Below are 227815 nucleotides of genomic sequence, written 5' to 3'. Positions count from 1 at the left end.
GGCTTCCGGGTCGGCCTTCAGGCCCAGCCCCTCGCCGTCGATAAAGCCGATGGAGATCAGGTGCCGCTCGATCACCCCGCCGATGGCGGCAAGGATCGACGGGACGTACTTGCCCTGCATCCAGGCGCCACCGCGCGGGTCGAACACCGCCTTCAACTCCTCCACCACGAAAGAGACGTCGCCGCCGCGCCGGAACACCGCCGAGATCATCCGCGTCAACGCCACGGTCCAGGCGAAATGCTCCATGTTCTTGGAATTGATGAACACCTCGAAGGGCCGCCGGGTGCCATTCAGCACGATATCGTTGATCGTGATGTAGATCGCATGCTCGCTGTCCGGCCACTTGACCTTGTAGGTCGCCCCGTCGAGCGCCTGCGGCCGGTCCAGCGGATCGGAGAGATAGATGACGTCAGCGCCCTGATCTGCCTCTGGGGCGGCTTCGGTCGTTTCGTTGACCGAGAGCACCGACCCCGTCACATCGTTCGGCCGGTAGGTCGTGCAGCCCTTGCAGCCCGTGTCCCAGGCCTGCATGTAGACTTCCTTGAAGGCGTCGAAGTCGATGTCCTCCGGCACGTTGATGGTCTTGGAGATCGACGAATCCACCCATGTCTGCGCCGCCGCCTGCATGCGCACGTGATCGGCGGGCGAAAGGGTCTGGGCGTTGACGAAATACTCCGGCAACTCGCCATCGCCGAACTTCTCCCGCCAGAGCTGCACGGCATAATCCACCACCTCTTCCTCGGTGCGCGAGCCGTCCTTCTGCAGCACCTTGCGGGTGTAGCTCATGGCAAAGACCGGCTCGATCCCGGAGGAGACATTGCCCGCATAAAGGCTGATCGTGCCGGTGGGCGCGATGGAGGTCAGCAACGCGTTGCGGATGCCATGGTCCCGGATCGCGTCGCGCACGTCGTCGTCCATATGGGCGAGCGACCCGCTGGCAAGGTACTTCTCGGCGTCGAACAGCGGGAAGGCGCCTTTTTCCTTCGCCAATTGCACCGACGCCAGGTAGGCGGCGCGGGCAATCCGGTGCAACCAGCGCGCGGTCTGGCGCGCCGCCTCCTCCGAGCCGTAGCGCAGCCCCACCATCAGCAGCGCATCGGCAAGCCCGGTGACGCCGAGCCCGATCCGCCGCTTGGTGCGGGCTTCCTCGGCCTGCTGCGGCAGCGGAAAGCGGGAGGCGTCCACCACGTTGTCCATCATCCGCACCGCCGTCGCCACCAGCTTTTCCAGCGCCGCCTCGTCGATCTCCGCGGCGTCCTCGAACGGAGCCTCCACGAGCCGCGCGAGGTTGATCGAGCCCAGCAGGCAGGCCCCGTATGGCGGCAGCGGTTGCTCGCCGCATGGGTTGGTAGCCGAGATATCCTCGCAATAGGCAAGGTTGTTCATCGCGTTGATCCGGTCGATGAAGATCACCCCCGGCTCGGCGTAGTCGTAGGTCGACTTCATGATCCGGTTCCACAGGTCGCGCGCCTCGACCGTGTGATAGACCTTGCCGCCGAACTGCAACTCCCAGGGCCCGTCGGCCTTCACCGCTTCCATGAAGGCATCCGTCACCAGCACCGACATGTTGAACATCCGCAGCCGCGCGGGGTCGGCCTTGGCAGTGATGAAGGCCTCGATGTCGGGGTGGTCGCAGCGCATCGTCGCCATCATGGCGCCGCGGCGCGAGCCCGCCGACATGATGGTGCGGCACATGGCATCCCAGACATCCATGAAGGAAAGCGGGCCGGAGGCATCCGCCGCCACGCCCTTCACGCTGGCGCCCTTGGGCCGGATGGTGGAGAAATCGTATCCGATGCCGCCGCCCTGCTGCATGGTCAGCGCGGCCTCCTTCAGCATGTCGAAGATGCCGCCCATGTTGTCCGGGATGGTGCCCATGACGAAGCAGTTGAACAGCGTGACCTCGCGCCCCGTGCCGGCCCCGGCAGCGATCCGGCCCGCCGGCAGGAACTTGAAATCCTCCAGCGCGGCGTAGAACGGCGCTTCCCAGGCGGCCGGGTCGGCCTCGGTTTCCGCCAGCGCGCGCGCGATCCGGCGCCAGCTGTCTTCCACCGTCTGGTCGACCGGTGTCCCGTCGGCGTCCTTGAGCCGGTACTTCATGTCCCAGATCGACTCGGCGATGGGGGCGGCAAAGCGTGTCATGGCTGGTTCCCTGGGCTGATTCCCTGGCGGGTGGAAGTCAATCACCCTACCAATAGGGCGTGAATTCCACAACAACTTGAAGCCTTCAACGACGACACTACACTATGTTGGCGAAGTGAGGGATTCCCGTGGCGTCTTACATCAATCTGGTCAAACTCTGCGTCGGCGCGGAGCGGGTCGAGGACCTGGAGATCTGGCAGGCCCAGCGGCGGGCCTCCCTGCCGGACGGGTTGCCGCGGCACGTCACCCGGATGTGGCCGCGCCGCGAGGCGGAATTGCTGAATGGCGGTTCGCTCTACTGGGTTTTCAAGGGGATGATCCTCGCCCGCCAACGCGTGCTGCGGCTGGACGAGGCGATGGAGGACGATGGTATTTCCCGCTGCGCCATCGTGCTGGACCCGGCCGTTTGCCGTACCTCTCCGGCCCCGCGCCGCCCCTTCCAGGGGTGGCGGTATCTGTCCGCCGAGGACGCGCCGCGCGATCTGCCCGATGCCCGGCCGAAAGACGATTCCCTCCCGCCGGGCCTCGAACTGGCGCTTGCGGAGATCGGCGTGCGCTGAGCTCTCTCCGCGAGGCGGGGTGTGCGGGATGAAACGGGGGGGCACGACGAACGCGGCCGAAGACCGCCGCGCATCGTGGCTCCGTCCCGTCCGCATCGGCGACCCGCGCCCTCAGGACGATTCCATGGAAAAGGCCCCTGCCACCGGCAAGGGCCTTTCCGTTGATCAGCGTCTCAGTGAGTGGTGGGCTTGCTGATCGCCCCCCGCCGAATGGGCAGGGGGCCTTGGGTTTTTACCGGACCTGTCGGCTCACGCCAGGTCGAACCGGTCGGCGTTCATGACCTTCGTCCAGGCGGCGACGAAATCCGTCACGAATTTCTCGCCGGCGTCGTCCTGGGCGTAGACCTCCGCGTAGGAACGCAGGATGGAGTTGGAGCCGAAGACGAGGTCGAGCCGCGTCGCCGTCCATTTCGTCGCGCCGGTCTTGCGGTCGCGGATCTCGTAGAGATTGTCGCCAACGGCATTCCAGGTGTTCGCCATATCGGTGAGGTTGACGAAGAAGTCTGTCGTCAGCGCGCCTTCCCGATCGGTGAAGACACCGTGCTTGGTGCCGCCGTGGTTGGTGCCAAGCACGCGCATGCCACCCACGAGCACCGTCATTTCGGGCGCCGTCAGACCCATCAGCTGGGTGCGATCCAGCATGAGTTCCTCGGGCCCGACCGCATAGGCCTCCTTCAGCCAGTTGCGGTAGCCGTCGTGGATCGGCTCCAGAGCATCGAAGGACTCCGCGTCGGTCATCGCGTCGGTCGCATCCCCGCGGCCAGGTGCGAAGGGAACCTCCACATCGTAGCCCGCGGCCTTCGCGGCCTGCTCGATCCCGACATTGCCGGCGAGCACGATCACATCCGCAACACTCGCGCCGGTCTCCGCCGCGATGCCTTCCAGCACGCCCAGAACGCGCGCCAGCCGCTCCGGCTCATTGCCGGCCCAGTCCTTTTGCGGTGCCAGGCGGATACGGGCGCCGTTGGCACCGCCCCGCTTGTCCGAGCCGCGGAAGGTGCGGGCGCTGTCCCAGGCGGTGTTGACCATGTCGGTGAGGCTGAGGCCGCTCGCGGCGATCTTCGCCTTGACCGCGGCCACGTCGTAGCCCGTGGGGCCGGCGGGGATCGGATCCTGCCAGATCAGGTCCTCGGCCGGAACCTCTGGCCCGAAGTAGCAGGCCTTGGGCCCCATGTCGCGGTGGGTCAGCTTGAACCAGGCGCGGGCGAAGGTGTCCTTGAAATACTCCGGATCGGCCATGAACTTCTGGCAGATCGCGTTGTAGGTCGGATCCATCTTCATTGCCATGTCGGCGTCGGTCATCATCGGGTTGTGACGCACCGAGGGGTCGGAGGCGTCCACCGGCATATCCTCGTCCTTGATGTCCACCGGCTCCCATTGCTGGGCGCCCGCCGGGCTCTTGCGCAATTCCCATTCATGGCCGAAGAGCATGTCGAAGAAGCCCATGTCGAACTTCGTTGGCTCGCTGGTCCAGGCGCCTTCCAGGCCGGACGTCACCGCATTGGCCGCCTTGCCCTTCTGGTTGGGGTTGTCCCAGCCCATGCCCTGCATTTCCAGGTTCGCGGCCTCGGGATCGGGGCCGAGCGCTTCCGCATCTCCGTTGCCGTGGGTCTTGCCGACCGTGTGCCCGCCGGCGGTGAGCGCTGCGGTCTCCTCGTCGTTCATCGCCATCCGGGCAAAGGTCTCGCGCACCTGCGCGGCGGTCTTGAGCGGGTCCGGATTACCGTTGACGCCTTCCGGGTTCACATAGATCAGCCCCATGTGGACGGCGGCCAGCGGGTTCTCGAGCGTCGAAGGATCGTCGAGATCCTCATAGCGGTTCTCGCTCGCGGCGAGCCACTCCTTCTCCGCGCCCCAGTAGGTGTCTTTTTCCGGGTGCCAGATGTCATCGCGACCGAATGCGAAGCCGAAGGTCTTCAGCCCCATCGATTCATAGGCGACATTGCCGGCCAGGATGATGAGGTCGGCCCAGCTCACCGCGTTGCCGTACTTCTTCTTGATCGGCCAGAGCAGCCGGCGTGCCTTGTCGAGGCTCACGTTATCCGGCCAGGAGTTCAGCGGCGCGAAGCGCTGGTTGCCGGTGCCGCCGCCACCGCGACCATCGGCCAGCCGGTAGGACCCCGCCGCGTGCCACGCCATGCGGATCATCAGCCCGCCGTAGTGACCCCAATCGGCCGGCCACCAGTCCTGGCTGTCGGTCATCAGCGCGGTAAGATCCGCCTTCAGCGCCTCCACATCCAGCGATTCCAGCGCCTTGCGGTAGTCGAAGTCCTTCCCCATCGGGTCGGTCTTCGTGTCGTGCTGATGCAGGATGTCGAGGTTCAGCGCATTCGGCCACCAATCCATGACGGTGGTGCCAAGCGCCGTGTTCGATCCGTGGATCACCGGGCATTTGCCTGTCGTTTTGATGTCGTTGCCATCCATGAATGGGTCCTCCTTCGTGGGTATCCGTCCGGCCCGGTGTCGGGGCCGGCCTGCGTCGGGGTGTGTCGTTCCCGGTCCCAGTGATCAAGAACGATTCTAATTGCAGCCACAGGGGTAGCAGAGGAAAATGATAAAACAAAATTGTGTTTTCTAACTGAACTGATAAGAAATCCCTATGAGCCGACTCTCCATGAAACACCTCAGATATTTCGACGCGCTCGCGCGCCACGGCCACTTCGGACGGGCCGCCGAAGATTGTGCCGTCACCCAGCCGGCGCTCTCCGTGCAGGTCAAGGAACTGGAGCAGCTGATCGGGGCCACGCTTGTCGAACGCGGCGCGCGGCAAACCCAACTGACCGGGCTCGGGCAGGAGTTCGCCGCGCGCGCGAGCCAGATCCTGCAAGCCGTGGACGAGCTGGAGGATCTGGCCCGCGCCTCCCAGGGGCCGCTCTCCGGGCGGCTGCGGCTGGGCGTCATTCCAACGGTTGCGCCCTATCTGCTGCCGCAGGTCATTCGCTGCCTCTCCCGCGCCTATCCGGGGCTGGACCTGCGCCCCCGCGAGGCGGTCACGCAAAAGCTGATCGGCGATCTTCTCGATGCCAACCTCGATACCGCCATCGTCGCCTTGCCGATCTCCGAACCCTCGCTCGTCGAGGTGCCGCTCTTCGACGAGGAATTCGTCCTCGTGCGCCCGGTGTCCGACGCCGGCAACCCCGTGCCCCGCCCCGAGATGCTGCAGGAGATGCGCCTCTTGCTGCTGGAAGAGGGGCATTGCTTCCGCGATCAGGCCCTCTCCTTCTGCAACATTCCCGCCACCGCGCCGCGCGAACTGATGCAGGGCAGTTCGCTGACCACGCTGGTCCAGATGGTTGCGGCCGGGATCGGCGTGACCCTCATCCCGGAGATGGCCGCACCGGTCGAGGTCCGATCGGCCTCGGTCTCGCTGGCGCGCCTGCCAAGGCCGCGGCCCACGCGCAGCGTCGGCATGGTCTGGAGAAAGACCAATCCGCTTTCGGACCAACTCTCCGCCATTGCCGCGGAACTGGCGGCGGTGGACCGGCCGCGCGCCCGGTTCTCGTCGGCACGCCGGCTGGCGCGGGGCCGCGTCGCGTAGCGGGGCCAGTCGAGGTCTCCCACGGCGTCTCCCGCGTCGGCGGGCCATATTGCTGCCAGATTTCCCCGACGGGAACCGGCCTGTCGGCAGCGGCGATTCGAAATCCCCACCCGGAGATCGGGTGAATTCGAACGGCTTTGTTATCAAGTTGTTCCGCCAAACCCTCCCAATCCGCCGCTGTGCGGGGATTGTCCTCCAGCGGTCTCCAATTGCGGCGAAAATGTGTCGGGGCGCGCGGCCCCTGCTACGCTTCCCCCGGGGCATTCCGTGTATGGCCTGTAGTGTTTTTTGAGCCGTCCCGAGCGTTGACGGGCGGTGGTTGACCGGATCGTTTCCGGCCCGGTGTGGGGGCGGGGTCGGCCGTCTGGAGAGTTTCGAGTATGAGTGCGACACCGATTGTCATTATCGCCGGCCAGTCCAATGCAGCCCTGACGCCACTGCCCGCGGCGGCGGCGGAACGCCTGGGGGAAATGGGCGCGCTCGTCGTCCATCACGCGATCAGCGGCAGCCCGCTGTCCGCGGACCGGGACATCTTCGACACCGGGGACTGGGAAGCCTCCGGCGCGGAGGGTTCCGGGGAGCACCTGGCTGATCTTCAAGCCCGCATCGACGCACTCGTGAACCCAGGGGGCAAGGGGCATATCGAGGGCGCCTATGTCGCGGGGATGATCTGGGTGCAGGGCGAGGCGGATTCCATCGCCCGCGACGCCAGTGCGGACTACGCCGAGAACCTCGCGCAACTGCACACGGCGCTGGTCGCGCGCTATGGCACGCATGACATGGTCGTCTCCATGCTCTCCGATGCGGCATCCGAGGCCCGTCAGGAAGGCATCTTCAATCCGGTCAAGGAGGCCGGCGTCGCGGTGATCCGGCAGGCGCAGGCCGCGGTTGCCGACGCCGACGCCACGGTAACGGCGCTGGACCCGGACACGCTGGGCGCGTCCCTGGGTCTCACGGTGGCAGAGATGTTCCGCAGCGATCTCACGCATTATTCGGAAGCCTTCGGCGCTGAACTCGGCCGGGCGCTTGCCGCTGAGTTCGACCTGTCGGGCACGGCCAGCGTGCAGGTCGGCACCGAACACGAGGATTGGTTCACCGTCTCCGAGAATTCCCCGGTTCAGCAGCTGATCGGGTTCAACAAAAACGACACGGCCGACTTCTCGGGCCTCGGGTTCGCGGTCGCCGTCGAGACTTATCTCGGCGAATGCAGTCACGCCACGGCGCGGGACATGCCCGGCAAACTCGACGTTTCCATGCTGCGGGTGGAGACGCTTGTCGGCACCGCGTTCGACGACATGTTTCGGCTCGGCGATACCTGCCGCAAGGTCGAGGCCGGTGGCGGGCGCGACAGGGTCGTGGGCTCGGCGCGGAACGACAACCTCAAGCTCGGCACCGGCAACGATGTCGCCAACGGCAAGGCGGGCGACGACGCCATGCGCGGCGAGGACGGGGACGACCGCCTCCACGGCGGCGCGGGCGCGGACAAGCTGATCGGGGGCGCGGGGAACGACGTTTTGCGCGGCGGCGCCGATGCAGATTGGCTATATGGCGGGGATGGCAGCGATGTCCTTCGGCCGGGAGAGGGCGCCGACACGATCGTCTGGCGGGCCCGCGAAACCGGCCGGGATGTGCTGATCGGTTTCGAGCAGGGGAAGGACAGGCTCGCCATCGACATCGCTGGCGTTGACTACGACGATCTTCAGGTCCGCAGCCACAGGTCCAAGCTGATCGTCGAGGTGCAGAGCGGCTCGACCGACGTGGAGATCGTGCTGCGCGACTGCGCCGACCTCACGCTGACCGCGGACGATTTCGTCTTCGCATTCTGAGACGCCCGTCCCTGCCGGGGCCGCGACCGGGCGTCCGGCGCCCGCGTCACTCCAGGAACTCGACCGGGCGCTCCCACTGGATCAGCACCGTACACCCCTCGTCCGACCAGACACTGTGCGCGGTTCCGGCGGGGTTCAGGACGAGGCTTCCGGCGCCATAGCGCCCGCGCTCGTCGCTCTGGCTGCCCTCCAGCACCAGGATCGTCTCCAATCCGGTATGCCTGTGCCGCCGCACCGATGCGCCCTTGTCGTAGCGCAGCAAGGCGACATTCGGACCGGCCGCCCACAGCCGGCAGATCTCCACGCCCTCGCTGAAGGGCTCGAAGGGCATCTCCGCCCAGCCCTCGGGAAGCAACCCGGCGAACGCCTTGGCCTCAGGCATCGCGAGCCCCGCCAATGCCCGCGAGAATCGCGTCGGTCGTCGCCGCCCAACCGACGATCCCGCCCTGCGCGGTGATCATCTCCACCGTGGCCGCCTTGAAGGCCGGGAAATAGCTCTCGGTGGCATCCGTCGCCAGCAGGCAATCATAGCCCCGGTCGTTGGCCTCCCGCATAGTCGTCTGCACGCAAACCTCGGTCGTGACGCCGGCGAACACGAGCTGCCGGATACCCCGCGCGGCGAGGATGTCGCCGAGGCCGGTCGCGTAGAAGGCGCCCTTTCCGGGTTTGTCGATCACCGTCTCCCCCGGCAGCGGCACCAGTTCCGGCACGATCTCCGCCCCCGGCTCGCCCGCAATCAGGATACGGCCCATCGGGCCGTCGTCACCGATCCGAAGGCTCGGTGCGCCCCGCAGCCGCTTGGCCGGCGGGCAATCCGACAGGTCCGGCCGGTGGCATTCCCGCGTGTGCAACACCGGCAGGCGGGCCGCGCGAAACCCGTCGATGAGCCGCGCTACGGTGGGCACTATGGCCAGAAGGCGGCTCACGTCGTTGCCGAGGCTGGCGCCGAAGCCGCCCGGTTCGACGAAATCGCGCTGCATGTCGATCACGATCAACGCGATCTCCTCCGCCGCGAACGGAAAGTCGAACGGCGCGGCTCCTATGGTTTGCGTGGTCATTCCCCGTGCCCCGCCATGTGCCGCCCGATCTCGCCGATGTCGGCCGTTTCCACCGGCGTCTCGAAGGCGATCTGGCCCTCCGACATCACCAGGATCCGGTCCGACAGTTCCATGATCTCGTCCAGGTCCTCGCTGATCAGCAGGATCGCCGTTCCCGCATTGCGCGCCGCCATGAGCCGGTCCCGGATCGTCGAGACGGCGGCGAAATCGAGCCCGAAACAGGGGTTGGAGACGATCAGCGCATCCACCTCGCCGGTCAGTTCCCGCCCCAGCACCGCGCGCTGCACGTTGCCTCCCGAGAGCGAGGCGATGCGGGCGGCGGGCGATGCGGTCTTGACCTTGAACCCCTCGATCAGCGTCGTGGCGTTGCGCGCAATGGCGCGGTCGTTCTTCCAGAAGGCGGGCTTGCCGTTCCGGCCCTCGTCGAAGATGCGGAACGCGAGGTTCTCGGCGACGCTCATCCGCGGCGCGCAGGCGTTGCGCAGCGGCTCCTCGGGCAGGTACCGCATCCGGTGCGTCCGCGCCTCCGCCCGTGTCGCGCCGAACGGCGCGCCCTTCACCGTTATTTCCCCGCCCATCGTGCGGCGCTGGCCGGTGAGCACTTCCATCAGTTCCATCTGGCCATTGCCGGAGATCCCGGCGATGCCCAGGATCTCGCCGGAATTCAGCGCCACGTCCTCGATCTCGATGCTCTTCAGCCCGGTGCGATCCTGCGCGCGCACCCCGCGCAGCCGCATGACCTCGCGCCGCTCGGTCCCGGCACGGGCGCGCTTGCTCACCTCCGGCGCCTTGCCCATCATCGCGCGGCTCATCTCCTCGACGCTGATCTCACCCACCTTGCCGCCACCCACGTGGCGCCCGCGCCGCAGGATCGACACCGCGTCGGCAAAGGCCGTCACCTCGCGGAACTTGTGGGTGATCATCAGCACCGTGATCTCGCCGGCCTCCGTCAGGCCGCGCACGTGGCCCAGCACCTCGTCGGCCTCGTCCGGCGTCAGAACCGAGGTCGGCTCGTCCAGGATCAGGAAGCGATTACCAAGGTAGAGCTGCTTTAGGATCTCCAGCTTCTGCTTCTCGCCCGCCGCCAGCCGGCTCACCGGCTGTTCCAGCGGCACCTTGAACGGCATGGTCTCCATGAAGGCCGCCAGCCGCGCCCTCTCGCGGCGCCAGTCGATCACCGCCGGCGCGTCGGCCCGGCTGATCACCAGGTTCTCCGCCGCCGTCAGCGAGGGGACCAGCGTGAAATGCTGGTACACCATGCCGAGGCCGAGCGCCTGCGCCACCCTGGGGTCGGTCATCCGCGCTTCCTGCCCCGCCACCAGCAACTCGCCCGCCGTTGCACGGTAGAAGCCCATGATGCACTTCACCAATGTCGACTTGCCGGCGCCGTTCTCGCCCAGCAGCGCGTGGAACGACCCGGCCGGCACCGTGATCGACACGTCGTCCAGCGCCGTGAACTCGCCGAAGCGCATGGTCATGCCAAGCGTCTCGATGCCAATCGCCCCGGCCTCGGTGCGCAGCGCCCGGCTCACGCGGGCAGCCCCGCGATCAGGCTGGCACTGTCGGAAACCGCGCCGAAGACGCCGCCCTGCATGGTCACCATCTTGATCGCCGCGGCATGGTTGCCGGGGTCGGTCGCACCGCAGCAATCCTCGGCGATCACGCATTCGAAACCCCGGTCGTTGGCCTCCCGCATGGTGGTGGAGACACAGACATCGGTGGTGATGCCGGTCAGGATCAGGTTCTCGATCCCCCGGGTGCGCAGGATCAGCTCCAGATCGGTGGCGCAGAAGCTGCCCTTGCCCGGCTTGTCGATGACGACCTCGCCGTCCAGCGGGTACAGCTCCGGAATGATGTCCCAGCCGGGTTCGCCGCGCACCAGGATCTTGCCGCAGGGGCCGGGGTCGCCGATGCCCGCGCCGATCTGCTGGCTGCGCCAGCGCTTGTTGGCCGGCAGGTCCGCCAGGTCCGGCCGGTGGCCTTCGCGGGTGTGAATGATGTGGTAGCCCTTGGCGCGCATGTCCGTCATCAGCGCCTTGATCGGGCCGATGGGCGCCTGCGTCAGCGACAGGTCATATCCCATCGCATCCACGTATCCGCCGGTGCCGCAGAAATCCGTCTGCATGTCGATCACGATCAGGGCTGTGTTGCCCGGCCGCAGATCGCCGTTGTAGGGCCAGGCATAGGGATGGCTCTCGATCGTCGTCATTGCATCGCGTCCTTCTCACCGAAGCTGCGTGTCGGCGCCGGGAAGCCGCAGCCGGTGCCGTCGGTGACGGCAACCTCGTCCTCCCAGGGCAGCCGGTAGGCGCCGTTCGCCAGATCCGTCATGTAGGAATAGGGGCAGTCCTGCGCGCCGCCATTGACGGCGACGTAGCCGCGGTGGCCGAACTGGTAGGGATTGTTCTCCACGCCCCATCCCGCCCGCGCCTCCCGAACCAGGTCGGGGCGCACCTCAGCGGTGATGATCTCGTCGGCCCGGCCCGTTTGACCATGCGCCAGCACGGTGCCGTCGAAATCCACGATCATGCCCTCACCCATGCTGTCGAATGTGCCGTCGGAGCCGCACATGCAGACATTGGCCGTGACCATCAGGTTGCAGAAGCTGTTCGACCGGTTGGTAAAACGCCAGGCCTCACGGATCGGCGCGGTATAGCCCGCGGTGCGGATCATGATCTCCGCGCCCTTGTAGGCCGCCTCCCGCGCCATCTCCGGGAACATGCCGTCGTGGCAGATGATCAGCCCGATCTTCGCCCCCTTCGGCCCCGTGCACACCGGAATGCCGGTATCGCCCGGCTCCCAGGGTTCGACCGGCACCCATGGATGCATCTTGCGATAGTACAGCTGTACCGCGCCCGCGTCGTCGATGATCAGCCCGGTATTGTAGGGGTTGCCGCCGGGATTTGCCTCCATGATCGAGAAGCAGCCCCATATGGCATTGTCGATGCAGGCCTGTTTCAGGGCCGCCACCTCTGGGCCGTCCATGGAACACATGATCTCCGGATTTGTATCCATCGACAGCCCGTGCAGCATGTATTCGGGGAAGACCACGAGGTCCATCGTGCCCATGTTGCGGCGCGCCTTGGCGACCAGGTCCACCACCCGCGCCGTCTGCGCGGTGAGCTGCGCCTTGGTTTCCACGACCGGCAGCTGGAGCTGCACGAGGCCCACAACCACCCCGTTTCGCGACTTGTTGAGACCGCCAAGGCCGTTCATGGCACTGCTCCTTACTTGGTGAGGCTGAGTTCGAGCGGGGCACCCTGCATCGCGCGGTCCGGCGAGCTGGTGAGAATGAGCAGGCCCAGCGTCAGCACGTAGGGTGCCGCGAAAAAGAGGTAGTAGCCCTCCGAGACGCCCACCGATTGCAGTGCCGGGCCGAGCGCGCCCGCGCCGCCGAAGAGCAGCGCCGCCCAGAAGCAGTTGATCGGGTTCCAGCGGGCGAAGATCACCAGCGCAATCGCCATCAGGCCTTGGCCGGAGGAAATGCCCTCGTTCCAGCTACCGGGATAGTAGAGCGAGAGGTACGCGCCGCCGATACCGGCCAGCGCCCCGCCCGCCGCCGTGGCCAGCAGACGCACCCGGTCGGGGTCTAGCCCCATGGCGCGGGCGGCGTCCGTGCTGTCGCCCACAACCCGCAACGTCAGGCCCACGCGGGTGCTGCGGAACATCCACGCCATCGCCACGGCCAGCAGCCCGCCGAGAAGGAACAGGACATTGACCTGCAATGCCGCGCGCACCTGCGGAATGTCCGACCACCAGCCGAAGTTGATCGCTGGCAGGTCCGGCGCGACCGGCTGGATGTAGGGCTTTCCGAAGAAGAAGGCGAGGCCCATCCCGAGCAGCATCAGCGCGATGCCGATGGCAATGTCGTTGACGCCGCGAAACTTGCAGATCCAGCCATGCAGAAGGCCGAAGCAGGCCCCCGCCAGCGCCGCCGCCAGCACGCCGACATAGGGCGACCCGCTCTCGTAGGCGAGGGCATATCCCGTCATTGCACCGAAGACGAGCGTGCCTTCGAGCCCGAGGTTGATGCGCCCGGACCGCTCCGTCAGGCATTCGCCGAGCGACACGAAGAGGAAGGGGGTGGAAACGCGGATCGCCCCGCCCAGCACCGCGAGCGGCACGCCCCAGAGTCCGATTTCCACAGGCTCCATCAGCGGTGCTCCCAATAGCCGGGGGTGAAGATGCGCAGGCGTCCGTAGAGCGCCTCGCTCAGAAGGATGATGACGAAGACGATGCCCTCGAAAACGAGGATCGTCGCGTCCGGCAGGTCCATCCGGCGCTGAACGAGGCCGCTCGATGCCTCGAACCCGCCAAGCAGGATCGCCACGGGCAGGATCGCCAGCGGGTTGTGCCGCGCGAGGAAGGCCACGAGGATGCCGGTGTAGCCATAGCCCGCGATCAGCGAGGCATTGGCCGAGCCGTGCACCGCCGCCACCTCGTAGAACCCCGCCAGCCCGGCGAAGGCGCCGCCGAGCGCGGTGAAGCCGATCACCAGCCGCGCCACCGGCAGCCCCTGCACCTGCGCGGCCCGCACGTTGTCGCCGGCGATCCGCGCCGCGAAGCCCAGCGTGGTGCGGTCGATCAGCACCCAGCAGAGCAGGCAGGCCAGCGCCGCCGCGACCACGCCCCAATGGGTCGCGATGAAGGGCATGTCGCCCACCCGCAGCGTCTCGGCCAGCGGTGCGGTGGACGGCTTGTTGAGGCTCGCCGGGTCGCGGAACGGGCCTTCGACGAAATGGTTGAAGAGCGCGATGGCGATATAGGCCATGAGCAGCGAGGCGATGGTCTCGTTCACGCCGCGCCGGATGCGCAGCGCGCCAATGGCCCCGATCCAGAGCCCGCCGAGGATCATGGCCGCCACGGCCATTAGGAGCATCGCCGGATAGCCCGGCAGCCCCGCCAGCACCGTGCCCGTGACCGCCGCCGCGAGCCCGCCGAGCACGATGGCGCCCTCGCCGCCGATCACCACGAGGCCCAGCCGCGCGGGCAGGGCGACGCAGAGCGCGGCGAGCGCCAGCGGCCCCACCCGCGACAGGGTGTTCTGCCACGAGAAGGCCGAGGAGAACCCGGCCTTCCATACCAGCCCGAAGAACTCCGCCGGCGACTTGCCGAGCGCGCCCAGGAACAGGCTGAAAATCGCGAACCCGGCCAGCAGCGCGCCGGCCGGGATGAGAACCGCCTCCGCGCGCGGCATCAGGCCCGCAAGGGCCCGTGCCATCGCCGGGCGGCCGGGCGCCGGCATCTGGTCCAGCGCGCTCACGGTCAGCTCGTGGAGCCGAGGACGCCCTCGACGAGGTAGTCCATGCTTTCCAGCGCGACATCCGTCTCCACGAAGGCCTCGCCGTCCGCGGCGATCACGTTGCCCGCGTTGTCCTTCAGCGGCCCCTTGATCGCGGCAAAGCCGCCGGCCATGATCTCGCCCTTCACCGCCTCGAACTGGGCGCGCCCCGCGTCGGACACGGCCGGCCCGAGCGGGCTCATCTTTATGAATCCGTCGGCCAGCCCGCCGCGCAGGAAGTTCGGCACCGCCTCGCCGGCCATGAACTTCGTCACCATGTCGGTATAGACCCCCGCCCAGTTCCACTCCGCGCCGGTCAGGTACATGTCGCCGGCCAGCGGGCTCTGATCGGCGTGGTAGCCGCAGACATAGGCGCCGCGCGCCACCGCGGTTTCACACACCACCTTGGGGCCGTCCACGTGGCAGGTGATCACGTCGCAGCCCTGGTCGGCCAGCGCGTTCGTGGCCTCCGCCTCCTTCACCGCCAGCGACCATTCGCCGGTGAAGATGACCTGGCAGGTGATCTCCGGGTCCACCGCGCGGGCGCCCAGCAGGAAGGAGTTGATATTGTTGAGCACCTGCGGGATGGGCTTTGCAGCCACGAACCCGATCTTCTTGCTCTTGGTGGCATGGCCGGCAGCGATGCCGTTCAGGTACTGCCCCATGCCGATATAGCCGAAGTAGGAGCCCGCGTTGGTCGGATTGCCCTCGGCCCAGAGCCCGCCGCAATGCTCGAAGCGCACATCCGCGTATTTCGGCGCAAGCTCCAGGATATGCGGGTTGAAATAGCCGAAGGAGGTCGGGAACAGCAAACCTGCCCCGTCGAAGTTGATCATCGACTCCATGGTGTTCTGAACGTCCTGGCTCTCCGGCACGTTCTCCTCTTCCAGCACCGTCACGCCGGCCATCTCCTTGACCGCGGCGGCACCTTCGGCATGGGCCTGGTTGTACCCGAAATCGTCCTTCGGCCCGACGTAGATGAACCCGACCGTGAGGTCGCCGGCGGCCATCGCCGGCCGGGCGAGCCCGCCCAGGGCGGCCGCGCCGAGCGCGGCGGCCGAGGTCCCGAGGAAGTGTCTGCGGTTCAGCTTTCCGAAAGTCGTCATGTCGTCGCTCCACCTGTTGGCTGCACCCCGCGTCGGGGCACCTTTCCTGGTTGCCCCAACGCTAGCGCGGCCGAGCGATATTGGCTTCTGCTAAGAATTCCGCAAAGTGATGCAAAAAATGCACCGCTCAGGCAGGCGGCGCATCAGGCGATGCCTTCGAGTACCTTGGTCAGCTCCTGCGCGAAGCGGGCGGAGGCCACCGGCAAGGTCCGTCCGCGCATCTGCCCCAACAGCAGGCTCCCCGCCGGGACGTCGCGCTGCGACAGCGGCCGCACCGCCAGCCCGTCCGCCGGATAGACCCTCAGCCCGATCGGGATCTGGAACGCCACGGCATTCTCGTGCCGCACATAGTGGCGCATGAAGTCGAAACTGTCGGATTCCACCACCGGCCGCAGGGCCCGCGACCCTCGCGCCGCCGCCTGTTCCAGCAGCGCCCGAACCCCGTATTCGGCGCTCGGCAGGACATGCGGGTGATCGAGGCAGTCGCGCAGCCGCACCTCCGGTTGCGCCGCCAGCGGGTGATCCGTCCGCATCAGCGCGTGGATCACCTGCGGCGCGGCCATCAGCACCTCGAAATCCACCAGGTGCACCGGCTCGAAGACCAGTGCCAGATCGCTGCTGAAACTCGCCAGGTCGCGCTCCGCCGCCGCCCGGTCGCGCACCATCACCGAAAAGGTCACGCCGGGGTGGGCCAGCCGGTAGGCCGCGATCTGCTCCGGCAGGAAATAGGGGATCAGCGCCTGCGAACAGGCCACGTTCACGTGGCCCCGGCGTTCGCCCGACAGGTCGGCCACCTGGCTCTGAACCCGCCGGAGGTCCGAGGCCTGGGCGCGGAAGTGTTGCACCAGAAGTTCCCCGGCCGGGTTCAGCCGCACCCCTCGGGGAAGCCGCTCGAAGATCTCGGATCCGAACTCCGCCTCGAACCGCTGGATGCGCCGGTTCAGGGCCGAGGCCGTGATATTCATGTCGTCAGCCGCCTTGCGGATCGACCCGGCCCGCGCCACGCCTTCGATGTACCGAAAGGTCTGGAGATGTTTCACAGTACGCACCGCTGCATTTTTTGCACCGCTTTTGTGAAATCTTAACAGTTGTGGCGATCACCGCAACGTCGGACCAACGAGCGGGGAGCACGTGCTCACAGCGCCACAGAAAGGGCCTGCCATGTTCGACATCGCGATGACCATCCCCGACCTGCACGCCGCCTATGCGCGCGGTGTCACGCCGGAGGAGGTTGTTGGCCAGGTCTTCGCCCGGATCGCGATGGTCGATGATCCCGGTATCTTCCTCGACATGCCCAACGAGGCGCAGGCGCGCGCCGAGGCGCAGGCCCTCGGAGCATTCGATCCATCCCGCCCGCTCTGGGGGATCCCCTTTGCCGTCAAGGATAATATCGACGTCGCCGGCTACGAGACGACGGCCGCCTGCCCGGCCTTCGCCTACCGCCCGAAGAAGGACGCCTTCGTGGTCGAGCGGCTGCGCGCGGCGGGCGCGATCTTCATCGGCAAAACCAACCTGGACCAGTTCGCCACCGGTCTGGTGGGTGTCCGCACGCCCTATGGCGCGCCGCGCAATTCCATCGACCCGGAGATCGTGCCCGGCGGCTCCTCCGGCGGCTCCGGCGTTGCCGTGGGCCACGGCATCGTCGCGCTGGCGCTCGGGACCGATACCGCCGGTTCCGGCCGCGTACCGGCGGCACTCAACAATATCGTCGGGCTCAAACCCACCCTCGGCGCGCTGTCGGCCACCGGCGTCGTACCAGCCTGCCGTTCGGTCGAAACGGTCTCGATCTTCGCCCTGACGGTGCAGGATGCCTATGCCGCCTACCAGGTTTGCTGCGCTTTCGACCCGAACGACGCCTTCGCGCGGCGCTGGAACGCACCGGATCTGGCGCGGCCTTCCGCGCCGCCCGTGGTGGGGGTTCCCAGCCGTGACAGTATTGAGTTCTTCGGCGACAGCGTGCAGGCGGCATCCTTCGCCGATACGGTCGAGCTGTTGCGCGGGCAGGGCGCCGAGATCGCGGAGGTTGACTTCACCCCCCTCTATGCCGTGGCCCAGATGCTTTACGAAGGGGCCTGGGTGGCCGAACGCTACACGGTCATCGAAGACCTGCTGGCGCGCGATCCCGAGGCGATCCTGCCGGTCACGCGCCAGATCATCGGCAAGGCGGAGGGGCTGACGGCCGCCGATGCCTTCCGCGGCATCTATCGGCTGAAGGAACTGGCCCGTGCCGCCGAACCGGCGCTGGCTAGCGTGGACATGCTCTGCGTGCCGACCATCCCGACCTTCTACACCACCGCCGATCTGGAGGCCGATCCGGTCGGGCCGAACTCCAATTTCGGCACCTACACCAATTTCGTGAACCTGCTCGACATGTGCGGCCTTGCCGTGCCGGTCCCGCCACGCAGCGATGGCCGGCCCGGCAGCGTGACCCTGCTGGCCGCCGCCGGAAAGGATGCGGAACTCGCCGCCGTCGCGCTGGCGCTCGAAGCCTCCGGGACGCGGGGGCTCGGTGCAACCGGCTGGTCCCGCCCCGGCCACCGGGCCCTCGAACCCGCCGCGCCGGACCGGCTCACCCTCGCGGTTTGCGGCGCGCATATGTCCGGCCTGCCGCTCAACCACCAGTTGACCGAGCTCGGCGCCAGCTTCCGCCGCGCGGCACGCACCAGCAATGCCTATCGGCTCTACGCCCTCGCCGGTGGCCCGCCGCAGCGTCCCGGGCTCGTTCGCACCGCACCCGGCGACGGCGCGGAGATCGCCGTCGAGCTGTGGGACATTCCGATGGAACAGGTCGGAGGGTTTCTGGCCGGTATTCCCGCCCCGCTCGGCCTCGGCACGATCGACCTCGCAGGCGGCGACACGGTGCAGGGTTTCCTCTGCGAGGCCGTCGCCACCGCGGATGCGCTGGATGTGACCGCGAGCGGCGATTGGCGCGTTCACATCGCGGGCGGAGAGGCCCGCTGATCGGCGAGCCGACGGGTGCGCGCCCAACGCGCGCCGGGGCCGCCCACTGCCGCAGCAAGTTCGGTCGGTTTTGCCGGTCGTTCCGACCGATTTGGCGATATTTCTGCCGAAACCGCGCGCCATCCGGCATTTCCGGGCTGCCGAGGCCGAAATCGCGCCAAAACGGTCGTGGTTTGGGTCGTTTCGACCGGCCCTTTCGGTCAAAACGACCGGATTTCGACCGGTCCACGACGGGATATTGCCGGTTTTCCGAATTGTCCGCGCATCCGTCGCCCAATTCCTAATCGCTGCCCGGAAAAGGCGCGCCCAGCCCCGATTCTGCGGCGCTTTCGGTTTGAGTTTGCGCCACCCCTGGAGAAGGCTCGGCGGCGAAAGCCAAGGGAGACAGCCATGCTCGATACCACAATCCTCTGGGCCTGGGCCGAGTTCGCAATGCGCTGGCTGCACGTTGTCGCCGGAATCGCGTGGATCGGATCTTCGTTTTATTTCATAGCCTTGGATCTCGGCTTGCGAAAGGCGGTGGACCTTCCCGCCGGTGTGCATGGCGAAGAATGGCAAGTCCACGGCGGCGGATTCTACCACCTCCAGAAGTACCTCGTGGCCCCGGCGCGCCTGCCGGAGCACCTGATCTGGTTCAAGTGGGAGAGCTACACCACCTGGCTCAGCGGTTTCGCCATGCTGGTGATGGTCTACTACATGGGCGCCGACCTCTTCCTCGTCGACCCCGAGGTCCTCAACCTGCCGTCCTGGCTCGCGATCCTGATCTCGCTCGGTTCCCTCGGCCTCGGGTGGCTTGCCTACGACCGGATCTGCAAGTCGGCCTTCGGGGACGACAATACGAAGCTGATGGTCCTGCTCTATCTAATCCTTGTGGTCATGGCCTTTGCATACACCCATATCTTCTCCGGCCGGGCGGCCATGCTGCACCTTGGCGCGATTACGGCAACGGTGATGTCGGCCAATGTCTTCTTCGTGATCATCCCGAACCAGAAGATCGTGGTGGAGGATCTGAAGGCCGGCCGCACGCCCGATGCCAAGTATGGAAAGATCGCCAAGCAACGCTCGACGCACAACAACTACCTGACACTGCCGGTGTTGTTCCTGATGCTGTCGAACCACTACCCGCTGGCCTTCGCGAGCCCGTGGAACTGGTTGATTGCCAGCCTGGTTTTCCTGATGGGCGTCACAATTCGTCATTATTTCAATACCTTCCACGCCAGCGACTTTCCAAAGAAGGGCCCGCTCTGGACCTGGGGCGCCACCGCGGTGCTGTTCGCCGCCATTGTCTGGCTGTCGCTTTCGCCGCTTTACGGAGAGGACGATGGCTGGGAGGAAAGCGCGCTGAGCCCGGCCCAGCAGAGGTATGCAGAGGCCGAGGGGTTCGAGGCAGCCTATGAGGTCGTGCTCAACAATTGCTCCATGTGCCACGCACCGGAACCGGCCTGGGAGGGCATTGCAGCGCCGCCGAAGGGTGTGAAGCTGGTCACGGCGAGTGATGTGGCGCGCCATGCGGCAGAGATCTACCTGCACGCCGGTGTCACGCGTGCGATGCCGCCGGGGCGGTCCAGCTTCATGGACCCGCAGGACCGGGCCGCGCTGGTGCGGTGGTTTCGTGCCGGACGCGCGGGGTGACCGCCATTGTTCGGGCGCTCCCGCCCGTCGTCAGCGCATCGCAGATGCGCCTCCTCCCGTTGGGCCCGGCGCGCGCTGCGCGCGCGTGGGCAAGAGGCGAAACCTGAATTGGTGCCCAACGACCTGTGCCGCCCCATGGCGTTTTGGGGGCGGGGCGCGGAATCGCCCGCATTCCGGGGGATTCTCGCAATAGCGTACTCCGCACCGCCGTCCCGGTTTCGACAGGCGAAGCCTGCCTGGCCCAACGGGATGAGGTGCCGGCAGGCACTGAAGACGGGCGGGAGCCGTTCTGGATTCGAAGCCGCGAGTTGCGGTCAGGGTCCGGGAATGAACCCGGCTTCGGCCATCAGCCGGTTCGATGCGCTCTCGACGGTTTCTTCGAGCTGCTGCATGAATTCCGCCTGCGGCAATCCCGCCGCAATGGGCGGCAGGAACTCGACCACGGCCAGGCCGGGCTTGCGCCAGATGCCGGTGCGCGGCCAGAAGACACCGACATTCGTGGCCGCGGGCACGCATCCCTGCCCAAGCTGGTCGTAGAGCACGCCGGATCCCACCTTGTAGGGCACCTTGGCGCCGGGAGCGACGCGGGTACCCTGTGGATAGATGATCAACTGCCCCGGCGCAGTCCGTCCGGCCTCCACCCCTTGCCTCATCTGCCGGATGGCCTCGGCGCGCTTGCCGCGATTGACCGGCACGCAGCCGATCCATTGTGCGTACCAGCCGACGATCGGCACCCATTTCAACTCTGCCTTCATGATGAACTTCGGCCGTGGAACGGCGGAAACGATCAGGATGATGTCGAAGAAAGACTGGTGCTTGGAGGCGATGAGGCATTCCTCCGTCGGTACCTCGCCGCGGATTTCCGAGCGCAGCCCAACCATCCAGGCCGCCGTCCAGCGCACCCAGGCGCACCATGTCCGACAGGCGGTGAAAGCAAGCGGCCGGTGGAGCAGGACAAACGGTGTGAAGGCCAGCGCCATCAGCGCCATCATCAGGTAGATCTGGCCGACGAAGATCAGGGAGCGGATTGATTGAAGCATCTCAGGTGGTCTCCCGCAATTGGCGGAACGCGGCGAAACGGGTCGCGGCGAAGGCGACCGCTGCGGTGATCGGCGGGATCAGCAGCGGCAACGCCCATTCGGCGCCGGTGAATCCCAGCCCGGTGAGAAAGCCGCCGGCCGCATCCGCCCTTGGCAGCGAGGCGACCGTTGCAAGGCCGGCGAGGGTGCCGGCAAGCGCGCCGGCGAAGGCCCTCAATGTGAAACGGCGCACGAAGGCGCGGGCGATATAGGTGTCGAGCGCCCCGACCAGTCGCAGCGTGGCGATGACGCGGGCGTTCGCCGCGAGTGCCGCCTGGGCGGCCAGCGTGATCATCGCAGCAGTGGCCGCCGAGATCAGAAGCAGCGAGAAGAGGCCCAGCATCCGCAGGCGGCCGGCCGCGCGCACCAGCGGCGCCCGCCATCGTGTGTGGTCGTCGAAGATCGCGCCAGGGGCCTCGCCGGCAAGTCGCGCACGCAGGCCCGTCGTGTCGATCCCGGTCGGGGTCTCGACGACCTCGATCAGCGCGGGAATGCGCAGCCGGTCGAGCGGCAGGTCCGGTCCGAACCACGGTTCCAGAAGCGCACGGCGTTCCGCGTCGCTCAATGGTCGGGCGGAGTCCACGCCGGGCGTTGTCCGCAGCACCTCCATCGCTGCGTCCACCTGCGCGGCGACCTGGCCCGCCGGGGCCGAGATGCGCACGGTCGCGGTGCGTGCCAATGCCTCCGACCAGCGGCTGGCGAGCCGGTCGGTCGCCAACGACAGCGCCAGTGCGAAAACCGCGAGAAATGCCATGGCGGCCGCGGTGAAGACCGTCAGGCGCGCGGTAAAGCCGGTTGGCGGGACGACCCTGTCCGCGCCACTGCGCCCCATGGCCAGATCCTTTATCTGCGAGGTCCGGCTCACAGGTCTGCCCCCGACAATTGCAATGTTCGGTCAGCGATCCGCAGGACCCGGACGGACACCTGGCTCTTGGCGGCGCGTATCAGGTTGAGGTCGTGGGTGGCGACGAGCACGGTTTTGCCGAGGCGGTTGAGCTCCACGAGAAGTTGCAGCAGGCGCAACGACATCTCCCAGTCCACATTGCCGGTGGGTTCGTCGGCGAGGATGAGTTCCGGGTCCATGATGACGGCGCGGGCGAGGGCGGCGCGCTGCCGCTCGCCGCCCGACAGCTCCGGCGGCGTCGCCTGCGCCCGCGTGCTGAGCCCAACCCAGGTCATCAGCTCCCGCAAGTTCTCCGCCTCTTCCGCCGGATCGCGTCCGGCGACAGTCAGCGGCAACGAAAGATTCTCGGTGAGCGGAAGGTGATCGAGAAACTGGCATTCCTGATGGACCACGCCGATCCGCCGACGGGTGCGCGCGATATCGTCGCGCCGCAGGTCGGACACTTCGCGGCCGAACACGGTCATCTGACCCGCCGATGGCATCAGTTCCATGTAGCAGAGTTTGAGGAGGGTGGATTTTCCCGCGCCCGAAGGCCCGGTCAGAAAGTGGAAGGAGCCCGGGGCCAGATGCAGGGTCACATCGGACAGAAGGGCATCGCTGCCGTAGGAATAGGCGACGTTCTGAAGCTCGATCACGTGCGGGGTGTCCATGCCATGTGGCGCCCGTTCTGCCCGAGCCAGCACCGGGTTTCAACGGGAAGTGCCGGATCGCGGTGAACACCGTCCGAAAGACCCGGATTTCGGCCTCGATGCCTGCAGACGTGCTACGGGTTCCTCACTGGGCTCGCAAAAATGCCGGCGGCTCTTTGAGATTCCATTTGCCGCTGGTACAAATGCGCGAAATCAAAAGAGCAACGGGCGATCGGACGCCCGGGTCGAGAGGACGTCATGAGGCTGATCTGTCCAAATTGCGGGGCGCAATACGCGGTCGACGACCGGGTGATCCCCGAGACGGGGCGCGACGTCCAATGCTCCAATTGCGGAAACAGCTGGTTTCAGAAACATCCGGATTTCGATCCCGAACTCTCCGAGGAGCTTTCCTGGGAATCGCCGGGGGCCGCGCCCGTGGCAGCGCCACAGTCGCCGCCGAAACCCGATCCTGTACCAGATGCCGTTGACGAGGAAGACACTGTACGGGCCGTTGAGAGCAGCGAGAGTGACGCCACGGACGTCGAAGGCATCGCTGACGACATTTCTGACGAAGAACCCGCTGGCGCCTCGCCCGGTTTGGCGGCCGAGTCCGACATGCCGGTCGCGTCGGGGCCGACGGACGACTCGCAGGTGGGTGGCGACGCCGAAGCGCCGTCCGCGCTCGCGCGCGATGCCGAGCCGGACCTCGCCGGTATGGGAATGCCGCGACGCCAACAGGTGGACGAGAGCGTGCTTTCCGTACTTCGGGAAGAGGCCGAGCGAGAACAGGACGCCCGCAGGGCGGAATCCGGACTACCGGAATTCCAGCCGGATCTCGGTGTTCCCACGCCGGACCATGCAGCGAAGCGTGGAACGGCCGATTATGCCGTGGCAGGTGCGGATGTGGAGGAAGCGGGGCAGCCCCCCGAGGACGATCCGCAGCTGCAGAAGGTACTGCGGTCTTCTTCGCGGCGCGAGCGTCTGCCCGATGTGGAACAGATCACCTCGACACTCGAACCGGGCGATGCCGAAACGGTGCCCGTTCGAGCAGACGATCCGCGCATGCGACAACGCCGCAGACGCGGAATGCGTATCGGGCTCGGCGTCGCCTTTCTGATCTTCGGCTTCGCGGCGCTTGTCTACACGAGGTCCGAGCGAATCGTGGCGGCCGTACCGGAAACGGCAGATTCGCTCGCCAGCTACGTGGCCAGCGTCGATGCCGGCCGTTTCTGGCTTGACGACACATTCCGGGAATTCATTCCCCGCGCCGGAGACAACGGCGCCGAAAACTAGCACCGTCTGTTTTGGCCTAAGGATGCGTTCGGACCGCTTCGGGAGGTGAATCTCTGCGGTGCCGCAGGATAATGCTGCCGGTGCGAAAAGTCCTTGTCAGTGGGTGGGCAATAATCTATCTCGACGAGGACCCAGAGAGTAATATCATTGCCGGAGAGAGACATGAGTTTCCGCATCCAGCCCGCCGCACCCGCCCGTCCGAACCGTTGCCAACTCTTCGGTCCTGGCTCCCGTCCGGCGATCTTCGAGAAGATGGCGGCAAGCGCGGCCGACGTGATCAACTTGGATCTGGAGGACAGCGTGGCGCCGGACGATAAGCCGGAGGCGCGCAAGAACATTATCCAGGCCATCGGCGATGTGGATTGGGGCTCCAAGACGCTCTCCGTGCGGATCAACGGGCTCGATACACCGTATTGGTATCGTGACGTGGTTGACCTGCTGGAAAATGCCAGCGACCGGCTGGATCAGATCATGATCCCCAAGGCCGGTTGTGCCGGCGATATCTACGCGGTGGATGCGCTGGTGACGGCGATCGAGAGCGCCAAAGGCCGTACGAAGCCGATCAGTTTCGAAGTGATCATCGAGAGTGCGGCAGGCATCGCCCATGTGGAGGAAATCGCCGCGGCCTCGCCACGCATGGAGGCGATGAGCCTTGGTGCGGCCGATTTTGCGGCGTCGATGGGGATGCAGACCACCGGCATCGGCGGCACGCAGGAGGATTACTACATGATCCGCGAGGGCGTGAAGCATTGGTCGGATCCCTGGCACTGGGCACAGGCGGCGATTGTCGCGGCGTGTCGCACGCATGGTGTGCTGCCGGTGGATGGGCCATTCGGCGATTTCTCGGACGACGAGGGGTTCGTCGCGCAGGCGAAACGCTCCGCGACTCTCGGCATGGTCGGGAAATGGGCGATCCACCCCAAGCAGGTGGCGCTGGCCAACGAGGTCTTTACCCCGTCGGATGCGGCGGTATCCGAGGCACGTGAGATCCTTGCTGCAATGGAGAAGGCCAAGGCGGAGGGTGCGGGCGCCACGGTTTACAAGGGCCGGCTGGTGGATATCGCTTCGATCAAGCAGGCGGAGGTTATCGTGAAACAGGCGGAGTTGCTCGCGGGATAAGGGCCGGCGCCTCCAAGCTGCGTTTCACATGCCCGAGCCACTGTGCGAGCGGACCTCACGCAGCGGCTCGGACCTCTATCCCGTATTACTTCAGCGGCAAGCAGATCTCCGTCACAAGATCTTCTGGCGCTGTGTCCTGCGGGGTGTTGAGATAGATCTCGTAGCAGGGCGCATTGCGCGGCTCCTCGCCTGATTGCGGCAGCCAGGTGCCATAGAGGTAGTCATAGGCCGGCTTGAGGCCGGAATAGGGACCCTTGAAGCGCAGCACGGCGACCTTGCCGGCCTCGGTCACCAGTTCCTCGAATACATCGCCGATCTCGGTACCCGGGGCCAGCGCGACGGCGGCGTGGCTGCGAAGCTCTTCGGCGGGTGTGCTGTCGGGGTCGTGATAGTAGATGCCGAGCAATGCCCGCACCTGGGGCCACAGGTTGCGGGAGGTGCAGAGCGCGGAGAGCGTTTCAAAGGCGCGCCCGATCTCAACATAGGGACCGGTGTGCGCAATCGCAGCAAGGCGCTGTGCAGGGTGCGTGGTGACGTCGATGTCGAACATGATGGGATCTCCGGACTTGCGGGGGACGGGAGGCAGCCGCAGGCTGCCGTTTTGGCGGAATTGGCCCGGCGGGACGCCAAAGGCTGCGCGGAACGTGCGGGAGAAGCTGGTAAGGCCCGGATAGCCGCACCGGCGCGCAACCTCGGGAATCGGCCAGTCAGTCTGCACCAGCCAACATGCGGCGCGGTGCATGCGAATCCGGCGGACCGCCTGGGCGCAGGTTTCGCCGGTCATGGTCCGGAACACCCGGTGCCAATGAAAGCGGGACATGGCGGCCACTTCTGCCAGCGCATCCAGTGAGAGATCGCCCGCTGGGTTCGTGTGCATGTGCTCGAGAACGCGCAGTATGCGTTTTTCGTAGTGGTTCGCCATCGCCGGTCTGCCTTCAATTCGCCAGTCGAGGCTGACACGACGTCGATTAGCATGTCTTGCGAAATGCCGCCTCGGTTGCAAATCCCGCGCCTCGCACGCATATGGGTGCGAGCAGAAAGGGAGCCTCCAAATGAACTATCTGGAGTTCGAAAAGCCTCTGGCCGAAATCGAGGGCAAGGCCGAGGAACTCCGCGCGATGGCGCGGGCGAACGAGGAGATGGATGTTGAGGCTGCGGTGGCCGCGCTGGATGCCAAGGCCGAGGCGATGCTGGGGGATCTCTACGGCAAACTGAGCCGCTGGCAGAAGTGCCAGGTTGCCCGCCATGCCGACCGCCCGCATTGCCGGGATTACATCGAGGCGCTTTTCACCGAGTACACGCCCTTGGCCGGCGACCGGAACTTCGCCGACGATCACGCCGTGATGGGCGGTTTGGCGCGATTTGGCGACCGGCCGGTCATGGTGATCGGGCATGAGAAGGGCAGCGATACCACGAGCCGGATTGCGCACAATTTCGGCATGGCGCGCCCGGAGGGCTATCGAAAGGCGATCCGTCTGATGCAGATGGCCGACAAGTTCGGCCTTCCGGTGGTGAGCCTTGTCGATACGCCCGGTGCCTATCCCGGCAAGGGCGCCGAGGAGCGGGGGCAGTCGGAGGCGATCGCACGGTCAACGCAGGCCTGCCTGAACCTTGGTGTGCCTCTGGTCTCCGTGATCATCGGCGAGGGGGGCTCCGGTGGCGCGGTCGCTTTCGCGACGGCAAATTCCCTGGCGATGCTGGAGCATTCGGTCTACTCGGTGATCTCGCCGGAGGGCTGTGCGTCGATCCTTTGGAAGGACGCGGAAAAAATGCGCGAGGCGGCCGAAGCGCTGAAGCTCACGGCGCAGGATCTGCTACAACTCGGTGTGACCGACCGGGTGATCCCGGAGCCGAAAGGTGGGGCGCATCGTAACCGGCCCCAGACGTGCGAAAACGTCGGATCGGCGATTTCAGGGATGCTGTCGGAGTTCGACGGCATGGACCGGGCGGCGCTGATCGCGCAACGCCGAAAGAAGTACCTCGACATGGGGTCCGCCGGCATCGCCGCTTAAGCGGAGCTCCCGCCCGTCGTCGCCGCATCGTAGATGCGCCTCCTCCCGTTGGGCCGGGCCGCGCGCGAGGCGCGCGCGGAGAGGGCCGGATCGCGGGGACGGCAACGACAGGCACATGGATACCGCCCGGGCCGCGGACACGGTGAGAAACAACCGGTAGAGGCGCGTTACCTGATTTTCGCGCAGCCAACTCCCGGCAAGCGTTACCGACAGGGTGCCAGCACCGACACATCTCTTCAAACCGGCCTCTTTGCCGTCGCAGTGAGGCTCTGGATTGGTCGTGGGATCGTTTCAGCCGAAACACTGTTCGGCGCACCGCTGATGCTGGCTTCCATCCAGAGCAAACTGCGGGCTCGTGGAAGCCAGCATCCTCTGGCGCAATCGCTGAGGGCGATGCGGTCCGATCCGCGGGATGCGCGAACGGGGAACCCCGGCGTCGGAGGATCGGACCGCTTCGGTAGGTCTGGCAAGTCAGCCAGTCAGCTGGCCACGGGTTTGCCCGACGCTGTTTCCGATTGCGACTTCACACGTTTTCCGCTGAACGCCCGCGCGACGATCACGAAGAAGAGCGGAACGAACAGGACACCCAGAACCGTGCCGGTGATCGTCCCACCCAACACCGCGGAGCCGACCGCGGTGCGCCCGCCGGCGCCCGCGCCGGTGGACAGCACCAGCGGCAACACGCCAAGCGAGAAGGCCAGGGATGTCATGATGATCGGGCGGAAACGCTGGCGTGCCGCCTCCTTGACGGCGGTGTAGAGGTCTTCGCCCGCTTCGAACCGCTCGCGCGCGAACTCAACGATCAGGATGGCGTTCTTGCCGGTCAGGCCGATCACCGTGAGCAGACCGACCTGGAAGAATACGCCGTTCTCGAAGCCGAACCAATAGGCGGCTCCCATCGTTCCGAGCACACCGATCGGCATGGCCAGCATGACCGAGAACGGGATTGCCCAGCTTTCGTAAAGGGCGGCGAGGCACAGGAAGATCGCTGCCAGCGAGAGGGCGTAGAGCATGGGCGCGGAGCCGCCGGATTCCAGCTCCTCCAGCGAGAGGCCGGTCCACGCGACGCTGTAACCAGGGGGCAATTGAGCCACGAGCCGTTCGATCTCGGCGATGGCCTCGCCGGTGGTCACACCGGGCGCGGGTGTGCCCTGGATCTGCATTGCCGGCACGCCATTGTAGCGGTTGAGCCCCTGCGGTCCGTATTCCCAGCTTTCACGGGTGAAGTTGGCAAAAGGCACGAGATCGCCGCCGGAATTCCGGACCCGCCATTTCTGCAGGTCGGAGGGGGTTGCCCGGCTATCGGGTTCCCCCTGAACATAGACGCGCTTGATCCGGCCGTTGTCGACGAAGTCGTTCACGTATGACCCCGCCCAGGCAATGTTGAGCGTGGTGCCGACATTGGCAGGCGTGACACCCACCGCTCCGGCGGCGCGCCAGTCGATATCGAGCTTGAATTGCGCCGCATCTTCCAGCCCCGACGGCCGGATCGAGGCAATCAGCGGGCTCTGCGTGGCCATCCCGAGGAGTTGATTGCGCGCGGTGAGGATCTGCTCGTGCGTCTGGCCGCCCTGCGCCTGGAGGTAGAAATCGAAGCCGGAGACGTTGCCCAGTTCGATGACCGACGGCGGCACGATGGGAAAGACCATCGCATCGCGGATACCCATGAAGGCGGGGAAGGCGCGGCCTGCCACCGCCTGCACCGATTGAGCGGGGGATAGGCGCTCCTCCCAATCCTTCATTCGGACGAAGGCAAGACCCATGTTCTGGCCCTGGCCGGCGAAACTGAAACCGACGACACCGAACGTCGATTGCACATTCTCGGCCTCGGCCGCATTGAAATAGGTCTCGACCTGCTCGACCACCTCCTGCGTGCGCTCGGCGGTGGCTCCGGTGGGAGCCTGAATCAGTGTCATCAGGATGCCCTGATCCTCATCGGGCAGAAAACCCGTGGGAGTATTCTGGAACAGGAACACCATGCCATAGCCAAGCGCGGCATAGACCACCAAGACACGAAATGGGCGCCGGATGAGGTAGCCGACCGTTCCCGCGTAGCCGCCCGTTACCTTTTCGAAACCGATGTTGAACCAGCCAAGCGGGCCGCGGCGTGCGTGGTGGGCGTCCTTGCTCTTGAGAAGGGTCGCGCAGAGCGCGGGTGTCAGGGTCAGCGCCACCAGTACCGACAAGCCCATCGCCGAAACGATGGTTATCGAGAACTGCCGGTATATCACGCCGGTCGAGCCGCCAAAGAACGCCATCGGAACAAAGACGGCAGACAGCACCAGCGCGATACCGATCAGAGCGCCGGTGATCTGGCCCATGGACTTGCGCGTTGCCTCGCGCGGAGAGAGCCCTTCTTCTTCCATGATCCGTTCGACGTTTTCGACCACGACGATGGCATCGTCGACCAGCAGGCCGATGGCCAGCACCATCGCAAGCATGGTCAGCGTGTTGATCGTGAAACCGGCAAGCGAAAGGATTGCGAAGGTCCCGAGGATCACCACCGGCACCGCCAGAGTCGGGATCAATGTGGCGCGGAAATTCTGCAGGAAAAGCAGCATCACGACGAAGACGAGCGCAATTGCCTCGAACAGTGTTTTCTGCACTTCGTGGATCGAGATCTCGATGAAGGGCGTGGTGTCGTAGGGAACGACATAGCTCACACCTTCGGGGAAGAACTGCTTGTATTCCTCGATGCGATCCTTGACCCGTTGGGCTGTGTCGAGCGCGTTGGCCCCGGAGGCCAGGTTGAGGGCCATGCCCGAGGCGGGCTGACCGTTGAAACGGGCGATGTTTGAATAGTTCTCGGCGCCGATTTCGACCCGCGCCACATCCTGAAGCAGGACGAGGCCGCCGTCTGTTTCGGACCGCAGCACGATGTTGCGGAAATCCTCAGGCGTCGAGAGCAGCGACTGCGCCGTTATTGTCGCGTTGAGTTGCTGGCCAGAGGGTGCGGGCAAGCTGCCGAAGGCGCCCGCTGATATCTGGGCATTCTGCGCCGAGACGGCGCTGACGACGTCCGATGGCGTCATCCCGAATGCCGCTAGCTTGGACGGGTCGAGCCAGATACGCATGGCGTATTGCGCGCCGAACACCTGTGCGCCCCCCACGCCTTCGATGCGGGAGAACTCGTCCACCATGTTCGAGTTCAGGTAGTCGGCGAGGTCTGCCTGATCGAGCCGTCCGTCTTCAGAAATCAGCGCGATTACCATGAAAAAGGACGACGACGCCTTCTCCACGCGCACCCCGAGCCGCTGAACCGTTTCGGGAAGCAATGGCGTCGCCTGTGCAAGCTTGTTCTGCACCTGAACCTGCGCAACGTCCGCGTCGGTGCCGGCCTCGAACGTCAGCGTAATGTTTGCCGTACCGGCCGAGGTCGACGACGACGACATGTAGCGCATGCCATCGAGCCCGGTCATCTGCTGCTCGATGATCTGTGTCACGGTATTTGCGACGGTTTCGGCCGAAGCGCCCGGGTACTGTGCGCTTATCCGCACCGAAGGCGGTGCGATCTGCGGATACTGTGCCACCGGGAGCGAGAAGATCGACAATAGGCCGACGCCCATGATGAGAATCGAGATCACCCAGGCGAAAACGGGCCGGTCGATGAAAAAACGGGCCATGTGGGACTCCAGGAAGTGGTGTTCAGTTGCCGACGGCGGCGGTTTCGGTATCGCTGCGTTCTTCCGGGGCGACGGTCATGCCGGGAGCGACCTTCTGGAGTCCCGCGACGATAACGCGGTCGCCCGCAGCGAGACCCTCGGTCACGACCCATTGGTTGCCCAGGTCGCGCTGTACTGTCAGCTCCCGGGTCTCGACCTGGTTCTCGGCATTCACCACCATCGCGATGGGCCTGCCACGGCGGTCGCGTGTCACGCCCTCTTGTGGGGCGAGGATTGCGCCCTGGACGATCCCTTGTGGCAGTTCGACCTGTACGTACATGCCAGGCAACAGAAACAACTCCGGATTGGGGAACTCGAGGCGCAGGACAATCACGCCGGTCTGCTCGTTCACATGCGGTTCGGCGGCGGCGAGGATCCCCTGGTGATCGTAGAGTCCTCCGTCGGCAAGCCGGAGGGACACCCGGGCACGCTCCTGTTCGGCCAATTGTTGCCCGGACCGACGCCATTGCAGGATCTCGGCTGCCGATTGCGTAACGTCAACGTACACGGGGTCGAGTTTCCGAATAACGGTCAGGGCGGAGGTCTGCCCGGCAGTCACCAGCGCGCCCTGGGTGGTTTGGCTCAACCCCACCTTGCCGGAGATCGGTGCGCTGATCGTCGTGCGGTCGAGGTCGATTGTCGCGGTCAGCACCTGCGCTTCCGCGACTTTTACTGCCGCCTCGGCGGCGTCCCTGGCCGAGATCGCGTCGTCCAGCACCTGTTGGCTGGTCACGTTGCGCTCGCGCAGCTCGTCCTGCCTTTCTTCCTCGCGCCGAGCAGCCCGGAGTTGGGCTTCGGCTTGTGCGAGGCTCGCCTCCGCCGCCGCCTTTGCGGCTTCGTAGGTGGCAGGGTCGATGCGGTAGAGAGCGGCGCCCTTTTCGACCGTCTTCCCCTCGTCGAAAAGCCGTTCGGTCACGATGCCGCTGACTTGCGGGCGCACTTCCGCGACGCCGGAGGCGGTGACCCGCCCCGGGAGGGTCGAGGTAAGCACCACGTCGCTGGCTTCCAGTGTCACCACCGCAACCGGCGCCGGCGGCCGCTCGCCGCCTTGCTGCTGCGCTGTGGCCATTGGCGCACCCAGTACCAGGCCAATTGCCAGGGTGAGGAGAAAGAGGATTCGCGAGATCGGCATATCGGGCTCCGGGAGGACTGGTCAGCGTCTTGCGCTTGTCATTAGAGTGAGGCGTTAAGGAAACTGGCGGGTTTTGTAAAGATCGGTTATGCTGCGAGTGCGTAATCTCCGCTGGGAGACTCGATGGGAGAGGCATTGGTGACTGAGAATTCAGCAGAATTGGACGAAAAGAACGTGCGCAAGCGCGGACGGCCTGTGCAAATGGACCCCGCCGAGCGCGAAGCGCTCGTTCTCGACTGCGCAATAGATCTTCTGTCTGAGAACGGACTGGAAGATGTCACCATGGCGGATATCGCCAAACGCGCTGGAATGTCGAAGCGGACGCTCTATGCGCTCTACCGCAGTCGCGAAGAGCTTCTGGGCGCCGGGTTAAAACGAATGAGCAAGACGCTGTTTCGCCCCCTTCGGCAGGAAGAGCGGGACGCTTCGTTGGAAGAACGGCTGCGCATTCTTCTGACGTTCACACCCGGGAAACATCCGAATTCGCTCGTGATCGAGATGCTGCGCGCCGTCATTGCGGCAGTGCCAAGCTATCCCGAGTTGGGCCGTCGGCTGAGCCGAAAGGGGCCGGGGCAGGTCGCAGTTCTGCTCTGCGAGGAGCTTAGACGGGCTGTCGAGGCAGGCGAGATCGAGATCGAACAGGACGATATACCGGCGGTTTCGGACCTTCTCGTGGACATGGTGGTCGGCAATACGATCTCGCGTTTGCTCGATCCTGACAGCCTGCCCCGGACGCCCGAGGAAACAGACGCGCGCCGGGATCGTGCGATCAGGATTTTTCTCAACGGGGTACGTCCGCGCAAGGCGTGAGGTCGCGTTCAACGATGCCGCAGGTCGGTGCGAATGTGAGCATAGCATCTCTTTGGCATCCGGCCGTTCCCGCCAAAACCGTGCTATTGCGGGTTTTGGCGCATTTCTCGGCACCTGCCCCAGTTCGCGAGGTACTGTGTCACCCGATCCGAATCAATCCCGAATTGAGAGTGTTTCAAAACTGCCTAACCAGTGTGCATTCGAATCTGGTTTCGGGTCCGCGTGGTTGTTTCGGATTTTGTTCCTTGGCTGTCCGTATGGGTCAGCCACTCTGACAAAAAATCTTCCAAGACCCCGTGATAGCGTTCCGCAAAACATGGAGATGCGAGACAATGATCGAGACCCCCTACCTGCTTTTCCTCGGTGACGCGCCAGATCAGCTTGCCGCGAAGGTCGCACAGGGCATCAAGGACTGGCGGCCGGATTACGCGGTCGGGCAGTTTCGCATGGAGGGGTGCAAGGCGGATATGGGCCTGGCCGACATGTCGCTTCAAGAGGCGAAGGCCGCGGGCGCCAAGACCTTGGTGATCGGGGTCGCCAACCGGGGCGGGGTCATCTCCGCGGCGTGGAAACATGTGCTGGCCGAGGCGCTTCTCGCGGGGTTCGACCTGGCGTCGGGTTTGCATAACCTATTGAAAGACGAAGCCGAGCTGGTGGAGATTGCAAAGGCCGAGGGTCGGATGCTGCACGACGTGCGTGTGCCCTCGGTCAAGTACCCCATCGCCAACGGCCGCAAGCGGCGCGGCAAGCGGTGCCTTGCCGTCGGGACGGATTGCTCGGTGGGCAAGATGTACACGGCGCTTGCGATGGATGCGGTCATGCGAGAGCGCGGCATGAAGGCGAGCTTCCGCGCCACTGGCCAGACGGGCATCCTGATCACCGGCGACGGCGTGCCGCTGGATGCGGTGATCGCCGATTTCATGGCAGGCGCGGTGGAATGGCTGACGCCCGACAACGATGAAGATCACTGGGATCTGATCGAGGGGCAGGGGAGCCTGTTTCATGCCTCCTATTCCGGCGTGACCATGGCGTTGGTGCATGGGGGGCAACCCGACGCGCTGATCCTCTGCCACGAGCCGACGCGGGGGCATATGCGCGGGCTGCCTGACTATTCGCTGCCCTCGTTGCAGGAATTGCAGGAGGTGTCGCTGACCCTCGCGCGCAGGGTCAACCCGGCGGTGCAGGTGGTGGGGATTTCCGTCAACACACAGCACATGAGCGAGAAAGAGGCAGAGGACTACCTTGCCGGCGTCGAGGCCGAGATGGGCCTCCCGGCGGTGGACCCGTTCCGCAACGGCGCGGGCCGGCTTGTGGATGCGCTGGCCGCGTTGGACTGAGCGCGGCGCTTGCGTGGTCCGGGGGAATGAGTCTTCATGCCTCCGGCGGGGATATTTCCGGACAGAAGAAGCCGGGGGAATGGACCCGGCAGAAGGGTGGATGTGGATTTCGAATTGACGGTGCAGCCGGATGTCTTCCGGCTGGCGAAGGCCTTTACCATCGCGCGCGGCTCGAAAACGGAGGCGAAGGTGCTGACCGTGACGGCGCGCGCGGGCGGTCTCTCCGGTTGGGGCGAATGTGTGCCCTATGGGCGGTACGGTGAGAGCCTGGACAGCGTGGCTGACGAGATCGCGGCGCTGCCGCCGAAGCTGACGCGGGCGGAGGTTCAGGCGTTGCTGCCGGCCGGCGCGGCGCGCAACGCGGTCGATTGCGCGCTCTGGGATCTGGAAGCGAAACGGGCCGGCGTGCGCATCTGGGAGCTGGCCGGGCTACCGGCGCCGACGCCGCTTGTCACCGCTTACACGTTGTCGCTCGACGTGCCCGGGGCGATGCGGGCGCAGGCGGAGGCGAATGCGCACCGGCCGCTCCTGAAGATCAAGCTGGGCACGCCCGACGACATGGCGCGGCTGGAAGCGGTGCGTGCCGGGGCGCCGGCATCTAAGATCATCGTGGATGCAAACGAGGGCTGGTCGGCCGAGACTTATTCCGAGTTGGTGCCGCACCTGCTGCGTCTTGGCGTGGCGATGGTGGAGCAACCGCTTCCGGCCGGCGCGGATGACGCGCTTCTGGGCCTTGAGCGGCCGGTGCCGATCTGTGCCGACGAGAGCGTGCATGACCGAAGCACCCTGGCGGCGCTGAAGGGCAAGTATGACATGATCAACGTCAAGCTCGACAAGACAGGCGGGTTCACCGAAGCGCTGGCGCTCAGGGCCGAAGCGGAGGCAGCGGGCTTCGGGATCATGGTGGGCTGCATGGTGGGAAGCTCGCTCGCCATGGCGCCGGCCGTGGTGCTGGCGCAGGGCGCGGCGGTTGTCGATCTTGACGGGCCGCTTCTGTTGGCCGAAGACCGGGCGGAGCCGCTGGTCTATGACGAAGCGGGCGTACATCCGCCAAAAGCGGACCTCTGGGGTTAGGAGAACAGGATGAGCCGGATCGTTTATGTGAACGGGGACTATCTGCCCGAGGAGGAGGCCAAGGTCTCCGTGTTCGACCGCGGGTTCCTGTTCGCCGATGGCGTCTACGAGGTGACCTCGGTGCTGGGCGGCAAGCTCATCGACTTCGACGGCCACTTCAAGCGCTTGCAACGCTCGCTCGGCGAGTTGGATATGCCGGCGCCGGCGGCGCTCGACGATCTGCTGGAGATCCACCGGGCCTTGGTCACCCGCAACGAGATCGTGGACGGGCTGATTTACCTGCAGATCACGCGCGGTGCGCCGGCGGACCGGGATTTCGCCTTTCCTCCAGAGGGGACGGAACCGACGGTCGTTCTGTTCACCCAGTCGAAGCCCGGATTGGGCGAGAGCCCGCAGGCGAAGCAGGGAATCAAGGTGATCTCCATCGAGGACATCCGTTGGGGTCGCCGGGATATCAAGACGGTGCAGCTTCTCTACCCGTCGATGGGCAAGATGATGGCCAAGAAGGCTGGTGCCGACGACGCATGGATGGTCGAGGACGGTCTGGTGACCGAAGGCACATCGAACAACGCCTATATCGTCAAGGACGGCAAGATCATTACCCGCAATCTCGGCACCGAGATCCTCCACGGGATCACCCGGGCTGCAGTGCTGCGATTTGCGCGCGAAGCGCAGATGGTTGTCGAGGAACGCCCCTTCACCATCGAGGAGGCCAAGGCGGCGGACGAGGCGTTCTTCACGTCGGCATCCGCCTTCGTGATGCCAGTGGTGGAGATCGACGGAGTGTCGCTCGGCGACGGTGTGCCGGGGGTGGTCGCGTCCCGACTTCGGGAAATCTACCTCGAAGAAAGCCGCAAAGCGGCCATCTAAACCCTGTCTTCTGGAGCGCCAGTCGATGGCCTCGGTTGATCAGGCCGCTGGCGTTTCGACATAGAGATCCACCTTGCGCTCCAGAGGCACGTCGGGAAGCTGCACGAGAACGCGGCCGCGAAAGCGGATTTCCTGTCCGTGACCGTGGCTCGTTGGGTGGACTTCGAAATCCCGGTCACGCGCCCGGCGCGCATCGAGATCCGGCAACTGAAGCACGAGCGCTTCCTGCAGTGGATCGAAGTTGTGCAGAACAATTGGATGATCACGGGAAAGCCCGTGCGCGAGGCCGGGTATGTCCTCCGGGTCCACCGCGGCGTCATCGGTCTCTATGCCAAGCCCCAACCCGTCGATCATGTTGCGGACGGCCAGAAGGATGGCGACGACGATGATCGCATAGGCGGCAAAGTTCAGCATGACCGTCCTTTCATCCCCCCGACTAAGATCGGTAGCGTGGCGATGATGGCCGGTCAATTTCCTGCCGCAATTCGGGGGTTAGCCGGGACAATCACGGCGTCAATGGCCCAATTGTTTCCGATGCCGCCTTGTTGGGAGCGGAATCGCTCTGGAATTTCAGGGCAGGGTTGAGTCGCGCCAAAGATGCTCGCGCGGCTCGATTGCTCAGACCTTGTCCGGCGGGCCGACGTTTTCGCGGAAAGCCTTCTCGAACTCTGCCTGCGTTTCCGGGTTTGCGGGGGTTTGATGCCGCTGCTTCCATTCCGAATAGGGCATGCCGTAATAGATTTCGCGTGCCGTGGACTGGTCCATCTCGATCCCGCGTTCGGCCGCGGCCTCCTGAAACCAGCGGGACAGGCAGTTGCGGCAGAACCCGGCCAGGTTCATCAGGTCGATGTTCTGTACATCCACACGGTCCTTCATCAGGTGCTCGCGCAGGCGGCGAAAGGCGGCGGCCTCGATCTCGATGCGGGTCTGGTCGTCCATTGTCTCTCTCCCTCTCTGTGACGGATCAGGGGTGGCAATCGGCAAGTGCGGATTTGAGAAGCGGTGCGATCCGCCGGCCCCAGGATTGCTGCTGCTCCACCGTTTCGATCAGATCCTGGCGGACTTCCAGCAGAACATGGTGGCGGTCGTGCTGCAAGGCATGGCGGTCAATGGAATCTCCGGGTTGGTGCCCGGCATAGGGCTCGTTGTCGCCCACGCACAGGTCTGGCTCCGTGCGCAGACGCGCGATCAATGCCAAGGCCAGCGCATTCTGGGGCGGCGAGTGGAGGATTGCCACATGCCATGGTCGCGGCGGCCGACCGCGGAGGCGCGGCGTGAACGAGTGCACCGCCACAATCGCGCTGTCGGAGCGCGAGGCCGCGAGGCGGCCCAGCTCGGCGTGGTAGGGACGATAGCAAAGCTCCATGCGCCGCTCGATTTCGCCGGCATCTGCGTGCCGGTTTCCCGGAATGATCGTGCCGTCGTAGAGCTTCATCAGCAGGGTCGGGTCGTCCTCGCCCCGGTTCGGGTCGATAACGAGGCGTGAGAAGTTCGAGGTGATAAGCGGCGCGCCGAGGGCATCGGCCAGCGCATGTGCAACGCCTGCGGCGCCGGGATCGTAGGCGATGTGGCGGGCCATTTCTGCCTGAGGCAAGCCCAGGGTGCCGCCGCCGATCTGGGGCGGAACCGTATTCGTGGCGTGGTCGCAGGTTATGAGCCAACGGCTTTCGCGGTTGTCTCCGGCGGTATGAAAGGCGTGATATGTCATTGGGGCGTGATGTTTTCCTCGCATGGGTGTAAGGCGTCATTCGACAAAGGGCCAGAGCTGGTCAGGGTAGCTTTTCGCGCAGTTTACCGCTAACGGTCCCGGCGAAGCCCGCACGACACGAAAGGTTGCTCCATGAGACGGATGCGCAATGTGAAGATCGTGGCCACCCTCGGCCCGGCATCGGACGACTACGACACCATCCGGCGGCTGTTCGAGATCGGTGTTGACGTATTCCGGCTTAACATGAGCCACGGCAGCCACGAGGAGATCCGCGAACGCCACACCATCATCCGGCAGATCGAGCAGGAGCTTGGCCGGCCCATCGCGATCCTGGCGGACCTCCAGGGGCCGAAGTTGCGGGTCGGCGTGTTTGCCGGAGATTCCGAGGAGCTTGTCGAGGGAGCGTCCTTCCGGATGGATCTGGATACGACGGAGGGCGATTCCAGCCGCGTTTGCCTGCCGCATCCGGAGATTTTCAAGGCCCTGAAGCCGGGCGCGACCCTCTTGGTCAACGACGGCAAGATCCGGCTCCGCGTGGACAAATGCGGTGAAGACTTCGCAGATTGCTCGGTGGTGACCGGCGGGACGATCTCCAATCGCAAGGGCGTCAACGTTCCGGACGTGGTTCTGCCGCTGAAGGCGCTCAGCGAGAAGGACCTGGCCGATCTGGAGTTCGTTTGCCAAATCGGTGTGGACTGGCTGGCGCTTTCCTTCGTCCAACGTCCGGAAGACGTGCACGAGGCGCGCGAGCTCGTGTCGGGGCGCGCTGCCATCATGACGAAGGTCGAAAAGCCGGCTGCCGTGGAGGCCTACGACGATATTCTCGCCGTGTCCGACGGGATCATGGTCGCGCGTGGCGATCTTGGGGTGGAATTGCCCGTGCAGGCGGTGCCTCCCATTCAGAAACGCCTGATCCGCGGCGCACGGGCCGCCGCAAAGCCGGTTATCGTGGCGACCCAGATGCTCGAATCGATGATCGAAAGCCCGATGCCGACGCGCGCCGAGGTCTCCGACGTGGCGAACGCAATCTACGAGGGCGCGGATGCGGTCATGCTGAGCGCGGAATCGGCGGCCGGCGACTTCCCCCTGGAAGCGGTGCGTACCATGAACGCGGTTGCCGAAGAGGTCGAGAAGGGCGAGATGTACCGAAACATCATCGAATCCGCCCGCGTGGTCGAGCGCAGCACGACGGCGGATAGCATCGTCTCGGCCGCCCGCGAAATCGCCGAGAATACGGGCGTGAAAGCGATCTGCTGTTTCACCCATTCTGGCACCACGGCGCTGAAGACGGCGCGGGAGCGCCCGCGCGTGCCAATCCTCGCTCTGACGCCATTTACGGCCACGGCGCGACGGCTTTGCCTGTCCTGGGGCGTGAACTGTTTCATGACGCACGGCGATGTCAGCCGGTTCAAGATGGCGGTGGTGTCGGCAGCGCGTGCGGCGCGTCAGGGGCAATTCGCGAACGCGGAGGACAACGTGGTTGTTGTGGCCGGCGTGCCATTTAACATCCCGGGGTCGACCAACATCCTGCGCGTGGCTCCCTGCGACGAAAGGTTGATATTTAACACCGATCCGGAATAATCGGAGCCAGCATCGGAGGAGGGCTTTCGGTTGAACGTCGACACGGATCTGATCTTTGTCCTCGGACTGGTTTTCGGCGTGGTCGCGGTTCCCACTTTGCTGAGTGCATATTCCGAGAGCCGCACGCCTCGGGCGGCGGCCATCCTGATCCTGTTGTCTGTGGGCATGATCTCGTTTGCGGTGATCAAGCGGCCGTCCGGCTATTCGATCGGTGAAGTGCCGGAGGTCGTGAAGCGCGTCTTCACGACCGCGATAAACTAACCGGAACCAGAGTGGCTCCGGGACGACCAGCGGCGGGCAGCGTCACCCGCGCCCGCTGCGTTTCACGAAGAACGCCTTGAGCCTGTCGATGTCCTCCGCGTTCCAACCCTGCGGGTCGGTGACGGCGATCCAGCCATCGATATAGTGTTCCGGCGCAAAGAGGTGGCCAAATCCCATTGGCACCAGAAGCCCGATTGCCATGTCGAGGCCGAGCTGCAGGAAGGTGACGACGGGATACCAGCGCATTTCGGGCGACACGTCTGGCCCGACCGGCGCTTCGAGCCAGGGCGGCTTCCGGAAGAGCGCGTCGGCTCGAAAAAAGGTGATCGGGTCCGACGCGTACTGCAAGTAGACGACCCGCATCGGGCCCCATTCCGCTTCGGACTCCTCAAGCTGGTTGTCCTGGTTCGTGAAGCGGACGACCGCACCGTCACCATAGCGGGGAAGCCATGCGGGAGTGCCTTCGTTTCGGTTTCGCGTCAACGCGCGCCATATGGGGCTGTCGTATGGTGGACCTGACAGAAGCGCGCCGTGAATTGGATCCGCCAGCACTTCATGAAGGTGCACGGATTGCTCGGCACTGTAGGCCCCCAGGCTCAGTCCCTGGACGTAGAGCTTCGGGCGGTTGTCTGAGGGCAGTTTGATCCAGTGTCGATAGACCGCCTGGAACAACGCGCGTCCGGCTTCGATCCCGATCCCGGGCTCCGCCAGTACAGAGATCCAGCTCGAAAGGTAGGAGTATTGGATCGCAACTATCGCGGTGTCGCCGGCATGCAGGTACTCAAACGTGTCCATCGCTTCGGGGTCCATCCAGCCGGTACCGGTCGGAACAACGACAAGCAGAACGTCGCGCTCAAATGCACCGCGACGCAACATTTCCTGCACGGCGAGCGCGGCGCGTGCCTCGGTATCGGGCGCAGCATTCAGGCCCGCGTAGATCCGCAGGGGCGCCTTGGCCGGCCGTTCGAGAAACGCGGAGATTTCCTCGGCGGTCGGCCCGGTCGAGACGAACTGCCGCCCGGTTCTGCCGAGCCCCTCCCAACGGATCAGCGAATGTGTGCCCCCGGTTGCATCCGGATCGGTGGGGGGCGGAATCTGTGGGTCCATTGCCGCGTCCAACGCCGCGGCGGACAGGTCTGCGGTGTGGAGAAAGCTTCGTATGAGCACACCGTCTATGAGCAGCGTGAAGAGTACGAGGGCCGTTGCGATGCCGAACACACGCGCAACCTTTGTCGGGACGACGCGCGACATCTGGCGGCCTGCAATGCGGGATAGGCCGGCGAACAGACGCCAGAGGCCAAGAAGGCCGGCGAAGACAATGAGCGCGATGACAGCGACTTCCAGGCTATGCGCCTCATCGACCGGGGGCATATCCATGCGAATGCGGATGGAATTCTGCCATCCGGGCGCCTTCCAGAGGGACGCTGCGACGAGCGCGAGAGCTGCCCCGCCTGCAATGATCGTCAGGCGAAACCGTATTCGTCCACGAATAACCGGAAGCTCCATGTATCGCCAAAGCGCGTCGAGTGCCGTGCCGATTCCATAGCCAGCGGCGAGGCATACCCCGCCCAGGACGCCCTGCAACAGGAAGCTGCGCGGAATCAGGGATGGCGTGAGCGATGCCGCGAACAGCACCGCGCCGAACAGCAGACCGATGGATGAAACTGCCCGGATCATGCGGCGTTTCGGCCCGCCGCCGACAGGATCATGCATGAAGTCGCCCGATTGCTCGCTTGCATCGACCATTGGTCGGGGCGTTTCTCTTTCTTCAATCATTCTCGGTCCATCCATCCAATGGCAGCGATATTGCGCCGTGCCACATAGGTCTTTGCCTGCAACGGGGCGACGGCCCTGAAACCAAACAGCCAATGTTGGCCATGCCGTGTCTATCCTCCGAAGACATTGCGCGCGATCCGGGGAGAAGGACAGTGCAGTCCCTCTCGGCGTGCAAGGGCGCCTTTGTATTCGGGCAGGACACCCGAGGGTGTTTCAGCCTTTCCGAAGTGATATGCCGTTTTCTCTTGCCTGTCGCGGGATCAAGGCCTATACGCCCGGCTTCGACCGTTGCGGCGGGCCAAAAGCGGCATGCCTGTCGGGACGGAACGACCGATCCAGTCAAGGAGTAGGCAAATGCCCAAGATGAAGACCAAGTCCGGCGCCAAGAAGCGATTCAAGGTGACGGCGACCGGCAAGATCAAATCCGCCCAGGCCGGCAAGCGCCACGGCATGATCAAGCGCACCAACAAGTTCATTCGAAACGCTCGCGGTACCACCACGCTTTCCGAGGCGGATACCAAGATCGTCAAGAAATACATGCCCTACGCGCGCTGAGGAGGCTTGAGATATGTCCCGAGTTAAAGGCGGAACCGTCACCCACGCCCGGCACAAGAAGATCATCAAGGCCGCGAAAGGCTACTATGGCCGCCGGTCCACGAACTTCAAGACCGCGACCCAGGCCGTCGACAAGGCCAACCAATACGCGACCCGCGACCGCAAGGCCCGTAAGCGGCAGTTCCGTGCCCTGTGGATCCAGCGAATCAACGCCGCTGTCCGGGCCCACGACGAAGCGCTGACCTATTCGCGCTTCATCAACGGCCTGAGCAAGGCAGGCATTGAGGTGGACCGCAAGGTGCTGGCCGACCTCGCCGTGCACGAGCCCGAGGCATTCGGCACCATCGTCGAGAAGGCCAAGGCCGCGCTGGCCTGAATCACCGGCCAATGAATTCCAAAGCCCCGCCGGCACGTGCGCCGCGCGGGGTTTTTTGTGTCTAGAGTGCCTTGGCGACGCGATTGTTTCGAAATGCCCGGAAAATGCCACGAGTTTGAAGGATTTTGTTCCGATATGCCGAGCAATCTGAGCTCTGCCGGCTCTCTCTCAGGGCGAGTGCCGATGTAGGGATTCACTTTTGGCGCGAATAAGCGAACTCCATTACTCGAACGCCTATGCGGCCAGATCCGGGATCGGCGAATTTCTGGAAGTCGCGCTTGCGCCGGACGAGAACCCAGCTGATTTCACGGTGGCATTCTATGAAACCGATGGCGCGGTGGGGTTGGTTGTCGATCTGACGGACCCGCGCATCTGGGTCAGTTACGATTCTGTATCGAACGAATATGTTTACGTCCTGTCGGCGGACAACCTGCCCTTTCTGCTAGCGGACCAGGATACAGGCCAGCCCGGCAACTTCGACGCGGTTGCGCTGGTAAACAGCGCCGAGTCGGAGGTAATTTCCTTCTACGACGTCGGTCGCGGAACGCAGAACATCGTGGCGCTCAACGGGCCGGCAGCGGGAGCTGTCTCTGAGAACATTCCTGTGCCGGCCGGTCCGAGTTCTGCGCCGATAACGATCCAGTTCAACCAGCCGAATCCGGACACCCCGACCTACGCGCCGGCGGCGCCGAACACGAGCGGTCTGATCTGTTTTGCCGCCGGTACCCGGATCCTTACGCCAAATGGTGAGCGGCCGGTGGAGGATCTCGCGGTCGGTGATCTGGTGCTGACGATGGACAGCGGCGCGCGACCGATCCGCTGGACAGGCGCGCGGCAGGTGGCGGCAGAAGGCGACCTCGCGCCGATTCGTTTTGCCCGCGGCACCATGGGGTGCCGGGAACCATTGCTGGTTTCGCCGCAACACCGGATGCTTCTCAGCTTTCCGGAACTCGAACTGCTGACCGGCACGACCGAGGCATTGATCTCGGCCAAGAGCCTGGTGAACGGGCGGGATATCAAGGTGCAGCCGGGCGGAACGGTCACCTACCACCATTTCATGTTCGACCGGCACGAGTTGGTGTGGGCCAATGGCGTGCCTGCGGAAAGCTTCTTCGTTGCCGAAAAGAGCCTGGGGGCCATGACATCCGGCATGCGGGCGGAGTTCGCAGCCCTCTTTCCTGAGCTACTGGAGGGGCAGGGTGCGTTCGGCGCGCTCGCAAGGCCCGTGGTGAAGGGGTGGGAGTTGCAGGCGGCATTGGCCGGCATCGCCGCATAGGCGCGCGCGTCCATCACCGCTCAGGCGGCGTCCATTCCGCTTCCGGCACGTCCCGACGCCGCAGGCGCACGGCAAGCCCCAGACCGATACCCACCCCGATCGCGACGGTCAGGTCCGTGATAACCGTCAACACCAGTGTGATCCCGAGAAGCGCCTTGTCGGCCGTGCGCAAGGTCAGGTAGCCGCGCCATTTGTGCGGCTCGCTCATGTTCCACGCTGTCAGGATCAGTAGACCGGCAAGCGCCGGCATGGCGAGGTGACCGGCAAGGGGCGCGGCGACCGACATGACGAGGAGGATCGTCAGTGCATGGATGAGTCCGGCAATCGGGGTTCGGCCGCCGGCACGGACGTTTGTGGCCGTGCGGGCAATTGCGCCGGTCGCGGGCAGACCGCCGAAGAGTGCGGAGCCGATATTGGCAGCGCCCTGCGCGAGGACCTCGGCATTGGGGCGGTGGCGACCATTGACCATGCGGTCCGCGACCATTGCCGAGAGCAGCGATTCCACACCGGCCAGGAAGGCGATCACGAGGGCAGCAGGGAGGAGCTCGGAGATTCTCTCGAGTGTGAGCGCGGGCAATTGTGGCCGGGGCAGGTGGTTCGGCAAGGCGCCGAAACGTTCGCCGATCGTGTCCACGGGCAGGTTGAACAGAACAACCGTGGCCGAGGTTGCGGCAACGGCGACGATCAGGCCGGGAAATCGCGGGAAGAGACGGCGCAGCGCAATGATCAGCGCCATGGTGGCAAGACCGATACCAAGGCTCCACGGGGAAAAGGTGTCGCGCGACTGCCAGAGCGCCGGCAGCTTGTCGAGGAAATCCGCGGGCACTTCGGCCAGGGTCAGCCCGAACAGATCCTTGATCTGGCTTGTGGCAATGATGACCGCGATGCCGATGGTGAACCCGTCGATCACCGGCTCAGGAATGAAGGCAATCAGGTTTCCGGCCCTCAGGAAACCCGCCGCCAGCAGGATCAGCCCTGCGAGGAAGGTGGCGATGACAAGCCCGTCATACCCATGGGCAGCGATCACCCCGTAGACGACGACGATGAAGGCACCGGTCGGGCCGCCGATCTGCACCCGGCTGCCGCCCAGCAACGATATCAGGAAACCGCCCACCACCGCCGTGAAGAGACCCACCGCAGGTTCCGCACCCGAAGCAATGGCAATGGCCAGGCTGAGCGGGATTGCGACCATGGCGACGGTAACGCCGGCCTGGAGGTCCGCAATGAACTGTGCGCGTGTGTAGCTTTGCAATGTGGTGAGGATCTTGGGCTTCATGGCGTTGGCTTACCGACGCTTCAAGCGGAAGCGCAAGCGCGGCCTCGCCGCAGGGCCGCGTCGCTCCGGGCCTTGCCTTCGAGCGCTCGTGTGATACCCACGCGCAGGATTTCGGCGCCGCGATCGATACGGGGCGTGGCGTGCTGACGGAGTGGAGCCAGCCATGGAAGAGCTGAGGCAGAAATATATCGCGGCGATTGCCGAAGCCGCCGACGAGGGTGCGCTGGAAGCCTTGCGCGTTCAGGCCGTTGGAAAGAAGGGCGAGGTCAGCCTGAAGATGCGCGAGCTGGGCAAGATGACGCCCGAGGAGCGGCAAGTTGCCGGCCCCGCGCTGAACGCGCTCAAGGACGAGATCAATTCGGCACTCGCGGCCAAGAAGGCAGCGCTCGCGGATGTTGCACTGGATGCCCGCTTGCGCGAGGAATGGCTGGACGTAACACTGCCGGTCCGCCCCATGCGCAGAGGCTCGATCCACCCGATCAGCCAGGTCACCGAAGAGGTCACCGCGATCTTTGCCGACATGGGATTTGCCGTGGCCGAAGGCCCGCAGATCGAGGACGACTGGCACAATTTCGATGCGCTGAACATCCCTGGCCATCACCCCGCGCGGGCTGAGATGGACACGTTCTACATGGCACGCGCGGAGGGCGACAACCGCCCGCCACATGTGCTGAGAACCCATACCTCGCCGGTGCAGATCCGCTCGATGATGAAGCACGGAGCGCCGATCCGTATCGTCTGCCCGGGCCGCGTGTACCGCTGCGACTACGACCAGACACACACACCGATGTTCCACCAGGTCGAGGGGCTGGCGCTCGGCAAGGACATCTCCATGGCAAACCTCAAGTGGGTGTTGGAGGAATTCTTCTCGGCCTTCTTCGGCACCGAGGTGCAAACCCGCTTCCGCGCCTCCCATTTCCCGTTCACCGAGCCGTCGGCAGAGGTGGATATCCAATGTTCGTGGGAGGGCGGAACGGTAAAGGTGGGCGAAGGCGACGATTGGCTGGAGGTACTAGGATCGGGTATGGTCCACCCCAAGGTATTGACCGCCGGGAATATCGACCCGCTGGCCTGGCAAGGGTTTGCATTCGGCATCGGGATCGACCGGTTGGCGATGTTGAAATACGGCATCCCGGACCTGCGAGCCTTCTTCGACAGCGACCTTCGCTGGTTGCGCCACTACGGGTTTGCCGCGCTCGACGTCCCGACGGTGCATGCCGGTTTGAACCGATAGCGCCATGGCGACGGGTCCGATCGATCGGGCCCCACTCCGGTGCCGGCACCATGGGGATCCACAGCTGTCCGGACCGAGCCCCGCGGGCGCGGCTGTAGGTTGGAGGAGAGGCCATGCTTGAAGAGCTGCGAAAGCGCTATCCTGACGCAGAAACCTTCACGTTCGGGGATTCCCGCGCGCTCTGCGACGACCTCCTCGCCCTCGTGCGGAGCGGTGCGAAGACGGCCACATGCAGTGCTTTGCGAGACTTCACGGAGGGTGGCGAGGCGCTGCCGAAGCCCGGACGCCGCGACATTGCGCTCGATTGGGACAAGCGGCCCGCGCTCGTGATCGAGACGGTCAGCGTGGAGATCCTGCGGTATTGCGACGTGCCGGAATCCTTCGCTCTCGCAGAGGGCGAAAATGACAACCTCGTCGGGTGGCGCGATGGTCACCGGCGGTACTTCGAGCGTAACGGGGGATTCGATCCGGAGATGCAACTGGTATGCGAGCGGTTCCGGCTGATCGAGGATCTGGCACAGGAAGGTGGCGAGGCGCCCTGACGATCAGGACGCCTCATCCGTTTTCGCATCCGGCACGATCCACGGCACCAGTTCGGTCACAGGCGTGTTCAGGATTCGTGTGGGATGGTAGCGGCACAGAGTACGGTTCAGTTCCGGATCGGTGGTCCAGTCGCGGCACGCCGCGCCGGAGTGACCGTTATGAGGGTCGCCCGTCATGAATCCGAGACCGATTACCAGCAGAAGGCCCAGGAACAGCGGTCGCGCCATGTTCCCGATGACATTTGCAATTGCCCCCATGGCATTTACCTTTCAACACTCGTTACGGCCCCCACCGACAACATGGTCAAGCTACGTCTGAAATGTGGCAAAAAAGGGGCAAGTATGGCGCAATCGTGTCGACAATCCTTTGAGTTTGTTTGCGATATCGCAACGCATTGACCAAAGGTTAAGGCCCGTTGTGGCCAACCGGCTACGGCAGCGGCCGATTTGTACGTGTCGGCGTCGCTTGTGCCCTCATTCGCCAGATGCCAGCAAAGCGGCAGCGGCAAGGAGAGCGCGGGGCAAACCTGAAATGATAGGCGCGACTCAGCAGATTCGCGGCAGTTGCTCGCCCACCAGCATGTCGACGATCCTCTCGCCGCCAAAGGCGCTCCGCAATGTGACCCGGCCCGCCGGCGCCTCCAGCACCCGGCCAACTGCAACCGCACCGCGGCCGGCGTCGGTTGCGCGCATTGCCGCAAGCGCCCGAGCGGCGCGCGCTTCCGGAACGAAGAGAACAAGCGTACCTTCGTTGGCCAGGTAGAGTGGATCGAGGCCGAGGATCTCGCACATTCCCCGCACCTCGGGGCGAAGCGGCAATTGGCGTTCATCGAGTTCGATCTTCACGGCGGCAGCCACGGCAATCTCGTTCAGCGCCGTTGCCAGCCCGCCGCGCGTGGCGTCGCGTGCAGCCCGCACATCGGGAACCGCTTCCAGCACGGCTTCCATCAGATGACCGAGGCCCTGGCAATCCGACGGGATGTCGGTCGAGAGCGCCAGATCGCCCCGCGCAGCGAGAATGGCTGTGCCGTGATCCCCCAGAACGCCATTCACGATGGCAATGTCGCCCGGCCGAACTCGTTCGGCCCGCAGGTCGCGTCCCGGCGGAATCACCCCCACGCCGGACGTTGTCACGAAAAGCTTGTCGGCATGTCCGCGCCCGACAACCTTCGTGTCGCCGGTGACGATCTTCACACCGGCCGCGTCGGCCTCGGCCCGCATCGAACGTACAACGCGCTCCAGCAAGGCGATCTCGCAGCCCTCCTCGATGATGAACGCCGCCGAAAGCCACAGCGGACGTCCGCCGCCCACCGCAAGATCGTTCACCGTGCCGCAAACCGCGATCTTGCCAATGTCCCCGCCGGGGAATTCTAGCGGGTCGACAACAAAACTGTCCGTAGTGAAGGCAAGGCGTGCCCCCACCTCTGTGAAGGCGGCGTCTGTCAGGCGCGCTTGGTCCTCCATCGAGGCCGGTTCGAAAGCGCTGGTGAAGACTGTCTCGATCAGATCCCGCATCGCTTTGCCGCCGCCGCCATGCGCCAGCGTCACACGCTCGTCTCTCACGTGTTCCGTTCCTTCTTCTGTCTGAAAATATCCCGGGGGAGTCGCGGCTTGCCGCGGCGGGGGCAGCGCCCCCATCTCTCACGGAACGATCTCACGCGGCCGGCTCGGCGGCTCGTGCGCCGCCATACTGGTAGTAGGCCGCGCAGGCGCCTTCCGACGAGACCATGAGCGCCCCCAACGGCATCTCTGGGGTGCAGCCCGTGCCGAAATGCGGGCAACCCGTGGGTTTGATCCGGCCGGTCATCACCTGCCCGCAGGCACATCCCTCGGGCTCCCGGACGTCACGCGGGCCGGCGCCGTAGCCGATCCCGAACTTCGCCTCCGCATCGAATGCGCGATACCGGTCGCGAATCCGCAGCCCGCTCTCGTCGATCTCGCCCAGGCCGCGCCATTCGAAACTTGGTCGCGGCTCGTAGACCTCGGCAATTGCGGCCACGGATACCGGATTGCCGTGTTCCGGCACCACGCGGGCATATTGGTTTTCCACCTCCGCCCGTCCGTCGCGGATCTGCTCCAGTACCATCAGAACCGACTGAAGCAAGTCGAGTGGCTCGAATCCCGCGACCACGATGGGCTTGCCGAAATCCTCCGCGATGAAACGATAGGGATCGGTGCCGATCACCATGGAAACGTGCCCCGGGCCGACAAAGCCGTCGAGTATCATGTGCGGGTCTTCCAGCAACACGCGGATCGGGGGGGGCACGGTGATGTGGTTACAGAAAACGGTGAAATTCGTGAGCCCTTCGCGCGCTGCCTGCTGAATTGAGAGTGCCGTCGAGGGTGTCGTCGTCTCAAAGCCGAGCCCGAAGAAAACCACCTCGCGTTCCGGGTTTCGGCGCGCAAGTTCCAGCGCATCGAGCGGGGAATAGACCATGCGGATATCCGCGCCCTCCGCCTTTGCCTGGATCAGCGACTTGCGCGTGCCCGGTACCCGCATCGCATCGCCGAAGGTCGTGAAGATGACCTCCGGGCGCTCCGCCAGTTCCACGCATTCGTCGACCCGGCTCATTGGCAGCACGCAGACCGGGCAGCCGGGGCCGTGGATGAATTCCACCCCGGGGTGGATCAGCTTGTCGAGCCCGTAGCGGAAGATCGCATGGGTATGCCCGCCGCAGATCTCCATGATATGCACTGGCGCCGCCGCCGTGGCCCCGATCTCGTTGGCCAGCGCGGCAATCCGGTCCAGCAATGCGCGTGCGGCAGCGGGGTCGCGGAATTCCTCCACGTATCTCATGGCCGTTCCTCCAGCGCGTCCTGTCCGGCCGCCATCGCGTCCAGCGCCTCCTGTGCTTCGCCCAACTCGCGCAATGCCTCCAGCGTGCGGGCGGCTTCGTCCTCGTCGATCAGGCTCATGGCAAAGCCGACGTGGATCAGCACCCACTTGCCGACAAGCGTATCGAGCGGCCCATCGGCCACGCAAACGACGGACACTTCACGGCGCACGCCTGAGATATCTGCCAGCGCCATTTGCCGGTTGGTGTCCGTTATCTCGACAATCTGTCCGGGTATCCCCAGGCACATAGTTCACTCCTCCTCTGCCGGGGCGCTTGCAGGAGGCGCCAGGCAATAGCGGTCCAGTTTCGCCCGCAGACCGACACGGCTCAGGCCGAGTTCCGCGGCAGCCCGGCTCTTGTTCCATTTCAGCCGCGTCAACGTCTCTCGCAAAACACGCTTTTCAATGAGTTCGACCCTGTCCCTGAGCGTGCCACCCCCGACAAGTACGGAATCCACGTTGCGGTCACCGCCGTCTTCCGCGGGCGCGGCCTGAAGGATATGGCGCGATATCAGTTCCGGGCCCAGGACCGCGTCTTGTGCGAATATCAGCATGCGCGTGATCTCGTTGCGCAACTCCCGCGCGTTGCCGGGCCAGTCATAGCGTTCGAGGAATTCCAACGCCGCGTCGGCGAGTCCGTGGACCGGTTTGCCATGCGCATCGGACAATTCGAACAACATGTGGCTGGCTAAAACGGAAATGTCTCCCGGTCTGCCGCGAAGTGGCGGCAGGTCGAGCTCGGCCACCGAAAGCGCGTAGAAGAGATCCGCGCGGAACCGGCCCTCCGCCACCTCGGTACGCAGGTCGCGATGTGCCCCGAGGATGAGGCGCGCATTTGTGGCGATTTCTTCCCGCGCGCCGAGAGGCCGAAAGACGCCCTCGCTCAGGATGCGCATGAGCGCGAGTTGGAGCCGGGGCGCCAGGGCGTCCACGCCATTCAGGAAGAGCGTGCCGCGCTCGGCCTTCTGCAACAATCCGATCTTGTTCGTGCGCTGACCGGGCATCGCCCCCTGGCGGGCGCCGAAGAGTTCCAGCTCCAGCAATTCCTCCTCGGCGCCGACGCAATTGTGGGCCAGGAATGGATGGTCCGCGCGCAGCGAGCCGTAGTGCATGGCCCGCGCCATGTCCGTCTTGCCGGTTCCCGGTTCGCCCTGCAGCAGCACCGGCACATCGAAGCTGGCAAACTGACGTGCCTGCGCGATCACCGCGTTCATTGGCGAGTTCGGCGCCCGCAGCACGTTCTCGAATCCCAGCCCTTCGCGCAGCGCCTTGCGGCGGTGTTCCAGCTTGGATTCCGCGGTTCGGTTCAGGAGGCGCATCTCCAGGCTCAACCGGTCGTGGTCGCGCGTCAGCCGGAAGAGGTCCGCGGCATTCTTCGCCGCCATCAGCAATTCGTCGGGATGCCAGGGCTTCGTGAGGAACTGGTAGATTCCGGCCTCGTTGATCGCCGCGATCATGTCGGAGGTCTCTGTGTACCCGGTAATGATGATCCGCACCGTCTCCGGCCAACGGTCGCGAACCTCCGACAGAAACTCGACGCCGCTCCGCCCGGGCATCCGTTGATCGCAAAAGATGACTTGTATGTCCTGCTGCTCCATCAGCCCGCCGGCCTCGTCCGCACTGGCGGCAATCAGGCAGTCGAAGTCGTCCTCCAGCGCCATGCGCATCGCGGCGAGCGAATGGGCCTCGTCATCGACAAGAAGCACAGTGGGCAGGGGTGCCGGAACGTCCTTCATGCCGCGGTGTCCTCCGCCTGCTTCGCGGCGAGACGCGCGTTCAACCAGGTGATCCAGGCGTCGAGCCCCTCTCCTGTGCGGGCGGAGACCCGCTGGACCTCTATCTCCGGGTTGACCCGGCGCAAGTTGGCTTCGTAGAGGTCGAGGTCCACATCGCAATGGGGGGCGAGGTCTGTCTTGTTGAGCAGCGCCAGCCGGGAGGCGGTGAACATATCCGGGTATTTCAGCGGTTTGTCCTCTCCTTCCGTTACCGACAGGATCGCGACCTTGCAGTCCTCGCCGAGGTCGAACCCGGCCGGGCAGACGAGATTGCCCACGTTCTCGATGAACAATACCGTTCCCTGTTCAAGGGGCAGATGATCGAGTGCATGGCCGACCATTTGTCCGTCCAGATGGCAACCCTTGCCGGTGTTGACCTGCACAGCGGGGGCCCCGGTGGCACGAATTCGATCGGCGTCGTTGGTGGTCTGCTGATCGCCCTCTATCACGGCAACCGGGTGCGCTCCGAGCCGTTCGATGGTGCGCACGAGCAGGCTCGTCTTGCCGGAACCCGGTGAGGACACGAGGTTGAGGGCGAGCGTACCCGTCGCGGCCAGCCGGGTGCGGTTGGCCGCTGCAAAGGCATCGTTCTTCGAGAGTATGTCGGCCTCGAGTTCGATCAGCCGGTCTTGGCTCATTCCCGGCACGGCGACGCCCGCCGCGCCCGTTCCATAGTGGATGTCGCGGTGTTCGCCATGGTGATGGTGATGGTGGTGGGAATCGTCGTGGGAATGCCCTTCCACCGTGCCCTGTCCACACCCGCACACGTTGCACATCACGTCACCTCCATGTCCAGTATTCGCATTTCGCTGCCTCCGGTCGGCATGAGCTTCCCGCCGCCGCACCGTGGGCAGGGGGCAAATCGGTCGTCGATTTCAACTTCCGCTTCGCAGTCGTAGCAAACAGCCCTTCCCGGCAGATCCAGCATTTCCAACTCCGCGCCTTCGGCTTCGGAGCCGCGCATCACAACATCGAAGGCAAAGGCCAGAGCCTCCTTCTGCACACCCGCAAAGCGGCCGATCTCGAGGCGAAGACGACGCACGCGGGAGAAGTTCTGTGCGCGCGCCTGATCCTGGATGATCCCGCGAATGCCTTCGCAGAGCGCCATTTCATGCATCCCGCACCTCCTTCAACCGCAGCGGAGAACAGGGGTCCAGTATATCGAGGAGAAGCGGAGAAAGCGCCTGCCGATCTACGGGCAGTGTCGCAAGACATTGTTCCAGGATGCCGCCGGGCACCAACAAGTGGTCGGTTGGGGTGACGCGTCGGAAAAAAGTCAGTCGCCCGTCTTCCGCGCGCGCCTGCACGGCGAAGGAGCCACGCGCGGCAGGGATGATGGCGTATGTACGTCGAGGCCGATCCGGGCGCGGCAGGCGGCCGGACAAGACAGCGCGCAGGTCTTCCAATCGTGCCCAGGCCCGCCACAGCGGGCCCCGGCCATGACTGGCCTCGATGGCCAGCATGGCCGGCGCGCCGAGGTGGCGTGCAGCGGTGGAGTTCTCAATCGCTTCGCCCGACCAGAGCAGGTCCGGTGTTGGGGCCGGAAGGGGACGGCAGGTTGCTGACCCAATCGGAAAACACTCCGAAATTCGCCGCAGAAGCGGTGCCGTGCCCAGGTCCGATGCAAGAAACCCGGTCACCTCCTCCGCTGTTTTCGGCGCCGATGCCGCCGGCCCGAACATCGCTTCCAGGAGGCGCTCGCTGTCCACTTTCCAGTCCTCCGGGAGTGCGACGCCCGGCTGGCCGAAGTGTCGCGGCCAGACGACAAAGAGCTTCGCGACGTGCTCACGGCGAAGTTCCTGTGCCAGCGCCTCTTCGGTTGCAGCGGTCTCGATCCCAAGCGCCAAGCGCAGCGCCCCTTCCTGTGCCGCGCGGCAGAGATTGAAGAGCCTTGGCAGCAACTCCGTGGCCTCTTCTATCCGACGGCCCACCAGCAACTCCGCCACTGGCAGGGACGGAGCGCCGACAGCCACCAGCCGGGGAAGGGAATGGCCGCGGTCGAGCATGCTCAGTCGTCTCCGTCTCGCGAAACATCAGCCAAAATCACCTCCCGACGGGTGGGTTTTGCCTCCATGGCCGCCCCGGGAACGGACAGCGAGGTTTCCGCCGCCTCCGTCTCGGCAATGTCCAATTCGCGCGCCGCGCGAATGTCCTCACGCCGATCCGTCTCGGCGCGGTTCGCGGTGTCGAAGAGCGCCGTCATGATCGCCGAGGCGACCTCCACTGCCTGCACCTGGCTCGTGTACTCGCCCATGGGTGAGACCAGCGAACAAGCCTTGTAACCGCCAACCGTTTCCCGCGTGTTATGCAAAAACTCGTAGTCGCCGGAGGGAAACCCGATCACCTCGGTATCGCCGGCCCGCAGATCAGACCAGTCTTCGCCGTCTGCCGGCAACATCACGAGGTTCATGAACCAAGGTGAGATCAACACGCCCAGCGGCCGTCCCTCATGGAGAATGAAACCGACCGCCTCGACCCGCAAAGTGCGGTTGACGAGCGGGACGTCCCGCATCTTGCCGTTCCAGATCTCGGTGAAATCGGCCACCAGGGCATCGGTCGCACCTTTCAAGCGGGCCACGGTCAGCACGTCCTCCGCGCCGGGGTCACTCTGTACCAGGAATTGCTCCTTCGGTGCGTCGCAATTCGGGCAGGACCAGTCGTGCGGCAGGTCCACGAATGGCGTGCCCGGTCGCACCTGTCGCGTGTCGTCACCCTGAACCGGTTCATACGGCGTCCAGCAGATCTTGCATTCCATGACGGCCTGCGGCGAGATGCGATCATTTGCGCCCATGTAGGAGCCTTCAAACCCGCTCATCGCAGCGCCTCCAGAACCTCGCGGATACGCGCAGCGCTGTCTTCGAGATCCTCGCGGGCGGCGAGCGCCACCTCCGGCATCTCCGTCACTTCGAACGTGTCGAGGATGAGCGTGTCCATGGAATTGTAAAACTGTACCCGCCAAACACCGTGCAGCGCCGCCGCTGTGATCCTGCAATTGCCATAGCCACGCGAAAGGATCTCTACCGAGCCGAGGCCCAGCACCTCCTCCATCCAGGCCAAGTCGCCTTCGGTGTGGGGCAGTAGCGTCAGGTTGACGATATGGGGCGTGTCGCCGGGTATGCGCGCGGCCGACTTGTCGAAGAGTTCCGCCAAGAGCGACGGCGCGTTGACAACACCCGAGGGCGGTGTGGTGTCCGGCGCGCTCGCGTGCCGGCGCGCGTGAAAGGCACGTTGGAGTGCGAGCGCGGGCACCGGTCCGACCTCGATCCGGTCGATGCCTGCTCCGTGAAGAACCCAGATACCGGCGAAGACGCTTTCCTGCGCGGCGATGGCCGGGATGCCATGAATCCTCACCGACACTTCGCCCTCGCCCATGGTTTCGGCAATCAGCGCCCGGTTTGCCGCGTCGAGCGTGGCCAGATCGAACGTAGCATGCCGTCCCGATGCGGCCGCTTCGGCGATGCGGGCAAGCAGCTCCAGTGCCGGGGCGAGGCGGGTGCTGTCTTCGACCTCGGGAACGCGGGTGGAATAGGTGCGCATGTCTTGCGGCAACGGCATGTATTCCAGCTCCCTGCCATCCTCGGTGGGAGGCTGGGAGCCGGGACCGAAGCCCATCGGGGGAAGAACGAAGTTTCCGCTCATGGTCTCGTATTCTCCTGTCTCAGGCCGCGGCGGGGCGGGCGAGGATGGCCTGAATGCGGGCGATATAGTCGTCCCAGTCGCGCACCTTGGGGATGGCGCCGATGTGCTTGCCATCGCGCAAAAAGAGGATGCTTGGCGTCTGGTAGACGCCGGCCGCCTCGCGCACATGCGTTTCAATGGCATCGCCCGCGACAGCGCAGTCGAAGGCCCCCTGGAAGGCCATTCGCAGTTCCGGCAGGATAACTGCCACGTCGGCGCTTTCGAGATTGCGGGCAGGGTCGCCCGGCACGAACAACGCCTTCACGCCGCCGGTATCGGTAAACGTCTCCAACGCTTCATGGCTCTCCAACAGCGGCCAACCCAGGTCTGTGCTCAGCCGGTCGATCAGCGGATGTCCCATATGGTAGCGCTCCTATCCTGTTGTCCTGCCCGAGGCCTGCAGCGCCTGGAGGTGCGGCGGCAGGCGCGGCCCGGTCTCTTCCAGGTCCGCGAAAGCATCGCCGGTCGAGCCACCCGCCATGACGGCACGGAGCCCGTCGAGGGCGGCCAGAACCTTCTGCGCCTCCTCGGCGTCGATCACCTCCCGTGCGGCGCCGAGGAATGTGAGTACCCAGGTTCCGGGAGATACAGGGCCGGTCAGGGACAGGTCCACCGGAACCAGCGCGTCGTCCTCGCGGGCCATGCCAACGATCCCGTTACTGTCCTCGATCTGCATGGGAACTCCGAGACACATTGTTCACGTGTTCTCCGGGAAGAACCTGGCATCGCCGGTACGGCAGGCCGATGCTTCGGACGGGCGTCCGGCCTCGTAGGCAGTGCGGCGGATCGAGGCGTCGGCGAGCGTGCTGCGTGGGTCGCGGCCCGGCGTCGGCGTGATGCCCCAGATGCGCAGCCGCTCCATCGCCACGTCGAGGGCTGGCTCGATCTGTGCGGCGACGCTCTCGCGCAGCCCGCCGCCGTAATCCTCCAGTTCCTCCGGCTGGCATCCGATCAGCAGCAGTTCCTCCGGGCAGTAGCGCATGAGCTGCGCGGTGGCGATCACGTCCTGAAACCCTGTCTGGTGCAGCGACATCTTCTTGGCGCCCATGAAGGCCGGCACCTCGTCGTCTTCGACGATCTTCAGTGTGCCCGGGGTCAGTCCATAGTCCACCGCATCGAAGACGATCAGTCGGTCGGCCGCTTCGAGAAAGGGCAGCAGGTAGAGACCCTGCGTGCCGCCATCGAGAAGCGACACGTTCTCAGGGAAGGACCAGCACTCGGCCAGCCGTTCCACGCAGCGGACACCGAAGCCTTCGTCTGCCCAGAGCAGATTGCCGATTCCGAGCACCAGCACGGATGCTGTCATGGTGTCCTCCCGTTGGCTTGACCGGCTGTTCGCTTGCCGGTTCTGGCTTTGGTCGACAGGAAAGCAGACGCATTCCGGGGCCGAAAGGATTTTCCACGGCTCGGCGTCTCTTCGGAAAGTTATTTTGAGTCAATGTCTTGGCATCGCATAGGCGAAAACGCCACCATCCAACATGAAAGCATACTATCCACTTTTTGCATTGAGTGAAATGTAAATATACAGAAGGCAGGCCGCGTGCCTGCCTTCTGTACCAACGAGTCCGGAAGGAAGGGGTCAGTTCGGATCGTCGTCCTTGAAGGTGCGGTGACCGGAAATCATGGTCGAAACGATGGATTGCCGCGAGAGGATGTCCTCGCGTATCGCCGCGTAAATGTGGATGAGAATGAAGACCACAATCATCCACATGCCCAGATGGTGAAGCCCGTGCAGGGCCTGGCTGCCGCCAACGAGCGGAATCACCCAGCCGAAGAGCGTATCGGCCCAGCTCCCTTGCCCGGCGCCCTCGGAATAGAGCGCGAAGCCGCTGACGATCATGAAGGTCAACCCCAGCGTCATGAAGCCGAACATCGCGATATGGGCCAGCGGGTTGTGACCCACATATTTCTTCGGGTCCTTGGCGAGGAAGAAATACCAGCGGATCTCGTGGATGACTTCCTTCCAGTAATGGCGGTTCCAGACCGGCACGATAAAAAGCTGTCTTGCGTGGTAGTTTCCGACAATCGCCCAGTAGATCCGCCCGAGGAAGCCGATGGTGACGATATAGGCCGCGGCGAAATGGGCGAAGCGGATATAGCCGAAGACGAATTGATGCGTCGCCTCGTCGATCTGCATCGAGGGCGGCGGCGAGGCGATGAACCAGCCGGTCACGCAGAGCACGGTGATCCCAAGCGCATTGATCCAGTGCCAGATCCGTACTGGCGCCTCATAGACATAGACGGAGGTCTGGCGGCGAATACTCGCAACGTCGCTTTCGGTGGCATCCCCGGCGAGGACGTTCTCGCGCAGCGGGTCGACATCCGGATTGGGGACGTGGATGGTCTGGTCGGTCATCTCTGCGTCCTCGGCTGGTAGCGCGGTCGGGCCACGCGGAGCCGCCGCAGCGTGCCGCGGCAAAGCAAGGCAAGCGCAAGCCCGCCAAGCACGGGTACGATCAGGTGATCTGGCTGCGTGAACCAATGCGAGCCTTCCGTAGCGCCATGACCACCATGGGCCAGAGCGACGGTAGGCAGAAGCGCGAGTGCAATCGAAAGTCGTTTCATCTGGCTGTCCTCCCTCAGCGAACCTTGACCCGCGCCATCTCCGCCCCGTCCGGCGCCATGACATGGGTAGAGCAAGCGAGACATGGGTCGAAGCTGTGCAATGTGCGCAGGATCTCGACCGGCTCCTCGGGGCGCTCCATCGGCGTGTTCATAAGGCTGGCTTCGAAGGCTCCGATGTTCCCGGCGGTGTCACGCGGGCTTCCATTCCAAGTCGTTGGCACGACGCATTGGTAATTCTCGATCCGGCCGTCCTTGATCTTGATCCAATGGCCGAGCGCACCGCGCGGGGCTTCCGTGGCGCCCACGCCTTTGGCTTCCTTTGGCCATGTCGAAGGATCCCACTTTTCGATGTTCGCGGTCGTGCTGTCGCCGTTTTTGATGGTCTGCACCAGCTTGTCGAAGAAGTGCTTTTGCAAGCGGCCGCAATACTCGCTTTCCAGCGCCCGCGCCGCGGTGCGCCCGAGGGTGGAGAAAAGCGCGGAGACCGGGAGGTCCATGGTGCGCAAGAGCCCCTCGACCTGGGACTTGATATCCTCGTGCCCCTTCGCATAGCCGACCACGTAGCGGGCCAGCGGGCCCACCTCCATGGCATGGCCGTTCCAGCGCGGCGCTTTGATCCAGGAGTACTTCGCCGCCTCGTCAAGCTCCTTGATATCTGTCCTGGTCCCCTTGGCATTGGGCCCGAGCTCATATTGCGGGTCGGTCACCCCGTCCCAGGGATGCAGCCCCTTGCCCGGCTCGCCATAGGTGTACCAGCTGTGATCGACGAATTCCTGGATCTGCTCCGGGTCGCGCTGGTCGACATCATGCACCTCTTCCAGATTGCCATTGATGATCGCCCCGCGCGGCAGGTGCAGCTGCTCGGCGGAGAAATCATTGGGGTTCTCCGGAATGTCGCCATAGGCCAGCACCGCCTGCCCCGAGAGGCCGCCGCCATAGAGCCAGTTCTTGTAGAAGCCGCCGATCGCAACGACATCGGGCAGATAGACGTTGCGATTGAACTCGATGCATTTGTCGATGATGGAGCTGACCATGTTCAGCCGCTCCATGTTGATCGCGCCGACCGAGCCCACGCCATCCATGTTGATCGGGCAGGGCACGCCGCCCACCAGCCAGTTCGGATGCGGGTTCTTGCCGCCGAAGATGGTGTGGACCTTGACGATCTCCTTCTGCAGGTCGAGCGCCTCGAGGTAATGGGTGGTCGCCATCAGATCCGCCTCGGGCGGCAGAAGATAGGCAGGATTGTCCCAATAGCCGTTCTTGAAGAGGCCGAGTTGGCCGCTCTCGACGAATTTCTTCAGCCGGTTCTGCACGTCGCGGAAATAGCCCGGCGAGGAGAGCGGGTGGTTCGGGCCGACCGTCTGCTGCAGCTCGCTGGTGGCCTTCGGATCGGCGCGCAGCGCGTTCACCGGGTTCACCCAGTCGAGCGCATGCAGGTGGTAGAAATGCACGATATGGTCGTGGATCTGCAGGTTCAACTGCATGATATTGCGAATGGAATTCGCGTTTTCGGGGATGGTGATGCCAAGCGCATCCTCCACCGCACGTACGCTGGTCAACGCATGCGTGCCGGTGCAGACGCCACAGATCCGCTCGGTAAAGGCCCAGGCATCGCGCGGGTCGCGCCCCTTGAGGATCACTTCCAGCCCGCGCCACATGGTGCCGGTGGAGACGGCGTTGCGGATGACGCCCTCGTCATCCACATTCACCTCGCAACGCATGTGACCTTCGATGCGGGTCACGGGGTCAACGACGATACGGCGGCCAGAATTGTCCAGGTCGAAGCCGTTGGGAGTGACGGTCATGATCAGGCCTCCTCACTCTGCGATTTCTTGGATTGCGCCTTGCGTTGCGCTGAAACGAGGATCGATGCGGCGGCATGGGCCGCAACTCCTGCGCCAACCACCCCGGCGGTCGCCATCCCGATCCGATCGGCATTGGCTTCCACGCCGAACTGGGTGAGGTCCGTCACTCGGTCGTAGAAGGAGCCTGCATCCCAGAACCCGTCTTCCGAACAGCCGATACAGCCATGGCCGGATTGGATGGGGAAGGAGACGCCCTCGTTCCAGCGCACGGTGGAACAGGCATTGTAAGTGGTCGGCCCCTTGCAGCCCATCTTGTAAAGGCAATAGCCCTTGCGCGCATTCTCGTCGTCCCAGGCCTCGACGAACTGTCCGGCGTCGAAATGCGGCCGGCGGTAGCACTTGTCGTGGATTCGTTGGGAATAGAACATTTGCGGTCGCCCCTGACGGTCGAGCTGGGGCAGGCGGTCGAAGGTGAGCATATAGGTGATGACGCCGGTCATTACCTCGGCGATGGGCGGGCAGCCCGGCACCTTGATGATCGGCTTGTCGGTGATGACCTTGTGCACCGGCGTCGCCTGGGTCGGGTTCGGCGCGGCGGCCTGAACGCAGCCATAGGAGGCGCAGGCACCCCAGGAGATGATTGCCTTGGCGTCCTTCGCCGCGTGGCGCAGTTGATCCACGAAAGGCTTGCCGCCGACGATGCAATACATGCCATCTTCGTTGAGCGGCGGGTTGCCCTCCACGGCGAGAATGTAGTTGCCCTTGTATTTCTCGATCGTGTCTTCCAGCGCGGCCTCGGCCTGATGCCCGGCGGCGGCCATCAGTGTGTCATCGTAGTCGAGAGAGATCATCGACAGGACGACATCCTTGGCCAGCGGGTGCGCCGAGCGGATGAAGCTCTCCGAACAGCAGGTGCATTCGAGCCCATGCACCCAGATGACGGGTGTCCGAGGCTTCGTTTCCATCGCATGCGCGATCTTGGGCACATAGGCTGGCCCGAGCCCGAGTGCCGCTGCGGTCAGCGAACAGTATTTCATGAAGCTGCGCCGGGTGATCCCCTGCCGCCGCATCACGTCGTAGAAGGTTTCGATCTGGCTCAAGGCTGGCCCTCCCTCCAGGTGCTTTGGGACGAGGCCGTTCCAGGACCCCTTCCATCTTAGGGAAACCGCCTAAGCTCAGGTATTCCAACAAAACCGGCGTGCCGGCCCCTGCAGTAAAAATCGCCGTGTTTTCATTGGATTGGAGGCTATCCGGTTGCCGAGTGGTGCATCCCAGCCGGATGGGCGGTTACCGGCCATTCGCGGAGCCGGTTAACCGCTTTCCGCCATCCGAAGAATGTGGTCAGCCGCCACCAACGCCTGACCAAGCGCCAATCCACCGTCGTTGGCGGGGACCTTGTGATGCAGGAGCACGGGTACATCGCCCAGCCAACGAAGGGTCAAATCGAGGAGCAGAGCATTTTGGAAGCACCCACCGGAGAGGGCAACTGCCTGAGCCTCGCCCGCGTCCAGGAGGTGCCGGGCCGCCGAAGCGAAGGTGCGCGCCAATCCGGCGTGAAATCGCAGAGCAATGTCTTCCACGCTCTGACGGCCGGTCTCGAGGGCCCGAAGATCGTCGAGCAAGCAATGAAACATGGCGGCCGGATCGAACTCCCCCCCGTCCCGGTCGTAGCCGTATCCCGGATGGTCCCTCCCTTGCGTGGCCAACGCCTCCAGCCGCATTGCGGCCTCTCCCTCGTAACTCTGCTTCTCGGGACAAATCCCGAGAATGGCGGCCACCGCATCGAAGAGTCGCCCGGCGGAGGAGGAGAGCGGCGCATTCAGCCCCGCGATCACGGCCTTTCGTGCGAGGGTCACTGGCGCGTCCGCGAAGAGCTCGTCGGCCACGTGCCCAAGCCCCACCGCGTCAAGCCGTACCAGCGCATTTCGCCACGGCTCACGATTTGCGGCATCTCCTCCAATCAGTGGCGCAGGCTTTAGCCAGGCTCGGCGGTCGAAACCGGAGTAGTCGCCAAGTAGCACCTCGCCACCCCAGACCGTACCGTCTGGGCCAAGACCGAGGCCATCGAGGATGATCCCGGCAACGCGCCCGCCGTCGCGCGGCCAGCCATTCTCGGCCAGGCAGGATGCGAGATGGGCATGGTGGTGCTGTACCTCGATCAATGGTCGCGCGCCCACCTTGTCGCGTGCGTGTTGCGAGGTTCGAAACTCCGGATGCAGGTCGCAGGCAAACCCCGCTGGCGCGTGGTCGCACAGCGCAGTGTAATCTGCCTCCGCTTGCAAGAAGGCGTCCCATGTCAGCGCGTCGTCAAGATCGCCCAGATGGTGCGAGAGCAGCGCCTGGCCGTCCTTGATCAGGCAGATCGCGCCCTTCATCTGGCCACCGTACGCAGTAATCTGGGGCGCCTCTTCGAAACCGGGTGGCAACGGCAGCGTGCCGGGTACCTGGCCACGCGCACGCCGCAGGATCATCGGCCCCTGCGGCGTCAGTCTCTCTACGCCATCGTCCAATCGGCGGAGGATCTCGCGATCATGCATCAGGAAAGCGTCTGCGAATTCGGCGAGTTTCTCCCGGGCGGCGCTGTTGCCAGTCACCTGCGGCTCGCCGGAGAGATTGCCGGACGTCATTACCAACGGGCCCCCAAACGCGTCTAACAACAGGTGATGGAGTGGCGTGTAGGGCAGCATCCAGCCGAGCGTTGTCTGCCCCGGCGCAACGGCCTGCGGCAAAGCGGTGCCTTGCTGCTTCAAGAGCAGGATCGGTGCGGCGGGGTCGTGGAGCCGGGCGCGCTCGGCCTCTGAGAGGGCCGCATGACGCGAGATCATCTCTTCGGTACCCATCAGCGCGAAAGGCTTGGTGGGGCGGCGCTTGCGCGTTCGAAGGCGGTCCAGCGCGGTCGGGTCGGTGGCGTCGCAGGCGAGGTGGAAGCCACCCAGTCCCTTGACGGCAACGATACCACCCTCTCCCAGCAGGCGGGCCGCGAGGGCTATAGCATCACCGGGCCTTTCCCTCCCATCCTGTTCGAACCACAGGCGTGGACCGCATTCCGCACAGGCGACGGGCTGGGCGTGGAACCGGCGGTCCAGGGGATCGGCGTATTCCGCCGCGCAGGCGGGGCACATCTCGAAGGCGGCCATGGAGGTTTGCGAACGGTCATAGGGCAGCCCTTTCAGTATGGTGAAACGGGGGCCGCAGTGTGTGCAATTGGCAAAGGCATAGCCATGACGCCGGTCATCCGGGTTCCGGATCTCGCGCAAGCAATCGGGGCAGGTCGCGGCATCGGGCGTGACGCGAGTGCGCGCCCCTGCGCCTTCGGAGGCTGCGATACGGAAATCCGGTGGCGGATCGAAGCTCAGCGGTGCGCTTTCGACCAGGTCGACACGGGCGAGTTTAGGGGCATCGGCTGACAGGCGCTCCTCGAATGTGTCAAGATCGCCGCCGCAGGCCCGGATCAACACGCCGTCGGGGTCGTTCACCACGTCGCCGCGCAAGCCGAGCGCGCGGGCCAGTTGCCAGACGAACGGGCGAAACCCGACGCCCTGAACCTGGCCGCGCACGCGGATCCGGCGGCCCGCAATCATCAATGCACCGTGCAGACCATGCAGGGATCGAAGCTGCGCACGATATGCTGCACGGCGACGGGCGAATCCTCGCCCGGTCGTACCTCGGCGCCGACAAGTGCCTGCTCCACGGGGCCGGCTTGATCCGATGCATCTCGCGGGCTGAAGTTCCACGTCGTCGGCGCGATGATCTGATAGGCGCCAATGCGCCCGTCCTCGATCCGCAACCAATGGCCTAGCGCTCCGCGCGCGGCCTCGACCAATCCCGCGCCGCTCGCTGATTTCGGCAAGTCGACGTGATGCATGAACGGTTCTTCAGGGCGGAGCGCCGAGGCCCAACGCTCCATGGCGATCTGGGTGCGGGCGACTTCCAGCAGCCGGCCGGCCACGCGGGCCAGAACGCCACCCGATTGGGCGAGTTCTAGCGCAAGCGGATGGCCATCGACGACTTGACGGGCAAGCGCACCCGTTTCGGCGATCTCGCCACCGAGCCGCGGTGCCTTGCACCAGCTGTAGGCGCTCTCACGCATTTCTTCGTCGGGGAGCGTCTCGCCAGCGGTGGGATGGGCCGTCGGACCCAACATCCAGGCGTGCGAAAGGTCCTCCGCGATAGCCGAGGTGTCGAGCGGTTCGGCCGCGCCGTCGACCCAAACGCCCCGGGCGAAGAGCGGTCCATCGGCTCCCGGATAGGCACCGAAGGAGAGGTATCGGCCACAGCCGCGTCCGAGGCCGTCCAGGCCGAGATCGGTGGCTATGCGCAAGAAGAACCCGAGATCGCCCCTCTCCCAGGCCATCAACGCGTCCGCATTGCCGAGGTCCGCGACCGATTCCACCGGCGCTCCGAAGAGGTGCGTTTCTAGGTATTTTCGGAACGCCCGCAGGCTGAGAAGGATGCGCGTGCGGTCCCTCTGGGTCGGGGCCTTTGTTGCGCCGCCGGGCTGGATCGCCAACGTGTGCGGCCATTTACCTGCGAGAAGGCCGGTGATGTGCATCAGTTTCGCACGAGCGTCGATGGCCGCGTGCTGCGCAGAGCCTTTGAGCGCGGCAAACCTCTCTACCGCCTCGTCACGCCACGCGTGAGGCGCATAAACCGGCCGGGTGAAATCCGGCATGAAGAACAGGTTAAAGTGCGTAATATGGTCGGAAACGTTCTCCACCGCGTGCAGCAATTGGGTCACAAGGGCCCCTTGCGGTGCCGCAGGTAAACCTGCCGCGTCGCCGAGCGCTGCAGCGGCAGCGACCGATTGGCTGATGGAGCAGATTCCACAGATCCGCGGCGTGAGTGTCAGCGCATCGCGCGGGTCCTTGTCGAGCAGCATCCGTTCGAAGCCGCGATACAGCGGTGAGTTCACGTAGGCTGCTGAGACTTGTCCGTCTTCGACATCGAGGCGGATTTCCAAATCCCCCTCGACGCGGTTGAAAGGGCCGACGAGCAGGCGTGTGCCATTCACGGTTTCTTCGCCTTCGGTTGTGGCGGAATGCGAATGCGGTCCGATGTGGCGTTGGTGCCGATCCGCTTCGGCGTCGCGGCCTTGGAGAGCGAGGCGAGCGCCATGAACCAGGCCTTTGGCATGTCCGTCGGCAATCCCACCGGGATTCCGGCAAACTTCGGTGTCTCGGTGAATGCGTGGTGCGGCTCCTCGAACTCCGGAGCTGTGCAATTGATGCAGGGATAGCCGGCGCGTGTGCAACTCCCTTCGCCGTTCCATGGACGAATGTTGCAATCGCCCACAGCCTGCGTTCCGACGCAGCCGAGGTTCTCCATCATGCAACCAAGATCGGAAAGTCGCTCGGCGCTGGCCTTGTATTCATAGTACTCGTTCTTGGGGCAGGCGTGATGTACCAGATGGTCCGCATAGAAGCGCGGTCGTGCCAACGGGTCGATTTGGTCTTGGTCAAGCACGCCGTTTTCCAGCATCAGCAGTGTTTCGACCACCCAGCCAGGATGAGTGGGGCAGCCGGCGACGTTGATCACCGGCAAGCCCGAGCCGGATCGGAACGCTTCTGGCAGTACACCGCCCGCATGGCTGCCGTCGTACTGCAGTCCGACACTGTCGGACGGGTTCTCACCGGCCGTGGTGACCCCGCCGTAGGTCGCGCAGGTGCCGACGGCGACAACGTGGTGCGCGACGGCCGCAAGCTCCCGGACCCAATCCAGCATTGGCCGGCCAGTGCCAGCCAGCATGTGGTAGCGCCCCGTTCCCCTCGGTCCGCGCGGGATAGACCCTTCCACACACAGGATGTCGAGTCTCTGTTCGCCTGAGAGGCAGCGTTCCAGCAGACGCCGCACCTCGGCTCCGGTCTCGATGCTGAGCGCCGGGTGCCACAGGAAGGTAAGCCCGTTGGCGTCGAACGTGTCCAAGAGGTTTGGATCTTCGGCGCAGAGCAGCGACATCGTGCACCCGCCGCAGCCGGCCGATTGCAGCCATAGAACGTTCACGGGCGCTGGCCCACTGCAGGAAGTTCGAGCCGGAAGCAGGCGCCGTTCGGAACCTGTTCGCATAGCCGAAGCGTGCCGCCGTGCTCCTCGGCGATCTTGTGGCTGATAGACAGCCCGAGCCCGGTGCCGCTGCCCACATCCTTGGTGGTGAAGAACGGGTCAAAGATCGCTGCGGCCAGCTCCGGCGATACGCCGGGACCATTGTCAGACACTTCCAGAACCACCCGTTCGCCCTCCAGCCGATGCGAGATTCGGATCTCTGGCGCCTCGGTCTCCGCAACGGCATCCACGGCGTTCTGGACCAGATTCATGACCACCTGTTGGATGTGCCCGGGGCGGCCGGATACCATGAGCTGGCCCGGCCCCTCGTAGATCAGCTTCACGCCGGACTTGGTGCCACGGTCGACCCAATCGGCCGCGACCCGTGAGGTCTCCACCAGATCGAACCGGGTCATTTCGCCGGACCCATCCGCCGACAGCCTACGGAGATCTTCCACGATATCGCGCACACGTTCGGCCCCGTCGCGAGCGCCGTCGACGGCGGTCCGGAGATTCTTCATCTCGCGGTCGAGGCGAAGTTCGCGGCGTAGCGCGATCAATTCGTCCCGCGAGGCACCGTTCTGGACACGCTCGAAATAGGTCTCGAATCGGCTCGCGTATTTCTCCAGAGCGTGGGCATTCGCGTAAACGAAGCTGATCGGGTTGTTCAGTTCATGCGCGACCCCAGCCAGCAATCGGCCGAGTGACGCGAGCTTCTCATTGCGGACGAGTTGAGATTGTGTGTCCTGCAACGCCCGGTGACTTTCCTCCAGTTCGGAGTAGGCGCGGCGCAACTCTCCCAGTGGCCGGCCGGTCAGGACGGCCCCCACCTGCTTGCGGCGCCGGTCTAGGCGCGGGGCGATCCGCATTTCCACCGGGTCGTCGCCGGTGGGCGTCTCCAGGCGCACCTCCAGGGTGGCGTCCTGGCGCCCGCGGGTCACTTGTGCAAGGGCATCGCTCAGGGCCTGGCGATCGCTGGAAACGACACAATCGACAACCCGTGTTTCAAGCAACGTAGCCTTGTTCACCTGTAGCGCCGCGAGGAACGATGTGCTGGCCTCCTCGATCCGGCCGTCGCGCGAAATCACGACGAGAAAATCGGTGACCGAGTTCAGGATCGAAGCAAGAACGAGCCGCAGAGCCTGAAGCTCGTTGTTTCGCGTTTCGAGCTGTTCCTGGTACCCCACCAGTTCCGAATAGGTTCTGTCCACGGCCTGCAGGACTTCTGTCCATGCAGCGTCGTTGAACGGACCGGGTTCGGTCATGAGCGAACTTTCGGGCTCCCGTGCCACCAGCGTCACCTCCCGGCCACCAGCTTACCGATACCGGCTCACTTCCGGAAGCCTGTGCAGTACGGCGGCGCACGGGTCGTGCCATGGGCCCGAACCGAAATGGTCTCGTAGACGATTTGGTGCGATTGGTCGGAGTGAGAGGATTCGAACCTCCGACCCCTGCCTCCCGAAGACAGTGCTCTACCAGGCTGAGCTACACTCCGACCGTGACGGTGGCGATTACAGAAGCATCAGGGTAATGGCAAGGGTTTGCGGTCATGCTTCTGTGTTTTCCGCCGCCTTTTCTTGTGCGGCCTGACGGCGCAGGAGCGTGCCGACGCGCAGGTAGGTCCCTGCGTCGAAGCGGCTGCGCGTGCGAAGCACCGGGCGGTTCTCCGACGTGTTGCCGCGCCCCTCCCGCATGACGATGTAGACACCGCTGGCGATGATTACGGATGCCCCGACGGCGGTGTTGAGTGACGGACGCTCGTCGAAGAAGAGGAAGCCGTATGCCGTCGCCCAGAGGATCTGCGAGTATTGCATCGGGGCGACGATAACGGCCTCGCCCGCCTTGTACGCGGCAATTATTATCAGCGTCGCCGCGAAGGCCATGACGGCGATGAGCGCCGCGACACCGAAGTCTCGGATCGGCATCGGTTTGTACACAAAGGCCAAAAGAACACCCATCAGAATGACGTTTGCCATCATCGGGTAGAGCAGGAGTACGACGCTGCGCTCTTCGTGGCCGATCTTGCGCACGATGATCGACGCAAGGGCGCTTCCGAAGGCAGCGGTGAGCGCCGCGGCGTGGCCGATGTTGAACGATGACGACGCGGGATTGAGGACGATCAGCACGCCGCAGAGGCCGACAATGACGGCCATCCAGCGGCGAATTCCGACGGATTCGCCCAGCACGGGAATTGCGAGCAGCGTGATCAAGAGCGGCGAGGTGAACAGGATCGCATAGACTTGCGCCATGGGGAGCACGGAGAAGGCGTAGAACGCGCTAGCGGCAACGGTGACAGACGCAATGGTGCGCAACGCGGTCCACCACGGGTGGCGCGGGCGCAGGTTGCCGTCCATCCGGTCATTCATCAGCATCAGCGTCGCGATGGGAAACCCCAGCAATACGCTGAAAAACACGATCTGGAAGGTCGAGTAGGACCCGCCGAGATATTTGACCAGCACGTCGTGCGTGGAGAAGATGCCAAAGGCAAGAAGCGCCAGAAGGGCGCCTTTGGTATTGTTTTGCATGTGGGTAGGCCCGGCCAGAATGTTGCGGGAGTGGCTCACCGATACCGCCGATCCGCCGAGATGAAAAGCGCATACGAGCCTTATGAGGGCCGACATGCGGGTGCCCGCCGAGACGGCGGGCACTGAATGCTCTCTCAGAGTGAGCTGGTGAGTGCAGCCACGATTGCGTCGCCCATCTCGGACGTGGAGACAGGCGTGCCGCCTTCTGGGCCCATCAGATCGCCGGTGCGCAGTCCGTCAGCGAGCACTTTCTCGACGGCGGCTTCCAGCCGGTCGGCCTCCGTGCCTTCGTCGAAGGAATAGCGGAGCGCCATTGCGAAGCTCAGGATACACGCAATCGGGTTGGCTTTGCCCTGGCCCGCAATGTCCGGTGCGGAGCCGTGTACGGGCTCGTACATGGCTTTGGGCCGACCGTTTTCCATCGGCGCGCCGAGGCTGGCGGAGGGAAGCATCCCGAGCGAGCCGGTGAGCATTGCTGCCACGTCCGAAAGAAGGTCGCCGAAGAGGTTGTCGGTGACGATCACGTCAAACTGCTTGGGCCAACGGCAGAGCTGCATGCCGCCCGCGTCGGCATACATATGCGAGAGTTCTACTTCCGGATACTCGTTCTCGTGGACTTCCGATACAACGCCGCGCCAGAGAATGCCGGATTCCATCACGTTGGCCTTCTCCATGGAGCAGACCTTGTTGTTTCGCCGTTTGGCCAGTTCGAATGCCGAACGTGCCACGCGCCGGATTTCGCTCTCGGTGTATCGCTGTGTGTTGAGGCCTACGCGCTCTCCGTTCTCTTCGAAAATCCCGCGCGGCTCGCCGAAGTAGATGCCGGAGGTCAATTCGCGCACGATCATGATATCGAGCCCGGCGACCACGTCGCGCTTGAGGGAGGAAAAATCCGCCAGCGCGTCGAAACACTGGGCGGGGCGCAGGTTGGCGTAGAGGTCCATTTCCTTGCGCAGGCGCAGCAGGCCACGTTCCGGCTTCACGGAGAAGTCGAGGTCGTCGTATTGCGGGCCACCAACCGCGCCGAGAAGAATGGCGTCGACTTCCTGTGCCTTTGCCATGGTCGCATCCGACAAGGGCACGCCGTGCTTGTCATAGGCTGCGCCGCCGACCAGATCCTCGGTTACGTCGAACGCAAGGTCGCGCTTGGCGCCGAACCAGTCGATGACCTTTCGAACTTCGGTCATGACTTCTGCACCGATGCCGTCGCCGGGCAGGATCAGAAGGGAAGGGGTGGTCATCGTGTCGGCTCCTCGCAGTGTGTGTCCCGGCGGAGGTACCTGCGGGCAGGGTGCCGGTCAAGAAGCGCGCCTGCCGCGTCTTCGGTTATCCGTGTCGATTTCAATGGGAATTCGAGAGCTGAATGATCTTCCGAGATCGGACCGCGTGCGATGCGCGATCTGGCTGAATGCTGGCGCTAATCGTCCAAATCCAGATCGACCCAGACCAGCCGATGGCGTGACGCTGCGCCGGCGATGCCTTCCGCGGCGCCGCTTGGCCAGAAAACTCCGCTTCCGGTGACGAGCAGATCCGCTGCCGGAAGCACATAGTCCACACGCAGGTTGCCCGGCCCGCCGTCATCCGGCTCCGGCCAGTCGGCCGTATCGAGAGCGGGATCGCCCAAGTGGCCACGTGATTGCGCACTCGCGCCTCCGCCGCGCGGCGCAGGATCCTGCAGCCGAGGGTCCGCCAATAAATCCCGAATTGCCGGATGACGACCGTTGCCGTCCTCCGGATCGAGATTGGCTTTGCCCAATACGATGAACCGGTGTGGAGGTACGACACCGAGATCGCCGTCCAGATAACATTGCCAAAGGCCGATCTCGTCGGCGTTGCGCAGCCCGTTTCGATCCTCGGGGCCGTCGAAGACCGGCGGTGTGGCGGCGAAAGCCAGCAGATGCAGGGCGGTTCCGTCCGGCAGCAACACCGGAACGTCCCAGTGACCCGCCGACGAGAGCCGTTGGATATCCAGTGCGGCCTCCGATGGAAATGGGGCACCGTCATGGACTGGCATCGTTGCTGCTGGCAGGTCCTTCCATAGCAGCGCTGAGAAATCGCGGACGGCCGGCGCATCTACGGGGAACTTGCTCAGGAGTGCCATGCCACCATGTCCGGCAAACCGTCCATAGCCCTGGGCATCCCGTGGCTCGCCCGTGCGGCCATTGCCGTCCATGTCGAGCCCCGTCGCCATGCCGGCATTGGAGCGTAGGCTAAAGATGTGCGAATAGCGACTACCGGCTGTCGCCAGCCGTTCGGCAAGGGCCGAAAGCGCCACATTGCCGAGATCCTGGTCCATGTCCGTAAGCAGGAGAATGTCCGGATCGACCGCCGCGATCACCTCAGTTACGGCGGCGACCTGCGGGTCTTCGCCCTTCAGTATGTCGCGCAGCAGCAGCCCCGGCCCCTTGCGGGTCAGTTCCGTGGCGAAGGTGGCCACGCGCACTGCTTCGGCCTGAACCGGCTGGCCCAGAAGCAAGGTCAGCAAGAGGATTGTGGTCAGGTTGTGAGCAAACCGCCAGTGGCCGGATCGGCGGTGGTGCGCCGACGCATTTGCAGGATCATATCCGCGACGCGAGACATCGCGATTCCTCGCATGAACAGGCTGAGAGGCAGGAAGGCCCAAAGCGACACCATCCAGATCATCGTTTGCGGTTCATTGATCATCGCATTGCCGAAGAGCTCTGCCGCGGCCTTGCCGATCGCCGGGATCATGAATGGCAGGAGAAAGCCTAACGCGAGGTTAACGCGCGCATCCCGCTTCAGGCGGTCAACCACGTCTCCGCCGGCCGTCGGGTCGAACGTCGGCAGATTGATCCAGACATTGAATGCGCCCGACTGGGAGGGCCAATTGTGCAGCTTCAGGATCAGGTAGAAGAAGGTAATTGCCAGTAACCCGATGAGATAGGCCATTCCGGAGGCAGCCCGTATCTGGCCGATCTGGGCTGCCGTCGCGGTATCGGGCAAGCTGAGAAGCACCAGGCGCACCGGGCTGTAGGGGAAGTCCAACGCATAGCCAATCAATGCGCCGACAGCCTGCATGAACAATGTCAAACCGTTGGGCACGACCATTCCCCGCGCAAGCACGGAGAGCAGGAAGACAGTCAGGAAGAGGGAAAGGAAGCGGATGCGATTGAAGGGTGGGGCGTCGCGGAATTCCACGAGGCTTGGATAAACGGAGGCGTACTCGACGAATGTCAGCACCGCGCAGGCCATGCCCACCAGGACCACGATCTGGGACGTGTCGCTGCTGACGGCTGGAAGTAGGAGCGACGGCGTCGCCACCAGAACCGCCACGAGCATTGCGCGCACACCTGCGCTTGTCAGCTTCGTAAGCACTACCCGTTTCCTTCGCCTCGTCCGATCGCGATGCGTTGCCGCGGCCTGTTACGGGCGTTGTTGTCTCGCCTGCGACGAGATTTTGCCTCAACTTTGCCCAATTTCTGCCTTCTTTCACTTCGCCCGGCAAGTCACGGTTATGGTTAACAAAATCAATCCGGCGGTTTTGCGGGGAAACTGGTGCGCCTTTGCATCAAAGATGTGGTAAAAAAAAGGCCGCCCTTCCGGGGCGGCCCAACATCTTGTGTTTTTGCGGTTTTCAAACCCAAGGGCGAGATTGTGCTGCCTGGGTTTCGAAGGTGTCGATTGCGGCCGATTTTTCCAACGTAAGGCTGATATCATCAAGGCCGTTCAACAGGCAGTGCTTCTTGAAGGTGTCGATCTCGAACGAGATCTTGCCACCGTCGGGGCCGGTGATGGTCTGGTTTTCCAGATCGATTGTGACCACGGCGTTGGCGCCCCGCTCGGCGTCGTCCATCAGCTTGTCCACGTCTTCCTGCGGCAGGGCGATGGGCAGGATGCCGTTCTTGAAGCAGTTGTTGTAGAAGATGTCGGCAAAGCTTGGTGCAATCACGCAGCGGATCCCGAAATCCTTGATCGCCCAGGGCGCGTGTTCGCGCGACGAACCGCAACCGAAGTTGTCGCCCGCGACAAGGATCTGCGACTCCCGGTACGCGGGCTTGTTCAGAACGAAGTCGGGGTTTTCGTTGCCTTCGGAATCGTAGCGCATCTCGTCGAACAGGTTCACGCCGAGGCCGGACCGCTTGATGGTCTTCAGGAACTGCTTTGGGATGATCATGTCGGTGTCGATATTGATCAGCGGCAACGGGGCAGCGATTCCTGTCAGCGTCGTGAACTTGTCCATGGCATCTGGCTCCTGGGATGGGTTGGGGGGAAATACCGCAGGCCGATGGCGGGAGCAAGCGTTGCCGGAAACGCGGTGGCGGGGTACGACGCGGCCGCGGGCGCTGTGCAATGTGGACGAAGACAATGAGACCCTTCCGCCCCAAAAAGACATCCCGTGCGCCATTCCGGGTAGGTCCGCGCGACGTGCATTCGCGCCGTTATCTAGCGCGCGTCGTGGAAAGCCGTCGGAACGGCCCAGTCAATTCGAGCGTGTGGTTTGGCGTTGCGGCCAGGGACGTTGCACAGACGCTTGCGTGGCGCGGGCTGATCTGTGTCATGCTGTTTTTTGCGGTGACGTTGCCGACACTGGCCCACCCGCTCCGGCCGTCCGTTGCGGATGTGACCGTGGGTCGTGACCGCGTCGAGGTGTCCATCCGACTTACGCTGGAACCGCTTGTTGCTGGAATGGACCTCGCGAGCCTGACCGACACCAACGACTCGCCGCTCTCCGGCTATCATGATCGTCTCAGGACACTGCATCCCGAGGTACTTGAGGCAGCCTTCCAGAGTGTCTGGCCCGCAATAAGATCACAGTTCTTCCTCACGGCTGGGGAAACGGCTCTCACGCCGGACTTGCTGGCACTGCGAGTACCGGCGGTGGGCGATGTGGAACGACCGCGCGAGTCCGTCCTCACGGTCGGAGCCGCGTTGCCGGACGACGGAACCCCCGTGCGCATTGGCTGGTCCGGAACAATGGGGCCACTGTCGGTGCGGCATGTCAGCGGTGAGCGTACCGGCTACACGGCCATTCTTCGAAGCGGCGAGATGAGCGCGCCGCTTCCGCGCGCCGCGGTGGAGCAAGACGACGCCCTGCAGACCTTTACGCGATACGTGGCCTCTGGGTTTCATCACATCGTCCCCATGGGCACTGACCATATCTTGTTTGTACTGGGTCTTTTCTTCTATTCGCTACGACTTGGGCCGCTGCTGGCGCAGATCACGGCATTTACCGCAGCCCATACCATCAGCCTCGCGCTCGCGGCTCTTGGGATCCTGTCGGTGCCGTCCTCAATCGTTGAGCCGCTCATCGCGCTGTCCATTGTCTATGTCGCCGTTGAGAACATGCTCGGAGCACAATTTGGCTGGGCTCGCATCGCAGTGGTTTTCGGCTTTGGTCTCTTGCATGGATTGGGTTTCGCCACGGTGCTGGAAGAGGTCGGCTTGCAGGGAGGGCAATTCGCCGCCGGGTTGATCGGGTTCAACATAGGGGTCGAACTCGGTCAACTCATCGTGGTCCTTGCGGCGTTCATTCTGGTCGGTCTGCCGTTCGGACATCAACCGTGGTACCGGGCACGCGTGGCCATTCCGGCCTCTGCCGTCATTGCGGCCGTCGGCGCCTGGTGGACCGTAACCGAGGTGTTTCTGTAGGCGCCTCCTGTGGCGGTGAGCCCCGGCGCCGTGCTACGTCTCGTCGCGATTGGCACGCAGGAACAATGCAAGCGCGACAAGCGCGACGCCGTTGAAAATCATCTCGATCCCGAGGAGCGTACCCAACAGGCGCTTGGATGTCTGGTCGAAGCTGGAGAAGATATACCCGGCAAGAAGCACCGACAGCGCGCCGGAGATCAGCATCGTCCAGTAGTATTTGGTGTTGCGCATCCGTAATGCCCAGACGAGCCGCAGAACGCCGGCCGCACCGATGAAAACTGTCACAAGTAGCGCCAGCGAGCGCATTCCCTGGAAAGGGTTGCGCAGTAGCAGCAACCCCAGGGTTGTCACCAGCAAGCCAAGGATCACGGAGATCAGCTTGTTCGCGGCACCGGTATCGTGGATGCCGACGCCGACCTGGATGACGCCGGCGACAATGAGAAGAGATCCGGTGACGAGCGTAACCGCCTGAGATGCCCCATAGGCATTGGCCAGCGCAAAGGAGCCGAAGGTGACCGACAATACGCCAAGGAGAAGCCACCGTGCCCATTCGCTCATGCCGCTTCTCTCCCCAATACACTGATCCCAAATACGACGCATACTGCGTCGAACCTTACATCAGGTCGCGGACGTCTGTCAGCCTTCCCGTGATCGCAGCGGCGGCCGCCATTGCCGGACTCATCAGATGTGTACGCCCCTTAAACCCTTGCCGCCCCTCGAAATTGCGGTTTGATGTGGAGGCGCAACGCTCTTCTGGCGCAAGTTGGTCCGGGTTCATCGCCAGACACATGGAGCAGCCCGCCATGCGCCATTCGAAACCCGCCGCCTCGAAGATCTCCGCCAGCCCTTCTTCCTCGGCCTGCAATCGAACCAGGCCCGAACCCGGTACGACCATGCCGCGCACACCCGTGGCGATTTTCTTGCCCTTCACGATCTCCGCCGCGGCGCGCAGGTCTTCGATCCGGCCATTCGTGCAGGACCCGATGAAAACCGCGTCAATTGCGACCTCGGACAACGGCGTGCCAGGTTTCAGGCCCATGTACTCAAGTGAACGCCGGGCGGCGTCAACCTTGCCGCCAGCGAAATCCTCCGGGCTCGGCACATTGTCTGTGATCGCCAGCACGTCCTCGGGCGAGGTGCCCCATGTGACGACGGGCGCGATATCCTCGCCCTTGATCGTCACGACCTTGTCGAAATGCGCGCCCTCATCGGTGTAGAGCGTCTTCCACCAGGTCAGCGCGGCTTCCCACTGTGCGCCCTTCGGTGCATGGGGGCGGCCCTTGATGTATTCGAAGGTCGTTTCGTCCGGTGCAATCAGGCCGGCACGCGCGCCGCCCTCGATCGCCATGTTGCAGACGGTCATCCGACCCTCCATGGACAGCGAGCGGATCGCCTCGCCGCAGTACTCGATCACGTGGCCGGTGCCGCCGGCGGTGCCGGTCTTGCCGATCACCGCAAGGGTGATGTCCTTGGCAGTGACGCCCGGACGTAGCTTTCCGGTGATCTCCACCTTCATGTTTTTGGATTTCTTCTGGATCAGCGTCTGGGTCGCGAGCACGTGCTCGACTTCGGACGTGCCGATGCCGTGGGCCAGCGCGCCGAAGGCACCATGCGTGGCGGTGTGGCTATCGCCGCACACGACCGTCATGCCGGGGAGCGTCCAGCCCTGTTCCGGTCCGACGATGTGAACGATTCCCTGCCGGATGTCGTCCACAGGGTAGTAGTTCACGCCGAATTCGCGGGCATTCTTGTCGAGCGCCTCAACCTGGATGCGGCTCTCTTCGTTCTTGATGCCCTGCTCGCGGTCCGGTGTCGTGGGTACGTTGTGATCGGGCACGGCGATTGTCTTCTCCGGCGCGCGCACCTTCCGGCCGGCCATACGCAGACCTTCGAACGCCTGCGGACTCGTGACCTCGTGGACAAGGTGGCGGTCGATGTAGAGCAGGCAGGTCCCGTCCTCCGCCTCATCGGCAACGTGGGCGTCCCAGATCTTGTCGTAGAGCGTCTTGGCGGCGGTCATTTGCTTTTCTCTCGTTCGGGTATGTGATGTGCGACATGGAAGTGTGGCGGGCGGCGGCCGACCCTACCGGCCGCCAGCGCTCATAGGTTCGCGGTGGCCCGGCCTTCGAGGCCATGAAAGCGCCAGGGCAGGCGCGCGTGGTCGTCCATGTCGACGGTCTTTGCCATGCGCCTTCCGGTACAATCACTTGGCCCGCGCCGCAAGGGCTTGGGCATTGCACCACCGGTAATTTGAATGCAATCCTGAACCATGGAGCAGGACATTCAGGCCTTCCTTGCAGAGTTGAAAACCCTCGCAGAGCAATTGGAGCTCTCCGCCCGCCTGATGTTTTTACCGTCGCGATTGTTCCAGCTAGGACTGATCGCGGCAATGCTCGTCCTTTCCCAGCTCGTGGGGTGGTATGTATCCCCACGCATGCACGACTGGATCCGCGGTCTGGAAGGGCGGAGCAAGGCGCAGCTCCGCATCCTCGTCATGCTGCAACGGCGCGTCCGGCTAATCACCTTCGTCGTACTTTGCTGGGCAACGATCTACGTGATGCGGGAGATCATGGGTCTCTTTCCGTCGCGAAGTTACATTCTGGTCGTTGTCGGCACGATTGCGCTTGCATGGCTCATCATCGGCGTGGCGACGCGCCTGATCGGGAACCCGCTCATGCGGCGGCTTGTGAACTGGGCGGCGTGGATCTACGTCACGCTCTACTTCGTCGGGCTGCTGGATGACGCTTATGCGCTGTTCGATGCCATCGCCGTCGAGATCAAGACCTTCCGTCTGTCGTTGCTGAACGTCGTGCAGGCACTGGTCATCACCGGTGCGCTCGTCTTTCTCGCACGCGGTGTCTCCAATGCAGCGAACCGGCGCATACGCATGAGCGAGAATATCTCGCCCACGCTCGGGGTCCTGCTCGGCAAGATTCTACAGGCGGTATTGTACGTATCCGCCGTTTTCCTTGGATTGCGCGCCGTCGGGTTCGATCCGACAGGGCTCACCGTGCTGTCGGGGGCAATCGGTGTCGGCATCGGATTCGGCCTGCAGAAGATCGTCTCCAACATCGTTTCGGGCATCATCATCCTGATGGACGAATCTATCAAACCGGGAGACGTCATCTCTCTCGGCGAGACCTTCGGCTGGATCCAATCGCTTGGGGCCCGCTATGTCTCGGTGGTAACGCGCGACGGTCGGGAATACCTGATACCAAACGAGGATCTGATTACGGGTCAGGTCGTGAACTGGACGCATTCCGACCAGTACGTCCGCCTCGACATCACATTCGGCGCGGCCTATGCGAGTGACCCCTATCTTGTCCGGCGCAGTGCGATCGAGGCGGCGGAGACTGTTGAACGCGTGTTGAAGGTGCGGACACCGGTCTGCCATATCACCAACTTCGGCGACAGTTCCATCGACTACGTGTTGCGCTTCTGGATATCCGACCCGACCAAGGGGCTCACCAACGTCCGGGGCGATGTCTACCTGGCGCTTTGGGATGCATTCCAGGCGGCAAATATCGAGATCCCGTTCCCGCAGCGCGAAGTGCGGCTCCTCGACGGTGCGCCTGGCGAAGCGTTGGACCGTTCTGGATGATGGCATGCCTGGTAAGCCTGACATTTTGTCGCAGGGCTTGAACTCCTGCCTCAAAGCGCTTTTATCCGCAACTTCCTCACCCGGATTTTTCAAGCAATCGGACCGCCCGCTGATGAGCAGGATCTACAGAGACGTTCACATTGCGCTGATCGCAGCGCTACTGCTGCTCGCGGTCGCCGTCGAGGCGGTTGCCGGTCAACGGGCAGAAACCGCCGAGTCGGTCGCAAAAATCGGCGCTTCGACCCGCATTCTGCACTGAATGGGCCGCTGTTGCCGTGAAACCATGCAAGAATTCGGCTGGACCTGTGCACAGCGTGGCTGTCGTTGAGCCGTCACGATTCCGGTGCTATCGTGGTTCCACGTCCAGCGCCGGGACGCAGGCGGCGCGTTATCAGGAGGGCAATGTCCTGTCTCACCAAGCGGAGGCCGCCACGCCAACGGCGGCAGAAGTGGCACCCATGAGCGTGCCGACCGAGTTTGACCAGTCCACCATTGCGGGTGACACGCTGCTCGAACGCATCCTCTTCTCACTCGACGAAGACAAGGCCGAAGACGTGGTCGCCATCGACCTACGCGGCAAATCGGAAATGGCGGACCAGATGGTCATCTGTTCCGGCCGCTCATCGCGCCAGGTCGCGGCGATTTCGGAGAAACTCGTGGAGCGGCTGAAGGCCGACTTCGGTATTTCCTCCAAGGTCGAGGGCAAGGATGCGGGCGACTGGGTGCTGATTGACGCGGGCGATGTGATCGTCCACGTGTTCCGACCCGAGGTGCGCGAGTTCTACCAGCTCGAAAAGATGTGGCTGCCCACCGGCAGCGTCGGGCAGGCGACGCCGAAAACCTGATGCGCCTGCAGATCGTGGCCGTCGGCCGGCTTCGGCCCGGTCCCGAAATGTCGCTGGTTGCGGAGTATCTCCAGCGCGCGGAACGTACAGGCCGCCCGCTGGGGATTACGCAGGTCTCCGTGGCGGAGGTCGATGAACGCAAGGGCGGTGGCAAGGCGGGAGAGGCCGCGCTGATCCGCAAGGCGCTTCCGCGCGGCGCCCGGCTCGTGGCGATGGACGAACGGGGAAAGACACTCGACTCCCCTCGTTTTGCGAAACGGATCGCCGACTGGCGGGACACGGGCTCGCAGTCCCTTGCTTTTGTGATTGGTGGTGCCGACGGGCTTGATCCGGGGCTGGTGGCGGAGGCGGATTTTGCCCTGTCCTTCGGCCCGATGGTCTGGCCGCACATGCTGGCGCGCGTGATGCTTGCCGAACAGATCTACCGCGCGACGTCCATCCTCGCCGGCGCCCCGTACCACCGCGTTTGATAGACGGATCGCGGGGAACTCCCGCCCCCTCGTCTCCCGCCACTGGCGGTCGCTCGGGGTTGGGCCGGGCCGCGCCTGCGGCGCGGCGGCGGGATTTACCGCTTCTTCTGTCTCTAAACATCCTCGCCGAAGGCACGATCTTTCCCGGAAAGATCGTTTCTTTCGGGGGGCTCACGCGGGCAAGCCATGCACGCTGCGAAATCGTGCAATTCCGGCCCTGCGGCGCTCTATCGGTTCCAATTTGGCGCTAACGGCACTACCAAAGCGGCAACCAAGGAGACCTCCCGATGAGCATTCCCAAACCTGTCGTTCTTTGCATCCTCGATGGCTGGGGGATCGGTACCAAGCCGCCGAAGGAGGAAGGTAACTCGCCGGTTCTGGCCAAAACGCCAACCTACGACCGGCTCATGGAAACCTGCCCGACAGCCACGCTCGTGACCTTCGGGAACGACGTGGGCCTGCCCACTGGCCAAATGGGGAATTCGGAGGTCGGGCATACCAATATCGGTGCCGGCCGCGTCGTTGCCATGGATCTCGGCCAGATCGACCTGGCGATCGAGGACGGGTCCTTTCCGAAAAGGGACGCGCTGCAGGGCTTCATCGCCAAGCTGAAGGAGACAGGCGGTACAGCGCATCTCTCCGGCCTGGTCTCGCCGGGCGGGGTTCATTCGCACCAGAACCATATCGTCGCCGCGGCCAAGGTGATCGCGGAAGCCGGCGTTCCAGTGCAGATCATCGCGCTGACCGACGGACGAGACGTTCCGCCGAAATCCGGCTCAGAGCAAGTTGCGCAGTTTGAAGCCGATCTGCCCGAGGGCGCGCGGGTTGGCGGCGTGGTTGGCCGCTACTGGGCGATGGACCGCGACAACCGCTGGGAGCGGGTGCAGAAGGGTTTCGACCTGTTCGTGTCCGGCACCGCCGACTTCGAAGCGGATAGCGGCGCCGCCGCCTGCACTGCCGCCTACGATCGCGGCGAGACCGACGAGTTCATCTCCGCCACCCGTGTTGCCGGCTATGTGCAGCCCAACGATGGCGACGGGCTTTTGTTCCTCAATTTCCGCGCCGACCGCGCCCGCGAGATCCTCAGGGCGCTGGCGGAGCCCGGCTTTGCCGAGTTCGACGCCTCCGCACGGCCGGATTGGGGGGCGATCTGCGGTATGGTCGAGTACTCCGACCAGCACAACGCGTACATGGACGTGATCTTCCCGGCGCAGGACATCGTGAATACCCTGGGCGAATGGGTCTCCAAGCAGGGCAAGACGCAATTTCGCCTCGCGGAGACGGAAAAGTACCCGCATGTGACATTCTTCCTCAACGGCGGGGTGGAGACTCCCTATCCGGGCGAGGATCGTTTCATGCCGAAATCGCCCAAGGTGGCGACCTACGACCTGCAGCCTGAAATGTCGGCGCCCGAGGTGACCGAGAAGTTCGTCGAGGCCATCGAGCAGGGGTATGACCTGATCGTCACCAATTACGCCAACCCCGATATGGTGGGGCACACCGGCATTCTTGAAGCCGCGATGGCGGCTTGCGAGGCGGTGGATGATGGGCTTGGCAAGGTCGTGGCGGCACTTGAGAAAGTTGGCGGCGCCATGATCGTGATCGCCGACCACGGCAATTGCGAGACCATGTTCGCAGAGGACGGTGGGCCGCATACCGCCCACACCACGAACCTCGTTCCCGTCATCCTGTTCAACGGCCCCGAGGGCGCGGCGCTGCACGACGGTAGACTGGCCGATGTCGCGCCCTCTATCCTCGAACTCATGGGCCTTGCCCAGCCCGAGGAAATGACTGGAAAGAGCCTGATCGACACATGATCAAACCAGGGCTGTTGGCCGCATCGCTGATCGCCGTCTCGGCCGTGGCCTTGGCCGAAACCGGCCCGGTGGATCTCGCCCGGGATGCCTCCGCCCAATTGGATGCCGCGGCAGAGTCGTTGCAGGAGGCCGGTAGCGCGCGCAGCCGCGTGCGCGCGTTGACACGAACCGTGGAGGCATACGAGGACGGTCTCGCCGCCTTGCGCGCCGGTATGCGCCTTGCCGCTCGTGAAGAGCGCAGACTCAGCGAGCGGCTGAGTGCGCGCGAGGCCGACATTTCTCAACTCTTGGGGGCGCTTACGTCGATCGGCAGGTCTCCTGCGCCACTTCTTCTGCTGCATCCGTCCGGCCCAATCGGCACGGCTCGGTCCGCCATGATGCTGCGGGATCTTACCCCGGAGGTGCAGGCCGACGTGGAACGCCTGCGTGCCGATCTGGAACAGATCGTCCTGCTTCGCGCGGTGCAGGACGAGGCCGGGGAGGCGCTCTCGGACGGTTTGCGTGGGGTGCAGGAGGCGCGGGCCGCGCTATCGCAAGCAATGGCCGCCCGCACGGATCTCCCGAAACGTTTCACCGCAGATCCGGAGCGCATGAAGCGCTTGCGAGAAACCTCCGAGTCGCTCGATGCATTTGCCGCGGGCCTCGGCACACTCGCGCTCTCGCCCGAAGAGAATGCCGATTTCGCAGCCCTGCGCGGAACGCTCCCCTGGCCCGTACGCGGCGTTCTGTTGCGCGGCTACGGGCAGCCGGATGCCTCCGGCACAAAACGGCCGGGACAGATCATTGCCACGCGGCCCGGTGCCATGGTCACGTCGCCCGCGGCGGCCACGATCCGTTACGTGGGGCCATTGCTCGACTACGGAAACGTGATGATCGTTGAGCCTGCCAATGACACTCTTCTGGTGCTCGCCGGCATGGAAACGGTCTATGGTGCGCCGGGCGAGGTGATATCTGCCGGTGCGCCTCTTGGATTGATGGGCGGCGCAATGCCCGCTACGGGTACGGGTGACATCGATCCGCAAGAGAGTAGGGGCGACGAGCGCAGCGAAACGCTCTATATGGAGCTGAGACTGGGCGAGGCCCCGGTGGACCCCTCCGGCTGGTTCGCTGCGATACAGGACGAATGAGGACCGCATGAAGAAGTTCGTGATGGCCGCACTTGGCGGCGTGGTGGCAGGCACGGTGGCGACAACCCAGGTGGCAGGACCGTTGCTCGCCCAGGAGGCCGACCGCAAAAGCTCGATCTATGAGCAACTCGACCTGTTCGGGGATATTTTCGAGCGGATCCGCGCGCAGTATGTCGAGGAGGTCGACGAGCGTGAGCTAATCGAGGCGGCGATCAACGGTATGCTCGTATCGCTCGATCCGCATTCAAGTTACCTGTCGCCAGATGACGCCGACGATATGCGCGTGCAGACCCGTGGCGAATTCGGCGGTCTGGGCATCGAAGTGACCCAGGAAGAAGGGTTCGTAAAAGTCGTCTCGCCCATCGATGATACACCGGCCGATGAGGCCGGTATTGAGGCCGGCGACTTCATCACACACGTCGATGGCGAAAGCGTACTTGGCCTGACCCTGGATGATGCGGTTGATCTGATGCGCGGCCCGGTTGGCTCCGAGATCCTCATCACCATTGTCCGCGAAGGTCTGGATGAGCCCTTTGACGTGACCATCGTCCGCGACACGATCAAGCTCACGGCGGTTCGTACGCGAACCCAGGGTGACACGGTTGTGCTTCGGATCACGACGTTCAACGACCAGACCTATCCCAACCTCGAAGAAGGCATGAAAGAGGCGGTCGAGGAGCTTGGCGGGATCGACAAGGTCAACGGCTTCGTGCTCGACCTGCGCAATAACCCGGGCGGCCTGCTGACACAGGCGATCAAGGTGTCCGACGGTTTCCTCGACAAGGGCGAGATCGTCTCCACCCGTGGCCGCGACCCGCAGGATGGCGACCGATACAACGCCACCGAGGGAGATCTGGCGGAGGGCAAGCCCGTCGTCGTGCTGATCAACGGTGGCTCGGCTTCGGCGTCCGAGATCGTTGCGGGCGCGCTGCAGGACCATCGCCGTGCCATTGTCGTGGGCACGCAGAGTTTCGGTAAGGGCTCCGTGCAGACCGTGATGCCGCTCAAGGGCGACGGCGCGATGCGGCTGACCACGGCGCGCTACTACACCCCGTCTGGCCGGTCGATCCAGGCGCTTGGCGTCTCTCCCGATATCGTCGTGGAACAACCCGCCGCGCGCCCCGACGCCGAGGATGAGGAAGAAAACGAGGCGCTGGATCATTTCACAAGATCGGAAGCCGATCTTCGCGGCCGGCTCGACAACGACAGCTTGACCGAAGACGAACGGCGGCAGATCGAGGAAGAGCGCCAGAAGGCCGAGGACGCCGCCGCATTGCGCGAAGAAGACTACCAACTTGCCTATGCCATCGACATCCTCAAGGGTCTGTCTGCGTTCGAGCCCGAGGAGTAACGCACGGCGGGCGTGTTCTGCAGGGATGGGTGGCATTCGAGCCGCTTGAACGACTTGAGCATCCGAAGCCCCGGCGCGCCCGCGCCGGGGCTTCTTCATGAGCCATGGCGAGGCTAAACACATGCGCCCGGTCGCTGGTGCACATAGAATGAAGTCTCTCTGGTTCTGACTGGTGTACGTGGCGTGCCGATGTGCGTTGGCGGCCTGCGGCAAGGGGGGGCGAACACCTCTTTCAGCCATGTGAAGGATTTGGTGCGTCCAGGGCGGAGCGGTTGTTGACCGTTTCGCGAAGTTCCTTTGCCATTCTCGCCATTTAGTTTTCGGCGATGCCGGGAAACTGGTCTGCCGGGACCTCCATTTCCGGGCGCATGGACTCTACGCCACGACCACGTCAGTCCCCTCCAGAACAGTGATCTTGGTGGGAGCCATGCCGAAGCCAAGGCATCGTGGCGACAGGGCTGACCCACCTTCCGCTAGGTATACGTTGTCGTCCGCTCCAGCCGATCTAACCCGTATGCGCGACGGTGGCTCATCCCGGCAGAGGTGTCGAAACCGAAGAACGGCGTAGACTATGGGATCGGCACCGTCTCACCGGACCGTGGTCCCGCATCGTTGCGCACATGTGCGGCCAGCCGCGTGTCCGGTTGTTTCGATCGGCCGGGACTGGCGGTGAGCCCGGGGCCTTTCGGAATTGCGAATGAGCGGCGGTTCGCGGCGACCTTCACCGGTTTGGTCGCTTTTGGTCTGCGGTAGCCCAGTAAACAGTCCAGAGAAAGGCATTCTCAACTGGCGAGATCGACTTCGGTTAATCCGCCCTGAAACGAGACCCACCGGCTCCCACCACTTGGGCAACGCTCGGCAGATCGAAATGGTCGGTTCCGAGATCGCTGCCGGGCCGGTGAGAGCAGATTCGCGACACTCCGAGACAGGGACGGTGACGTGATGGATTTCAGATTGGAGGGCAAAAAAATAATAAAAACAAATTATTACGCAGTATAATATGTATACGTATTTATTTATTGACCCAGCTTAGTAAGCATAGATACTATTTGGGAGGGCGTCGCAGGTGCGACCGGCCGTGCGCTGGAAGGGGAGAAAGATGCAATACTATCTCGACGGTTTTCGCGGGGGAAACCCGGACATCAAGAACGCTGCACCTGAGCGGCGTGACCGCACACAATTCGCGCCGCTTCCGGAGAAGGTCGATGTGCTCATTGTCGGTTGTGGTCCGGCTGGCCTGTGCCTCGCCGCGCAGCTTTCACAATTCCCTGAGATCAAAACGATGATCATTGAGCGGAAGCCTGGGCCAATCGAGAAAGGTCAGGCCGACGGCGTGAACACCCGCACGATGGAGATGTTCCAAGCCTTCGGTTTTGGTGAAAAGGTCAAGCGCGAAAGCTATTGGGTTAACCAGACGACATTCTGGACGCCGCACCCTGAGAATCCGGCGCATATCCGGCGAATTGGCCGTGTGCAGGACGTGGCCGACGATTCCTCCGAGATGCCTCATACATTGATAAACCAAGCGCGCGTGCACGAGCTCTTTCTCGACGTGGCCCGGAAATCACCGTCGCGGCTGGAACCGGACTATGGATGGGCGCTCCGCGACCTGACGGTCGACACGACCACTGACGAGCATCCAGTGACCGTCACGCTGGAAAACACCGGGATCAATGCCGGTGAGACGGCTGTCTTGCGTGCGAACTACGTCGTTGGTTGCGACGGAGCCCGGTCCAACGTGCGCAAGGCCATCGGGGGCGAGTTGCATGGTGATGCATCGCATCAGGCGTGGGGCGTGATGGACATACTTGCCAATACCGACTTCCCGGATGTGCGCCAGAAATGCCTGATCGCCTCGGCGCAGGAGGGCAATGTCCTGATCCTGCCGCGCGAGGGTGGTTACCTCTTCCGCATGTACGTGGAACTCGACAAGCTCAACCCGGACGAACGCGTTGCAAGCCGCAATTTCACGGCAGACCACATGATCGCCGCGGCCAACCGGATCATGCGGCCATACACAATAGACGTGAAGGAAGTCGTGTGGTGGTCGATCTATGAAATCGGCCACCGGATGACCGACCGTTTCGATGACGTGCCCGACGGCGATACCGAGGGGCGAACGCCCCGTGTCTTCACTGCCGGAGACGCTTGCCATACGCACAGCCCGAAGGCTGGCCAAGGAATGAACGTCTCGATGCAAGACACGTTCAACCTTGGTTGGAAGCTGGCACATGTGTTTCAGGGGCGCACGGATGCAAGCCTCTTGCACAGCTACTCTGCGGAACGATGGGTAGAGGCAAAACGGCTCGTCGACACGGACCATGAATGGGCGCGGATCATGTCGGCTCCTCCGGGAGAATCCGAGCTCGATGGCCTAGACATGCCGCGCTTTCAGAAACAGTTCATCGAGAATCTGGAGTTCACCGGCGGCCTCGCCGTCAGATACGATCAATCGATGCTCGTCGGAGCGCCAATCCATCAGGCGTTGGCAACCGGCGAGGAGATCGGCCGCCGCTTCCACTCCGCTCCGGTGGTACGTGTTTCGGATGCCATGCAAATGCAGCTTGGTCACGTCGCCGAAGCGGATGGCCGTTGGCGGATTTACGCCTTCGCTGGCCGGAACGACGGCTCCTCCCCCGGTTCGGCAATCCATAGGCTTGCCGACTGGCTCGAAACCGACGCGAACTCGCCAGTTCTGAAATACACGAAACCAGACGAGGATATCGACGCGTTGTTCGATGTGCGCGCTGTCTTCCAGCAAACGTTCGAAGACCTCGCGTACGAAGAGATGCCAACCCTGTTGAAGCCCACTAAGGGAACGCTTGGCCTGCAAGACCACGAGAAGGTCTTTTGCGTCGATCACAAGGGGGCGGGGGACATATTCGAGATGCGTGGTATCGATCGGGCGCGTGGTTGCATGATCGTGGTGCGTCCCGACCAGTACATTGCACACGTTCTCCCGCTCGATGGCTACGACGAATTGGCCCGGTTTTTCGACGCATTCCTCTTGCGTGCAAACGACACCTGATTGCGTCGGCGACGGCTCCGATGGGTCGGTCGGCCGAAAGGCCCCGGAGCAGGTTGAGACCATTCCGGGACAGGCAACGGAATTTCCATCAACCGGTGCCGATTCCGTTCGTCGCGAGCCATGGCTTTCGGTTCGATGGCTGTGTGCGAGACGGTGCCAACCGTGTTGGTCAGAATCGGAAATCGCACCCTTTCATGGCCCCGGTATCGCTTGGGGGCGGATGCCGAACGCACTCCGATTCCGGGGCCAGAGCGCTCGGCGCATTGGACCAACACGCAAAACAGTTCCCCATCCGGTTCCCTCAAGTCGCATTGCTGCAAATCTCGCTGGCAGGGTGCAATCAACTGCCACATTTGCGGCGACGCTTGACTGTCACGAAAATACTTCTTTACACAGGCCTCTCTTTGCTCGCACCATATGTTGTAAGGACGGCGGCTCATCCCGCCGAACCTAGAGCAGGCACCAAGCCCTAGTTGCAACTCAAAAGACTGGGGCGACAACGAATGAGGCCCGGCATGTCACTCTCCGAAGAGTTTCTGACAGAAGACGTTCATCCAATCGACATCGTTGAGACCCTGGCGGAATCCAACGCCTGGGATTTCGACCGCATCGCGGACGATCAGATTGCGATGGCTGTGGAGGGCCAGTGGCGGACCTATTCCATTACGCTCGCGTGGTCGGCCTACGACGAGACGCTCCGGCTGATCTGCACCTTCGAGATGGAACCTCACGAAGAAAAGTTGCCGAAACTGTACGAGGCGCTGAACTGCATCAACGATAAATGCTGGGCAGGGGCCTTCACGTATTGGCGCGATCAGCAGCTCATGACCTATCGGTATGGTCTCTTGCTGTCCGGTGGACAGCTTGCGACGCCGGATCAGATTGATCGTTTGATCGGGACCGCCGTCATGGCGGCCGAGCGGTACTACCCGGCATTCCAGTTGGTTGTTTGGGGAGATCAGGAACCGGAAGCTGCGCTCGAGATTGCCATCGCGGAAGCTTACGGCCGCGCATAGACGCTTCCAGCAGACAGACTCCAACAGGGCGCTTCGTAACGCGGCCATATCGGGCACCGTCCCCGACAATCAAGGCGTTGCGGTTGCCGCAGACCGGCCCTAGTTTCCTGTCCGAAGTGACAGGGGGTCTCGATGGACATGGAACATCTGCGCCAGCGCGGGCTGGTGCTTCTGGGGTGCGGAAAGATGGGGTCGGCGATGCTGCAAGGGTGGCTCGCCGAGGGAGTGCCGGCGGCGTCCGTGACCGTGCTGGATCCCAAGCCCTCAGATTGGCTAACGGCGCAGGGCGTCAGGCTCAACCTGGAGGTTCCCGAGAACCCGGCGGTCGTGTTGGTGGCGGTCAAACCGCAGATGATGGATGAGGCACTGCCAGGAATCGCATCGTTTGGCGGAGGCGGCACGCTCTTCCTGAGTGTCGCGGCGGGCACGCCGATTGCGCGTTTCGAAGATGCGCTCGGGCCGCAGACGCCCGTGATCCGTGCCATGCCCAATACGCCGGCGGCGGTTGGGCAGGGGATTACCGCGATTATCGGGAGCTCGCAGGTCTCCGAGCCGCAGATGCAACTGGCCGAGCAACTTCTTTCGGCCGTGGGCAAGGTCGTCCGGTTGCAAAGCGAGACGCAGATGGATGCGGTGACGGGCGTGTCCGGGTCCGGCCCCGCCTATGTCTTTCATATGGTCGAGGCGCTCGCGTTGGCGGCCGAGGCACAGGGGTTGCCCGCCGAACTCGCAATGGATCTGGCGCGCGCGACGGTCGCGGGCTCTGGCGCTTTGTTGGCCGGGTCCGATGAAAGCGCGGAGCAATTGCGGATCAACGTAACCTCTCCCGGTGGAACCACGGCCGCGGGTCTGCAGGTGCTGATGAGCGAAGAGGACGGGCTGCCGGTGCTGATGTGCCGAACGGTGGCGGCCGCTGCCGACAGAAGCCGGGAGCTTGGCAGATGAGCGAGATTTCCTTCGACGAGTTCCTGAAGGTCGACATCCGTGTCGGAAGGGTCTTGCGGGCGGAGCCCTTTCCCGAGGCCCGCAAGCCGGCGATCAAGCTCTGGATCGATTTCGGGCCGGAGATCGGGGAGAAGAAAACCTCCGCCCAGATCACCCGGCATTACGATGTGGAGACGCTTCCGGGCCGGCTTGTCATGGGCGTGGTGAATTTCCCGCCCCGGCAGATCGGGAAATTCATGTCGGAGGTTCTGGTGCTGGGGGTGCCGGACGGGGACGGCGAGGTCGTTCTGCTGGCCCCTGACAGCGAGGTCGCCCCGGGCGCGCGGATGTACTGACCGGGGTGTCTCACGGTGGGACAATTTTCAGGTTGTGCAATATCAATGGGTTAGAGGCGCGGATTTACCGTTTCTTTACACCTCACGGTGCTCCGGTGGGGCTTCCAGGCAATCCGGTTGATCCGTTCGGACGATGGTCGCTCCGGGGGTCGGAACAGCGGTTCGCATCTGATCCCATCGCGCGGCGGACTTCGGCCTTTGCCCGGCGCGGGGCATTGCTTCTGCAATGCCCGAGAGCACGGCGGGCTGTGCCCTTGTCCCATGCCGGGGTGGGCGTGGGTGGCGATGAACGGAGCGGAGACGGCGCGTTCAATCTTGAGGGGCGCCGTCGTGGGGCGTCAGGCACGCGGGGCATGCTGCGACGGTCTCGCCAACCGCCGTTTCAGCCGTTCGGCAGGCCGTGGCTCCCGTCGTAGCCATTGAGCTGCGGTTCGGGCCAGGGCGGGGCGCCTGCGGGCGGCGCGAAGACCTCCACCATCAGCGGATAGCAGGCGGCGGTATCCGAGGAGTGTTCGGCCGAGCAATCGCCGCCGGGGCAGGCCGAAAGCGCGCCGAGGAGCGGGATCTCGGCGATAAACTCGATGTAGTCACCGGGTCGGACCGGGCTGGCCTTCATGAAGTATTGCCCGGTGTCGCGGGTGAAGCCGGTGCACATGAAGACATTGAGCACATCGTGGACATGGGCCTCGGCCGCCGCCAGCGGCAGACCGGTTTCCGAGGCAAGGGCGCGGATCAGGTTGGAATGGCAGCAATGGTGATAGGGATCGCCGCCCAGGAGCGTATTGGTGTAGGGGTCACAGCGGGTGCCGATGACATCGTGGACCGATCCGCCGTGGGCGTCGATCCCGTACCAGTCGAGCGTGTCCTGCAGGATCGTCGCCATGGGGCGCAGATAGGGAAAGACGGACCACATCCGGTCGCCGGTTGTGAGGTGCGTGCCGTGGAGGGCGCGCGTCTTGCCGGAATAGAAGCGCTCGGAGAGATCGTTCGCATTCCACAGGTTCAGATCGCCGACCTGGGGACCTTCCACGCAGGTGATCCGGAAGGCGCCGCCGGCCGGGACGCGGAAGCAGCGCGCGTCTCGCGGCGGAACGATCACGGTATCGGACGGTCCCAGGCGGGCGCGATGCGCTGCCATGGCGGCCGGATCGGGGCGCGGCAGCGTGGTGTCGGGATAGCAGATGACAGGTGGGATCGCGCGGCGGGCGTTGGCGTCGGCAGGGGCTTTCATGGCGGCTCCGAAGGTGGCATGCGCGCCGAGACTGGCCGCGACGGCAGGGTTCCGCAAGGGTGGGGCGGCAACTGAATCGCACCGCTGCCGGCGCTGGTGCGTGACCGATCCTCTCCCGGAAGATGATGCCTCCGGCAAGGGGTCGGGCGCCAACAAGAGGACCTGAGACGAGAAAGGCCCGGGGCAAGCGCGCGCGCCCCGGGCCTTTGTCCATTGCTTTGCCTGCCGTAGCGGTTAGTGCAGCCGTTCCTGCGCCATCAGCCGGATCTCGGCGATTGCCTTGCCGGGGTTCAGGCCCTTCGGGCAGGTCTGGGTGCAGTTCATGATGACGTGGCAGCGGTAGAGCTTGTAGGGGTCCTCGATGTCGTCGAGGCGCTCGCCGGTGGCCTCGTCGCGGCTGTCGATCAGCCAGCGGTAGGCGTGCAGCAGCGCGGCCGGGCCGAGGTAGCGGTCGCCGTTCCACCAATAGGCCGGGCAGGAGGTGGAGCAGGAGGCGCAGAGGACGCATTCATAGAGGCCGTCGAGCTTGGCACGGTCCTCGGGGCTTTGCAGCCATTCCTTCTCCGGCGCCGGGGTCTTGGTTTCCAGCCAGGGCATGATCGAGGCATGCTGGGCGTAGAAGTGGGTGAGGTCCGGGACGAGGTCCTTGACGATGGGCATGTGCGGCAGGGGGTAGATCTTGATGTCGCCCTTCTGGTCGTCGATGCCCCAGATACAGGCCAGCTTGTTGATGCCGTTGATGTTCATTGCGCAGGAGCCGCAGATACCCTCGCGGCAGGAGCGGCGGAACGTCAGCGTCGGGTCGATCTCGTTCTTGATCTTGATCAGCGCGTCCAGGATCATCGGACCGCAATCGTCCAGGTCGATGAAATAGGTATCGAGCTGCGGGTTTTTCCCGTCATCCGGGTTCCAGCGGTAGATCTGGAACTTGCGCACGTTCTTGGCGCCTTCCGGCTTTGGCCAGGTCTTGCCGACCTTGATCTTGGAGTTCTTGGGGAGGGTGAATTGAACCATAGGTCACCTCAGCTTTCCGCGTGCGGTCCATGTGCCGCCGCAAGGCTTGGGTTCGAAGAAGGGGCGAGGGGTGCGCCGCATGTCAGCGCCGCGCCCACTGGCAATAGAGATCGCCTTTGTACAGGATCGACGGATTGCGGCCGCAATCGACGCGGGCGTAGCCGCCCGGCGCGCGGATGGAGCGGACGACGGTCCGCTGCCTCGCGGTGAGACGGCCTTCCGCCGGCAACAGCCCGAGCCGCTGGGCGGCACAGGTGTTGATGGCATCCGCATCCATGTAGGTCACGCGATCATATGGAACGATCCGCACCGACATTTCGGTGTCGGTGGGAGAGACTTTGCCCTGTTCCAGCCAGGCCGAGCCGCCAACGCCACGTACGCGTTTGCAGTCCAGGATCGCCGAACGCTGTTCTTCGACGGTTCCCATCGCTGGGGCCGTTCCCGGCAGGACGACGATCAGTGCAATTGCGGCTGTCAGCAGCTTGACCCGGATGGACATCAGTAAACCCTCGCTTTCGGTGCAATCTTCGCTATGTCGATTCCACCTTCGGCTTCGGTCGTCAGCGGGTCAAGATGCACGGGGCGATAGGTGAGGTTCACGTCCGGCCCGTCGACCACCGCCAGCGTGTGCTTGCGCCAGTTGACGTCGTCGCGGTCCGGGTAGTCCTCGTGGGCATGCGCCCCGCGGCTTTCCTTGCGCGCCTCGGCACCCACGATGGTCGCCATTGCACAGGGCATGAGGTTGCTGAGTTCCAGCGTTTCCATCAGGTCGCTGTTCCAGACCAGCGAGCGGTCGGTGACCTTGATGTCGTCCAGCTTGGCGGCAACCGCCTTCATCTTCTCGACACCCTCGGCGAGGGTCTTGTCGGTCCGGAAGACGGCGGCATCCGATTGCATGGTGCGCTGCATCTCGTCCCGCAGGTCCGCGGTCGTGATGGAGCCGTCGGCGTAGCGGAACTTGTCGAATGTTCCGATGGCCGCATCGAGGCTCGCCTGGTTCAGCTCCGGGTTCGGCGCTTCGGGGTCGACAACCTCACCGGCCTTGATGGCGGCGGCGCGGCCGAAGACCACGAGGTCGATCAGCGAGTTGGAGCCAAGACGGTTGGCGCCGTGCACGGAGGCGCAGCCGGCTTCGCCAACGGCCATGAGGCCCGGCGCGATGGCATCGGGGTTGTCGGCCGTCGGGTTCAGCACTTCGCCCCAGTAGTTCGTCGGGATACCGCCCATGTTGTAGTGCACCGTCGGAAGCACGGGGATCGGCTCCTTGGTCAAGTCCACCCCGGCGAAGATCTCGGCGCTCTCGGTGATGCCCGGCAAGCGCTCGGCGAGCGTTTCGGGGGGCAGATGGTTCAGGTGCAGATAGATGTGGTCCTTGTTCGGGCCGACGCCGCGACCGTCGCGGATCTCTATCGTCATGCAGCGCGAAACCACGTCGCGCGACGCCAGATCCTTGTAGGTCGGCGCGTAGCGTTCCATGAAGCGCTCGCCCTCGGAGTTGGTGAGGTATCCGCCCTCGCCGCGGGCGCCTTCGGTGATCAGGCAGCCCGAGCCGTAGATTCCGGTGGGGTGGAACTGCACGAACTCCATGTCCTGAAGCGGCAGGCCCTGACGGGCGATCATCGCGTTGCCGTCGCCGGTGCAGGTATGCGCCGAGGTGGCGGAGAAATAGGCCCGGCCGTAGCCACCGGTGGCCAGCACCACCATCTTGGCGTTGAAGGCGTGCAATGTGCCGTCGTCGAGTTTCCAGGCCAGGATGCCCTGGCAGGACCCGTCTTCCGACATGATGAGGTCGGTGGCGAAGTACTCGATGAAGAATTGCGCGTCGTTCTTGACCGACTGGCCATAGAGCGTGTGCAGGATGGCGTGGCCGGTCCGGTCGGCGGCGGCGCAGGTGCGCTGCACCGGGGGGCCTTCGCCGAACTCGGTGGTATGGCCGCCGAAGGGCCGCTGGTAGATCCGGCCTTTTTCGGTGCGGGAGAAGGGTACGCCGTAGTGTTCCAGCTCATACACCGCCTTGGGCGCCTCGCGGGCGAGGTACTCCATCGCGTCGGTGTCGCCGAGCCAGTCGGAGCCCTTCACGGTGTCGTACATGTGCCACTGCCAATGGTCGGGACCCATGTTGGAGAGCGAGGCGGCGATGCCGCCCTGCGCGGCGACGGTGTGCGAGCGGGTCGGAAAGACCTTCGTCACGCAGGCCGTCTTGAGCCCCTGTTCGGCCATGCCGAGCGTTGCCCGGAGGCCGGCGCCGCCGGCCCCGACGACGACAACGTCATAGGTGTGGTGGGTGATATCGTATGCGGTCATTTCTTTCTCCCAGCTCAGCCGGCGATCATGGAGGCGATCAGGATCTTGGCCAGGGCAAAGAGACCCAGGCCACAGAAGAACCAGCCAAGCGCGGTGGTGATGATCATCCCGGCGAAGTCCCAGCCGTGCGGGACGTAATCCTCGAACACCTTCTTGATGTTGAAGCGCCAGTGATACGTGGTCGAGACCACGAAGAGGGCGATGATGACGAAGTTGAACGGCCGTGTGAGCCCTTCGACGACGACCTCGTAGGGGGCGCCGATGAGCGGCGCGATGCGGAACAGGAACAGGACAACCAGTGCGGTCATCATGTAGGAGCTGGTGGTGACTTCGAGCTGGTGCTCGGCGCCATGGGCGAGCGATCCCTTGCCTTCGGCGCGCTTGCGGTCGGTCAGGTATTGCATGGAACCCTCCGGATCAGACGATAAGCAGGACGATCGAGGTCAGCACTGCGCCGACGACGGATCCGATTACGAGAAACCAGCCGAGTTTCTCGGCTGTCTCCAGTTCCAGGCCAACGGCCTCGTCCCAGATGATGTGCCGGATACCGCCCAGCATGTGATACCACAGAGCCCAGATCAGACCGAACCAGACCAGCTTCGCCAGCCACCATTTCGTGAGCCAAGCAATATTCGCTTCGTAGGCTTCCGGACCGGCCGCGGCAGCCAGTAGCCACCACAGGACGAGGAGGATTCCGACCGTCATCCCATTGCCGGTAATCCGGATCAGGATCGAGCTGACCATGAGGATGTGCGGCTTGTAGATCTGGAGGTGGGGCGACAGGGGGCGGTTCCCCCGGTTCACGTCTGCCATGAGATCTGGCTCCCTTTGATAGCGCGGGGCAGGGCCCGCCTTTGCCCTGTTCTCTAATACATTCGTGGGCGGTGTCACGTGTATGCGGACCGAATCGGCGCGGTTAATTGGCGCAATACGGGTCAAAGTCGGGATTTGTGATCACGGCCAATGAAGTGTGATCACAAATTAGGTGCGGGGTGCCGCGCGCGATAGGTGTCGTGTCGCGAAATTGTCCATTGGGCCCCGAATCGACAAAAAACCGCGTGAAATGGCGTTCTGAGGCGCCCGAATCTCGGAATCGCGTCGGATCGAGAGGCTGCGCCGAATCATGTCGGTGACACGCATCTGGGGCAGGTGCAGGGCGCCGGGCGGGAAGGGAGAGGCGATGCGAGACAAGGGATGCCGACAAATCATGGCGGGTATGGTGCCAACACCGGACGGTGGACGGCGTTCCATCAGTGCGGGCTGCCTTCAAACTCTGCCGACCACGATGAAATACCTGCGATATATCCGAATGCTATCGGCAGACGTGCCGACCCACGCTCAGAGCGATCGAGCGGGCCGTTCCCATCGCGTTGAACAGGAGAGCACGCTGTTCCGGCGTGCCCCTGGTTCATCTCTAGACTGGCATCAGGGCCCAGTAATCCAGGTCGAGCAGGACTTCGGGCAGATACTTGCCATTGTCGCCCTTCAGGCGGAATGGCGCGCCGCCCTTCATGGCGACGAGGCGCAGGCGGATTGCACCGACGCCGGGGGCGGAGGTCTCGGCCTTGTCCAGAACCTCCGACCACGCTTTCACCGTGTCGCCGGCGAAACAGGGGTTGGCATGGGCGCCAGCGTTGAGCCCGACGATCAATTGCGCATTCGCGAGCCCGTTAAAGCTCAGCGCCCGCGCCAGCGAGATGACATGGCCGCCGTAGATCAGCCGCTGGCCGTCGGGGCGGAAGGTGGCGTCGAAATGGACCTTTGCCGTGTTCTGCCAAAGCCGGGTGGCCATCATGTGCTCGGCTTCTTCAATGGTTACGCCATCGACATGGTCGATCTGCTCGCCGACGTCGTAGTCGCCCCAGCGGTGCGGTTCACCGGCAAGCGCGAAATCGTAGCCGGTGAAATCCAGCCCCTCGGGAATGGCAAGATCGGATGCGGATACGGCCTCCGCGAGGTCCGGCAGGACCGTCTCCGGTGCCGGCGCTTCGAGGTCCCCCTTGCGCACCATCACCCAGCGGACGTACTCCAGCACCTTTTCATCATTCTGGTTGCGCCCGGTGGTGCGGACATAGACGACGCCGGACTTGCCGTTCGAATTCTGCTTCAGGCCAATGACCGTGCTCTCCGAGCGCAATGTGTCGCCGGCATGGACCGGCGTCAGGAACCGCCCTTCCGCGTATCCGAGGTTGGCGACCGCATTCAGCGAGATATCCGGTACGGTTTTGCCGAAGACGGTGTGGAAGGTGATCAGATCGTCCATCGGCGCCGCGGGCAAGCCGCAGGCGCGGGCAAATTCATCCGAAGAGGCGAGGGCATGACGCGCCGGGTAGAGCGCGTGATAGAGCGCCCGCTCGCCGCCCGATATCGTGCGCGGGACGGCGTGACCGATGGTTTCACCCAGCCGGTAGTCTTCGAAGAATCGGCCGGGGTTCGTCTTGGCCATGGCTATTGCTCTCCCAGTTTGAGATCGGGGCTGTAGGTGCCCGACACATCCTTCACCACGGCCTGACCGCACCGCATCACGCCGCGTGCAGCGTCAAAGGCATAGGTCGGGTCGCCGTGAAGGTGCCAGCCCTTGTTCAAAGCCTCGGTGACCTTGTGGCAGAAGGCTGACGTGTCGTCCTCGGTCAGAAATCGGAAGAGTCTCATTGGCTCATGCTCCGAACACCGGGTAGCCGAGCCAGCCGTGTACGAAACCGATGACCAGCAGTATTACCACGGACCCGGCAAGGAATATCCCGTCCTTTGCGATGCTGCCCGGTTCCGGCGGTGTCCAATCCGGTTCGGCGCGGTTGATCAGAACCGGCGCGACCAGCGACCAGCCCAGAAGCCCGCCGAAGAGCAGAATGGACGCGAGATCACCGTTGACGAGGAGGTGCGCGCCGGCCCAGAGACTGAAGCCTGCCAGCATCGGGTGGCGCATGCTGTTGAGCAGCCGGCCGCGTTTCGGCGCGGGCGACATCATATAGATCGCAACCAGTACCAGCAGGTTGTTGAGGTGGCGCAAAAAGGACGGTGGCGACCAGACTTCCACGAATGGGGCGGCCCGAAATCCGATGACCATCAGCACGATGGAGGCGACCAGCCCGGCCGTCACCATTCCAGCGGCCTGCTGGTCGGGCATCATCGCCCGCTTTTCCGGTGCGACGCGTTTGAATAGATGCGCGCCCCACCAGAGCGCGACGCCGAGAACGAGTAGAATCCAGCCCATTGGGGCCTCCTCATGCCATGTTCGCTATGGCCTCCGCTTTCGCCAGCGTGGCCTTCGCCGTCACGATATGCAGATTCTCGACGATCTTTCCATCGACGACAGCAACGCCAAGCCCCTTGGCCTCTGCCTCGTCGAAGGCGGCGATCTGGCGGCGCGCCAAATCGACCTCTTCCTCACTTGGTGCAAAAACCTCGTTGGTGACAGCCACCTGCGCGGGGTGGATCAGCGTCTTGCCGTCCATTCCGAGGTCGCGGCCCTGCTCACACTCGGCGCGCAGGCCGTCGTCGTCCTTGAAGGCATTATAGACACCATCCAGGCAGACGATCCCCGCCGCACGCGCCGCGAGCAGGGAGGTTTGCAGAGACGTCTGCAGGGGCAGCCGGTCGGCGCGGAAGCGGCAGTTCAGATCCTTGGCGAGGTCGTTCGTCCCCAGTACGAAGCCGCTCATGCGGGGCGCCGTGGCGATCACATGCGCGTGCAGCACACCGCGCGGCGTTTCGATCATGGCCCAGATCTGGGTGTCGGCGCAGGCCGGGTGCGCATCGAGTTTCTCGGCCACCTCCGTGACCTGTCCGATGCTCTCCACCTTGGGCAAGAGGATTGCCTGGGGGCCGATCTCCATAACGGCAAAAAGATCCGCATCGCCCCATTCGGTCTCCGCCCCATTGACGCGAACGATCTGTGCGCGTGCGCCGTAGCCTCCGTCGGACAACGTTCGCGTCAGCAGCGCGCGCGCGTTGGCTTTCTCCTCCACGGCGACCGCATCCTCGAGATCGAAGATGATCGCATCCACGGGCAACGTCTTCGCCTTTTCCAGGGCGCGTTCCTTGGAACCGGGGATGTAGAGCACCGAGCGATAGGGGCGGGCGGCAAGATCCATGAGACTCTCCTGACGTTTCGCCTCCGGCAGAGACCACACCTTTTCAGGCCGCGCAAGATATGAAATGCCGCACCGCGGAAAACGCAAGAAACGTGCGCAGGCGAAGGTGTCGCTGCCTGCATCCCGGGACGGCGATCCGTTGGAGTTGACCTACCGTTAACCGTTTCTCCGGCACAGTCGTGTTCCGGTCCGGAGGGAGCTTCCGATGCGCATTCGCAGAATCGTCCGTTTGTTCAGTCTCGTCCTCGTGGTCGTTGCCGCCGTTTGGTCCGAGGCGGCTGCGGAATTCGCACACGCGCCTGAAAAAGAGGCGTCGGCGGAAGCGTCGCGGGTGCGAGCGCAACGCGAAGGAGCGGTCTGACACATCATTGTGCGCATCTGTATGCATCGGGAACAAGTGCATCCTTGTGCCGCGCTGACGTGACCTTGCGCGTTGCCCGCCAAATGGCTAGGCACGGCGCCGAACTCAACCAAACCCAGGGAACACGAACATGGCCAGACCCAAGATTGCCCTCATCGGTGCCGGGCAGATCGGCGGTACGCTCGCGCATCTCGCCGCGATGAAAGAACTTGGCGACGTTGTCCTCTTCGACATCGCCGAAGGCACTCCGGAAGGCAAGGCGCTCGATATCGCCGAGTCCGGCCCCTCCGAAGGGTTCGACGCCAAGCTGAAGGGCACGCAGGACTACGCCGATATTGCCGGGGCCGATGTCTGCATCGTCACCGCCGGTGTGCCGCGCAAGCCCGGCATGAGCCGCGACGACCTGCTCGGGATCAACCTCAAGGTCATGAAGTCGGTCGGCGAGGGCATCCGCGACAATTGCCCCGACGCATTCGTCATCTGCATCACCAACCCGCTCGACGCGATGGTCTGGGCGCTGCAGCAATTCTCCGGCCTGCCGACCAACAAGGTCTGTGGCATGGCTGGCGTGCTGGATTCTGCCCGCTTCCGCCACTTCCTCAGCCTCGAATTCGACGTCTCCATGAAGGACGTCACCGCCTTTGTGCTGGGCGGCCATGGCGACACGATGGTTCCGTCGGTGCGTTACTCCACCGTTGGCGGCATCCCTCTGCCGGATCTGGTCGAGATGGGCTGGACCACGCAGGAGAAGCTGGACGCGATCGTGCAGCGTACCCGTGACGGCGGCGCCGAGATCGTTGGCTTGCTGAAAACCGGCTCTGCCTATTACGCGCCTGCCACGTCCGCCATCGAGATGGCCGAGGCCTACCTCAAGGACCAGAAGCGTCTGCTGCCTTGCGCTGCCTATTGCGATGGCGAGCTGGGTCTGAAGGACACCTATGTCGGCGTGCCGACCATCATCGGTGCCGGCGGTGTCGAGAAGGTCGTCGACATCAAGCTGTCCAAGGAAGAGCAGGCGATGTTCGACAACTCCGTCAACGCGGTGAAGGGCCTTGTCGAAGCCTGCAAGGGGATCGAGCCGTCGCTGGCCTGATCCAGCGCACCTGAAACACACGTGAACACGCCGCAGCTGGGATACCGGCTGCGGCGTTTTCGTATCGGGTCGCCCGGGTAATCCACCGCAATACCGGGCGTGCGGTGCTTCGGAGATTTCCGGGCACAGGCATCGGGTGCGAGCACCGTTGCTTGCACCCTGCGAGGCGGGCCCATAGAACGAGTCCGTTGGCCGCCCTTTCGGAGATGACCTGTTGGAATACTGGATTGTGGCCGGTCTCGCGGCGTTCCTGATGGGCCTGTCCAAGGGCGGCATTCCGATGATCGCCTTGTTGTCGGTGCCGTTGATGTCGCTCTTCATGGATCCGGCGCATGCCGCCGGTCTTCTCTTGCCGATCTACATCGTTGCGGATTGGTATGCCGTCTATCTGTTTCGCAGGGCGTTTTCCGCGCGCAATCTGAAAATACTCCTGCCCGGTGCGATTGGCGGCATCCTGGTCGGATTCTTCGCGGTCTCCTACGTGCCGGGCGATGCGGTCAAACTGCTCGTGGCCGGGATTGGGCTGTCCTATCTCGTCAGCGCGCTGCGTGACAGGTTCTCGAAAGGAGAGCCGCGCGTTCGGCCGGCCGACGTTCCGCGCGGGCTCTTCTGGGGCTCCTTGGCGGGATTGACGAGCTACGTCTCGCACGCGGGCGGCCCACCCTTTCAGGCCTACGTCTTGCCACAGCGTCTCGACAAGATGGTCTATCTCGGAACGACGACGATCTTTTTTACGGTGGTCAATCTGATGAAGATGCCGCCGTTCATTCTTGCCGGGCAAGTCACGTGGCATAGCCTGTCCCAGGCGGCCTGGCTTGCGCCGCTGGCAATCGCGGGGGCCTGGAGTGGTGCGCGCATCTCGCGCTGGTTGCCGGAGCGGGTATTCTTCCTGCTGATCGAGGTCGCGCTTGCGCTCGTCTCCGTGAAACTCCTCTACGAGGTCGTCGTCAGCCAAGTATCACCGGTGTGATCGCACCCCCGGCCTGCCCGTTTGCGGGGGCTGGGAACCGGCATATCAGACGCAATTCACCTAGTCGCTGTGCCGGGTGATTCTCTTTCGCGCTGACCGCAAAGTACCCACGTGGATGCATTTGTGATCACGCTTATTTCCCCTGTGATCACAAAGGGCATTTTTTTGGGTCGGATTGCGCTAACGCCCCCATAAAAGAGTTTGAATGTACACGCTGGCATGCCAAGCAGGCAAAAATCGCAGCAAGACGGGACAAGTTCATGAACATCCATGAATACCAGGCGAAAGCTCTGCTTCGCGACTATGGCGCCCCGGTCAGTGATGGCCGCGTCGTCCTGAAGGCCGAAGAGGCCAAGACGGCAGCCGGAGAACTCGACGGTCCGCTTTGGGTCGTCAAGGCTCAGATCCATGCCGGTGGTCGCGGCAAGGGCTCCTTCAAGGAGGCCGATGCCGGTGAAAAGGGCGGGGTTCGCCTTGCCAAGTCGGTCGAGGAAGCCGCCGACGAAGCCAAGAAGATGCTCGGGCGCACGCTGGTGACGAAGCAGACCGGCGATGCCGGCAAGCAGGTCAACCGGATCTACATCGAGGACGGCTCGGGCATCGACCGCGAACTCTACCTGGCCCTGCTGGTCGATCGCGCCACGTCGCGCGTGTCTTTCGTTGCCTCCACCGAAGGCGGCATGGACATCGAGGAAGTTGCGGAATCGACGCCGGAGAAGATCCTGTCCTTCTCCGTCGATCCGGCAACCGGCTACCAGCCGTTCCACGGTCGCCGCATTGCCTTCATGCTCGGTCTCGAAGGGCCGCAGGTAAAGCAATGCGTGGCGCTGATGGGGACCCTCTACAAGCTCTTCACCGACAAGGACATGGAGATGCTGGAGATCAACCCGCTGATCGTCACCGACAAGGGCGATCTCAAGGCGCTCGACGCCAAGATGGGGTTTGACGGCAACGCAATCTACCGCCACCCGGACATCGCCGCCCTGCGCGACGAGACGGAGGAGGACCCGAAGGAACTCGAAGCCTCCAAGTTCGACCTGAACTATATCGCCCTCGATGGCGAGATCGGCTGCATGGTGAACGGCGCGGGCCTGGCGATGGCGACGATGGACATCATCAAGCTCTATGGCTCGGAACCGGCGAACTTCCTCGACGTGGGCGGCGGGGCGACCACCGAAAAGGTCACGGAAGCCTTCAAGATCATCACGTCGGATCCGAACGTGAAGGGCATCCTTGTGAACATCTTCGGCGGCATCATGCGCTGCGACGTGATTGCCGAGGGCGTCGTGACCGCCGTGAAAGAGGTCGGACTCGAAGTGCCGCTCGTGGTGCGCCTCGAAGGCACCAATGTCGAGAAGGGCAAGGAGATCATCAATACGTCCGGCCTGAACGTGATCGCTGCGGACAACCTCAAGGACGGGGCCGAGAAGATCGTTGCAGCTGTGAAATCGGCGGCTCAGTAAGGCACCGAAACCTGCAACCGGGGATGGCCCTGGTCGGGCCTCCCCAAACGGAAAGAACCGGACATGCGCGCAGTCGTACATATCGGCCTTCCAAAGACTGGAACCACCTCGATTCAGGGGTGGCTCCAGAGGAATGCCAGCCGACTGCCGGAGCGCGGCGCGGCCTACGACCGCATTCATTATCCGGGTAAGACGTGGCGGCGCGCACAGGTGGAGATCGCAATCTGCCAGATGGATCGTGCCGGCCGCCTTTTTCCAAAAGAGCACGGACAGACTCGCAAGGTGTTCGGCCTGACGGACCTGCGGGCGCAGGCATCGGTCGCGGCGGCCTACACCGAGACGTTTCGCGAGGCTGTGGGCGCCCATCCCGATGCGACCTGGGTCTTCTCCTGCGAAGACCTGGGGACTCTCTCGCGAACGCCGGAACTCGTGCGCGCGCTCGACGACTGGATGGGGCAGTTCTTTTCCGACATCCGGTACCTTTGCTACATCCGGCGCCAGGAAGATCGGTTGCTCAGCCGGTACTCACAGGTTCTGCGACAGGGATCGACCCAGACCCTCGACGGGTTTCTTCGGAACGCCTCCGGTTGGGATTACTTCGAACTCGCGCAAACCTGGGTCAACGGTGTTGGGCGCGATCGTTTCAGTCTGCGGTTGCTCGAACCGGATGCGCTTGCGGGCGGCGATCTCGTCGCTGATTTCGCGCAGGCAATCGGCATCGATCCGTCGGGCCTGCCCGTTCCGCCGCGCGCAAACGAGGCGCTCAGCGTTGGGGTGGCGGAGTTCCTTCGCCGGGCAAACATATGCCTGAAGGAACGCGGAATACGCCGGCGCCCGGATGTCGAAAAGCGTCTGCGAGAGGTCGAGAAAACCCTCATGAACAGCGCGGTTTCGGATCGCCGGTTGGCGTTGTCCGCCGCGCAGGTCGATCAAATCCGGCGCGCGAACGCGCAAAGCAACGAGAAGCTGCGCGCCGCCTTCTTTCCTGAGCGCGATGCATTGTTCCCCCCCACGTCCGCTGCCAGTTGCTCCAAGTCCGAAGGGGGCACCGACGCGACGCAGGACATGGCCGACATCGCTCTGCAACTTGCGTTTGGGGATCTCGATGGCTTTGGCGTCGCTCCTGCGGGTTCCGTCTCGGGAAAAGCCCGTGCGGTCCAGAATTCCGGTGAAAATGGATCAACGCATCGCCGCCGCGAACAGGTGCTGCAATGAGGGCGATGTTCCATATCGGACGGCCGAAAACGGGCTCCACCACGCTGCAGATACTGTTGGCGGAAAATCGGCAAGTCCTGGCAGAACGCGGATATCTCTACGATCGGATCGTGGAGGAAATCTCCAGTCAGTGGGAATTTCCGATCGCGGCACTGGCCAGTCTGGGGCATCTGCCGCCCGATCCGTTCGTTCGCCGGGTTGTCGGTATCGATGACCTGAAGGCGGCCAGACGCTATTCCGACACGATGATGCGCCGTTTCGAGGCGGGGCTCGCAAACGCGGGTCCGAACATCCACACCTGGATTGCGTCAAGCGAACATGTCTGGCCATACGTCTTCGACGCGGAGCGGATCGCCGCGTTTGATGAGATGTTGGGCCGGAACTTCGATGAGGTAACATACATTGTCTATCTCCGCCGGCAGGAAGACCTCCTGCCGAGCGCCTATTCCGAGGCTGTCCGCCGCGGCGTGGACAAGACCTTTGACGAATTTGCCGAGAACTTCCTGCAGCGCGGGCACGGCGACCACATGCGAAACCTGCGCCAATGGATCAAAACCGTTGGCAAGGATCGCCTGGTCGTTCGGATTCTGGAGCGGGATGCGCTGGCGGGCGGCGATCTGGTCGAGGACTACTGCGAGATCCTCGGGACGCCCTCGGACGGGCTCGTTCGCCCACAATTCCGCAATCCGTCGCTGACCAGGAAATCGCTGGACGCGTTCCTTCTGATCAACCGGCACATTGCCTCCGACGAGACGTTGGATGAGGCGCTTCAGTCGCTGAGAGCGGCGCTTTGCCAGGCGGCAGAGCAATGGGGCGCTGACGGTGCACCGCTGGAGGTGACGCCGGAACGAGTTGCCGATGTCCGGAACAGGCTCGCGCCCAGCAACGAAGAAGTGAGAAGGCTCTTCTTTCCGGACCGGGCCGAGCTTTTTCCATCCAACCACCCCGAAGGTGCCGCAGCGCTCCGAGCGGGACAAATCGCCATTGACGCTATCAACTGAGAAGAGACCACCATGGCCGTACTTGTAGATGAAAATACCAAGGTTATCTGTCAGGGCTTCACGGGAAGCCAGGGCACCTTCCACTCCGAGCAGGCGATAGCCTACGGCACGAAGATGGTCGGCGGCGTGACGCCGGGCAAGGGGGGAATGGAACACCTCGGCCTGCCCGTGTTCAACTCCGTTCATGAAGCCAGGGCCGTGACAGAGGCGAATGCGTCGGTGATTTACGTTCCGCCCCCGTTCGCGGCGGACTCGATCCTTGAAGCCATCGATGCCGGGATAGAGCTTGTCGTCTGCATTACCGAGGGTATTCCGGTACTTGACATGATGAAGGTGAAACGCGCCCTGGCAGACAGCGACACGCGCCTTATCGGCCCGAACTGCCCCGGGGTGATAACGCCCGATGCCTGCAAGATCGGCATCATGCCCGGTCATATCCACAAGCGCGGTTCCGTGGGTGTTGTCTCCCGCTCCGGCACGTTGACCTACGAGGCCGTCGCCCAGACGACTGCTGCGGGCCTTGGCCAGTCCACCTGCGTCGGCATCGGCGGTGACCCGATCAAGGGGACCGAGCACATCGACGTGCTGGAGTGGTTCCTTGCCGACGACGAAACCGAGTCGATCATCATGATTGGCGAGATCGGCGGTTCCGCCGAGGAGGAGGCCGCGCAATTCCTGGCCGATGAGGCAAAGAAGGGCCGCTCCAAGCCGTGCGCGGGTTTCATCGCCGGCCGCACGGCGCCTCCGGGCCGTCGCATGGGCCATGCCGGCGCCATCGTCGCCGGCGGCAAGGGCGGTGCAGAGGACAAGATCGAAGCCATGCGCTCCGCCGGTATTGTCGTCGCCGAAAGCCCCGCGCAACTTGGCGAAGCGGTGCTCGAAGCAATCGGGTGATGTACCGCTCCTTGGGAGGGGAGCATGACATGACCATTTCAGAAGCGTCGCGAACGTGCTTCTCTTGTCCAGACACTGTCCCGGGCCACCCGCAATGGCCCGGGGTAAGGCCGTTCCAAGCCGCCCGACCCGTCTCCTGCCGCATCGTTGCGGCCAAACATAACTCGAAGGTGCCAACATGACCGAGCACAGCAAGAACGACATCTTCCATGCCTCCAGCTTTTTGCAGGGGCACAATGCCGAATACGTCGAGCAGCTATACGCACGCTACTCCTCCGATCCGGAATCGGTGGACCAGGCCTGGGCGGAGTTCTTTCGGCAATTGGGAGATGCGGAAACCGAGGTGCGTGCCGAAGCGACCGGACCCTCCTGGGCGCGGCACAGTGGCTACGTTGCCGACGAACTGACGGCGGCGCTGACGGGGGAATGGCCGGCTGACGAGGTCAAGGACGCGGGCAAGAAGATCAAGGCCAAGGCGAAAGAGCAGGGCGTCGAGGTCTCTGACGAGCAGGTCAAACGGGCGGTTCTCGACTCGATCCGCGCATTGATGATCATCCGTGCCTACCGGATCCGGGGGCATCTCGTGGCAGATCTCGACCCGCTCGGCATGCGTGACGCCACCCCGCACCCGGAGCTCGATCCGGCGTCTTACGGCTTTACCGATGCCGATATGGACCGGCCGATCTTCATCGACAATGTGCTCGGCCTGCAGATGGCCTCGATGCGGCAGATCGTGGAGATCGTGAAGCGCACCTACTGCGGCACGTTTGCACTGCAGTACATGCACATCTCCGATCCGGAACAGGCCGCGTGGCTGAAGGAGCGGATCGAGGGGTTCGGCAAGGAAATCCAGTTCACCCGCGAAGGTCGCCGTGCGATCCTCAACAAGCTGGTGGAGGCCGAGGGTTTCGAGAAATTCCTGCATGTCAAATACATGGGCACCAAGCGCTTTGGTCTCGACGGCGGGGAATCGCTGATCCCGGCGATGGAGCAGATCATCAAGCGCGGCGGCGCGCTCGGCGTCACCGACGTGGTGATCGGCATGCCCCACCGCGGCCGCCTGAGCGTGCTGGCCAATGTGCTGATGAAGCCCTACCGCGCGATCTTCAACGAATTCCAGGGTGGCAGCTTCAAGCCCGACGACGTGGACGGCTCGGGGGACGTGAAATACCACCTCGGCGCCTCTGCCGACAGGGAGTTCGACCAGAATTCCGTTCACCTGAGCCTGACCGCAAACCCCTCCCACCTGGAGGCGGTGAACCCGGTGGTGCTCGGAAAATCCCGCGCCAAGCAGGATCAGAACGGCGATCTGACACGCAAGACGGTGATCCCGGTGTTGCTGCATGGCGATGCGGCCTTCGCCGGGCAGGGCGTGGTCGCCGAGTGTTTCGGTCTGTCGGGTCTGAAAGGCCACCGCACGGGCGGGACGATCCATATCGTTGTCAACAACCAGATCGGCTTCACCACCGCGCCGCACTTCTCCCGCTCTTCGCCGTACCCGACGGACAATGCGCTGGTTGTGGAAGCGCCGATCTTCCACGTGAACGGGGACGATCCGGAGGCCGTGGTGCATGCCGCGAAGGTGGCCACCGAGTTCCGGCAGAAGTTCAACAAGGACGTCGTGATCGACATCTTCTGCTACCGCCGCTTCGGGCACAACGAGGGTGACGAGCCCATGTTCACCAACCCGATCATGTACAAGCGGATCAAGAAGCATAAGACGACGCTTCAGCTTTACACCGAACGGCTGGTGCAGGACGGGCTGATCCCGGAAGGCGAGATCGAGGACATGAAGGCCGCCTTCCAGGCCCATCTGAACGAGGAGTTCGAGACCGGCAAGGAATTCAAGCCGAACAAGGCGGACTGGCTCGATGGCCGCTGGTCCCACCTGGATCGCCAGGGCGATCAGTACCAGCGTGGTCAGACGGCGATTTCGGACGAGGCTTTCGACGAGGTCGGCCGTGCGCTCACGGGGGTCCCGGACGGGTTCCCGCTCCACAAGACGGTCGGCCGTCTGCTCGATGCGAAGAAGCAGATGTTCGACAGCGGCGAAGGATTCGACTGGGCGACGGGGGAGGCACTGGCCTTTGGCTCGCTGCTCAACGAGGGGTATCCCGTCCGTCTTGCCGGGCAGGATTCCACGCGCGGTACCTTCTCGCAGCGTCATTCGGGTTTCACCAACCAGGAGACGGAAGAGCGTTACTACCCGCTCAACCATATCCGGGAAGGACAGGCACAATACGAGGTCATCGACTCGATGCTCTCAGAATATGCCGTGCTCGGCTTCGAGTATGGGTATTCGCTGGCCGAACCGAATGCGCTTACGCTCTGGGAAGCCCAGTTCGGCGACTTCGCCAACGGCGCCCAGATCATGTTCGACCAGTTCATCTCCTCCGGCGAGAGCAAGTGGCTCCGGATGTCCGGACTGGTGATGCTGTTGCCGCACGGGTTCGAAGGGCAGGGGCCGGAGCACTCGTCGGCGCGCCTTGAGCGGTATCTGCAACTCTGCGGACAGGACAACTGGATCGTTGCCAATTGCTCCACGCCGGCGAACTACTTCCACATCCTGCGCCGCCAGTTGCACCGCAGCTTCCGCAAGCCACTGGTGCTGATGACTCCCAAATCGCTGCTGCGCCACAAGCTGTGCATCAACACGCGGGAGGACTTCACCGAAGGTTCTTCGTTCCACCGCGTGCTTTGGGACGATGCCGAATACGGCAATTCGGAAACCAAGCTCCAGCCCGACGACCAGATCAAGCGCGTCGTCATGTGTTCGGGCAAGGTGTACTTCGACCTATTGGAGGAACGCGACGCCCGTGGCATCGACGACATCTATCTGCTGCGTATCGAGCAATTCTATCCTTTCCCGGCGATCTCGCTCGTCAAGGAACTGGAACGGTTCAAGGGCGCAGAGATGGTGTGGTGCCAGGAAGAGCCCAAGAACCAGGGCGCCTGGACGTTCATCGAGCCCAATATCGAATGGGTCCTGACCCGCATCAAAGCCAAACACAGCCGCCCGACCTACGCGGGCCGGTCGGCCTCGGCCTCGCCCGCGACGGGTTTGGCGAGCCAGCACAAAGCCCAGCAAGCCGCGCTCATCGACGAAGCGCTGACCATCGAAGGAAAGTAAAACAATGACCATTGAAGTCCGCGTGCCCACCCTGGGCGAGAGCGTCACCGAGGCCACTGTTGCCACCTGGTTCAAGAAGCCCGGCGATGCCGTCGCTGTCGATGAAATGCTCTGCGAGCTTGAGACCGACAAGGTGACGGTCGAAGTACCGGCCCCGGCGGCTGGAACGTTGGGAGAGATCGTTGCCGGTGAAGGCGACACCGTCGGTGTGGACGCGCTGTTGGCCACGCTCGCCGAGGGTGCCGGCGCCGCGCCCGCGGCCGCGCCCGCCGCAGCCGCCCCGGCACCGGCTGCCGAGCCCGCTCCCGCATCCGGAGCTTCCGAGGTCGACGTCATGGTGCCGACCCTCGGCGAAAGCGTCACCGAAGCGACAGTTTCCACCTGGTTCAAGGCGGTGGGCGATGCGGTGTCGCAGGATGAAATGCTCTGCGAGCTGGAAACCGACAAGGTCTCCGTCGAGGTGCCCGCGCCTGCGTCCGGTGTCCTGAGCGAGATCACGGCGCCGGAAGGCGCGACGGTCGATGCGACCGCCAAACTCGCGGTCATTTCCGCCGGGGCTGGCGCTGCTACGGCACCCGCCGCCGCGGCGCCGGTCGCGGAAGCCGCGCCCGCGCCGGCACCGGCTGCCAAGGACGTTGCCGATGCGCCTTCCGCACGCAAGCTGATGGCAGAGAAGGGAATCGACCCGGCCGCCGTGCAGGGCTCCGGCCGCGACGGGCGGGTGATGAAGGAAGACGTACTCAAGGCGTTGACCGCCCCGGCCGAGAAGCCCGCCGCCCCCGCCGCGCCGCGCGCCCCGGTTCCGGCCGAGGATGCCGCCCGCGAGGAGCGGATCAAGATGACCCGCCTGCGGTCCACCATCGCCCGCCGCCTGAAGGACGCGCAGAACACCGCCGCGATCCTGACCACCTATAACGAGGTGGACATGACGGAAACGATGGCCCTGCGCTCCCAGTACAAGGACGAGTTCGAGAAGCGGCACGGTGTTCGCCTTGGCTTCATGTCGTTCTTCACCAAGGCCTGCTGTGCCGCGCTCAAGGAGGTGCCCGAGGTCAACGCGGAGATCGACGGCAACGAGATCGTCTACAAGAACTTCGTCCATATGGGTATTGCCGCGGGCACGCCACAGGGCCTCGTCGTCCCGGTTATCCGTGACGCCGACGCGATGTCGTTCGCCGAGATCGAGGCCGCCATCGCCGAAAAGGGCAAGCGCGCACGGGACGGCAAGCTTTCCATGGCGGAGATGCAGGGTGGTACCTTCACCATCTCGAACGGTGGCGTCTACGGCTCGCTGATGTCTTCCCCGATCCTGAACCCGCCGCAGTCGGGCATCCTCGGCATGCACAAGATCCAGCAGCGCCCGATGGTGGTGAACGGCGAGATTGTCGCCCGCCCGATGATGTACCTCGCGCTGAGCTACGATCACCGCATCGTCGACGGCAAGGGCGCCGTGACCTTCCTCGTGAAGGTCAAGGAAGCGCTGGAGGATCCGCGCCGTCTGCTGATGGATCTCTGAGGGCACCCTGCTCTTGAGCTGAGCCCACAGACACGACCGACGCGTTGCGCCCCGCAGACCAGGGCGCAACGCCCCTCGCGCAACGAGATCGGACATCCAGCTTCCCGTCCGACGCAACTGTTCCGAACCAGACGCCCATGACGCTCGATTCGCCCGCATCGCCCCAGGTTTTCTTCCGGCCGGTCCCGAACTGGAAGCGCCAGCAACGTTTGGCCGAGGCCGCGTTGGACACCCTGGACGGTGCGTTCCCGGATCTGAAGCGGACGCAGGATTACCTGAATTACATTTTCACACCGGTCGATGGCGCCTGGGCCTTCCGGCCCAATGGTAAAACCGGCACCACGACCACGCTGTATTTCCTGTTCCACCTGGAATTCGGCGTGCCGCTTACGGCGAATGTCGAGGACAACGTCGGCATGAACCCGGATCAGGCGGGGCACAATCTGGCCGATGCGCGGGTTTTTTCGACCCTGATCGCACGCGCCGATGGGCGCCCGCCGCTTGAGGTTCTGCAAGGAGCCTTGCGGCTGACGACGGTGCGGCACCCCATGGAACGCGCCCTTTCGGGGTTCCTCTACCTCTGTAAATCGGATGGATTGCGAAGCCCGCGCTTTGCCCGGCAACGTCTGCGGATGAACGCCCTGGCCGGGTTCGACTGGGAGCGACACCCGAACACTCCCGAGGGGTTCGTGCGGTTTCTGGAGTATCTGCAGATCGAACTGGACCAGGCACTCGCGATGCAGATGGATTCTCACTTCAGGCCCCAGGTCGACAATATCCGGCCCGATGTTTTCCGCCCGGACCTCGTGGGGCGGACAGAGAACATGGCCGCGTTTCTGACTGAGATTGCGGACCGCCTGTCGCGACCGGTTCCATCTGACTACGATCTGGAGGCCGCCCGCAATGTGGCCCCAAAGGCCGCGCCGCTGGTTCCCGATGCGGCCGCGCGCAGGCTCGTGGCCGATATCTTCGCCCGCGATTTCGAGGAGTTCGGCTATGTGCTCTGAGCGCGCTCCGATCCCCGTGTTACCCGAACATTTCCCGGCGGGCGGTCGATTGACCGCTTCGACCCCGGCGAGCAGGCGCAGTGGCGCCGAAATGCCCGCCCCGCCCCGTGTTGAGAGAAAGGACACCCATGGCCAACTATGACGTGATTGTAATCGGCAGCGGCCCCGGCGGCTATGTCTGCGCCATTCGCTGTGCCCAGCTTGGGCTCAAGACAGCCGTGGTCGAGGGCCGCGACACCCTCGGTGGTACCTGCCTGAACGTGGGGTGCATCCCGTCGAAAGCACTGCTGCACGCGAGTCATCTGCTACATGAGGCGGAGCACAATTTCGCGGCCATGGGGCTGAAAGGAAAATCACCCTCCGTCGACTGGGAGCAGATGCTCGCGTACAAGGAGAGCGTCATCGGCCAGAACACCAAGGGCATCGAATTCCTGTTCAAGAAGAACAAGATCGACTGGCTGAAGGGGTGGGGCTCGATCCCTGCCGCCGGCAAGGTGCAGGTGGGCGATGAGGTGCACGGCGCCAAGCATATCATCATTGCCTCCGGATCCACCTCCGCCTCGATCCCGGGCGCCGAGGTCGAGATCGACGAGAAGATCGTTGTCACCTCGACGGGCGCGCTGGAGCTGCCGAAGGTGCCGAAGAAGATGGTCGTCGTCGGTGGAGGTGTGATCGGGCTGGAGCTGGGGTCCGTCTACAAGCGGCTTGGCTCCGAGGTGACCGTGATCGAATTCATGGACGGGATCATTCCGGGCTCCGACGCCGAGGTTGCGCGCGCGTTCCAGAAACTGCTGAAGAAGCAGGGGCTGGAGATCGTCACCGGTGCCGCCGTCTCCAAGGTGGAGACGCTGAAGACCAAGGCGAAGGTGACCTACGCGATGCGCAAGGACGGGGCCGAGAGCACCGTCGATGCCGATGTGGTGCTCGTGGCGACGGGGCGGCTTCCGTTCACGGACGGACTTGGGCTCGAGGCTCTGGGCATCGAGATGACCAAGCGCGGCCAGATCGCGGTGGACGCGCACTACCGGACCAGCGTGCCGGGAATCTACGCCATCGGGGACGTGATCGAGGGGGCGATGCTCGCCCACAAGGCGGAGGACGAGGGCGGTGCTGTGGCCGAGATGATCGCCGGCCAGAAACCGCACATCGACTACAATCTGATCCCGGGCGTCATCTATACCACGCCGGAGGTGGCCAGCGTGGGCGCCACCGAAGAGCAGCTGAAGGAGGCGGGGCGGGCCTACAAGGCCGGCAAGTTTTCGTTCATGGGCAACGGGCGGGCCAAGGCGATGATGCAGGCCGACGGCTTCGTGAAGATCCTCGCCGACAAGGAAACCGACCGCATCCTGGGGGCCCACATTCTCGGGCCGGCGGCCGGCGAGATGATCCACGAGATCTGCGTGGCGATGGAATTCGGGGCCTCGGCGGAGGACCTTGCCCGCACCTGCCACGCCCACCCGACGACCTCGGAGGCGGTCCGGGAGGCGGCGCTGGCCTGCGGCGACGGGGCGATCCACGCCTGACCCGAAACGGGGCGGCCCGGCCGCCCCGTCCCACGCGTGAGACACTTGCCTGATCACGCGATTTCAATGGGTTACGGCGGCGTTTTTACCACTTGTAAAGGTTTGAGCGCCGCGCCGGGTGCCGGACCACTTTGGCCGACGCGCCGTATACGGGCGCGGCGGGACGCGCTCTGCCTGCCGTTTTCGGCCCGGTCGGCCGGTGCATTCCCGGGCGTCTGTCGGGGCGTCAGACGCGCCCGAACTGCGCAACGCGCTTAACTTGAGCGCTACGCCCGATGCGTTGCTTTGTCGACGTCGCGGTCATCTGAGATCTTATCTGATGTCCGTGTTCGGTCCCTTGGACCGAAAGGGGCGGCGCTGTCTGTGCGCCGCCTCCGCCGGAGTGCGTGGGAGCAAACGCTCGCTAGTCGCAAGAACACGCTTCGCCGGTTGAGGCAAAGCTGATCAGTTCAATCTCACCTGGACGCCACGTCTGGTCGAACCAAGGCTCAAGTGGCCCGTAGAGGCGGAAGATCGTGTTCCAGCCCTTTCCGGGCACAGTCTGGATCCAGTTGCTTTCCTTGCCCTCCGGCGCGACCGGCGCAAAGTAGATGTCGTAAGAGCCGTCCTCGTTCTCCACCACGTCGGCGTCATTGCTGCCGATCGCGGGGAACTGGGCGTCCGTCTGGAGCATCGAGCGTGTCTGGTTGTCGTAGAGCGTGAACGACCAGAAGTCTTCGGCCGGAACGTTTGCCGGCACGTTCACCCGGTAGGTCTTGGAACCGTCCAGCGGGTTGCCGTTGGAGTCGCGGTAGGTGAAGGCATATTGCGATCCCTTTCCCACGGCCTTCAGCGCCATCGCCGGGGTAATCCCGGTCGCATAGAAATGGAAAGCCGCGCGGATGTCATGCAATGTCACGCCGTCAAGTTCCCAAGTATATGCCCCGCCCGGGAAGGCAGTCTGCCAATAGCTTTCGCCCGGATACCAGTAGAACCGTTCGTCGCGCGGCTTGGAGATCAGCGTCTTGACGGTCACAGCACCCGCAGCCGCGGCCGCTTCGAGGATCGGCTGCATCCGCGAGTCCGGTGCGAATTCCTGACCCTTCACGATCCCGATGGCGGCCAGATGGCCCAACAGTTCCGGTCGCTCGCCCATGAGCGGCTCGCGCTGGACGACGGCATTGATTTCGTTGAAAATCTCCACGTCCATGCGATGGATTGTATTGAAGAGCTTGCCGGAGACGTTGACGAAGGTCATCTCGGGTGGGTTGTCGGCTTGCGACAGAGGGTAAATCCGGAACCGCTCCTTGGTCTCGGAGACCGCCTTGTCGGTCGTCCCGTTCTCTTGATAGCCGCGCCACAGCACCCAGTTGCCATAGGTGTTAGTCTGCGCGACGAAGTATCCCTCCGGAACCTCGCCTTCGTAGCCGGGGGGCAGGATCAGGAACTTGCCACCCTGACCCTCGTCTGGACCGAGGTTGCCGAAATCCGTGACATAGCGGAACCAGGCGTCGTTTAGGAAGCCGAGAACGTTGGGCGGCGTCTCGATCACCATCGGCTCGTCACCCATTTCGAGCCAAGACGTCATGTAAACGCTGGTGGTATTCGCCGTCAGGAACAGAGCGTGCGAATCCATCAATTCTTCGAACAGGATCGCCGTGGTGTTGGCAGGTCCGAATTCCAGAATACCGTTCCGAAGCCCCTCCATCGACGCGATCTTTGTGCCGTCGAGCACCGCCTGATAGGCATGAGTGAAGTCCAGCAGGTTGTAGATCTTCTGCGCAGATTCCACATCCGGGACACCGTCGAAGAAATTCAGTTCGCCCACCCGCGTCTGCAGGTTATCGGGCGTCGTCACTCCTTCGGGGATCTCCGTTGTCATCTCCATCGTGGGCACTTCCTGCGCCACCAGCGGATCGATCCATAGCCCCCCTGCGACCACGGCAAGACCGGCCGTGGCGGCCAGTGACCTTCTGAATGTCATCTGTCTTCCTCCCTAGTGTTGAACCTTGATGGCTGGATAGCGATCCTCCGCCTGCGCATCTGGTGTGACCGCTCAATGTTCGCGCCCGTCAATCGACACCGTTGGGTCGAATGGGTAGAGCGTCGAGAGCCAGACACGCATGATCGCCGCGAGCACGTCATCCTTGTCGGATTTCTCGACAGAGCCGAACGCCTGAATGAGGAAACCCGCATCCATACGGTTCAGGGCGCGTGCCACCGGCATCGGGTCGAACTCCGGCGTGAGCGCTCGTTCCTGATCCTCCGCAATTCTCGCGGCGACGATCACGTCAAACGATCCCAGAAAGGAGTGCCAGACGTGCTCAAGCCTATCGTCGCTTGGTGCCGCATCCGAAACCGCGCGCAGGATCGATCCGTGTTCATGGCCGACATCGACAAGGGCCGTGAGGCTTTCCTGCAGGCTGGCAACCGGGTCTCCGTCGCCGCTGAGCCAGGGTTGTGCGCCTTCGACGATCCCGCCCTTCACCTCGTCAAGCAGGGCCTCCATGAGCCCATGCAGGTCGTTGAAGTGCTGATAGAATGCTGACCGGCTGTAGCCCGTGGCGGCCATCAGATTGCCGACCGTGAGTTCCCGAAAGGGATGACGTTCCAGGAATGCTCGTCCGGCATCCAAAATGGCGGATCGCGTCTGCGCCGCCTTGCTCGGCGCGGCAGCACGCTCCGCCACCTGTTCCCTGACACGATCGGATTTGGTCTCTTCTGACATCATGTCAGAGTTAGTGACGCAGTATCAGTTGTCCACAAAAAAGTTACGTAGGGGCGCTTTCGCACATCCGGGAACGTGTCGAGAAAACGCACCGTTGGGGGGCGACGCGTGGCGGCGTGGTTGTGGTTCGCACCGAACGTCCCTCGGAATCGCGGTCAGTTTGTTGGTCTTCAAGACCCGTGCCGGGCCGGTGGAGACTTCCAGGGGAGAGGTGCAGTTGCAGGGCTGCCGGCGGGCGCACATGTTGCCTTTGCGCGGGTTGCGTCAGCCCCGGAACAGGACGGGCGCGCTGGCGCATATCGGCCTGCGGTGAACCTCTAGCCGCGGCCTCAAATCACAGGCTGGGCCGCGAGTGGCGATGCGCGAGTCCCCGGGTTGGAGGCGCTACGCTATCGCTCAGATCAAGGGTACCAGCGGGACGCCGCAGGCCGAGAGCAGGGCGGTGAGGGCGGCGAGGAGCAGGGCGGTGCGGATCATGCTGCGGACTTTCGTTCGACGATCACGGAGCCTACGGAATAGCCGGCGCCGAAGGAGCAGATGAGGCCGATGTCGCCGTCGGCCATGTCGTCGGAGTGCTGTGCGAAGGCGACGATGGAACCGGCCGAGGAGGTGTTGGCGTAGTCCTGCAGGATATTGGGCTGCTCCTCGGGGGTGGGCGTGCGGCCCATGACCTTCTTGCCGATGAAATCGTTCATCGTCTTGTTGGCCTGGTGCAGCCAGAGGCGTTTGAGATCGGCGGCCTCGATGCCTTCGTCCTTCATGTGCCCCGCGATATGCGCGCAGACCAGGGGCAGGACCTGTTTGAAGACCTTGCGCCCCTCCTGCACGAAGAGCATGTCGCGGCGGTCTTCCATGTGGCCCGGCCGGGTGCGGCGCAGGAAGCCGTTGTTGTTGCGGATATTGTTGGAGAATTCGGTGGCCAGCCGCGTTGAGCGGATGGTGAAATGCGGGCCTGTCGCATCCGCCTCGCGCTCGATCAGGGTGGCGGTGCAGACGTCGCCGAAGATGAAGTGGCAGTCGCGGTCGCGCCATTCGTGATGGCCGGAGCAGACTTCCGGATTGACCACCAGCGCCTTGCGGATGGAACCGGCGCGGATCATGTCGGCCGCCGCCTGGATGCCGAAGGTGGCGGAGGAACAGGCGACGTTCATGTCGAAGCCGAAGCCGGAGGTGCCGACGAGGTTCTGGATCTCGACGGCGATGGCCGGGTAGGGGCGCTCGTGGTTGGAGGCGGCACAGATCACCGCGTCGACCTCGGCGGGCGCGACACCGGCCATTTCCAGCGCGTCGGAGCAGGCCGCGACGGCCATTTCGGCCATCAGGCCGGGTTCGTCGTCGGCGCGGGCGCGCAGCAATGGGTGCATCACCTCCGGATCGAGGATGCCGGACTTGTTCACCACGCGGCGGTTCTCGATGCCGGACGCCTGGACGATGAACTCGACGGAGGAATGCTGCATCGGTTCGGCCTCGCCGGCGGCGATGGCCGCGGCGTGCCGGGCGTTCATCCGGTCCGCATAGGCATTGAACGAGTGGACCAACTCGTCATTGGAAATGACCTCGGCGGGCGTGAATACCCCTGTTCCGGTAATCGCTGGCTGGTGCATCGCGGCCCTCCTTGGCGGGTGTTCGTCCATGCACCGCGGCGTGCGGGGAGGTCAATAGCCGGTGACGCGGGGTCGTGGTCACAAAATGCTGCCGCACCTTACGGGGCTTCACGGCTACACGCGGGATCGCGGCGGGTCGGCCTCCTCCGGCATCACGATCCGTTGCAGCAGCGCGCGGGCGAGCACGTCGGAGGGCACGTCCTCCCCGAGCCAGTCCAGCAACGGGCGCAGCCCTTCGGGCGATGTGTCGAAGGCGCCATGGTCGATCATGAAGGTGCGGTCCGGGTAATCCTCGTGCGCCATCCGGAAGCGGTGAACGGTGAGGTCCAGCACGTCCATCACGGCTTCCCGGTCGCGGGTCTGCCACCAGGCGGATTCGGCAACCTGTTCGGGGTCGCGGGTGAGGAAGATCACGTAGGGATCGTCGAAGCACTCGAGCATGAAGCGCAGGACCGCCTCGAAATCCTCGTCGGTCAGGGTGTCGGAGGCGTAGCGGATTTCCTTGAACCCGGTCAGCCGGGTGCCCTCGGGCGGGGCGAGGATGGTGCGGGTGAAAGCGCGGGCAATCGCGGCGCCGAAACGCCGTGCGCGGATGTCGCCCGCGCCGTACCAGGGCCGCGTGTCCTCCGCGCTGTCATGGGCGTGGCGCCGCCTGGCGGCATGGGCCAGTGTGGCGGCCTCGGCGAGGGTGCGGATCATGCCGCCGTTCTCGCCACGGATACAGGCGCCGTCGATACAGTTTAGGGCGTGCATGAGCGCCGTGGAGCCGGTGCGGCCATAGGCGACTATGAAAACGTGCTTCATTTGATCCGCGGAAATCGTGACAGTGCCGTCGCTGCGTAGCACGCAAGCGCCGGGGGCGAAACGAGACATCCTGTACCTCGGGTCATCGGGGTCCGGCGTCGCGTGGTTCGTACGCGGCCACCTTCGATGCTGTTCCGCGCGACGATGCAGAGCACCGCCGAGGGATGTCAGTTGGATGACGACGGTTCAGGCCGCCGAGTGCATGCCGTTCCCGGAACGGCCTTATGCCTCCTGAAGCGCCCGGACGCCGATTTCGCCTTCTCGCCGTGCGATCATCGCCAGTGCGGCGGCGTGGGCGGCGGCGAGCGTGGTGAAATAGGGGATCCGGTCCATCAGCGCGACTGTGCGCATCGAGCGGCTGTCTTCCACTGCTTGTGCGCCTTCGGTGGTGTTCATCACCAGATGCACGCGGCCGTCCTTCATGACGTCGACGATGTTGGGCCGGCCCTCGTAGACCTTGTTTACCGTCTCGGCTGGAATGTCGTTTTCCTTCAGGAAGGCCGCGGTGCCGCGGGTCGCGAGGATCTCGAAACCCAGTTCGTGCAGGGCGCGCGCGGTTTCCATAAGCTGCGGGGTCTTGTCATCCGGCTTGATCGACAGGAAGACGCAGCCGCCCGTGGGCAGATCCGCCCCGGCGCCGATCTGCGCCTTGAGAAACGCGCGGTGGAAGTTGCTGTCGGAGCCCATGACTTCGCCGGTGGAGCGCATCTCGGGGCCGAGGATCGTGTCCACGCCGGGGAAGCGGGCGAAGGGCAGGACGGCTTCCTTGACTGCGTATGTATCAATCTGCGGATCGACGAGGTCGAAGGCCGAGAGCTTCTCGCCGGCCATCAACCGAGCGGCAATCGAGGCGATGGGCGAGCCCACCGCCTTGGCCACGAAAGGCACGGTGCGCGACGCGCGCGGATTGACCTCGATGAGATAGACCGTCTCGCCCTTGATTGCATATTGCACGTTCATCAGGCCGACGACGTTCAGAGCCAGGGCGAGCGCCTCGGTCTGCCGCTTCAACTCGGCGATCATCTCGGGGCTGAGCGAATAGGGCGGCAGCGAGCAGGCGGAGTCGCCGGAGTGCACGCCCGCTTCCTCGATATGCTGCATGATCCCCGCCACGTGGACCTTTTCGCCGTCGCTGAGCGCGTCCACGTCGATTTCGATGGCGCCGGAGAGGTAGCTGTCGAGCAGCACCGGGCTGTCACCGGAGACAACCACGGCTTCGGAAATGTAACGTTCCAGCTGGGCATGATCCCGCACGATTTCCATCGCGCGCCCGCCGAGGACATAGGAGGGGCGGATCACCAGCGGGAAGCCGATCTCGTCGGCGATGCGGATCGCTTCCTCGTCCGACGAGGCGATGCCGTTCTTGGGTTGGGTCAGGCCAAGGTTGTTCACAAGAGCCTGGAAACGCTCGCGGTCTTCGGCGAGGTCGATGGCGTCGGGCGTGGTGCCGAGGATCGGGATACCCGCGTCGTGCAGCGCATTGGCGAGCTTAAGCGGCGTCTGACCGCCGAATTGCACGATTACGCCGTGCAGCGTGCCGCGCTCCTGCTCCACCCGCAGGATCTCCATGACGTGTTCGAAGGTGAGCGGCTCGAAATAGAGCCGGTCCGAGGTGTCGTAATCGGTGGAGACCGTCTCCGGGTTGCAGTTGACCATGATGGTCTCGTAGCCGGCCTCGGTCAGCGCGAAACAGGCGTGGCAGCAGCAGTAGTCGAACTCGATCCCCTGGCCGATGCGGTTCGGGCCGCCGCCGAGGATGACGACCTTCTTCGCGTCCGACGGGCGCGCCTCGCATTCCGTCTCGCCCATCGCGGGGGCTTCGTAGGTGGAGTACATATAGGGCGTCTGGGCCTCGAACTCCGCCGCGCAGGTGTCGATGCGCTTGAACTGGGCGACAACGCCGAGGTTCTCGCGCGCGCGCCGCACATTGGCCTCGTCACGGCCCGTGAGCGTGGCGAGGCGGGCATCGGTGAAGCCCATCATCTTCAACTCGCGCAGGCCCGTTTCGTTGTGGGGCAGGCCCTCCTTGCGGAGCCGGGCCTCGGTGCCGATGATCTCCCGGATGCGCGCGAGGAACCACGGGTCGAAATCCGTGATCTCCTGGATTTCCTCGTCCGAGAAGCCGAAGCGCATGGCATGCGCGATGACCCGCAACCGGTCCGGGGTCTTGAGGGAGAGCGCGCGGGTGACGGCTTTGTCGATGGCCATCTGGTCGTTCTCGCCGCGGCCCTTCAGGATTTGTGGAACGACCGGATCGTCGTGCTCGGCAAGGACCATGTTTTCATCGCCCGGCAGGCCCTCGATATCGACCTCGTCAAAGCCGGTGAGGCCGGTCTCCATGGACGCGAGTGCCTTTTGCAGCGATTCGTGGATCGTGCGGCCGATGGACATCGCCTCGCCCACCGATTTCATCGCCGTTGTCAGTTCGGGCTTCGAGCCGGGGAATTTCTCGAAGGCGAAGCGCGGGATCTTGGTGACGACATAGTCGATGGTCGGTTCGAAGGAGGCCGGCGTTACCTTGGTGATGTCGTTGTCCAGCTCGTCGAGCGTGTAGCCGACGGCGAGCTTGGCGGCGATCTTGGCGATCGGGAAGCCGGTGGCCTTGGAGGCCAGCGCCGAAGAGCGGGAGACGCGCGGGTTCATCTCGATGACGACCATGCGGCCGTCTTCGGGGTTGATCGCCCATTGCACGTTGGAACCGCCGGTTTCCACGCCGATCTCGCGCAGCACGGCAATCGAGCCGTTGCGCATGATCTGGTATTCCTTGTCGGTGAGCGTCAGCGCGGGCGCCACGGTGATCGAGTCGCCCGTGTGCACGCCCATCGGGTCGACGTTCTCGATGGAGCAGACGATGATCGCGTTGTCCGCCTTGTCGCGGACCACCTCCATCTCGAATTCCTTCCAGCCGAGCAGGCTCTCGTCGATCAGGATCTGGGTGACCGGCGAGGCATCGAGCCCGGTCTTGCAATAGTGTTCGTAATCGGCGCGGTTGTAGGCCACGCCGCCACCGGTGCCGCCGAGGGTGAAGGCGGGGCGGATGATTGCCGGAAGACCCACGTGCTCCAGCGCATCGAGGCATTCTTCCATGGAATTGGCGATGACGGCCTTGGGGTTTTCCAGCCCGATCCGGTCCATCGCCTCGCGGAAGAGCTTGCGGTCCTCGGCCATTTCGATGGCGGCCCGGTTGGCGCCGATCAGTTCGACCCCGTATTTGTGCAGCACGCCCATGTCGGCCAGCGCCAACGAGGTGTTGAGCCCGGTCTGCCCGCCCATGGTGGGCAGGAGCGCGTCGGGGCGTTCCTTCTCGATGATCTTGGCGACGATCTCCGGCGTGATCGGCTCGATATAGGTCGCATCGGCCATTTCCGGGTCGGTCATGATCGTGGCCGGGTTCGAGTTGACCAGGATCACCCGGTAGCCTTCCTCGCGCAGCGCCTTGCAGGCCTGGGCGCCGGAATAGTCGAACTCGCAGGCTTGCCCGATCACGATTGGCCCCGCGCCGATGATCATGATGGACGATATATCGGTACGTTTGGGCATGGGTGAGTCTCCGGGAGCGGGCGTCAGGGCAGGCAAATTGTCTGCGTTATAGACAGCGCGCGGGGGGGCGCAAGCCCCTCCGGTACGGGAGTCGCCGGTCGTTATTCCGCAGGCCCGTTCCGTGCCAGGGCGTTGGCGGAAATCAGCAGAAGGAGCCAGGTGCCGGTTTGAACGATCACGACCGGAAGATCGCCCGGACGGGACCAGTAGAGGGCCCAGAAAACCCAATGGCTTGTGGCGAGGGCGACGAAGACCAGAAGCAGGCTTCCCCATGGCTGGCGCAGGAGGCTTGGCAGGGCCGGCAGCAGAAAGAGCGGCAGGAGGTAGTAGTGAATCCAACCCAGCGGGCCGAAGAGATTGGCGAGCAGCGCGAAGGAAAGCAGCCGCAGGGTCAGGCGCGATTCCGGTGCGCATTTGCCACTTCGCCAGATGCACCAGACAAGCAGAAGCAGGAAGAGCCCCTTCGCGACCGCGCCGGAAAGCGCAACGTGCGCGCCCGTGAACGAGATGTTGCGCGCCGCGAGGTCGACGGGGGGCGTGACCCCCGACATGACCGAAAACGCGGACAGCAGGGGCTCCACCGAGAAATTGGACGCGCTCAGGAAGGCGATTTCGCCAACCTCCCGCACGGATGCAAGGAAGGCGAGATGCAGGTCGATCCCGACCGTGAGGAGGCTCGCGATACAGAATACCGCGCAGGTGGCCGTGAAGCTGCCGAGACTGCGCCAGTCCCGGTCGAGCAGGAAGATGAGCGCGAGCGCGGCAGGGGCCAGTTTGAAGACGGTTGCCAGCCCGAGCAGCGCACCGGCCGTCACGGACCGTCCGTGCCGGTAGCGCTCGAAGGCCAGAAGCGACACGAAGGTGACGAGGATTTGCGGCTGCAACAGATCCACGGCGAAGGCCGCGACCTGCGACGTGAACAGGAGCGCGCCGCTGATCGTGAGCCAGACCCCCAGTTCCGGGGCGCGCGGCGTGGCGATCCGCCAGGCGAGAAACGGCGTTGCGGCCAGCAGCGGGATCTGAACCACGGCGGCCAGGTCGAAGAACGCGCGCGGGCCGAGATGTGCGGCAACGGGGCTGAATATGGCGGCCCAGAGGGGCGGGTAGACGAAGGGGGTCACGAATTCGCCGGTCATGCCAAGCTCATCGATGGCCGGCTGCCAGAGTGGCGGGGATGTGCCGAAGAACCCCTCGGGGGCGCTGTAGATCAGGGCGAACTGGCCGAGATCGTAGAACCGCGCCGCCATGTAGATCGCCGAGAGATCCGAGGGAAATGTGATCAGCGCACGCTGGTAGAGCAGGTAGCACGCCGCGAGAAGGCACGCGACGCCGGTCATCGCGAGCACAACCGTGCGGGCCGGGGGGCGATGGGGCGTCAGGGTCGGCTTTGCGGTCATCTGGTGTTCGCGCTGTTCGTTGCGGGCGTTCGGGGGAACTCTCGGCTTTCGTGGAGCGCAACCTAACAGGCTGCGGGCCTCGCAGAAGAGGGCAGAATCGGGAGCCGCCGCTGGCGCGGTATCGCGGCCACAGGTGGGGCGACATAAGGTCGCCGGAAATGCTCCCGGAAACCAGATAGTAACCTCCGTGCCGGAAGAGGTAGCTGCGATGTCGCATCCCTTGAATCTCACGCTCGAAATGATGTTCCAGAGGCTGGAGGCCCAGGGTGAGTTCGATCACCTTGCGGGTGCCGGTCAGCCGATCGGAAACCTCTCCGAACCGGCCCCGTCCGTGCTCGACCGCATCATGGCCGAGGCAGATGTGAAACCCGTGCCCGTGCTGCTGAAGATCGAGATCGCGGCGATACGGCAGCGGCTTGCGGCGGAGAGGGATCCGGGCGCGCGCAAGGATATTCTGCGCGAGCTTGCGGATATGCAGACGCGCCTGGCCGTGGAGATCGAAGCCTACAACCGGTTCGGTTGAAGCGTTTCGGCCATTGGGTAGAACGCCGGTCGCGGCCTCAAATCCGGGATGTGAACGCGATTGGCTGGACGTGATGCCTCACGTCATGGGCGGAGCGCCGCAGGGCGGGAGGATGCCCGGTGCGACGTGCCGCCATTGGATGACCTGTCGATGCAGGCCGGAGCGCGGAGCCGGGCGTTGCCGGTTCGCGGCGCGGCGATCCAACCTGTGCGCAGCAGCGTTTGATGCCGATCTGCCTGAAAGACAGCCGAGCGCTGCATAGCCGGTGACGTATCGCCGGCCTGACGGGGCGGACCGGCGATGCGCGGCGGCTAGACGGCCAGTGTTCCGTGCAGGGCACCGGGAGCGGCGGGAAAGGGCTCGCGGTTGGGTTGTAAACACCCCGCCCCGAGGTTCCGGCACCCGTGCGAGGCGGGAGGTTCGCGGCAGGCCTGCGAAGCTTTCATAAAACTGAAATGGAACTGTTACCTAGGCGTCGCGCTTCCGCGCCACTTCTCCCCCACAAAACTCCAACGGGGGATCCCAATGACCAAGCTCCTGACCTTCACGTCAGTTATTGCGCTGACCGCTGGCGTCGCGCAGGCCGAGATGAATTTCAACCGCATCGCCTCCTTCGCCACGCCGATGAACATGGCGGAGGGCGAAGACACGGCGCGCGAGACCTCGGCCGAAATCATCGCCGCGACGCCGGACGGGATGACGCTGGTTTTTACCGACAGCCCCCTGGGCGGCATCGGCATGATCGATATCACCGATCCGGCGAACCCGGCGCCGCTAGGCAACCTCGATATGGGCGGCGAGCCGACGGCAGTGGGCATCATCGGCGACCGTGCCTATGTGGGCGTGAACACGTCCCAAAGCTATACCGACCCGTCGGGGCATCTCGCCGTGGTCGACATCGCGGCCAAGGAGATCGTCGCGACCTGCGATCTGGGCGGGCAACCCGACTCGGTCGCGGTCGCCAAGGACGGTTCCTTCGTGGCCGTCGCCATCGAGAACGAGCGCGACGAGGATGCCGGCGACGGCCGCGTCGGCCAGATGCCGGCCGGGTACCTCGCCCTGTTGGATGCCGCCGACAACACCGCCGTGTGCGACACGCTCAAGAAGGTGGAGCTGACCGGCCTGGCCGAGGTGGGCGCGGAGGATCCGGAGCCGGAATTCGTGGACATCAACGGCCTCGGCGAAACCGTCGTGACGATGCAGGAGAACAACCACATCGCGGTGGTCGGCCGCGACGGCGCGCTGATTGCCGATTTCTCCGCCGGCGCGGTGGATCTGGCGATGATCGACGTCGACGAGGAAGGCGCCTTCACCTACGACGGCACGCAGGAAGGACGCGTCCGTGAGCCTGACGCGGTGAAATGGCTTGACGATTCCCACTTCGTCACCGCCAACGAAGGCGACATGGATGGCGGTTCGCGCGGCTGGACGATCTTCGGCAAGGACGGCTCGGTCGTCTACGAGAGCGGCACCTCCTTCGAATACGCGGTGGCGGAGATCGGCCACTATCCGGAGAAGCGGTCGGGCAACAAGGGCGTGGAGCCCGAGTCGGTGGAAGTCGCGACCTTCGGCGAGACGCCCTACATCTTCATCGGTGCGGAACGGGCTTCGGTTGTGGGGGTCTATGACGCCACCGATCCGGCGAACCCGGTTCTCAAGCAATTGCTGCCCTCGGGCATCGGGCCGGAGGGCTATGTGGCGATCCCGGAACGCAACCTGCTGGTCTCCGCCAACGAGGTCGATCTGGTCGAGGATGGCGGCGTGCGCGCCCATGTGATGATCTATGAGCTGGCCGAGGGCGAGGCGCAGTACCCGATGCTGACCTCCGAGGACCTGACCCTCGAGAATGGCGCGCCGGTCGGTTGGGGAGCGATCTCCGGCATGGTGGCCGATGTCGAGGCGCCGGGCATTCTCTATGCGGTGAACGACAGCTTCTACGGGATGCAGCCGACGATCTTCAAGATCGACGCCACCACCAAGCCCGCGAAGATCGTCAACGCCATCCGGGTGACCCGGGCCGGCTTCCCGGCCCAGAAGCTCGACATGGAGGGCATTGCGCTCGATGGCGAGGGTGGTTTCTGGATCGCCTCCGAGGGCCGGACCGACCGGGTGATCCCGCACGCGATCTACCACGTCAGCGCCGAGGGCGAGATCGAGGACGAGATTGGCCTGCCGGCCGAGCTGATGGCGGTGGAGAAGCGCTTCGGCTTCGAGGGCGTCACCAAGGTTGGCGACACGCTCTGGATGGCGGTGCAGCGGGAATGGGCCGACGATCCGGCCGATCATGTGAAGCTCGTCTCCTACAACCTGGAGTCGGAGGAATGGGGGGCGGTCCACTACCCCAAGGCGACGCCGGAAAAGGGCTGGGTCGGTCTTTCCGAGATCGTGGCGCATGGCGACTGGTTCTATGTCATCGAGCGTGACAACCAGATCGGCGACGCTGCCGTGACCAAGAAGGTCTACCGCATTCCCGCCGCGGAGATGGTGCCGGGTGCGTTGGGCGGTGCGCTGCCGGTTGTGAGCAAGGAAGAGGTGCGCGACCTGCTGCCCGATCTGAAGCAGCTCAACGGCTACGTGCAGGACAAGGTCGAGGGCCTGGCAATCGACGCGGCCGGGGAGGTGTTCGTCTCCACCGACAATGACGGGATCGACGACCATTCCGGCGAGACGCTGTTCTTCTCCATCGGTACTGTCGAGTAAGCGGTGCGTTTTCGCAGAGTGAAAGGGGCGTCCGGATCACCGGGCGCCTCTTGTCGTTCGGGGGGCCATTTCTGTTTGGCTTGAGGAGGTGAGCGACGGGGCAATGACGTGGATCGGGCGTTCCGGCGCTGCGTTTCAAGGCCCGAGGTGTCCGCATGCCTGACACGAGACGCAACCGCCCACGCGGCGCGACAATCCGCGACGGGCTGCCTCTGGTTGCAAGTGGTCAGCGCCTGTCCCGCGTCAGGCGGTTCGGAAGGTGAAGCGCGTCACCTGTTCCCACGGCTGTCCCGGATCCAGCCGGATGGAGGGGAAATCGGCATGGCTCGGCGCATCCGGCCAGAACTGCGCCTCCAGCGCGACGCCGCTGCGCGGGCCGAACACGCGGCCGTCGGTGCCTGTCGCGCCGCCGGCCGGCATGTGGCGGGCGTCGTAGACCTGGAGGCCCGGCTCGGTCGTTTCGATGGTCATCGCCGGACCGCCGGGGGCCGCGAGCGAGGCCGCGGGGCGCAGCGCCGTGCGGGACGTGCCGAGACAGAAGTTGTTGTCCAGGTGGTCGGCGGCGGTCAGCGCGCGCGCGCTGCGGAAATCCATCGCGGTTCCGGCGACGGGCAGGACCTCTCCGGTCGGCAGCGCATCGGCGTCGACCGGCATGACGTTCCCGGCCTCCACTTGTAGCAGGTGGCCGTGGAATGTCGCGGCGTCCGACAGGTTCCAGTAGCTGTGGTTCGCCAAATTGACCAAAGTGGGCGCGTCGGTTTCGGCGCGTAACGTGAGGGTGAGGCTCGGGCCGTCCGCAAGTGAGAAGGTGGCTTCGAAGCGGCGGTTGCCGGGCAGGCTGCCTTCGCCGTGGGCCGCTTCCACCGACAGCACGACGTTGGCCTCGTCGGCCCGTTCGACCTGCCAGACCTTCCAGCTCAGGCCCGTGCTGCCGCCGTGGAGGTGATGACCCCCCGGCCCGTTGGGCTCGAATGCGAGGTCACGGCCATCGAACCGGGTTGCGGCCCGCGCGATGCGGTTTGCCACGGGACCGGCGATTGCGCCGAAATAGGTGAAAGCACCGCCCGGCTCGTAGTCGGCCAGCCGCGGGCTGCCGAGGGTCAGGGACCGGTCGATGCCGGCGATGCGGAGATCCTGCAGGGTTGCGCCATAGGTCAGGATGCCGACCGAGATCGCCCCGTTGTCGAGCAGAATCCGCTCGACGGCCTCGCCGCGGGACGTGGTTCCAAAGGGGGTACGCTCCATGTCAGCTCCTCAATCTTGTGGGTCGCGCGCGGGTTACTACAGGACGACACGATGCTCCTGCTGCCCCTTGCCGGCGCCCTCGATGGCAAAGGTCATGCCGTTTTCCGGCCGTTCGGCAAGTTCCCGCGCGGGAAGGTCGTCTCGCGCGGTGGTCACGAAGAGCGTTGTCAGGTCGCTCCCGCCGAAAGCCGGGCAGGTGGTCTGTTTCGCCTCCAGGGCGACCGTGTGCTGCATGGCGCCCGCCCGGTCATAGGCGGCGACGCGTGACGCGCCCCATTGCGCGTTCCAGAACGTGCCATCTGCGTCGATCACGGCCCCGTCGGGTGCCCAATCCTCCCCGCGCATGTCGATGAAGACCTCCGGCGCGCCCACGGGCCAACCGGTCGCTTCGTCGAGCCGCAGGCGCCGGATCACGTGTTCGGTGGAGTCGCAATAGCAGGCGAAGCTGCCGTCCGGGTAGAAGCTGATCGCATTGGGTATGGTGATCTCGCTCTGAAGCTTGCGCAATTCGCCCCGGTAGTAACGGTAGATCGCGCCTGCGCCCGGTTCGGCCTTGAACCCCATCGTGCCGATCCAGAAGCCGCCCCAGGGATCGGCGCGGCCATCGTTGGAGCGCGTGACCGGGTTATCGGCCTCGAGCGGGCAGATTTCCTGCCGCCGGCCGGTTTCCAGATCCAGGGTGAACAGCGCATTCTCGCAGGCCACGAGCAGCGTGTCGTTGTCGATCCAACCGGCCGCGGAGACGTGGCGGTTGAATTGCCAGAGGCGGGTTTCCCCTTCCGTTCTGGTCAGGAGCTGGCGCCGCAGGATATCGAACCAGAACAACTGCTGTCGCGCCGGGTGCCAGAGCGGCCCTTCGCCAAGCTGGCAGGGCGTGGCATCGAAGACGCGTGTCATCGCGCCGCCTCGTCATAGGCGCGCACGATCCTCGTTGCGCGGGCAAGGATGTCGGCGGCGTCCATGCCGGGCGTGTAGAGGGCCGAGCCGATGCCGAAGCCGTCCGCGCCGGCGGCGATCCAGGCCGCGAAGTTCTCCGGCCCGGCGCCACCCACGGCGTAGACCTGCGTGCCCGCCGGCAACACGGCGCGCAGGGCCTTGAGCCCGTCCGGCCCGGCCATGTTGCCCGGGAAGAGCTTCAGCCCGTCGGCGCCGGCGTCGAGCGCGGCAAAGGCCTCGGTCGGCGTGAAGATGCCGGGCCAGGAGGCCATGCCGCGCGCCTTGGTGGCGCGGATCACGGCCGGGACGCAATTGGGCGACACGACGAGCTGCCCGCCGGCCTCGGCCACCTGATCCACCTGCTGCTCGGTCAGGACCGTGCCGGCGCCGACCTGCGCGCGGTCCCCGACGGCGACGGCCATTTCGCGGATACTGTCGAAAGGGTCGGGGGAGTTGAGCGGCACCTCGATCCGGTCGATGCCGGCGTCCAGCAGGGACAGGGCCGCGGGCGCGGCTTCGGCGGGCGAGATGCCACGAAGGATGGCGATAAGCGGACGACTCATGACGGGGACTCCGAAGCGAGGGAACGGGCGGCGGCGAGGCCCTTGAGGGTGATCTGGCCGCCATCGGCGATGGTCGCGGACACGCCAAGGGCCGACAAGGCACTGGCGTAGCGGGCGGAAATGCCTTTGGCGCCGACGATCGCCACGTTCTGGCCAAGCCAGTAGGGACGTGCGGCCGCCAGTTCAGCGCCGATCAGCAGGCCGGACAGGCGGCTGCGGGCGTCGGCGGCCGGAAGATCGGCAAGGAGGCCCTCGGCGCGCAGCGAGAAGAGCCGCGCCGCGAGCTTCTCCGGGCGCGAGACGGCGTCATCCACGGCCGCGGCGAAAGCCGTCTCGCTCCAGTCCTCGGTTCGCACCGAGTGGCGCAACACCGTATGCCCGGCGATGGCGGCAAAGAGATCGCCGGTCATGAAGGTCTGGAAACTCACCACCTCGCCGGCGCTCACGTGGACCCACTTGGAATGGGTCCCGGGCAGGCAGATCACCCCGTCGAACTTCGGGTTGAGCGCCTGGAACCCGGCGATCTGGGTTTCCTCGCCGCGCATGACGTCGGCCGGGTTGGACTGGCTGAGGCCGCTGATGATGCGGAAGTCCAATCGCCCGTCCTCCGTGGGCGCGGGCGTGAGCACCGGATCCAGCGGCGCGCAGGGCACCGACCGGTACCGCGCCTCGACCCATCCCTGCCGGGCGCCGACCATGCCGCAGGCGATGACACGGACGGGGCCGCTTTCGCCCAGCCGATGCCCGACGAGATCGAGGAAGGCGGGTTCGAACTCCGACGGGCCGAGCCCGCCCATGCCGGTGTCCGACGCCTCGGACCAGAGCACGGCGCCGTCGGTGCCGATCCCCCAGGCTCGGAGCGAGGACGTGCCCCAATCGACGGCGATCCAATCCAGAACGCTCATCCCGTGGTCACCACGCCGCCATCGAGGACCAGCGCCTGTGCCGTCATCGCGGCCGAGGCATTCGAGGCAAGAAAGAGGGTGCCGCCCACCATATCCTCCGGTTTCAGGGTTTGCTTGAGGCACTGGCGCTCGAGTTGCGCGGCCATGTCTTCCGGCGTCAGCCAGTTTTCGAGTTGCCGCGCCGTCACGACCATGCCGGGCATGAGCGCATTCACCCGAATGCCATCGGCGCCGAATTCCCGCGCAAGGGTCCGGGTCATCCCGGTAATGCCGGCGTTGGACGTGATGTAGGGCGCGTAGCCGCAGGTCGCCATCATGTAGCTGATCGAGGACATGTTGACGATCGACCCGCCGCCGCTCGCGCGCATTCCCGGGATGACCGCCTGGGCGGCAAAGAAATACGGTTTGAGGTTGATCGCGAGAGAGCTGTCCCAGAAGGCCTCGTCGATCTCCAGCGTCGGGTGGCGCTGGTCGTTGGCGGCGTTGTTCACCAGCACCCGGATCGCCCCGTGGGCGCGGGCCGCGGTGTCGATGGCGGCCCTCAGTGCCTGCGTGTCGGTGATGTCGCAGGGCAGAAACAGGGGGCGATTGCCTGTCCGCTTTTCCATGCGGTCGCAGAACGCCTCGGCGTTGGAGCGCTGCACGAAGGCGACGCGGCTGCCCTGCTGAAGGAAGCCCTCCGTAAGCGCCGCGCCGATGCCGGACCCGCCGCCGGTGATGAAGACCGAGGCGCCGGCGAGATCGGGAAAGGTGGGATGGTCGGTCATGCAGACCTCCGCAAGGGATTCGTGGTGCCTATGCCTGCGCCGGGGCGCGGGAAATGCAACGGGGCGGAGGGTCGCGCTCCGTCGTCTGGCGCGCGGCCGGAACCGGGGCTTCCCCTCGGGGATCGACGCTGACGCATCTCACCCCCTTGGGGCCGGGCGCGCCTGCGGCGCGGGGCCCTCGAGCGGCGTCGCGCCGCGTGCGGCGAGCTGCGCGTCGACGAAGCCGCGTTGCCAGGAGGTCAGTACCTGATGCCGCGTGTAGATCGGTGCGGCGCGGTCGTCGTGGACCGGCCCGCGCCAGCCGGAGGTGGTTTCGAAGAACCGCTCCGCGCCGGCTTCGCCGAAGACCTCCAGATAGCCCTGGACCACGACGTCGACATAGCTCAGGCGCAGCGGGTGCCGAACGCCGGGCGGGGCGGTGTGCCGCGAACGAACGGAATAGACCTGCGCCGGCGTGGGGCTCCCGCAGGTTTGCAGCCGCGCTTCCACCGGCTGCCGGTCATAGGCGCCTTCGCGTGCGTCCAGCGATTCCCAGTCCGCGCCGGGGACTTCGGCCACCAGCCCGTCGATTTCCCTGTCGGCCGGTTCGACCGACAGGAAGGCCGCCGGGCGCAGGGTCGTATGCACCCAGACCCGCTGCCAGCCGCGCAGCGTCGCGGGCCGCGTGCGGGGGTAGCCGTGCGTTGCCCGGTTCACGAGCGATCCGTAGCCGAAGAACTGCCGATCCATCATGCGCCCGGTGTCGCGCCGCTGGCGCCGGAAGGCAAGGCTTGCCGGGACCGATTGCATTCGCTATGCGAAAAAAAGACACCCCGCGTCGGGAGAACCCGGTCCCCTGCGACCGGTGCCGAAGGAGCAACCGCCCCGGTAAACTCTCAGGCTCAAAGGACCGCGCGGGCGAGCGACTCTGGAGAGAGGGGCCCATCCGGCCCCCGCCGACGGGATAACGATCTCAGGCGACAGGACAGAGGGGGCATCGGTTTGGCGGCAGGGGTCCGCCTGAAACGGGTGCCGACGGTGATCCCCGCCGGCCGGAGACTGGAGAGAGGGACGACCTGGTGAGCGAGCTGAAGACAACACCGCTGCATGCACTCCACCTGGAACTGGGCGCGAAGATGGTGCCCTTCGCGGGGTACGACATGCCCGTGCAATACCCGATGGGGGTGATGAAGGAGCATTTGCATACCCGCGCCGCGGCCGGGCTGTTCGATGTGAGCCACATGGGGCAGGTGTTGCTCGATGGCGCGCAGGCGGCGGTGGAGCTGGAAGCGCTGGTGCCGCAATCGGTGATCGGGATCGAGGAGGGGCGCCAGCGCTATGCCTTCTTCACCCACCGCGATGGCGGGATCCTCGACGACCTGATGGTGGCGAACCGGGGCGACCACCTGTTTCTCGTGGTCAACGCTGCCTGCAAGGAAGACGATATCGAGCTGCTGCGGCGGAACACGGCGCTGTGCAGGGTCGTGCCCGTGACCGACCGGGCGCTGATCGCGTTGCAGGGGCCGGCGGCCGAGGCGGCGCTGGGACGGATCGTGCCGGTGGCCGAGATGGCCTTCATGGAGGTCGCTGTGCGGCCCAGCGACTTTGGCGAGCTCTGGATCTCGCGGTCGGGCTACACCGGCGAGGACGGGTTCGAAATCTCGGTTCCGGAAGCCGCGGCGGAGGACTTCGCGCGCAGGCTGCTGGCCATGGAGGAGGTCGCGCCCATCGGGCTCGGCGCGCGCGACAGCCTGCGGCTGGAGGCGGGACTTTGCCTCTATGGGCATGACATCGACACAACGACGGACCCGGTGCAGGCAGGGCTCACCTGGGCGATCCAGAAAGTCCGCCGGCCCAGCGGGTCGCGGTCCGGCGGGTACCCGGGGGACGCGATCATCGGGCCGAAATTGTCGGCCGCCGACGTTGATCCCGATGACCGGCGCCGGGTGGGGCTGGTTCCGGACGGCCGCGCGCCGATGCGCGAGGGCGTGGAACTCTTCGAGAGCGAGTCCGCCGAGACGCCCGTCGGGCGGATCACCTCCGGTGCCTTCGGGCCGAGCGTCGGCCACCCGATTTCCATGGGATACGTGCCTGTTCGACTGGCCTCCGCGGACACGCGCATCTGGGCCGAGGTGCGCGGCAAGCGCCTGCCCGCCCGCGTCACCGACCTTCCCTTCCGCCCCGCAACCTACAAGCGCTGAGGAGCATACCTGCGATGAAATACACAGAAGACCACGAATGGTTGAACCTCGACGGCGATGTCGTGACCGTCGGCATCACCGATCATGCCCAGGAGCAGCTGGGCGACATCGTCTTCATCGAATTGCCGGAAGTGGGCACGCAGATATCCAAGGGTGACGACATCGTCGTGATCGAATCGGTCAAGGCCGCCTCCGACATCGTGGCGCCGCTGGACGGCGAGATCGTGGAGGTGAACGACGCGATCGTGGAGAACCCGGCATCGGTCAATGAGGATGCCGAGGGCGGTGCCTGGTTCGTCCGCGTGAAGGTCGACGACACGGCGCAACTTGACGAATACATGGACGAGACCGCCTACAAGGACCTCATCGCGTAGCGCCGCCGGCAGCGTGGCGGCGCGGCGGCCGAAGCCCGCGGCTTGTCGGCGCGGCGTGTCGGGACAGTCACCGGACACACGCCCGCCCGCGTCACGGCGCTCGCCGCTCGACCCGACGTGGTTTCGAACACCTTCGCATCTGTGCGCCGGCCTGCCTGCGGCGCGCGTTCCTGAAAGACCGGGAGATCTCAATTGCCCTTCCAACCCACCGCCTACGATCCCTACGATTTCGCCAATCGCCGCCATATCGGCCCGTCGCCCGAGGAGATGGCGGCGATGCTGGAGGCGGTGGGCGCGGACAATCTGGATCAGCTCATCGAACAGACGGTGCCGTCCGGACTCCGCCAGGCGGACCCGCTTCTCTGGGCACCGCTTGCCGAAGGCGACCTGCTGGTCAAGATGCGGGAGGTGGCCGGCAAGAACCGGGTGCTGCATTCGCTGATCGGGCAGGGCTACTACGGCACCGTCACGCCGCCGGCGATCCAGCGGAACATCCTGGAAAACCCGGCCTGGTACACGGCCTACACCCCCTATCAGCCCGAGATCGCGCAGGGCCGGCTGGAGGCGCTGCTCAACTTCCAGACGATGATTTCCGATCTCACGGGGCTCGAGGTGGCCAATGCCTCGCTGCTGGACGAATCCACCGCCGCGGCCGAGGCGATGGTGATGGCGCAGCGCGTCGCGAAGTCCAAGGCGACGGCCTTCTTCGTGGATCACAACTGCCACCCGCAGACCATCGCGGTGATCAAGACCCGCGCGCTGCCGCTGGGGATTGAGATCGTCACCGGGCCGGCGGACGACCTGGTCGCGGAGAAGGTGTTCGGCGCGCTCTTCCAGTATCCCGGCACGGATGGAAAGCTGCGCGATTACACGCCGGAGATGGAGGCACTGCACGAGGCGAAAGCCGTTGGCATCATGGCGGCCGATCTGCTGGCGTTGCTGCTTCTGAAGGAACCGGGGGCCATGGGGGCCGACATTGCGGTGGGGTCCGCCCAGCGGTTCGGCGTGCCCATGGGCTACGGAGGGCCGCACGCGGCCTACATGTCCTGCCGCGATGCGTTCAAACGGGCGATGCCGGGCCGCATCGTCGGCGTCTCGGTGGATGCGCGCGGCAACAAGGCCTATCGCCTCAGCCTGCAGACGCGGGAGCAGCACATCCGCCGCGAGAAGGCGACGTCGAATGTCTGCACCGCGCAGGCGTTGCTCGCGGTGATGGCCTCCTTCTACGCGGTCTTTCACGGTCCCAGGGGGCTGCGCGCCATTGCCGAGCGCGTGCATGTCATGGCGGTGCGTCTGGCCGAAGGGCTGCGGTTCGCCGACTTCACGGTGCATCCCCGGAAGATCTTCGACACGATCACGGTCGATGTCGGCCCGCTGCAGGGCGCGATCCTGCGCGCGGCCGCGGCCGAAGGGATCAACCTGCGCAAGATCGGAGCGACCAAGATCGGCATCTCGGTCGACGAGACCTGTGTGCCCGGGACGATCGAGGCGGTCTGGCGCGCCTTTGGCGTGAACGAGGAATTCGGCGCGCCCGAGGGTGTGGAACTGCCCGAGGACCTGCTGCGCGACAGCGAATACCTCACCCATCCGGTCTTCCAGATGAACCGCGCCGAGGCCGAAATGATGCGCTACATGCGGCGCCTCGCCGACCGCGACCTGGCGCTGGACCGGGCGATGATCCCGCTCGGCTCATGCACTATGAAGCTCAACGCGGCCGTCGAAATGATGCCCATCACCTGGCCGGAGTTTGGCCAGATGCACCCCTTCGCGCCGGTCGATCAGGCGGCGGGCTATGCGGAGATGCTCGCGGACCTCTCCGCGAAGCTCTGCGAGATCACCGGCTACGATGCCATGTCGATGCAGCCCAATTCCGGCGCGCAGGGCGAATACGCGGGGCTGATGACCATCGCCGCCTACCACCGGGCCAACGGCGAGGCGCGCGACATCTGCCTGATCCCGGTTTCCGCCCACGGGACGAACCCGGCCTCCGCGACGATGGCCGGCATGAAGGTCGTCGTCGTCAAGTCGGCCGAGAACGGCGACATCGACCTGGAGGACTTCCGCACCAAGGCGATTGCGGCCGGCGACCGGCTCGCCGCCTGCATGATCACCTATCCGTCGACCCACGGGGTGTTCGAAGACACCGTCCGCGAGGTCTGCGCGATTACCCACGAACACGGCGGCCAGGTCTATCTCGACGGGGCGAACCTCAACGCCATGGTGGGGCTGGTGAAACCGGCCGAGATCGGCTCGGACGTGAGCCACCTCAACCTGCACAAGACCTTCTGCATCCCCCATGGCGGCGGCGGGCCGGGCATGGGGCCGATCGGCGTGAAGGCGCATCTCGCCCCCTTCCTGCCGGGCCATCCCGAAACCGGCGGCACCGAGGGGCCGGTGTCCGCCGCGCCCTACGGCTCGGCCTCGATCCTGCCGATTTCCTGGGCCTATTGCCTGCTGATGGGCGGGGCCGGTCTCACGCAGGCCACCAAGGTCGCGATCCTCAGCGCCAACTACATCGCGGCGCGCCTGTCCGGGGCCTACGATGTCCTCTTCAAGGGCAGGATGGACCGTATCGCCCATGAATGCATCCTCGACACACGCCCCTTCGCGGAGGCCGGCGTCACCGTCGACGACATCGCCAAACGGCTCATGGACAGCGGGTTTCACGCGCCCACGATGTCCTGGCCGGTGGCTGGCACGCTGATGGTCGAGCCGACGGAATCGGAGACCAGGGCCGAACTCGACCGCTTCGTGGACGCCATGCTCTCGATCCGCGCCGAGATCGCGGAGGTCGAGGCCGGCGAGATCGCGGTGGAGGACAGCCCGCTGCGGCACGCCCCGCACACGGTGGAGGACCTCGTCGCCGACTGGACACGGTCCTATCCGCGCGAACGCGGCTGCTTCCCGCCGGGATCCTTCCGCGTCGACAAGTACTGGCCGCCGGTGGGCCGCGTCGACAATGCCTACGGCGACCGGAACCTCGTCTGTACCTGCCCGCCGGTCGCAGCCTGGGACACCGCCGCGGAATAGACCGCGCCCCGCCTCTTCTTCTGTCGGGAAATATCCTCGGGGGGAGGCCGGGCCGCGCGCGGCCCGGACGGGGGGCAGACAGCCCCCCAAACCCGCGCCCCGGTTGCGCCGCGGCCCGGGCCCTGGAACGCGTCAGGCGTCGCGCAGGCGCTCGTCGGGCAGGATCTGCTGCGCGGCGCCGGCGAGGAGCAGGTAGGCGCTGGAGACCAGCAGGCCGATCTTGGCCCAGCTCTGCGGATCGAAGGCCACCCAGGCGGCCCAGGCGCCGCAGATCGTCCACATCAGCACCATGGGCACCGAGACGGCCCGCCACCGGCGGGTGCGCACCGGGTGAATGAACCGAATGCCGGAGAACATCGCCGCCGCGAGCAGCAGGATCGCCGGCAGGACCGCCCAGACCGGCGGCTGAACCGCGAAAATCACGAGGACGACCATGTTCCAGCATCCCGGAAAGCCGGAAAACGACTTGTCCGAGGTCTTCATGCGCGTGTCCGCGAAATAGAGCGCGGTGGCGAAGGTGATCACGATAAGTGCCGCCCAACCCGTCCATCCGGGCAGAATCCCGGACGCGAAAAGCGCGAAGGCGGGGATGAACACATAGGTCAGGTAGTCGATGATCAGGTCAAGCAGCTCACCGTCGACGCGCGGCGCGTTGCTCTGGACGTCGTAGCGCCGGGCCAGCGGCCCGTCGATCCCGTCCACCGCGAAGGCGACGACGAGCCAGAGGAACATCATCGGCCAGTCGTAGTTCACCGCCGCCAGCAGCGCGAGCATCGCCAGCACAGCACCGGTCGCCGTCAACAGGTGAACCGAATAGGCACGGTGCTCGAGCTTCATGGGGCGTTTCCGTCCTTGCGCTGGTTCGATGGGTTAGGGGACGAGTTTAGAGCATTCCTGACAGGATGGAACGCTCGCCGGAACAATTCTGCGCCAAAATGCACGGCGGAGGCGCATTCCGCGTCGCCGGGCGGGCGCTTCGCGACATGTTTCGGCCGATCGTCGCCACGCGCCGCCGGGTCCGGGGTCAGGCCTTCGGATGCGCGGAGCGGTAGACGTCCATGAGCCGCGCGGCATCCACGGCCGTGTAGGCCTGCGTCGTGGACAGCGAGGCATGGCCGAGCAATTCCTGGATCGCCCGGAGGTCGCCACCGGCGCCCAGAAGGTGGGTTGCGAAGCTGTGGCGCAGCGCGTGCGGCGTCGCCGTGGCCGGCAGGCCGAGTTGCAGGCGGGTGCGTTCCATGGCGCGGGCGATCATGCGCTGGTTGAGCGCGCCGCCGCGCTTGCCCCGGAACAATGCCTCTTCCGGGGGCAGATCGTAGGGGCAAAGATCCACGTAGTCGGCCACCGCCGACCGCGCGGCAGGCAGGACCGGAACGATCCGCTCCTTCTCCCCCTTGCCGCGGATCCGTATCACCTCGTCCAGCGGATGCGCGGCGGCGGTCAGGCCAAGCGCCTCGGATATGCGCAGGCCACAGCCGTAGAGCAGCGTGACGACCGCCACGTCGCGGGCCGCGATCCAGGGTTCGTCGGATTGGAACTCAACCGCCCCGAGCACGGCCTTCGCGGCATCTTCGCTCAGTGGCCGCGGCAGTTTCCGGCGGTATTTCGGCGCGCGCGCCGCAAGGATCGCGGTGGCGTCGAAGCCATCGCGCTCCGCCATCCATCCGGCGAAATTCTTCACCGCCGAGAGTTCCCGCGCCAGCGAGCGCGCCGACACGCCGCGGCCGCGTTCATGGGCCAGCCATGCCCGCATGTCCGACACGGTCAGCCGCGCCAGCGCAGCTTCGCCGAGGCTTTCGCCCATGTGACCGGTCATGAAGGCAAGAAATCCTTGCACGTCACGGGCGTAGGCCATTTGCGTGGCCGGCGCGGTGCCATCTATGGCGCGCAGGTGGTCCAGCCAGCGGGCGACTGCGTCGACGAGGCCGGGAGAGAGGAGCGTCAGGCCAGCCACCGCCGCATCTGCCGTTCGAAGACGCCGGCGAAGAAGCCGAGCAGATCGGTCGCTTGGTTGGGGCGGAACTGGTGGGGATCCTCGGCGCCGAGCGCCAGCATCCCGCGCTGGGTGCCCTCGCCGAAGTCGAGCCGCAGCAGTGCCTCGGAATTGATCCACCGCGTCGCGTCGCCATAGAGCCGGTCAGAATTCGGACGGAGTTGCCGCAACGTGACCTGGCGCATGGGAACGCCTTCGCGCCCTTGGGTGACATAGGTGTCGATGAAGCCGGGCTCGACGACGCTCAGCACATCGCCAAGCTTGTGCACCGCCGGTTCGCCCTCGCCGCCGGAGGGCGATTCCAGGACCAGCCGGATGCAGTCGACGCGCAGGATTGCGGCGACCTCGTTCCCAAGTCCCTTGAGAAAGCCCTCGAAGGTGACGGGATCGAGCATCTCGAGAATGGCCCGGTGGATCTGGTTGGTCCCGGCAAGGTTGTCGTAGGCCGCGGCTATGACCGAGCGGTGCGTGTCTTCCAGCCGGTCGAGCCGGCTTTCCAGCCGCTCCATCGCGATCCCGCGCAGGTCGATGATATTGGTGCCAAGCGCCTTCTCGTTGGCCTCGATGAGCGCCCGCATGATGTCGCGGTCGTCGAGAATAACGTCCGGTTCGGAAAGTATCTTTTCGCGCAACTCGTCCAAATCCACCGCCACGTCGTTCATGCCTGTTCCGCTCGCTTCAACTTTGCCCGGCAAGTCTACACGGGCCTTGGAATATGTCCGACAGTTTTCTGCACGCTTGGCGGGCGTCGGGTCCAGACCGGGCGGCGCGGCGCGGCGGGATGCGTGCCGGTTCGAGGCGCGTTCGCCACACATTTCGGAGATGCCCCCCGGTTTTGTCCTCCCGGTGTCACAGAAATGTCTTGGATTGGCGGCTAGTCCGAGCACGCGTGTAACGAGTGAACCTTTTCCGGGAGTGTCCCTTGCAACTTTTCCGACTGGACCGGTCGCCGGCGCTTTTCTGGGAGTGCCGGGCTGACCGCAACGGCGACCTGCTCATCCTGACCGGGATCGTGGGACGGACCGCAACGGTTATCCGGCAACCCCTGTCCGGCGACGCCGAGGCGCAGGCGGTTGCAACCCGCCTCGCAGAAAGCGCCATGGCATCCGGTTTCAAGCCGGCGTCCGACTTGAACGTGATTTCGCTTCGGATGCGGCATCAGATGTTCATGTGGCGTTGGCTCGCGGAGCGTGGGCTGAAGACGGAGGTTCTCACCCCGGTCGCGTTCAACGGCCGCAAGATCGACGATTTCCCACGCGCAGGTTAGGCGATGTCCCCGTTCCGGGGGAATCGCGCCGCACGGTGGTAAACCCGGCCACGCACAGGCCGGCGATCACATCTGCCACCGGGCGCGCAAGATCGAGCGGGGACCCGGACAATACCGGGCCCCCGCGAGGTGACGTCGTGAGTGGTTTGGAGGGCGTCACCTAGCCGAGTGCGGAGTACGGTTCTTCGACGCCGTAGAAAACACCGGCATCCACGTCGATGTCGTTCGCGTCCAGTTGCGTGTTCAACACAATCACGCGGCCGACCGAGTCGCCGTCATGTGCGCCGCCGTTGCCGCCCTGGTTCGACACGAAGTCGAGAACCGAGTCGAGCTGGCCGTCGCCGTCCACATCGTCGAGCGTCAGCGTATCGAGCTGGACCGTGTGGCCCTCGAAGACAAGCGTGTCCTGGCTGGCGTTGTAGTCCGTGACAGTCTTCACGCCGATCGACTCGACCCAATGGTCGTGGACGTTGCCGTTTTCGCCGGCAACACCGTTCATCGAGTAGTCGATATCGCCGTTGGCGTCGGTGTGCTTGGCGATGATCTCGTCCTTCGCGTCGATCAGCCAGCGGAATTCGAACGTGTCGCCGCCGCTGCCGCCAGTCAGCGTGTCCGCATCGGATACCGGCTCGCCTGCATTGACCTGCCCTGTCGCATCCTGATCGGGAACCGGCTCGCCAGCCCAGCTGAAAGCAAGCAGTGTGTCGTCTCCGCCGGCACCGTAGAGCGCATCGTCGCCGGCGCCGCCTTCCAGTACGTCTGCGTTGCGCCCGCCCTTGAGGATATCGTCGCCGTCGCCACCGTTGAGCGTGTCGTTGCCGTTGTCGCCGAAGAGCGTGTCGTTCCCGGCTCCGCCATCGACGACGTCGGCGCCACCATTGCCGTGCAGGGTGTCTGCCCCGGCTTCGCCATAGATCGTGTCGTCGTTGCGGCCACCCGAGACGCTGTCGTCGCCGGCGCCCGCGAAGATCAGGTCCTCGCCGTCGTCGCCGGAGATCTGATCATTGCCGGCACCGCCGTCGATTTCGTCATTGCCGCCGTTGCCGTGCAAATCGTCGGCGCCGGTGCCACCGGAGATCGTGTCGGTGCCGGTGCCGCCCGAGATCGTATCGTCGCCATCGCCACCGTCGATGGTATCGTCGCCATCGTTTCCGTTGAGCGTGTCATTGCCGGCACCGCCGTCGAGAATGTCGTTGCCGCCATTGCCGCTCACAACGTCATCGCCGTCGCCGGCACTCACGATATCGTCGCCGGTGCCGGCAGTGATCGAGTCGCTGCCTGCGAGACCTTCGATCGTATCCGCGACCGTGCTGCCCTTGAGGATATCTCCAAGGATGGTTCCGATAATGTCTGACATGTGGGTGTCCTGTTGTCGGTGAGTGGTTGGTGGCCCCATTGCTATGCAGGGATAGAGGGGCCGGCCACCGCCGGCGGTATGCCAATTTATGACATGAAATCAGGTCGTTATTTAAAGAAAATTGGCGGAAATGCGCTCGGATTCTGGCGATTTCCGGGCCGTGCCTTGCACCGGCGGCATTCCGCCAAGCCCCCGGCGCGCTCAGACCTCTTCCCAGGCCGTCTCGGAATGGCCGTCGCGGCGGTTGACCCAGGAGACCATCAGCGCGTCGGGCCGCTCCGGCGCTTCTCCGAAGACGTCGTGATCAAGCACGGACAGCATGGCCAGTTCGCCATTGGAAAGCTGGATCGGGAAGGTCGAGGCGGTGATCAAGCCGCCCTTGTCCTGACGGCGAGGCTGCAGAAAGGGCGGAAAGCTGAAGACGGCGGCCAGCACCGACCCCGTGAAAAACTCGCGTTCATCGAGAACCCGTAGACAGCGGTCAACGATTTCATTTCCTTGCAGCAGATCGGTTGCGTGGCGCCCAACGAGAGATGCCCGCGCGTCGGAGTGGCCCAGAACATGCGCCAACTCGCGTGCAAAGCGTGGCGAGCAGCCGCGCAGCACACCGCGCCGGTCCCAGATCGCCACAGCCGAGCCGCTATGCTCCAGCAACAACTGCACCGAGAGGTCGGGTTCGGCCTCCCCTGCATCGACCATGTCGTTCAGGATCGCCTGTTTGACGCGCAACGATGGCTCGCGCAGACCGCGTTCCCAGCGGCTGACGCTCGATTGATCGACGTTGAAATCCTGCGCCATTGCCTCTTGCTTGAGGCCATGACGTTCCCTGTAATCGCGACAGAGCCGCGCCCAGTCTTGCCCTTTGAACAACATGTGCGGTACCTCGGTCGGACCATTGTGGCTGGCGATCCGCCCGGCGGAAATGGGGAACCCGGCGGCGATTTGCGCTGTACGGTATCCGGGAGCTGAGGAATATGGAAATGGGACCGGAATTCGCACCCGGAACCCCGGTCGCGGTCCTGACGACTCAACCGCTCGACCGGCTGCTCGACTACGCCGCCCCGGAGACCGGCTGCGCGACGGGGAGCTTCCTGGAAGTGCCGCTGGGACCGCGCAAGGTGCTCGGCGTGGTCTGGGGGCCCGGGCAGGGGGGATTCGATGCCGCCCGTCTGCGCGCGGCGGAGCGGGTACTGGACGTGCCGCCGATGCGTGCGGAGATGCAGACCTTCCTCGGCAAAGTGGCCGATTACACGCTTACGCCGATGTCCGCGATGCTGCGCCTGGCGACCCGTGCGCCTGGGCTCAGCGACCCTCCGTCGATGCGGACGATCTACCGGCGCGGCGAGGCGCAGCCCGATCGGATGACGGACGCCCGGCGCCGGGTCCTCGACGTGCTCGACGAATACGGCGGTCTGGCTTTCACGATGATGGAATTGTCGGCGCAGGCCGGCGTGAGCAATTCGGTCATCAAGGGGCTGGTGAAACAGGGCACGGTCGTGGAAGAGGCGACCCCGCGCGACACGCCCTTTCCGCGGCTCGACCCGGAGAGGACCGGGGTCGTTCTGAGCGAGGCGCAGGCGGATGCCGCGACATCGCTTCGGCAGGGCGTGCGCGATGGCGGATACGGTACGACGCTGCTCAAGGGCGTGACCGGGTCGGGCAAGACCGAGGTCTATCTGGAGGCGGTGGCAGAGTGCCTCGCGCAGGGACGGCAAGCGCTGGTACTGTTGCCCGAGATCGCGCTGACCGGGGAGTTTCTTGCCCGCGTCGAGGCCCGGTTCGGCGCCCGGCCCGCCGAGTGGCATTCCGGGGTGACAATGACCGAGCGGCGCCGCACGTGGAAGATGGTCGCAACGGGCGGGGCACAGCTGGTTGTCGGTGCGCGGTCGGCGCTCTTCATTCCCTTCCGCGACCTGGGCCTGATCGTCGTCGACGAGGAGCATGACACGTCCTACAAGCAGGAGGACGGCGTCCTCTACAATGCCCGGGACATGGCCGTGATGCGGGCGTCGCTCTGCTCCGCGCAGGTCGTCCTCGCGTCGGCCACGCCCTCGCTGGAAAGCTGGGCCAATGCCGAGGCCGGGAAATACGCGCGTCTGGAGCTGGGGAGCCGTTTTGGCGCGGCGGAACTGCCGGACATGCAGGCGATCGACATGCGGGCAGACAAGCTCCCGGCAGGCCGGTGGATTTCGCCGCGGCTGGCGGCGGCGGTGGAGGCACGGATCGCGGCCGGTGAACAGGCGCTCCTCTTCCTCAACCGGCGGGGCTATGCCCCGGTGACGATCTGCCGGGCCTGCGGCCATCAGATCGGCTGCGATCACTGCGATGCGCGCATGGTGGAGCACCGGTTCCAGAAGCGGCTGGTCTGCCACCAGTGCGGCGAGACGAAGCCGCTGCCGAAAGCGTGCCCTTCCTGCGAGGTGGAGGGACGGCTGGCGCCGGTCGGGCCGGGTGTCGAACGGCTGGCCGAGGAGGTGGTCGGGCTATTCCCCGAGGCGCGGCTTGCGGTGCTGTCGTCGGACCTGTTCGGCTCGGCGCGGGCGCTGAAGGCGCGGATCGAGGAAATCGCCGCGGGCGGCGCCGATATCGTCATCGGCACGCAGCTCGTTGCCAAGGGGCACAACTTTCCGCTCCTGACCCTCGTGGGGGTGATCGACGCGGACCTCGGGTTGCAGGGCTCGGATCTGCGCGCGGCGGAGCGTACGTTTCAACTGGTGCGGCAGGTGGCGGGCCGGGCCGGGCGCACGGCGGAGCGGCAGGGGGTGGCGATGCTGCAAACCTACCAGCCGGAACACCCGGTGATCCGCGCGATCCTGTCGGGCGACGAGGAGGGCTTCTGGCGCGCAGAAGCGGCGGAACGGCACGCGGCCGGCGTGCCGCCCTATGGCAGGATGGCCGGCATCATCCTGTCGTCGCCGGACATTGCGCAGGTGTTCGACCTGGGCGGCGAGATGGCGCGGCAAGATGGGCCGCTGCGCCAGATCGGGGCGCAACTCTACGGGCCGGCGCCCGCGCCGATCGCCCGGATCCGGGGCCGCCATAGGGTGCGCCTGCTGGTCAAGGCGCGCAAGGATGCGCCGTTGCAGGCAGCACTCGCGCGGTGGATCGCGCAGTTCAAGCTGCCCAGTAACCTGCGTCTGGGTGTCGATATCGACCCGCAGAGCTTCTACTGAAGCGTCATGGAAAGTGGCGGAACCGTTCGGACTGGATGCGTTCGGACGAACGGCAGGCGCTGTCGTGTTCCCCGGTACCTGCCCCTCTCGCGCGGTGGAAGGCCGCCAGGCCGCCGCGCATCGAAGGTCCGCCCCGACAAGCCGGACCATCGCGGTGAGCCTTGAGGGCATTTCACCGCGCTTCATACACCGATGCCTCAGGCGGGTGAGACCGCGCTGCGTCGCTGGTCGACGAGGAAGTCGGTCGCCACTGCGCCGATCCACATGCAGGTGAGCGCCAGCCAGGCCGTGCCCACGAAGATCGACGTGCCGGTCACGCCCGCGCCGATGGCGCAGCCGCCTGCCAGCATGCCGCCGAAGCCCATTGCGGCGGCCCCGATCATGGCGCGTTGCATGTTGCCCGCGCCTTCGAAGCCCTGCGCCTTCAACTCGCCGGTCAGCGCCGCGGCGATGAACGCGCCGAGGAACACGCCGGGCACCAGCCCGATGTCGAATTCCAGCACCGTCTCCGGCAGCAGGAAGAACATCAGGGTATTCGCCGATGGCCCGGTGAACGTGGCGCTTTCGATCTGGACCGGATCGAAGGCGACCTGGCTCAGGCCAAAGGTCAGCACCCAGCCGACGGCAACCGCGAAACCCACGCCCGACGCCATGAAGAGCTTGCGTGTTCCGAGATCGTTGCGGATCGACAGAAGGATCGCCAGTGCCGCGAGAGCAAGCCCAAGCACGAGGCCCGCCGCGTGCGGCAGGTGGAGCGCGGCGAGCAGGTCGAGGTTGCGCCCTCCCTCGGTTACCCAGAGCGCCGACAGCCGGTCGCGCAGCGGCGACAGCCAGCCGTGCAGCGTCATCTGCGCGACCACCGCAAAGACCAGCCCGGAGATAAGCGAGCGCAGGTTGCCGGTGGCCGCGAGCACCAGTAGCCTGCCCGAGCATCCGCGCGCAAGCACCATGCCCATGCCGAAAAGCAAACCGCCGATGATCGCCCCCGACCAGGTGCCCGGTACCGCCATCATGCGTGCATCTTCGGCGCGCATGAGGCCCATCAGCTGTGCCCCCTGCACCCAGACCATTGCCGTCGAGAACGTAAGCAACCAGATCGACATGCGCGGTCCGAGCCCGCCACGGGCGAATTCGACCGTGGCCGCCCGCAGGCAAAAGTTGGATCGCTGGGCGGCAATGCCGAATAGCATGCCGGTAATCAGGCCGAAGAGCGCGGCCGTTGGCGCCTCCCCGATGCGCTCCACGATTGCCAATATGTCCATAGTCCGTCCTCGCGCGCGGTGCATTCGAATGTTTGCATGATACATGCCCCGGCGGAAACCTGTACGCCTTGATCCAGATCAGCCGGTTGCTTACCGGCCGAATTTGCCGGCGATACGGGCACGAGCGGGTGCTGTGCGCTTGTGCAGGTACTTTTTGCTTCCGCGCTGCGGGGGGCGCTGCTAGAGCGACGCCATGCGCATAGTTTCCCTTTCCGAGGCGCAGGCCCTGCCATTCTGGCGCCGGCCGGTGACGCTCCTCTTTGTCATGGCTGCGGCCATGCCGATTTCCTTTGCGACCTGGTCCGCGCTGCTGAACAATTTCGTCATCGAAGTCGCCAGTTTCGACGGCTCGGATATCGGATGGCTGCACACCGTGCGCGAAATCCCGGGGTTCCTGGCGATCGGCGTGATCGCGCTGATCCGCCTCATGCGGGAGCAGGTTCTGGGCATCCTGTCGTTGTTGCTCCTCGGGGTCGCAACGGCGTTTACGGCATGGTTCCCGCATCTTGGCGGTATCCTGACAATCACCATGCTCAGTTCCATCGGGTTCCACTATTTTGAAACGGTGAACCAGTCGCTGCAGTTGCAGTGGCTCGACAAGGCCCGCGCGCCCAAAGTGCTGGGGTGGCTACTGGCCGTCGGCTCGGCCGCCACATTGGTCGCTTACGGGTTGATCGTGGTGACGTGGCGTGCCTTCGAACTCGAATTCAACACTGTCTACATGACCGCCGGCCTTGTCACCGCAATCGTATCGGTGCTGTGTCTGACGCTGTTCCCGCAGTTCGAGTCTCCCACGCCGCAGGTGAAGAAATTCGTCCTGCGTCGCCGATACTGGCTCTATTATGCGCTGCAATTCATGGCCGGCGCGCGGCGGCAGATCTTCGTGGTGTTCGCCGGTTTCATGATGGTGGAGCGTTTCGGCTTCGACGTGCACGAGGTTACTGGGCTATTCATGGTAACCTTGGTCGCCAACATGGCCGCCGCACCTGTTTTTGGCTGGGCCGTCTCGCGGTTCGGTGAGCGGCGGGCGCTGATCTTCGAATATTCCGGGCTGGCGCTGATCTTTGCCGCCTATGGCGGGATCTACATGTTCGGCTGGGGCGTCGTTCTGGCGGCGGCACTCTATGTGCTGGATCACATCTTCTTCGGCCTGGCGCTCGCGCTGAAGACCTACTTCCAGAAGATTGGCGACCCGGCGGACATGGCGCCCACGGCTGCCGTTGCCTTCACCATCAATCACACTGCCGCGGTATTCCTGCCGGCGGCGCTCGGTTATTTGTGGTTGCAGTCTCCCGAAACGGTTTTCGTGCTGGCGACGCTCATGGCCTGTACATCCCTGCTATTGTCGCTGCTTATCCCGCGACATCCCCAACCCGGCAACGAGACGATCTTCGCGCGTTACCGGCTCGCGTCGACTCCTGCGGAATAGGGGAGCCGACTGGATCGGGACCGGTTTCGCGCCCATATTCGAGGAAACCGCAACTGGGAGATGCCGCATGTTCCTGTTCAAGCGCGACAAGATGGAAATGATCCGCCCGGAAGATGCCCTGCCAGGGCGGCCGGACCCGATCCCGACCGCGTCCACCCATTTCGTTTTCGGGCGTCCACTCTCGGCGGATGTGCCGGATGGAATGGAATCGGCAGTGTTCGGGATGGGGTGCTTTTGGGGCGCGGAGCGCCTTTTCTGGACGCTCGACGGGGTCTGGCTCACGATGGTGGGCTATTCCGGGGGAACGACCCCGAACCCGACCTACGAAGAAACCTGCACCGCGAAGACTGGCCACGCGGAGGTCGTGCGCGTCGTCTTCGACCCGGACCGGATCACCTATTCGGAGTTGCTGCGGGTTTTCTGGGAAAACCACGATCCGACGCAGGGGATGCGCCAGGGAAACGACATCGGCACCCAGTATCGCTCAGCGATCTACACCTTCTCGCCGGAGCAATCGCTTGCCGCCGAGCAGAGCCGAACTGCCTATCAGGCCGCGCTCACGCGCGCCGGCCGCGGCACCATTTCCACCGAGATTGCCGATGCCGGAGCCTTCTACTTCGCCGAGGACTACCATCAACAATACCTGGTGAAAAATCCTGCCGGCTATTGCGGAATCGGCGGGACCGGGGTCAGTTGCCCGGTGGGGACGGGCGTAACGCCCGAAAGCTAGGTGCAGAGGTGCGGTGACGGGTCATCGCGTTCACATATTCGGGGCCAGCGGGGCCGGAACCTCCACGCTCGGGCGGGCGCTGGCAACGGCTCTTGCGTCCCAGCATTTCGACACCGACGATTTCTACTGGCATCCAAGTGATCCCCCGTTTCGCGCCAAACGAACCATAGAGGAACGGCGCGCGCTGATGGAAACGGTCTTCCTGCCGCGCCGGGATTGGGTGCTTTCGGGTTCGATGGACAGCTGGAGCGAAGGCATTGACCATCGCTTCACCTTCGCGGTCTTTCTCGACCTCGATACCGAGACCCGCCTCGCACGGTTGCAAAGGCGCGAGTCGCTGCGCCTGCGGGAGGCGACCAACGCCGAGGCGGAGGAAGCGGCCGCTTTCCTGGAATGGGCGGCATCCTACGACGACGCCCTCTTGCCGGGGCGGAACCGGGCGCGCCACGAAACCTGGGCGAGCCAGCTGGACTGCCCGGTGATGCGGCTGAACTCCGCGCCGCCGGTGGATGAACTGGTTTCGCGGATACTTGCCGCCCTTGACCCGGGCCGTCGCCTGCCCTAGCGCCGGAGCAACGGTCGGTCCTGCGTGCCATTGACCCCGAAACCGGGGCGTTGATGCGTGTGTTGCCGGCGGGATATCTGAGATCGGAGCCTACCATGCCCACCTACACCGCCCTGACCACACTTCCCGGAAAGCAGGAGGCGGCGGCATTGGGCGCGGCGATGGAACAGCTCGATCCGGAGCCCACCGGTGTCGGCGTTTTCGAGATGGAGGACGGTTCTGGCCTCTGGGAGGTCGGCGGGTATTTCATCGACGCCCCGGACGAGACCGCGCTTGCCCTGCTTGCAGCCGCCTTCGGTGCGAAGCGCTTTGCCGTGTCCGAGCTGCCTGAGGTCGATTGGGTGGCCAAGGTGAAACGCGAGTTGTCACCCGTTCGGGCAGGCCGGTTCTTCGTCTATGGCAGTCATGACGCGGACAAGGTCCCCACCGATGCCGAGCCCCTGCTGATCGAGGCCGCCATGGCCTTCGGCACCGGGCACCACGGGACGACCCTGGGGTGCCTGCGCGCGCTCGACCGTCTGGCGGATGCCGGCGAGCCGCCGCTACCGGTCGTGGATGTCGGATGCGGAACGGCAGTGCTGGCAATGGCCGCCGCGCGGATCTGGCCCGGGACGATGCTCGCCTCGGATATCGATCCTGTCGCGGTGGACGTCGCGCGCGCCAATGCCGACGCCAATCATCTGGCCGATCGGCTGCACTGTATCGAGGCCGCCGGGCTCGACCATCCCGAGCTTGTGGCGGCGTCACCGTTCGGCCTTGTTTTCGCCAATATCCTGAAGGCGCCACTGGTAGCGCTCGCTCCGGCAATATGCGCGGCACTGAAGCCCGGAGGCTACGCGATTCTCAGCGGATTGCTGAACGAGCAGTCCGACGATGTGGTCGCCGCCTATGCTGCAGAGGGCATGATTGTCCACGCAACGGAGGAAATCGGCGAATGGACAACGCTCTGTTTGCGGAAAAAGTGATTATTTGTCCGTATTTATGCCACAATTCGGCCCTAGTCTGAAATCTGGCGGGGGCGCCAGTAGTGGAATTTCAGGCAGCCATGAGCGATCCACAGATGAAACAGTTTACCGGGCGGCTCCGGCGTATTGATCGAATTCACCGCCAGGGCGGCGGGTTCGAAGCCGCGGGTACCCTTGGCCAATCCTACTATACGCGTGAACGGGAAAGGCGGGATCAACGCTCTGCCCTGCGCCCGGCCCTTGTCGTCCTCGCCGTCATCGTGATTTTCAAGGGCTTCCTGTTGGCCTCGAACGGCGAGAACGCCTACCGCGAGAAAGTCGCGACGTTGAAGAGCGGCAGCGCCGTCGAGCGGGTCGGCGGGTTCGTCATGGCCGTCGATCCATTGGCCCTTGTGGTGGCCGGCTGGGTCAAGCCGCTCGTCGACTGATCCGGGATACCAGAAAGACGCTGCGCTCGTATCCGGTGGATGCGAGCGCTTTCGTTTTGCAAGCTGGCGATGCCGCGTTAACTGCTGCGGAAGTGGTCGCGTTTCGACAGATCAAGTGCACCGCGGCTGAGCCCGATGTCGTGCAGTTCGTGATCCGTTAGGCGCCCGAGTATCCTGCGGGAAGCCGCGTCATCGCGCCAGGCGAAAAACTCTCCGACGATCGTTCCGACCGCACGACGAAGGCGGCCATTGGCTGGGCGGGTCATATCGTGAAAGGCCATGCGATCCTCCGGTGATACATCGTGTTTCGCGGGCCGCACATTCGGCGACCGTCTACCGCACGTAACGGTCGCATCTCGCGGTTGCAATTGCCGGAATCCGCCCCCTCCCATGCAAAAATTGCATAGCGGAGTCCCTTAATAATCTCATAATTTTCAATGGTCTAAAAGCGACGCCCAAAAATGTCGCATTTTGGAAACTCTTGCCGGTTTCGTCTCCGGAAATGTCGAATTCTGACGTCGGCGGCCGCTGGTTTTTCCGGTGCGGCCGACGTTGGCCATTGGCCGATGTTCGCATTTCGTGCTAACCCCGGTGAAAACAGGAAACGCAACAGAGGTAGAAGGGCAACACCATGCGTGTCATCGGGATCGATCCGGGGCTGCGGACGCTCGGCTGGGGCGTGATCCAGGCCGACGGATCGCGACTCACCCACGTTGCCAATGGCCTGTGTCGATCCGCCGGAGAGGATCTTGGCGCGCGGCTCTTGTCGCTGCACGACCAACTCACCGAGATCATCGCGACCCACGCCCCGACCGCCGCCGCGGTGGAGCAGACCTTCGTCAACCGCGATGGTGCCGGTACGCTCAAACTCGGCCAGGCGCGCGGCATTGCGATGCTGGTTCCCGCCCAGGCGGGATTGCCGATCGGCGAATATGCTCCGAATGCCGTCAAGAAAGCCATCGTCGGTGTGGGACACGCGGACAAGCAGCAGGTCGCGCATATGATCGGCGTTCATTTCCCGGGCGCGAAACTCGCTGGCGCCGACGCGGCGGATGCACTGGCCATCGCGATTTGCCATGCCCACCACCTGCAATCTGCCGGCCGCCTTCAGGCGGCGATTGCGAGGGCATCATGATCGGGCGCCTGGCGGGACGGATCGACTATCGCGGCCCGGACCATGTGCTGCTGGATGTCGGCGGGGTTGGCTACATCGTATTCGTCTCGGAACGAACGCTCATGTCCTTGCCGCCGACCGGCGAATTCTCCGCTCTCTACACCGATCTGGTCGTGCGCGAAGACCTGCTGCAGCTGTTCGGGTTCCCGACCCTCCAGGAAAAGGAATGGCACCGCCTGCTGACCTCCGTGCAGGGGATTGGTGCCAAGGCGAGCATGGCAATTCTCGGCGCGCTGGGGGCCGATGGCACCGGCCGCGCAATAGCGCTTGGAGATTGGTCGGCGATCCGTGCCGCGCCCGGGGTCGGCCCGAAGCTCGCGCAGCGCGTGGTCAATGAACTCAAGGACAAGGCACCGGCGGCGATGGCCATGGCGGGCGCGCATTCGGATGTCGTCGAACCGGCTCCGACGATGGCGACGGAGACGGCGGCGCCATCGCCGAGCGTGAACCCGCCGCGCCCGGGCCCCGTGGCGCAATCGGATGCCCTTTCGGCGCTTGCGAACCTCGGCTACCAGCCGGGCGAAGCCGCCGCCGCGGTTGCGCAGGCCCAGATGGATACCCCTGAGGCCGACACCCCCACGCTGATCCGCGCCGCCCTCAAACTCCTCGCCCCGACGGGATAGCCGATGCCAGATTCCGCCTGTCTTCTGTCTGAAAATATCCTCGGGGGGGGCGCGCCACCGGCGCGCGGGGGGCAGACGGCCCCCCTCTGGCCGGCCCGCCGCCGCCACGCAAGGGGCGTTGCATGACCGACCCGGATCCGATCCTGCGCGCCGAGAGCCGGCCCGAAGATGGCGCGGAAGACCGCGCGCTGCGCCCGCAGGCGCTGACGGAGTTCATTGGCCAGGCGGAGGCGCGCGCCAACCTCGCCGTCTTCGTCGAAAGCGCGCGGCGGCGCGGCGAGGCAATGGACCACACGCTGTTCCACGGCCCGCCGGGCCTCGGCAAGACGACATTGGCGCAGATCGTCGCCCGGGAACTTGGCGTGAATTTCCGCATGACATCGGGCCCCGTCCTCGCCCGGCCCGGAGATCTTGCCGCGATCCTGACCAACCTCGAGGCGCGCGACGTCCTCTTCATCGACGAGATCCACCGCCTGAACCCGGTGGTCGAAGAAGTGCTTTACCCGGCAATGGAAGATTTCGAACTCGACCTGGTGATCGGCGAGGGACCGGCGGCGCGCACCGTGCGGATCGAGTTGCAGCCCTTCACGCTGGTCGGGGCAACGACACGGCTCGGCTTGTTGACGACGCCGTTGCGCGACCGGTTCGGAATACCGACGCGCTTGCAATTCTACACCGTCGACGAGTTGCACGAGATCGTCACCCGAAACGCCCGGTTGTTGGGGCTGCCGGCCGAAGCCGAAGGCACACGCGAGATTGCCGCGCGTTCGCGGGGGACACCGCGGATCGCCGGCCGTCTCCTGCGGCGTGTGGTGGATTTCGCGCTCGTGGAGGGCGACGGACGGCTGACCAGGGCGCTCGCCGACAATGCCCTGACGCGGCTGGGGGTCGACGAGCTTGGGCTCGACGGCGCGGACCGGAGGTATCTCCGGCTGATCGCGGAAAACTACGGCGGCGGCCCAGTTGGCGTCGAGACGATGTCGGCGGCGCTGAGCGAGAGCCGCGACGCGCTGGAGGAGGTGATTGAGCCCTATCTGTTGCAGCAGGGTCTGATCCAGCGTACCCCGCGTGGGCGGATGCTGGCTCAGAAAGCCTGGCGGCACCTGGGGATTGCGCCGCCGAAGGCGCCGGGGCAGGGCGCGCTCTTCGAGTGAGGGCGGCCCGGGCGTGACGGTGGGAGGGGGCAGTCTGCCCCCGCGCCATGCGGCGCTCCCCCTGAGGATATTTCTCGGACAGAAGAAACAGTCCGATGGGCTCCGGAATGGACGCGCGCGAAAGGGGACGTGGATGACAGTCGAGCAGATCGGGGCACTTTTCACGGATGCCGATGGGGCCTATCGCTTCGCCCGTTGGGAACGACCGATCGTTCCGGTGGTTTTCGGGGTTCAGGAGGAAACCCTTGCCGTGGTCAAGGGGGCCTGTGAAGCGGTGGTGGCGCTGGCCGGACACAAGATGGCGGAGACCGACCCGGAGATGGGGGCCAACCTCATGGTCTTCTTCTTTCGCGATTGGCGGGAGTTGCTGGCGGTCCCGGACCTTGGCGGGCTCGTGCCGGGGCTGGAGGGCCTGGTTGCGCGACTGGACGCCGAAGGGGCGCGGCAATACCGCGTGTTTCGATTCGAGCCGAGCGGGGCGATCCGGGCCTGTGTGGTCTTCCTCCGCATGGATGCCGCGATGCAGGAGGTTCCGGCCGACGAACTCGCGTTGGCACAAATGGCGCAGGCCATCCTGCTTTGGTCTAACTCGGCCTTCCGCGCCCGTTCGCCACTCGCCCGCGCGACCAATGGACAGGTCATCCTTCGGCCGGAGATCGCCGACGTTATTCGGGCCTCCTATGATCCGGTGATGCCCGCTGTCGCGCGGGATGCCAGCCATGCGCTCCGCCTTGCGGCGAGGATGCCGGCGCGGGACGGCTGATCGGCTATTGGGACTGCTGGTCGACGCGCATTTGCACGGGCAGACTCGACGCGCGCGGCCCATCAGACCGGGGCAGAGGATGACAGGTTCACCGGCGAGATTGCCGGACGGATATTGGGCGAGATCGAGAGCGACCACCTGCGTGTCGCCAATGCCCGCCCGCCTGCGCGGCTGGCACGGGCAGGTCAGCGCGCGGCGCCGGAGTGGCCCTTGCAGAGCGTGTGGGAAAGGCGTAGCCCGCCGGTGACTGACCCGGAGCGCCACTCATGCCGCATTTCCACACCCTGCGCGTCTATTACGAAGACACCGATATGGCGGGGATTGTCTACTACGCGAACTACCTGAAGTTCATCGAGCGCGGACGGTCGGAGTGGGTGCGGCAGATCGGCGTGGATCAGAACGTGTTGAAGGATGATCACGGGATCGTCTTCGTGGTGCGGCGGGTGGAGGCCGACTATCTCTCGTCGGCCCGGCTCGACGATGTGCTGACGGTGGAAACCGTCTTGGCGGATCTCAAGGGCGCGAGCTTCGTCATGGATCAGCGCGTTCTGCGCGGCGAGCAGGTTCTCTTTTCCGCGCGCGTTCTGGTGGCGACGATGGGGCAGAGCGGCCGTCCGGTACGCCTGCCTGCGGAAATCCGGGCGAAAATGGTCGATTGACGCCGGCGGGCGGGCGCGGTGCCGGCGGATATCCGCGCAGTTGCTTGCGGGCGGCGCGGAGGAGGCGGTCAAAATCCGTTGCGGCCTTGCCTTCTTGTTGGCCTTTCCCGGGCAATGGGGATAAATTGCGCGCCAAGGATGGCCGCCAACAGAGCGGCGAAGATAACGAGCAGACAGCATGGATCCCTCGACTCTCCCCCTCGCAACGGAGATGGACTTCTCGATGTGGGCGCTCTTTGCCCGCGCCACATTCACGGTAAAGCTGGTCATGCTCATGCTGATCGGTGCGTCCTTCTGGGCCTGGGCGATCATCATTCAGAAGCATATCGGCTACCGGCTGGCGCGGCGGGAGTCCGACGCGTTTGACGGTCAATTCTGGTCCGGCGAACCGCTCGACGAATTGTTCGACGAGATCGGGTCGGAGCCCAAGGGCGCGTCGCAGCGTATCTTTTCGGCTGGCATGATCGAATGGCGGCGCTCGCACCGTGAGGATGGTGGCCTGATCGCCGGCGCGCAGGCGCGGATCGACCGGTCGATGGATGTGGCCATTGCCAAGGAGGCCGAGAACCTGAATCGCGGGCTCGGATTTCTGGCCACGACCGGGTCCACCGCGCCGTTCATCGGGCTTTTCGGCACGGTCTGGGGCATCAAGAACGCCTTCGAGGAGATTGCGATCGCCCAGAATACCAACCTGGCGGTGGTGGCGCCGGGCATCTCGGAGGCGCTGGTCGCAACCGCGCTCGGCCTGCTCGCGGCGATTCCGGCGGTGATCTTCTACAACAAGCTGAGTTCTGACAGCGACCGGATCGTCGGCGGCTACGAGAGTTTCGCCGACGAGTTTTCCACCATTCTCTCGCGGCAACTGGATAGCTGAACCATGGGTGCGGGGGTTGTCAAAGCCGAGAACACGGGCACCACACGGCGTCGGCGGCGGGCGCGGCGGCATCCGAAGGCGATGTCGGAGATCAACGTCACACCCTTCGTCGATGTGATGCTGGTGCTGCTGATCATCTTCATGGTGGCAGCGCCGATGTTGACGGTTGGCGTCCCGGTGGAATTGCCCAAGACCGCGGCGCAGGCGCTGCCGCACGAACAGCAGGAACCGCTGGTGGTTACGCTTGCCGCCGACGGCGAGGTGTCCATCATGACAACGTCGGTTCCGGAAGCGGATCTCATTCCGAGATTACGTGCGGTGGCGGCGGAACGCTCGGACGACAAGGTGTTCCTGCGTGCGGACGGAACCATTCCCTATGAGCGCGTGGTGCAGGTGATGGGGGCGCTGAATGCCGGCGGATTCTCCAATATCGGCCTCGTGACGGATGCCGGGGGTCCGACATTCGATGGCGGGGATGGCTGAGACGGCGGTCATGAATACCGGGGTGAAGATCTCGGGCGCCGCCCATGCCGGGCTGATCCTGTGGATGCTGTTCGGAGGGTTCCTCTCGTTCGACCGGCGCGAGCCGATGGAATTCACCGAGGTCACGCTGATTTCGGGAGAGCAACTCGCAGCCATGCAGGCTGCCGGGAGTGCCGCGCCCGATACACCGGAAACGCCAGCCGTGCCGGACGCTCCGTCCGAACCGGAGAGCGCACCCGAGACACCGGCGCCGGAGGTGCAACCGGAGGAAGTCGTGGCGCCGGAGGAGGTTGTTCCCGAAGCGCCGGAGGTCGCGCCGGAGGTTGCCGAAACACTGGAAGTGCCACAGGCCGATGTGACCGCCGTGGCCCCCCCTGCACCGACTGCGCCGGAAGCGCCGGATGGCGCTGCCGTCGTGCTCGCGCCCGAGGCGGCGCCCGCGCCCCGGTCCGCGCCGCGCATCGCGCCGGAACCTTCGGCGCCACCCGAGCCGGATGCGGCGATTGCCGATGAGGTTCAGGAAGCGCGGCGACCGGATGAGGGGACGGAGGCTGCAGAACCGGAGGAGCCCCGCGAGGCAACCGCGCCGGAAGCGGCGGTGACGGCGATCCAACCGGACGCGACGCCGGACGCAGGCGGCGCCGTGGCTGCACTTGCCCCGACCGGCTCGCCCCGGCCGGCAAGCCGGCCTCGCCAACCCGCGCCACCGGCACCCGCGGCCGAGCCCGTGCAGGACGACCCGCCGGATACGGCGTCGCAACAAGCGCCCGCGGACGTTGCCGAGGATGCCATTGCCGCCGCGGTGGCCGAAGCCGTGGCCGAGAGCGCCGGTGGAGCGGATACATCCCAGGCCGAGCGCGGGACGGGCAGCGCTCCGACCGGTCCGCCCATGACGGCGGGCGAGAAAGACGCGCTGCGGATCGGCGTGCAGAAATGCTGGAACATCGGTTCGCTGAGTTCCGAGGCGCAACGGGTGACGGTGACTGTGTTCGTGCGCATGAACCAGGACGCGACCCCCGACACCGCCTCCATTCGCATGATAGAGTTCGAGGGAGGCACCGAGGCCGCCGCGAACCGTGCCTACGAGGCTGCCCGACGGGCGATCATCCGGTGTGGCAGTGGCGGTTACGACCTGCCGGCCGAGAAATTCGCGCAGTGGCAGGAAATCGAGATGATCTTCAATCCCGAGCAGATGAGGGTGCGATGATGATAGCATCGCACCGCATCCGGACTGCGCCGCGACCGCATCGCGGCGGCGACCAGGCGCTGCGGCGTCACGAAGTTCAGCCCAGACAGAAGGGGGCCAAACCCATGTTCCTGCGCGCTATTTCCTTTGTATTCGCTTGTGTCATTGCCCTGCATACCGCCCCGGGCGAGTCGGTCGCCCAGGATGGGCCTTTGCGCATCGAGATTACCGAGGGCGTGATAGAACCGCTGCCCTTCGCATTGCCGGCCTTCCTGCCGGAGAACGCCGCGGCCACGCAACTCGCGGCAGACATTTCGAACGTGATTGCCGCCGACCTTGAGGGAACGGGCCTGTTTCGGCAGATACCGGCGCAGGCACATATCGGCAGTGTGACGAGCTTCGATGCGCCCATTGCCTATGCTGACTGGAAGGCGATCAATGCCCAGGCGCTGATCACGGGAGCGGTTTCGGTGGACGGCAGCGGGCGGGCGACCGTCAAGTTTCGCCTCTACGATGTCTTTTCCGGACGCGAGCTTGGCGAGGGGCTTCGGCTCGGCGGCGCCACGAATTCCTGGCGGCGGCTGGCACACAAGGTTGCCGACCAAGTCTATTCCCGGATTACGGGTGAAGGTGGGTATTTCGACAGCCGGGTGGTGTTCGTCGCCGAGAGCGGCCCGAAGAACGCGCGCGAGAAGCGGTTGGCGGTGATGGATTACGATGGAGCGAACGTTCAGTACCTGACGGACAGCTCCTCCATCGTGCTCGCGCCGCGGTTTTCCCCGACCGGCGACCGAGTGCTCTATACGTCCTACGCCACGGGGCAGCCGGAGATCTACGTCATGCGCGTGGGTAACGTTCGCCAACAGGCTCTGACGGACGGGGAAGGGGCGATGACCTTCGCGCCGCGCTTCGGTCCGGATGGTGAAACGGTTGTCTATTCCCGTACCACAGGCGGAAATACCGACATCTTCGCCAAGCGAATTGGCGGGGCGCCGGTCCAGCTTACCAATACGCCCTCCATCGAGACGGCGCCGAGCTATTCCCCTGACGGCAAACAGATCGTCTTCGAGAGCGACCGCTCCGGGACGCAGCAGCTCTACATCATGTCGGCGGCCGGCGGCGAGGCGCGGCGGATTTCCTTCGGACCGGGGCGCTACGGCACGCCGGTGTGGTCGCCGCGCGGCGATCTCATCGCGTTTACCAAGCAGAACCAGGGCCGGTTTCACATTGGGGTCATGCGCACCGACGGCTCTGAGGAGCGGCTGTTGACCGCCTCCTTCCTGGACGAGGGGCCGACATGGGCGCCCAACGGTCGGGTGATCATGTTCACCCGCGAGAGCGCCGGTGCGGGCGGCCAACCCGCATTGTATACGGTCGATGTCTCCGGGCGGAACCTGCGCAGATTACCGACCCCGAGCGCCGCGTCCGACCCCGCGTGGTCGCCGCTTCTGCCGTGACGACGGCACGGCGCGATGGGCGGAATTCCTGCTGCGGCGGTCCCTGCGCGAAGCTGGGCGTTTCCAATGGCTTTCGGGGGTGCTAGGAACAGCCTGAGGCAACAAGGCAGTCATGGAGCGAAACACATGGCCCACGCAGTCGTCACGGCAGCACTTCTGATCGGTGCAATCGGGCTGAGTGCCTGCACCAACGCCAATCGGTTCGGCTCCGGTTCGGACCCCTATGGTGCGGGCGCATCCGGCGCCGTGACCCCCGGCAGCGCGTCCGATCCGACATCGCCGGCCTACTTTCAGGCCGCCGTTGGCGACCGTGTGCTGTTCCCCGTGGATCAGTCCAGCCTGACAGCTGCGGCGCAATCGACATTGGACGGGCAGGCGGCCTGGATGGCGAGCAACACGGCTTACAATGCCACGATCGAAGGCCACGCCGACGAGCAGGGCACCCGCGAATACAACCTTGCGCTTGGCGCGCGGCGAGCCAACGCCGTCCAGGAGTACCTGATTTCCCGCGGTGTTGCGGGTACGCGCCTGAAGACTGTGAGCTACGGCAAGGAGCGGCCCATCGAGATTTGTTCGGAAGAAGCCTGTTACGCCCAGAACCGCCGTGCGGTGACGGTGCTGCAGGCCGGCCTCGGAAGCTGAGGAGACCCTCATGCGCCTGACCGTGTTGGCAGCCGCTGTCGCGGTGTTGCTCCCTATCGCGGGAAACGCCCAGGACCGGAGCGAGACTCTTGCCGATATTCGGCAAGAGCTTTCGGTGCTCTATGTGGAGTTGCAGACGCTCAAGCGCGAACTTTCCACGACCGGATCGGTCAATGTGCCGGCGCCCTCTGCCTCGCTGATTGACCGGGTGGATGTCATCGAATCGGAATTGCAGAGACTGACGGCGAAGTCCGAAGAGTTGGAATTCCGTATCGACAGGATCGTGAGCGACGGAACGAATCGCGTGGGAGATCTCGAGTTCCGCCTGTGTGAACTGGAGACCGGCTGCGATGTCGCATCGCTTGGCGATACGCCGACGCTTGGTGGTGGTACCTTGCCGGAGGCGCCAGCGGCGGCGCTGCCACCGCCCGACAACGGGTCGGCGCAACTCGCGATGGGAGAACGGGCCGACTTCGACCGGGCGAAGGAGGCGCTCGATCAGGGGAGCTTTCGTAGCGCCGCGGACCTCTTTGCGACCTTCACCGAGGCCTATCCGGCCGGGCCGCTGACGGCGCCGGCGCATTACTTCCAGGGCGATGCGCTGACGGAATTGGGAGAGATCGCCCCGGCAGCGCGGGCCTATCTGAACGCGTTTTCCGCCGATCCTGCCGGGGCCGAAGCGCCCCAGGCGTTGTTGCGTCTTGGCCAGAGCCTCGGGCAACTGGGCCAATCCAACGAGGCCTGCATCACCCTTGGGGAAGTCGGAAGCCGGTTTCCCGGAAGCGATGCTGCGGCGCAGGCCGAAACGGCGCGCTCGGGTCTGGGATGCCTCTAGAGGTCGATTTCGGCGGATCGTCGGGGGTCGCCGCCGATCTGCGCTGTTGTGAATCCACCTCGCACGAATGACGCCGGAAGACGCCCTCTCCGATAGGCTGGCGTCGCTGTTGCCTCGACCTCTGCCGCGCCGGATGGGGATTGCGGTTTCTGGTGGAAGCGATTCCACGGCGCTGATGCATCTCACGGCAGATTGGGCTGCACGCGCCGGGGTCGATCTGGAGGCGGCGACCGTCGATCACGGGCTCCGACAGGCGGCGGCGGCGGAAGCGGCGCAGGTCGCAGACGATGCCGCCGCGCTTGGCCTGCGGCATGAGACCCTTCTTTGGCGCGGCTGGGACGGTCAGGGAAACTTGCAGGACAGGGCCCGACGCGCCCGCTACGGCCTGCTGGGTGACTGGGCGCAAAGGCGCGGATTGCAGGCGGTTCTTTTAGGGCACACGCAGGACGACAATGCGGAATGCCTCGTGCTTGGTCTGGCGCGGGGGGCGGGGCTCGATGGGCTCTCGGGAATGCGCCCGGTCTTCGATCAGGGCGGCGTGTGCTTTGCCCGGCCACTTCTCGGTGTTTCTCGCGCCGCCTTGCGAGAGTGGTTGCAGGCAAACAGCATCGGCTGGATTGACGACCCCTCCAATGAGGACGACCGATTTGCGCGCGTTCGCGTTCGGGAGGCGATGGACCTGCTGGGAACGCTTGGTGTGACGCGGGCAGCGCTGGCGCGATCGGCGGACAATCTGTGGCGTAGCCGGGAGGGCTTGCAGGAGATCCTGCGGACGACGGTTCGGAGGCACTGCCGCACTGAGGGCGGCGATGTGATCATGGCGCCCGGGGTGTTCGAGACGCAGCCGGAAGACCTTGCACGCCGGATGCTCGTCGCGGCACTCTGCTGGGTTTCCGGGGCGCGATACGCCCCACGGGCGGAGAAGCTGGCGCATTTGATGCGCGACAGCGCATCGCGGCGCGCTGGCATGACGCTGCATGGCTGCTTGGTCCGGGAACGCGGCGAAGGTCTGCGCATCGGGCGGGAACCGGAGGCTGCCGCGCGCGCGAAGCCAGCGTTGCCGGGGGAATTATGGGATGGGCGCTGGCGCGTATCCGGCCCGTTCACGAACGGCATGGATATCCGATGCCTTGGCGAAACGGGGCTGAACGCCGTGCCGGGCTGGCGCAACGCCGGCCTGCCGCGGAGCACGTGCCTCTCCGGCCCCGCAGTTTGGAACGGCGACCACCTCGTTGCCGCACCTCTCGTGGATGCAGAATGCCCGTTCCAGGCGGCGCCGGAAACCGATTTCGTGGACGTGCAATGAGACCATCGGCAGGATGTTATCGGCCACCCACCGGTTATCGCGTTGAACCTCGCGCCCGATCCACTATTTTAGAGGGAACCGGCCGGCACTTGCTGCGGGCTTGAGTGAGGAGACTTACCCCCGTGGGAAATGCCCGTAACATCGCATTCTGGGTCGTGCTGTTTCTGCTGATCCTCGCCCTGTTCAATCTGTTCAGCGGCGGCCAGAGCACCATGTCGGCCCGTCCTTTGAGCTATTCGGAGTTCGTACAACAGGTTGAAGACGGTACGGTTTCGTCCGTCACAATCGACGGTGAACGCGTCCGCATTCGCGGAACCGACGGTTCCACGAGTTCCACCATTCTTCCCGACGGTGCCGACATTACCGACCGGCTGATCGCCGAGGGTGTGGAAGTGACCGCCGAGCCGCAACAGCAGAACGGCTTGCTGGCCTATATCGGCACGCTGCTGCCGTTCATCATCCTGATCGGCATCTGGATCTTCCTGATGAACCGGATGCAGGGCGGCGGACGCGGCGGCGCGATGGGCTTCGGAAAGTCCAAGGCGAAGCTGCTGACGGAGAAATCCGGCCGCGTGACCTTTGACGATGTCGCAGGCATCGACGAGGCCAAGGAAGAGCTGGAGGAGATCGTCGAATTCCTCCGCAATCCGCAGAAGTTCTCCCGCCTTGGCGGCAAGATCCCGAAAGGCGCGCTGCTGGTCGGACCACCGGGTACCGGTAAGACGCTTCTGGCGCGCGCCATCGCTGGCGAAGCAGGCGTGCCGTTCTTCACCATTTCCGGTTCCGACTTCGTCGAGATGTTCGTAGGCGTCGGCGCCTCCCGTGTGCGCGACATGTTCGAACAAGCGAAGAAGAACGCGCCCTGTATCGTGTTCATTGACGAGATCGACGCCGTGGGCCGTTCGCGTGGCGTCGGCTATGGCGGTGGCAATGACGAACGCGAGCAGACGCTGAACCAGCTGCTCGTGGAGATGGACGGCTTCGAGGCGAACGAGGGTATCATCATCGTCGCGGCCACCAACCGCCCTGACGTGCTCGATCCTGCGCTCCTCCGCCCCGGCCGTTTCGACCGCCAGGTGCAGGTGCCGAACCCGGACATCAAGGGCCGCGAGAAGATCCTCGGCGTGCATGCCCGGAAGGTTCCGCTCGGCCCGGACGTGGACCTGCGCATCATTGCGCGCGGGACACCCGGCTTCTCCGGGGCCGACCTTGCCAACCTCGTGAATGAATCCGCCCTGATGGCGGCCCGGATCGGTCGGCGTTTCGTGACGATGGAGGATTTCGAGAACGCCAAGGACAAGGTCATGATGGGCGCGGAGCGCCGGTCCATGGTCATGACCGAGGACGAAAAGAAACTGACCGCCTATCACGAAGCCGGTCATGCCATCGTCGGGCTCAACGTGCCGCAGCACGATCCGATCCACAAGGCGACGATCATTCCGCGCGGCCGTGCGCTTGGTCTTGTTCTGTCGCTGCCCGAGCGCGACCAGCTCTCGGTGACGTATACCAAGTATAAGTCCAAGATCGCCATGGCGATGGGCGGCAAGGTGGCCGAGGAGCTGATTTTCGGCAAGGAGAACGTCACCTCTGGCGCTGCGTCCGACATCCAGCAGGTGACGAAAATCGCGCGCGCGATGGTGACGCAGTTTGGTATGTCCGACGGACTCGGCAATATCGACTACGCCAATGAACAGCAGTCCTACCTTGGCAACTACCAGGCGGCGGCCAATGCCTCCCCGGAGACGCAGGAACGGATTGACGAGGAGGTGCGCCGCCTCGTGGACGAGGGCTACGAGCGGGCCAAGCAGATCCTGACGGAGAAATCGCAGGATCTTGAGAACCTTGCCCAGGGCCTGCTTGAGTACGAGACCCTGACCGGACCTGAGATCCAGAAGGTGATCAACGGCGAGCCTCTCAACCGTGGGGATGACGACGACACGCCGCTCGACAGCGGCAACGCTCCCTCGATCACGGCGATTCCCAAGACGAAATCAAAGACGCCGAAAGCCGATCCCGGCCTGGAACCTGACCCCACAGCGTGATGCGTGAGGATTGACGCGTTGAAAGCCCCGGAGCCGATGCCAGGCCCCGGGGCTTTCTTTTGCGGCCGGCGCAGTACGGCGCGCACGGATACCGGGCGCTTCTTGCGTGGCGCCGGTTCCCTGCCAGTGTGGTTTGCAACAGCCCGGGGTGCGCGCGATCACGCAATCCGCAGAGGTACGGTCGGTTCTCGAACATCTTGCACCCGGAGAAGCGGTAAGGGCTGTTTCCGCGCCCGACGACACGTTGGCAGCAGACTGGCGGGTCGCGGCCGACGGCGGGCCGGTCCGACCTTCGCGGCGCGTTTGCGGGGGGGTGAATGCCCCTGGCCGGTCGGGGTGGCTTGCCAACTCCGGTTCGGCTGGTCATCGTGCCGCCGAAACCGAAACAATTGCGCGGGTTGTCCCAATGCCAGCACTGAAACCCACCGGTCTCACCGGAACGATCACCTGGCTCGGCCGTGTCGCCGACCGTTCAGTGGCCCTTCGCTCCAGTGCGGCCGAGAGCCTTGTTGCGACGTTCGCTGGAATCGAAGGCGAGGCGCACGGCGGGCTCACACGCGCCTCATGCTCACGGGTGACCGCACAATACCCTCGTGGGACGGAGATTCGGAACACGCGGCAGATCAGCATCGCGTCTGCCGAAGAACTGGCCGCAGTCGCGGCGGAGATTGGCATCGACCGCTTCGACCCGGCCTGGATAGGGGCGGGAATGGTCGTTTCGGGGCTGCCCGATTTCACGCATATCCCGCCCTCGTCTCGGCTGCAGGCGGATTCGGGAGCGACTCTCACCGTGGACATGGAAAACCGGCCCTGTACCTTGCCGGTGCCCGAGATTGACGCGGACAAACCGGGGCGGGGTGCGGCGTTCAAGGCGGCTGCGAAGGGGCGCCGCGGTGTCACGGCCTGGGTCGAACGCGAGGGTGTTCTGCGCCTTGGTGACAGCCTGACTCTTCACATCCCCGACCAGCGCGCCTGGGCTTCGGGCAGGTAAGTCGACGGATCGTTTCTGACTTGCGACGGAGGTTTCCGATCCGTCAACCTCGGGTTCCCTTCGATAGCCTTCGCCGCAAGGCAACGTCTCGACGGTCGAGATCCGGGGTTGTTCACCGGCGGCAGACGCGTATGTCTGCGACTTCGACAACCCGCGCCGCAGGTGCCGGGACCGGGCGCTAGGAAGGAGTGCGAGGGATGACGGCACAGATTATCGACGGCAAGGCATTCTCGGCCAGGATACGGGAAAAGGTGGCGCAGGAAGTCGCACGTCTGAAATCCGATGCAGGGCTGACGCCCGGGCTTGCGGTGGTGCTCGTCGGGGAGGATCCGGCCAGCCAGGTCTACGTTCGCAACAAGGGTCGGCAGACCAAGGAAGCCGGGATGCTGTCGGTCGAACACCGCTTGCCGGAGAACACGACGCAGTCAGCGCTGGTGGAGTTGATCGGTCGCTTGAATGGCGATCCGGACATTCACGGCATTCTGGTGCAACTGCCACTGCCGGACCACATGGATTCCGACGCGGTGATCAACGCGATCGATCCGGGCAAGGATGTGGACGGCTTTCATATTTCGAATGTCGGGTTGTTGGGAACGGGCCAGAAGGCGATGGTTCCCTGCACGCCGCTCGGCTGCCTTTTGATGTTGCGGGACTACCACGGCTCGCTATCGGGGCTCGAAGCGGTCGTGGTGGGGCGCTCGAACATCGTCGGCAAGCCAATGGCACAGCTGCTTTTGGGCGAGAATTGCACCGTTACCCTGGCACACAGCCGCACGCGCGACCTGCCAGAAGTCGTGCGACGGGCCGATATCGTGGTGGCGGCCGTCGGTCGCCCGCAGATGGTTCCCGGGGATTGGATCAAGCCGGGGGCGACGGTGATCGACGTGGGGATCAACCGGGTCCCGCGGGATGACGGTAAGTCGCGCCTCGTGGGCGACGTGGACTTCGGGACCGCCGCCGAGGTGGCCGGTGCCATTACACCTGTCCCTGGCGGCGTCGGGCCGATGACCATTGCCTGCCTGCTTGCAAACACGGTCACCGCCTGCTGCCGGGCAAACGGCCTGCCGGAGCCAGAGGGGCTGACCGTCTGAGACAGGGGGCGGGCGGCTCCCGCCGGACCGCTCCCCCCATTCGGGGGGCCGGTCCGTTGGGCCGGGCGCGCGCTGCCGCGCGCGCAGCCCGGATCAGCCGGCTGTGACCGGGATCATCGTGCCCTGCAGAATTGCAACCGCCCGCGCGGCGCCATCTTGGAGGGCCGAGACCTCGGCCTTGACGACCACGATCCTGCGTCCGGCCTTGACGACATGCCCGGTGGCCACCAGCCGGTCGCCGGCCGCCGGCGCCAGCAGGTTGATCTTGATCTCGACCGTTAGTACTTCCGCCTCCGCGGGCATCACCGTAAGGGCGGCGTACCCAGCGGCAGAATCTCCGAGAGCGAATGTCAAACCGGCATGGGCGTAGCCGTGCTGCTGAAGCGCCGTCGCGAGGATCGGAGCCGCAATCTCCACGCGTCCGGCCTCGACACGAAGGAGCTCGGCGCCGAACGTGTGCATCAGGCTTTGGGCGGCGAAGCTCTTTCGCACCTTTTCGGCGACTTCTGGCGAGACCTCTCCCATATCTTTCTTCCATCTCGATGATTGCATCGCATCCGCCGGTCAGTGTTCGCCAACCGGGCCCGGCTGTCCATACCGAACCCCGCCGGAGGCGCCGCGCATGATATGCGCGGCTTCGCCCAACGGGTGCGGTTGCATCTGCGGATGCAGACGGACCGGGCGGGAGGACCACGCTGCCGGTCAGGTCAGTGGAAGGGAAACCGGGGTTGGTCCAGTCATTATCGCACAAGCGCCGGGTAGCAGAAGGGCGCGGAGTTCCGGTGCGGCGGCATCCATGCCGCCGGTGAATGTGCCGAATGCCGGAAGTATCAGCCGGTGTCCGTCAGTCAGAAAACACGGGCGCCGCACGCGCCGCCCCCCTGCGCGGACCGACGCCTTCGGGTGGTAATGCCCGGAGACCTCCCCCGGGGCCGCTGTACGCGCGGCTTCGTGCCGGAAGCGGAGGGGCGCGTGTGCAAGTTCCGCAAGGTTGCGCCCGCCAAGGTCGAGCGGACCGGGGTCGTGATTGCCCGCGATCCAGATCCAGTCCCGCCCCGCCATCAAACGAGCGAGCCATAGCCGCAGGTCCTCCTCGAAGGCGTCCGCCGCATTGAGGTCATCGAAACTGTCGCCCAGGCAGACGACGGCGGCCGGATCGTGCCGGGATATTTCTGCGTCAAGGCGCTGTAGCGTGTCGCGGCTGTCATAGGGTGGCAGCAGCCCACCTCCACGCCGCGCGATCCGTTCGGATTTTCCCAGGTGCAGATCCGACACGCACAGCAAGTGCCGTTCCGGCCACCAGAGCGCGCCGGAGGGCAGGGCCCAGAGGTCCGCACCGGCGAGTTCGAAGCGAATTCCATTCATGGTTTGTTCTATGCGTGCATCGTCGGCAGTTGCAAGGGCGCCGCGTCGTGTTTCCACGTCAGCGATACGTCTCCGCGTCGCTTGGGAAGGCGCGTGCCCGGACCTCCTCGGCGTAGCCCCGCACCGCGTTTTCGATGCGCTCGCCGAGATCCCCGTAGACCTTCACGAATTTCGGGGGCTGTGGGTTCAGCCCCAACATGTCCTCGAGCACGAGAATCTGCCCGTCGCATTCGGCGCTTGCACCAATGCCGATCGTGGGAATTGGTACCGCGTGCGTGAGCCTGGCCGCCAGCGGCTCGACCATTCCTTCCAGGACCATGGCGAATGCTCCGGCGTCGGCCACGGCCGTCGCGTCGGCCTCGTGAGCCGGCCAGCTCGCCTCGTCTCGTCCCTGCGTCTTGAACCCGCCAAGGACGTGGCTCGACTGAGGGGTCAGCCCGATATGGGCCATCACGGGGATGCCGCGCTCTGTGAGGAAGCGGATCGTGTCCGCCATCCGCGCGCCGCCTTCCAGCTTCACCGCACCGCAGCCGGTTTCCTGCATGATCCGCGCGGCGTTCCGGAAGGCAGCGCCAGGGCTCTCCTCATAGGAACCGAAGGGCATGTCGACGACCACCAGCGCCTTCCGAGTGCCGCGCACCACGGCGCGGCCGTGGGTGATCATCATCTCGACGGTCACGCCAAGCGTGCTGTCCATTCCGTGCATCACCATGCCGAGACTGTCGCCCACCAGGATGAAATCCGCATGGCGGTCCACGATGGCGGCGGTGTGGGCGTTGTAGGACGTGAGCGAGACGATCGGCGTGCCACCCTTGCGCGCGGCAATCTGTGGCACTGTCGTACGCCGGAGGGATGTCTGCGTGCTCACGGCGACACCTCGCGCTGGTCGATCAGAAGGATTCCGCCGAATTCCGCTGACAGCATCAATGCCAGGGGGCCCGATGGTTTTCCGGATGCCGGGCTCAGTGTGAGTGCCTCGGTGACATCGACAGCACGAAGGGCGGCGCGGGGTTCCGCCACGATCATATCGGTGACGGTGGATGCGATCTCCTCCACCGTTGCGCCCGCGGTGGCCAGTTCCTCGGCACGGTCGAGCGACCGGCTTAGCACGAGTGCCGCCTGGCGATCTTCCGGCGTCAACCGGACGTTGCGCGAACTGAGCGCAAGGCCGTCGGGCTCGCGCACCGTCGGGCAGCCAACGATGCGGATCGGGAAATGCAGGTCGCGCACCATTTGCCGGATCACCTGCAATTGCTGGTAGTCCTTCTCGCCAAAACAGGCCACGTCGGGTTGGACGAGGTTGAAGAGCTTGGCCACGACCGTCGCCACACCCCGAAAATGCCCTTCGCGCACCTCCCCGTGCAGGACATTGGCGAGCCGCATGGTCTCGACAATGGTTTCGGCGCCCTCGGGGTAGATGTCTTCCACGGACGGGAGGAACACCGCTTCCACATTGGCCGCCTCCAGCATCTCAAGATCATGCGCCACGTCGCGTGGGTAGCTTTCCAGGTCCTGCGGGTCGCCGAACTGGGTGGGATTCACGAAGATCGAGACGATCACGCGCTTTGCTTCGCTTGCGGCGCGGTCGATCAGCGACATGTGGCCGGCATGCAGATAGCCCATAGTGGGCACAAAGGCGACACTGAGGCCTTGCTTTCGCAGCCATTTCAGGTGGCTGCGCAACTCGGAGGGCGTTCGGCAGATATCCATGATCGGAGTGCCTAACAATTCGACACTCTCAGCGCAAACTGCGTTTTCCGCATTTGGACCGGTCAATGGTCATCGAGCCGGGCCATCCGCCCCTTGGGCGCGGTGCAGAGCATTCGGAGGCGCGCCGGCCCACGGTCGTGCGACGTCGCTTTCTGTCACCCAAGGGTCGGGTCGGTATGGCGTTTTGCCGGTCGGGTACGCTTAACTCGGTGCAGCATCTTCGTACCAGGAATCCGGCCCATGAAAACGCACGTGAAAGCCCTAGTCGTCGGTGGCGGCGCTGTCGGCACCGCAATTGCCTATCATCTCGGGAAAGCCGGCTGGGAGACGATGCTGCTGGAACGGGACGAACTGACCTGCGGGTCCACGTGGCACGCAGCCGGTTTGCTGCCGCTCTTCAACATGTCATTTGCCACGTCGCACATCCATGATTACTCCGTGAAGTTCTACAAGACGCTGGAGGAAGAAACCGGCCTCAACCCGGGCTTCTCGGTGGTGGGCAACCTTCGGATGGCACAGAGCCAGGCGCGGATGGACGAGTACATGCTCTACGCCTCAACGGCCGAGACGGTGGGCATCCCCTACGAGTGGCTGAGCCCGGCGCAGATCAAGGAACGCTGGCCGCTGGTACGAACCGAGGACTTGATCGGCGCGCTCTTCCACCCGACCGACGGCTATATCAACCCAGCCGACGTCACCATGGCCATGGCCAAGGGGGCACGTCAGTTCGGCGTCGCCATCGAGCGCAAGTGGCAGGTGGACGGTTACGAATGGACCGGCTCGGAATGGCGCGTGACCTGCACCAAGATGGCCGAGAAGGGCGGCAATCTTGTTCCGACCGACGAACAGGTGGTGATCACCGCCGAGCATGTCGTCACCGCGACCGGCAACCACGCGCAGCGCACGGCGCGACTGCTGGGGATCAAGATGCCGGCGATCCCGGTGGAGCATCAGTTCATCGTGACGGAGCCGGACCCGGCGTTGCTGGCCTATCGCGAAGGCGGTGGAGCGGAACACCCCGTGCTGCGCGATGCCGACGCCAAATGGTATGTCCGCGAGGAGCGTGGCGGCTGGATTCTCGGCCCCTATGAGCAGGGCGCCCCGGCGCGGTTCAAATACGCCGTCCCCGACAGTTTCCGCGCCGACCTTTTCCAGCTCGATCTGGATCGGATCGAGGAAGAATACATGTCGATGATCCACCGTATTCCGTCTTCGGAGACGGTGGGCCTGAAGGACGATTTCAACGGCCCGATATGCTACACGCCGGACGGCAACCCACTCGTCGGCCCGGCGCCGGGGCTGCGCAACATGTGGCTCGCCGAGGGGTTCTCCTTCGGGATCACCGCCGCCGGTGGCACCGGCTATTACCTTGCGCAGATGATGGTCGAGGGGGAGGCGGAGATCGACACGGCCGCGCTCGATCCCAAACGCTACGGGCCATGGATGACGACCGAATATGCCGTGCAGAAGAACGAGGAATGCTATTCCCACGTATATATCCTGCACCACCCGGACGAGGAGCGTGAAGCAGCACGCCCACTTCGGACGTCTCCTGCCTATGACCGGCAGAAGGGGGCTGGCGCGCAATTCGGGCAAGTCAACGGTTGGGAGCGGCCGAATTATTACGCACCCGAAGGCTTCGACGATCATGGCAGCCGTAGCTTCCGGCGCGGCGGTTGGTGGCAATTCGCAATGGAAGAGGCGACGGCGATCCGCAATGACGTGGGGCTGATCGATGCAACGGCCTTTACCAAGCATATCGTCAAGGGGCCCGGTGCGACGGCCTTCCTCGACTGGTTCACCACCAACACGCTGCCGAAGATCGGACGGATCAACCTGACCTACGCGCTGACGGATGCCGGAACGACGCGAACGGAATACACGATCGTACGGCTGGCGGAGGATAGCTACTATCTGGTGTCGGCCGGTGCGTGGTCGGCCTACGATCAGGATTTCTTGCAGAAGGCCATCGAGGACAAGGAGGCCGAGTTCGGCCGGATCGAATTGCAGGACGTGACGACGCAATGGGGCGTCTTCGCCATTGCCGGACCCAAATCGCGCGACGTTCTGAACGGTCTTGTACGGGATGCCGAACCGGAGGCGGTTCTATCAAACAAGCGTTTCCCGTGGCTTTCGATGCGCAATATCGAGCTTGGCATGGTGCCGACCATGGCCGTGCGTGTCGCCTATACCGGCGAATTGGGATGGGAATTGCACCATCCGATCGAGATGCAGAACCACCTCTGGGACCGTCTGGTGGACGCAGGAGCGCCGCACGGGTTGAAACTCGTCGGTGCGCGGGCCCAGAATTGGCTTCGGCAGGAGAAGTCCTACCGCGCATTCGGCACCGAACTCGGGCGCGATGCAACACCGCTGGAGGCGGGGCTGGACCGTTTCGTCGACCTGTCCAAGGACTTCCATGGCAAGGCGGCGATGGAGCGAACCGGCATCCGCAGCATGTGTGTGACGGTGCTGGTGGACGGACCGGAAGACGCCGACCCCTGGGGACGTGAGGCGCTCTACGTCGGGGACGAAAAGGTCGGGCGGCTCACATCGGGCGGCTATTCCGTCGCGTTCGGTAAATCCATCGGCATGGGCTATGTGCGGCCCGATCTCGCGGCACCCGGAACACACCTCAAGGTGAAAATGTTCGACCGGCTGTGGGATGCCGTCGTAACCGAAGACAGCCCCTACGACCCGAAAAACGCCACGATCCGAAAGGACGGGTAGCGGGGGCTCCCGCCCGGCACCAATGCATCGAAGATGCACTTTCGCCGGTTGGGCCGGGCCGCGCGCGTTACGCGCGGCAGCCAGCTCCGATGCCGGTACGCGACGAAATCAGCATGCTTCTCCGTGTGCTGCGGGCAGTGGGTTCAGGCTTTCTCGCCGATCAGCTGATCCCAGGCTGCGAGCGCTTTGGAGGCGTACATCAGCGCCGGGCCTCCGCCCATCTGGACCGAAACCCCGAGCACATCGGCAAGCTCCTCCCGCGTTCCGCCGTGTTTTGCCAGCGCCTTGATGTGAAAGCCGATGCATGGCTCGCAACGCAGGCCGATGGCGATGCCGAGTGCGATCAGTTCCTTGGTCTTTTGATCGACGCCCGTGCCCGCACTGGCGCCTTTTTCCAGAGCGCCGAACCCTTTCATCATGTCGGGGTGCGTCTTGTGCATCTCCCGCAGATTGCCCTTCATGTCGTCGAGATACTCGTTCCAGTCCATCGCTGGTCTTCCCAATCTTTGGTTCGGTGGTGCGTGCCAATCACGCCCATCCCGGGCGGCCTTGCCGCGCCTGCGGGGAGGATCCGAAGGCAACGGGTTCGGGCGGTCCGAACCCGGTATCGAATACGAATGCGAAAATCACAATACGAACGACCGTCGCAGCTCTCCGTTCAACAGAGTATGCGGGTTGAGACGAGTCGTTGCCAACAGCAGATCGAGTGCAAAGTGTCGTGCGCTTGGCGCGGTCGTCGCGGGGTTAGCTACGGAAACGCGACGGGGACAAGGCTTGAACGACGTCCGGCGTGAGTTCCGCCGGCCGGCCATCGGCGAGATCCGCCAACAGGCGCGACGCGGCCGGCGCGGTTTGAAACCCGTAGCCTCCCTGGCCGGCGCACCACAGGAAGGTGGGGTCCGCTGGGTCCGGTCCGATCACGAGCGCCCGGTCCGGCGCGAAACTGCGCAGGCCGGCCCAGGTTGTCTCGACGCGGGTGACGGGCTCTGTCACGAATGCCTCGTAGCGGGCCAGCCCCTCGGCAATCACCATATCGTCTGCCCAGGCATCGTGGGCGCTTGCGGGGTCTTCCTCGGCCGGAGATACGAGCCAGGCGCCCGCATCGGGCTTCGCGTACCAGCGCTCGGACACCTCATCGACAAATGGCCAGCCCGTGACGTCCAAACCGCCCGGGGCTGGCAGGCGCGCCATTGAGCGCCGGTAAGGGCAAATGCCGGGGCTGGCGATCCCGGCCATGGACGCGATCCGATCGGCCCAGGCGCCGGCCGCATTGACGATGGACCGTGCCGTGAACGTCTCCGTCCCGGCGGTGATTTCCCACCCACGCGCGATGCGCCGCAGAGACGTCACTTCGCAGCGAGACCGGATTTCGGCACCATTCCCACGGGCCGTTCGCAGGAAATACTGGAGAAGCCGATCGGTATCGAGATCGAAGACCTCCTCGAGATAGGCGGCACGATTGCAGACTGCCGTATCGAGGATTGGCCAGAGCGCCACGGCCTCTGCAACGGTAATCGGCGCCGCGCCCAGAGAATTGTGGGACGCCGCAACGAGACTTTCGTCGCCCGCGCCGGCCACGACCAGCAAACCCCGTGGCGACAAGACGTCCGCGACCCGATGTATGGCTGCGCTGGCAGCATTCAGGGCGCGCACGGGAGCGTTTCCATAGGTTTGCAGGAACATGGCCGCAGAACGGCCCGACGCGTGGTAGCCGAGCATCGGTTCTGTCTCGAACAACGTCACGCTGCCCATCTCAGCAAGAGCCGCCGCGGCCGAAACGCCGGCAATGCCGCCACCAATTACTGCAAAGTCAATCATGCCGAACATCTGGCAGCAGATGGAATAGAATGGAAGCGCCTTGCATCGCAAGACAGCATAATTCTGCCGCTACATGCGTCATCATGATCCCGTTGCGCGTGGTCATATTCATTGAGACGTTAATTTCTTGCGAAAGCAGAAATTGACTATCGGAAGATCGCCGAATGCTCGAAGCGACGCAGGCGCCAGCGGGGAGGCGACCGGGCTTGGTTCGGGCTTTGTGCGATTGGCTGAAGGACGCCGATATTGCCGCCTTGCCGGTGATGGAAGGCAATCTGCTCGTATGTGTCATTTCTGATCGCGACGTGATCCGTCATGCGGCGATCAGCGTTTCCCCGCCGCCCAAACGCGCGTTGGACGGGTTCTGACACGGTTCCTCGAAAACCGTAGACAGCCGTTCCTGACTGGCGCGGGCGTGGCAGACAGCCTATCGCGCCAAGGGTCCGGTCAGAATGCTAGAAGGTTGGTCGCCGCACGCGATACGCTGAGAAAAAGCAAATGCCGGATAGACCGGCCCCAGGCCATTGCAACTTACGCCTATGAAAACGCGGGGAAATCTGGCATCTCGCGTTTCCGTCGATGGGCGTGCAAACCTGCCCCAGCCCCAGATGAGCCCACTACCGAACTTCTTCGCGAAATCGCGATGTCGGGTATTGGTGGCTGACGGATCAGATCGCGAGTTCGTCCAGTGATTGCCCCGACGCCATTGCTCTCTTGATCCAGCCCGGTTGACGGCCGCGACCGCTCCATGTCACGTCCGGGTTCTCGGGATGCCGATACTTCGGAGGGTTCTTGCCGCGTCTGGCTGCTTTCGGACCACTCTTGAGGTCCAATTCCTGAAGCGAGAATCCGTATTCCTGAGCCGTGGCCGTGATCGCTTCCAGCGCTTCTTTGCGTTTTCGAGTTTCGAAGTCGGCTATCGCGCTATCAACGTCTTGACGGAGTTTCTTCAACTCCGACAGTGATAAATTCCCGAGATCTATTTCCATCATGTCACATCCACCATTTATTCCTTAATTATATAGTTCATTACGAAAACGTCAATTAGGTAGGAGAACCTAGCGTAAACTTGGAGGCTGGCTTCGAGATGCGACTCAACGTTTTCGCGGTAGGTCATATTGATGCCTCGTCGAGATATTCATTAAGAAACCGCTCGCATTTCAGAGGATGCGTACGGGAAGAATGTGAATACGCCGGTAGCCTGCCTTCCAGAGGCGACCATCGGTTGGGGTGGGAGGAATAATGAAACATGCACGCTTGCGCGACAAGAGGCGTCTCATACTGAAGGGCGCGGCCCCACGCATTTTGGGGCGTGTCGGTGGGCGTGCCCGGAGATGCGGTGCTGGTCGCATCGGAAGGGCCGTGGCACGGTTTGACCGGCACGTTGTTCCGCTAACTTTATGCGAGTTGAACCTTCCCGGTCGCGCCCTTTCTCGACTTTCGGTATGTGAAAGTCCGCTGTACCTGGCGCTGAGGGCGCGCTCAGTCCCTTAGAAAGCCGACAACGTCACTCTTCGAAACTACGTGGCAGTAGATCATGTTAATGATTTCGAGCTCGTGCCGATGCAGGGCGTCCGTCGCGGCCGCGCAGCAATCCTCGACAACCAACACGTCGAAACTCTCGTCGGCGAGGCTGCGTACGCTCGAAGAAATGCACTGGTCGGTGAAGATTCCCGCAACGATGACGTTCTTGATTCCCATGTTTCGCAGGATCAGGCGTAGATTCGTGCCGGTGAGCGCACTGTCCGTTGTCTTGAGAACGGTGATTTCGTCTTCTCTCGGTGCCACCGCTTGCACGATCTGGCTGTCCTCCCGATCCTTTGGCAGCAGTAGATAGTTGAACCCGGGTTTCTTCTGGCTTAGGGAACGGTCGCGTCCGTCAATCTTGTGGCAGGCAATCCGCGCGTGAATGACCTCTACGCCGTTCGCCCGTGCCCAGCCCTGCAAGTCCGCGGTATTCGGGATAACAACCTTTTCCATTCGTTCAAAGAAGGGAGCCCACCGCGCAGCTTCTGCCGGGTCTTCTGGGCGTTCCAGGTAAGTGTTCTGAATGTCGATCACCAAGAGCGCGGTTTCATCCGCGACAAGGTTGATATCCTCCGGTTCTTCCGCTGTTTCATAGTAGAAGGACCGGAAGGCGGTCTTCCAGTTCATTGCAGCCTCCACGATCAGATCTCGTCGATTGCTTCGAGGCTCTCCGGCAGGATCTGACCGCCGTCGACCACGATTTCCTGGCCGGTGATGTAGCCGGCCTCGTCGGAGGCAAAGAACAGCGCCGCATTGCCGATATCTTCCACCGCTCCGAGCCGCTTCAGGGGAATCGAGGCCGCCATCGTCTTCAGGTAGTCCTCACCCAGATCCTGCAAGCCTTCCGTGAATATGTTGCCGGGCATCACGGCGTTGATCGTGGTGTTGTAGCGCGACAGTTCCATCGCGGCGGTCTTGAGAAAGCCGAGCTGCCCCGACTTCGATGCACCATAGTGTGACCAGCCGGGAAAGCCGGTAACCGGACCGGTAATGGAGGAGGTCAATACAACACGCCCCTTTCCCGCGGCTTCGAAGGCAGGAATACAGGCTTTGACACACAGAAAGCTGCTCTTGAGGTTCACCGCCATCACGTGATCCCAATCGTCCGGCGACATGTCGACCATCTTCATCTGCGGAAAGATACCGGCGTTGGCACAGAGGATGTCCACGGCACCGAATGCGTCTGTTGTCGCCGCGACCATGGACTGCACGCTGTCCCAGTCCGCCACGTCGCAGGAGATTGCCTCGGCCGTCCCTCCCTTGGCCACGATGTCGGAGGCAGCGGCTTCGGCAGCCTCAATGCCGCGCGCGGCGATCATCACCTTGGCGCCCTGTGCGGCAAAGACCTGTGCGATGCCCTTGCCGATCCCCTTGGACCCGCCAGTCACGATCACGCTCTTGCCGGAAATGGATGTCAGCATTTGCCTGTCCTCTTGTCGATCTTGGATGTCATGAGCGCATCTTGCGCAGGCTGCGTAGCAGCCACGGGGCCGTCAGCCCCAAGGCCAGCAGCACAGCGGATGCCGCCACCGAAAGCATGCCCACGGTGGGCACGAGTGGCGAATAGCCGGAAACCATCTTGGCGTAGAGCCATTCCGGAAGGGTCGAATCGGCGCCTGTCGTGAAGAGCGAGAGCGGGAAATTGCCCCAGCTCAGCAAGAAAGCGAAAAGCCCGGCCGAGACAACACCCGGCATCAACAGCGGAATAGTGACCTCCCGCAGCGTTTCCCAGGTATTCGCTCCCATGTCGCGCGCGGCTTCTTCCAGCGCCGGGTCGAAGCTATAGGCGCGGATGGCGATGACCAGTGTTGCAATCGGGGCGATCCACACGAGATGCGCCACGACCGCCGTCTTCCAGCTCGGGATCACGCCGATCGCGTTGAACCACATCAGGAGCGCCAGCCCCAGTACCGTCTGCGGAAAGAAGATCGGGAGCAGGATGAGCTTCTGGAATAACTTGCGGTAGCGCCACTGGTACCGCGCGAAAGCAAGCGCTCCAAAGAAACCCATCACCATGGCAAGTAGGGTCACGATCCCGGCCACCTTGAGGGACAGGAAAAGCAGGTCTCGCACGGTATCGCTTTCCACGGCCTTTCCGTACCAGTCGGTTGAGTACTTCCGGATCGGGAACGATAGGTACCTTGCCTTTGAAACCGAGGCGAAACCGACCGAGACAAGGGGCAGATAGAGGAAGGCGAGAACCAGAATGCCGTAGAAAACGAGTGCTGCGTGGGCGAATTTGCCGGTCTTCATCAACGCCTCCGCCCGATCATTGCGTCGAGATCCGCCTTCGCGATGCCCCATATCGCGATGCCTCCGACGATGGCGATGAGAACCATGGCCAGCGCCGCGCCCAGCGGCCAGTTCTGGCCATAGGTAAAGGCCGTTTCCACCTCGTCGGCGATCACGATCACCGCCTGTCCGCCCAGCAACTTGCTTTCCGCAATCGCGCCGGCCGACAACACGAAGCAGAGCAGGCTTCCGACAACGATGCCGGGCGAGGCAAGTGGCAACTCGATCTCGCGGAGTATCTGCCAGCGGGTCGCGCCGAGGTCGTAGGCGGCCTGACGCGCATCGTCCGGTACCATGGAGATGCCCTGTGCGAGGGGGAAGAGCATGAATGGCAGGTAGACGTAGACGAGCCCGAAGATGATGATTGGCACGTTGTAGAGGAGACCGTCGTAGCCGACGCCGGTCCAGTGACGGATGTACCCCTCGATCAACCCGCCTTTCATCAACGTCAGAACCCAGCCGAAAAGGCGGATATTCTCCGAGACAAACAGCGTCATCACCACACCGATTGTCAGTACCAGCGTGAAGCCGCGGAATACCTTCGCCATCGCGAAGGCCAGCGGCCAGCAGAGGACGAAGAGGATCAGGGTGGCGGCAAGGGCCATCCCCAACGACCATGCCACCGAACGCCAGTAACCCTGGGTGAGGAACTCGCCATAGGCCGAGAAATCCGGCATGTTTGCGAGGCTGAAGACCTTTGGCGGCATGACCGAGAAGGCGGCGACCAGAAGGATCGGCGCGAGGAAGCTCAGAGCGAGGAATGCCGAAACCGGCAAGGAATAGAGCAGGCCCAACCGGCGTTCGCGTCCGCGCATGCTCAAGCCTCCGCGATCAGGTGACAGGCACTGGCGCCGCACCCGATGCGAACGGGGGTGCCGGGGCCGCCGTCGATCCCGTTTTCGCGTAACACTTCGACAGTCACGGATTTGTCGCCTGCGGTCGTGATCGCGTATTGAATGCGCGACCCCAACAGATACTCGGCTGTGACAGTGCCGGAGACCGCAACCTCCGCCGCTTCCTCCGGAGCAAGGATGCGGAGGCTTTCGGGGCGTATCATCAGCGTGCCTTGTTGTCCCGAGAACTGGCCTGCGGCACGTCCGGACAGCGTGAGATCTCCGGCATTTGCGGAAACATCGAACAAGTTCACTTCGCCCATGAACTCTGCGACGAAGGTACTGGACGGGCGGGCGTAGATTTCCGCGCCTGGCGCGATCTGCTCGAACCGCCCGGCACGCATGATCGCGATGCGGTCCGACATGACCATCGCCTCCTCAAGCGAATGGGTGATATAGACGAAGGTCTTGCCTGTGCGCAGATGTAGCTCGCGCAACTCCTTCTCCAGCGTCTTGCGAAGCCGATAGTCGAGCGCCGAGAGCGGTTCGTCGAAAAACAGGATCTCCGGATCGAAGGCCAGCGCGCGGGCGAGCGCCACACGTTGGCGCTCGCCGCCCGAACATTGGTCGATCCGCTTGCCGTAGTAGTCCTCGGGGAGCCGCAACAGCGCCAACAGTTCCAGAGCGCGTGCCTTGCGTTCTGCGGCCGGTACTTTTCGGAGTTTCAGCGGAAACTCGATATTCTGCCCCACCGTGCGGTGGGGAAAGAGCGCCAGAGATTGGAACACCATGCAGGTCGGGCGCTTGTTCGCGGGAACCTCGTCGATACGCTGATCCCGCAGCCATATTGCGCCGTCGCTTGGTTCCTCCATGCCAACCATCAGTCGGATCAACGTTGTTTTGCCACATCCCGACGGGCCGACGATGGCAAGGAACTCACCGTCGTGAACGTTCAGGTCGATGGCATGTAGCGCGGTGAAGTCGTCAAAGGTCTTTGTCAGCGCGTTGATGCGCAGGATCGGCATGTCGCCCATGTCGGTCGTCGTCTTCCTTGTGGGAGGGCGGCACCGCGGTCATGCGGAGCCGCTGTTCGCAGTGTCGGGGAGTCAGCCGCGTTTGGCGGCGGTGTAGATCTGCATCAGTTTGTCGTAGTCGGCGACAACATCGTATTCGACGGAGTTGGCCATCTCTTCTTCGAGGCTGTCCCACTGGATTGCGTCGAGTTCATCGGCGTCCCAAAGCTTCGCGACCTCCGGGTCGCCCATCTGAGCAACGGGGTTGTAGGTGCCTTCGGCGAAACCCACGGCCTTGCAAATCTCCGGGGCCTGGACGAATTCGAGGAAATCCTCGGCCAATGGCGATGGATCGGGGTTGTTGACCAGCGAGGTCAGTTCGATCCAGACCACGCCGCCCTTGCCGCCCACCGGGCCCGATTTCGGAGTGACGCCGCGGATATTCGTCATACCGTCGAGACGTGCGGGGCTGGCGGTGTACGTTCCGCCGGTGAAATATGCGTCGATCTCGCCATTGATGAGGGCGGTGTTCATTGCCACCAGATCGTCGGTGAGCAGTTTGGCGCCACCGAAGATCTGTTCGGCAATGCCTGTGAAGGTCTCGAAACCTGCGTCGTCCAGTGGCTCGAACGGGTTCAGATCCCCCGTCAGGCACATGTGAATCAGGTTCCAGTTGTCATAGGTCAGTACGCCGTAGCGATCCTTCATCGCTGGGTCGAGGAAGAGCTTCCAGCCTTGGTCTTCGGCCATTTCGCGGCTGATCTTGTCGGTATTGACGACGAAGGAGAACGGACCGTAGCGCTGTGGCATGCCGATCAGGTCGTCGTTGTCAGCGAATGCGAGCGGGTAGGGCGCTGCGAATTCGGGGGCCATCTTCTCGAAGTAGGGCATGAACCGCTCTTTCGTGAGCGGCTTGATCAAACCTTCGGGGAGAAGCTGTCCACGCGCCCAGGGTTGGTTCAGGTTAATCAGGTCCCAGACATTCACTTCCCCAGCACGCAGTTTGTTGATCATGTCCGGATCTGACGTGCCGCTCTCGGCACGAACGGTTGCCCCAGCGTTCATCTTGCGGAACGGACTAAGCACGTCGTCGGTGTTGTAGCCCTCCCAGCACAGGATATTCAGTTCGCTGTCGCGCGCCGCAATGGCGCGGCGGGCCGGAAGTACTGTGGAAGCACCCGCAAGCGCGGCGAGCCCCGTTGTGAATGTTCGGCGTGTCAGGGTCATGTTGGTTTCTCCATCTCGCTGTTGGGGCCGCGCCGGTGCGTCGGTCAGGCGTGGACCGGTCTGCTTGGGGCGCGTGGAGCGCCAATTCCGGAATCATGATGCTAGATTTGTGAATCTTCGCAAGTAAAATGTTGCAAGAACCAAATTTTGAAACTACCAATTTGGAGTATCGCAGAAACAAATGGCGTAATAATGGGCAACCTCTATGACAAAAGCTTCGTGAGCGGGCTGAAAGCAGGCGTGGAATCGCTCTTGCCGGGGTGGGGGCTTGGCCCGAACACACAGGTTAGCCTCCTCACCGTTTCGGAGAACGCCACGTTCCGTGCCGATGATCCGGACAAGGAGATGCCGGTCATTCTGCGGGTTCACAGGCCAGCGTATCACAGCGAGGCGGAGATCCGTTCCGAGCTGGCCTGGATCTCCGATCTCCGGCAGCAGCAGATTGTCCGAACGCCAGCCATCATCCCCCATTATGGGTCTGAAATCATTGCTAAATTCGAAGATTCCGGGAATGTCCGACACGTCGTGGGGTTTGAGTTCCTCCCGGGCCAAGAGCCCGATCCCAAGACCAATCTCGAAGACGGTTTCCGTGTCCTTGGCGCGATCAGTGCGCGCCTGCACGCCCATGCACGAAGCTGGAGGCCGACCAACGGATTTGCACGCAAGACCTGGGATTTCGAGGCGGCGTTCGGTCCGTCTCCACTTTGGGGTGACTGGCGCGAAGCGCTCGGCCTCTCCGAAGCGGGCAGCCTTGTCTTGGAGGACCTCTGCGAGAGCCTGAAAAACCGCCTGGAAGCCTATGGATCGGGTCCTGACCGCTTCGGATTGGTGCACGCAGATCTGCGACTTGCCAATTTATTGGTCGATGGCGATGCCCTTGGTGTCATCGACTTCGACGATTGCGGATTCAGTTGGTTTGTCTACGATTTCGCGGCTGCGATCAGCTTCCTCGAAACCAGCCCGACGATTCCCGCCCTGCAGAATGCCTGGGTCGAGGGATATCGCTCCGTGGCGCCGTTGGCGGCAGAGCACGTGGAGATGATTCCCACCTTCATCATGTTCCGTCGCCTGCTTCTTACCGCCTGGATCGCCAGCCACAGCGAGACGGAAACAGCCGAATGGGCAGGGCTTGATGCCTATACGGATGGCACTGTCGCCATGGCGGAAGCGTATCTCGCAGGGCAGCCGATCTGAGGGGGGAACGCAATGCCGCATAGAATCCGCCCGATCCTGGACATGAACGCCTTCGATACCACCTCCGGTGCACCGCTGACGAAACCCGTCGAGCGACGGCTTGGAAACCTCGGCGCAGCCTCTGTTCTGTTCTACGATGAACCCATAGAGATGGTGTCCGCCGGCGGTTGCTGGATGACTGCGGCTGACGGTCGCCGCTACCTGGACTTCTACAACAACGTGCCGTCAGTCGGGCATTCCCACCCTTCGGTGGTGAAGGCGGTGCAACGCCAGATCGCGCAGCTCAATACCAACACCCGCTACCTTGTCGGGGTCGTGGACGCGTACTTGGAAGCGCTCAAGGCGCACCTTCCGCCGGATCTGGAAAACGTGGTGCTGACATGCAGTGGCAGCGAGGCCAACGACCTCGCGATGCGTATTGCGCGCAAAGCCACGGGCGGTCAGGGCTTTATCGTTACCGAGAATGCCTACCACGGCAACACGGCCTTCGTGACCGAGGTATCGCCATCGGCGTGGAAGCGTGGCAGCGCACCGAACCATGTCGTCGCCATTCCGGCGCCGTCGCAGGAAAATTTCGGGAGCGATGTGGCAGCAGGGTTCACCCGAAGTCTGGTTGGCGCCATCGCGGAGCTGCAGAAGCGCGGCCTCACGCCCGCGGCGCTTTTGTGCGACACGATTTTCTCCAGTGACGGTGTTTTCCCAGATCCGGCCGGGTTCCTCAAACCGGCTGTGGATGCGATCCACGCAGCGGGCGGGCTTTTCATTGCCGACGAGGTACAGCCGGGGTTCGCCCGCAGCGGGGAGGCATTCTGGGGATTTGCCCGGCACGGTGTCGCGCCCGACCTGGTGACAATGGGCAAACCCATGGGCAACGGTTTTCCCATGGCGGCGGTCGCGGCTCGCCCGGATCACCTTGCCAGGTTTTGCGACGACTACGGGTACTTCAATACTTTCGGCGGCAATCCGGTGGCCGCTGCAGCCGGCAAGGCGGTGCTCGAGGTCATCGAAGAGGAGAAATTGCAGGAGAATGCGCGCGAGGTCGGCCAGCAATTGCTTGCCCGGCTGACAGATCTCGCGGCAATCGATAACCGCATCGGCGCAGTGCGCGGGGCGGGGCTGTTCCTGGGTATCGACCTTTGCCGCGCTGACGACCCGACGACGCCTGACGCAGATCTCGCGGCGGCGGTCATCAACGGGCTCAAGAAGCGTGGCGTGCTGATTGGCGCGGCAGGGCGGTACGGCGCGACACTCAAGGTCCGTCCGCCACTCTGCCTGAGCGGGGAGGAGGCCGATATCTTCAGCGACGCACTTGCCGAAACGCTCGCCTGACGATCAACCCTTCGCCAGAAGTACCTCGACCTCGCCATCCGAGAGCGCATTGGCAAGTGGCCCTACCGGCGGTTTGTCCGTCACGAGCGTGTCGATATGGCTCCAGCGCGCGTAGCGTGCTGTCGACAGGCGATCGAACTTCGTGTGATCGGCCACGACCATGCGGCGCGCCACTTGGCGAAGCATGGTGGAATAGACGTCGGCCGCCTCGATCAATGCGTCGCTCGGCCCGTCGGGAGACAGCCCGCTGGCGCCGACTATCGCCCAGTCGGCCGACAGGTCGGACAGGAACCGTACCGTCTGCGCGCCGTGCATTGCACCCTCGCCGGAGTGGTACAGACCCGGCGCCATGACGACCGAGATCGTCGGATTGAAGGAAAGCGCGGTAGCTACGCCGAAGGAATGCGTGATCACAGTCACGTTGTTTAAGTCGTAGACGATACGATGCGCCACGTGGATGGTCGTCGCGCCGGACCCGATCATAAGGGTGCGCGCGCCGCGGAACCGCTTGCAGGCAGCGCGCGCAATGGCCTCGCGCTCGGCGCGCATCTCGTCATGGCGGTGTGAAAGCGCCGGTTCCCGCGGCTGGCGCAACATCGCCCCGCCGTAGGTGCGGCTGATCAAGCCGAGTTCAGTCAACTCGTCGAGGTCGCGGCGGATCGTTTCGGTGGTGACCTCGAGTGCTTCGGACAAGGCGCGCACGCGCATTGTCGGTTCAGCGGTCAGATGTTCGAGTATCGCCTTGTGGCGTTTCTCTTTTTTCGTGGACATGCCCGCCGTTCCTGCCGGTTTCACGGCCGCGTCTGCCCGAGCGATCCGGCGGCCCACGAAATGTTAGAGGGCCGCCGCAGAGATTTCAAATGCTGCTGTGCGGAGCACACCGCATCGATGTGATCCGCCGCGCGACCGATACGCGCTACTGCGTGCGCTCGGCGACGATCCCGATCAGGGCCTTGTGGTCCTTGTCGAAATTCCGGATGCCCTCGGCCAGTTTCTCCGTCGCCATCGGGTCGGCGTTCAACTCCCAGCGGAAGCGGGCCTCGTCCATTTCGACAGGCGGAACGCCGGTGGCTTTCTCCGGAGACAACACGCGCTCAAGGACGCCTTCTTCCGACCCCAACTCGTCCAGGAGTTTCGGGGCGATGGTGAGGTTGTCGCAACCTGCGAGCGCCTTGATCTGATCGGCATTTCGGAACGACGCACCCATGACGATCGTCTCGATTCCGTTCGACTTGTAGTAGTCGTAGATCCGCCGCACGGATTTCACGCCGGGGTCTTCGTCGGGCGCATAGGAATCGCGGCCCTCGGCCTTCTTGTACCAGTCGGTGATCCGGCCGACGAAGGGGGAGATGAGGAATGCGCCCGCATCGGCACAGGCAACCGCCTGGGCCATGCAGAAGAGCAACGTGAGGTTGCAGTCGATCCCCTCCTTCTGAAGGATCTCCGCGGCGCGAATGCCCTCCCATGTGGAAGCCAGTTTGATGAGTATGCGCTCACGCCCGATGCCGCGTGCCGCGTAGTCGGCAATGATCGCGCGGGCGCGCGTGACGGAAGCGTCGACGTCGAAGGAAAGAGAGGCGTCCACCTCGGTGGAGACGCGCCCGGGCACCAGTTCGGTCAAGGCCGCGCCAACCGCGACAGTCAGGGTCGCCGTGATCTCTTCGGGCGACTTGCCGGCCGCTTTGCCTGCCTCGATTTCGCGCATCACGAGGGCCTCGGAGGCCTCGTCCTTCAGCGCCGCGAGCACCAGCGACGGGTTCGTGGTGCAATCGACGGGTGCGTAGCGTTTTACCGCCTCCACATTACCCGTGTCGGCGACGACGGTCGTCATGATTCGAAGTTGGTCAAGGATGCTGGTCATCTTATGTTCCCGCAGGTCTGTCAGCCCCGAACCGGTTCCAGGGCGCGCGCGATGATTTCATTCGTCCTCCGGATCGCCTCCATTTGCGGCATGTGTCCGGTTCCGGGAAGGAATGAAACGGGACATGTTAGCGACTCAAGATGCGGCCGGTCCGGTGGAACGACGGCATCCTCTTCCCCCCAGATCAACGTGGCGTCAAGGGCTTCGGGGAGCGACACAGCGCCCAGTTTCAACGCCGATTGCGCGATCTTGCGCATGGTGTCGCGATGACCGGCTGCGTTCAGAAAGCCCAAGACATGTGTAGCCATCTGCGGGGAGATAAGCCGCGGGCGCTGCACCAACATGCGAAGGTGGTCGATGGTGGCGTTTGACGTTTCAAGGTCGGCGAAATCCCGGAGAAAGGCCTCGTTCACGCCGGCGCAGAGCCCGAGCGGCGCGATCAGGACCGCGCGCTTCACATGTTCCGGCGATTGCCGCGCCAGTTCTATCGCAACTGTGGCCCCCAGGGAGTGGGCGACGATCGACACCGGCAATGACAAGCCGTCGAGCGCGCCTGCCAGCACCTGGGCCATCTGAGATGCTGTTATCGCATCGACTTCGGCGTTGGCCCCGTGGCCGGGCAGTTCCACCAGCCACACACGGAAATCAGACTCGAAGGCCGGTGTGGTCGCGGTCCAGGCGAAGCGGTCGGCACCGAAACCGTGGAGGAACAGCAGATCTGGCGCGTCATCCGGCCCGCCCGCACGTATCAATTCGAGGGATTTGCCCGCAGTCATGAAAGTCTCCGTTGCCGATGCGGATGGGTCGTTACCCTTATCTCGGAGTAACTGTCAGCCGATCTCGCCCAGAACCGCGCCGACTTCGACCAGATCACCCTCCTCGGCGGAGAGCTTCGTCAGTTTCCCGCTTGCAGGTGCCTCGATCTCCATCGCCATCTTGGTGGTCGTGATGACGACGACCAGATCGCCTTCCTTCACCTCGTCACCCTCGCCGACCAACCATTCGGTGACTTCGGCTTCGGTGATTTCGTTGCCAAGCTGGGGTACCAGAATGCTGGTCATCTTGCGGTTCCTTTCATTCAAAGCGCCCGGCGGGCAAGGTCGATGTCATCCCAGCTGCGCACGCCCCGTCGGTTCGCACGGCGTGCCGGGAAAAACTCCGTTGTGACCAAATCCACTATGTCATGAGCCTGCGGAAAAAACGTGCTCTCCATCTCGGCGCCCGGCACGATCCAGTTTGGCGAGCCCAGCACCCGTGGCGGCGCCTTCAAGTCGGAAAAACCGAAGCGTGCCACATTGGCCGAAAGGGTCATGGCGAAACTGCCGCGTTCGGCGGCTTCCGTAACGACCACGAGATGGCCGGTTTTCTTTACGGAGGAGAGTACCGGATCGTAGTCGAAGGGCACCAGCGTTCGCGCGTCGATCACTTCGGTCTCGATCCCTTGCGTGGCAAGTTCCTCGGCTGCGGCCATCGCAGGATAGAGGGACGGGCCTATCGTGAGAACTGTCACATCGTTGCCCAGCCGCTTGATGTCGGGCTGGCCAAGCGGAATACGGAAGTACTCCGAGGGCACGCCTTCCGCGCGAAAAACCTCTACCTGATCATAGATCCTTTGGCTCTCGAAGAACACGACCGGGTCGTTTGAGGACAACGCCGAGGCCAGCAGCCCTTTTGCGTCGTAGGGTGTTGCCGGGTAGACGACTTTGAGCCCCGGCACATGGGTGACAAACGCCGACCAATCCTGACTGTGCTGCGCACCGTATTTCGAGCCGACCGACAGGCGCAGCACAACTGGCACCTTGAGCTGCCCTGCCGACATGCCCTGCCACTTGGCCATCTGGTTGAACACTTCGTCCCCGGCGCGGCCCAGGAAGTCGGTGTACATCAACTCGACGAGCGCGCGGCCGCCCTCCATCGCGTAGCCGACGGCGGTGGAGACGATGGCGGCCTCGCTGATTGGCGCGTTGAACAACCGCTGATGCGGGAAGATGTCGGAGAGCCCACGATACACGCCGTACGCCCCGCCCCACTCCCGGACGTCCTCGCCATAGGCGATGAGGCTCTCGTCATGCAGCATGTGATGCAGCACCGCCTCGGTGAGCCCGTCGCGCAGGGTGATTGCCCGCATTCCGGATAGTGGCCTGCCTTCATCGTCAAGGCCGAACCGTGCCTTGCGGCCAATGGACTTGAAGTTCGCCACCTGCGCGGGCGGCTTCAGTACAGGTACCTCGGCTTCTGGCAGGTCGATTGCCTCGTGGTTGAACATGAGATCCCCGATCAGTGTCGGATCGTTCGGAACATCAACGATGGGAGCAATCGCGGGATCGACGGCAGCGCGGGTGACGGCGCCGATGGTATCGCCGACGCTTTCACGCATCGCGTCGACTTCGGCTTCGCTCATGACGCCAGCTGCCGTGAGTGTGGCAGCGAACTTCACGATAGGATCGTGCTCGGCCCAAGCTTTCAGCTCGTCGCGGGAGCGGTATGCATTCGCGTCGGTTGTGGAATGCCCGGTGCTCCGATAGCACTGCACGTCAAGCAGCGCCGGACCTTTTCCTTCCAACAGCAGCTCACGCTTGCGGGCAACTGCATCGGCGACGGCCAGCGGGTTGGTACCGTCCACGGTTTCCGCATGCATCTGCTCTGGGTTCACGCCCGCGCCGAGGCGCGAGAGCCGTTCCCAACCCATCGTTTCACCGCTGGTCTGCCCGCCCATGCCGTAGAAGTTGTTGTTGCAGAAGAAGAGGACCGGCGGGCGCCCCCCGCGCGGATCGGACCAGAGCGTGTCGTATTGTGCCATGGCCGCGAAATTCATGGCTTCCCAAGTGACGCCGCAACCCGTGGCGCCGTCGCCGATATTGGCAACGGCAATGCCCGGCTTGTCGGCCAGCTTCTTGTAAAGCGCCGCGCCGGTGGCAATGGCCGAGGAACCGCTGACCAGCGCATTGTTCGGATAGGCACCAAAAGGGGGGAAGAAGGCATGCATGGAGCCTCCCATGCCGCCGTTGAACCCATTGGCACGCATGAAAATCTCCGCCAGAACGCCCAGCAAAAGGAAGTTCTCCGCCAGGACCTTCCCATCGCCGCCGAGATGCGCCTTCACGGTGTCGCGTAGCGCGCCATGCTGGTGTTCGTCCATGATGGCATCGAGCGCGGTTTCGTCCAGCGTCGCGATGGCAGAGAGCCCCTTGGCAATGAACTCGCCGTGGGAGCGGTGGGAGCCGAAGATGTGATCATCCGGCGAAAGGGCCAGCGCGGCTCCGACCGCGGCGCCCTCCTGACCGATGGAAAGGTGCGCCGGGCCCTTGTAGGCAAATTCAATTCCGCGATACGCCCCGGTCGATTTGTAGCTCGCGAGCATGGTCTCGAACTCGCGCACCAGCAACATGTGGCGCAGGATTTCGCGCAGGTTCGCGTCGCCTCGGCGCTCACGCTCTTCCGCGATCGGCTCGTCATAGTCACATACGGGGATGTCGGAAAAAGTCACCTTTGCCCGTGCCAGCGCAGCGGCGGGTTCGACGGGGATTTCCTTGGGCATCTGAGAGGGCCTCTTGGATTGTTCCTTGGGGTGGTGGGCCGGAACTAGATCCCGGACCCGCATGCATTTATCTGCCGGGTGGTGAGGTCACTTGCAGGCATCATACCACGGTCTTACCATCCGGCGCGCTGCGCGTCGGGCAAGAGCTTCGGCATCGAAGAGATCATCTCCCGCGCCGAGAGCCTCGTTCACAAGGCCGGCGCCGACGTACTGGCTGACTACTCCGATGGGCGGGCGAACCTTTTGGCATCGGGCGTAAAGGTCCGCAACGGCCGCCTGTGCCTTGGCGTTTGGCCAATAATACCGGATACGGTCGGACAGGCCAAAGTGACGCTGGCTTGCGCGCTGTGTCTCATCGCCGTGGACATGTTCCCTCAAAGCGCCGGGGTCAGCCTGCATCAGGTCTTCCATCGTCTGGCGCAAGGCAAGCGGGCCACCGTCCATCTCTCGGCAGGCCATTTCCATACCGTAAAGCGCCTCTCGCACCGCGAAAGTCAGGCAGGGACCGACCTTGAGAATGCCGAACCCATCCTCGACCAGCGCCTTCAGCGCCGTCCCGGTCTGGTAGTCCGTCGAGTGCGCCTCGAACACCAGGCCGGGCATGCCGGGCAGCGTCGCGACGAGGTCGCGCGCTGCGGAGGGATCATAAAGCACAACGCTCATCTGTGCTGACTCCACCCCCGGCTGAACCACAATGGCGATGACACGCTCGAAAGCCTCTGCCAGGCCCGCATCGGTGAAAACGCGGGCGTGGATCCCGTAGGTTTCCAGCACCGCCGCCGGCGCGGTTGGCTTCAGTGCGTCGATTTCCTCGTGTGCCCCGCCCGGTGGCGGGATCTCGGTGCCGATGATGTAGATCCCGTCATTCGCTATCTCCTCGGCCACCGCGCAAAGCTCCGCGGCACGCGCCGCGGTCGTCGCGTCATCGAGTGCGACGGGTTCGTCGCGGCAGCCCATGGAGCAATCCAGGTGCAGCTTGCGGAATCCCGCTTCGACATAGGCGGCCATCATCGTCTTGGCTTCAGCCATTGCCTCGTCGGCCGGCAGGTGTCGCCATGGATTCGGACCAAGGTGATCGCCGCCGAAGATCAGCTTCTCCTCGGGAAACCCGATTTCCTGTGAAATCCCCTTGACCAATGCAATGAATTCCGCCGGCTTCATTCCGGTATAGCCGCCATCGTGGTTGACCTGATTGCAGGTTGCCTCGATCAGGGCGTACTGGCCATGCGCCTGTGCTTCCTCAAGCGCGGCTGCAATCGCGACAGGGTGGGCGGTGCAGACCGAGACGATACCGCGAGGGTCGCGGCCAAGGGACAGTAGTGGATTAGCCATTGCGTCAGCTCCCGTGTTGGTCGGCGAAGGCGCGCACCACATCTGCGGTTTCTGCTCCGGACATTGGCCCGCGTTTCATCACCGCGAGCGCGCCTGCGGCAGCGGCCAGACGCAGCGCTTCTGCCGGATCCGTGCCAGCGGTCCAGAGCGAAACGAAAGCACCGCCGAAGCAATCCCCCGCGCCGGTGGGATCGACTTCGTCAGCAGGAAATGGCGCCTGTCGCAGTGTTTGCGTTCCGTCGAAGTAGCTCGCGCCTTCGCTTCCGCGCTTGTGGACAACCGCCTTCACTCCACGCGCCAGGTGTTCGGCAATGGCTTCCTCCGCGTTGTCCGTTTCGACTCCGAGGAAAACCTCATCGCCGGACGGAAGGAAGAGATCGGTGTATTCAAGCACGTTCTCAATTGCTTTCTGAAGCCCGGGCTGGCTCAGCATCTCCTTGCGAAGATTAGGGTCGAAAGAAACGGTGCCGCCACGTGACTTGATCTCCCTCGCTGCCTGCTCCGCCATTTGGCGCAGGTCTGCTGTGAACATCGAGTTCCCCACCACGTGCAAGTGCCCGGCTTCGGCGAAAGCCCTCTCCGCTTCCGGGGTCATGCGCACCGTTCCACTGGCCGAATGGGTGATATTGTAAACGAAGTCGCGATTACCGTCGGGGCGATATCGGACGAATGCGTGGCCGGTAGGCAGTTGCTCATCGACCCGCACCGCGGACACGTCGACTCCGTCCGCCTTCAGCCGGGCAATGTTCAGGCGTCCGAAGTCATCGTTGCCGACAGCCGAGACATAGGCCGTCGGGGCGCCCATACGGGCTGCCTGGCTGATGAATATCGCAGGAGCCCCGGAGGGAAACGGGCCGGTCAGCGCAATCGGCTCCAGGAATCCCATACCGGGGACATCGGCCATGATCTCCGCAAGGATTTCACCAAGCGTCACGATCTTTGAAGTCATTACCGCCTCCCAGGAAAGCACGCCCACGGTGCCCCAACCGCTGCCTGCCCGCAAGACAAAACTTTACGCGCGATAAATAAAGTGCAAGAGTTGAAGTTCCGGGGGAGGATGCGGTTGCCGCAAAACTCAAGATCTAACGGACGCAAGATATGTCGAAAAAACTGCGCAACATGGAGGAGTTTTCCGCCGCAACGGGGCTTTCGCGCCCGACCGTGTCGAAGTACTTCAACGATCCCCAGAGTGTGCGAGCATCCACCCGGGCGAAAATCGAGCAGGCGCTGGAGCGTTTCGACTACCGGCCAAGCTTCCTGGCGACCAATCAAAACCGGCGAAATCCGAAAACTGTCGGTATCGTCGTCCCCTATTTCACCGATCCATTCTACGCCGAGATTATTCGGCACATCGAGAATAGCTGCCGCGATGCCGGGCACAGGACATTGGTGCAGAGTTCACACGGGGACGCGGAAACGGAAATCGAATGTATCGAGATGATGCGGTCGCTGAATATTGGCGGATTGATCCTGTCTCCGCTCGGGGCGGCGTCCGATGCAGTTCTTATCCGGAAACTGGGGCGTGAAGTCCCCTTGCTCCTGTTTGACAGCTATGTCGAAGGGTCGTTCTCGTTCCTTTCGTCGGACCACGTCCAGGGAATGCGACTGATCACGGAATATCTCTGCGAAAGTGGCTCGCCGCCGTGTTTCATCGCCATGCCGAAAGTGAACTCCACCGCGGCGGAACGGCTGGAGGGATATAACCGGGCCATGTGTGCAAAGGGCCAGCAGCCCATGGTCATCGAAAACCCCTATAGCGACTGGAACTTCGAACGTCAGGGGCGCGACATCGCGCGTGACCGGTTCGCGCAAGGCGGTTTTCCTTCCACGACGGTGCTCTGCGCGTCCGACCGCTGCGCATTCGGCGTCATCGCGGCTGCCAGTGAGCGGGGTCTGACGGTTGGCGCCAGTTCGGAGAGCGATCTGCGCGTCGCTGGAAACGACAACTACCCGATTTCCGAATTCATCAACCCGTCGCTGACAACCGTCGCGCAGGACTACGAGAAGCTGTCTCAGAAGGCGGTTGAGATCATCCTCGACAGGATGGAGCGGGAGGTCGGTGCAGAGTTTTCGGGCAGCCAGACCCGACTGCCCTTGCGTTTGATACGGCGCGCCTCGGCCTGAGCGCAGAGGTATTTGCCGACCCGCGATGCTGGCGTGACTAGGAGGACGAACAATGAAGGCAATTCTGTTTACCGGTCGCAACGCCGCGACGGTTGCGGATGTTCCGGAGCCCGTGGCAGGGCCGGGGGAGGTGCTCGTCAACGTGCGCGCATCGGGTATTTGCCACACCGACCACGACATTCTGATCGGCAACTATGGCCGCGACGCGTTTCCGGTCGTTCCCGGTCACGAGTTTTCGGGGGTGGTGCTGGCGGTTGGGGCCGGCGTGACCGGGTTTTCTGAAGGCGACAGGGTCGTCATCGATCCGAACCTGGCTTGCGAAACGTGCCGCTATTGCAGGGCGGGGATGCCCAATCTCTGCGATCAGCTCGGTGCCTATGGGGTAACCGTAAACGGAGGCTTCGAACCGCTTGTCGCCGTTGCGGCCAGCAAACTGCACGCAATCGGCGATCTGGACTTTGCGGTGGCCGCACTCGCCGAGCCCATGGGCTGCGCGCTCAACGGGATCCGTGCGACAGGTCTGGACAACGTGACGAATGCCCTGGTCTTCGGAGCCGGTCCCATGGGGATGCTCATTGCGTTTGGTCTCAAGGGGCAGGGGATCGGGGATGTAACCGTTGTGGACGTGGCGGAGCGGAAGCTTGAGATGGTACAGTCCATGGGATTTGCCGCGTTGCACGCGGATAGCGACGCCTGCAAGGCATTGCGCCAAAGCCACGACTTTGTGGCCGATGCGACGGGTCTTTCGAAAGTGGCAGAATCGATGATCGCCCAGGTGGCCACGGGCGGCAAGGCGCTCTTCTTTTCGGTTTATCCGCAAGCGGACCGGATCAGCCTCTCGCCCTTCGAGATTTTTCGCCGGCAGATCCGTATTGCCGGGGCTCATTCGTTGGCTCGCGCCGATATCCCCAATGCAATCGACGCCATCCGCGCCGCCGGCCCTGCGATAGAGCAGGTGGTTTCCCACAGGGTAGATCTTGATGAGGCGCTCGAGAAGATGACCACCATGGGCGGCGGCGATGGCCGGATGAAGGTTCAGGCCGTGTTCTGATCAGCGATTTCGACGCGACGGGTCGCGGCGCGGCCGCTCCTTTCGAAATGCGTCCTCTCTGAATTGGAGCTGACCCCTCAAGCGGGGTCGGCTCCCGACGGATAATGATTGCGCCTGCGGCTCATCGGCGGCCCAGATAAGTGTCCATTGCCGCCTCGACCCCCTCATTCCAGATCATCTGCAACCACCGCGAAAAGGCATCTGAAAACGCGGGAACTTCGGCCAATTCGCCATAGGTCTGCTGCATGGCGAGCCAGACTCCCGGATCTTCCTTCGCTTTGAGCGCACGCGGTTGCAGCTCGCTCCAGAATGGGTCGTTGGGTGCAATGGTGCTGCCATCCGGTCGAGTGCCGGCACAGTAGCGTGCCCAGGCCGCCGAGATGAACGCCAACCCGTCAGTCGCGGTGCCTGCCGCCAACCCGTCGCGGACACTGCCAAGCAGAAATCCCGGGTGCCGACTCGAGCCATCGAAGGCGACACGCCGGGTGGTGTCCACGATCATCGGATTGCCGAAACGGGAGATCAGCAGTTCGAGGTATTCCGCTGGCGTGTAGCCGGGAACGGGCTTCACGTGGGGCATGATCTCCTCGCGCTCGACTTTTTCGAAGACGGCACGAATCCCGGCATGCTCCATCGTGCCCGAAATCGTTTCAATCGACAGCAACTCACCCAGGTCGGCAATGACCTGGTGCCCGCCGTTGAGCATCCGGATCTTCATGCGCTCGAAATCGTGGACGTCGCCGGTGATGGTTGCGCCGACCTTTTCCCATTCCGGCCGTCCGGCACAGAACTTCTCCTCGATGACCCATTGGCGGAAGTTCTCGTGCGTTACCGGGGCCTGGTCGGCGATGCCGAATTCTTCGGCCAGTGCAAGCTCCTTCGGGCCGGTCGCCGGGACGATGCAATCCACCATGGCGTTGGGGAAAGTACATTCTGCTTCGATCCAGTCGGCGAGGTCGCCATCTGACAGGCGAGCGAGAGAGACCACCGTTTGGCGCAGCACGTCCCCATTGGCCTGGAGGTTGTCGCAGCATTGCAATGTAAGCGGACCGGTGCCTGCAGACCGTCGTTGCTTCAGCGCGGCAACGATTGCTCCGAAGGCCGTCGCGGGTGTTTCTGGGTCTTCCGCATCGTGGCAAATCTGCGGGTCCGATGCATCGAAACCACCTGTGGCCGGATCTATGAAATAGCCGCCTTCGGTGACAGTCAGAGAGACGATGCGGATTTCCGGCTTTGCGATCTGTGCGATGAGCGGGCGGTTTTCGGGATCGTAGGGCACGTAGCCGATCATGGAGCCGACCACTTCGGCTGAACTGCCTTTGGGATCCAGTTCGATCAGCGTCGTCAGGAAATCCTGTGCGGCGAGTTTCTCGCGCATCGTGGCATCTTCGGGACGCACGCCCGCTCCGATAATTGCCCAATCGTGGTTCAGTCCCGCCTCGAACAGCCGGTGCAGATACCATGATTGATGCGCCCGGTGGAAATTGCCGAGTCCGATATGTACGATTCCGGGTGTCAGGCTGCTCCGGTCGTAGGTCGGAACGCGCACGCCTTCAGGCAGCGCATCCAGATTGGAATTGCGCAGGTCGATCACCTTAGTCTCCTTCAATTCGTAGGGCCCTGCCGGGGGCCGCGGTCAGCTCATCCAGTTCCCGCCATCGACGTTCAGCGTTTGGGCCGTCACGTAGCGGGCGTCGTCGGAAGCCAGGAAAACCACCGGATCGGCGATCTCGTCCGGGGAGCCCATGTGGCCAAGGGGTACGGCCAGCCCAACCTGTTTCTTCTTCTCACCCTTGGGAAGGTGGTCGTACTTGGCGAAGAGCCCATCGACCACGTCCCACATCGGCGTGTCGATCACGCCGGGAGCGATTGCATTCACCCGGATCTTGTCCTTGGCGAATTCCAGCGCCATCGACTGCGTTATGGAAATGACTGCCGCCTTGGTGGAGCAGTAGAGAATGATATTCGGCTCTCCGCGCCGCCCGGCCTGCGAGCTGAAGTTGATGATCGCGCCGCCTTTCCCGCGGGTCTTCATTCCCTCCACGACCTTTTGAGTAACGAATATTGTGCCGCCCACATTCACATCGAACTGTCGGCGGTACATTTCGGGCGTGATCTCGGCAATCGGAGCCATATCGAAAACGCCGGCGTTGTTCACCAGTATGTCTATGCCGCCCCACTTCGCCTCGACCGCGGCGACGCCGGATGCGATGGAGGCCGCGTCGGTTACGTTCATCTCGACCGCCATTGCCGCGTCGCCGAGTGCCGCGGCGGTTTCCTCTGCCTGATCTGCCAGCAGATCGGCCACGGCGACCTTCGCGCCCTCGCGCACGAATGCCTCAACGATCGCGCGGCCGATACCGCGTGCGCCCCCGGTGACGAGTGCGTTCTTTCCTGCCAGACGTGTCATTCTATACGCCTTCCTCTTGCGTCGAAACGATGGATCTTGTCGGGCTCAGGGGTCAGATAGACCGTGTCGCCCCGGTTCAGCGCCACCTCGCCGTCGGCCCGGATGGTGATCGATTCCGCGAGCCCGGTTTCGAGGACGTGAAAGAACGTGTCTGAGCCCAGGTGTTCCGAAACGCCGATCACGCCTTTCCAAGCGCCCTCGGCAGACGAGATTTGCAGATGCTCAGGCCGTACGCCGATGCTCTCTGCAGCATAGGGTTTCGCAGCCTCTCCGGAGACGAAGTTCATCTTTGGTGAGCCAATGAAGCCCGCAACGAACCTGTTCTGCGGTCTGCGATAGAGCTCCAGCGGTGATCCGACTTGTTCGATCACCCCGGACTGAAGCACCACGATCTTGTCGGCCATGGTCATGGCTTCGACCTGATCGTGTGTCACGTAGATCATCGTGGTGCCGAGGCGCTGGTGCAACTCGGAGATTTCAATGCGCATCCCGACGCGCAGCGCGGCGTCGAGATTCGACAGCGGTTCATCGAACAGAAACGCAGCGGGTTCGCGAACGATAGCCCGTCCGATCGCGACCCGCTGGCGCTGCCCGCCGGACAGTTGGGCCGGTTTTCGATCGAGGTAATCTGTGAGGTTCAGAACGTCGGCCGCATTCTGAACGCGACGGTCCCGTTCCGCCTCATCCATTCCGGCCATGCGCAGGGGAAACGCAATGTTCTTTCGAACGGACATGTGCGGATAGAGCGCGTAGGACTGGAACACCATCGCCAATCCGCGTTTTGCAGGGGGAATGTCCGTAGCGTCCGTGCCGTCGATCAGGACCTGGCCCGAGGTTACGTCTTCGAGCCCGGCGATCAATCGCAACAGCGTGGACTTGCCACAGCCCGACGGGCCGACAAAGACAACGAACTCGCCGTCCTCGATCTCCAGGTCCAGCGGCGGTATTACCTGAAGTTCGCCGAAGCTTTTACTCACCTGCTCGAGCTGAATACGTCCCACGGTTCGGTTCCTCTGCTTCTGTTACTTCACGGCGCCGAAGGTCAGGCCGCGGACGAGTTGTTTCTGACTGAACCAGCCCATGATCAGGATCGGTGCGATGGCCATGATCGAGGCGGCACTGAGCTTGGCGTAGAACAAGCCCTCCGGGCTGGAATAGCTGGCGATAAACTGCGTCAGTGGCGCGGCGTTTGCGGCCGTCAGGTTCAGGGTCCAGAACGCCTCGTTCCAAGCCAGGATAATGTTCAGAAGAACTGTCGAGGCCATGCCGGGGATCGCCATCGGTGTCAGCACGTAGAGCACCTCTTCGCGCAGGTTCGCTCCGTCCATGCGGGCAGCCTCAAGGATCTCGCCGGGGATCTCCGTGAAGTAGGTGTAGAGCATCCAGATGATGATCGGGAGGTTCATCAGCATAAGCACGATCACGAGTCCGATGCGCGTGTCGAGCAGGCCGAGATCCCGGAAGATGAGATATATCGGCACCAGGACGCCGACCGGCGGCAGCATCTTGGTGGACAGCATCCACATCAGCACGTTCTTGGTGTGCTTGGCCGGTACGAAGGCCATGGCCCAGGCCGCCGGAACGGCGATCAGGATACCGAAGAACGTGGAGCCGACAGCGATCACGACCGAATTGGTGAAGTGCTTAAAGTAATCGGATCGCTCCTGGACCGTGGTGAAGCTCTCCAGCGTCCAACCGGAGCTGAACAGGACTTCCAGCGGCGCCCGGATCGCGTCTTCCTCGGTCTTGAACGATAGGATGAGGATCCACAGGATCGGGAAGAACATCAGGAAGCCAAGCGTTCCGACGATGGCGGTGTTGCGGAGCTTGATGCCGTTCGAGACTGCGCGTGCCATTACCCGCTCCTCCTCACGCGTCGAGGTTCTTGCCGATCATCCGCATCAGGAAGATCGCGACGATGTTGGCCAGTATGATGGCGATGACGCCACCGGCGCTCCCCATGCCCACGTCGAACTGCAGGAGTGACGACACGTAGATCAGATAGGTCAGGTTGGTCGTCGCCGTGCCCGGGCCGCCATTGGTTGTGACGAGGATCTCGGCGAAGATCGACAGCAGGAAGATCGTCTCGATCAGGATCACGACCGTGATCGCGCGGGCAAGATGCGGCAGGATGATGAACCAGAACCGGTTCCGCCAGCTCGCACCATCCATCTCGGCCGCCTCGAGCTGTTCCTGGTCGAGCGACTGCATCGCGGTAAACAGGATCAGCGTCGCGAAGGGCAGCCACTGCCAACTCACGATGAAAATGATAGAAAGCAACGGGATCTGCCCAAAAAAATCGACGGGTTCAAAACCCATGCCCGTGGCAAGGCGCCCAAATATTCCATTGACGGGATTCATGAACATGTTCTTCCAAACCAACGCGGAGACGGTCGGCATTACGAAGAATGGGGCAATCACCATAATCCGGATGACGCCCTGGCCAAACATCGGCAAGTCCAGAAGAAGCGCAAAGATCACTCCGCCGATCGTTGTGATCAACAGGATCCCGCCGACGAGCAGGAGCGTGTTGATCATCGCCGCCTTGAAGCTCGGATCGGTCACGAACCAATAGTAGTTCTCCCACCCCACGAAGGGGTTACCGGTCGGCGTGATCAGGTTGTATCGCAGGAATGAGAAGTAGATCGTCAGCGATAGCGGAATGATCATCCAACCGAGCAGAAGGATTACGGAGGGCGATATCATCATCCGGGCGGCCGCGCGGGAAGCCTTGGTTGCCATTGGTTTCTCCCGAAATGCCTGGTTTGCCGCGTTGCAGGAGCAGCCCCCTTCGGGCCTGCTCCTTTTTGCACGGCGACACTTGCGCCGCGCGCTTAGCGAGGCGGGCCAACCCATCCGGATCAGCCCGCCCTGGGAGGAAGACTACTTGATGTACCCGGCCTTGGTCATTTCGCGGACCGCGAACTGCTGGCTGTTGGCTAGGGCCTCTTCAACAGTTGACTGACCGGCGAGTGCCGCGGAAATCTGCTGACCGACGTAGTTGCCGATACCCTGGAACTCGGGGATCGCGACAAACTGGACCCCGGTGTAGGGAACCGGATCGCGCGTCGGGTTCGCGGGGTCGACCGAGAAGATCGCGTTCTTGATGGTCTCGGCGAAGGGTGCCGCTTCAAGCAGACGCGGATCTTCGTGGATCGACTGACGGGTTCCACTCGGAACCGCGACCCAACCCTCGGTTTCGCCAACCTTCTGGAAGTACTCTTTCGAGGTGCCCCACTTCAGGAAGTCCTTCGCGACGTCGATTTTCTGCGAAGTCGCCGGGATGGCCAACGCCCATGACCAGAACCAGCCGGTCCCGTTCGACGTTTCCTGCTTCGGAGCCTGGAAGAAGTCTGTGACCTCTGCGACCTTCGAGTTGGCCGGGTTCTTGATGTAGTTCGCGGCCGAGGTTGCATCGACCCAGGTCGCGCACTTGCCGTCGGCGAACAACGCGCGGTTCTCATTGTGGCCGTTTGCCGTCGCGCCCGGCGGGCCGTAGTTGTTCATCAAATCGACGTAGTAGGTGATCGCGGCGTTCCACTCGGGGCTGTCGATCTGCGGCTGCCAGTCCATGTCGAACCACCTGCCACCGAAGGCGTTCACCATCGGGCCAACGAAGGCCATATTCTCGCCCCAGCCGGCCTTGCCGCGCTGGCACGTTCCAAACACGCCGTTGTCGGGATCGTGGACCTTCGAAACGAGATCAGCGAAGTCGGTGTAGGTGATTTGCTCGGTCGGTGCCTCAACGCCGGCCGCCTCGAAGAGATCCGCGCGGTAGAAAGTAAACGACGTCTCGGAATAGAGCGGCACCGCGTAGAGGTTGCCGTCCTTGTCGGACAGTCCGTTGCGGACGAGCTCGAAGATGTCGTTCAGATCATAATCCGCGTCGTCGCCGAAATCATTCAGGGGGGTCAGCCAGCCGTTGGCACCCCAGATCGGTGCTTCGTATGCACCGATGAAGATGATGTCGAACGAGCCGCCTTTGGTTGAGATGTCCTGCGTTGTCCGCTGGCGAAGAACGTTCTCCTCAAGCACAACCCAGTTGATCGTGTTGCCGGTCGCCTCCTCCCACTCGGGGGCGAGCTTCTGCATGACGATCATGTCGGCGTTGTTCACGGTGGCGACGGTGATCTCCTCGGCAAATGCCGGGGCGGCAAGCGCGGTCGATGCGAGAAGCGCAACTCCGGCCATTGATTTCGTGAGTTTCGACAATTTTCTCTCCTCCCTAGGGGCGAACAGGCATCCACGCACGCAAATGACCGCGCCCGGCATTCCTGCAAAACCCAAGACGACGCGCTCTGGCGCCGCCGTCACGGTTACTCCCAGCGGGCTCCTCCTCCGAACCCCGCGGAATCAGGTTAGGAATGAATTTTACTCGCGTCAACTATTTCGGTCGCGCTCGACAATTTCGCGCAGAGGATCGACGTCATTACTCGGATGGTTCCAGTGAAGCATCGCTGTCGATGGCGCGTCGTGTCGGTGGGTTGCATCCAGCAGAATGGCAATTCAACCAGGCTGCCCGCATCGCACGCGTCAGCAAGTCTTCAAGGGCCGTATCGCCAAGTGCCGCAATCTGGTCGGGATTTGTCAACCCATGCCCGTCAACCGCTGCAAGAACGGTGCCCATGACCGTGTCTCCGGCGCCCACAGTATCGACCAATCCATCCGTCCGGGCCGGTACGCGCGCGCGACCTGCAGGGGTGGCAGCCTCGGCTCCATGTTTGCCATATGTCAGGACGACCAACGCGGTTCCGGAGGCCAGTTGCGTATCGATGAAGTCGCGCGGGTCGCGACCGGGTTGCCAGGCCGAGAGATCCTCGTCGGAAAGGCGCAGGATTGTTGCCGCGTCTGCCAACCGGCTTATCCTGTTCCGCCACTTGTCCATGTCGGCGATCATACCCGGCCTTGCATTCGGATCCAGCGACAGAATTGCGCGGTCCCGATGTGCCAGCATCAGTCGTTCGAGGCGGTCTGCGCCGGGATCGGGTATCAGCGAGATCGATCCGGCGTGGAGGATGTCTCCGGGACGCAGGTCGGACAGCGTTTCGCCGTAGGGGGCTTCCACCATTGTCGAGGCGCGATCGTAAAAAGCATAGCGCGCATCACTGCCCTCGTACTTAACGAAGGCCAACGGCGTTGGGGCATCAATTCGCGGGGCATATCTCAATTCGACTCCCTCCCGCGCAAGATCGTCGCGCAGCATATCGCCGAACAGATCCTGTGAGATCGGCCCGAGGAAGGAGACGTCCGACCCCTGGCGCGCTGTCGCCTTCGCGACGTTGTATGTGCTGCCGCCTTCGCACGGCAAATAGGCCGTTCCCTGCGGCACGGTTATCGGCACGAAGTCAATCAACGCTTCCCCGGTTATCCAGACGTGCCCCATGCGCTTTCTCCTCCGATTCCGACCCTCAACGGGCAGGACATGCAAATCCTATCCCTCTGTCATTTCTCGCGTCCGGCTGTACTGCGCGTCGTCCGCAACCGCTGCCAACATTGCTCGGAATGTCTCGAAACGCCCGCAATAGGTTGATCCATGAATGCGGGCGGATCGACACTCTCCGACGGTGTGCTGATTTCGACGGACGTACCAAGGCCGACGCCCATTGTTGCTAGATCTGCTGCGCCCAATCCGCCTGCCCTCCCGGTTGGCATCGCTCCGCGCAATGGCCCTTGTCGGATCGTGTACAGTACGTGACACGCAGGAAGTGTATTCGATCCTCCGCCGCGCAGGATTGAGCTTCGGTAGAGATCGACGGTTGCGCGCATCTTGTGCAGCCTTGCCGAATTGGTACCTCGGGAGAGCGGCCATTGCGCAGGACCGACACAGCAGCGCGTGAACAGTCATTTGTGCAATGGCGGTGTCCGACGGGTCGATCAAGATCTCAGCGGACAAGTACATTCGCAGATGGTCTTTGTGGAACAGGATCGCTTCGATACGTGCGAGCGTAATAGTCACTTGCGCCCGTATCCAGTGAATTTTTGCACTCGCAAAGATTTATGATGGTTCAACGTCGGAATCTCGTGTGGCTTCCACGCGTGGACCCGCGTTTACGCGCACCAAACGTCGCCGCGGGAGCAAGCCCCGAGGTTGGCGGGGGCAGCATTTGGCGGTCCGATTCTTGCGCAGCCAATGAATGACCCTGACAGGGCAAGCCGAAACCCTGTATTGCCGCCAAACCGTGCCGTACCGCGTGTCGCACACCGGGAACGCCATTGAGGATTATCTGCGCGACCCTTGCCGGTCGGCACGGTTGTGGGCCTGCGAGGCAGGTAACACCATCAACCAGCCAATCAGCCCATTGATCGTCGCCGAGCAATTCGGTTTCAGAGCCGGAAATCGCGAAATCGGCACCTGTTTGAGGCACTAAGCCCCCTCCGAAAGTGCGACCTGCAATTCCCAACGACACAGAATTCGGACGGTCGACTCTCTCGAAGCCTCTTGTCGATGAAGGAGATGGCAGGCGGAGAGACCTGAGGGGTATCAAAACTCTCCTGCGGAGATCGGCTACTTCAAGCCTGTTCTCGCCGTCGCATAATCCTTGCCGAGGCAGGTGGAGAACAAGCGGATTGCAAACCCTGATGTCGGCGAGGCACCCAGTTTGGGTGCGGTGTATGAACGTGCGCGTCGCCAAGACATCGATGGAACACGTTGCCGCGGTCAAGCCACCGATTTTGCATCGCGCCATATCTTGGCGCGCGTAAATTCATCGGCGATGCGTTTCGACGATTCGCGTGCGTTCGGCAGCAAATTCCTCACACCAAACGGTCAGCGGGGAATCCCGCCAAGCTTCCAAAGCAGTTTTGCCAGTGGGGCTAGATGCGTTTTACGCGCAAGACCGTTGTCGGCCACACGTGGCTCCTGGGCGATACAAGCGCGACATGTATACGAGGCGTTTCTATCGGCGACGGCGCCGCTGTGGGCGTTTCTTCGGTTCGGTTGCGGGGCGAAACTCCTTGTCGAGGCCGAGTTGGTCGCGCAGTACCCGAGATTTGACCTCTTCCACCTCCCCGGCTTTCAGGTCGCCCAGCTTGAACGGACCGTAGCTCACCCGGATCAGGCGGTTGACGGTCATACCCACCGCTTCCATTGCGCGACGGATCTCCCGGTTCCGACCCTCGCGCAGCGAGACGGTCACCCAGGCATTCGCCCCTTGCTGACGGTCGAGGGTCACACCCATTGGTTGAAATCGTTCGCCGTCCACGGTCAGGCCCTGTCGGAGCGGTTCCAGCGTTGCGTCGTCAGGGGTTCCCTTGATCCGCACACGGTACCGGCGCATCCAGCCTGTCGACGGAAGCTCAAGCCTGCGTTTGATCCCGCCATCGTTGGTCAGCAACAGTAACCCCTCGGAATTCAAGTCCAGCCTGCCGACCGAAAGGACGCGCGGCATGCCGTCTGGAAGTGCGTCAAAGACCGTCTTGCGCCCTTTCTCGTCGCGAGCGGTCGTCACAAGGCCTGCGGGCTTGTGGTAGAGCCAGAGCCGTGGTGGCTCGGCCTCGGCCAGGGCGACGCCGTCCACGGAGATACTGTCGTCCGGAGTGACATTCAGTGCCGGGCTGGAGATCGTCTTTCCATTGACCGTCACGCGGCCTGCTTCAATGAGGCGCTCGGCCTCGCGGCGCGAGGCGCGGCCGGCGCGTGCGATGACCTTGGCGATACGGTCGCCGTCTTTCGGTGTCAGGGGCGTGTCTGTCATGGCTTCGGATACGCCGGACCGGCCCACTGGACAAGCCCGCGCGCGCAGGGCAGGCATGCTCCATGCCATTCAATTCACATATGGAGGCCGCGCTGGAAGAGGCCCGTGCCGCAGCCGAGCGGGGCGAAGTGCCCGTTGGTGCGGTTGTGGTCGATCCTGCCGGGGCCGTCGTGGCGCGGGCAGGCAACCGGACACGCGAGTTGAACGACCCGTCTGCCCATGCCGAAGTGCTGGCGATCCGCGCCGCCTGTACTGCTGCGCGTTCCGAACGCCTGCCGGGATACGCGCTCTATGTCACGCTGGAGCCATGCCCAGCTTGTGCCGCCATCATCTCGGCCGCCAGGCTTGCAAGGTTATACTACGGTGCGTCCGACCCGAAGTCCGGCGGCGTCGAGCGTGGCCCGCGGATCTTTTCGCATCCGCAGGCGCACCATGTGCCGGAGATCTACGACGGTATCCGCGCCGAGGAGTCCGAGCGGCTACTGAAGGCGTTCTTTGCCGCCAGGCGCTGATACGACGTTCAGATCGTGACCGTTTCCAGGACATCCGGTGTCTTCACGTCCACGCCGGGCAGTGCCTCGACGAGCGCATCGGCGGATTGCTCCAGAAGCGGAAATGTCTTGTAGTGACAGGGGATAACAACCTTGAAATTGAAAAACTTCTTCGCTGCGTACGCGGCGCGTTTCATGTCCATGGTGAAATGCCCGCCCGCACAGAGGATGCCGACATCCGGATTGTGCAACTCTGCAAATACCCCCATGTCGGCCATGACATCCGTATCGCCTGAGATGTAGACGGTGCGTCCCTCGCCGGAGACCATGAAGCCAGCTTCGCCGCCGGCGTAGAGCGGGCCGTCCGGCGTTCCGACGGACGACGAATGCACGGCATTCACCATTGTAACAGCGACGTCGCCGAGCATCACTGTGCCACCCTTGTTGAAGCCCAAGGTCTCCACGTCGCCGTTTTCCGCCCAATAGGACATCAGGTCGTAGATCCCGACGATGGGCACTTCTAGCTCCGCTGCCAGCGCGAGCGCGTCGCCGGAATGGTCGCCGTGCCCGTGGGTCAGCAGAATGTGCGTCGTTCCGGCAATCGCTTCGGCGCGGCGGTCTTCCGGGAAAACCGGATTCCCGGTAAACCAAGGGTCGACCAGAAGGATCTGATCGGCGATTTCAATGCGAAAGCCAGAGTGGCCCAGCCATGTGATCTTCATTTGATTCTCCTCTCCCGAAGCGCCATTTCCCGAGGGGACCCTAGCCTGCGGAGAGGCAGATGGAAGCATTGTTGCAGAAGGTCGACGGATATTGTGAACGGACCGATTTCACCTATTGGTCCGAGCCGGTGAATGCGCTGACGAACGCGGCTTTCCTACTGGCCGCCTGGATCATGTGGCGGCGCGTGAGGGGCGAACCCCTACCGCTGGCCAAGGCAATGGTCGCGCTGCTTGCCGCGATCGGCGTGGGATCTTTTCTCTTCCACACCCATGCCACCGTCTGGGGCGCGATTGCGGACACGACTCCAATCGGGTTATTCATCCTGCTCTATGTTTATGCGGCCAACAGGGATTACTGGGGCCTGTCGGTGCCCTGGGCCATGCTGCTAACCGCTGGGTTCATCCCGTACGCCGCTGTCACGATCCCGATATTCCAGCGGTTGCCGGGCTTCGAGATCTCCGCCGCCTACTGGCCGGTCCCGTTGCTCATCGCGGCTTACGCGCTGGCGCTTCGGAGGCGCGCGCCGCAGACGGCCCTGGGCCTTGCCGCGGGGGCCGCGCTGCTCGTTCTGTCGCTCGGGTTTCGTTCCGTTGATATGGCAATCTGCAATGCCCTGCCCATGGGCACACATTTCCTTTGGCACGTTCTCAACGCTGTCATGTTGGGGTGGATGATCGAGGTCTACAGGCGCCACTGTGCGCGTTCGGGTTGCTGACGTGGGGCCGTTTCCTACCCGGCCTGTGGCCAATGCCGATGGTAGTCGTCGATCACGTAGACGTGCCGGTGCGGCCCGCCGCCCTGCAGGTGCGGATGATCGGGTGGCAGGTCTTCGTGGAAATGCTCGATCTCCCGAGGTGCATCCGCTTGCCAAAACCGGATAGCCAGTGCGAGCCCTGCTGCCGAAACGCAGCCAAGCGCGAGCAACGCGGGGACAAGACCAAACCGGGTGAGAACCCACCCGGCCAGCGGGTAAGCGAGTAGCCAGCAAGCGTGGGACAGGGCGAACTGCGCGGCAAAAACGGCCGGTCGGTCTTCCGGATGCGCTGAACGGCGCAGCAGCCGGCCGGATGGCGTCAGGACGGCGGAATAACCAAGCCCCAAAAAGAGCCAGGCCACCAGAATGGCAGCCCATCCCGTGTTTACGGTAGTGAGACCGGCGGCGAGCGCGAGTAGCACGCCGGCCATCAGCCCGGCCCCGCTCAGCATGACCTGCCGGTCGGGGAGTCTGTCCAGCAGACGCGGCAGGAAAAGAGCCGCGATCATTGAACCCGCACCGAAGGCTGCAAGTGTCAGCGCAACGGCTTCCGCGCCAAGCTCCAACCCGCTACGGACCACGACGACCGTATTCACGATCACCATTGCACCGGCGGCGGCGGCAGACAGACTCAGTGCCAGCAGTCCTCGCAGGCGCGGCGTATTCAGGTAGATCCGCAAGCCACGGGTCGTCGCGTCATAAAAGCCGCGCGGATTGGTCGGCGCCGGGCTCGGCAGCACGGCGGAGAGGACGAGCGCCGCCGAGGCGAGAAACCCGAGGCATGTCCCGAGAAACAACGTATCAAAGCTGACAATCAGCAGCAGCGCTGCCGCCAGCATCGGGGAGATCAGCGATTCCAGATCGTAGGCGAGCCGCGAGAGCGAGAGCGCGCGTGTGTAGTCCTGCTCGTCTGGCAAGACGTCGGGGATGGTTGCCTGGAAGGTCGGCGTAAAGGCCGCCGAGGCCGATTGCAGCAGGAAGATCAACACATAGACTTGCCAGATCTCGGAGACGAATGGCAGGGCGACCGCCACCGCAGCCCGCAGGACGTCCAGCGCCACCAGCATTCCACGCCGGGGCCAGCGGTTTGCCATCGCGCCGGCAACCGGCGCGATCGTCACATAGGCGACCATCTTGATCGTGAGCGCTGTGCCCAGCACCAGCGCGGCGTCGTTGCCGGCAAGATCGTAGGCCAAGAGACCGAGTGCCACGGTCGCGAGCCCAGTTCCGAGAAGCGCCACGATCTGAGCACCGAAGAGGTGCCGGTATGTGCGGTTTTTCAGGATGTTGTACATGGATTGGAGGTCCGTGTCGGCTTCCTAGCACCAGCACTCTATCGCCGAGGGTCCGCACACCGCAAGCAACGGAAAAACCTGCTGAATGCTTTGCATTGGACATCGGAGTCCCTAGCGTACCGGCATGACTCGCTTCGTTGCCCTTCTGCGCGCCGTCAATGTCGGTGGAACAGGCCGTCTGGCCATGGCTGACCTCGTTGGTATGTGTGCCGCCGCAGGTTTCGATGGCATCCGGACCTTTATCGCGAGCGGAAACGTGGTGTTCGACAGCGAACTTGGGCCGGAGGAGGTGAAACGCGCGCTGGAGGTCAGGCTTGAAAGCAACCTCGGCAAGCCGGTCGGCGTTCTTGTGCGTAACTCCGATGAGATGGCCGCGATCCTTGCGGGAAACCCATTCGTGGACCGGCCGTCCAAGTACACGCATGTGGTGTTCCTTGATGCATCACCAGGACCCGATGCGCTTCGGATGGCCACCGGCAGGAGTGGTGAGGATATGGCACTCGGGACACGTGAGATTTTTGTGTTCTATCCCGATGGCCAAGGTAAGTCGAAACTCCGCATCCCAGCAGCCGCGACCGGCACCGCACGAAACATGAACACCGTCGCGAAGCTGACGGAGATGGTTTCTGCACCATAGCGCGCCATTCGCTTGCGCCCCCGTTGGGGCGGCGATAAACCCGTGCCGATCATCCGCCCGATCCCGGAGGCCTCATGTCGATTGACGAAAGTACCGCGCGCCGCGTGGCCAAGCTTGCCCGTATCAAGGTTGAGGACGCGGACCTGCCCGCGCTCGCCGGCGAGTTCAACGCCATTCTCGGCTTCATCGAGCAATTGAACGAAGTGGATGTCGACGGCGTGGAGCCGATGACATCGGTCACGCCGATGCGTCTTAAGCGGCGCGTCGACGAAGTGACCGATGGTGGCTACCAGGGCAAGGTGCTCGCCAATGCCCCCGACGCCCGAGAGGGGTTCTTTGCGGTTCCGAAGGTGGTCGAGTGATGTCCGATCTGAGCAAGCTGACGATCGCAGAGGCCCGGGACAAGCTGCGCGCTGGCGAGGTAACGTCAACCGAACTGACGCAGGCCTGTCTTGACGAGATCGAGAAGGCCGATTCCCTTGGCGCATTCGTGCACAAGACGCCGGAGATTGCGCTGAAGCAGGCCGCGGCAGCGGATGCGCGCATTCAGGGCGGGGCGGAGAACCCGATGTGCGGCATCCCGCTCGGCATCAAGGATCTGTTCTGTACCCAGGGCGTTCCGAGCCAAGCTGCCTCGGCCATTCTCGACGGGTTCAACCCCGAGTACGAATCCACCGTCACAACGCAGCTCTGGCAAGCTGGCGCGATTATGCTGGGCAAGCTGAACATGGACGAATTTGCCATGGGCTCGTCCAACGAAACCTCGACCTACGGCAATGCGGTGAACCCGTGGCGGCGCGGCAATGATGACGCGGCGCTTACACCCGGCGGCTCCTCTGGCGGGTCCGCCTCGGCCGTGGCGGCCGACCTCTGCCTCGCAGCCACCGGCACCGACACCGGCGGGTCGATCCGCCAACCGGCAGCATTCACCGGCATCACCGGACTTAAGCCGACCTACGGGCGTTGCTCGCGTTGGGGCATCGTGGCATTCGCCTCCTCGCTCGATCAGGCCGGACCGATGACCAAATCGGTGCGCGACGCCGCGATTATGCTGCGCGTCATGGCCGGTCACGACCCGAAGGACAGCACCTCGGCCGATCTGCCAGTGCCGGATTTCGAGGCGGCGATAACGGGCGACATCCGTGGCAAGACCATCGGCATTCCAAAAGAGTACCGTATGGAGGGGATGCCGGCGGAGATCGAAAAACTCTGGGCCGATGGTACGGACATGCTGCGCGACGCGGGGGCGAAGATTGTCGATATCTCCCTGCCGCACACGAAATACGCACTGCCGACCTACTACGTGGTAGCGCCTGCGGAAGCGTCGTCCAACCTCGCCCGTTACGATGGTGTGCGGTTCGGTCATCGTGCGAGCCTGTCGCAGGGCGACGGCATCACGGAAATGTACGAGAAGACCCGCGCGGAGGGGTTCGGTGCCGAGGTGCAGCGCCGCGTGATGATCGGCACCTACGTGCTCTCAGCCGGCTTCTACGACGCCTATTACAACCGCGCGCGCAAGGTCCGTACACTCATCAAGCGCGACTTCGACCAGGTCTTTTCTGATGGCGTGGATGCTATCCTTACCCCGGCCACGCCCTCGGCGGCGTTTGGGTTGGGAGAAATGGCAAATGCCGACCCGGTCCAGATGTATCTCAATGACGTTTTCACGGTGACCGTGAACCTCGCGGGGCTTCCGGGCATTTCGGTGCCGGCGGGCCTGGACGGGCAGGGGCTTCCACTCGGCCTGCAACTCATTGGTCGGCCTTGGGAAGAGGGTGATCTCCTAAATATAGCGCATTCGCTGGAGGATGCAGCAGGGTTTGTGGCCAAACCCACGGTTTGGTGGTAATCTGAGCTGTAGGTAATAATCGGGCAGGACAAACGAATGCACCGAACAGCACTCATGCTCCTATCGCTTCTCGCCGTCGCCGCTTGCGAGCCGACCGTGCCCGATAGCGCGTCGGGCGTCGGCTTTGGCGACTACAACGAGTACCGCTATGCGCAAGCGCAGGAGCGGGCCGCGCGCGAGGCGCAGCTGTCCGGTGCGATCACGATCCTGCCACCTGAACAAACGGGTGCGCCGACCGCCAGGGGAGTCGAACCCGTCGGCGTGACAAACGCCGATCTTGCCGCGGCAGGGATCGGACCGGTGGCCACTGCCCCGGTGAACCCTGCGACAGCAACACAACCGCCGCAAACCGACCTGATCACACCGGCGCCGGGGGCTCCGCTGGCGGTCACGGCTGCAGGGGCGGCCTACGCCGCGGGCAATAATCCGGGCATCTCGGACGAACAGGATTTCAGCGCGGTTTCCGCGCGCGAGACGATCCAGAGCGATGCGGAACGTCTTGCAAGCAACAGGCAGCAATACCAGACGGTTGCGCCTCAGGCGGTTCCTGCGCGGCCGGGCAGTACCGGGCCGGATATCGTTGCCTACGCGTTGCAAACGTCCAATCCTATGGGGCAGCCGGTCTACAAACGTACATTTGCGAGCCAGGGAAAGGCGCAACGAAACTGCGCGAAATACGCCTCGCCGGATTTGGCGCAGCGGGCGTTTCTGGCTGCGGGTGGGCCGCAAAAGGACCGCTATGGCATTGACCCGGACGGGGACGGATATGCCTGCGGCTGGAACCCGGAGCCCTTCCGGCGCGCGGTCGGTGGCTGAGGCCGCCGAGTCGCCGGGAGCCCTCTGGCAACCATCGCCGAATTTCGGAGACCGCCGCGGTGCGGCAGTGCCCGACATGATCGTGCTGCACTACACGGCGATGGAGAGCGCGCTGGCCGCGCTGGCGCGGCTCTGCGACCCGGAGGCAGAGGTCTCCTGCCATTACCTGATCGGCCGTGACGGGTGTCTTTGGCAGCTTGTGCGTGAGGGAAAGCGCGCCTGGCATGCGGGGGCAGGTTCTTGGGAGGGTCGTAGCGACATCAACAGTCGCTCCATCGGTATCGAGCTCGACAACGACGGCAACTCGCCCTTTGCCGAACCGCTGATGGCTACACTGGAAGCCCTGCTTGTGGACATTCTTCATCGTCGCGGAATCTCGTCACATCTGGTGGTTGGCCACTCCGACACGTCTTTTCCGCGAAAGTCGGATCCCGGTTCGCGGTTCGACTGGCGTCGACTTGCACTCCGCGGACTAGCCGTTTGGCCGTCAGAATCGCCGGGAGCTGCCAGCGACCTGCGCAGATGGCGCGATTACGCGGAGCGCTTCGGCTACGGTATCGGCCGCGCATCTTCGGACGTTGGCAATCCGGAGACGGCAGCGTTCAGCGCTTTCCGTCGGAGATTCCGCCCTTGGGCCGGTGACGCGGCCTTGGATGCCGAAGACCTGCGGATTGCCGAGCATCTGGCCAAACGCAATTATCTTGACCCCACGGATCCAACTGCCTAGGTCTGCCGGGCGCGGATGGCCGGATGGCCGCGGGGCTGGCGGGTTTTCCCGCCGCGCCGAGGAAAGTCCGGACTCCCTGAAGCAACGGTGCCGGGTAACGCCCGGGCGGGGAAACCCGACGGAAAGCGCCACAGAGATGAGACGGCCCCGCAGGTCGGGGTCACGGTGAAACGGTGGGGTAAGAGCCCACCGCGGGGCTGGCAACAGTTCCGGCACGGCAAGCCCCACCGGGAGCAATGCCAAATAGGACCTCCGCGGGGCCACGGCCCCGGGGCCGCTTCAGCCCCAGGCAGGTCGGGTTGGCAGCTTGAGCCCGCCGGCAACGGCGGGCCGAGAGGAATGGTCATCGAAGGGGCGCGAGCCCCGGAACAGAATCCGGCTTACAGGCCGTCCGCGCACCCCTCAACTTGTAGTTCTCCTGTCACGGGCCCGGTGCTAGGCTGCGGCCATTGCAATCAGGGAGACTTGAAATGAGTTTCATCAAGACGCTTGCCGCCGTTGCCGTCGGGGTCGCCGCCACGAAGGGGTATCAGAAGTACCAGAAGTCGGGAGGCATGGCCGGAATGCAGGAGATGCTGAAGGGCGCAGGGGACAGCCCGGCAGCCGATCAACTCGGCAAGTTGGCAGACCAGTTTGGCATTCCCGGCGGTTCGACCAAGGTCAAGGAGATGATGGGCCAGATGGGCAGCGCGACGGCGCAGGCCACGGAGGTGACGACCGCCGGACTGGGCAGCTTGATGAATTCCATGCGCGGGGCAGCCGAGGCCGGTTCCAAGCAATCCGCCGAGATGATGGAAGCGATCTTCGGGAACACCCCTGCGGCGCCGCTGATGGAAGAGCAAGCCAAGGTAATGCTCAAGGCGATGATCATGGCCGCCAAGGCCGATGGCGAGATTTCCGCCGACGAGCAGGCCGCGATCATGGAAGCTCTGGCCGATTCCACCGACGAGGAGCGCGCTTTCGTACGAGAGGAACTCCAGAAACCGATCGATATCGGCGGTCTTGCGGCTGCAACCTCGGAGGCTGCGCGCGAGCAAGTCTACTCGACCTCGCTTTCGGCGATCAGCGTCGACACGGAGGCGGAACGGGGATATCTCCGCCAGCTCGCCGCTGCTCTGCAACTCAGCGACGAAAAGCGCGACGCGATCCACGCAAAGCTGGGCATTCCGCCGCTTCCGCCGGCGTAAACTCCGCGCGGGAGACGACATTCTGAGTGGTGGCTGTCAAGCTGGCCGATTCGGCTTGACAGCGGGCCCGCACGGCTTAAAAGGCCAGTTTCAGATTTCACGGGCGTGATTGTCCGTTTCAGGAGACCGAAGAGATGGCAAAGCCCACCACGATCAAGATCCGGTTGAATTCGACTGCCGGCACCGGCCACTTCTACGTGACCAAGAAGAACGCGCGCACCATGACCGAGAAGATGGTCGTACGGAAGTATGACCCCGTGGCTCGCAAGCACGTCGACTACAAGGAAGGCAAGATCAAGTAAGATCTTCCCTGCCGAAATGAGATGCCCGGGCCGCACGGAGAATCCGCGCGGCCCTTTTGTTTGGCGTCAGTCCCCTTGAGGCGTTGCCAAAAAGAGATGGTGTTCGGATGGTTCAGGAAGAATTGACGGTCCGGCCAACCACCGCCAGAGACACTGCGGCGGTCGACGCGTTACTTGCGCGCTCCTATCCCGCTCTGCTCAAGGCGGATTATCCTCCCTCCGTGCTGGTCACAGCGTTGCCATTGATATCGCGTGCGCAGCCACGCCTCCTGACCAGTGGGACCTACTATCTGGCCGAAACACCGCATGGGGATGTCGTGGCGGCGGGCGGTTGGACGCGGCGTCCGAGGGCTCCGGAAGAGGCTGAGATCCGGCATGTGGTTACCGACCACAGGCGACTTCGACAGGGAATCGGCCGGGCGATTTTCGACCGGATTTTCGGTGACGCGCGGGCTGCGGGTGTTTCGGGGTATCACTGTCTCTCCACGCGAACCGCCGTTCCGTTCTACGAGGCACTTGGCTTCCGGACCATTGGTCCGATCGAGATACAACTTGCACCAGGGATTCACTTCCCGGCGGTCGAGATGCGCCGGACCGGCTGAAACGGGAGCCTCACGCAATCAGGAAACCTGCACCGAAAATCCGGCGGACGAGGTTGATCTCGTCAGCCACATGTTCGGCCGGCTCCATCTCTTCATCGATAATCCGGATTCCCAGTTCGGGGCTTTCTGTTCCGGCGACGGTACCGCGAGCGAGCGTGTCGCCCGTGTTATCGATTGTCCATCACCTACCCTTGGCGCGGTAACCGATTCCGGGACTATCCATCGCGGCTGGTCGGACCGATCCCGGAGGTTCCTGCTCCTTGGTCGGTCGCCGTAGCAGCCTGGAAGAGTGCTGAAGCCGTCGAAACCTAGATCCTCGGTCTCCGTGATCACGAAGGCGTCTGAACCTTTCCAGCCAAAGAAACGATCAGCACCGGTGTCGCCGCAAAGGCGTCGCACGGGAATCGCACTTGCCGTGTTGGTGAGCACAAGCGCAGTGCGAAATCGGGTACTCGAAAACAAAGAACCCGCCGGACCGGAGGGGTACGGCGGGTTCCAATGTGGTCGTGGTCGTTCGGGACTATTCGCGGCTGCCGAACAACGAAAGGAGCATCATGAACATGTTGATGAAGTCCAGGTAGAGGCTCAGCGCGCCCATGATCGCGGCCTTGCCCAGCCACTCCTTATCGCCATGGACGGCCATCTGGATGTAGGTGTTCTTGATGTTCTGTGTGTCATAGGCGGTCAGGCCGGCGAAGATCAGCACGCCAAGTACCGAGATCGCGAACATCATCGCCGAGGAGGCAAGGAAAATGTTCACGATGGATGCGACGATCAGGCCGATGACACCCATGATCAGGAAGCTGCCCCAGCCTGAGATGTCTTTCTTCGTGGTGTAGCCCCACAGAGACAATCCGGCGAAGGCGATGGCCGTGATCAAGAAGACCTGCGCGATGGACGTCGCGGTGTAGACCAGGAAGATCGAACTGATCGAAATGCCCATAACCGCAGCAAAGGCGTAGAACACGACCTGCGCGGTGGCAGCCGACATGCGGTTGATGCCTGCGGAAAAGCCGAACACGAAGATCAGCGGCGCAAACATGATCAGCCATTTCAGCGGCGACGCGTAAATCGCGGCTCCGAACTGCGTCAGGTACTGATCGGCGCCGATCTGGTAGGCGCTCGGCTCGGTCGAGACCGACAGGCCGGAGATCGCCCACGCGGCCAGCGCGGTGATCAGCATGCCTACGGACATCGTGCCGTAGACCTGGTTCATGTGGGCGCGAAGGCCCTCGTCGATCTGGGCCGTGCGTGCGCCAGCAACGCCCGAAGTCCGGATCGTGTCGAATTCAGCCATTAATACCTCCGTTCGAGTTCCATACGACGCGCGCCCGTAGACGCGCGTCATTTGGAGAGAATATCGGTGGCCCGGAATGGCTTTTCAAGTATTTCCGCCAAGTCGAGCGGAGTGGCGCCGAAGCGCGATCAGCGCAGCCAGTGCTGAGGCACGTCCCAGACCGAACGATTGGCTTCGACACTGGCTTCGTAGCGGCTGATACCAATGTCGCGGAGTGCTCGGTCGTCGAGACGGGCCAGATCGCGGCGTTGCTTGTGCAGCGCGACCATGGCAATGAGTTGGCGAACAAAGCCCTCGGGTCGAAGGGCGCCGAAAACGGGGGCGTTGGTTGTGTGTGTGCTCATCGCGGCTTCCTTAACGATTTGTGAACTGGTACTGACCAGTCATCAATTCTCTTGATCTATATGGCACTTTGTGGTGCATTCTTAAAACGAATGTTTTTGAAGGTATGTATCAAAAAGGGTGATGAATGCCGCGTAACCTTGACCTGACTGCATTGCGATCCTTCGTTGCCGTTGCCGACCGCGGTGGAGTAACCCGTGCTGCAAGCGGCCTGAACCTCACCCAATCGGCGGTATCAATGCAGCTCAAGCGCCTGGAGGAGGCGTTGGATGTTTCTTTGCTTGACCGCTCCGGGCGTGGAGTTGCGCTGACATCCTCGGGTGAGCAACTCCTGTCCTACGCGCGTCGCATGTTGAGTTTGAATGACGAGGCAATCGACCGGTTGACCGCGCACGATTATGGCGGCGAGATTAAATTGGGGGTGCCGCATGACATCGTCTATCCCCATGTTCCGGACATCCTGCGACGGTTCAATGCCGCGTTCCCGAGAGTGCGTGTAAACCTTGTCTCCTCCTATTCCCGGCAGTTGCTCGACGAGTTTGCACGGGGAGAATACGCGCTGATCCTGACCACCGAGCAAGGTCATGGAGACTCCGCCGAGGTTCTGTCGGAAAAGCCCCTGACATGGATCGGGGCCAAGGGAGGGGCCTGCTGGCGGCAGCGGCCGCTACGCTTCGGCTCCGGGCGGCAGTGTGTCTTCCGCGCTGCGGGTATCCGCGCCATGGAACGCTGCGCAATGACCTGGGAACTGGCGGTCGAGTCCGAGTCGGACCGTACCATCGAGGCGACGGTGCGCGCGGACCTTGCCGTGTCACTGATGCTCGAAGGTACGGAACCGCCGTTCCTGGAACAGATCGCGCATCATGGCGCCTTGCCGGCACTGCCGACCTACTCGATCAACCTCTATGTCTCCGACCTTGCACGCGGGCGTGCCGAGAATGCCCTGGTCGATCTCGTGCGCGAGGCTTATCGCAGCGATGGGGCTACGGCATCGTCACAACGACCTTCCCCGTCGACTTCCGCTGCCTGAGCAGGTCGAGGGCTTCTGCTGCACGGGATAGCGGAATCTTGTGGCTTATTCGTGGATGCAGCTTGCCAGCCTCATACCAGCGAAACAATTGCGCGAGAGAGCTGGTTAGAACGCCCGGCCGAAACGCGAGGTAGCCTCCCCAGTACAAGCCAATCACAGAGATGTTCTTGACCAGCAGGTGATTGGCCGGGATTTGCGGCACATCCCCACTAGCGAAACCGATGGCCAGGATTCGGCCTTCGGGGTTGGTGGCTCGCAGGCATTGGGTGAAGAGCGTGCCACCGACGGCTTCGTAGACAACGTCGGCGCCGCCGAGGGCCTTGATTTGCTCGCGGATGTCGGGGCTCGCCGCGTCGATCAGGTGCGTCGCGCCCGCCCTGCGAGCAATCTCCAGCTTCTCAGCGCCGCGTGCGATCGCCACGACTTCAGCGCCCATCAGTGCGCCGATCTCAACCGCCGTCAAGCCGACGCCTCCAGCTGCGCCGGTTACCACGAGCCGTTCACCCGGTTGCAGGTGCGCCCTGTGTTCGAGCGCAACATGCGAGGTTCCATATGCCACCTGGAACGCCGCTGCGTGACTCGCTGGCATATCCTGCGGCAGGCGAACGCAGCGCTCCGCGGGAACGTTTGCGGCTTCGGCCAGCCCGCCCTGACCGTTGAACACGGCAACACGGTCGCCGGGGGCCAGGCTCCGCACCTCGGAGCCGATTGAAACCACACGACCAGCCATTTCCATACCCAGTGTCACTGGTGGGTCGGGCCGCTCCTGGTACTTGCCCCGCGCCATGAGGAGATCCGCGAAATTCAACCCGCAAGCCTCGATTTTCAGGCGAATTTCGTTGTTGGCCGGCGGCGATAGCTCCATTTCCACGAGCGCTGGCGCTTCGTCATAGGTGCCGATACGATATGCGTGCATTTGATTTCCCGTGCTGGTTGTTTTCATGTTAGAAAGTGCAGTTTTAGAGGGAAAGTTGCGACGACGTCGCATGCGTACGAGGCAATGCGAATTCCGATTTCTAGAAATTAGAGTGGTGGCACAATTGTCGGAGGTACGGATACTTCTTCTCACATCTTCCCTGCAGGTGTCGCGGTCTACATCGAAATGCTCACTTTTCCTCTATCCGTATGGAATCCGGCACTTGAACCCGTTTTTGAACACAACACTATTTCCCAGCGATAGGAATCGTTCTACTACATCTCGATCCTGACACGGCGTATTTGGATAGTGTGGCTCCGGTGGTTCGCGCTAGATTGCACCAGTCAGTTTCAGATTGGGGATTTGATAGGTAATCCAATGACGCACCCTGTAGACGCGCATGTGGGCACTCGGATTCGGCACAGACGCTGGATGATCGGAATGACGCAGCAACAGCTTGCCGAGAAGGTGGGAATTAAGTTCCAGCAGATCCAGAAATACGAGACCGGCACCAACAGGGTGAGCGCGTCCCGGCTTTGGGATATTGCCGAAGCCGTCGGCGTTACGGTCAGTTTCTTTTTCGAGGGGCTCGGTGACGACGGTAAACCATCCGCGTCAGTGACTGACCTTCTGAATGATCGGGAGGCCATGGAGCTTCTTCGAGCCTATTACGCCATCCCTGAGAACCAGCGGCGGCGTTTGTTCGAGTTGGCGCGAGTTCTGAGCGAGGCCGCTTGACCGACAGGTGCCAGCAAGCTACCGCAGTCGTGCACAGATCCGGTGGCGGAGCCTGCAATGACACGACCTTCTCAGCAATACCGGCGCACCCCGGTCGGTCCGATCACCGAGGCGTTGGCGCAGGAAATACAAGCTACCGCGACGCTGCTGGCGGATGCTGCCAGAGCAGCGATTCTACCGCTGTTTCGCACTTCCGGATTATTGACCGAAAACAAGTGGGAAGCCGGGTTCGACCCGGTCACGCAGGCTGACAGGGCCGCAGAAGAAGCGATGCGGCGGATTCTCGCGACCCATCGCCCGGACGACGGGATTCTGGGCGAGGAATTCGCACCGACAAAGGGTAGCTCGGGACTGACATGGGTGCTCGATCCAATCGACGGCACGCGCGCATTCTTGTCGGGCGCACCGACCTGGGGCGTGTTGATCGCCGTGACAACCGAGGAAGGCGCGATCTTTGGGGTTATCGATCAACCCTATACCGGAGAGCGTTGGGTCGGGGGGCTTGGCGCGGCACAGATGGTGGGGCCGCAAGGGACGTGGCCCCTGACCGCCCGTGCAGCCCGCCCGCTGTCGGAAGCAATTCTGTTTTCAACGTTTCCTGAGGTCGGAAGCGAGGAGGAACGCGAATGTTTCGAACGCGTTGCGCAGCAAGTGAAGCTGACACGGTTCGGAATGGACTGCTACGCCTACGGCCTTCTCGCGCTTGGGCAGATCGACCTCGTGATCGAAGCCGGTCTGCACCCGTATGACATTTGCGCGCCAATTGCGGTGATCGAAGCGGCGGGCGGTATTGTGACCGACTGGACTGGCGGACCCGCGGAAGCTGGCGGGCGCGTGATCGCAGCCGCAAATCGAGAAATCCATGCCGAGGCGATGGCGGTATTGAAAGGGGCGTGACATGCGAGATCTGCTGATCCGCTCGGCGGACTGGCTCGTGACCATGGACGATGAGCGCCGGGAACTTTGCGGGGCCGATATCCTGGTGTCGCGCGGTTTGATCCGCGAGATCGGTGTCGGTCTTGATGCGCCGGAAGCGGAGGTCCTCGACGCATCGCGATGTCTGGTGACGCCGGGATTCGTGAATACGCACCATCACCTATTCCAGACGCTGACGCGTGCGGTACCGGCTGCACAGGATGCGCTGCTCTTTGGCTGGCTCAAGGCACTCTATCCGATCTGGGCGCGCATGGGGCCTGAACACATGCGGGCATCGGCGCGGCTCGGTCTGGCGGAACTCGCGCTCTCAGGTTGCACGATGTCGTCCGATCATCTTTACCTCTTTCCCAATGGGGCGCGGCTGGAAGACACGATCGAAGCGGCGACGGAGATCGGTCTACGCTTCCATCCCACGCGCGGCGCGATGTCGATTGGCGAGAGCGACGGAGGTCTGCCGCCCGACAGCTTGGTGGAGCGCGAAGCAGCGATCCTGACCGACTGCGAACGGGTAATCGATGCGTTCCACGATCCCGCCGAGGGCGCAATGGTTCGGGTCGGGCTGGCGCCATGCTCACCATTCTCCGTGAGTCGCGAACTCATGCGCGACGCGGCCGTTCTCGCGCGCGACAAGGGCGTGCGGCTACACACCCATCTGGCGGAAAACGACGAAGACATCGCCTATTCGCTGGCACATTTCGGCTGCCGCCCGGGGCAATACGCCGAGGATCTTGGCTGGACCGGCGACGATGTCTGGCATGCTCATTGCGTGAAGTTGGACAGCGGCGAGGTGGACCTCTTCGCACGGACCCGGACCGGCGTGGCGCATTGTCCGTGTTCGAACTGCCGCTTGGGTTCCGGCATTGCGCCTGTGCGAGCGATGCGCGACGCGGGCGTTCCGGTGGGCCTGGGTGTGGATGGCTCGGCAAGCAACGATGCAGGCGATCTGATCGGGGAGGCACGCCAGGCGATGCTTCTGCAGCGGGTGGCGCGCGGCGCGGATGCCATGTCCGCACGCGAAATGCTCGAGATTGCCACGCGGGGTGGCGCGCAAGTGCTCGGGCGGCCGGAATGCGGTGCGTTGGCGCCGGGCTCCCGGGCGGATATCGCCATATGGAACATGTCCGGTGTGGAAGCAGCGGGGTCCTGGGATCCGGTGGCGCTGCTTCTGGCCGGGCCACGTCGCGTGCGCGACCTCATCGTGAACGGGCGGCGCGTTGTCGCGGAGGGCCGGCTGACGACCGCCGACGAAGCAGAAATCGCCGAGGAGGCCAACCGTCTGGCGCGAGACCTTGCCGAATAGGCCATGCTCCCGCCCGTCGTCACGGCATCCGTGCCGGATACCGCTCCTCCCGTTGGGCGTGGCCGCGCGCAGGCGCGCGGCAGGCTGCGATATCTGCATCCGCGAAAAACTGGCCGCATGTCGGCGGGCCACCGCTCCGACGGGCGCTGACATCGGCTGATCTACAGGCCCAGACTGTCGGCGATGATCGGGCTGACAGGGCGGTTGTGGCCGCCGCCCCCGCGGTCGCCGGTGTCATGGCGCGCGCCGGCAATATAGACGGCGGCGACAGCACGGTCGTCTCCCATCATGATCGTCGGGAAAACGGCTTCCCAGATCGTTTCTGCACGGGAGTGGCGTTGTGCGATGGCGGGTGTCGAGGCCAGGTCGAGAACCACTAGGTCGGCGTCGGAGCCGTGAGCCAGGGAGCCGATCCGCGCCTGCAGGCGCATTGCCTCGGCGGAGCCCGCTGTCGCCAACCAGAGCAGTTGTGCCGGATGCAGCGCCGTCCCGGTGAGCTGACCGATCTCGTAGGCAGAAGCCATCGTGTGCAGCATCGAAAAAGACGAGCCACCACCGGTATCGGTGGCGAGCCCGACACGAAGCCCCTCGGCCTCCGCGCGCGCGGTATCGAACAGCCCCGAGCCGATGAAGGTGTTCGAGGTTGGACAGTGGACCAGCGCGGCGCCATGCTCCCGCAGTCGGGCCCGTTCGCTGTCGGTCAGCCAAATCGCGTGACCGAACATCGCGCCCTCTCGCAGCAACCCATGCGACTCGTAAGTGTCAAGATAGTCGCGTCGGTGTGGATAGAGCTCGCGAACCCACTCGACCTCGTCGGTCTGCTCGCTGAGATGGGTCTGCATTGGGCAGTCCGGGTGATCTGCCCAGAGGCCGCCGAGCGCTTCGAGCTGTTCCGGCGTCGATGTGGGCGAAAACCGCGGCGTGATCGCATAGATGGCGCGTCCGCGTCCATGCCAGGTTTCCAACAGCGTCTTGCTTTCGTCATAAGCCGTCTTGGCATTGTCGCGCAGCCCGTCGGGTGCATTGCGATCCATGCAGGTGCGGCCTGCGACGACGGCCATGTTGCGTGCCGCGGCGGCTTCGAAGAAAGCGGTAACTGAGGCGGCGTGGATTGTGCAGAAGCTGGCGACAGAGGTGGTACCATACGAGACCAGCAGATCCAGGTGGCGCGCCGCGATCTCGCCTGCGTAATCCGGGTCCGCAAAGCGCATCTCTTCGGGGAAAGTGTAGCTGTTAAGCCAGTCAATCAATCGCTTTCCCCACGAGGCGATAATCGCCGTCTGCGGGTAGTGCGCGTGGGCGTCGACGAAGCCGGGCAGGATCAGCCCGTCCCCGTGGTCATCGATGCGGGCATGGGGGTGTGCCGCGCGCAGCGCGTCTGCTTCGCCGACATCCACGATCCGGCCGTTTTCGATATGGACGCAACCGCGGCGAGAATACCGGGCGGCATCGTCCGGCGGCGTATCGAAGGGATTGGACCGGATATCAAGCACCTGTCCGATCACGAGAGTGGAATGTTCGCTCATGGAAAAAGACTAAGCGGTGGTCGCTGGTGCCGCAACGGCCATCGGCCTGTTGCGCCGCGCGGCTTGGAGATTATTCTGGCCATGAGCGGGAAGTGAAGGGGCGTGCGATGGCCGAAGAACCAGTCGATACGGCAGGTCGCGATGACGATGCCTATTCCCTGAAGCGCGATCGCGTGCAGGAAGTTCTGCTGGCGATCAACGCCGGCGACGACCTGCGGCTCGGGCGACTTCTGGATCAACTCCACCCGGCAGACGTGGCCGATCTCATGGAACAGGTCGGCGACAAGACTCGCCACCTTCTGCTGCGCTTCTGGGGCCGGGAGATCGACGGCGAAATCCTATCGGAACTCGATGAGGCCGTTCGGGCCGAGGTGATCGAGGCGCTGCCGGATTCCGTCCTGAGCGAGGCAGTGCTCGACCTGGAATCCGACGACGTGGTCGATCTCGTTGAGAATCTCGAAGAGGATCGCAAGGAAGCGGTCCTTGAGGCACTGCCGGCGGCCGAACGGGTTGCGGTGGAACAGGCTCTGAGCTGGCCGGAATTCTCGGCCGGCCGTCTTATGCAGCGCGAGGTTGTCAGCGCGCCGGAGCATTGGACGGTTGGCCAGGCGATCGACTTCCTGCGAAGCGAGGACCGGAACCTGCCAGAGCAGTTCTACCACGTCATTCTTGTCGACCCCACGATGACACCGATTGGTTACGTGACGTTGGGCAAGCTGCTTTCGTCCACCCGCGAGACTCCGCTGCGCGCAATTACCGAGCATTCCTTCCGGACGGTACCGTTGGACATGGACGAGGCAGAAGTCGCCTATGCCTTCAACCAGTACCATCTGGTGTCGGTTCCGGTGGTGGACCACGATGATCGCCTCGTCGGCGTCATCACCATCGATGACGCCATGGCAGTGCTGGACGAGGAACACGAGGAGGACATGTTGCGGCTGGCTGGCGTAACCGAGGACAGCAGCCTGAGTGACAGCGCCGTCGAAACCACCAAGCTGCGTTTGCCGTGGCTCGCGGTCAATCTCGCCACCGCCATTCTCGCATCCCTCGTGATCGCGCTCTTCGAGGACGTGATCGCGCAAGTGGTCGCATTGGCCGTCTTGATGCCAATAGTTGCCTCAATGGGAGGCAACGCCGGGACGCAATCGCTGACCGTTGCGGTGCGTGCGATCGCAACGAAGGACCTTACCATGTCCAACCTCTGGCGCGTCGTGGGCCGGGAGGTGGTGGTGGGCCTCCTGAACGGCGCCGTCTTTGCCGTGATCATGGGCGTGGTCGCGCTGATCTGGTTCGGTTCCGCGCAGATTGGAGCAGTGATTGCTCTGGCGATGGTGGTGAATCTCGCCGTGGCCGCGCTTGCGGGCATTCTCGTTCCCGTGGCCATGGAGCGTTTCGGGGTAGACCCGGCGTTGGCTTCGGGAACCTTCGTGACCACCGTTACCGATGTTGTTGGGTTCTTCGCATTTCTGGGGCTCGCATCGATGGTGCTGTTGTGACTGCCGAACTGGCGGCGCGAAAAGTGGCGGCGCGCAAGGCCGCGTTTTTGCGGCGCGCGGAGGCACACCGGCGCCATAGCGAAGCCGCGTCCGCCGCGCTTGTGTCCAGTCTGGCGGGGCTGTCAGGTCGGATCATCGCGGGCTACCTGCCGATCCGAACCGAGGCGAACCCTCTGCCTGCCATGGAGTCTTTGGCCAATGCCAATCGCCTGTGCGTTCCGGTGATCGACGCACCAGGCCAGCCGTTACGTTTTCGGGAATGGAGGCCGGGCTGCGCCCTTACGGAGGGTCCATTCAGGGTGATGGTTCCGAGCGAGGGTGCGTGGCTTGTCCCCGAGTTGGTGATCGCGCCGCTGGTGGCGTTCGATGACCGGCTGTTCCGGCTTGGTTACGGGGGAGGGTTCTACGACCGGACCTTGCAAAGCTTGCGGGTGGATGGGCCCGTTCAGGCGGTCGGTTTCGCCTATTCTGCCCAGCGGGATCCGGATCTTCCTCTGGAGCCAACCGACCAACCCCTGGATGGGTTGGTGACCGAGGCCGGGGCGATTCCGCTCGCACCATGACGCTGGCGCGCCTTCGGCGCGTGAACCCGCGATGCCCTGCAGGCGCAAGACAGAGCGTACACTTGTGACACGGCCGAAACGCGCCTAGGGAGAGAACATGCGTATACTCTTTCTAGGTGACGTGATGGGCCGCGCGGGGCGCGCTGCTGTCAGTGAACGCCTGCCAGCGCTGAGACGCGACTGGCGGATCGATTTTGTTGTGGTCAATGGCGAGAACGCGACCTCTGGCATGGGGTTGTCGGGGGCGCACGCGAAGTCGCTTCTTGAGGTCGGTGCGGATTGCATCACGCTCGGCGACCATGCCTTCGACCAGAAAGACATGCTGCAGTACATCGAAACGGACCCACGTATCCTGAGGCCTTTGAACTACGCCAAGGACGCGCCCGGGCGTGGAGCGGCGGTTTTCAAAGCCGGAAACGGACGCAAGGTTCTGGTTGCACAGGTGCTTGGCCAGGTTTTCATGAAACGGCCCTTCGCGGATCCGTTTTCAGCTGTCGACCAGGTGCTCAAGGCACATCCACGCGGCGGCATGGTGGCGGCAAGTCTGATCGACATGCATTGCGAGGCGACCAGCGAAAAGATGGGTATGGGCCACTTCTGCGACGGCCGCGCAAGTGTTGTCGTCGGGACGCATACGCATGTACCCACAGCGGATGCGCAACTCCTGCCGGGCGGGACGGCGTTCCAGAGCGATGCCGGCATGTGCGGCGATTACAACAGCGTCATCGGGATGGAGAAAACCGAACCAATGCGCCGGTTTGTAACCGGAATGCCGAAGAACCGGTTTTCACCGGCACTTGGCGAGGCCACGATCTCGGGTCTCTACGTTGAGACAGACGATGCGACGGGCGCGGCAACTCGGGTCGAAATGGTGCGTCAGGGCGGCCGCCTAACGCCCTGTGGGCCGTAACGCTACGCTGATTGCCAAGTTTGAAGGCAGGCAGGGCATTTGCCCCGCCGATGGCACGACACGTAATCCTTCGGCGCGCTGAACCGCCCGACCGGAGCGGCGACACCCACGATGCCACGACGCCGGGCGGAAGAGCCTCTCGGCCTTCGTCAGAGCATGCGGGCGGCCACCGCGTCGAGTTTTTCCAGCAGCACTGGATCTCTTTTTTCAGGAGCGGTCATCAGCGCATGTTCAAGTGCCCTGTCGCACCCATGCGGGCAGGGGGAACGCTCGCGCCCAAGCAGCGCTGGCAAACGTGCGAGCAAACCGCGCGCGTTCGCCGCGTTTCCGGTCAGTGTCTGGATGATCTGGGTAACGTCGACCTCTCCGTGGTCCGGATGCCAGGAATCGTAGTCGGTCACCATGGCGACGGAGGCATAGCAAAGCTCGGCTTCTCTCGCGAGCTTGGCTTCGGGCATATTCGTCATCCCGATCACGTCGCAGCCCCATTGCTCTCGATAGATCTGGGACTCGGCCAACGACGAGAACTGCGGCCCCTCCATCGCAAGGTATGTTCCCCCACGGTGCACGGTTATTCCCTGTGCTTCGGCCGCCTCGAAACATGCGTCTCCGAGGCGGGGGCACGTGGGATGTGCCATGCTCACGTGCGCCACACAGCCGGGGCCGAAAAAACTCTTCTCGCGTGCGAACGTCCGGTCGACGAACTGATCAACGATCACGAAGTGACCGGGCGCCATCGCCTCGCGGAAGGAACCGCATGCGGAGACCGAGATTACATCCGTCACCCCCAACCGCTTCAGCGCGTCGATATTGGCGCGATACGGTACCGAGGTCGGAGAATGGACGTGGCCGCGACCGTGCCGTGGCAGGAAGGCCATTTTCACGCCGTCAATCTCTCCGGTTATGATTCGGTCGGAGGGCTCGCCCCATGGGGTGCTCACCTCGCGCCATTCCGCGCCCCGCAATCCATCGATTTCGTAGAGGCCGCTTCCACCGATTACCCCGATCATCGTGTCCATTCTTCCGCTCCGACGCTTATTCTCCACGAGGCGGACCCTATGACACCAAATACTGCGTGGAAAGCACCGCCGTCTCCGTACTTTTGCCCGATTGCGGGTACATAAATGGAGCTGTGTTAAGGTTAACGTGTGGTGAGTGTTATGTGGGTACTTCGTACCGTGGTGTTGGTTCCGCGACCCGATATTCTGGCTGCTTTCCCCAGTCTGGTCGTGCTTTTCAGTTATCTCGCGCTCCAGGGGCGCGACAGCGTGTTTCTCGGGCATCCGCTGGCCCCGCTGACCGTGGCGGTGGCCGCGGGGCTCGTCGCGCGTCAGCTTCGTTGCACCATGTTTCGCCCAGTGCGACGCACCGCGGGCACGCCGCTCCAGGGCGCGGCAAGCGGGTTTGGCGCTGTCCTCTTGATGTTCCTCGCCCCATCCGCTGCCGAGGTGCAAGCCGCACTTCTCGTGCTTCTGCTTGGGTGGGCAACCACCATTCTTCTGGTCATTCGCATCGCCCCCGGGCACGTGGCACGCCTGCCCTCCGTCTGGGCGGGGCACGGCAAAGGGTCGCCGGATGCCATGGGCATTGTTGCGGGTAGCTATATGCTTCGTGGCGTAGGTGCCGGGTTGGTGATGCTCTCGGGCAACCAGACCCTCTGGATCCTCTTTGTCTCCCTTGGTTGCCTTGCCATCGATTTCCTGACGAACTGGGTCATCCTGCTCTACCTGTACCTGCGCCGGGTGAATGGCTGGGGAGAATAGGTATGACGTCATTGCATACCGGCTTCTCGCCTGACATTCTTCTGCATTGCAGCGATCTCTGGTAACGCAAACGTCGAGCCGCGTCCTGCCGGTCACGCCGCCCATTCGGGCGGCGTTCGGCATTGCGTACACGACCGTTTTGCCGACCGAGCGCCTCCGCCAGCGGCACGACCATCCGATACAAGCGAGCGAGGCCCTGAGTGACCCGAGCCATCATGGCAGCCCTGGCTGACAGCAATTACCTTGCCCAGTTTTCAGCGGGCGAGCGACTGCCCACCGCGCACCTGCGAACCGAGGTCCTCTCGGGCCTGACCGTGGCCCTGGCGCTGGTGCCAGAAGCGGTCGCCTTCGCCTTCGTCGCCGGTGTGCATCCGCTCGTGGGGCTCTATGCTGCCTTCATCGTCGGGCTCATAACGGCGCTGATCGGGGGCCGCCCGGGAATGATCTCGGGTGCGACGGGTGCATTGGCGGTCGTGATGGTCAGCCTCGTTTCTGAGCACGGTGTCGAGTATCTCTTCGCCGCGGTCGTGCTGATGGGGCTGATCCAGATTCTTGCCGGTATCTTCCGGCTCGGGAAGTTCATGCGGCTGGTCCCCCATCCCGTTATGCTGGGTTTCGTGAACGGGTTGGCGATCGTCATCTTCCTCGCGCAGCTCAGCCAATTCCGCGTGCCAGGCACCGGAGAGGCCGCCGGTCATGGAATCTCGGGTGGAGAATGGCTCACCGGAGCACCGCTCGTCACCATGCTGGTACTGGTCGCGCTGACCATGGCCGTTATCTGGCGCTTGCCAAAGCTCACCACTGCCATACCGGCCCCGCTCGCCGGGATCGGCATCACCGCCGCTATCGTCATTGCCTTTGGCATCGACGTGCCGCGGGTGGGCGACATGGCCTCCATCGAGGGCGGATTGCCACAATTCCACATCCCCATGGTGCCGCTTTCCTGGGAAACGCTGAAAATCGTCCTGCCTTACTCTCTGATCCTGGCCGCCATCGGTTTGATCGAGAGCCTGCTCACTCTGAACCTCGTCGGTGAGATTGTGCACAAGCGCGGCGGTGCCAGCCAGGAATGCGTTGCCCAAGGTGTCGCAAACACCGTCACCGGTTTCTTCGGCGGCATGGGCGGCTGTGCAATGATTGGCCAGTCGATGATCAACGTGAAATCCGGTGGCCGTACACGTCTTTCCGGCGCCTCGGCGGCGTTGTTCCTGCTCGCGTTCATTCTCGTCGGCGCGCCGCTGATCGAGCAAATCCCGCTTGCTGCGCTTGTAGGCGTCATGTTCATGGTCGTTATCGGGACCTTCGCTTGGAAATCCCTCACAATCATGCGCAAGGTGCCGCTCACTGATGCCGTGGTGATCGTGCTTGTCACCGTCGTCACCGTGGCCACAGATCTCGCGACGGCAGTGGTCGTCGGCGTGATCGTTTCTGCGCTTGCCTATGCGTGGCAATCGGCTTCCCACATCCATGCGAAGACCTACACCACGCCGGAAGGCGCGAAAGTCTATCAGGTTCAAGGTCCATTGTTCTTCGGGTCGGCCGACGGTTTTGCCGAGCTCTTCGACCCGGCGAAGGACCCTGCCCGCGTGGTGGTGGACTTCGCCGAGAGCCGGGTTGCCGACCAGTCGGCGCTGACCGCGATCGAGGCCCTTGCGGCGAAATACGAGAAGGCCGGCAAGAAGCTGGAGCTGCGCCACCTCAGCCACGATTGCCACCAGCTTCTCATGAAAGCCGGGCAACTCATGGTCGACTCCGATGACGACCCGGATTACGCGATCGCAGCCAATTATCAGGTGCGCACGGGCGTGCTCCACGCGGGGCACTGACGCCCCCGGCCACACAAGGCTTTCCTCCTCCGCGGTGAACGGTCAAAGTGGGCCGGGCGGGAGGAAGAGAAGCGATGTGCTGGAGTGCATCGGCATCGGTGGCAATGGTGGCGGCCGGGAGCGCGGCGGCGGCACTTTCATGGCGTCGCGGCGACGCGCCCGCGATATGGGCGACCTTGGCCTATTTCACCATCATGGAAGCGCTGCAAGCCGTCGGATATTCGGTTGTTGACCAATGCAGCGCGCCGGAAAATCGGACGGTTACGCTACTGTCCTACATACATATTGCACTGCAACCGTTGGTCCTGAATGCTTTCGCGATGGAGATCGCGCCGCAGGAAGTACCACGCCACATCCGGCGCCGTGTGCTTGTGGCGGCCGGCTTCATGACATTGCTGATCCTCGGCCGTCTCTTACCCTGGGACGCACTTGGACAGTGCCGCCCTGGTCTTGACGTCATGTGCGGTACGCCGATGTGTCTGGTGTCGGGGGATTGGCATATCGGCTGGCAGCTGCCTCTCACGGCCCAGTTCCAGCCGTTTGCCGGCGCACTGGGCGTGGATGTGCAGTTCCCGGCCTACCTCGTGGCAGTGTTTCTTTTTCCGCTGTTTTACGGCGCGTGGCGTTTCGTTGCCATGCACACTGTGGCCGGCCCAGCATTGGCGATGCTAATCACCGACGATCCGCGGGAAATGCCCGCAGTCTGGTGCCTGTTCTCCATCGGGATCCTGTTGATAACACTCAGCCCCTCGGTACGGTACCGCGCCATGCGCGCCCATCGCCCGCGCGCCGCGTGAGTGTTTGTGAGTGGATCAGGTTTCGCCCGGGCGTTGCATGACGAAGACCTCGCTAACATGGGTGAAGTCCCGGTATCCAAGACGGGCCAACGGTTGAAAGCGGGTCACGTCGAAACGCCCGTCGACGATGCAATCGTCACGCAGGTGAATGCCGGTCACTTCGCCGAAAGCGACGCGGTTGTTGGGTCCCTGCAGATCCACAATCTGCGTGAGTTTGCACTCGAGCGTCGCCGGCGCATCGGCAATCCGCCCACAGTTGATGGTGTCGCATTCGCCGCGCGCAATCCCGGCCATTTCGGCTTCGTCCACGTCCTTGTCCCATGGGCCGGAGGTCAGGTTCATGACCTCGCGCTTCGCGAACTCCACGATATTCACGGCAAAAACGCCGGTATCGCGGATGTTTGCCAGCGTATCCTTCGTTCCTTCGCGGTCATGCTTCTTGCCAGTGGTGGCGAACATCACCTGTGGTGGGGTGTATGCGACAGCATTGAAGAAGGAATACGGTGCAAGGTTTTCCGATCCATCGGTCCCACGGGTGGAAATCCAGGCAATCGGGCGCGGGGCCACGATGGCGCTGAAGGGGTTGTGTGGCAGGCCGTGGCCGTCCTCGGGGCGGTAGAACATGGCTGGCGTCTCCTTTCCGAGTGATCTAACGCTGTGCCGATGGGGTTTCCAGCGCGAATAACGGCAAACAGGGCAGAGCATTGATCCTGGAACAGGAAAATGCGGAGGATTGGTGGGAGGTTGAAGCGCTTTTCGACCTGTGTTTCGCGCCGGGGCGCGAGGCTTTGTCGTCCTACCGGCTGCGCGAAGGCGTGGAACCCGTCGCGCGCCTTTGCCTGGTGGCACGAGATGAGGGGATCGTTTCAGGCGCGATCCGGGCATGGCCGGTTCGGGTGAGCGGCCATGCCGTTGCGCTCATCGGGCCCGTGGCAGTGCACCCCACGCACCAGGGCGAAGGCCTTGGTGGCATGATGATACGTGAAGTGGTCAAACGCGCCTCATCGATTGGTTGGAACCGCCTCATGCTTGTCGGCGATGCGCCTTATTACGGGCGCTTCGGTTTTCGCCAACTTGACGGGGTGGAAATGCCCCCGCCGACAAACCCCGCACGAGTGCTCGGGATCGGCGATTGGACGAGTGTCCGAGGTCGCGTCGTGCGGGCTGCCGGGGCGAGCGCCCCGCCAACGCATCAAGGGGCAAGGTTGTCGAAACCGTAGTGGGGGCGGGTACCGGTCCGCCGCGATTCCTCGGCGATGCTCTCGCAAACCCGGTCGATTGAACTCCACTGCACCGGAGAATCGCCGGCCAACCGCCTATTCCGACGCAGCACCGAGCGAATCAAGTCGATCTGATCTGCTGGCAGACGCCACGCCACGTTGCTTTGGTCGCCGGCTTCGGGCGGCATGTAGCCGCGCCATGCAATTCGCTCGAGCACCTGCCGGGCGGTTTCGCTTCGGCTGCGCGGAATATCAAGTTCCAAAACGTCATTCATTTTGCACGTCACTCCTGGAGGTGCGGTGGCCGAATAGCTCGGTCACCCACCCGTCACGACGACAGCCGCATAGGGAACGGGGCTGCCCTGCTCTTTTGTCGCGGACCAGGCTGGGGATGAGGGACCGCCGACGACGAAATTCGCCGCAGTGGCACATCCTGCTCCTCCGAGAAGCCTAAGAGGGCACGGACCGGATCACAAGCATTGCCCCCACGATCTCGGTACTGCCTTTTTGGGTAGGTTCGCCGAAACGGCGGTAATACGCCGATCAGGTGCGGCAGAAGTGGCAATTTCAGCCCTGTTGGCGGAGCCAGTCCATGACCGCCGGACGCACCGACTGCGCGCCCTGCGCTCTTGCGTCGTCTATGATTTCGCGCACTTCCGCCAGGTTGGAGCGTCTGAGTAGATGCTTGACCGGGCCAATCGATGCCGGGCGCATGGAAAGCGTCCGAAATCCCATGGCGGCGAAGCAGAGCGCCTCGACGGGCCGGCCGGCATCCTCGCCGCAGAAACTCAGCGGCGTCTTGGTCTCCCTGCACCGCATGACGATCCATTCCAGAAATGTCAGGAAGGAAACGTTGAGAGTGTCGTAGCGGCGGCGCACCCGCTCGTTCTCACGGTCCGCGGCGAAGAAGAACTGCTTGAGGTCGTTTCCACCTACGGAGATGAAGTCGGCAAGTTCGAAAAACTGGATTGGCGCGAAGGCAAGGCTGGGGGTTTCGAGCATTGCCCCAACCTCCAGCGATTTCGGCAACACGTGGCCAAGCTTTTCCTCGCGTTCCATCTCGTCGAGCAGCATTTGCCGCGCGGCCCGGAATTCGTCGAATTGCGCGATGAACGGGAACATGATCGTCAGCGGACGGCCTTTTGCGCCGCGGATCAACGCCTGCAGTTGCATCCGCATGACGCCTTGCTTGTCCAAACCTACGCGGATCGCGCGCCAACCGAGCGCCGGGTTCGGTTCATCCTGCGGCTTCATGTAGGGCAGAACCTTGTCCGAGCCGATATCGAGCGTGCGGAATGCCACCCGCTTTCCATTGGCCGCGTCCAACACGCGCGAATAGAGCGCAGCAAGTTCGCCACGGCTCGGGAACTTGCTGCGCACGAGAAACTGCAATTCTGTTCGGAAAAGACCGACGCCATCTGCGCCCGACGATCTTAGCGACGGGAGGTCGGCCATGAGCCCGGCGTTCATGTCGAGCCGGATCGTCGGCCCGTAAACGGTGGTTGCAGGGACGCGCCGAATGGAGGCGTAGCGTTCCTGTGCCTTTGTCATCATCGCCATCTTGTCACGGAAGGCGGCCGCAACGGTCTCCTCGGGGCGGAGATGGACGAAACCCTGGTCTCCGTCGACTAGAACGCGGTCACCGTTGAGTGCCTCGGTGGTGATCCGTTCGGCGTTGATGACCAGCGGGATGGCGAGCGCCCGCGCGACAATTGCGGCATGACTCCCGACGGAGCCCTCCTCAAGCACGATCCCGCGCAAGCTGCGCCCGTAGGCCAGCAACTCGCCGGGACCAATGTTGCGCGCCACCAGTACCGGATCGTCCGGCATGTCGACGCCTGTGCTGCTGCCTTGCCCGGTTAAAAGCCGAAGAAGCCGGTTCGACAGGTCGTCCAGGTCGTGGAGTCGTTCGCGCAGGTAGGGATCGGGCACCTGTTCCATCCGTGCACGCGCGGTGGTCTGCTCCTTTTCGACGGCCGCTTCAGCCGAAAGGCCCCGGTTGATATCCGCTTCCATGCGGCGGAGCCAGCCTTTGGAATTGGCGAACATCCTGTAGGCTTCGAGAACGTCCCGCTGATCCTTGTCGGCCACGTCGGTGCCGGTCAGCATCTCGTCGACGGATATCCGCAGCCGGTCCACCGCTTCCCGTAGCCGGTGAAGCTCGGCCTCGGCATCGTCGGCGAACGGGTTGGTGACAACGACACGT

General features: G+C 63.9%; 213 protein-coding genes, 1 tRNA gene, 1 other RNA gene and 2 riboswitches (2 of these 217 cut by a window edge). Of the genes, 97 read left to right on the top strand and 118 right to left on the bottom strand.

The genetic code is table 11. The annotated features are described in order from the left end of the window. Positions 1 to 2142, bottom strand: partial view of an adenosylcobalamin-dependent ribonucleoside-diphosphate reductase gene (locus tag ARC39_RS10990; RefSeq protein WP_068114328.1) — the 5' portion only. The gene continues 123 nt to the left of window position 1, outside the view; the window shows 2142 of its 2265 coding nt (coding positions 1-2142); its start codon is at positions 2140 to 2142; its stop codon lies off the left edge, out of view. 128 nt (positions 2143 to 2270) lie between these two features. Between ARC39_RS10990 and ARC39_RS10985 the strand changes: the two genes are divergently transcribed. Continuing rightward, positions 2271 to 2702 carry a DUF1489 family protein gene (locus ARC39_RS10985; protein ID WP_068114327.1) on the top strand — a complete coding sequence of 144 codons (432 nt, stop codon included), beginning with the start codon at positions 2271 to 2273 and terminating at the stop codon, positions 2700 to 2702. Positions 2703 to 2951: 249 nt separating this feature from the next. On the opposite strand, the gene katG is transcribed toward ARC39_RS10985, so the two are convergent. Then, the gene (katG, locus tag ARC39_RS10980) at positions 2952 to 5126 is read right to left on the bottom strand and encodes a catalase/peroxidase HPI (protein ID WP_068114325.1); all 2175 of its coding nucleotides are present in this window, start codon (positions 5124 to 5126) and stop codon (positions 2952 to 2954) included. A gap of 175 nt (positions 5127 to 5301) precedes the next feature. Here katG and ARC39_RS10975 point away from each other — a divergent pair, with 175 nt between their 5' ends. Together ARC39_RS10975 and ARC39_RS10970 are read left to right on the top strand one after the other, a co-directional pair. After that, positions 5302 to 6240, top strand: a complete 939-nt coding sequence (locus tag ARC39_RS10975) for a hydrogen peroxide-inducible genes activator (protein ID WP_078059195.1) — start codon at positions 5302 to 5304, stop codon at positions 6238 to 6240. Positions 6241 to 6620: 380 nt separating this feature from the next. Continuing rightward, positions 6621 to 8066: a calcium-binding protein gene (locus ARC39_RS10970; protein WP_068114322.1), complete on the top strand. Its 1446-nt coding sequence runs from the start codon at positions 6621 to 6623 to the stop codon at positions 8064 to 8066. 46 nt (positions 8067 to 8112) lie between these two features. Here ARC39_RS10970 and ARC39_RS10965 read toward each other — a convergent pair whose 3' ends face one another. From ARC39_RS10965 to ARC39_RS10925, 9 genes are all read right to left on the bottom strand, one after another. Next, positions 8113 to 8448 (bottom strand): cupin domain-containing protein, encoded by a 336-nt coding sequence (locus ARC39_RS10965; protein WP_068114320.1) that lies wholly within the window; start codon positions 8446 to 8448, stop codon positions 8113 to 8115. After that, positions 8441 to 9124: a cysteine hydrolase family protein gene (locus ARC39_RS10960; protein ID WP_068114318.1), complete on the bottom strand. Its 684-nt coding sequence runs from the start codon at positions 9122 to 9124 to the stop codon at positions 8441 to 8443. The genes ARC39_RS10965 and ARC39_RS10960 overlap by 8 nt, the downstream gene beginning before the upstream one ends. Beyond that, positions 9121 to 10596 carry an ABC transporter ATP-binding protein gene (locus tag ARC39_RS10955; protein ID WP_236545236.1) on the bottom strand — a complete coding sequence of 492 codons (1476 nt, stop codon included), beginning with the start codon at positions 10594 to 10596 and terminating at the stop codon, positions 9121 to 9123. The genes ARC39_RS10960 and ARC39_RS10955 overlap by 4 nt, the downstream gene beginning before the upstream one ends. A gap of 56 nt (positions 10597 to 10652) precedes the next feature. Further along, positions 10653 to 11333 (bottom strand): biuret amidohydrolase, encoded by a 681-nt coding sequence (gene biuH, locus ARC39_RS10950; RefSeq protein ID WP_068114315.1) that lies wholly within the window; start codon positions 11331 to 11333, stop codon positions 10653 to 10655. Beyond that, complete coding sequence (locus tag ARC39_RS10945; RefSeq protein WP_068114314.1) at positions 11330 to 12340, bottom strand: formamidase; 1011 nt, start codon at positions 12338 to 12340, stop codon at positions 11330 to 11332. The genes biuH and ARC39_RS10945 overlap by 4 nt, the downstream gene beginning before the upstream one ends. A gap of 11 nt (positions 12341 to 12351) precedes the next feature. Beyond that, positions 12352 to 13278 carry an ABC transporter permease gene (locus ARC39_RS10940; RefSeq protein ID WP_068114312.1) on the bottom strand — a complete coding sequence of 309 codons (927 nt, stop codon included), beginning with the start codon at positions 13276 to 13278 and terminating at the stop codon, positions 12352 to 12354. After that, positions 13278 to 14345, bottom strand: a complete 1068-nt coding sequence (locus ARC39_RS10935) for an ABC transporter permease (protein ID WP_236545235.1) — start codon at positions 14343 to 14345, stop codon at positions 13278 to 13280. The genes ARC39_RS10940 and ARC39_RS10935 overlap by 1 nt, the downstream gene beginning before the upstream one ends. Before the next feature lie 44 nt (positions 14346 to 14389). Then, complete coding sequence (locus tag ARC39_RS10930) at positions 14390 to 15511, bottom strand: BMP family ABC transporter substrate-binding protein (protein WP_068114311.1); 1122 nt, start codon at positions 15509 to 15511, stop codon at positions 14390 to 14392. A 143-nt stretch (positions 15512 to 15654) separates the two neighbouring features. Then, on the bottom strand, positions 15655 to 16551 hold the full coding sequence (locus ARC39_RS10925) for a LysR family transcriptional regulator (RefSeq protein ID WP_068114310.1): 897 nt from the start codon (positions 16549 to 16551) through the stop codon (positions 15655 to 15657). A gap of 121 nt (positions 16552 to 16672) precedes the next feature. Here ARC39_RS10925 and atzF point away from each other — a divergent pair, with 121 nt between their 5' ends. Both atzF and ARC39_RS10915 read left to right on the top strand, forming a co-directional pair. After that, complete coding sequence (gene atzF, locus ARC39_RS10920; protein ID WP_068114308.1) at positions 16673 to 18472, top strand: allophanate hydrolase; 1800 nt, start codon at positions 16673 to 16675, stop codon at positions 18470 to 18472. Between the two features lie 390 nt (positions 18473 to 18862). Then, a complete protein-coding gene (locus ARC39_RS10915; RefSeq protein WP_068114306.1) occupies positions 18863 to 20104 on the top strand; it encodes a urate hydroxylase PuuD in 1242 nt (413 codons plus the stop codon). A 314-nt stretch (positions 20105 to 20418) separates the two neighbouring features. Here the strand turns inward: ARC39_RS10915 and ARC39_RS10910 are convergent, their stop codons facing one another. Genes ARC39_RS10910 through ARC39_RS10900 form a run of 3 tightly spaced genes read right to left on the bottom strand, consistent with a single transcriptional unit; the run spans position 20419 to position 22722 of the window. Next, positions 20419 to 21144, bottom strand: a complete 726-nt coding sequence (locus ARC39_RS10910) for a lysophospholipid acyltransferase family protein (protein ID WP_068114304.1) — start codon at positions 21142 to 21144, stop codon at positions 20419 to 20421. Position 21145: 1 nt separating this feature from the next. Further along, positions 21146 to 22015, bottom strand: coding sequence for a cell division protein FtsX (locus ARC39_RS10905; RefSeq protein WP_068114301.1), 870 nt, complete (start codon positions 22013 to 22015; stop codon positions 21146 to 21148). Positions 22016 to 22044: 29 nt separating this feature from the next. Further along, complete coding sequence (locus ARC39_RS10900; protein ID WP_068114473.1) at positions 22045 to 22722, bottom strand: cell division ATP-binding protein FtsE; 678 nt, start codon at positions 22720 to 22722, stop codon at positions 22045 to 22047. 252 nt (positions 22723 to 22974) lie between these two features. Between ARC39_RS10900 and ARC39_RS10895 the strand changes: the two genes are divergently transcribed. After that, the gene (locus tag ARC39_RS10895) at positions 22975 to 24009 is read left to right on the top strand and encodes a zinc-ribbon domain-containing protein (protein ID WP_068114300.1); all 1035 of its coding nucleotides are present in this window, start codon (positions 22975 to 22977) and stop codon (positions 24007 to 24009) included. 162 nt (positions 24010 to 24171) lie between these two features. Next, the gene (locus ARC39_RS10890) at positions 24172 to 25128 is read left to right on the top strand and encodes an L-malyl-CoA/beta-methylmalyl-CoA lyase (protein ID WP_068114298.1); all 957 of its coding nucleotides are present in this window, start codon (positions 24172 to 24174) and stop codon (positions 25126 to 25128) included. Positions 25129 to 25213: 85 nt separating this feature from the next. Here ARC39_RS10890 and ARC39_RS10885 read toward each other — a convergent pair whose 3' ends face one another. After that, positions 25214 to 26050, bottom strand: coding sequence for an AraC family transcriptional regulator (locus tag ARC39_RS10885; RefSeq protein ID WP_068114297.1), 837 nt, complete (start codon positions 26048 to 26050; stop codon positions 25214 to 25216). Positions 26051 to 26180: 130 nt separating this feature from the next. Between ARC39_RS10885 and ARC39_RS10880 the strand changes: the two genes are divergently transcribed. Beyond that, positions 26181 to 27140 carry an acetyl-CoA carboxylase carboxyltransferase subunit alpha gene (locus tag ARC39_RS10880; RefSeq protein ID WP_068114295.1) on the top strand — a complete coding sequence of 320 codons (960 nt, stop codon included), beginning with the start codon at positions 26181 to 26183 and terminating at the stop codon, positions 27138 to 27140. A gap of 479 nt (positions 27141 to 27619) precedes the next feature. Here ARC39_RS10880 and ARC39_RS10875 read toward each other — a convergent pair whose 3' ends face one another. Both ARC39_RS10875 and ARC39_RS10870 read right to left on the bottom strand, forming a co-directional pair. After that, positions 27620 to 30763, bottom strand: a complete 3144-nt coding sequence (locus ARC39_RS10875) for an efflux RND transporter permease subunit (protein ID WP_068114293.1) — start codon at positions 30761 to 30763, stop codon at positions 27620 to 27622. A gap of 22 nt (positions 30764 to 30785) precedes the next feature. Beyond that, the gene (locus ARC39_RS10870; RefSeq protein WP_068114292.1) at positions 30786 to 31934 is read right to left on the bottom strand and encodes an efflux RND transporter periplasmic adaptor subunit; all 1149 of its coding nucleotides are present in this window, start codon (positions 31932 to 31934) and stop codon (positions 30786 to 30788) included. A 138-nt stretch (positions 31935 to 32072) separates the two neighbouring features. Here ARC39_RS10870 and ARC39_RS10865 point away from each other — a divergent pair, with 138 nt between their 5' ends. The 4 genes from ARC39_RS10865 to ARC39_RS10850 all read left to right on the top strand — a co-directional run bounded on the left by ARC39_RS10865 (position 32073) and on the right by ARC39_RS10850 (position 36025). After that, positions 32073 to 32744, top strand: a complete 672-nt coding sequence (locus tag ARC39_RS10865) for a TetR/AcrR family transcriptional regulator (RefSeq protein WP_161470954.1) — start codon at positions 32073 to 32075, stop codon at positions 32742 to 32744. A gap of 332 nt (positions 32745 to 33076) precedes the next feature. Then, positions 33077 to 34081 (top strand): N-acetyltransferase DgcN, encoded by a 1005-nt coding sequence (dgcN, locus tag ARC39_RS10860; RefSeq protein ID WP_068114290.1) that lies wholly within the window; start codon positions 33077 to 33079, stop codon positions 34079 to 34081. 102 nt (positions 34082 to 34183) lie between these two features. After that, on the top strand, positions 34184 to 35155 hold the full coding sequence (gene dgcA / locus ARC39_RS10855) for an N-acetyl-D-Glu racemase DgcA (protein WP_068114470.1): 972 nt from the start codon (positions 34184 to 34186) through the stop codon (positions 35153 to 35155). 9 nt (positions 35156 to 35164) lie between these two features. Continuing rightward, positions 35165 to 36025: a D-amino-acid transaminase gene (locus ARC39_RS10850; protein WP_068114288.1), complete on the top strand. Its 861-nt coding sequence runs from the start codon at positions 35165 to 35167 to the stop codon at positions 36023 to 36025. 39 nt (positions 36026 to 36064) lie between these two features. On the opposite strand, the gene ARC39_RS10845 is transcribed toward ARC39_RS10850, so the two are convergent. The 3 genes from ARC39_RS10845 to ARC39_RS10835 form a co-directional block, all read right to left on the bottom strand. Continuing rightward, positions 36065 to 36439, bottom strand: coding sequence for a hypothetical protein (locus tag ARC39_RS10845; RefSeq protein ID WP_068114286.1), 375 nt, complete (start codon positions 36437 to 36439; stop codon positions 36065 to 36067). 204 nt (positions 36440 to 36643) lie between these two features. Further along, a complete protein-coding gene (locus tag ARC39_RS10840) occupies positions 36644 to 36964 on the bottom strand; it encodes a DUF1244 domain-containing protein (protein ID WP_068114284.1) in 321 nt (106 codons plus the stop codon). A gap of 25 nt (positions 36965 to 36989) precedes the next feature. Beyond that, positions 36990 to 37733 (bottom strand): N-formylglutamate amidohydrolase, encoded by a 744-nt coding sequence (locus tag ARC39_RS10835; RefSeq protein ID WP_068114282.1) that lies wholly within the window; start codon positions 37731 to 37733, stop codon positions 36990 to 36992. 132 nt (positions 37734 to 37865) lie between these two features. Between ARC39_RS10835 and pyk the strand changes: the two genes are divergently transcribed. Beyond that, positions 37866 to 39314, top strand: coding sequence for a pyruvate kinase (gene pyk / locus ARC39_RS10830; RefSeq protein WP_068114280.1), 1449 nt, complete (start codon positions 37866 to 37868; stop codon positions 39312 to 39314). A gap of 30 nt (positions 39315 to 39344) precedes the next feature. Continuing rightward, positions 39345 to 39575, top strand: a complete 231-nt coding sequence (locus tag ARC39_RS10825) for a hypothetical protein (RefSeq protein ID WP_068114278.1) — start codon at positions 39345 to 39347, stop codon at positions 39573 to 39575. 42 nt (positions 39576 to 39617) lie between these two features. Here ARC39_RS10825 and ARC39_RS10820 read toward each other — a convergent pair whose 3' ends face one another. Further along, positions 39618 to 41351: an alpha/beta hydrolase gene (locus tag ARC39_RS10820; RefSeq protein WP_201455739.1), complete on the bottom strand. Its 1734-nt coding sequence runs from the start codon at positions 41349 to 41351 to the stop codon at positions 39618 to 39620. Between the two features lie 354 nt (positions 41352 to 41705). On the opposite strand from ARC39_RS10820, the gene rpmI reads away from it, so the two are divergent. The 3 genes from rpmI to ARC39_RS10805 all read left to right on the top strand — a co-directional run bounded on the left by rpmI (position 41706) and on the right by ARC39_RS10805 (position 43558). Further along, the gene (gene rpmI, locus ARC39_RS10815; RefSeq protein WP_068114276.1) at positions 41706 to 41906 is read left to right on the top strand and encodes a 50S ribosomal protein L35; all 201 of its coding nucleotides are present in this window, start codon (positions 41706 to 41708) and stop codon (positions 41904 to 41906) included. Between the two features lie 13 nt (positions 41907 to 41919). After that, positions 41920 to 42282, top strand: coding sequence for a 50S ribosomal protein L20 (rplT, locus tag ARC39_RS10810; protein WP_068114274.1), 363 nt, complete (start codon positions 41920 to 41922; stop codon positions 42280 to 42282). Positions 42283 to 42481: 199 nt separating this feature from the next. Further along, positions 42482 to 43558 carry a Hint domain-containing protein gene (locus tag ARC39_RS10805; protein ID WP_068114273.1) on the top strand — a complete coding sequence of 359 codons (1077 nt, stop codon included), beginning with the start codon at positions 42482 to 42484 and terminating at the stop codon, positions 43556 to 43558. A 13-nt stretch (positions 43559 to 43571) separates the two neighbouring features. On the opposite strand, the gene ARC39_RS10800 is transcribed toward ARC39_RS10805, so the two are convergent. Next, positions 43572 to 44834, bottom strand: a complete 1263-nt coding sequence (locus ARC39_RS10800) for a SulP family inorganic anion transporter (RefSeq protein WP_068114271.1) — start codon at positions 44832 to 44834, stop codon at positions 43572 to 43574. Positions 44835 to 44997: 163 nt separating this feature from the next. Here ARC39_RS10800 and pheS point away from each other — a divergent pair, with 163 nt between their 5' ends. Both pheS and ARC39_RS10790 read left to right on the top strand, forming a co-directional pair. Further along, positions 44998 to 46068: a phenylalanine--tRNA ligase subunit alpha gene (pheS, locus tag ARC39_RS10795; protein WP_068114270.1), complete on the top strand. Its 1071-nt coding sequence runs from the start codon at positions 44998 to 45000 to the stop codon at positions 46066 to 46068. Between the two features lie 113 nt (positions 46069 to 46181). Continuing rightward, positions 46182 to 46610, top strand: a complete 429-nt coding sequence (locus tag ARC39_RS10790) for an ASCH domain-containing protein (protein ID WP_068114268.1) — start codon at positions 46182 to 46184, stop codon at positions 46608 to 46610. A 3-nt stretch (positions 46611 to 46613) separates the two neighbouring features. Here ARC39_RS10790 and ARC39_RS10785 read toward each other — a convergent pair whose 3' ends face one another. The 27 genes from ARC39_RS10785 to leuD form a co-directional block, all read right to left on the bottom strand. After that, positions 46614 to 46868, bottom strand: coding sequence for a hypothetical protein (locus tag ARC39_RS10785; RefSeq protein WP_068114266.1), 255 nt, complete (start codon positions 46866 to 46868; stop codon positions 46614 to 46616). A gap of 288 nt (positions 46869 to 47156) precedes the next feature. Continuing rightward, positions 47157 to 48173, bottom strand: coding sequence for a hydrogenase expression/formation protein HypE (gene hypE / locus ARC39_RS10780; protein WP_068114467.1), 1017 nt, complete (start codon positions 48171 to 48173; stop codon positions 47157 to 47159). Positions 48174 to 48264: 91 nt separating this feature from the next. Next, positions 48265 to 49407: a hydrogenase formation protein HypD gene (gene hypD, locus ARC39_RS10775; protein ID WP_068114264.1), complete on the bottom strand. Its 1143-nt coding sequence runs from the start codon at positions 49405 to 49407 to the stop codon at positions 48265 to 48267. Beyond that, positions 49404 to 49694: a HypC/HybG/HupF family hydrogenase formation chaperone gene (locus tag ARC39_RS10770; RefSeq protein WP_068114262.1), complete on the bottom strand. Its 291-nt coding sequence runs from the start codon at positions 49692 to 49694 to the stop codon at positions 49404 to 49406. The genes hypD and ARC39_RS10770 overlap by 4 nt, the downstream gene beginning before the upstream one ends. Positions 49695 to 49697: 3 nt before the next feature. After that, on the bottom strand, positions 49698 to 51182 hold the full coding sequence (locus ARC39_RS10765) for a sigma-54-dependent transcriptional regulator (RefSeq protein ID WP_068114260.1): 1485 nt from the start codon (positions 51180 to 51182) through the stop codon (positions 49698 to 49700). After that, entirely contained in the window at positions 51179 to 51997 is an 819-nt protein-coding gene (gene hypB / locus ARC39_RS10760; protein WP_068114259.1) for a hydrogenase nickel incorporation protein HypB, read from the bottom strand. The genes ARC39_RS10765 and hypB overlap by 4 nt, the downstream gene beginning before the upstream one ends. Further along, positions 51997 to 52338 carry a hydrogenase maturation nickel metallochaperone HypA gene (hypA, locus tag ARC39_RS10755; protein WP_068114258.1) on the bottom strand — a complete coding sequence of 114 codons (342 nt, stop codon included), beginning with the start codon at positions 52336 to 52338 and terminating at the stop codon, positions 51997 to 51999. The genes hypB and hypA overlap by 1 nt, the downstream gene beginning before the upstream one ends. Next, positions 52331 to 53227 carry a hypothetical protein gene (locus ARC39_RS10750; protein ID WP_068114256.1) on the bottom strand — a complete coding sequence of 299 codons (897 nt, stop codon included), beginning with the start codon at positions 53225 to 53227 and terminating at the stop codon, positions 52331 to 52333. Before ARC39_RS10750 ends, hypA begins: the two co-directional genes overlap by 8 nt. Before the next feature lie 2 nt (positions 53228 to 53229). After that, positions 53230 to 54036, bottom strand: coding sequence for a [NiFe]-hydrogenase assembly chaperone HybE (gene hybE / locus ARC39_RS10745; RefSeq protein ID WP_068114254.1), 807 nt, complete (start codon positions 54034 to 54036; stop codon positions 53230 to 53232). Further along, positions 54033 to 54860, bottom strand: coding sequence for a hydrogenase expression/formation protein (locus ARC39_RS10740; RefSeq protein WP_068114252.1), 828 nt, complete (start codon positions 54858 to 54860; stop codon positions 54033 to 54035). Before ARC39_RS10740 ends, hybE begins: the two co-directional genes overlap by 4 nt. 19 nt (positions 54861 to 54879) lie before the next feature. Next, on the bottom strand, positions 54880 to 55260 hold the full coding sequence (locus ARC39_RS10735; RefSeq protein WP_068114250.1) for a thioredoxin domain-containing protein: 381 nt from the start codon (positions 55258 to 55260) through the stop codon (positions 54880 to 54882). Between the two features lie 12 nt (positions 55261 to 55272). Beyond that, positions 55273 to 55593 (bottom strand): HypC/HybG/HupF family hydrogenase formation chaperone, encoded by a 321-nt coding sequence (locus ARC39_RS10730; protein WP_068114244.1) that lies wholly within the window; start codon positions 55591 to 55593, stop codon positions 55273 to 55275. A gap of 3 nt (positions 55594 to 55596) precedes the next feature. After that, positions 55597 to 56205 carry a HyaD/HybD family hydrogenase maturation endopeptidase gene (locus ARC39_RS10725; protein WP_068114243.1) on the bottom strand — a complete coding sequence of 203 codons (609 nt, stop codon included), beginning with the start codon at positions 56203 to 56205 and terminating at the stop codon, positions 55597 to 55599. 273 nt (positions 56206 to 56478) lie between these two features. Beyond that, positions 56479 to 57255 carry a Ni/Fe-hydrogenase, b-type cytochrome subunit gene (gene cybH / locus ARC39_RS10720; RefSeq protein ID WP_068114241.1) on the bottom strand — a complete coding sequence of 259 codons (777 nt, stop codon included), beginning with the start codon at positions 57253 to 57255 and terminating at the stop codon, positions 56479 to 56481. After that, positions 57252 to 57464 carry a hypothetical protein gene (locus ARC39_RS10715; RefSeq protein WP_068114239.1) on the bottom strand — a complete coding sequence of 71 codons (213 nt, stop codon included), beginning with the start codon at positions 57462 to 57464 and terminating at the stop codon, positions 57252 to 57254. Before ARC39_RS10715 ends, cybH begins: the two co-directional genes overlap by 4 nt. Positions 57465 to 57478: 14 nt before the next feature. Next, complete coding sequence (locus tag ARC39_RS10710; RefSeq protein WP_149866384.1) at positions 57479 to 59269, bottom strand: nickel-dependent hydrogenase large subunit; 1791 nt, start codon at positions 59267 to 59269, stop codon at positions 57479 to 57481. 2 nt (positions 59270 to 59271) lie between these two features. Continuing rightward, positions 59272 to 60369, bottom strand: a complete 1098-nt coding sequence (locus tag ARC39_RS10705; protein ID WP_068114235.1) for a hydrogenase small subunit — start codon at positions 60367 to 60369, stop codon at positions 59272 to 59274. 210 nt (positions 60370 to 60579) lie between these two features. Then, positions 60580 to 62850, bottom strand: a complete 2271-nt coding sequence (gene hypF / locus ARC39_RS10700; RefSeq protein ID WP_068114233.1) for a carbamoyltransferase HypF — start codon at positions 62848 to 62850, stop codon at positions 60580 to 60582. After that, a complete protein-coding gene (locus ARC39_RS10695; protein ID WP_068114232.1) occupies positions 62850 to 64280 on the bottom strand; it encodes a nickel-dependent hydrogenase large subunit in 1431 nt (476 codons plus the stop codon). The genes hypF and ARC39_RS10695 overlap by 1 nt, the downstream gene beginning before the upstream one ends. Then, entirely contained in the window at positions 64277 to 65269 is a 993-nt protein-coding gene (locus tag ARC39_RS10690; RefSeq protein ID WP_068114230.1) for an NADH-quinone oxidoreductase subunit B family protein, read from the bottom strand. The genes ARC39_RS10695 and ARC39_RS10690 overlap by 4 nt, the downstream gene beginning before the upstream one ends. Beyond that, entirely contained in the window at positions 65266 to 66573 is a 1308-nt protein-coding gene (locus ARC39_RS10685) for a sensor histidine kinase (protein WP_068114226.1), read from the bottom strand. The genes ARC39_RS10690 and ARC39_RS10685 overlap by 4 nt, the downstream gene beginning before the upstream one ends. Before the next feature lie 153 nt (positions 66574 to 66726). Continuing rightward, positions 66727 to 66803: transfer RNA gene (locus tag ARC39_RS10680), tRNA-Pro, on the bottom strand. Between the two features lie 52 nt (positions 66804 to 66855). Beyond that, positions 66856 to 67833, bottom strand: coding sequence for a DMT family transporter (locus tag ARC39_RS10675; RefSeq protein ID WP_068114223.1), 978 nt, complete (start codon positions 67831 to 67833; stop codon positions 66856 to 66858). A 134-nt stretch (positions 67834 to 67967) separates the two neighbouring features. Next, positions 67968 to 69074 carry a 3-isopropylmalate dehydrogenase gene (gene leuB / locus ARC39_RS10670; RefSeq protein WP_068114219.1) on the bottom strand — a complete coding sequence of 369 codons (1107 nt, stop codon included), beginning with the start codon at positions 69072 to 69074 and terminating at the stop codon, positions 67968 to 67970. Between the two features lie 176 nt (positions 69075 to 69250). Next, positions 69251 to 70318, bottom strand: coding sequence for an endonuclease/exonuclease/phosphatase family protein (locus tag ARC39_RS10665; RefSeq protein ID WP_068114215.1), 1068 nt, complete (start codon positions 70316 to 70318; stop codon positions 69251 to 69253). A gap of 11 nt (positions 70319 to 70329) precedes the next feature. Continuing rightward, the gene (locus tag ARC39_RS10660; protein WP_068114211.1) at positions 70330 to 71169 is read right to left on the bottom strand and encodes a hypothetical protein; all 840 of its coding nucleotides are present in this window, start codon (positions 71167 to 71169) and stop codon (positions 70330 to 70332) included. A gap of 259 nt (positions 71170 to 71428) precedes the next feature. Next, positions 71429 to 72034: a 3-isopropylmalate dehydratase small subunit gene (gene leuD, locus ARC39_RS10655; RefSeq protein ID WP_068114207.1), complete on the bottom strand. Its 606-nt coding sequence runs from the start codon at positions 72032 to 72034 to the stop codon at positions 71429 to 71431. Between the two features lie 317 nt (positions 72035 to 72351). On the opposite strand from leuD, the gene ARC39_RS10650 reads away from it, so the two are divergent. Continuing rightward, on the top strand, positions 72352 to 73443 hold the full coding sequence (locus ARC39_RS10650; protein ID WP_068114464.1) for a HupE/UreJ family protein: 1092 nt from the start codon (positions 72352 to 72354) through the stop codon (positions 73441 to 73443). A gap of 33 nt (positions 73444 to 73476) precedes the next feature. Here the strand turns inward: ARC39_RS10650 and ARC39_RS10645 are convergent, their stop codons facing one another. Both ARC39_RS10645 and leuC read right to left on the bottom strand, forming a co-directional pair. Continuing rightward, positions 73477 to 74001, bottom strand: a complete 525-nt coding sequence (locus ARC39_RS10645) for an HdeD family acid-resistance protein (protein ID WP_068114205.1) — start codon at positions 73999 to 74001, stop codon at positions 73477 to 73479. Between the two features lie 55 nt (positions 74002 to 74056). Then, on the bottom strand, positions 74057 to 75463 hold the full coding sequence (leuC, locus tag ARC39_RS10640; protein ID WP_068114191.1) for a 3-isopropylmalate dehydratase large subunit: 1407 nt from the start codon (positions 75461 to 75463) through the stop codon (positions 74057 to 74059). A 249-nt stretch (positions 75464 to 75712) separates the two neighbouring features. Between leuC and ARC39_RS10635 the strand changes: the two genes are divergently transcribed. From ARC39_RS10635 to ARC39_RS10585, 11 genes are all read left to right on the top strand, one after another. Then, positions 75713 to 77044, top strand: a complete 1332-nt coding sequence (locus ARC39_RS10635; protein ID WP_068114188.1) for a mechanosensitive ion channel family protein — start codon at positions 75713 to 75715, stop codon at positions 77042 to 77044. Positions 77045 to 77156: 112 nt separating this feature from the next. Then, positions 77157 to 77303, top strand: a complete 147-nt coding sequence (locus ARC39_RS25850) for a hypothetical protein (protein ID WP_161470953.1) — start codon at positions 77157 to 77159, stop codon at positions 77301 to 77303. Positions 77304 to 77502: 199 nt separating this feature from the next. Beyond that, positions 77503 to 77889 (top strand): ribosome silencing factor, encoded by a 387-nt coding sequence (gene rsfS / locus ARC39_RS10625; RefSeq protein ID WP_068114181.1) that lies wholly within the window; start codon positions 77503 to 77505, stop codon positions 77887 to 77889. After that, positions 77889 to 78359, top strand: a complete 471-nt coding sequence (gene rlmH, locus ARC39_RS10620) for a 23S rRNA (pseudouridine(1915)-N(3))-methyltransferase RlmH (RefSeq protein WP_068114178.1) — start codon at positions 77889 to 77891, stop codon at positions 78357 to 78359. The genes rsfS and rlmH overlap by 1 nt, the downstream gene beginning before the upstream one ends. A 287-nt stretch (positions 78360 to 78646) precedes the next feature. After that, positions 78647 to 80176: a 2,3-bisphosphoglycerate-independent phosphoglycerate mutase gene (gene gpmI, locus ARC39_RS10615; protein WP_068114173.1), complete on the top strand. Its 1530-nt coding sequence runs from the start codon at positions 78647 to 78649 to the stop codon at positions 80174 to 80176. Then, positions 80173 to 81303 (top strand): murein hydrolase activator EnvC family protein, encoded by a 1131-nt coding sequence (locus ARC39_RS10610; protein ID WP_068114171.1) that lies wholly within the window; start codon positions 80173 to 80175, stop codon positions 81301 to 81303. Before gpmI ends, ARC39_RS10610 begins: the two co-directional genes overlap by 4 nt. A gap of 7 nt (positions 81304 to 81310) precedes the next feature. Further along, on the top strand, positions 81311 to 82654 hold the full coding sequence (locus ARC39_RS10605) for a S41 family peptidase (RefSeq protein ID WP_068114167.1): 1344 nt from the start codon (positions 81311 to 81313) through the stop codon (positions 82652 to 82654). A gap of 1099 nt (positions 82655 to 83753) precedes the next feature. Next, positions 83754 to 85682, top strand: a complete 1929-nt coding sequence (locus ARC39_RS10600; RefSeq protein WP_068114164.1) for an FAD-binding monooxygenase — start codon at positions 83754 to 83756, stop codon at positions 85680 to 85682. A 515-nt stretch (positions 85683 to 86197) separates the two neighbouring features. After that, positions 86198 to 86698 (top strand): type III secretion system chaperone family protein, encoded by a 501-nt coding sequence (locus ARC39_RS10595; protein ID WP_068114161.1) that lies wholly within the window; start codon positions 86198 to 86200, stop codon positions 86696 to 86698. A 132-nt stretch (positions 86699 to 86830) separates the two neighbouring features. Beyond that, positions 86831 to 87643 (top strand): pyrroline-5-carboxylate reductase, encoded by an 813-nt coding sequence (proC, locus tag ARC39_RS10590; protein WP_068114160.1) that lies wholly within the window; start codon positions 86831 to 86833, stop codon positions 87641 to 87643. Then, positions 87640 to 87978, top strand: a complete 339-nt coding sequence (locus ARC39_RS10585; RefSeq protein ID WP_068114157.1) for a tRNA-binding protein — start codon at positions 87640 to 87642, stop codon at positions 87976 to 87978. The genes proC and ARC39_RS10585 overlap by 4 nt, the downstream gene beginning before the upstream one ends. Positions 87979 to 88360: 382 nt before the next feature. Here ARC39_RS10585 and ARC39_RS10580 read toward each other — a convergent pair whose 3' ends face one another. The 10 genes from ARC39_RS10580 to ARC39_RS10535 all read right to left on the bottom strand — a co-directional run bounded on the left by ARC39_RS10580 (position 88361) and on the right by ARC39_RS10535 (position 96621). Then, positions 88361 to 89209 carry an urea carboxylase-associated family protein gene (locus ARC39_RS10580; RefSeq protein ID WP_068114155.1) on the bottom strand — a complete coding sequence of 283 codons (849 nt, stop codon included), beginning with the start codon at positions 89207 to 89209 and terminating at the stop codon, positions 88361 to 88363. A gap of 234 nt (positions 89210 to 89443) precedes the next feature. Beyond that, positions 89444 to 90223, bottom strand: coding sequence for a succinate dehydrogenase iron-sulfur subunit (locus ARC39_RS10575; protein ID WP_068114153.1), 780 nt, complete (start codon positions 90221 to 90223; stop codon positions 89444 to 89446). An 82-nt stretch (positions 90224 to 90305) separates the two neighbouring features. Next, positions 90306 to 90722 carry a hypothetical protein gene (locus ARC39_RS10570; RefSeq protein WP_068114150.1) on the bottom strand — a complete coding sequence of 139 codons (417 nt, stop codon included), beginning with the start codon at positions 90720 to 90722 and terminating at the stop codon, positions 90306 to 90308. Then, positions 90722 to 92527, bottom strand: a complete 1806-nt coding sequence (sdhA, locus tag ARC39_RS10565; RefSeq protein WP_068114147.1) for a succinate dehydrogenase flavoprotein subunit — start codon at positions 92525 to 92527, stop codon at positions 90722 to 90724. The genes ARC39_RS10570 and sdhA overlap by 1 nt, the downstream gene beginning before the upstream one ends. Before the next feature lie 14 nt (positions 92528 to 92541). After that, the gene (locus ARC39_RS10560) at positions 92542 to 92931 is read right to left on the bottom strand and encodes a succinate dehydrogenase, hydrophobic membrane anchor protein (protein ID WP_068114145.1); all 390 of its coding nucleotides are present in this window, start codon (positions 92929 to 92931) and stop codon (positions 92542 to 92544) included. A 13-nt stretch (positions 92932 to 92944) separates the two neighbouring features. Next, positions 92945 to 93340 carry a succinate dehydrogenase, cytochrome b556 subunit gene (gene sdhC / locus ARC39_RS10555; RefSeq protein WP_068114143.1) on the bottom strand — a complete coding sequence of 132 codons (396 nt, stop codon included), beginning with the start codon at positions 93338 to 93340 and terminating at the stop codon, positions 92945 to 92947. Positions 93341 to 93941: 601 nt separating this feature from the next. Continuing rightward, the gene (locus ARC39_RS10550; RefSeq protein ID WP_068114140.1) at positions 93942 to 94973 is read right to left on the bottom strand and encodes a MaoC family dehydratase; all 1032 of its coding nucleotides are present in this window, start codon (positions 94971 to 94973) and stop codon (positions 93942 to 93944) included. Between the two features lie 2 nt (positions 94974 to 94975). Continuing rightward, positions 94976 to 95179, bottom strand: a complete 204-nt coding sequence (locus ARC39_RS10545; protein ID WP_068114139.1) for a DUF1737 domain-containing protein — start codon at positions 95177 to 95179, stop codon at positions 94976 to 94978. A 4-nt stretch (positions 95180 to 95183) separates the two neighbouring features. Then, positions 95184 to 95741, bottom strand: coding sequence for an NnrU family protein (locus ARC39_RS10540; RefSeq protein WP_068114135.1), 558 nt, complete (start codon positions 95739 to 95741; stop codon positions 95184 to 95186). A gap of 10 nt (positions 95742 to 95751) precedes the next feature. Continuing rightward, complete coding sequence (locus ARC39_RS10535; RefSeq protein WP_068114133.1) at positions 95752 to 96621, bottom strand: HpcH/HpaI aldolase/citrate lyase family protein; 870 nt, start codon at positions 96619 to 96621, stop codon at positions 95752 to 95754. 491 nt (positions 96622 to 97112) lie between these two features. Here ARC39_RS10535 and mdh point away from each other — a divergent pair, with 491 nt between their 5' ends. From mdh to lpdA, 10 genes are all read left to right on the top strand, one after another. After that, the gene (gene mdh, locus ARC39_RS10530) at positions 97113 to 98075 is read left to right on the top strand and encodes a malate dehydrogenase (RefSeq protein WP_068114127.1); all 963 of its coding nucleotides are present in this window, start codon (positions 97113 to 97115) and stop codon (positions 98073 to 98075) included. A gap of 214 nt (positions 98076 to 98289) precedes the next feature. Next, positions 98290 to 99045: a sulfite exporter TauE/SafE family protein gene (locus tag ARC39_RS10525; RefSeq protein WP_236545229.1), complete on the top strand. Its 756-nt coding sequence runs from the start codon at positions 98290 to 98292 to the stop codon at positions 99043 to 99045. Between the two features lie 260 nt (positions 99046 to 99305). Beyond that, complete coding sequence (gene sucC / locus ARC39_RS10520; protein ID WP_068114122.1) at positions 99306 to 100508, top strand: ADP-forming succinate--CoA ligase subunit beta; 1203 nt, start codon at positions 99306 to 99308, stop codon at positions 100506 to 100508. 63 nt (positions 100509 to 100571) lie between these two features. Then, complete coding sequence (locus ARC39_RS10515; protein ID WP_068114119.1) at positions 100572 to 101723, top strand: hypothetical protein; 1152 nt, start codon at positions 100572 to 100574, stop codon at positions 101721 to 101723. Next, complete coding sequence (locus ARC39_RS10510; RefSeq protein ID WP_149866383.1) at positions 101720 to 102724, top strand: hypothetical protein; 1005 nt, start codon at positions 101720 to 101722, stop codon at positions 102722 to 102724. The genes ARC39_RS10515 and ARC39_RS10510 overlap by 4 nt, the downstream gene beginning before the upstream one ends. A gap of 12 nt (positions 102725 to 102736) precedes the next feature. After that, entirely contained in the window at positions 102737 to 103618 is an 882-nt protein-coding gene (gene sucD / locus ARC39_RS10505; protein WP_068114114.1) for a succinate--CoA ligase subunit alpha, read from the top strand. A 178-nt stretch (positions 103619 to 103796) separates the two neighbouring features. Then, positions 103797 to 106748 (top strand): 2-oxoglutarate dehydrogenase E1 component, encoded by a 2952-nt coding sequence (locus ARC39_RS10500; protein WP_068114110.1) that lies wholly within the window; start codon positions 103797 to 103799, stop codon positions 106746 to 106748. Positions 106749 to 106752: 4 nt separating this feature from the next. Further along, positions 106753 to 108264 carry a 2-oxoglutarate dehydrogenase complex dihydrolipoyllysine-residue succinyltransferase gene (gene odhB / locus ARC39_RS10495; RefSeq protein WP_068114106.1) on the top strand — a complete coding sequence of 504 codons (1512 nt, stop codon included), beginning with the start codon at positions 106753 to 106755 and terminating at the stop codon, positions 108262 to 108264. 137 nt (positions 108265 to 108401) lie between these two features. Beyond that, a complete protein-coding gene (locus ARC39_RS10490) occupies positions 108402 to 109271 on the top strand; it encodes a sulfotransferase family 2 domain-containing protein (RefSeq protein WP_068114105.1) in 870 nt (289 codons plus the stop codon). A gap of 128 nt (positions 109272 to 109399) precedes the next feature. Further along, complete coding sequence (gene lpdA, locus ARC39_RS10485) at positions 109400 to 110794, top strand: dihydrolipoyl dehydrogenase (protein ID WP_068114102.1); 1395 nt, start codon at positions 109400 to 109402, stop codon at positions 110792 to 110794. Positions 110795 to 111197: 403 nt separating this feature from the next. Here lpdA and ARC39_RS10480 read toward each other — a convergent pair whose 3' ends face one another. From ARC39_RS10480 to ARC39_RS10455, 6 genes are all read right to left on the bottom strand, one after another. Next, the gene (locus ARC39_RS10480; protein WP_068114099.1) at positions 111198 to 112757 is read right to left on the bottom strand and encodes a DUF1254 domain-containing protein; all 1560 of its coding nucleotides are present in this window, start codon (positions 112755 to 112757) and stop codon (positions 111198 to 111200) included. 72 nt (positions 112758 to 112829) lie between these two features. Continuing rightward, positions 112830 to 113504: a TetR/AcrR family transcriptional regulator gene (locus ARC39_RS10475; protein ID WP_068114095.1), complete on the bottom strand. Its 675-nt coding sequence runs from the start codon at positions 113502 to 113504 to the stop codon at positions 112830 to 112832. Between the two features lie 470 nt (positions 113505 to 113974). Beyond that, a complete protein-coding gene (locus ARC39_RS10470) occupies positions 113975 to 115105 on the bottom strand; it encodes a beta-ketoacyl-ACP synthase III (RefSeq protein WP_068114093.1) in 1131 nt (376 codons plus the stop codon). A gap of 114 nt (positions 115106 to 115219) precedes the next feature. Next, on the bottom strand, positions 115220 to 115978 hold the full coding sequence (locus ARC39_RS10465; protein ID WP_068114090.1) for a sulfotransferase: 759 nt from the start codon (positions 115976 to 115978) through the stop codon (positions 115220 to 115222). Between the two features lie 153 nt (positions 115979 to 116131). Beyond that, positions 116132 to 119449, bottom strand: coding sequence for a carbamoyl-phosphate synthase large subunit (gene carB / locus ARC39_RS10460; RefSeq protein ID WP_068114078.1), 3318 nt, complete (start codon positions 119447 to 119449; stop codon positions 116132 to 116134). Between the two features lie 101 nt (positions 119450 to 119550). Next, a complete protein-coding gene (locus ARC39_RS10455; RefSeq protein ID WP_068114075.1) occupies positions 119551 to 120846 on the bottom strand; it encodes a glycosyltransferase family 87 protein in 1296 nt (431 codons plus the stop codon). 208 nt (positions 120847 to 121054) lie between these two features. Between ARC39_RS10455 and ARC39_RS10450 the strand changes: the two genes are divergently transcribed. Together ARC39_RS10450 and ARC39_RS10445 are read left to right on the top strand one after the other, a co-directional pair. Then, positions 121055 to 121369, top strand: a complete 315-nt coding sequence (locus ARC39_RS10450) for a DnaJ family domain-containing protein (protein ID WP_068114072.1) — start codon at positions 121055 to 121057, stop codon at positions 121367 to 121369. Positions 121370 to 121894: 525 nt separating this feature from the next. Then, on the top strand, positions 121895 to 124069 hold the full coding sequence (locus ARC39_RS10445; protein ID WP_068114069.1) for an esterase-like activity of phytase family protein: 2175 nt from the start codon (positions 121895 to 121897) through the stop codon (positions 124067 to 124069). A gap of 243 nt (positions 124070 to 124312) precedes the next feature. Here ARC39_RS10445 and ARC39_RS10440 read toward each other — a convergent pair whose 3' ends face one another. From ARC39_RS10440 to ARC39_RS10415, 6 genes are all read right to left on the bottom strand, one after another. Then, a complete protein-coding gene (locus tag ARC39_RS10440) occupies positions 124313 to 125314 on the bottom strand; it encodes an aldose epimerase family protein (RefSeq protein ID WP_068114067.1) in 1002 nt (333 codons plus the stop codon). Positions 125315 to 125350: 36 nt separating this feature from the next. After that, on the bottom strand, positions 125351 to 126211 hold the full coding sequence (locus ARC39_RS10435) for an SMP-30/gluconolactonase/LRE family protein (protein ID WP_068114064.1): 861 nt from the start codon (positions 126209 to 126211) through the stop codon (positions 125351 to 125353). Further along, complete coding sequence (locus tag ARC39_RS10430; protein WP_068114063.1) at positions 126208 to 126813, bottom strand: 2-dehydro-3-deoxy-6-phosphogalactonate aldolase; 606 nt, start codon at positions 126811 to 126813, stop codon at positions 126208 to 126210. Before ARC39_RS10430 ends, ARC39_RS10435 begins: the two co-directional genes overlap by 4 nt. Continuing rightward, complete coding sequence (locus tag ARC39_RS10425; RefSeq protein ID WP_068114059.1) at positions 126810 to 127718, bottom strand: 2-dehydro-3-deoxygalactonokinase; 909 nt, start codon at positions 127716 to 127718, stop codon at positions 126810 to 126812. Before ARC39_RS10425 ends, ARC39_RS10430 begins: the two co-directional genes overlap by 4 nt. Then, a complete protein-coding gene (locus ARC39_RS10420) occupies positions 127715 to 128485 on the bottom strand; it encodes an SDR family NAD(P)-dependent oxidoreductase (RefSeq protein ID WP_068114057.1) in 771 nt (256 codons plus the stop codon). The genes ARC39_RS10425 and ARC39_RS10420 overlap by 4 nt, the downstream gene beginning before the upstream one ends. Positions 128486 to 128623: 138 nt before the next feature. Next, a complete protein-coding gene (locus tag ARC39_RS10415) occupies positions 128624 to 129274 on the bottom strand; it encodes a gamma-glutamylcyclotransferase family protein (protein ID WP_236545227.1) in 651 nt (216 codons plus the stop codon). Positions 129275 to 129292: 18 nt separating this feature from the next. Next, a riboswitch (glycine riboswitch) is annotated at positions 129293 to 129387 on the top strand. Beyond that, positions 129388 to 129461, top strand: a riboswitch (glycine riboswitch). Positions 129462 to 129543: 82 nt separating this feature from the next. On the opposite strand from ARC39_RS10415, the gene gcvT reads away from it, so the two are divergent. From gcvT to gcvP, 3 genes are all read left to right on the top strand, one after another. Beyond that, entirely contained in the window at positions 129544 to 130665 is a 1122-nt protein-coding gene (gene gcvT / locus ARC39_RS10410; protein ID WP_068114054.1) for a glycine cleavage system aminomethyltransferase GcvT, read from the top strand. A gap of 14 nt (positions 130666 to 130679) precedes the next feature. Next, complete coding sequence (gene gcvH / locus ARC39_RS10405) at positions 130680 to 131039, top strand: glycine cleavage system protein GcvH (RefSeq protein WP_068114050.1); 360 nt, start codon at positions 130680 to 130682, stop codon at positions 131037 to 131039. Between the two features lie 192 nt (positions 131040 to 131231). Continuing rightward, on the top strand, positions 131232 to 134069 hold the full coding sequence (gcvP, locus tag ARC39_RS10400; RefSeq protein WP_068114046.1) for an aminomethyl-transferring glycine dehydrogenase: 2838 nt from the start codon (positions 131232 to 131234) through the stop codon (positions 134067 to 134069). A gap of 132 nt (positions 134070 to 134201) precedes the next feature. On the opposite strand, the gene ARC39_RS10395 is transcribed toward gcvP, so the two are convergent. From ARC39_RS10395 to ARC39_RS10385, 3 genes are all read right to left on the bottom strand, one after another. After that, a complete protein-coding gene (locus ARC39_RS10395) occupies positions 134202 to 134906 on the bottom strand; it encodes a CDP-alcohol phosphatidyltransferase family protein (RefSeq protein ID WP_068114043.1) in 705 nt (234 codons plus the stop codon). 187 nt (positions 134907 to 135093) lie between these two features. Continuing rightward, positions 135094 to 136014, bottom strand: a complete 921-nt coding sequence (locus ARC39_RS10390) for a tyrosine recombinase XerC (protein ID WP_068114459.1) — start codon at positions 136012 to 136014, stop codon at positions 135094 to 135096. Next, positions 136011 to 136724, bottom strand: a complete 714-nt coding sequence (locus tag ARC39_RS10385) for a DUF484 family protein (protein WP_068114040.1) — start codon at positions 136722 to 136724, stop codon at positions 136011 to 136013. Before ARC39_RS10385 ends, ARC39_RS10390 begins: the two co-directional genes overlap by 4 nt. 260 nt (positions 136725 to 136984) lie before the next feature. Between ARC39_RS10385 and ARC39_RS10380 the strand changes: the two genes are divergently transcribed. Next, positions 136985 to 137329: a hypothetical protein gene (locus ARC39_RS10380; protein WP_068114037.1), complete on the top strand. Its 345-nt coding sequence runs from the start codon at positions 136985 to 136987 to the stop codon at positions 137327 to 137329. A gap of 160 nt (positions 137330 to 137489) precedes the next feature. Here the strand turns inward: ARC39_RS10380 and ARC39_RS25845 are convergent, their stop codons facing one another. Both ARC39_RS25845 and ARC39_RS10370 read right to left on the bottom strand, forming a co-directional pair. Further along, a complete protein-coding gene (locus ARC39_RS25845) occupies positions 137490 to 138686 on the bottom strand; it encodes a calcium-binding protein (RefSeq protein WP_068114035.1) in 1197 nt (398 codons plus the stop codon). Between the two features lie 201 nt (positions 138687 to 138887). Then, complete coding sequence (locus ARC39_RS10370) at positions 138888 to 139559, bottom strand: helix-turn-helix domain-containing protein (RefSeq protein ID WP_068114031.1); 672 nt, start codon at positions 139557 to 139559, stop codon at positions 138888 to 138890. A 107-nt stretch (positions 139560 to 139666) separates the two neighbouring features. Between ARC39_RS10370 and ARC39_RS10365 the strand changes: the two genes are divergently transcribed. Further along, a complete protein-coding gene (locus ARC39_RS10365) occupies positions 139667 to 141859 on the top strand; it encodes a primosomal protein N' (RefSeq protein WP_068114027.1) in 2193 nt (730 codons plus the stop codon). A gap of 197 nt (positions 141860 to 142056) precedes the next feature. Here the strand turns inward: ARC39_RS10365 and ARC39_RS10360 are convergent, their stop codons facing one another. Then, positions 142057 to 143121 (bottom strand): YeeE/YedE family protein, encoded by a 1065-nt coding sequence (locus tag ARC39_RS10360; RefSeq protein WP_068114024.1) that lies wholly within the window; start codon positions 143119 to 143121, stop codon positions 142057 to 142059. A 193-nt stretch (positions 143122 to 143314) separates the two neighbouring features. On the opposite strand from ARC39_RS10360, the gene ARC39_RS10355 reads away from it, so the two are divergent. From ARC39_RS10355 to ARC39_RS10335, 5 genes are all read left to right on the top strand, one after another. After that, on the top strand, positions 143315 to 144550 hold the full coding sequence (locus ARC39_RS10355; RefSeq protein ID WP_068114020.1) for an MFS transporter: 1236 nt from the start codon (positions 143315 to 143317) through the stop codon (positions 144548 to 144550). Between the two features lie 67 nt (positions 144551 to 144617). Continuing rightward, positions 144618 to 145280, top strand: coding sequence for a peptide-methionine (S)-S-oxide reductase MsrA (gene msrA, locus ARC39_RS10350; protein WP_068114018.1), 663 nt, complete (start codon positions 144618 to 144620; stop codon positions 145278 to 145280). A gap of 13 nt (positions 145281 to 145293) precedes the next feature. Beyond that, on the top strand, positions 145294 to 145845 hold the full coding sequence (locus tag ARC39_RS10345; RefSeq protein ID WP_068114015.1) for a P-loop NTPase family protein: 552 nt from the start codon (positions 145294 to 145296) through the stop codon (positions 145843 to 145845). Positions 145846 to 145940: 95 nt separating this feature from the next. After that, the gene (locus ARC39_RS10340) at positions 145941 to 146810 is read left to right on the top strand and encodes a 50S ribosomal protein L11 methyltransferase (protein ID WP_068114013.1); all 870 of its coding nucleotides are present in this window, start codon (positions 145941 to 145943) and stop codon (positions 146808 to 146810) included. A 95-nt stretch (positions 146811 to 146905) separates the two neighbouring features. Then, positions 146906 to 147238, top strand: coding sequence for a hypothetical protein (locus ARC39_RS10335; RefSeq protein ID WP_149866382.1), 333 nt, complete (start codon positions 146906 to 146908; stop codon positions 147236 to 147238). A 77-nt stretch (positions 147239 to 147315) separates the two neighbouring features. On the opposite strand, the gene ARC39_RS25840 is transcribed toward ARC39_RS10335, so the two are convergent. After that, a complete protein-coding gene (locus ARC39_RS25840) occupies positions 147316 to 147519 on the bottom strand; it encodes a DUF1127 domain-containing protein (protein WP_068114006.1) in 204 nt (67 codons plus the stop codon). Between the two features lie 350 nt (positions 147520 to 147869). Here ARC39_RS25840 and ruvC point away from each other — a divergent pair, with 350 nt between their 5' ends. The 15 genes from ruvC (at position 147870) to folD (ending at position 162518) form a co-directional block, all read left to right on the top strand. Beyond that, a complete protein-coding gene (gene ruvC / locus ARC39_RS10325) occupies positions 147870 to 148373 on the top strand; it encodes a crossover junction endodeoxyribonuclease RuvC (protein WP_068114003.1) in 504 nt (167 codons plus the stop codon). Continuing rightward, entirely contained in the window at positions 148370 to 149035 is a 666-nt protein-coding gene (gene ruvA / locus ARC39_RS10320) for a Holliday junction branch migration protein RuvA (protein WP_068114002.1), read from the top strand. Before ruvC ends, ruvA begins: the two co-directional genes overlap by 4 nt. Positions 149036 to 149157: 122 nt before the next feature. After that, positions 149158 to 150189, top strand: coding sequence for a Holliday junction branch migration DNA helicase RuvB (gene ruvB, locus ARC39_RS10315; RefSeq protein ID WP_068113999.1), 1032 nt, complete (start codon positions 149158 to 149160; stop codon positions 150187 to 150189). A 133-nt stretch (positions 150190 to 150322) separates the two neighbouring features. After that, complete coding sequence (locus ARC39_RS10310) at positions 150323 to 150952, top strand: hypothetical protein (protein ID WP_068113997.1); 630 nt, start codon at positions 150323 to 150325, stop codon at positions 150950 to 150952. A 266-nt stretch (positions 150953 to 151218) separates the two neighbouring features. Further along, positions 151219 to 151611 carry a tol-pal system-associated acyl-CoA thioesterase gene (gene ybgC, locus ARC39_RS10305; protein ID WP_068113994.1) on the top strand — a complete coding sequence of 131 codons (393 nt, stop codon included), beginning with the start codon at positions 151219 to 151221 and terminating at the stop codon, positions 151609 to 151611. Between the two features lie 178 nt (positions 151612 to 151789). After that, complete coding sequence (tolQ, locus tag ARC39_RS10300; RefSeq protein ID WP_068113991.1) at positions 151790 to 152485, top strand: protein TolQ; 696 nt, start codon at positions 151790 to 151792, stop codon at positions 152483 to 152485. A gap of 3 nt (positions 152486 to 152488) precedes the next feature. Beyond that, positions 152489 to 152968, top strand: coding sequence for a protein TolR (tolR, locus tag ARC39_RS10295; protein ID WP_068113987.1), 480 nt, complete (start codon positions 152489 to 152491; stop codon positions 152966 to 152968). Continuing rightward, positions 152961 to 154175, top strand: coding sequence for a cell envelope integrity protein TolA (gene tolA, locus ARC39_RS10290; RefSeq protein WP_236545225.1), 1215 nt, complete (start codon positions 152961 to 152963; stop codon positions 154173 to 154175). Before tolR ends, tolA begins: the two co-directional genes overlap by 8 nt. A gap of 104 nt (positions 154176 to 154279) precedes the next feature. Then, positions 154280 to 155611, top strand: coding sequence for a Tol-Pal system beta propeller repeat protein TolB (gene tolB / locus ARC39_RS10285; RefSeq protein WP_068114458.1), 1332 nt, complete (start codon positions 154280 to 154282; stop codon positions 155609 to 155611). A gap of 126 nt (positions 155612 to 155737) precedes the next feature. Continuing rightward, a complete protein-coding gene (gene pal, locus ARC39_RS10280) occupies positions 155738 to 156253 on the top strand; it encodes a peptidoglycan-associated lipoprotein Pal (RefSeq protein WP_068113982.1) in 516 nt (171 codons plus the stop codon). A gap of 10 nt (positions 156254 to 156263) precedes the next feature. Next, positions 156264 to 157088, top strand: a complete 825-nt coding sequence (gene ybgF, locus ARC39_RS10275) for a tol-pal system protein YbgF (protein ID WP_068113979.1) — start codon at positions 156264 to 156266, stop codon at positions 157086 to 157088. A gap of 67 nt (positions 157089 to 157155) precedes the next feature. Further along, on the top strand, positions 157156 to 158394 hold the full coding sequence (gene tilS / locus ARC39_RS10270; protein ID WP_078059188.1) for a tRNA lysidine(34) synthetase TilS: 1239 nt from the start codon (positions 157156 to 157158) through the stop codon (positions 158392 to 158394). A gap of 122 nt (positions 158395 to 158516) precedes the next feature. Further along, positions 158517 to 160436 (top strand): ATP-dependent zinc metalloprotease FtsH, encoded by a 1920-nt coding sequence (ftsH, locus tag ARC39_RS10265; protein WP_068113974.1) that lies wholly within the window; start codon positions 158517 to 158519, stop codon positions 160434 to 160436. Positions 160437 to 160842: 406 nt separating this feature from the next. Continuing rightward, positions 160843 to 161427 carry an MOSC domain-containing protein gene (locus ARC39_RS10260; RefSeq protein WP_068114456.1) on the top strand — a complete coding sequence of 195 codons (585 nt, stop codon included), beginning with the start codon at positions 160843 to 160845 and terminating at the stop codon, positions 161425 to 161427. Between the two features lie 197 nt (positions 161428 to 161624). Beyond that, a complete protein-coding gene (gene folD, locus ARC39_RS10255; protein ID WP_068113971.1) occupies positions 161625 to 162518 on the top strand; it encodes a bifunctional methylenetetrahydrofolate dehydrogenase/methenyltetrahydrofolate cyclohydrolase FolD in 894 nt (297 codons plus the stop codon). A gap of 93 nt (positions 162519 to 162611) precedes the next feature. Here the strand turns inward: folD and ARC39_RS10250 are convergent, their stop codons facing one another. The 4 genes from ARC39_RS10250 to panC all read right to left on the bottom strand — a co-directional run bounded on the left by ARC39_RS10250 (position 162612) and on the right by panC (position 165593). Next, entirely contained in the window at positions 162612 to 163043 is a 432-nt protein-coding gene (locus ARC39_RS10250) for a PaaI family thioesterase (RefSeq protein WP_068113967.1), read from the bottom strand. Between the two features lie 177 nt (positions 163044 to 163220). Continuing rightward, on the bottom strand, positions 163221 to 163883 hold the full coding sequence (gene pdeM, locus ARC39_RS10245; RefSeq protein WP_068114454.1) for a ligase-associated DNA damage response endonuclease PdeM: 663 nt from the start codon (positions 163881 to 163883) through the stop codon (positions 163221 to 163223). A gap of 58 nt (positions 163884 to 163941) precedes the next feature. Then, the gene (gene panB / locus ARC39_RS10240; RefSeq protein WP_068113964.1) at positions 163942 to 164751 is read right to left on the bottom strand and encodes a 3-methyl-2-oxobutanoate hydroxymethyltransferase; all 810 of its coding nucleotides are present in this window, start codon (positions 164749 to 164751) and stop codon (positions 163942 to 163944) included. Continuing rightward, the gene (panC, locus tag ARC39_RS10235) at positions 164748 to 165593 is read right to left on the bottom strand and encodes a pantoate--beta-alanine ligase (RefSeq protein WP_068113962.1); all 846 of its coding nucleotides are present in this window, start codon (positions 165591 to 165593) and stop codon (positions 164748 to 164750) included. Before panC ends, panB begins: the two co-directional genes overlap by 4 nt. Positions 165594 to 165833: 240 nt before the next feature. Here panC and ARC39_RS10230 point away from each other — a divergent pair, with 240 nt between their 5' ends. Beyond that, positions 165834 to 168323 carry a GcvT family protein gene (locus ARC39_RS10230; RefSeq protein WP_068113960.1) on the top strand — a complete coding sequence of 830 codons (2490 nt, stop codon included), beginning with the start codon at positions 165834 to 165836 and terminating at the stop codon, positions 168321 to 168323. Positions 168324 to 168466: 143 nt separating this feature from the next. Here ARC39_RS10230 and ARC39_RS10225 read toward each other — a convergent pair whose 3' ends face one another. Beyond that, positions 168467 to 168811 carry a carboxymuconolactone decarboxylase family protein gene (locus ARC39_RS10225; protein WP_068113957.1) on the bottom strand — a complete coding sequence of 115 codons (345 nt, stop codon included), beginning with the start codon at positions 168809 to 168811 and terminating at the stop codon, positions 168467 to 168469. Positions 168812 to 169067: 256 nt separating this feature from the next. Continuing rightward, positions 169068 to 170141, bottom strand: a complete 1074-nt coding sequence (locus tag ARC39_RS10220) for an NAD(P)/FAD-dependent oxidoreductase (RefSeq protein ID WP_068114452.1) — start codon at positions 170139 to 170141, stop codon at positions 169068 to 169070. Positions 170142 to 170305: 164 nt separating this feature from the next. Here ARC39_RS10220 and ARC39_RS10215 point away from each other — a divergent pair, with 164 nt between their 5' ends. Then, positions 170306 to 170509, top strand: coding sequence for a CBS domain-containing protein (locus tag ARC39_RS10215; RefSeq protein ID WP_068113954.1), 204 nt, complete (start codon positions 170306 to 170308; stop codon positions 170507 to 170509). Between the two features lie 300 nt (positions 170510 to 170809). On the opposite strand, the gene ARC39_RS10210 is transcribed toward ARC39_RS10215, so the two are convergent. From ARC39_RS10210 to ARC39_RS10180, 7 genes are all read right to left on the bottom strand, one after another. Then, on the bottom strand, positions 170810 to 171133 hold the full coding sequence (locus ARC39_RS10210) for an H-NS histone family protein (RefSeq protein ID WP_068113952.1): 324 nt from the start codon (positions 171131 to 171133) through the stop codon (positions 170810 to 170812). 490 nt (positions 171134 to 171623) lie between these two features. Then, a complete protein-coding gene (locus ARC39_RS10205) occupies positions 171624 to 172295 on the bottom strand; it encodes a cysteine hydrolase family protein (protein WP_068113949.1) in 672 nt (223 codons plus the stop codon). A gap of 14 nt (positions 172296 to 172309) precedes the next feature. Continuing rightward, on the bottom strand, positions 172310 to 173089 hold the full coding sequence (fabG, locus tag ARC39_RS10200) for a 3-oxoacyl-ACP reductase FabG (protein WP_068113947.1): 780 nt from the start codon (positions 173087 to 173089) through the stop codon (positions 172310 to 172312). Positions 173090 to 173117: 28 nt separating this feature from the next. Continuing rightward, on the bottom strand, positions 173118 to 173921 hold the full coding sequence (locus ARC39_RS10195) for an ABC transporter permease (RefSeq protein WP_068113945.1): 804 nt from the start codon (positions 173919 to 173921) through the stop codon (positions 173118 to 173120). Beyond that, positions 173921 to 174775: an ABC transporter permease gene (locus ARC39_RS10190; protein WP_068113943.1), complete on the bottom strand. Its 855-nt coding sequence runs from the start codon at positions 174773 to 174775 to the stop codon at positions 173921 to 173923. Before ARC39_RS10190 ends, ARC39_RS10195 begins: the two co-directional genes overlap by 1 nt. Before the next feature lie 2 nt (positions 174776 to 174777). Next, positions 174778 to 175827 (bottom strand): ABC transporter ATP-binding protein, encoded by a 1050-nt coding sequence (locus tag ARC39_RS10185; RefSeq protein ID WP_068113941.1) that lies wholly within the window; start codon positions 175825 to 175827, stop codon positions 174778 to 174780. 72 nt (positions 175828 to 175899) lie between these two features. Next, positions 175900 to 177033 carry an ABC transporter substrate-binding protein gene (locus ARC39_RS10180; protein ID WP_068113938.1) on the bottom strand — a complete coding sequence of 378 codons (1134 nt, stop codon included), beginning with the start codon at positions 177031 to 177033 and terminating at the stop codon, positions 175900 to 175902. Between the two features lie 147 nt (positions 177034 to 177180). Between ARC39_RS10180 and ARC39_RS25970 the strand changes: the two genes are divergently transcribed. Together ARC39_RS25970 and ARC39_RS25965 are read left to right on the top strand one after the other, a co-directional pair. Then, positions 177181 to 178227, top strand: a complete 1047-nt coding sequence (locus ARC39_RS25970; RefSeq protein WP_236545223.1) for a phosphotransferase enzyme family protein — start codon at positions 177181 to 177183, stop codon at positions 178225 to 178227. Between the two features lie 12 nt (positions 178228 to 178239). Continuing rightward, positions 178240 to 179556 carry an aspartate aminotransferase family protein gene (locus ARC39_RS25965; protein WP_068113933.1) on the top strand — a complete coding sequence of 439 codons (1317 nt, stop codon included), beginning with the start codon at positions 178240 to 178242 and terminating at the stop codon, positions 179554 to 179556. Positions 179557 to 179559: 3 nt separating this feature from the next. Here ARC39_RS25965 and ARC39_RS10165 read toward each other — a convergent pair whose 3' ends face one another. The 7 genes from ARC39_RS10165 to ARC39_RS10135 form a co-directional block, all read right to left on the bottom strand. Next, positions 179560 to 180327: a DeoR/GlpR family DNA-binding transcription regulator gene (locus ARC39_RS10165; protein ID WP_068113930.1), complete on the bottom strand. Its 768-nt coding sequence runs from the start codon at positions 180325 to 180327 to the stop codon at positions 179560 to 179562. A 145-nt stretch (positions 180328 to 180472) separates the two neighbouring features. Continuing rightward, complete coding sequence (gene tal / locus ARC39_RS10160) at positions 180473 to 181417, bottom strand: transaldolase (protein WP_068113927.1); 945 nt, start codon at positions 181415 to 181417, stop codon at positions 180473 to 180475. 20 nt (positions 181418 to 181437) lie between these two features. Continuing rightward, on the bottom strand, positions 181438 to 182193 hold the full coding sequence (locus ARC39_RS10155) for an alpha/beta fold hydrolase (protein ID WP_068113924.1): 756 nt from the start codon (positions 182191 to 182193) through the stop codon (positions 181438 to 181440). A gap of 54 nt (positions 182194 to 182247) precedes the next feature. After that, positions 182248 to 182478 carry a biotin/lipoyl-containing protein gene (locus tag ARC39_RS10150; protein WP_068113921.1) on the bottom strand — a complete coding sequence of 77 codons (231 nt, stop codon included), beginning with the start codon at positions 182476 to 182478 and terminating at the stop codon, positions 182248 to 182250. A gap of 17 nt (positions 182479 to 182495) precedes the next feature. Further along, entirely contained in the window at positions 182496 to 184955 is a 2460-nt protein-coding gene (locus ARC39_RS10145) for an alpha-ketoacid dehydrogenase subunit alpha/beta (protein WP_068113918.1), read from the bottom strand. Between the two features lie 87 nt (positions 184956 to 185042). Next, the gene (locus ARC39_RS10140) at positions 185043 to 186287 is read right to left on the bottom strand and encodes a class II D-tagatose-bisphosphate aldolase non-catalytic subunit (protein ID WP_068113916.1); all 1245 of its coding nucleotides are present in this window, start codon (positions 186285 to 186287) and stop codon (positions 185043 to 185045) included. A 4-nt stretch (positions 186288 to 186291) separates the two neighbouring features. After that, the gene (locus ARC39_RS10135; protein WP_068113913.1) at positions 186292 to 187236 is read right to left on the bottom strand and encodes a sugar kinase; all 945 of its coding nucleotides are present in this window, start codon (positions 187234 to 187236) and stop codon (positions 186292 to 186294) included. Positions 187237 to 187385: 149 nt separating this feature from the next. On the opposite strand from ARC39_RS10135, the gene ARC39_RS10130 reads away from it, so the two are divergent. Both ARC39_RS10130 and ARC39_RS10125 read left to right on the top strand, forming a co-directional pair. Beyond that, positions 187386 to 188411, top strand: coding sequence for a LacI family DNA-binding transcriptional regulator (locus tag ARC39_RS10130; RefSeq protein WP_068113910.1), 1026 nt, complete (start codon positions 187386 to 187388; stop codon positions 188409 to 188411). 52 nt (positions 188412 to 188463) lie between these two features. Beyond that, positions 188464 to 189462, top strand: coding sequence for an alcohol dehydrogenase catalytic domain-containing protein (locus ARC39_RS10125; RefSeq protein ID WP_068113905.1), 999 nt, complete (start codon positions 188464 to 188466; stop codon positions 189460 to 189462). A 121-nt stretch (positions 189463 to 189583) separates the two neighbouring features. On the opposite strand, the gene ARC39_RS10120 is transcribed toward ARC39_RS10125, so the two are convergent. The 7 genes from ARC39_RS10120 to ARC39_RS10090 form a co-directional block, all read right to left on the bottom strand. Further along, positions 189584 to 191056 (bottom strand): mannitol dehydrogenase family protein, encoded by a 1473-nt coding sequence (locus tag ARC39_RS10120; RefSeq protein WP_068113902.1) that lies wholly within the window; start codon positions 191054 to 191056, stop codon positions 189584 to 189586. Positions 191057 to 191098: 42 nt separating this feature from the next. Then, on the bottom strand, positions 191099 to 191872 hold the full coding sequence (locus tag ARC39_RS10115; RefSeq protein WP_068113899.1) for an L-iditol 2-dehydrogenase: 774 nt from the start codon (positions 191870 to 191872) through the stop codon (positions 191099 to 191101). After that, a complete protein-coding gene (locus ARC39_RS10110; protein WP_068113896.1) occupies positions 191869 to 192873 on the bottom strand; it encodes an ABC transporter ATP-binding protein in 1005 nt (334 codons plus the stop codon). The genes ARC39_RS10115 and ARC39_RS10110 overlap by 4 nt, the downstream gene beginning before the upstream one ends. A 21-nt stretch (positions 192874 to 192894) precedes the next feature. Then, positions 192895 to 193728: a carbohydrate ABC transporter permease gene (locus ARC39_RS10105; RefSeq protein WP_068113894.1), complete on the bottom strand. Its 834-nt coding sequence runs from the start codon at positions 193726 to 193728 to the stop codon at positions 192895 to 192897. A 13-nt stretch (positions 193729 to 193741) separates the two neighbouring features. Then, positions 193742 to 194614, bottom strand: a complete 873-nt coding sequence (locus tag ARC39_RS10100) for a carbohydrate ABC transporter permease (protein WP_068113891.1) — start codon at positions 194612 to 194614, stop codon at positions 193742 to 193744. A gap of 141 nt (positions 194615 to 194755) precedes the next feature. Continuing rightward, positions 194756 to 196063 (bottom strand): ABC transporter substrate-binding protein, encoded by a 1308-nt coding sequence (locus ARC39_RS10095; protein WP_068113888.1) that lies wholly within the window; start codon positions 196061 to 196063, stop codon positions 194756 to 194758. A gap of 238 nt (positions 196064 to 196301) precedes the next feature. Next, positions 196302 to 197255 carry a carbohydrate kinase family protein gene (locus ARC39_RS10090; protein ID WP_068113885.1) on the bottom strand — a complete coding sequence of 318 codons (954 nt, stop codon included), beginning with the start codon at positions 197253 to 197255 and terminating at the stop codon, positions 196302 to 196304. 751 nt (positions 197256 to 198006) lie between these two features. Here ARC39_RS10090 and ARC39_RS10085 point away from each other — a divergent pair. Continuing rightward, complete coding sequence (locus ARC39_RS10085; protein WP_068113883.1) at positions 198007 to 198240, top strand: hypothetical protein; 234 nt, start codon at positions 198007 to 198009, stop codon at positions 198238 to 198240. Between the two features lie 528 nt (positions 198241 to 198768). Here the strand turns inward: ARC39_RS10085 and ARC39_RS10080 are convergent. Next, on the bottom strand, positions 198769 to 199566 hold the full coding sequence (locus ARC39_RS10080) for a pseudouridine synthase (RefSeq protein WP_068114450.1): 798 nt from the start codon (positions 199564 to 199566) through the stop codon (positions 198769 to 198771). A gap of 62 nt (positions 199567 to 199628) precedes the next feature. Here ARC39_RS10080 and ARC39_RS10075 point away from each other — a divergent pair, with 62 nt between their 5' ends. After that, positions 199629 to 200078 (top strand): nucleoside deaminase, encoded by a 450-nt coding sequence (locus ARC39_RS10075; RefSeq protein ID WP_068113881.1) that lies wholly within the window; start codon positions 199629 to 199631, stop codon positions 200076 to 200078. An 8-nt stretch (positions 200079 to 200086) separates the two neighbouring features. Here ARC39_RS10075 and ARC39_RS10070 read toward each other — a convergent pair whose 3' ends face one another. Next, a complete protein-coding gene (locus ARC39_RS10070) occupies positions 200087 to 200779 on the bottom strand; it encodes a metal-dependent hydrolase (RefSeq protein WP_068113878.1) in 693 nt (230 codons plus the stop codon). A 59-nt stretch (positions 200780 to 200838) separates the two neighbouring features. On the opposite strand from ARC39_RS10070, the gene ARC39_RS10065 reads away from it, so the two are divergent. Further along, the gene (locus ARC39_RS10065) at positions 200839 to 201495 is read left to right on the top strand and encodes a ceramidase domain-containing protein (protein WP_068113875.1); all 657 of its coding nucleotides are present in this window, start codon (positions 200839 to 200841) and stop codon (positions 201493 to 201495) included. Between the two features lie 14 nt (positions 201496 to 201509). On the opposite strand, the gene ARC39_RS10060 is transcribed toward ARC39_RS10065, so the two are convergent. After that, positions 201510 to 202829, bottom strand: a complete 1320-nt coding sequence (locus tag ARC39_RS10060; RefSeq protein WP_068113872.1) for an MFS transporter — start codon at positions 202827 to 202829, stop codon at positions 201510 to 201512. 124 nt (positions 202830 to 202953) lie between these two features. On the opposite strand from ARC39_RS10060, the gene ARC39_RS10055 reads away from it, so the two are divergent. From ARC39_RS10055 to ARC39_RS10015, 9 genes are all read left to right on the top strand, one after another. Further along, a complete protein-coding gene (locus ARC39_RS10055; protein WP_068113869.1) occupies positions 202954 to 203466 on the top strand; it encodes a DUF1697 domain-containing protein in 513 nt (170 codons plus the stop codon). A 74-nt stretch (positions 203467 to 203540) separates the two neighbouring features. Next, positions 203541 to 203828, top strand: a complete 288-nt coding sequence (gene gatC / locus ARC39_RS10050) for an Asp-tRNA(Asn)/Glu-tRNA(Gln) amidotransferase subunit GatC (RefSeq protein ID WP_068113866.1) — start codon at positions 203541 to 203543, stop codon at positions 203826 to 203828. After that, on the top strand, positions 203828 to 205315 hold the full coding sequence (gatA, locus tag ARC39_RS10045; RefSeq protein WP_068113863.1) for an Asp-tRNA(Asn)/Glu-tRNA(Gln) amidotransferase subunit GatA: 1488 nt from the start codon (positions 203828 to 203830) through the stop codon (positions 205313 to 205315). Before gatC ends, gatA begins: the two co-directional genes overlap by 1 nt. Positions 205316 to 205351: 36 nt before the next feature. Further along, positions 205352 to 206131, top strand: coding sequence for a hypothetical protein (locus ARC39_RS10040; RefSeq protein WP_068113860.1), 780 nt, complete (start codon positions 205352 to 205354; stop codon positions 206129 to 206131). A gap of 76 nt (positions 206132 to 206207) precedes the next feature. Further along, positions 206208 to 206858, top strand: a complete 651-nt coding sequence (locus ARC39_RS10035) for an N-acetylmuramoyl-L-alanine amidase (protein ID WP_236545240.1) — start codon at positions 206208 to 206210, stop codon at positions 206856 to 206858. An 11-nt stretch (positions 206859 to 206869) separates the two neighbouring features. Continuing rightward, positions 206870 to 207257: RNase P RNA component class A (gene rnpB, locus ARC39_RS10030), an RNA gene on the top strand. 71 nt (positions 207258 to 207328) lie between these two features. Next, the gene (locus ARC39_RS10025; protein WP_068113855.1) at positions 207329 to 208045 is read left to right on the top strand and encodes a DUF533 domain-containing protein; all 717 of its coding nucleotides are present in this window, start codon (positions 207329 to 207331) and stop codon (positions 208043 to 208045) included. Positions 208046 to 208179: 134 nt separating this feature from the next. After that, a complete protein-coding gene (rpmG, locus tag ARC39_RS10020; protein WP_068113852.1) occupies positions 208180 to 208347 on the top strand; it encodes a 50S ribosomal protein L33 in 168 nt (55 codons plus the stop codon). A 107-nt stretch (positions 208348 to 208454) separates the two neighbouring features. Next, on the top strand, positions 208455 to 208949 hold the full coding sequence (locus ARC39_RS10015; protein WP_068113849.1) for a GNAT family N-acetyltransferase: 495 nt from the start codon (positions 208455 to 208457) through the stop codon (positions 208947 to 208949). Positions 208950 to 209469: 520 nt separating this feature from the next. Here ARC39_RS10015 and ARC39_RS10010 read toward each other — a convergent pair. Beyond that, positions 209470 to 210246, bottom strand: a complete 777-nt coding sequence (locus ARC39_RS10010) for a Bax inhibitor-1/YccA family protein (protein WP_068113846.1) — start codon at positions 210244 to 210246, stop codon at positions 209470 to 209472. A 128-nt stretch (positions 210247 to 210374) separates the two neighbouring features. Beyond that, complete coding sequence (locus ARC39_RS10005) at positions 210375 to 210590, bottom strand: DUF1127 domain-containing protein (protein ID WP_068113843.1); 216 nt, start codon at positions 210588 to 210590, stop codon at positions 210375 to 210377. 125 nt (positions 210591 to 210715) lie between these two features. Here ARC39_RS10005 and ARC39_RS10000 point away from each other — a divergent pair, with 125 nt between their 5' ends. Then, the gene (locus ARC39_RS10000) at positions 210716 to 211618 is read left to right on the top strand and encodes a LysR family transcriptional regulator (protein WP_068113841.1); all 903 of its coding nucleotides are present in this window, start codon (positions 210716 to 210718) and stop codon (positions 211616 to 211618) included. Here ARC39_RS10000 and ARC39_RS09995 read toward each other — a convergent pair. After that, positions 211572 to 212534, bottom strand: coding sequence for an NADPH:quinone oxidoreductase family protein (locus ARC39_RS09995; RefSeq protein WP_068113835.1), 963 nt, complete (start codon positions 212532 to 212534; stop codon positions 211572 to 211574). The genes ARC39_RS10000 and ARC39_RS09995 overlap by 47 nt on opposite strands. A 378-nt stretch (positions 212535 to 212912) precedes the next feature. Here ARC39_RS09995 and ARC39_RS09990 point away from each other — a divergent pair, with 378 nt between their 5' ends. From ARC39_RS09990 to ARC39_RS09980, 3 genes are read left to right on the top strand one after another with little or no spacing between them, the layout of a single operon-like run. Beyond that, the gene (locus ARC39_RS09990; RefSeq protein ID WP_068113834.1) at positions 212913 to 213272 is read left to right on the top strand and encodes a helix-turn-helix domain-containing protein; all 360 of its coding nucleotides are present in this window, start codon (positions 212913 to 212915) and stop codon (positions 213270 to 213272) included. A gap of 57 nt (positions 213273 to 213329) precedes the next feature. After that, positions 213330 to 214169 carry a histidinol-phosphatase gene (gene hisN / locus ARC39_RS09985; RefSeq protein ID WP_068113833.1) on the top strand — a complete coding sequence of 280 codons (840 nt, stop codon included), beginning with the start codon at positions 213330 to 213332 and terminating at the stop codon, positions 214167 to 214169. 1 nt (position 214170) lies between these two features. Continuing rightward, positions 214171 to 215508, top strand: coding sequence for an 8-oxoguanine deaminase (locus ARC39_RS09980; RefSeq protein WP_068113832.1), 1338 nt, complete (start codon positions 214171 to 214173; stop codon positions 215506 to 215508). A 161-nt stretch (positions 215509 to 215669) separates the two neighbouring features. Here ARC39_RS09980 and guaD read toward each other — a convergent pair whose 3' ends face one another. Continuing rightward, complete coding sequence (gene guaD / locus ARC39_RS09975; protein WP_078059187.1) at positions 215670 to 217034, bottom strand: guanine deaminase; 1365 nt, start codon at positions 217032 to 217034, stop codon at positions 215670 to 215672. 107 nt (positions 217035 to 217141) lie between these two features. Here guaD and mgtE point away from each other — a divergent pair, with 107 nt between their 5' ends. The 3 genes from mgtE (at position 217142) to ARC39_RS09960 (ending at position 220003) form a co-directional block, all read left to right on the top strand. Continuing rightward, positions 217142 to 218530, top strand: coding sequence for a magnesium transporter (gene mgtE, locus ARC39_RS09970; protein WP_068113830.1), 1389 nt, complete (start codon positions 217142 to 217144; stop codon positions 218528 to 218530). Then, positions 218527 to 219093, top strand: a complete 567-nt coding sequence (locus tag ARC39_RS09965) for a 5-formyltetrahydrofolate cyclo-ligase (RefSeq protein ID WP_149866381.1) — start codon at positions 218527 to 218529, stop codon at positions 219091 to 219093. The genes mgtE and ARC39_RS09965 overlap by 4 nt, the downstream gene beginning before the upstream one ends. 97 nt (positions 219094 to 219190) lie before the next feature. Then, complete coding sequence (locus ARC39_RS09960) at positions 219191 to 220003, top strand: TIGR00282 family metallophosphoesterase (RefSeq protein ID WP_068113829.1); 813 nt, start codon at positions 219191 to 219193, stop codon at positions 220001 to 220003. Between the two features lie 149 nt (positions 220004 to 220152). On the opposite strand, the gene ARC39_RS09955 is transcribed toward ARC39_RS09960, so the two are convergent. Further along, a complete protein-coding gene (locus tag ARC39_RS09955; protein WP_068113828.1) occupies positions 220153 to 221022 on the bottom strand; it encodes an S-methyl-5'-thioadenosine phosphorylase in 870 nt (289 codons plus the stop codon). A gap of 141 nt (positions 221023 to 221163) precedes the next feature. On the opposite strand from ARC39_RS09955, the gene ARC39_RS09950 reads away from it, so the two are divergent. From ARC39_RS09950 to ARC39_RS09940, 3 genes are all read left to right on the top strand, one after another. Next, a complete protein-coding gene (locus tag ARC39_RS09950; RefSeq protein ID WP_068113827.1) occupies positions 221164 to 221766 on the top strand; it encodes a hypothetical protein in 603 nt (200 codons plus the stop codon). A gap of 200 nt (positions 221767 to 221966) precedes the next feature. Then, positions 221967 to 223592: a SulP family inorganic anion transporter gene (locus ARC39_RS09945; protein WP_068113820.1), complete on the top strand. Its 1626-nt coding sequence runs from the start codon at positions 221967 to 221969 to the stop codon at positions 223590 to 223592. A 74-nt stretch (positions 223593 to 223666) separates the two neighbouring features. After that, entirely contained in the window at positions 223667 to 224389 is a 723-nt protein-coding gene (locus ARC39_RS09940; protein ID WP_068113819.1) for a DUF5765 domain-containing protein, read from the top strand. A gap of 15 nt (positions 224390 to 224404) precedes the next feature. Here ARC39_RS09940 and ARC39_RS09935 read toward each other — a convergent pair whose 3' ends face one another. Further along, a complete protein-coding gene (locus tag ARC39_RS09935) occupies positions 224405 to 225013 on the bottom strand; it encodes a flavin reductase family protein (protein WP_068113818.1) in 609 nt (202 codons plus the stop codon). Between the two features lie 80 nt (positions 225014 to 225093). On the opposite strand from ARC39_RS09935, the gene ARC39_RS09930 reads away from it, so the two are divergent. Then, positions 225094 to 225609, top strand: a complete 516-nt coding sequence (locus ARC39_RS09930) for a GNAT family N-acetyltransferase (RefSeq protein WP_068113817.1) — start codon at positions 225094 to 225096, stop codon at positions 225607 to 225609. Here the strand turns inward: ARC39_RS09930 and ARC39_RS09925 are convergent. Together ARC39_RS09925 and ptsP are read right to left on the bottom strand one after the other, a co-directional pair. After that, complete coding sequence (locus tag ARC39_RS09925; protein WP_068113815.1) at positions 225582 to 225884, bottom strand: hypothetical protein; 303 nt, start codon at positions 225882 to 225884, stop codon at positions 225582 to 225584. The genes ARC39_RS09930 and ARC39_RS09925 overlap by 28 nt on opposite strands. 292 nt (positions 225885 to 226176) lie before the next feature. Continuing rightward, on the bottom strand, positions 226177 to 227815 hold the 3' portion of the coding sequence (gene ptsP, locus ARC39_RS09920; RefSeq protein WP_438273261.1) for a phosphoenolpyruvate--protein phosphotransferase. Its footprint extends 662 nt past the window's final position; 1639 of the gene's 2301 nt are visible here — the last part of the coding sequence; its start codon lies off the right edge, out of view — the gene reads right to left on this strand; it ends in the stop codon at positions 226177 to 226179.

It is taken from the genome of Tropicimonas marinistellae (assembly GCF_001509585.1).
Classification (GTDB): domain Bacteria; phylum Pseudomonadota; class Alphaproteobacteria; order Rhodobacterales; family Rhodobacteraceae; genus Tropicimonas; species Tropicimonas marinistellae.
The sequence above is the reverse complement of the archived record's forward strand: the minus strand, read 5'-3'. Positions and strand labels throughout refer to the sequence as shown.

Bases quoted from the DNA above. Each gene is read 5' to 3' on its own strand.
- ARC39_RS10605 (WP_068114167.1), top strand. From the start codon at position 81,311: ATGAAGAAGTTCGTGATGGCCGCACTTGGCGGCGTGGTGGCAGGCACG.
- ARC39_RS10850 (WP_068114288.1), top strand. From the start codon at position 35,165: ATGAGCCGGATCGTTTATGTGAACGGGGACTATCTGCCCGAGGAGGAG.
- ARC39_RS10790 (WP_068114268.1), top strand. From the start codon at position 46,182: ATGCTTGAAGAGCTGCGAAAGCGCTATCCTGACGCAGAAACCTTCACG.
- ARC39_RS25965 (WP_068113933.1), top strand. From the start codon at position 178,240: ATGCCGCATAGAATCCGCCCGATCCTGGACATGAACGCCTTCGATACC.
- ARC39_RS10250 (WP_068113967.1), bottom strand. From the start codon at position 163,043: ATGGGAGAGGTCTCGCCAGAAGTCGCCGAAAAGGTGCGAAAGAGCTTC.
- tolB (WP_068114458.1), top strand. From the start codon at position 154,280: ATGTTCCTGCGCGCTATTTCCTTTGTATTCGCTTGTGTCATTGCCCTG.
- ARC39_RS10535 (WP_068114133.1), bottom strand. From the start codon at position 96,621: ATGGATCTTGCCGCCCGCCCCTATCGCTCGGTGCTCTACATCCCCGGT.
- ARC39_RS10800 (WP_068114271.1), bottom strand. From the start codon at position 44,834: ATGAAGCCCAAGATCCTCACCACATTGCAAAGCTACACACGCGCACAG.
- ARC39_RS10635 (WP_068114188.1), top strand. From the start codon at position 75,713: ATGGAGCAGGACATTCAGGCCTTCCTTGCAGAGTTGAAAACCCTCGCA.
- pdeM (WP_068114454.1), bottom strand. From the start codon at position 163,883: ATGAATGGAATTCGCTTCGAACTCGCCGGTGCGGACCTCTGGGCCCTG.
- hypF (WP_068114233.1), bottom strand. From the start codon at position 62,850: ATGATTGCGGGCCGCCGGATCCGCGTGCGCGGCCAGGTTCAGGGCGTC.
- ARC39_RS10885 (WP_068114297.1), bottom strand. From the start codon at position 26,050: ATGGCGAACCACTACGAAAAACGCATACTGCGCGTTCTCGAGCACATG.
- ARC39_RS10465 (WP_068114090.1), bottom strand. From the start codon at position 115,978: ATGTCTCGTTTCGCCCCCGGCGCTTGCGTGCTACGCAGCGACGGCACT.
- ARC39_RS10335 (WP_149866382.1), top strand. From the start codon at position 146,906: ATGAAACAGTTTACCGGGCGGCTCCGGCGTATTGATCGAATTCACCGC.
- ARC39_RS10675 (WP_068114223.1), bottom strand. From the start codon at position 67,833: ATGCAAAACAATACCAAAGGCGCCCTTCTGGCGCTTCTTGCCTTTGGC.
- ARC39_RS10685 (WP_068114226.1), bottom strand. From the start codon at position 66,573: ATGACCGAACCCGGTCCGTTCAACGACGCTGCATGGACAGAAGTCCTG.
- ARC39_RS10595 (WP_068114161.1), top strand. From the start codon at position 86,198: ATGTCACTCTCCGAAGAGTTTCTGACAGAAGACGTTCATCCAATCGAC.
- panC (WP_068113962.1), bottom strand. From the start codon at position 165,593: ATGGATATCTGCCGAACGCCCTCCGAGTTGCGCAGCCACCTGAAATGG.
- ARC39_RS10475 (WP_068114095.1), bottom strand. From the start codon at position 113,504: ATGATGTCAGAAGAGACCAAATCCGATCGTGTCAGGGAACAGGTGGCG.
- ARC39_RS10735 (WP_068114250.1), bottom strand. From the start codon at position 55,260: ATGGGACATCCGCTGATCGACCGGCTGAGCACAGACCTGGGTTGGCCG.
- odhB (WP_068114106.1), top strand. From the start codon at position 106,753: ATGACCATTGAAGTCCGCGTGCCCACCCTGGGCGAGAGCGTCACCGAG.
- ARC39_RS10730 (WP_068114244.1), bottom strand. From the start codon at position 55,593: ATGTGTCTCGGAGTTCCCATGCAGATCGAGGACAGTAACGGGATCGTT.
- pheS (WP_068114270.1), top strand. From the start codon at position 44,998: ATGGAAGAGCTGAGGCAGAAATATATCGCGGCGATTGCCGAAGCCGCC.
- fabG (WP_068113947.1), bottom strand. From the start codon at position 173,089: ATGCTGACATCCATTTCCGGCAAGAGCGTGATCGTGACTGGCGGGTCC.
- ARC39_RS10075 (WP_068113881.1), top strand. From the start codon at position 199,629: ATGCCATTCAATTCACATATGGAGGCCGCGCTGGAAGAGGCCCGTGCC.
- sdhA (WP_068114147.1), bottom strand. From the start codon at position 92,527: ATGACCGCATACGATATCACCCACCACACCTATGACGTTGTCGTCGTC.
- ARC39_RS10195 (WP_068113945.1), bottom strand. From the start codon at position 173,921: ATGAAGACCGGCAAATTCGCCCACGCAGCACTCGTTTTCTACGGCATT.
- ARC39_RS10600 (WP_068114164.1), top strand. From the start codon at position 83,754: ATGCAATACTATCTCGACGGTTTTCGCGGGGGAAACCCGGACATCAAG.
- ARC39_RS25850 (WP_161470953.1), top strand. From the start codon at position 77,157: ATGAGCAGGATCTACAGAGACGTTCACATTGCGCTGATCGCAGCGCTA.
- leuB (WP_068114219.1), bottom strand. From the start codon at position 69,074: ATGACCACCCCTTCCCTTCTGATCCTGCCCGGCGACGGCATCGGTGCA.
- ARC39_RS10135 (WP_068113913.1), bottom strand. From the start codon at position 187,236: ATGACTTCAAAGATCGTGACGCTTGGTGAAATCCTTGCGGAGATCATG.
- ARC39_RS10490 (WP_068114105.1), top strand. From the start codon at position 108,402: ATGACGCTCGATTCGCCCGCATCGCCCCAGGTTTTCTTCCGGCCGGTC.
- ARC39_RS10025 (WP_068113855.1), top strand. From the start codon at position 207,329: ATGAGTTTCATCAAGACGCTTGCCGCCGTTGCCGTCGGGGTCGCCGCC.
- ARC39_RS10450 (WP_068114072.1), top strand. From the start codon at position 121,055: ATGTCGCATCCCTTGAATCTCACGCTCGAAATGATGTTCCAGAGGCTG.
- ARC39_RS09990 (WP_068113834.1), top strand. From the start codon at position 212,913: ATGACGCACCCTGTAGACGCGCATGTGGGCACTCGGATTCGGCACAGA.
- ARC39_RS10975 (WP_078059195.1), top strand. From the start codon at position 5,302: ATGAGCCGACTCTCCATGAAACACCTCAGATATTTCGACGCGCTCGCG.
- ARC39_RS10005 (WP_068113843.1), bottom strand. From the start codon at position 210,590: ATGAGCACACACACAACCAACGCCCCCGTTTTCGGCGCCCTTCGACCC.
- ARC39_RS10650 (WP_068114464.1), top strand. From the start codon at position 72,352: ATGCTGTTTTTTGCGGTGACGTTGCCGACACTGGCCCACCCGCTCCGG.
- ARC39_RS10085 (WP_068113883.1), top strand. From the start codon at position 198,007: ATGACCCTGACAGGGCAAGCCGAAACCCTGTATTGCCGCCAAACCGTG.
- ARC39_RS10070 (WP_068113878.1), bottom strand. From the start codon at position 200,779: ATGAAGATCACATGGCTGGGCCACTCTGGCTTTCGCATTGAAATCGCC.
- guaD (WP_078059187.1), bottom strand. From the start codon at position 217,034: ATGAGCGAACATTCCACTCTCGTGATCGGACAGGTGCTTGATATCCGG.
- ARC39_RS10960 (WP_068114318.1), bottom strand. From the start codon at position 9,124: ATGACCACGCAAACCATAGGAGCCGCGCCGTTCGACTTTCCGTTCGCG.
- rlmH (WP_068114178.1), top strand. From the start codon at position 77,889: ATGCGCCTGCAGATCGTGGCCGTCGGCCGGCTTCGGCCCGGTCCCGAA.
- ARC39_RS10910 (WP_068114304.1), bottom strand. From the start codon at position 21,144: ATGCTTCAATCAATCCGCTCCCTGATCTTCGTCGGCCAGATCTACCTG.
- ARC39_RS10750 (WP_068114256.1), bottom strand. From the start codon at position 53,227: ATGCTCGACCGCGGCCATTCCCTTCCCCGGCTGGTGGCTGTCGGCGCT.
- ARC39_RS10180 (WP_068113938.1), bottom strand. From the start codon at position 177,033: ATGACCCTGACACGCCGAACATTCACAACGGGGCTCGCCGCGCTTGCG.
- ARC39_RS10645 (WP_068114205.1), bottom strand. From the start codon at position 74,001: ATGAGCGAATGGGCACGGTGGCTTCTCCTTGGCGTATTGTCGGTCACC.
- dgcN (WP_068114290.1), top strand. From the start codon at position 33,077: ATGATCGAGACCCCCTACCTGCTTTTCCTCGGTGACGCGCCAGATCAG.
- ARC39_RS10395 (WP_068114043.1), bottom strand. From the start codon at position 134,906: ATGAAGCTCGAGCACCGTGCCTATTCGGTTCACCTGTTGACGGCGACC.
- ARC39_RS10415 (WP_236545227.1), bottom strand. From the start codon at position 129,274: ATGCAATCGGTCCCGGCAAGCCTTGCCTTCCGGCGCCAGCGGCGCGAC.
- ARC39_RS10340 (WP_068114013.1), top strand. From the start codon at position 145,941: ATGCCCACCTACACCGCCCTGACCACACTTCCCGGAAAGCAGGAGGCG.
- gatC (WP_068113866.1), top strand. From the start codon at position 203,541: ATGTCGATTGACGAAAGTACCGCGCGCCGCGTGGCCAAGCTTGCCCGT.
- ARC39_RS10370 (WP_068114031.1), bottom strand. From the start codon at position 139,559: ATGTTGTTCAAAGGGCAAGACTGGGCGCGGCTCTGTCGCGATTACAGG.
- ARC39_RS10000 (WP_068113841.1), top strand. From the start codon at position 210,716: ATGCCGCGTAACCTTGACCTGACTGCATTGCGATCCTTCGTTGCCGTT.
- lpdA (WP_068114102.1), top strand. From the start codon at position 109,400: ATGGCCAACTATGACGTGATTGTAATCGGCAGCGGCCCCGGCGGCTAT.
- ybgF (WP_068113979.1), top strand. From the start codon at position 156,264: ATGCGCCTGACCGTGTTGGCAGCCGCTGTCGCGGTGTTGCTCCCTATC.
- ARC39_RS09995 (WP_068113835.1), bottom strand. From the start codon at position 212,534: ATGCACGCATATCGTATCGGCACCTATGACGAAGCGCCAGCGCTCGTG.
- ARC39_RS10225 (WP_068113957.1), bottom strand. From the start codon at position 168,811: ATGGACTGGAACGAGTATCTCGACGACATGAAGGGCAATCTGCGGGAG.
- ARC39_RS10500 (WP_068114110.1), top strand. From the start codon at position 103,797: ATGACCGAGCACAGCAAGAACGACATCTTCCATGCCTCCAGCTTTTTG.
- ARC39_RS10580 (WP_068114155.1), bottom strand. From the start codon at position 89,209: ATGAAAGCCCCTGCCGACGCCAACGCCCGCCGCGCGATCCCACCTGTC.
- leuC (WP_068114191.1), bottom strand. From the start codon at position 75,463: ATGACCGCCGCCAAGACGCTCTACGACAAGATCTGGGACGCCCACGTT.
- ARC39_RS10455 (WP_068114075.1), bottom strand. From the start codon at position 120,846: ATGACCGCAAAGCCGACCCTGACGCCCCATCGCCCCCCGGCCCGCACG.
- tal (WP_068113927.1), bottom strand. From the start codon at position 181,417: ATGACCAGCATCCTTGACCAACTTCGAATCATGACGACCGTCGTCGCC.
- ARC39_RS10430 (WP_068114063.1), bottom strand. From the start codon at position 126,813: ATGAGTCGTCCGCTTATCGCCATCCTTCGTGGCATCTCGCCCGCCGAA.
- ARC39_RS10445 (WP_068114069.1), top strand. From the start codon at position 121,895: ATGACCAAGCTCCTGACCTTCACGTCAGTTATTGCGCTGACCGCTGGC.
- ARC39_RS10765 (WP_068114260.1), bottom strand. From the start codon at position 51,182: ATGAAGGACGTTCCGGCACCCCTGCCCACTGTGCTTCTTGTCGATGAC.
- ARC39_RS10515 (WP_068114119.1), top strand. From the start codon at position 100,572: ATGCGCGCAGTCGTACATATCGGCCTTCCAAAGACTGGAACCACCTCG.
- ARC39_RS10540 (WP_068114135.1), bottom strand. From the start codon at position 95,741: ATGGGCTGGATTCTACTCGTTCTCGGCGTCGCGCTCTGGTGGGGCGCG.
- ARC39_RS10125 (WP_068113905.1), top strand. From the start codon at position 188,464: ATGAAGGCAATTCTGTTTACCGGTCGCAACGCCGCGACGGTTGCGGAT.
- ARC39_RS10470 (WP_068114093.1), bottom strand. From the start codon at position 115,105: ATGCACCAGCCAGCGATTACCGGAACAGGGGTATTCACGCCCGCCGAG.
- ARC39_RS10205 (WP_068113949.1), bottom strand. From the start codon at position 172,295: ATGAACTGGAAGACCGCCTTCCGGTCCTTCTACTATGAAACAGCGGAA.
- ARC39_RS10185 (WP_068113941.1), bottom strand. From the start codon at position 175,827: ATGGGCGACATGCCGATCCTGCGCATCAACGCGCTGACAAAGACCTTT.
- ARC39_RS09955 (WP_068113828.1), bottom strand. From the start codon at position 221,022: ATGGACACGATGATCGGGGTAATCGGTGGAAGCGGCCTCTACGAAATC.
- tilS (WP_078059188.1), top strand. From the start codon at position 157,156: ATGACGCCGGAAGACGCCCTCTCCGATAGGCTGGCGTCGCTGTTGCCT.
- ruvB (WP_068113999.1), top strand. From the start codon at position 149,158: ATGACCGACCCGGATCCGATCCTGCGCGCCGAGAGCCGGCCCGAAGAT.
- hybE (WP_068114254.1), bottom strand. From the start codon at position 54,036: ATGAGCGGGTTTGAAGGCTCCTACATGGGCGCAAATGATCGCATCTCG.
- ARC39_RS10725 (WP_068114243.1), bottom strand. From the start codon at position 56,205: ATGACAGCATCCGTGCTGGTGCTCGGAATCGGCAATCTGCTCTGGGCA.
- ARC39_RS10955 (WP_236545236.1), bottom strand. From the start codon at position 10,596: ATGCGCTTCGGCGAGTTCACGGCGCTGGACGACGTGTCGATCACGGTG.
- ARC39_RS10165 (WP_068113930.1), bottom strand. From the start codon at position 180,327: ATGTCCACGAAAAAAGAGAAACGCCACAAGGCGATACTCGAACATCTG.
- hypD (WP_068114264.1), bottom strand. From the start codon at position 49,407: ATGAGATACGTGGAGGAATTCCGCGACCCCGCTGCCGCACGCGCATTG.
- gpmI (WP_068114173.1), top strand. From the start codon at position 78,647: ATGAGCATTCCCAAACCTGTCGTTCTTTGCATCCTCGATGGCTGGGGG.
- hypA (WP_068114258.1), bottom strand. From the start codon at position 52,338: ATGCATGAAATGGCGCTCTGCGAAGGCATTCGCGGGATCATCCAGGAT.
- ARC39_RS10550 (WP_068114140.1), bottom strand. From the start codon at position 94,973: ATGGCCAAGACGAACCCCGGCCGATTCTTCGAAGACTACCGGCTGGGT.
- ARC39_RS10155 (WP_068113924.1), bottom strand. From the start codon at position 182,193: ATGACTGCGGGCAAATCCCTCGAATTGATACGTGCGGGCGGGCCGGAT.
- sdhC (WP_068114143.1), bottom strand. From the start codon at position 93,340: ATGGCAGACGTGAACCGGGGGAACCGCCCCCTGTCGCCCCACCTCCAG.
- ARC39_RS09980 (WP_068113832.1), top strand. From the start codon at position 214,171: ATGCGAGATCTGCTGATCCGCTCGGCGGACTGGCTCGTGACCATGGAC.
- ARC39_RS10970 (WP_068114322.1), top strand. From the start codon at position 6,621: ATGAGTGCGACACCGATTGTCATTATCGCCGGCCAGTCCAATGCAGCC.
- ARC39_RS10090 (WP_068113885.1), bottom strand. From the start codon at position 197,255: ATGGGGCACGTCTGGATAACCGGGGAAGCGTTGATTGACTTCGTGCCG.
- ruvA (WP_068114002.1), top strand. From the start codon at position 148,370: ATGATCGGGCGCCTGGCGGGACGGATCGACTATCGCGGCCCGGACCAT.
- atzF (WP_068114308.1), top strand. From the start codon at position 16,673: ATGTTCGACATCGCGATGACCATCCCCGACCTGCACGCCGCCTATGCG.
- ARC39_RS10870 (WP_068114292.1), bottom strand. From the start codon at position 31,934: ATGCCGATCTCGCGAATCCTCTTTCTCCTCACCCTGGCAATTGGCCTG.
- ARC39_RS10715 (WP_068114239.1), bottom strand. From the start codon at position 57,464: ATGAAACGACTTTCGATTGCACTCGCGCTTCTGCCTACCGTCGCTCTG.
- ARC39_RS10355 (WP_068114020.1), top strand. From the start codon at position 143,315: ATGCGCATAGTTTCCCTTTCCGAGGCGCAGGCCCTGCCATTCTGGCGC.
- ARC39_RS10220 (WP_068114452.1), bottom strand. From the start codon at position 170,141: ATGATTGACTTTGCAGTAATTGGTGGCGGCATTGCCGGCGTTTCGGCC.
- ARC39_RS10770 (WP_068114262.1), bottom strand. From the start codon at position 49,694: ATGTGCCTGGGGATACCCGGACAGATTGTCGAGATAACGGACACCAAC.
- ARC39_RS09940 (WP_068113819.1), top strand. From the start codon at position 223,667: ATGTGCTGGAGTGCATCGGCATCGGTGGCAATGGTGGCGGCCGGGAGC.
- ARC39_RS10435 (WP_068114064.1), bottom strand. From the start codon at position 126,211: ATGACACGCGTCTTCGATGCCACGCCCTGCCAGCTTGGCGAAGGGCCG.
- ARC39_RS25840 (WP_068114006.1), bottom strand. From the start codon at position 147,519: ATGGCCTTTCACGATATGACCCGCCCAGCCAATGGCCGCCTTCGTCGT.
- gcvH (WP_068114050.1), top strand. From the start codon at position 130,680: ATGAAATACACAGAAGACCACGAATGGTTGAACCTCGACGGCGATGTC.
- proC (WP_068114160.1), top strand. From the start codon at position 86,831: ATGGACATGGAACATCTGCGCCAGCGCGGGCTGGTGCTTCTGGGGTGC.
- ARC39_RS10835 (WP_068114282.1), bottom strand. From the start codon at position 37,733: ATGACATATCACGCCTTTCATACCGCCGGAGACAACCGCGAAAGCCGT.
- ruvC (WP_068114003.1), top strand. From the start codon at position 147,870: ATGCGTGTCATCGGGATCGATCCGGGGCTGCGGACGCTCGGCTGGGGC.
- ARC39_RS10610 (WP_068114171.1), top strand. From the start codon at position 80,173: ATGATCAAACCAGGGCTGTTGGCCGCATCGCTGATCGCCGTCTCGGCC.
- ARC39_RS10945 (WP_068114314.1), bottom strand. From the start codon at position 12,340: ATGAACGGCCTTGGCGGTCTCAACAAGTCGCGAAACGGGGTGGTTGTG.
- ARC39_RS10710 (WP_149866384.1), bottom strand. From the start codon at position 59,269: ATGACCGTCACTCCCAACGGCTTCGACCTGGACAATTCTGGCCGCCGT.
- rpmG (WP_068113852.1), top strand. From the start codon at position 208,180: ATGGCAAAGCCCACCACGATCAAGATCCGGTTGAATTCGACTGCCGGC.
- carB (WP_068114078.1), bottom strand. From the start codon at position 119,449: ATGCCCAAACGTACCGATATATCGTCCATCATGATCATCGGCGCGGGG.
- ARC39_RS09950 (WP_068113827.1), top strand. From the start codon at position 221,164: ATGTGGGTACTTCGTACCGTGGTGTTGGTTCCGCGACCCGATATTCTG.
- sucC (WP_068114122.1), top strand. From the start codon at position 99,306: ATGAACATCCATGAATACCAGGCGAAAGCTCTGCTTCGCGACTATGGC.
- ARC39_RS10210 (WP_068113952.1), bottom strand. From the start codon at position 171,133: ATGATGGAAATAGATCTCGGGAATTTATCACTGTCGGAGTTGAAGAAA.
- ARC39_RS10115 (WP_068113899.1), bottom strand. From the start codon at position 191,872: ATGACACGTCTGGCAGGAAAGAACGCACTCGTCACCGGGGGCGCACGC.
- ARC39_RS10440 (WP_068114067.1), bottom strand. From the start codon at position 125,314: ATGGAGCGTACCCCCTTTGGAACCACGTCCCGCGGCGAGGCCGTCGAG.
- ARC39_RS10545 (WP_068114139.1), bottom strand. From the start codon at position 95,179: ATGAGACTCTTCCGATTTCTGACCGAGGACGACACGTCAGCCTTCTGC.
- ARC39_RS10015 (WP_068113849.1), top strand. From the start codon at position 208,455: ATGGTTCAGGAAGAATTGACGGTCCGGCCAACCACCGCCAGAGACACT.
- ARC39_RS10130 (WP_068113910.1), top strand. From the start codon at position 187,386: ATGTCGAAAAAACTGCGCAACATGGAGGAGTTTTCCGCCGCAACGGGG.
- ARC39_RS10215 (WP_068113954.1), top strand. From the start codon at position 170,306: ATGCTCGAAGCGACGCAGGCGCCAGCGGGGAGGCGACCGGGCTTGGTT.
- ARC39_RS10930 (WP_068114311.1), bottom strand. From the start codon at position 15,511: ATGACGACTTTCGGAAAGCTGAACCGCAGACACTTCCTCGGGACCTCG.
- ARC39_RS10845 (WP_068114286.1), bottom strand. From the start codon at position 36,439: ATGCTGAACTTTGCCGCCTATGCGATCATCGTCGTCGCCATCCTTCTG.
- katG (WP_068114325.1), bottom strand. From the start codon at position 5,126: ATGGATGGCAACGACATCAAAACGACAGGCAAATGCCCGGTGATCCAC.
- hypB (WP_068114259.1), bottom strand. From the start codon at position 51,997: ATGTGCAACGTGTGCGGGTGTGGACAGGGCACGGTGGAAGGGCATTCC.
- ARC39_RS10785 (WP_068114266.1), bottom strand. From the start codon at position 46,868: ATGGGGGCAATTGCAAATGTCATCGGGAACATGGCGCGACCGCTGTTC.
- biuH (WP_068114315.1), bottom strand. From the start codon at position 11,333: ATGACGACGATCGAGAGCCATCCCTATGCCTGGCCCTACAACGGCGAT.
- ybgC (WP_068113994.1), top strand. From the start codon at position 151,219: ATGCCGCATTTCCACACCCTGCGCGTCTATTACGAAGACACCGATATG.
- ARC39_RS10890 (WP_068114298.1), top strand. From the start codon at position 24,172: ATGAGTTTCCGCATCCAGCCCGCCGCACCCGCCCGTCCGAACCGTTGC.
- ARC39_RS10425 (WP_068114059.1), bottom strand. From the start codon at position 127,718: ATGAGCGTTCTGGATTGGATCGCCGTCGATTGGGGCACGTCCTCGCTC.
- ARC39_RS10055 (WP_068113869.1), top strand. From the start codon at position 202,954: ATGACTCGCTTCGTTGCCCTTCTGCGCGCCGTCAATGTCGGTGGAACA.
- ARC39_RS09935 (WP_068113818.1), bottom strand. From the start codon at position 225,013: ATGTTCTACCGCCCCGAGGACGGCCACGGCCTGCCACACAACCCCTTC.
- ARC39_RS10145 (WP_068113918.1), bottom strand. From the start codon at position 184,955: ATGCCCAAGGAAATCCCCGTCGAACCCGCCGCTGCGCTGGCACGGGCA.
- ARC39_RS10895 (WP_068114300.1), top strand. From the start codon at position 22,975: ATGAGGCTGATCTGTCCAAATTGCGGGGCGCAATACGCGGTCGACGAC.
- ARC39_RS10965 (WP_068114320.1), bottom strand. From the start codon at position 8,448: ATGCCTGAGGCCAAGGCGTTCGCCGGGTTGCTTCCCGAGGGCTGGGCG.
- ARC39_RS10060 (WP_068113872.1), bottom strand. From the start codon at position 202,829: ATGTACAACATCCTGAAAAACCGCACATACCGGCACCTCTTCGGTGCT.
- ARC39_RS09925 (WP_068113815.1), bottom strand. From the start codon at position 225,884: ATGAATGACGTTTTGGAACTTGATATTCCGCGCAGCCGAAGCGAAACC.
- ARC39_RS10935 (WP_236545235.1), bottom strand. From the start codon at position 14,345: ATGGCACGGGCCCTTGCGGGCCTGATGCCGCGCGCGGAGGCGGTTCTC.
- leuD (WP_068114207.1), bottom strand. From the start codon at position 72,034: ATGGACAAGTTCACGACGCTGACAGGAATCGCTGCCCCGTTGCCGCTG.
- mdh (WP_068114127.1), top strand. From the start codon at position 97,113: ATGGCCAGACCCAAGATTGCCCTCATCGGTGCCGGGCAGATCGGCGGT.
- ARC39_RS09960 (WP_068113829.1), top strand. From the start codon at position 219,191: ATGCGTATACTCTTTCTAGGTGACGTGATGGGCCGCGCGGGGCGCGCT.
- ARC39_RS10230 (WP_068113960.1), top strand. From the start codon at position 165,834: ATGAAAACGCACGTGAAAGCCCTAGTCGTCGGTGGCGGCGCTGTCGGC.
- ARC39_RS10820 (WP_201455739.1), bottom strand. From the start codon at position 41,351: ATGATTGAAGAAAGAGAAACGCCCCGACCAATGGTCGATGCAAGCGAG.
- mgtE (WP_068113830.1), top strand. From the start codon at position 217,142: ATGGCCGAAGAACCAGTCGATACGGCAGGTCGCGATGACGATGCCTAT.
- ARC39_RS10310 (WP_068113997.1), top strand. From the start codon at position 150,323: ATGACAGTCGAGCAGATCGGGGCACTTTTCACGGATGCCGATGGGGCC.
- msrA (WP_068114018.1), top strand. From the start codon at position 144,618: ATGTTCCTGTTCAAGCGCGACAAGATGGAAATGATCCGCCCGGAAGAT.
- tolA (WP_236545225.1), top strand. From the start codon at position 152,961: ATGGCTGAGACGGCGGTCATGAATACCGGGGTGAAGATCTCGGGCGCC.
- ARC39_RS10080 (WP_068114450.1), bottom strand. From the start codon at position 199,566: ATGACAGACACGCCCCTGACACCGAAAGACGGCGACCGTATCGCCAAG.
- ARC39_RS10915 (WP_068114306.1), top strand. From the start codon at position 18,863: ATGCTCGATACCACAATCCTCTGGGCCTGGGCCGAGTTCGCAATGCGC.
- ARC39_RS10095 (WP_068113888.1), bottom strand. From the start codon at position 196,063: ATGGCCGGAGTTGCGCTTCTCGCATCGACCGCGCTTGCCGCCCCGGCA.
- ARC39_RS10105 (WP_068113894.1), bottom strand. From the start codon at position 193,728: ATGGCACGCGCAGTCTCGAACGGCATCAAGCTCCGCAACACCGCCATC.
- ARC39_RS10560 (WP_068114145.1), bottom strand. From the start codon at position 92,931: ATGCAATACCTGACCGACCGCAAGCGCGCCGAAGGCAAGGGATCGCTC.
- ARC39_RS10510 (WP_149866383.1), top strand. From the start codon at position 101,720: ATGAGGGCGATGTTCCATATCGGACGGCCGAAAACGGGCTCCACCACG.
- ARC39_RS10385 (WP_068114040.1), bottom strand. From the start codon at position 136,724: ATGAACGACGTGGCGGTGGATTTGGACGAGTTGCGCGAAAAGATACTT.
- cybH (WP_068114241.1), bottom strand. From the start codon at position 57,255: ATGACCGACCAGACCATCCACGTCCCCAATCCGGATGTCGACCCGCTG.
- ARC39_RS10585 (WP_068114157.1), top strand. From the start codon at position 87,640: ATGAGCGAGATTTCCTTCGACGAGTTCCTGAAGGTCGACATCCGTGTC.
- ARC39_RS10480 (WP_068114099.1), bottom strand. From the start codon at position 112,757: ATGACATTCAGAAGGTCACTGGCCGCCACGGCCGGTCTTGCCGTGGTC.
- ARC39_RS25845 (WP_068114035.1), bottom strand. From the start codon at position 138,686: ATGTCAGACATTATCGGAACCATCCTTGGAGATATCCTCAAGGGCAGC.
- rplT (WP_068114274.1), top strand. From the start codon at position 41,920: ATGTCCCGAGTTAAAGGCGGAACCGTCACCCACGCCCGGCACAAGAAG.
- ARC39_RS10875 (WP_068114293.1), bottom strand. From the start codon at position 30,763: ATGGCCCGTTTTTTCATCGACCGGCCCGTTTTCGCCTGGGTGATCTCG.
- gatA (WP_068113863.1), top strand. From the start codon at position 203,828: ATGTCCGATCTGAGCAAGCTGACGATCGCAGAGGCCCGGGACAAGCTG.
- hisN (WP_068113833.1), top strand. From the start codon at position 213,330: ATGACACGACCTTCTCAGCAATACCGGCGCACCCCGGTCGGTCCGATC.
- ARC39_RS10040 (WP_068113860.1), top strand. From the start codon at position 205,352: ATGCACCGAACAGCACTCATGCTCCTATCGCTTCTCGCCGTCGCCGCT.
- ARC39_RS10905 (WP_068114301.1), bottom strand. From the start codon at position 22,015: ATGGGGCGCAGTGGCGCGGACAGGGTCGTCCCGCCAACCGGCTTTACC.
- pyk (WP_068114280.1), top strand. From the start codon at position 37,866: ATGAGACGGATGCGCAATGTGAAGATCGTGGCCACCCTCGGCCCGGCA.
- ARC39_RS10575 (WP_068114153.1), bottom strand. From the start codon at position 90,223: ATGGTTCAATTCACCCTCCCCAAGAACTCCAAGATCAAGGTCGGCAAG.
- tolR (WP_068113987.1), top strand. From the start codon at position 152,489: ATGGGTGCGGGGGTTGTCAAAGCCGAGAACACGGGCACCACACGGCGT.
- ARC39_RS10880 (WP_068114295.1), top strand. From the start codon at position 26,181: ATGAACTATCTGGAGTTCGAAAAGCCTCTGGCCGAAATCGAGGGCAAG.
- ARC39_RS10190 (WP_068113943.1), bottom strand. From the start codon at position 174,775: ATGCGCGGACGCGAACGCCGGTTGGGCCTGCTCTATTCCTTGCCGGTT.
- ARC39_RS10940 (WP_068114312.1), bottom strand. From the start codon at position 13,278: ATGGAGCCTGTGGAAATCGGACTCTGGGGCGTGCCGCTCGCGGTGCTG.
- tolQ (WP_068113991.1), top strand. From the start codon at position 151,790: ATGGATCCCTCGACTCTCCCCCTCGCAACGGAGATGGACTTCTCGATG.
- ARC39_RS10840 (WP_068114284.1), bottom strand. From the start codon at position 36,964: ATGGACGACCAGACCCGCATCGAGATCGAGGCCGCCGCCTTTCGCCGC.
- ARC39_RS10150 (WP_068113921.1), bottom strand. From the start codon at position 182,478: ATGACCAGCATTCTGGTACCCCAGCTTGGCAACGAAATCACCGAAGCC.
- rpmI (WP_068114276.1), top strand. From the start codon at position 41,706: ATGCCCAAGATGAAGACCAAGTCCGGCGCCAAGAAGCGATTCAAGGTG.
- pal (WP_068113982.1), top strand. From the start codon at position 155,738: ATGGCCCACGCAGTCGTCACGGCAGCACTTCTGATCGGTGCAATCGGG.
- ARC39_RS10365 (WP_068114027.1), top strand. From the start codon at position 139,667: ATGGGACCGGAATTCGCACCCGGAACCCCGGTCGCGGTCCTGACGACT.
- ARC39_RS10100 (WP_068113891.1), bottom strand. From the start codon at position 194,614: ATGGCAACCAAGGCTTCCCGCGCGGCCGCCCGGATGATGATATCGCCC.
- folD (WP_068113971.1), top strand. From the start codon at position 161,625: ATGACGGCACAGATTATCGACGGCAAGGCATTCTCGGCCAGGATACGG.
- ARC39_RS10570 (WP_068114150.1), bottom strand. From the start codon at position 90,722: ATGTCCATCCGGGTCAAGCTGCTGACAGCCGCAATTGCACTGATCGTC.
- ARC39_RS10065 (WP_068113875.1), top strand. From the start codon at position 200,839: ATGGAAGCATTGTTGCAGAAGGTCGACGGATATTGTGAACGGACCGAT.
- ARC39_RS10010 (WP_068113846.1), bottom strand. From the start codon at position 210,246: ATGGCTGAATTCGACACGATCCGGACTTCGGGCGTTGCTGGCGCACGC.
- ARC39_RS10420 (WP_068114057.1), bottom strand. From the start codon at position 128,485: ATGACCGACCATCCCACCTTTCCCGATCTCGCCGGCGCCTCGGTCTTC.
- ARC39_RS10140 (WP_068113916.1), bottom strand. From the start codon at position 186,287: ATGGCTAATCCACTACTGTCCCTTGGCCGCGACCCTCGCGGTATCGTC.
- ARC39_RS10260 (WP_068114456.1), top strand. From the start codon at position 160,843: ATGCCAGCACTGAAACCCACCGGTCTCACCGGAACGATCACCTGGCTC.
- rsfS (WP_068114181.1), top strand. From the start codon at position 77,503: ATGAGCGTGCCGACCGAGTTTGACCAGTCCACCATTGCGGGTGACACG.
- ARC39_RS10035 (WP_236545240.1), top strand. From the start codon at position 206,208: ATGATCGTGCTGCACTACACGGCGATGGAGAGCGCGCTGGCCGCGCTG.
- sucD (WP_068114114.1), top strand. From the start codon at position 102,737: ATGGCCGTACTTGTAGATGAAAATACCAAGGTTATCTGTCAGGGCTTC.
- ARC39_RS10360 (WP_068114024.1), bottom strand. From the start codon at position 143,121: ATGGACATATTGGCAATCGTGGAGCGCATCGGGGAGGCGCCAACGGCC.
- ARC39_RS10740 (WP_068114252.1), bottom strand. From the start codon at position 54,860: ATGAGCGGAAACTTCGTTCTTCCCCCGATGGGCTTCGGTCCCGGCTCC.